Source organism: Methylomonas stagni (assembly GCF_050154735.1).
Taxonomy (GTDB): domain Bacteria; phylum Pseudomonadota; class Gammaproteobacteria; order Methylococcales; family Methylomonadaceae; genus Methylomonas; species Methylomonas koyamae_A.
In genome coordinates this window covers 4,812,048-5,042,733 of the sequence record NZ_CP189557.1, presented here as the reverse complement: position 1 = coordinate 5,042,733, position 230,686 = coordinate 4,812,048, and the positions used below count along the sequence as shown (strand labels likewise).

Below are 230,686 nucleotides of genomic sequence, written 5' to 3'. Positions count from 1 at the left end.
ACCAGCCACACCCACCCGCTGCAAATTGCCGAAGTGCGCGCCAGCCCGTCGCACGGACGGATCGGCATCACCTTTTGCCCCGGCAAGCACGACCGCTTTGCCCACACCGGCGTCTGGGAGCGCGATCTCGGCGTCGATTTGGACGCCATCGCCGCCTGGGGCGCCAAACTGATATTAACCCTGGTGGAACCGGCGGAACTGACCGCGCTCAAGGTTCCGCAACTCGGCCACGAAATTCGTAGACGCGGCATTGAGTGGCTGCATTTGCCGATCGCCGACTATTCGGTTCCCACCCAAGCTTTCGAGCAACAATGGCTAACCCAAGGCGCCGACATCCGCCAGCGTTTGCGCAAGGGCGACGACTTATTGGTGCATTGCAAGGGCGGCCTGGGCCGGGCCGGCATGATCGCCGCGCGGCTGCTGGTGGAATTGGGCATGGACCCGGAAGCGGCGATCCACGCGGTGCGCCACGCGCGCAAGGGCGCCATCGAAACGCCGGCGCAACTGGCGCTGGTCCGCCGCACCCAGCTGATCCCCTAACCCGCCAACATGACTACCCTCGATACCGCCAAACTTTCACGGGTAGGCGGACAACTGGGCAGCAATCCGGCCGGCGTTTATCAAGACGGCAACAGCCGACGCTATTACGTGAAGACGCTGGAATCCGTCGCCCACGCCCGCAACGAATGGCTCGCCGCCCAACTCTATCAACTGGCCGGCGCGCCGACCCTGCGCTACGTGACTACTGCGGCACCGGACCAGATAGCGACCGAATGGATCGTACTGGAAAAGAAATGCCTGACCCATTTCACCGACAGCGAGCGCGAACAAGCGCGGCGATGGTTCGGCGTGCATGCCTGGACCGCCAACTGGGACGCCGCCGGCTTCAACGGCGATAACCAAGGCGTTGCCGGCGGCCAAGTCCTGACGCTGGACGTTGGCGGCGCCCTAGCCTTCCGCGCCCAGGGCGATCCCAAGGGCAAGGCGTTCGGTATCCGCGTTGACGAGCTGGATATCTTACGCCGCGACGACGCCAATCCTCACGCCGTCAAGCTGTTCGCCGCGATGACGCCTGAACAAATCGAACAAGCCATCCTGGTCGTCGCTCGCATTCCGGACGATGAGATTCGCCAGGTCGTCTTAGCCAGCGGCGGCTCAGCAACGCTAGCCGACAAGATGCTCGCCCGCAAAGCCGATATGGCTCGGCGTATAGCCCGGACTGAATAACCCAGGGAACCGGAATGTCTAGCGGAGACGGCGTAATCGGAGCAATTTCTAAGCCCGGTGTAAAAAGGTCCGATTAGCGGAATTACTGAAATAGAGGAAGGCATCCTGGGTCAGAAATCGGCCAAAAGCTGCCAGTTGGGGCGCTCGCCCTTTGCGGACATTCAGGTATCTTCCGGGTCTTCCGACTGCGAGCTATAATTTATTTCGTATTATTGTGGTCCGTCGAGGCCTGCAGATATTAGATTGAAAGACCTGCACACAATTAGATTGCTGATAAGCTAGCCCTGCTGAAGAGGCGGGATGAGAAAATTCGGAAAGAATAATAAATGATGATAGCTCCAGTTTTGCTTCAGTTGCTTGAAGATGTTGAGTTAAATAATGGATTAAAGGCAAGGCTCAAGGAGCAAATCGATTCTGCTGCTGTAAATGCGACATCTAATCCACGCGATGAAATAGAGGGTAATAAAGAGCTTCTCAATGCAATAATGGTTGTTGTCTTGGCGAAATTAGAAAATCTATATGGAGATGGTGACGATACCAAGCTCTATTCTATGCCGCTTTTTGTAGCTCAACCTCAATCTCGGATAGTTCCGCTAATGGAAGATCATGGCACAGTTGCCATAGTGCTTGGGGAGTATGTAAGAACTTGGGAAGATGTCTTCTACGACATCTGCCATGAATCACTTCACTTGTTGAATCCAGTAATTAACGTGAAGGGGGGCAATGTCAAGGTAAGTTCTCTAGAAGAAGGATGTGCGGTGAATTTTGCAGAACACATGTATCAAAAATACATCAATCCATACTGCGACAAAATTCCTACTACCTCTCCTGCTAATGCTCCTTATAGCCCGTATTTCATAGCCTACTCTGTTACTAAGAAAATTCCAGATGGAGTTTTAAAAGAGGTCAGAAAAGAATTTGGAAGATTTTCAAAAATAGATGATGTTGAGAAATTCACCGCACTGGTTGGCGGTTATGTGAGCGGTGAAGAGGTTGAGGTCTTGATAAAACCATTTCCATATAGATGAGAGAAATATAATGATCACAAGGGGGTACTATATAGGTCAAATTATTGACGAATTGACTGCAGTTTCGCACCAAGTTGAAAGCCGCGCTGGGTTGCAGCTATATGACCTGAACCGTTACCTTGAGGATTTCTTCAAGGACGTTCTCAACATCGTCTATGACTACAAGCTGATCAATCTCAACGAAGAGCGTTCAAACAACCCTGGCCTAGATCTTGGGGACGAAACCGCCAAAGTGGCTTTCCAGATCACCTCCACCAAAACATCTGACAAGATAAACAAGACTTTGGAAAACGCTGCGCCACAGGTCGGCAAGTTTCCGACGATTTATGTACTAATCCTAGTGGATAAGCAGGGAAGCTATAGCGGTATAAAGCCCACCTTGACAGGACCGTTTAAGTTCAATACCAAGAAGCACATTCTTGACATAGGGGATGTGCTCAAGAAAATTCTCTCGCTGCCCATAGACCGCCTTCAGCAGCTTCATGATCTGGTCAGTAAAGAAGTTGCCCGTGTCAAGATTGAGCTTGAGGTGCCCGACAAATCGGGCAAGTATCAAACTAATATTGATGCGTTCATCGAGAAGATTCCCAGAGAACGTTATGACGGTGTGTCGGCCTATCACAAGCATCTGAAAGAACAGAATCCCGATACTGAAGTTACAGAACAAGCGGTGAGGAAGGATTTCAATAAGTTCATCAGGAGGTTGAAGAGCCTGCCCCGAATCTCGCGTCAGTTCTATGCGTTCATGCTTGACCGTGCCGATGTTGATGGGACTAGCTTTACGATTAGCGTTGATAAGCTGAAGCGGATCTGCAGTTATCCCGACATGGATGGCGAACTTCGGCTTCTGATGGAGCAAAGCTTCTGCTGGCTGAACGAGGCAGATGAATGGGACAAGAGCGCCACATGGGGTATTGGAACAGTTCCTAATGCCAACAGCGATGAGCTCACCTGGGAGTTCATGGACTTCTTGAAGCAGAAGAACATTAGTCTTGAGAAAGTTGTGGTTAGCTTAGATTTCTCAGACTTTAAATAAGGAAAGCTAGCCAATCAATTTCCAACCCGTTGACTATTAGTTGAAACAGGCCACTCCCGCTCATCGAATTTGCAGGAACGGGACCGAGACCGAAAGAACCGCGAAGCGACGAACTGAGGCACTCCCATCGTCTGCTTCTTGATTCGTTGAGAGGCCGCAAAGGGTCGGTAACCGCCCACCAACTCCTCCTCGACTCATCGTAACAACTCTAACGCGTAAAAAAATCTCCGCTCGAATAAGTTGGCCAGCATGGCGTTCGGAGAGATTACAAACCGCGCGAGTCGCAAACGGTGCGGCGGTTGTTATTTTCCAAGACCCCGAGTTTGGCAATGCCGTGCGCCGGTTGTGTTTGCGGGAACGGCTAAATCAACAGCGATTTGCCAGGTTTTTATCGCCGATGCGGATGTGCTCAGGTAAAGGGCGGGAACTAGTGTTTCGGGCTTTAGACGCTTTAGTTCCCTTCGGCTCCGATCAGGGAACGACCGGCTCCGCTCAGGGAGTGATCGACTTCATTCGGGGAACAATCGCCTCCTCTCGGGGAACAACCTGCGCGCTCTCCGAACGGAGTCGAGGCAAACGTCCTGCGTTCTCGGAAGCGAATCGAGGGGGATCGCACCAGTCGGTTTAATCATTGCAAGCCCGAGTCAATACGATCGCTCGATACGCGTTAAACAGTCACCCAGGGGATAATTCCCGCCGGCTAACGAAACAAAATCCAATCGCTAAATATGCCTGCTACCCAACCCGCCCGCGCCGTTTTAGACCCAACAATCCCATCAGGCCACTACCCATCAACCAAACAGCCCCCGGTATCGGCACGGCCGACAATCGTCCGGGACTCACCGCCCATACGTAGTGTTGATAAGTCTTCCGGTGGTTGGCCTGACTACTGTAATAGGCTTCAAAATACCACGCGCTACCGGGGGAAGCCGCATTCTCGGTACCTGACCAGTACGAAGAGGCTTGCTCGTGGTCGAAGCTACTGGTATTGGGAATGGAATTAGACGCCGAACCGTCCAATTCGCCGTAAACCAATTGGCCCAGTTCGTTGCCGGCGCTGCCGTCGTATCCGTCGATGGCATTACTGGTTGGCAAGCGCCATTGGGAGCTGCCGCCATAGTTGACGCGATTCAGTAAGCCAACGAAAGCTTGCGCGCCAAACCAGTTGGCTCTACCGTCCGACGAAAAATCGGTGGTTTTCACGGTGTAAGAACCGGTGTAACCGTCGAAGCTGTTGGGCGTGTCGCTAACGGTAGGGCTAGCGGCGATAATGGCTTGGATGACGTTTCGGAAACCGTAAGTGCTTTCCAGCGTAGCCAACAGATTGGCGTCTTGCGTCCAGGTCACGTTGCCGACGCTGCTGTAGACCAAGCCAACGTCATCGGCACCGGTAAAGCTGATTAGCGTGGCATTGGCGTTGAACGCGGCGGCGCCGAGCAGAACGCCGAAGGTAAGTAGCCTGTGTGTCATGAGTAAACTCCTTGGATATGGGTTGCGCGCGACAGCATGGGTTAATATCTAACGTACCGTAAATTGCGGCCGAACAACAAAGTGCATTGGCCGTCAGCGCCGCGTTTTTTAGATTTAAGCGTCTACAAAAAGAATTGGGTTAACCGCCGCCTTACCCGAAACGACGGAATGTTATTTTCTCCGCAAACCCAGCAATCCCATCAGCCCGGTTCCAAACAACGCTAATGCGCCCGGTATCGGCACCGCAGCCACTTGCCCTGGGCTAACGAGCCAAACCAGATGCCCGCGACCCTTTTCATCGTAGCCCTGAGCACCGTTTCGAGCGTCAAAGCCCCACGCCGCGGCCTGGTTGGAAGTGAACTCAATACCAGACCAGTAGGCTACCGGCGATTCGTTGTCGAAGGTTGGGGTGTTGGGAATAAACTTGCCGGCGGTACCGTTCAATTCGCTATAAAACAATTGGCCTAGTTCGTTACCGGCGGTGCCGTTAAAACCGACAATGGCATTGCTGGTCGGCAAGCGCCATTGGTGGCTGCCGCCGTAGTCGATGCTGTTTAAGTAATTGGCGAAGGCGATAGCCCCCCACCAACTTAGGAAGCCTGAAGAGGGAATGTTGACATTGAAACTGCCGAAATCGCTCGCCGTCAAGGTTACTTGCGGCCCGGATGAGGCGTAATAATTCGTTGTAGGCGTCAACGCGATAACCCGGCTGATTAGCGAATGGTCGGCATTGGACAGGGTTTTGAACAAATTGGCGTCTTGCGTCCAAGTCACGTTGCCGACGCTACTGTAGACCAAGCCAGCGCCGTCGGCGCCGGTATAACTGGTCAAGCTGGCGTGGGCGTTTAATATGGCACCGCCGAGTAGCAAACCCAACGCAACTAAAGTTTTACGGGTATTCATGAATTTCTCCTTTCGATTAATGAATAAAAATGACCATCGAACATTGTTTAGAGGCCACCCTGAGTCAGGACAACCAGGTTTCGAGCTCATCCTCCACCTCCGTTTAACAGTCCAAACCACGCGGCACCTCTGAGGGGATTGCGAGTTATCCCAACAACAGCGCCACTCCTCGCCATGACGCGAGTGGCCGCAACCGTAGGCGATAAAAACCGGCCTAACGCTCCTCCGGCGCGGCTTAATCATAGCGCGCGAAAAATATCTCCGCTCAATTAATTAGCGCCTACCATATGCTGTTTTAGCAATACAGACCAACTCTACAGGCAGTCAATGAAACTGCGACACTGTTATGGTGCTAGGTTAATTGCTTAATATTACAGTTGATCGCGCGGATCGGCGCGCAGCTTTAGGGTAATGATGGCACGACGACTTCGACTCCCGTCCCGGAACCGTTTTTACGCGTGTTTCCAACGTTGGGGGAAAACCTCTGCAAGCCACGGCTGGCGAGGCGTACAGCGATTCGGCAGTCACGGAATCGTGGAAACACGTCACGGAACGTCGGAAGCACGTCACTGAGGGATGGAAACACGACGCGGAACCTTGGAAACACATCACTGAAGGCGAATAGGACGTCACGGAATGGTGGAAGCGCATCACGGAAGGCTGAAAACACGTCACTGGAAAGTGGAAGGACGCGTTTCCAACATAAAAACACGGCACGGAACGGTCTATACCCTTGCTGTCGGCATTGCCGGTGGCGAAACTGGACTGGGAGGGCCGATTGATCGCTGATCGACCCCGTCTAAGCCTTTGGTGTTACGCCCTTCTACTTACTCGGGGCCAAAGGGACCGGGTTAAAATTCAGTAACTATTCAACATAGGCTTCAAGCGGCCCCAATCCAAGTAACCTCTTTGAAAAAGGGAGCTGAGGGGGATTTATTCAAATAGTCTTCCCTGCTCCTCTTTTTCAAAGAGGGGCTACAGATCGCTGAAGACTTACTAAATCAGAAGATTGGACGCTAAGAAGTACGGCGGCTGGACGGATAACCATTCGCGAGGACCGAGCGCTTACCGCCGAACCGGCGGCAAACGCCTAGCCCGCGCGCTATCAACGCATTAAGACGCCAGCAGCATATTATCCAGCGCCAACTTAGCCAGAGCGGCCTCTTCGGCCGGGACCGACACTCGGTTGACGACATGGCCGGCGGCCAGGTTTTCCAACACCCAGCATAAATGCTGCGGATCGGTACGGAACATCGTCGAGCACATGCTCAAGGTCGGCGCCATGAAATGGACCTGCTTGCCCTGCGCCTTGGTTTCCTGGGCCAGCCGGTTGACCAGATTCAATTCGGTGGCGACCAGCCAGCGGGTATTGGGCTCGGCCTCGCGGACAATTTTTAAAATCATCTCGGTGGAACCAATGTAATCCGATTTCTCGCACACTTCGAAACAGGCTTCCGGATGCGAAATCACGATGGTTTCCGGATATTTTGCCTTGAAATTGTCGATTTGCTCGGGTTGAAAAGCCTGATGCACCGAACAGTAACCCTTCCACAAAATCATTTTGGCGTCGCGGATTTGTTGCTCGGTCAGGCCGCCTTGCGGTTTGTTGAAATCCCAGGTGACCATGTGTTCCAGCGGAATACCCATCCGGTAACCGGTGTTGCGGCCCAAGTGCTGGTCGGGGAAGAACAGGACTTTTTCGCGGCGCTCGAAGCTCCAATTCAGGATTTTTTGCGCATTGGACGAGGTACAAACGATGCCGCCGTGCTGACCGCAAAAAGCTTTCAAGTCGGCGGCGGAATTGATATAGGTCACCGGCGTCACCGAATTTTCGACGTCGATGATCTTAGCCAACTCGTCCCAACATTGCTGGACCTTGATTTTATTGGCCATGTCCGCCATCGAACAACCGGCGGCCATGTCCGGCAAAATTGCGATCTGCTCGGGCCGGGACAGGATGTCTGCCACCTCGGCCATGAAATGCACGCCGCAAAACACGATGAATTCGGCCGCCGATTGCGCCGCCTCGCGCGACAACTTCAGCGAATCCCCATAAATATCGGCATGCTGGAATACTTCGTCACGTTGATAATGATGGCCCAGCACGATGCAGCGGCCGTTTAATTGGGCTTTGGCGGCGGCGATACGTTCTGCGCATTCGGCGTCGTCCAACAAGGCGTAATCATGGATAGGTAATGCGGCAGTCATGTTTCAACCCGGCAATCAAAAGAACACATTGTAACGGCTTGGGCCGCGAAATCGGTAGCCGGTTCCCGGCGTTGGCTAACCCGATCGTCAAACCGTTCGAAGACGGTGGCGGAGCGAGCCAGGATGCGGGCGTCGTCTCCGCTCAACCGGCGCCAAACGCCGACGAAAAACGCAAACCGTAGCAACGCCGAGCGGCGACCAACCCGCCGAAACTACCGGTACAAAGCTTGCTCCAGCAAGGCCATCGCCGAAGCCCCGCCTTGATTTTGCACGTATTGCAACACCACCGGCACGAATTGGCCGATCATGCTGCTGTTCATCCCCAAGCTCTGAAACGACCCGGCCAAACCCAGCAAACCGCCGGCCGTGCCGAGTAGCGACGACCCGCCGTCATCGCCAAACTTAGGCTGATTCGAAACCGCACCGAGATAGCGGTCCATATTGGGCACATTGGAGCTGAGTAGCGAAAAGTCGCCCGGATTCAGGCGCTGTTGCGCCAACGAGAATATCGAACCCACTCCGCCCAGCGCTTGCTGTGGGGAAATACCCAGTTGACCGACCAACAGGCCAACCAAGTCCATCTCGGCGCCCAGGTTTCCCGCGGCAGGCACCGACGGCAGCGCCGGGGTTTGCGCGAACGTTTGCCCGGTGTAGGGCTGCGGCGCATTACAACCGGCTACCGTGACCGTCGCGGCTAGAAAAAATCCTTTGCTGAAATTGAGTTTGCTCATCGTGACTCCCGTGAAAAAGACGATTCCGGTTGGCTTTCGCGGCCTTTTGCGTTGACAGCGCCAACCCGACGCCGCGCGCATGATACCGAAATCGCACCGGTTTTCCCGGCATATTTGCCAGGGGCTAGACAAATCCGCGAATTACCCGCCGACAACCGGAGTGACGAACCTCGGCGGCGGCGGTTAATTCAGTATAATCGCGACTTTACGCACCCTCACCTTCGGATAATAAAAAATGCAAAACATACAAGCCAAGCTCGAGGAATACTACCTCCGTCTCCAAGCCCATCCACGGTATCTGAAAATCATGACGCTGCCCACGCTACAACGCTGGGGCGTTCTGGCTGGTTTGTTTTTGCTGTCGCAAGTCGTGGTGTTCGGCAGTCTGTACCTGATATTCGACGGCGTGGTCGTGATCGGCTTTATGGCCAGCATTCTGGCGGGCTTGGCGACCGGCGTCGGCGCATTGCCGGCGCTGTTTTTCAAGGACATCTCCGAGCGCCTGTTCAACAGCATGCTCGGCGCCGCCGCCGGGGTGATGCTGGCCGCCACCGCCTTCTCGCTACTGGTACCCGGCATCGACTTCGGCGACCAGATTTGGCCGGGCAAGGGGTTGTGGATCGTCGCGGCCGGCATGCTGCTGGGCGCGGTGTTTTTGCATTTCGCCGACGAACGCCTGCCGCACCTGCATTTCGACGCGGTTAGCGACGAAAGCTTGAATTCGCTGCAAAAAATTTCGCTGTTCATCATCGCCATCACGATCCACAACTTTCCGGAAGGCATGTCGGTGGGCGTCAGTTTCGGCTCGGGAAATATGAATAACGGCCTGGTGTTGGCCATCGCCATCGCGCTGCAAAATTTGCCGGAAGGTCTGGCCGTCGCGCTGCCGTTGGTCGGCTTGGGCTACAACAAATGGAAAGCGGTTGGGATCGCCACCGCGACCGGCTTGGTCGAACCGGTCGGAGGCCTGCTGGGCATTACGATGGTGACGGTGTTTTCGTCGATACTGCCGATTGCGATGGGCTTCGCGGCGGGGGCGATGTTATTCGTGATCAGCGAGGAAATCATTCCGGAAACCCATGCCAAGGGCCGCTCGCGCATCGCTACGTTTTCGTTGATGATCGGCTTCATCATCATGATGATGCTGGACAAAATCCTCAGCTAAGCGCTCCGAACCAATGGATTATCTAATCGAGCTTATCAACCGGTTGACGCCCGCCGACCCTGCCGGCTTTTCGGCAGCCGCCGGGACCAGTCTGGCCTTGATCGCCGCCGCCGAAATCGGCGACAAAAGCCAATTGGTGTGCATGACGCTGGCTTCGCGCCACCGGGCCGCACCAGTCTGGTGGGGGCGCTGGCCGCGTTCGCGCTGCTGAATACGCTGGCGGTGGTGTTTGGCGTCGCCATCGCCAACTGGCTGCCGGAATACGCGGTGTCGGCCGGCGTCGCCTTGTTGTTCGCCGGCTTCGGTTTGCACGCGGTATTCAATCGTGAAGACGAGGACGACGACGAAGCCGTTGTCGAAAAAAGCGGTCACGGCATTTTTCTGACCACGTTTTTATTGATTACGGTGGCGGAATTCGGCGACAAGACCCAGCTGGCGGTGGTCGGTTTCAGCAGCAGCGCGCCGGCGGCGGCGGTCTGGCTAGGCTCGACGGCGGCACTGGGCTTGACCTCGTTGCTAGGGGTAGTCGCCGGCCGCACCGTGCTGCAAAAAATGCCGCTGGGCTTGCTCCATAAGCTCAGCGGCGCGTTTTTCTTGATACTGGCGGCGGTCGCCGGCTATAAAACCTATCTCGGCCTGAACGCGGCCGGACTGATCGCTCTATGAATCGCCGCCGCACCGCGCTTTGACGCGACGGGAAACGGCGGCTTTACGATCTAACCGGTTTGGGCAACCCCACGCCAACGTTAAAACCGGCAACGAACTTGTGAGTTTCATTTTCGACAGTTTCCGCTTCTTTGTATTCTGATTCGATGGCGACACCTCTTAACCGCCGGCGCGATTTGCCGGGCATCCTTAGCTTGGCCCTGCTATACGGAGCAATCGCCAAAATCACTTTGAGCTACTTTTCGACCAGCGGCAACGTCACGCTAGTCTGGTTTTCCGGCGGATTGGGACTCGCGGTGTTGCTGTTGAAAGGTCTAAGGTACTGGCCGGGCATTTTCTTGGGCGCGCTGGCCGCCGGTTTAATGGTCAACGATTCTCTCTGGCTTTCGGGATTGATCGCGGCCGGCAATACCTTGGAAACTTTAACCGCGGCGCGATTGCTCGGCAACAATCGCAATTTTTCAGTCACCTTATCCGAACCCAAACATTTTTTAACACTGGTGCTGGTTGGCGTGGTTTGCTCCGCTATTAGCGCGGCGATCGGCCCGGCGGCACTGTTGGCAAGCGGTTACGTACCCGCCGGGGAACTCGGCGAATCCATGCTGCACTGGTGGATGGCCGATGTGTTTGGCATCGTCTTCGCCACGCCGGCCACGTTGATTTGGCGACGCTGGCCAAGCAATTGGTTTCACGGCAAACGCTGGCCGGAAACCGTGATTTTCGTCGGACTCTCCTTTCTGGTCGGCCAGATTCTGTTTTTCGACTGGTTTACCGACCATCTGAAATTCGCCCCACACACTTATTGGCCATTTTTCTGCGTCCTGTGGGGCGCCCTGCGGTTTGGGCGGCACGGCGTGGTACTGGTGATGGTCCTCACCGCCGCGCAGGCCTTGCTGGGAGCCGCCCAGCACGTGGGCAAGTTCGCCCACGATTTCGAGCAAAGCGATCTGTTCAATTTCTGGCTGTTCATGGCCGCGTTGTCGACCTGCGGCATGGCTTTGGCGTTGACATTACACAGCAGCCGACGCATCGCCGAAGAACTACTCGACAGCGAGCTACGCCTACGGCATATCGTGGACGCTTCACCAGTACCACATATCCTTTACGACCGCCACGACAATGTGGTCTTCTTCAACTCGGCCTTTTCGGCGACTTTCGGCTACACCCAAGACGATCTTCGCTGTCGCGACGATTGGTGGCGCTTGGCCTACCCCGATCCGGCTTACCGGGATTCGATCATGGCCGTTTCGCGACGCCATCTGAGCGCCAGTCTAAACCGGCAAGACATCGCACCGGAGAAAGTCGATATTCGTTGCCGCGACGGCGCTACCCTTACGGCCCTTGCCAATACCACCGCGCTTAGCGACTCTCTTCAGGGCGGCTATCTGGTCACCTACTTCGATATCACCGAAAGGATGCGCTACGAAAAAGCCTTGACCGAATCCAATTTATTGCTGCAAACCATCCTGGAAACCTTACCGGTCAGGGTGTTTTGGAAAGACCTCAACTCGCGGTATCTGGGCTGTAACACGCTGTTCGCCAACGACGCCGGCCGGCGGCGCGCCTCGGAAATGCTCGGCAAGGACGACACCCAAATGACGTGGCGAGACCAAGCCGATTTATACCGGAGCGACGACGTGGCGGTCATGTCTTCCGGCACGCCTAAGTTGAATTTCGAAGAACCGCAAACCACGCCGAGCGGCGATACCATCTGGCTGCGTACCTCGAAAATGCCGCTGATCAACGGCGACGGCGCCACCATCGGTATCCTCGGCTTATACGAAGACATTACCCAAAACAAGCAGGGTCAACAACAACTGGCCGAATCGCTATCGATGCTGCAAGCCACGTTGGAAGCCACCACCGCCGGCATTTTGGTGGTTAGCCTGGACGGCTACATCCGCGGCTTCAACCAGCGCTTTCAAGCGCTGTGGCAAATTCCGAGAGACATGTTACGCGAGGGCGACCACTGCCATGCCTTGCTGGAATTCATCCTGAAGCAGATGAAGGACCCGGAACTGACGCGCGCCCAAGTCAACGAATTGCGCGAGCATCCCGAACGGGAAATCAAAAACCTGCTGGAACTCATCGACGGCCGGCTGTTGGAACGTTATTCTCGCCCCCAACGCATCGGCGATCGAATTATCGGCCGGGTCTGGAGTTACACCGACGTCACCGAACTGCGCGGACTGGAAAAGCAGTTGCAATGGCGCACCGCTTTTCTGGAGGCGGTATTGGAATCGACGCCGGACGGTATCGTCGCCGTCGACGCCGAAGGTCGCAAGGTGCAGCAAAACCTGAGGATCGGCGAATTGTGGCGGATGCCGCCGGACCTGGCGAACCAGGACTGTATTGCCGCGCAGTTGGAGATGGCACGGCAACAAATGAAACACCCGGAACAGATGACCCGGAGCATCGCTTTGGTTCAGGCTCAACCGGATGCTATCGCCCGCGACGAAGTGGAACTGCTCGACGACACGATACTGGAATTCCACACCGCGCCGATTTGCAGCAAAACAGGCGCTTATCTTGGTCGTATTTGGCAATTCCGCGACGTTACCGCAACCCGCCACGCGGAAAGAACATTGCGGCAAAAGGAATACTATCAACGCGCCTTGCTCGACAACATTCCTCACGCAATCTGGCTGAAAGACCGCGACAGCCGGTTTCTGGCGGTCAATCAAGAATTCTCCGCCATCTTCGACGCCGGCACGCCGGACGAATTGGTCGGCAAATCCGATCTGGATATCGCACCGCCGGAACTGGCCGAACGCTATCGAGCCGACGACCGCACCGTCATGGCAACCCGCGCCAATCTGGTCGTCGAGGAAGAAATCATCGATCGCGGACTTCGCAAGTGGTACGAAACCTATAAGGCCCCGGTCATCGATCAGAGCGGCGAATTGCTGGGTAGCGTGGGCTTCGCCCGCGATGTCAGCGAACGCCGCAAGGCCGAGGAAAATTTGCGGCTGGCCGCGCTGGTCTATCAGAACAGTAGCGAGGCGATGGTCGTCACCGACGCGGACAACAATATCCTAAGCGTCAATCCGGCCTTTACCTCGATGACCGGCTATGCGGCCGACGAAGTCGTCGGCCGAAATCCACGGGTGTTAAAATCGGATCAACACGATTCCGGGTTTTATCGGGAGTTGTGGCGGGCATTGGAAGAGACCGGCACGTGGCACGGCGAAATCAAGAATCGCCGCAAGGATGGCCGCATTTACGTGGAAGAATTAACGATCAACACGATTTACGACGCCTCCGGCCATCCGCAACGGCGGGTGGCGTTGTTCTCGGACATTACGCAACGCAAGCAATCGGAGGAACAAATCTGGCGGCAAGCCAATTTCGATCCGCTCACCGGTCTGCCGAATCGCCGGATGTTTCGCGACCGGCTGGAACAGGAAATCAAAAAAGCCCACCGTATGGGCCAGATGTTCGCGCTGATGTTTATCGATCTGGACCGCTTCAAGGAAGTCAACGACACTTTGGGCCACGACATCGGCGACCAATTGCTCAAGGAAACCGCGCAACGGCTGCAGCTTTGCGTCCGCGAATCGGACACCGTCGCCAGACTGGGCGGGGACGAGTTTACGATCATCCTGGGCGAACTCGACGAACCGCGCAGCGCCGAACCGATAGCCCGGCATTTGCTGGAGCAATTGAGCGCGCCGTTCCAACTGGCCGAGGACACCACCTACGTCTCGGCCAGCATCGGTATCACCTTCTACCCGACCGATAGCACCGACCTCAGCGAGCTGTTGAAGAACGCGGACCAGGCGATGTACGCCGCCAAAAACCGGGGCCGGAATGCCTATAGCTTTTTTACCAAGGCGTTGCAGGATGCGTTGCAGGCACGCGCGGCGCTACTGGCCGATTTGCGCAACGCCTTGAGCGAGCGGCAACTATCGCTCCACTACCAACCCATCGTGGACTTGGTCAGCGGCGAAGTCCATAAATCGGAAGCTTTGCTGCGTTGGCGACATCCGACGCGCGGCGTCGTTAGCCCGACGGAATTCATTCCGCTGGCCGAGGAAACCGGCTTGATCAACAAGATTGGCGATTGGGTGTTCGAAACCGCCGCCCAGCAGGTATTGGAATGGCAAAGCCGCTTGCACCGCGAGTTTCAAATCAGCATCAACAAATCGCCGGTGCAATTCCAAAGCGCCGGTCAAGCACCCCGTCATTGGTTCGATTATTTGCACTCCCTCGGCCTGTCGGGACAAAGCATCGTCGTTGAAATTACCGAAGGCTTGCTGCTGGACGCCAATACCAACGTTCAGGACCACTTGATGGCGTTCCGGGACGCCGGTATGCAAGTCGCGATCGACGACTTCGGCACCGGCTACTCGTCGCTGTCGTATTTGAAAAAATTCGACATCGACTATTTAAAAATCGACCAGTCCTTTGTACGCAACCTGACCGAGGATTCCAGCGACTTCGCGCTCTGCGAAGCGATTATCGTGATGGCCCACAAGCTGGGCCTGAAAGTAATAGCCGAAGGCGTCGAAACCGAACGCCAGCGCGATTTGCTGAAATCGATCGGTTGCGATTACGGTCAGGGCTATTGGTTTTCGCCGCCGGTACCGGCGGAACTATTCACCCAGCGTTTCAGTTTGGGTCGAGACCGCGAGATCTAAGCGGAGACCGGACTAATCTCGACGGCATCGTCGCGCAAACGCAAACTGTAATCACCGCGCAGCAAACCTTGCAACTCCCGTCCGGCCATGTTGTAGCGCCAACCCTGTAGCAGCAGACAATCGTCGTCGCCGGCCAGCAATTGTTCCAGATCGTTGCGGGTCGCCAAAATAATCGGATTCAGCGAGTTTTCCTCGGCCCGAATTCTGACGACCGCGCCCAGCACATCCAGAATGGCTTCGGTTTGCTGGGTTTTCTTTTGAGGTTTGCCTTTTTCGACCAGCGGTTTAGGCGGCCGTTGGCGAGCGACATCAATTAGTTCGCACAGGGTTTTACCGTAGCGGTTGACGGTGCGTTCGCCGATATTGCGGACCTTGGCCAGATCGGCGACCGTCACCGGCTGCAATTTAGCCAACTCCAGCAACATGTCGTCGGCCAACAACCAGTTGCGCGGTTTGTTTTCCTGCTGCGCGGTACGTTCGCGCCATTCGGTCAAAGCCTGCATGATGGACAATTGCTTGCCGGTCAATTTGTTCTTGCCGCGTATCCGCAACCAGGCATTTTCCGGCGATAGTTGATACAACTCCGGATTGTTCAACAGCGCGAAATCGGCATTTAGCCAATCCAAGCGACCTAGTTTATCCAACTGCTCGCACATCAAGGTGTAGATCTTGCAGAGGTAGATCACGTCGTCGGCGGCGTACTCGATCTGTTCCGGACTCAAGGGACGCACCGACCAGTCGGTGCGGGTATGGGCCTTACTCAGGTTAACGTTGAGGAAGCTGGATACCAACATCGCATAACCGGGATTTTCCTGAAACCCCAGCAACGGCGCGGCGATTTGGGTGTCGAACACCGGCATCGGAATTTTGCCGCTCAGTTGATAGAAAATCTCCAAGTCCTGGCGACAGGAGTGCAATACCTTGACGATGGCGGGATTGTAAATAGCCTCGAACAGCGGACTCAGATCGGCGATCGCCAGCGGATCGATGCAGGCCACCCAGTCCGGCGTGGCAATTTGCAACAAGCAGAACTTGGGGTAATAGGTTTTCTCCCGCAAAAACTCGGTATCCAGCGCAATCCAGTCGTGACGGCCGATCTGTACGCAGAGAGCCTGAAGTTGTTCCGGAGTATCGATATATTGAATGGTCATAGTGTGTTATTGCGTAGGGGAAAAGAAAACCTGGGCGGTATTAAGGGAGCTGGCGCACGGTCCGGCATTGCCTGAACCGCCAACAAAAGCGACCCGCGATCTTCCGCGTGAATCCGTCGGGCCGCCAGGGTAGACACTCGAAGCCAGCATCCGAGCTTCCAATCCCAGCTGAATTCGCACAATCGTCCTTAAAGCCGGTCATTTTACCGTGCCGCGCGCCGAATGGCTCACCGAATCGGCGGCGCCTGGCCATTAGCCGCTTATCGGGAAATTTTCCTTTTTCCGTTTTCACCTCCCCCACCTGTAAGCTGTTAGGTATCATCCGTCGGCTGAAGCTAACTTGAGTCGATCATGAAAAAACTTGCGCTTGGCATCCTGCCTTGCTTCGGTCTGTTGCCAATGGCAAAGGCCATAGCCGAGGAAGTGGCCCCCGCCAATCTGGACAGCGTCGAAGTCGTCGCGGTGACCCCGCTACAATTCGGCGGCGTCGATATCAACAAAATTCCCGCCCACGTTCAAACCGCGACTGCCGAGAAACTTCAAGAATCGCAGGCCCTATCGTTGGCGGACTACATGAATCGCTACTTGGGTAGCGTCAACGTCAACGACGCCCAAAACAATCCGTTGCAACCGGACATTCAATACCGCGGCTTCAGCGCTTCGCCGCTGATGGGCCTGCCGCAAGGCCTGGCGACTTACGTGAACGGCATTCGCTTTAACGAACCGTTCGGCGACATGGTCAACTGGGATTTAATCCCCAACGGCGCCATCGACAATATGAGTCTGCAGCCAGCATCCAACCCGGCCTTCGGCTTGAACGCACTGGGTGGCTCGATCAACATCAACACCAAGACCGGCTTTTCGGCGCCCGGACACAGCTTTGAAGCGCAAGGCGGCTCCTGGGACCGGCATTCCGAGGAAGTCACCAGCGGCTGGAACGATGGCACCTGGGGCTATTTCCTGGACTTTAAATATTTTAACGAGAAAGGCTGGCGCGCCCATTCGCCCAGCGAAGCCAAACAAGGCTTCGGCACGCTGAGTTGGCGCGGCGTCAAATCCAGCTTGGACTTGAGCATCGCCGGCACTGACAACACCCTACGCGGCAACGGCGCCCTACCCCAGCAAATGCTGGCTTACGGACGTGATCAAATCTTCACGCACCCGGATATCACCCGCAACCGGATGCTGCTGGTTTCTCTGGACGGCGATACTTGGCTGAACGACCACAACCAGCTGTCCGGCACGCTGTACTACCGGCGCAATAAAATCAGCACCTACAACGGCGACGGCAGCGAGTTCGCGCCTTGCAGCGGCGACCCGACCGCCTTGTGCAACGGGGACGACGAAGCTCTACAGGCGTTGGGCGGCGGAGGCATACAAGCGGACGACGCCTTCGAGGGCGGAACCATCAACACCTCCAGCACCTTGCAACAATCGTTCGGCTTCGCGTTGCAGGATGCGATCGATCACAAAGTTTTCGGCCGGAACAACCACTTGATCGGCGGCGCCAGTTTCGACCACGGCAACGCCCGCTATCACGCCGACACCGAATTGGGCGCGCTGACCGGCGATCGCGGCGTCGCGGCCGGCGGCGTGCTGCTGCAGGATTCGCATGTCAGACTCACCGCCGAAACCGATCATTACGGCCTGTTCCTGACCGACACGTTGAATCTGGCCGACAAACTGGATGTCACGGTGTCCGGCCGTTACAACCAATCGCACGTCAAGTTACGCGACCACTTCGGCGAAGATTTGAACGGCAGCCATTCCTACGACCGATTCAATCCGGCCGCCGGCCTGACTTATGCGTTCATGCCCGAACTGACCTTCTACGGCAACTACAGCGAATCGTCGCGAATTCCGACACCGATGGAATTAAGCTGCGCCGATCCAAGCGCACCGTGCAAATTGCCCAACGCCTTCGTCTCCGATCCGCCGTTGAAACAAGTCGTCGCCAATACCTGGGAAACCGGCTTTCGCGGCCGCTTGAGCCGTCTATTGGAAGGATACGTCGATTGGAACGCCGGTTTTTTCCATACCATCAACAACAACGACATCATTTTTCAAAGTTCGGGCAGCGTGATCGGCAACACCGGCTATTTCGCCAATGTTGGTCAGACTCAACGCCAAGGCGCGGAATTGGGATTATCCGGTAAGTTTTACGAACGCTGGCGCTGGTCGGCGAACTACAGCTACATCGACGCGACCTTTCAGACGCCGTTTCTATCCAGCAGCCCCAACAATCCAGCCGCCGACGCAGACGGCAATATCCGGGTGGATGTCGGCGACCGGATTCCCGGCATTCCGGCGCATCAATTCAAATTCAGCAGCGATGTGGACATTCTGCCGCAATGGACCCTGGGTTTTGACATGAACTACAACAGCGCCCAGGCGCTGCGTGGCGACGAAGCCAATTTGACCGGCAAATTGCCGGGCTTCGTCGTGTTCAATTTGCGTAGCGAATACCGCTTCAACCAACATGTGACGCTGTTCGGCCGGGTTAACAATCTATTCGACCGCGAATACGCCAATTTCGGCACTTGGGGCAATACCGGCGAAGTGTTGGATGGCGTCAATTCCGGATTTAACGACGTGAACGCTCGCTTCGTCGGCGTTGGCGCGCCGCGGGCGGCCTGGATAGGCGTTCGTCTGACGATGTAGAAATTTGCTTGGTGGCGCCAGGGAGGCGCCGCTGCGACACAAGGTCGTGTCGCCAAAATCGGCGGTTAAACCGCCGATTTGCAAGCCAGGGATTAGCCAGCCGATTCCGCCGAGGACTTACCCCGCGCTTGGCGAAATTTATTGGGCCTGACCCGGCGAATATTCAATTTGTGAGGCCCGATCGCAGCCTCGGTCAACAACTGAAAAATATCGGTCGGCATGCCGTCCGGCAACTCCACCAAGGTATAGTGCTGGCGAATATCGATGCGGCCGATGCGGCGCTTATCGACGCCGGACTCCTGCACCAGTATGTCTTGAATCTGCTCGCGCGCGACCTGATGCTGCAAACCCACGTCCAAACGGTAACGCACCATCTTGTAATCCAGCCAGGGCAGCTTAGCCGTGGACGTCTCGACCGCCGTCGATTTAGCAGGCACCGGCGCCCCGGCGGCAACAAACCCGCCGAATAGTTGGGGATGACTCAGATAAATCAACGCAGCCGCGCAAGTCAAAGCGTCCATGCCCTGTTCGGCCATCGCTCCTGCCACGAACTCGCGTTGCTTGGTCAAATCCTGCTCTTTTACGATGCGCTGCAAACGCCGCTTCAGTTTTTCTTCCCTGCGTTTTTCGGCCGACATCGTTGCCCTCGTTACAGGCGGTCGGAATCGATTTCAACGTAGGCTTCGTCGCGTAAGCGCCGTAGCCACAACTCAGTCTCTTCCTCGATTTTACGTTTGCGAATTTCCTCGCGGATCTTGTCCTTCTTGAATTGTTCGCTGTTGTCCTGATTTTCGCGTCCCAAAACCTGGATCATGTGCCAACCGAACTGTGTTTGCACCGGCGCGCTGATTTCGTTGATGCCCAACTTATTCATCGCCTCCTCGAACGGCGGCACCAGCGCGCCGGGACTGACCCAATCCAATGAACCGCCGTTGATCGCGGAGCCTTTGTCATCGGAATGCGCGCGCGCCAGCGCGGCAAAGTCGTCGCCGTCGTTGATCCGCTCCTTCAACGCCAGCAAACGTTTTTGCGCCTCGGCGTCGTCCACCAGTTCGTTGGTCTTGATCAGAATATGTCTGACCTTAGTCTTGGTCACGATGTGCTGCGCGCCACCCTCGGTTTCCAGCATTTTGATGATGTGAAATCCACTGGGGCTACGAATCGGATCGGAAACGTCGCCTTGCCCCATTGTCGGCACCACATCGGCGAATAAGGACGGAATCTGCCCGAGGCTACGCCATCCTAAATCACCGCCTTTCAGCGCGTTATTGTCGTCGGATACGCTAACCGCGGTTTGCTTGAAATCCTTGCCGCCGCGCAAATCCGCCACGATTTGGTCGGCCTTGTCCTTGGCTTTTTGTATGGCGCCGGCCGAAGCACCTTCGGACACCGCCACCAGAATATGGCCTAAATGGTATTGCGACGAGACTTGGCCGGCCTTGCCCTGGGTTTCCAGATAGTGCGCCACTTCGGCGTCGGTGACCTTGACCCGGCTGCCGATTTCCCGGCCGCGTAACTGGTTAATGACAATTTCATTCCGCAGATTGTCTTCAAAACTTTTGTAATCCATACCCTGCCGCGTCAGCTCGTCGCGAAAGGCCTCGACCGACAAACCGTTCCGCGAGGCAATGTCGGCGACCGACGACCTGAGCATTTCCTCGCTGATTTGCACCCCGGAGCGGGATGCCAGTTGACGTTGCAACTTGTCGACGATCATTCGTTCCAACACCTGCTTGCGCAGCACGAATTCCGGCGGCATCGTCACGTTATTGCTGGACAGCTTGGCGGTAATTGCCTCGACTTCCCGGTTCAGTTCCCGTTCCAAAATCACGTCGTCCTCGACCACCGCGACGATCCGGTCCAACACCTGCGTCCAACCGACCGTCACGTAAGCCAGCAAGGCCAGTATCCAAAATCCCTGTTTGATCATATGCAACTTACTCAAAGAAACTGGCCTTGCGATAACCGTACAGGTTGGTATTCAGGAAGGTATCCACACTGTCGCCGAAACTGCTCAGACCTTTCAACTCCAATTGCACGAAGAATGCGGTCTCCGGCTTAGTACTCGGATCGTTCAACACCGTGATGTTATTGGCGGCGTTGATATAACGCCGGCCGATAACCCTGAAACGCCAGCAGCAATTTTCCTTCTCGATGCCGATGAAGCTTTCGGTCGTCTTATCGAAAGTCAACGAGTATTGCCAACGACCTAGGCCGTACCACTCGCCGAATAACGGCAAACGAAACGAAACGTCGGTCTGATTGATGGTCAAGGTCGGGTCGGAAACCTGCGCATTGCTCACAAAATCGTTCGGGTTACGTCGATAGCGATAACCCAGGCTCAGAAGCTCGTTTGTTGGCTTGCGATATTTCAACATAGCCTGACCCCGCGCGAAACGGTTGTATTCCGGGTCCCATTGCAAGCCGGTTGAATAAGACCAATTTCGGGAAAGTTGCCCACTCAATTCGCCGATGAAATTTGACGTGTTGCTGGCCGAAGCCTTTGTATTATTGGTCAGATAATCCAAATCGACGGATCTGTTTTGGAAATAGAGGATTTGACCCAAATTTACTTTCAAAGGCTCCAAACCGGTCGTTGAATCGACATACCTGGAAGTAATTGCCAAGGTAACCTGATTGGCGTCTTGTATCCGATCGAAACCGCTAAACCGGTTTTCTCTAAACAAACTATAAAAGTTGGTGTCGAGAAAACTGGTATCGAAAATAGGAATGTTACTTTGATCCTTGCGTGGAATGTACAGATAAAACAAGCGCGGCTCCAAAGTATGGATATAAGGCGACCCGGCGAAATTCAACTCTTTTTCGAACGTCAACCCGGTATCGAGCGAGAAAATGGGCAAAAATCGACTCACGCTGCTTGCCTGACCCAAATTGGTTTGATTACTCAACTGATATTGCGTGTATTGCCCGGTCAACCTTGGTATCAAAAAGCCTGCGTCGCTTTCAATGGGCAGTGCAACTGCCGGCGCCAAATTATAACGCTGAGCATTAACCAAAACATCATGACTAAAATAACTATACTGATTATCCATGGCCACGCTGATGGGGAGGTCCTCAAAAACATGACTGTAATTCAAGTTAATTCTGGGCAATACGTTGTAAGGCATCGCCGCATCGGTAATAGTTTTATCAACAGCCTGATAATGCTGAATCCCCGCAGCAAAAACAAAATCGGAAATACCGTAATTCAAGTACGCTGTACTGGGTAAAAATCGGGTATCCTGAAAACCCAACGCATTATTTAAGTCATTAAAATATGTTTTATCCGACACATAGTTCAAATTTAAGGTCGAACTTAAATTAGGCGTAAAAATAGTCTTATTTTGCCAACTTCCAGAATAGCGAGTTTTATCCGCTATTTCATCGTAAGGTAAAAATTCGGCGGAAAATGTACCTTGCGAGGTTTCAGTCAAATAACGGAACTTGTTGCGGATCTGCTCTCCACGCTTACTCATGTAACGCAAGGTAATAATGTCGTCAAAATTCGGTGCGATATTCCAATAAAACGGCGCCGAAGCGTCGAAGCCGTTCCGCTGGGTTGTGCCCCAGGTCGGTGCCAGCAGGCCCGACAATCGCCGGCTGTCGGTCGGAAACGAGATGTACGGGGTGTACAACACCGGTACTCCCTTGAATTCCAGCCAGGCATTCTTGGCCGAGCCTTGCCCGGACTCGCGGTTAATCTTTACCCGCGACGCATGCATGATCCAATCCTGGTTACCCGGCGAACAACTGGTAAACGCCGCTTCGTTGTAACGCGATAAACTTTTACTATCCCGGTATACCACATCGGCGCTACCCCGGAACGGCGCCTCGGGAACGACGAATAGGGCCTTGCGCAAGCGGGCCTCGTCCTTGCCCAGACTCAGGGAAGCCGTTTCGCTGAACAGCGCCAATTGATCCTCGCTATACAAGACGTTGCCTTGCGCGTCCAGGGTTTCCGCGACGGTATCGTAGCTGGCCTTATCCGCGATTAAGTGCTGATCTGCCCTGGTCAAATCGACGTTACCGGCAAAATTGAGTACCTCGCCGTCGTACACTTCGGAAAAATCGGCGGTCACATCGGTGGTTGCCGCGTCGCGCGCCTCTTGCGACGTAGCTTTGATTTTGCGTTTCTTGCTGCCCCAAGTCGAACAGTTCTGCCAGGGATCGCGGTCGAACTCGCCCCGCAAGGTCTGGAAGGATCGCTCTTGCTGATATGAAAAAGTCGGCGTCAGCCAATAGGTCGCAGCAAGCTCCGTCTCGACTTCGCTGACGGGCCTGGCCTCGCCTTTCGGGTCGGCACCAACCAGATTGCAATTCCAACCGCTTTTATCGTCGCCGGTCTTACAGGTCCAACCGGGAACCGTTCCGGAAGATGCCGTCTGGCTTTTCGGTTGCACTGGCTCGGCGGCAGGCTTTTGCGGCTCGTTGACCTTAACTCGGAGTTTTTGGGCCTCGCTGACCGCTTTTTCGACCACTTTGACTTTTTCCCGTTCAGGCGGCACGGCCGGAACAGGCTGAGCGACTTGCGGGATCGGCGCCGGTTCCGTCTCCACTGGCTTGGGCTCGGCTTGCCGAACCGGCGCGACCTCTGGCTTGACCTCCGTCGGAGCCGGCTTGGCTTGCTGGGCCGTTGCCGGCGGCGCGGGCTGGGTTTTGATGACCTGAGGTTGAGGCGGCGCGCCGCTAGCCGGAGTTTGATTCAAACAAGTCCATTCGCCGCTTTGCGACTGCTCGCAATTCCAGGCGCCGTTGCTCGCCGCGGAAACCGCACTGGTGGTGTACAAGGACAATGCCAACGAAATGGAGTGAACCCGAAAATTCATGAAGTGGCTTGAGCGGCTAATTGGCTTAGCGGAACGGAAATCGAATAAAATGCATGCCCATCATTTTACCTTAGGTTGCTCGGCAATAAGTAACTAATGTATTTTTCCAGTTCAGACTCAAGACTCGCGGAGCTCAATGCCTGGCTAGTCAACGACTTGGCATTGGACGTGCGCGGCATCGCCCCCGCTTCCAGCGACGCCAGTTTCCGGCGCTATTTCAGGATCAGCCACGGCCTTGGCAGCCAAATCGTCATGGACGCTCCGCCGGACAAGGAGAACACCGAACCCTTCGTCAAGGTTGCCGAGTTGTTCGCCGGCGCGGACCTCCACGTGCCGAAAATCTATCGCCAAAACCGCCAGCGCGGTTTTTTACTGTTGGAAGACTTCGGCAGTACCAGCTATCTCGACGCGCTGACTCCGAACAACGCCGACACGCTATACGGCGATGCGATCGACGGCCTGCTGACGCTGCAAACTCGCCTTCACGGCATCAACCTTGATCTACCGGCCTACGACGCAACACTGCTACGCCGGGAACTGGGCATTTTCCACGAATGGTTCCTAGCCGGCTTGTTGAACCTGACGATGGCAAGCGATCTGGCCGACGTGACGCACAGCCTGTTGATCGATTCAGCACTCGAACAGCCGCGGGTATGCGTGCACCGCGACTACCACTCTCGCAACTTGATGTTACTGGCGCAAGCGTCACCCGGTGTCATTGACTTCCAGGACGCGGTGATTGGCCCGTTGACCTACGATCTGGTTTCCCTGCTGCGCGATTGCTATATCGCCTGGCCGGAACAGCGGGTTGATACCTGGGTCGATCGCTATTACCAACAGGCGCTGACGCTGAACTTGACCGACGCCGACTTCGGGCAATTCCGGCGCTGGTTCGACCTGATGGGGATGCAACGCCACCTGAAAGCGGTCGGCATCTTCGCCCGCCTGCACTTGCGCGACGGCAAATCCGGCTACTTGCAAGACATTCCCCGCACCTTGAACTACGTGGAAGAGGTTTGTCGCCGATATCCCGAGCTGGAAAAAATGGGGCACTTCCTGCAACAACACGTCCTGCCGCGTTACGCCAAAACCCTATGAAAGCGATGATTCTGGCCGCCGGCCGCGGCGAACGCATGCGGCCGTTAACCGACCACACGCCGAAACCCCTGCTCAGAGCCAACGGCAAACCGTTGATTGAATATACCATTGAGCACCTAGCCTCGGCGGGCTTTAACCAAATCGTGATCAATTTGGCCCATCTTGGCGAGCAAATCGCCGCCTACTGCGGCGACGGCGAGCGCTGGGGGTGCGAATACGCTATTCCGACGAAGGCGACACCGCTCTCGAAACCGCCGGCGGCATTGCCAAGGCGCTGCCCTTGCTGGGCGAGGCTCCGTTCTTGACCTTGAATGCCGACGTCGCCTGCGACTTTCCGCTGGAAAAATTGCGGACGGTCGATGTCGATCTCGCCCATTTGGTGATGATACCCAACCCGCCGCACCACCCCGCCGGCGACTTCGCAGTCACGCCGACCGGCCAGCTAAGCGAGGTCGGCAGCGGCAAACTGACCTACAGCGGTATTGGTGTATATCGCCCCGCTCTGTTCGCGAATCTTGCGATCGAACCGTTGAAATTACGCCCGGTTTTGAACGGTGCCATTCAGGCAGGCCGAATCAGCGGAGAACGTTATAACGGCTACTGGTTGGACATCGGTACGCCCGAGCGTCTGCACGACTTATCGGAGCGGCTGACCAAAGCCGCGGAATCGGCCGCGTGAGCCTAAAAAGGCTTAAGTACCGCCAGCCAAACGATCGCGAACAAAAACAACACCGGAATTTCGTTGACCCACCGAAAGTACACATGGGAATGGCGGTTGCGGTCGTGTTTGAAGTCCAACAACCACTTACCGCACCAAACGTGATAGATAGCCAATAGGCCCAACAGCGCCAGCTTGGCATGCAACCAGCCGCTACCGGAATATAGTGTCCAGGCGTAATCGCCCAACATCCAGATCCCGAAACCGAAGGTTGCGACCATGCCGGGGGTCATGATACCGAAGTACAGCTTACGTTCCATGACCTTGAAGCGCTCATAGCTGACCGCATCGTCGCTCATCGCGTGATACACAAATAAGCGCGGCAAATAGAACAAACCGGCGAACCAGGTCACCATAAAGATCAAATGTAGCGCTTTCAACCAAAGCATAGTCGTGTTCCTGTGTCGCGAGATGATGAATGGTCCAGCAGCAAAGCCTAACCCACAAACGAAACGACCGGCACTTAACGGCCGCCAACTTTCCCCCGCCGCTCGGACGAGGGCTTAGCGTCGACATCGTCGACCGGCTGATTGGGAGCCTCGCCGGGCCGCCGTTCATGTTCATGGTGATGCTGCTGGTCGCCCGAATATCCCGGAGAGCCGCCTAACCCAGGCAATCCGGGAATACCGGGCATCGGCGCCACCGGCGCATAAATTACCGGCGCGCCGATATAAGAATTGCGCCGCTCCAAGGCCTCGGCCTGGCGCCGCTGCGCATCGGCTTGTTGTTGCTGGGCCAGCGCGCTACGCTTCATGGCCTCGACTTCCTCGATCTGGCGTTGTTGTTCGGCTTGCTGCTTTTCGGCCTCGAGCCGAGCGGCTTTTCTGACCTGATTTTCCTCACGCAAGGCTTCTAATTTCGCTTTGGCTTCCGCCTCCCGCGCCGGATCGGCATGTATGTCGAGTTGCCGGCCACCTTCTTGCGAGCAAGGCTTTTGCTGGTAAACCGTTTTGCCGGACTTACCTGAGCATTTAAACACCTCGGCTTGCGCCGAAACGAAACCGCACAGACCTAACAACAGCCACGCTAACCGCATATCCACCTCGCAAATCGAATTTTTGGCGGCGACGATAATTCCTCCGACTTAAACCGCGATTAATGACCGTTTGCCAAGCGATCCAATTTAGGCCTGACCGACGTCGTCGCCGGCGCGCGGATGACGCAAAACAAAATACAGATTACGAAAATAAATCAACAAGCCCATACCCTGCCCGAGAATGAAGACCGGATCCTGCTTATGGATCGAATACACCAGCAAGGTCACGCCACCAAAAATACTGAAATACCAAAACATGGTTGGTATCACGCTACGCTTTTGCCGTTCGCTGGCCAACCACTGCACCAGAAACCGCGCGGAAAACAGACCCTGTCCCAGAAATCCTACAATCAGCCATAAAGTATCGTTATCCACGCGCCACCTCGCTGACCACTGGCCGACTATAACGACGCTTTAACCACACCACGCCCAACAAATCGACGATACCCGCCGCCAGGCGATCCAAGGTACCGTATTTCGATGTGCCGTGGCTACGCGAGCGATGATTGACCTTGACTGAAATCACCCGACCGCCGGCCATACGCACCAAAGCCGGCAAAAACCGGTGCATATGATCGAAATAAGGCAAGGCCAAAAAGCGGTCGCGCCGGAACAACTTCAGACCGCAACCGGTGTCAGGCGTTTCGTCGTGTAAGATCGCCTGACGGACCGCGTTGGCAAACTTCGATGAAAATCGCCGCCAACCGGTATCGTTGCGCCGATGCCGAAAACCGGCCAGCATCCACAACTGTTCGTCGTCAGCCGCCTGCTGAGCCGCGGCCAACTGAGGGATGTCGGCGGGATCGTTCTGACCGTCGCCATCCAACGTAGCGATCCAAGCGTAGCGAGCCGCAACCACGCCGCTGTGCACGGCGCGGCTTTGACCGCAACCGCGTTGATGATTCAACACCCTCAGGCTGGGATAACGCGCCATCAGCGCCCGCAAACTAGACGCGGTGTCGTCGGTGCTGCCGTCATCGACAAAAATCATTTCGAAGGCGAATCGCCCTTCCAACGCCTGCTGTATCTCTTCGATCAACGGCCCGACATTGTCGGCTTCGTTGTGAACCGGGACCACCACGGAAATCTCCATAACACCACTTTCTCTACTAAAACAATCGATTATATCAAACCGTGCCCGCGATTGGCCGGTCCTTTAAAGCGCCTTGATTTCACCGACCCTATCGGCGCGGCGTACCACCAGCCAATATTCCCGATGGCGTTGCACCAAAAACTCACCGCCGGGCGGCTGATTTTCCAACGAAACCAAATAACCGTCCGGATGTTCGGCGGCCCAAGCCTTGGCCCGCTCGGCGGGAATGACCGGCAGAGGCCGAGTCAGCTTACCCAAAAAATTCAACTGACCTTGATAGTTACCGGCATAGGCGCACGGCACCCCGGTATCGGCGAAGTTCTTGACTTGTCGAGCCGTCGGCGACAAGTCGTACGCGGCGCCGTTATCTCGAAAAAAGCAAACAAAGCCGATGGCGACGGACAACACCACGGCCGCTGCCGCCGCGAACGGCGACAACCGTTGGCGATGCCAAGTCCACAATCCCAAACCGCCCGCGATCAGTAACACGCTTGCACCCCAGTCGGCTTGCAAGGCCCGAACCCAGCTCCACTTCGCCAGACCCGGTATCGTCGGCATCGCCAATAGAAAGGCGCCGACCGCTAACAGCAGCCCAGGAATCACCATCTCCGAATACCGCGACCGCACCTGAGCGGATTCGTCCCAAACTCTGGCGGCAAACAGTGCGAACGCCGGCATGGCCGGTAACAAATAGTGGATCTGCTTGCTGGGCACGGCGGAAAACACGACAAACGTCGCGCCAAACCAAATCAGGCAAAACCGCGCCCCGGCATCTTCACCGAGCCGCTTCGCGCGCAAATTACGCCAAAACTGCGGCGCATAGCCCCACGGAAACAAAAACAGCGGCAGAAACAGCAAATACCAGAACGGCGAGCGAGTATGAATTTTGGTGCCGACGGTCCGGTCGGCAGTCTGATGCCAAAGTATCGCCCGGCCGTACTCTTCGCCGCCGGCCTGAGCGGCTGGAATCGCCCAACTCAATGCCAGCGCCGCGCCGACCAATACCGCGCCGATCACCCCTAGCGACCAGTTCGAATAGGTCGGCCGGCGCCGGTCGGCCCAAAAACCCACGGCCACAGCGGTGGGCAAAACATGGAGCAACACCACCGGTCCCTTGGCGAGAATGCCCAAACCCAAACCCAAGCCAGCCAAGCCCCAGGCTTGCCAACCGCCACCGCGCGCCGCCGCCAACACCCCCAGTAGAACCAGTAGCACGCAGTCGGTCAACAATACGTCGAACATCGTCGAACTGGCGAACAAGGTCCACAACAAGGTCGAGATCAAAATCCAAGGGGCTAAACCAGCGACCCCGCGCCGCTCCGGCCACAACGCTTGCGCCAGCCTCCGCAGCAGCACCAAGTTCGCCAACGCCGCCAACGGTCCGACCAAACGCGGCCACCAATCGTTAACGCCAAACACCGCCCAGCCGGCCTGCATCAGCCAAAACAACAGCGGCGGCTTATGGCTGTAGCTTGCACCGTTCAGATGCGGCACCAGAAAATCGCCGCGCAACCACATTTCCCAAGCCACGCTCAAATAGCGGGTTTCGTCTATCGGAATCGGCGCGCGAAAAAAACCGTAACGGTCAGCACTAGCCAGAGCGGATACACGCCCCAGCGAGCGAAAAACAAATGTCGATCAGTCATGTGATTGGAATGAGTTTGAAAATGCCGGCACTTGGAGAACACGAACCGGCGAGTGGAAATCGGCAGGGAAGCGAATATTGTGCCGCCGAGTCCGACACCGGAAACCGCCGGTCAAACCGAGCCGATACCTTGAAACGCTCCGGTTCAAATCCCCCACCATCCCGGTGGATTTGAACCACGCATCAGTCAATCCGCGACGCGCCAATTCAAGGTTTCACCGGCCCGCAACGGCGTCAATGTGTGCTCGGCTTCGCCGTAGCGTTCAGGCAGCGCCCAAGTCCGCTTCTCCAGCGTGATAGTACCGACGTTACGCGGCAAACCGTAGAAATCGGCGCCGAATTGGCTGGCAAAACCTTCCAGTTTATCCAGTGCCCCGATTTGCTCGAACGCCTCGGCATAAAGCTCCAAAGCCGCATGGGCGCTGTAACAACCCGCGCAACCGCATGGACTTTCCTTGGCGGCGGTCGGATGCGGCGCGCTATCGGTGCCCAGAAAAACTTGGGATTTCCCGAGCCGGCCGCTTCCAGCAAGGCCTGCCGATGATGCTCCCGCTTTAAAACCGGCAAACAGTAAAAATGCGGACGAATGCCGCCGGCCAAAATTGCGTTACGGTTGTACAGCAAATGCTGCGGGGTAATCGTCGCGCCTACATGGGCCGGCGCTTCACCGACGAACTGAACGGCTTCGCGAGTCGTCAAATGTTCGACAACAATCCGCAAGGACGGAAAGCGGCGCACAATCCCGCTCAACTGGGTATCGAGGAAAATCTTCTCGCGATCGAAAATATCGTATTCGGCGGCGGTGACTTCGCCGTGAACCAACAAAGGCACCGCGAGCCGTTCCATCGCCTCGAATAATGGATAGGCGGCCTCGATATTCGCGACACCGGCGTCGGAATTGGTGGTCGCCCCGGCCGGATACAATTTGAAAGCCTGGACGTGCTCGCTCTTCGCCACTTTCTCGACTTCGGCGATCGGCGTATTACCGGTCAGATACAAGGTCATCAGCGGCTGAAAGTCGGCGCCGGCCGGCAGAGCCTGCAAAATTTCGTCACGATAGCGCAGCGCCTGCTCGACAGTAACCACCGGCGGCTTCAGATTCGGCATCACGATCGCGCGGGCGAATTGCCGCGCGGTGTGTCCGACGACGGTCCGCAACATCGCACCGCTACGTAGATGCAGATGCCAGTCGTCGGGCCGGGTAATCGTCAATTTGTCCATTTCCAGCGGGATTTCGATTAAAATGGCGGCAATTCTATCACTGCCGACCTTGAAAACTTCAAGAGTCGGCCCTATAGACAACTTGATTTCGATTTTTTGGGAGTAGCTCATGCCTATCTACGAATACCAATGCAATGCTTGCGGTCACGAACATGAAGCCCTGCAGAAACTGGGTGCGGAGCCTTTGGTGATCTGCCCGGCCTGTAACGAAGCCGAGTTGAAAAAGAAAATCTCCGCGGCCGGCTTTCGCCTGAAAGGTGGCGGCTGGTACGAAACCGACTTCAAAAGCGGCAACAAGAAAAACGTCGCCGGCGAAAGTGGCAACTCCTCCAGCAGTAGCAGCTCCGGCGGCTGCGGCGGCAGTTGCGCCTGTCATTAACCCTGTCCAACGTCGCTAGAAAGAACGCGCCGGACGCCGGTCCGCGCCTGGCGCTTTCCGTCCTTATTTTTTGAAATATTCCTTTTCCGATCAACTCGAGAACCATTATGCGTAGCCACAAATGTGGAGAATTGAACACCCAACATCTAGGCCAGACCGTCGCGCTGTGCGGCTGGGTCCATCGCCGCCGCGACCACGGCGGGGTCATTTTCATTGATCTGCGCGACCGCGCCGGTCTGGTGCAAGTGGTGTTCGATCCCGACGCGGCGGAAAGTTTCGCGACCGCCGAACAGGTGCGTAGCGAATATGTGCTGCGCATCGAAGGCGTTGTTCGCGACCGGCCGGCCGGCACGCACAACCCCAACATGGCCACCGGCGAGATCGAAGTCTTGGGCAAGCATATCGAAGTGTTGAACGAGTCGGAAACCCCGCCGTTCCCGCTGGAAAGCGACATCGAGGTCAACGAGGAAACCCGCTTGCGCTTCCGTTACATCGACCTGCGCCGCACCGCGATGTTGGAGAAGATGAAAGTGCGCCGCGACGTCACCCGTAACCTGCGCCAGTATCTGGACGAACACGAGTTCTTCGAAATCGAAACGCCTTATTTGACCAAGGCCACCCCGGAAGGCGCGCGCGACTACATCGTACCTAGCCGGACCCATCAAAACTCGTTCTTTGCGCTGCCGCAATCGCCGCAGCTGTACAAGCAATTGTTGATGATTGCGGGCATGGATCGCTACTACCAAGTAGTCCGCTGCTTCCGCGACGAAGACCTGCGCGCCGATCGCCAACCCGAATTCACCCAATTGGATATCGAAACCTCGTTCATGAACGAGGAAGACATCATGGCGGTAATGGAAGAAATGATCCGCCGCCTGTTCAAGGACATCATCAATGTCGATCTCGGCGACCCGTTCCCGGTAATGACTTACGAGGAAGCGATGCGCCGTTACGGTTCCGACCGTCCGGATCTGCGTATCCCGCTTGAACTGGTCGACATCGCCGACGAAATGAAGAACGTTGAATTCAAGGTGTTTTCCGGCCCGGCCAACGATCCGAACGGCCGTGTCGTGGCGATGAAACTGCCCGAAGGCGGCGAGCTGAGCCGTAGCGTCATCGACGAACTGACCAAGTTCGTCGGCATCTACGGCGCCAAGGGCCTGGCTTACATTAAGGTTAACGACCTAGCGACGGGCATCGACGGCTTGCAATCGCCTATCGTCAAATTCGCCCCAGCCGAAGTCTGGGCCAATGTCATGAACAAAGTCGGCGCCCAAAACGGCGACTTGATCTTCTTCGGCGCCGATAAGGCCGGCATCGTCAACGAAGCGATGGGCGCGTTGCGCGTCAAGCTGGGTCTGGACCGTAACCTGATCACCGGCCCGTGGAAACCGCTGTGGGTTATCGATTTCCCAATGTTCGCCTGGGACGACAAAGCCCAGCGCTACGCCGCCATCCACCATCCGTTTACCGCGCCGAAATGCGGCATCGACGAACTGAAAACCGATCCAGGTAAGGCATTGTCCCGCGCTTACGATTTGGTCCTGAACGGCACCGAAGTCGGCGGGGGGTCGATCCGGATCAACCGCACGGCGATGCAACAAACCGTGTTCGATATTCTGAGCATAGGCTACGAAGAAGCCCGCGAGAAGTTCGGTTTCCTGCTGGATGCGTTGAAATACGGCGCGCCTCCGCACGGCGGCATTGCTTTCGGCTTGGACCGTCTGGTGATGCTGATGACCGGCGCCAGTTCAATCCGCGACGTCATCGCCTTCCCGAAAACTCAAACGGCGGCCTGCCCGCTGTTCAACGCGCCGGCTCAAGTCAGCGAGGAGCAACTCAAGGAATTGGGCATCCGTTTGCGCAAACCAGCCGGCAAAGACGAAAAAACACAGGAATGACCCGCACCAAGGCGGACAGGTTATCGTACGTACCGGCCCGCCAAAACGACCACAAAATTTGCCGAATTAAATTCGGCAAATTTTGCCCAGCTTTTTCGCCGCAATCTTCTAAAAAGCCCATTGACATCGTTTCGGCGATGTTGCACCCTGAAGACGTTATCTTCGATAACAGGACTCGGGAGCGAGTCCTCCGCCGTTCAAGGATTGCTGTCAAACACTCATCTCCGAGAGGCTTGCCATGAATAAAATCACACCTCGTCTGATCCGCGATTTAAACGAAACCTTGCCGGAAGGCACGGAATGCTATTTGTGCGAAGCGGTTAGAAACGCGCTGTTCAATTACCGCAAGGGCCGAGAACCGTCAAATTACATTGATAAAGAACAAGCCTTGCCGATGCTTGCACAAAGGCTGGGGCGTGGCTTGAAAAATTTCTTTGTCGACGATGTCAGGCAAGCGCTGGACGCCTATGAAGACGCCCGCGTGGGTAGAAAATTCAGCTGGCCGACATAAGTTCCCTGAACGGTGATTTCGAACCGACCGAGAACACCGAGTTACGACGTGCTCCCCTTCCGGAGAGGGGGACATTTTAATGATCGAGACAACACGGTTTTCAAGCATGCGCCACTGGAAACGCAAGAACTTGGTCGATGGCTTTGCAGTCCGTCAATAACATCAACAACCGATCCAAACCCAAAGCGACCCCGCTACAATCCGGCACCCCCTCTCGAAGCGCTGCCAAAAACCGCTGGTCCTTGTTAACGACCGGCAACTCCTGGCTTGAACGATATGCGATCTCCCGATCGAAACGCCGCTCCTGCTCGTCGGCATCGGTCAGCTCGTAAAATCCGTTACCGAGTTCGACGCCATCGACAAACACTTCGAAGCGCTGGCTAAGCCTCGCGTCGTCCGCATCGATCCTAGCCAACGAAGACTGAATCGCCGGATAGCCGTGGATTAGATGCACTCGGTCGCCAATCAACGCCGGCTGAACATAGAGACTGAATATAAAATCCAACCACAACGAATGATCGTCGCCGCACAACTCGCCGGCCTCGCAAGCTCCGTGAGCCGCCGCGAAAGCACGGTAGCCGGACAGGTCGAAAACCAGGGGATCCAAACCGGTCCGAGCAACAAACACCTCTCGGTAGCTCGAGCACTCGATGGCCAAATCGGGGCGCGCGGCTGAAAACAGCGACAACAAGAGTTCGCCAACCTCGGCCATCAGTTGTTTCATATCGAAACCGACCCGATACCACTCCAATATCGTGAATTCGGGATTGTGATAACGCCCGGCCTCACCATTCCGAAACGCTTTGCAAATTTGATAGATGCAGCCGCTTCCGGCCGCCAGCAAGCGCTTCATCGCAAATTCCGGCGACGTTTGCAAAAACAGATCGCGCGATTGTGGAGGGAAATCGAATTGGCTACGAAAGAAATGCAGTTGCGGATCGGTGCCGGTTGCCCCGCATAGCAGCGGCGTTTCCACTTCCAGCACTTGCCGATCCGCGAAAAACCGGCGTATATCGGCCAACATCGCCGCCCTCGCGCGCAACTGTTCGAGAGAGCATGTCGGCCGCCAGATGTTCGACACTATTCCTTGACGCGGGAAACGTATTCGCCGGTGCGGGTGTCGACGCGTATCACCTCGCCGATTTGTACGAACAGAGGTACCCTTACCACCGCACCGGTTTCAAGCGTCGCGGGTTTGCCGCCGCCACCCGAGGTGTCGCCTTTCAAACCCGGGTCGGTTTCGGTAATCGCAAGCTCGACGAAGTTGGGCGGCGTCACCGACAGCGGCGCGTCATTCCACAAGGTCAGGATGCACATATCCTGCTCTTTCAGCCATTTCAACGCTTCACTAACGGCGTTCTTGTCGGCTTGGTATTGCTCGAAGGTATCCGGCACCATGAAATGCCAGAATTCGCCATCGCTATAAAGATATTGCATGTCTTTATCGACGACGTCGGCACTCTCCACGGTATCGCCGGACTTGAAGGTACGCTCGATGACGCGGCCGGTTTTCAGGTTTCTGATCTTAACCCTGTTAAACGCCTGCCCCTTACCCGGTTTAACAAATTCGTTTTCGATAATCGAACAAGGGTCGTTGTCGAGCATGATCTTCAATCCGCCCCTGAATTCGTTGGTGCTGTAAATCGCCATTTTTTCCTCGTGAAACAAACAATAGTCCGCCGATTATAATGGATTGGAATTTCAATCGGAAACCGGAGCTAAATTGACACCCAAAACCGCCCGTTGGCAACGGTCGCTGGCCGATGCTTTCGACAGCGTCGATGCCTTGTTGACATACCTGGAATTGACTCCGGACGAACTTCCGATACTTCGCGACTACCCAGCCTTCCCACTCAAAGTACCGCGCGGATTCGCCGCCCGCATGGAACCGGGCAATCCCAACGATCCGCTGTTGCGTCAAGTTCTTCCGCTTGGCGCCGAATTGCACGCATATCCTGGTTATAGCCGCGATCCGGTCGGCGACTTGCACGCGATCGCCGCTCCCGGCGTCATCCACAAATACGCCGGCAGGGTGTTATTGGTCGCCACGGGCGGTTGCGCGGTACATTGCCGCTATTGCTTCAGGAGAAACTTTCCTTACGCCGAACAGCAGTTGTCGCGGAGCAAATTGGCTCTGGCGCTGGACTATATCGCTGAACGCCCCGATATACACGAAGTTATTTTGAGCGGCGGCGATCCGCTGTTATTGAGCGACGACAAACTTTTCAATTTGCTGACTGCGTTAGCCGGTATCGGTCATATCCGCCGACTTAGAATTCATAGCCGTATCCCGATCGTACTGCCGGAACGCATGACCGATACATTATTGGACTATTTAAGCGGACTGCCCGTTTCTATCGTTTTGGTGGTGCATGCCAACCACGCCAATGAGCTGAGTTCCGACGTTGGAGCGATTTTAAACCGCTGGCGACGGCGCGGCATAACACTGCTAAATCAAAGCGTACTGCTCGCCGGTATAAACGATAATGTCGATGCGCTCTGCAATTTAAGTGAAAAACTATTTGGCTTCGGCATTTTGCCCTATTATTTACATCTGCTGGATAAAGCCGCCGGCGTTGGTCATTTTGAAGTGGCCGAAGACACGGCCAAACAGTTGCTACAACGAATGCAGCGAACCCTGCCGGGTTATCTGGTTCCGAAACTGGTTAAGGAATGCGCCGGCGAACCCAATAAGACCTCGATTCTTTGACAAGCGCGATCCGCTGACAACCATTTCGGCGAATTACGCGAATTCGAGTCTCGTCAGCGATCAATATCCGCCTCATCCGCACCGATATGCAAGAGCCGTCCGCCAACAATGCCAATCCGATTTCCAGGTTAGCGCTGATAGTAGTCTGCCTGCTGTTGCTAGGCAATATCGCATTGACGTTTCTTCACCACCTGCGGACACCGCACGAACTACCCGTATTCGGCACCGATGTCGCGCTACCCGGCTTGGCGATTCTGCTGCTATTGATCTTGATGCTGAAAGACGACCGACGTCGCGGAATCTCCACCGGTTACGACATTCAGGATGCGTCAAGCCAAACTTTGATTGTTGTCGATACCCACTGCATTATCCGTTCGGTCAACAAAACCGCTGCCACTACGGTCAACTTGCCAGTCGAAGAACTGATTGACCTACCGGTGCACGAACTGTTTCATCCCGCCCAGTTCAGCGAAAACGCCTGTCCCATCTGCCAGCACATCCGGGCTGGCCAGGAAATGCCCGCTACCGATTTCAGATACGCCAACGGCCATTGGCAAGAAATTTCGCTAACTCGACTGCCACGACCGGCGTATCCTCGATTGTTGCAAATCCAGACCGACATTAGCTCTCGCAAACAGGTCGAGGAGCAATTAGCCCTTGTGATTGACGGTGCCGAACTCGGTTATTGGGATTGGGACTACCTGACCGGCAAGCATTCGGTGAACCAACGCTGGCTGGACATGCTGGGCCTGCGCGCCGCCGACCTCGACCATTACATCTCCGACTGGGCAAATCGGCTCCATCCCGACGATCGCGAACGCGTTCATCGCATCATTTCCCAACATATCGAATCTGGCGAACCCTACGTAATCGAATTCCGGATGCAACACCGGCAAGGACACTGGGTTTGGATTCAAGGCGCCGGGGCGGTGGTCGCTCGCGATCCGGCAACCGGCAAACCGACCCGATTGTGCGGCACTCACCAAAACATCAGCGCCCGCAAGCAATCGGAAAGCAGCCTGCAAGCGGCCTACCAAATCATCAGTCACAGTGCGGCGGTGGTGATGAAATGGAATAATGCCGAAGGCATGCCTATCGAATTCGCCACCGAAAACGCTCGCCAATTGTTCGGCTATAGTGCCGAACAATTGGCAACCGGTGACATTTTCTACATGAACTTGATTCACCCAGACGATTTGGACGGTTACATTCGGGAAATTAGCAGCTGCGGCAACGATGCCAATTGCCGGGAAGTGGTCCATCAACCCTACCGGATCATCGCCAAGAACGGCGGCGTCAAATGGGTGCAAGATCGCAAAGTTCTGACCCGCGACGAATTCGGACGCGTCGTCGACTACCAGGGCTTAGTGACCGACGTCACCCAGCAACGCCAGCAAAGCAGCGCGATTCGGAACATCATCACCAGCTCCGCGCAGCATGCCGGCGGCTCGATGCTGGATAACCTAGCCCTACTGGCGCTGGAAACCCTGGGCGCCGATTACGCACTGATCGCGGAGCAGTGGGAACTCGGCCGTGCCCGCAGCCTATCGCTGTGCGCTAAGGGTCAAATCGTCGAAAACCTCGAATTGGACCCGCGGGATTTTCCAAGCCCAGACCTTCAAAACGGCACCCCGTGCTGTTACACGCAGGCGGTCGCGGACCGTTTTCCCAAGTCCGAGTGGTTACGCGATCGAGGGATCGTCGGTTATCTAGCGATCCCGTTGCTCGACAACCAGCAACACGGCTTCGGATTCGTAGCGGTCGCCTATTGTCGTCCCATTCCGGACGTAAATCCGGCAAGCGACATATTGACGCTATTCGCGGTACAAATCAGCGCGGAATTGGAGCGTAGCCGGGCAATTGCCGCGCTCAAGGATCAAAAACAGCGCCTCATGGACGCGCAAGCGCTTTCCCACATCGGCGACTGGTGCTGGCATTTGCAGGATCAACACTTTAGCTGGTCGGACGAAATGTATCGGATCACCGGCACCGGCAAGACCGGGTTTATTCCCAACTATGCCAACCTCTGCGAGCAACTGGTACATCCAGACGACCTGAATCTGTTCAAGACGGCAATGGAGCACCCCGAAGCCGAGAACGGCATCGATTTTCGCCACCGCATCGTGCTTGGTGACGGTCAAATTCGCCATGTTCACCAACGAGGGAAGCCGATACTCGCGCCAGATGGCCGCTGTATTGCGATACAGGGTACGATGCAGGACATCACCGATCGACTTCAAACCGAGCAGCGCCTGCTCGAGGCCAAACATCAGGCGGAACAAGCTACCAAGGTCAAATCAGAGTTTCTGGCCAACATGAGCCACGAAATCCGCACCCCGATGAACGCTATCATCGGCTTGGTCGAACTTTGCCTGAACAGCGCCGTGACCGCCAAGCAACGCGATTACCTGGAACGCGTGGAAACCGCGGCGCGCTCTCTTATGACGATCATCGATGACATTTTGGATTTTTCCAAAATGGAAGCCGGGAAGATGCATTTGGAATCGCTGCCGTTTTTATTGGAAGAGATGTTGGACCAAGTGTTTTCGACGATGTCCGAGCTGAGCGCGCGCAAAGGGGTCGACTTGATCCGCCCCAACCTTCAGGGCGCCAGTTACGCGGTCATCGGCGATCCGCAACGGCTCAGGCAAATTTTCATCAATTTGATCGGTAATGCCATCAAATTTACCGATTTCGGCGAAGTGCGAGTCACGCTGACCGAAATCAGCCGTAGCACCCAACACGTCTGCCTGCAATTCAGCATCGTCGACACCGGTATAGGAATGAGCCAGGAGCTACAGTCCAAATTGTTTCAAGCCTTCAGCCAAGGAGATAGCAGCGTCACGCGCCACTACGGCGGCACCGGACTGGGCCTGATCATTTCCAAACAACTGGTCGAACAGATGGGCGGATCGATCAGCGTCAGCAGCCAGGAAAACCTAGGCTCGACTTTTACGTTCACCGTGAACCTGGGTGTCACTAATCTTGCATCGATACGTTTGGCCCAGCACCAACAGCAAAACCCGGTCGATACCAGCAAGCTTCAATACATTCGCGGCGCGCGCATCTTGTTAGTCGAGGACAACGAGGTCAACCGCATCGTCGCGATCGAATTACTAGAACAAGCCCATTTGTGCGTCGATATCGCCGAACACGGCGAAATTGCTCTCGCCAAACTAGGTGGGCAAAGCTACGACTGCGTATTGATGGATATTCAAATGCCGGTATTGGACGGCTACGAAACCACCCGTCAGCTGCGCAAGCTGTCCGGCTGCCAAACACTGCCGGTCATCGCGATGACCGCTAATGCAATGAGCGACGACCGCAACAAATGCCTGCAAGCGGATATGGACGATTTCATTAGCAAACCGATCTTGCCCGAAACCCTGTATGCGATGTTAGTAAAGTGGATTCCGCCGCGCCACGACGAGTCGGCCGAGAGTCCCACCGCTTCCGCGGAGGCCTTAATTCCCTATCTTTACGGCATAGACAGTGCAACCGGCCTATTACATACGGCCGGCAACCACGCCGTATACAGAAAAGTTCTGCAAAAATTCGCCGAGAACCATGCCGATACGATGCTGGAAATCGCCCATGCCTTCTCCTCCAACGATTACGACAAGGCCTACCAACTGGTTCACACCCTGAAAGGCTTGGTCGGATCCCTGGGCGCCCTACAATTACAAAGCCAATTGGTTCGTTTGGAGGAATCGTTGAAAGATCACAAGCTCGATATTGCACACGTGCCGAATATCGACAGCAATATCGCGACGATTACGCTGGAAATGGCCAAGCTCGTCAACAGCATCAAAATCACGCTCCCCCAGGAAACGTCAATGGAAATAGCGCCTTTGCCGTTGTCGTCGCTGGAAACTCGTCAACAACTGGCAATCCTGATCAATAAGCTTCAAGTGTTCGATTCGGACGCCGATCAACAACTGGACCATATTTTGGCGCACATTGACGATAGAAACCTAATCTCCGCGCTATTGCCCATTAAAAAACAAATCGCCAATTACCAATTCATCGACGCGGCGCAGGCGATAAACCATCTTCTCGATCACGGGATTTAAGTTCATGGAAAACATCAATCAACACAAGATTCTGGCAGTGGACGATAGCCCGGAAAATCTCGACTTGATAAAGAACATCCTCGAACCGCACTATCAAGTCAAAGTGGCCGTGCGCGGGGATTTGGCGTTACAAATCGCCAATACGCAGGATCTCGACTTGATCTTGCTGGACATCATGCTCGACGACATGGACGGCTATGAAATCTGCAAACGTCTCAAATCGCACGACAAAACCCGCAACATTCCGATTATTTTTTTAACCGCCAAACGATCCGAAGAAGACGAAGTCCACGGTTTTCGGATAGGCGGCAACGACTACATCACCAAACCGTTTTCGCCGTCGATCGTCCTGGCTCGGGTCAAAACTCAAATTCAGTTGAAAACCAAATCCGATTTGCTGGAAAAACTGGCATCCTTGGACGGACTGACGGAAATCCCCAATCGGCGCGCCTTCGATGCCGCGTTGGAACGCCAATGGAATCAAAGCAAACGTAACGGCATGCCATTGTCGTTATTGATCGCCGACATCGACCACTTCAAGCAATTCAACGACTACTACGGCCACCCGCTCGGAGACGACTGCCTTAAAAAAGTATCCGCGTCGTTGCGGACTACAACCCATCGTCCCGAGGATTTGGTGGCCAGGCTAGGAGGCGAGGAATTTGCGATTCTCTTACCGAACACCGATTCCATCGGAGCGATGATCCGGGCCGATCAGTATCGTCAAGCGGTCGAAAACTTGAAGACCCCGCATATTCTCAACGAACCCTATCGACTGGTAACGATTTCGATCGGCGTCGCCACCCTGCAACCGCACGCGCGCGACGACGTTTCGACATTACTCGGCGCGGCCGACAATGCACTATACCAAGCCAAACACCAAGGCCGTAATCGAGTTTGCGGTCACAATAAACAGACGTTCGACACGCCGAGTGGCGACGCCGACACTTAGTCCCAAATAAAAACGACTATAATCGCGCGGTCGTCTGTCTCCGGTTTCATCATGCACCTCTATCTCGATTTCAACGCTTCGTATTTCGCCGCCTTTGTCATGGGATTGCTCAGCAGCCTGCATTGTATCGGCATGTGTGGCTCGATTATCGGATCATTGACTTACAGCCTGAAGCCCGAATTACGCAACGACAAACTCAAATTATTTAGCATCGTCCTGAACTACAATCTCGGCCGAGTGTTCAGTTACACCGTGGCGGGCGCTCTGGCCGGCATGCTCGAGACCTTTCTAAGCCTGCCTTTAAGTCAAGGCGATGCTCACCGGGTATTGCAATTGCTGTCGGCGATCATCATGGCCGGCGCCGGTCTGTATATAGCGGGCTGGTTCCCGCGCTTCGCCTATATTGAGAAAATGGGCTCACGTTTCTGGAAACTGATAGAACCCTTCGGCCGCCGTCTGATACCGGTAAAAAACCGTACTCAGGCCTTCCTATTCGGGATGGTCTGGGGGTGGCTACCTTGCGGTTTGATATATACGGCGCTCGCTCTGGCCGCGACGACCGGAAATGTTATCCATAGTTCCTTGACTATGCTCACTTTCGGTCTAGGGACTTTACCTGCGGTGATGGGTGTCGGTATAATGACTACGCTCTTAACAAGGCTTTACAAATCCCGACAATTAAAACATCTCGCGGGCACCTTGTTTATCATCTTCGCTTTGTTGGCGGCCTTCCCCTGGCTTAATCCAATGCGGGTTGAACATATAACGACGTTTTGAGAGGTTAGCAGTGGATAATTTCGATCCTATTATCGGTCAATCTCCGGCTATCGAGGCGCTAATCCGTAGCGCGCGCATCGTTGCGGCAACCGACGTAACCGTTTTGATCAAAGGCGAGACCGGCACAGGCAAGGAAGTACTTGCCACCGCCATCCAAAAAGAAAGCCCTAGAGCCAACAAACCGTTCATCACACTAAACTGCGCGGCATTGCCGGAAGGTTTGGTGGAATCCGAGATCTTCGGACATAAAAAAGGTGCGTTTACCGGCGCGGTGGGCGACAAACAAGGCCTGTTTCAAGCGGCCGACGGCGGCACATTATTTCTTGACGAAATCAACTCGTTGCCCTTTTCGATTCAGTCCAAATTGTTGCGTTTCTTGGAATCCGGCGAATGCCTTCCGGTCGGAGGCACTAAACCCTATAAAGTCAACGTCCGTGTCATCGCCGCTTCCAACGCCGATCTGAGCAAACTGATAGATTTCGGCGAATTTCGGCAGGACTTGTATTTCCGCCTGAATGTGGTTCCTCTTGAAATTCCGGCTCTTCATCAACGTACCGACGACATTGAGCTGCTGGCGAATCACTTCTTTACCCATTTCTCGGCGGCCCACAGTCTGGAACCGCCAACTTTCAGCCGGCACGCGTTAAGGACCTTGAAATCCTACAAGTGGCCGGGCAATGTTCGCGAGCTGCGCAATCTGTGCGAGCGCCTCAGCATTTTGTTGTCAGGCAAGGTCATCGAACCTGAAAACCTGCCCCATGAATTTAATCGCGGCCCCGCCAATCCAAGTTCAGCATTTACCTTACCCGAACTTGGCCTGCAATTGGACGCATTGGAAGCGGACATGATCTTACAGGCACTGCGCCGAACCAAGGGCAACCGCAGTAAATCGGCGAGGTTGCTGGGCATCTCTCGCGATACATTACTTTATAGAATTCAAAAACACGGATTGGCAACACATTAAGCGTCTGCCTATATTATCCGACCAAACGACAAGGCCGAACCGCTCAGCGAGCGGCTCGGCCTTTTTCACGCCCTAAGGCAAAATGCCGCACGACGTTTGCCTTAAAGCTTACGCACCCATTGAACAGTGACGTTATCGCTGTGGCCTTGCGCGCGCAACACCGCCATTTTCGCCATTTTCCTAAGCTCTGCTTTTCCGCTGTCCGGTTGCGATAAGGTCAGCATCTCTTGCTCCTTGACGAACTCCCAAAACCCGTCGCTGCACAATACGAACGTCTCCCCTTCCAACATCGGCGGGCAACGCACTACGTCAACCTGAGCCGGCATCAACACATTGATACTGCGGGTCAATTTATGCTGATCGGGATGCGCGCCCATTTCCCACTCGCTAATTCTGCCCTCGTCATACAATTGCTGCGGCACCGAATGATCCTTGGTGCGCCAAAGCACCCGCTCGGGATTGATCCGGTAAATTCGCGAATCCCCACAATGCGCGGTGATGGCCTGACGCGGGTCCAGATACAAAATGGCGCAGGTGGTATGGGCGTTGCTACCGTCTGGATCGCCGGCGAACAACTCGCGCATTTTACCTATCGTGTCGGCAATCCAAGCCTGCACGGCCGATTCGCCGCGCAGATGAATCTGCGGCTGGTATTTGTCGGCCAACGCCACCAGTAAACGGCAAAAAAACTGCGACGCCTTTTCACCGGCATGGTGCCCCCTAAGCCGTCGGCCACCACGAAAACCGCATAGTCGGCGCACACCCGGTGCGCCATGCAATCCTGATTGACGTCGCGATTGCCTATCGCGGTCAATTGATAAAACTCCAGCTCTGTCAGCATCGGGCTAAACTTGGGCGCGCGCCTCACGCATAACCCGCTTCATGTCGCCGACCGCTTGCGCCAATCCGCCAAACAATGCTTGGGCGATCAACGCATGACCGATATTCAACTCGACTATGGTTGGAATTCGACAAATCGCCTCAACGTTGTTCAAGGTCAACCCGTGGCCGGCATTGACTTGCAAGCCCTCGCGATAGGCGTACTCCGCCGCGACCTTTATGCGCTCCAATTCCGCCAGCCGACTATCTCGACTGTCGGCATCGGCGTAACGACCGGTATGCAATTCGACAACCGGCGCGCCCGCCTGCACAGCCGCATCGATCTGCGCCAGCTCGGGATCGATGAATAGCGAGACTTCCACGCCGACGTCGGCCAAGCGCCGACACGCCCCTCGCATCCGCGCCAAGGCTCCCGCGACATCCAGACCGCCTTCGGTCGTCAATTCCTCACGGCGTTCCGGTACCAAACAACACGCTTGCGGCCGCACCCGGCAAGCGAGATCCAACATCGCATCGGTGACCGCCATCTCCAGATTCAACTTGGTCTGCAACACCTGCTTCAGCAAATCGATATCTCTATCCTGAATATGGCGTCTATCCTCGCGCAAATGAGCGGTAATTCCGTCGGCTCCGGCCTGCTCGGCCATCAAGGCCGCATGCACGGGATCGGGATATCGGGTACCGCGGGCTTGACGCACCGTGGCGACGTGATCGATATTGACACCCAGTAGTATCGGTTGCTTAGTCATTCGCTGCAATTACCCATCCTATCGTGAATTTATTCATAGATGTTTCAACATCGTCGCCAGCACTTCGCGACTCTTCAACGGCCGCCCTCGCAGATGACCGTCCAGAAGCTGGCGCAATATCACCTTGGCTTCGGCGGCAATGCCGTCCTGAAGCCGATCTCGCTTGGCCAAGGCCAGCAAGGTTGTCCCGCTCGCTCGGCCACCGGCATCAAGTACCCAGCCCTGATCGGCGCGATAGTCGTAGCGCTCGCGCGGCGAAATCGGCGCACGATCCGCCGCGACCGCCAACTCAACCTCGTACCCCGCCTCCCTGAGCAAATCCAATTCGAAATAACGCAAGGTTTGCTCGATACCGACACCCAAGGTCAAATCTCGCAATGCTGCCCGGTAAACCGCAAACAATGCCGGGTGCGGGTCGTGGCGATGTAAAAACAATTGGACCAGTTCGTTCACATAAAAGCCGCAATACAACGCCAAGCGCTCGAGGGGATACTGGCGGACAAACTCGCTACCCACCAGAGTCTTCAATTCACCGCGATCGGAAAACGACAATTTCAACGCTGTGAACGGCAGCAGCAGGCCAGCTGATTTGGATTTTTGCTTGCGTACGCCTTTCGCCAACATCGTCACGATGCCGTAGTCGCGAGTGAAAACCTCGAGCAGTAGACTGGTTTCCCGATACGGCCGGTGTTGCAGGATATAAGCCGGCTGCAAATAAACCGTCGAGTCGGACATCACTCCGCGCTGTCGAGAAATCCCAAACCTTGCAAGGCGCGTTCGTTGTCCGACCAGCCTTTTTTGACTTTGACCCAAAGCTGCAAAAACACTTTTTGGTCTATCAGTTTTTCGATGTCCACTCTCGCTTCGGTACCGATTTTTTTCAGGTTTTCGCCCTGTTTACCGATAACGATGCTTTTTTGACTGCTACGCTCAACCCAAATATTGGCGTAAATCTTCGTCAGACTGGGATGTTCTTCGTATAACTCGATTTCAACGGTCAATGCATACGGCAATTCGTCACCCAATCGGCGCGTCAATTTCTCGCGGATGATCTCGGCGGCAAAAAAGCGTTCCGAGCGGTCTGTAATTTGATCTTCCGGAAATATCGGCTCGGCCTCCGGCAACAAAGCCATAATTTGGCGCTCCAGTTCTTCGAGATTGGTGCTTTTCAACGCCGACACCGGCACAATGTGCTTGAACGGAAACTTTTTGGCCGCCTCGTCAAAGAAGGCCAGCGCGGCCTGCTTGTCCTTCACCTTGTCGATCTTATTCACGACCAAAATCACCGGTAAACCGGCCTGCTCCAGCTTTCTGAAGATTTGTTCGTCGTACTCGTGCCAATACAAACCGTCCAACAGCCATAACACCAAATCGACACCCAGCAAGGAACTGTCGGCGGTTTTATTCAAATAGCGGTTCAGCACTTTTTTCATCACGGTGCATACCGGGCGTATCGACGAAAATAGCCTGCCCGACACCGGTGGTCTTGATGCCGAGGATACGATGACGCGTGGTTTGAGGTTTACGGGAAGTGATGCTGAGCTTTTGTCCCAGCAAGTGATTCATTAACGTGGATTTGCCGACATTCGGCCTACCGATTAACGCGACATGTCCGCAGTTCATTGATCCGTATTCAAAAGTAAATTCAACATTTTCTCGGCCGCGGCCTGTTCGGCTTTCTTACGGGAAATACCACTAGCCTGGGAAACCTGATCGGTGACGGCTACTTTACACCTGACCTCGAAGGTTTGCGCGTGGTCGACACCCGACATCGCGACCAATTCGTAAATCGGCAAGGGTTTGCGTTTAGCTTGCATCAACTCCTGCAAACGGGTTTTAGGATCCTTGACCCAATCGTCGGCTTTCAGCTCGGCCAATTTGTCGGCGAACAAGCCCAATATCCAGGTCCGGCAAGCCTCGACGCCCTGATCCTCGACCAAAGCGCCCATAATCGCTTCCAGCGCATCGGACAGTATCGAATCGCGGCGAAAACCGCCGCTTTTCAGTTCGCCGGACCCCAGTATCAAGTACTCGCCCAGATTATGCTCACGCGCCAATTCGGCCAGTGAATTCTGATTGACCAGGCTCGCACGCAAGCGGCTCAATACGCCTTCGCCGGCCTCGGGAAACGATTCGTACAACTTTTGCGCGATGACAAAACCGAGCACCGAGTCGCCCAAGTATTCCAGACGCTCGTTATTCTTGGCACCGACACTGCGATGCGTCAGGGCCACGGCCAGCAATCCGGGATTTTGGAAGGTCAATCCCAATTTTTTCGCGAGTATTTCCGGCTTTTTTATCACTTGTTCCCGGCTTCGAATCCTTCGTGAAACTCCACCAGCACGCTTAAGTTCCCAAAGATGGGTTCCACTCGCTCGTAATCGATCTCGACGCTGACGTAACCGGGTTGGGCAACAATCTTGACATCTTCCGGCTTAACGTATTCCACGTAGTTCAAGTCGAAACGTTTTTCCAAACTGGACTTGATCTCGGCTTTGGACTTGCTGGCGATATCGGTGGTCGCTTCCACAGCCTTCAAGGCGTTCATCACCCGACTATGATTGATATAAATTGGCGCGATTTTCAACACCAATAGCGTAAAGAATGCGATCAGCCCGAGAATAAAAACGATGGAAATAAACGTCAGCCCGCGCTGATGCTTGATCGATGTCGGCATAGGATGTCCCCAAACGAGTTAAATAGGAATCGACCGCCGGTCGGCTTAGCGTAGCCTAGTGCCGAGTCGATCGAAAGCAATGCCCTTATTTTCCCAATCCCAATTCATCCAGATAAAAAACGCCTTGCCGACCAAGTTAGCTTCAGGCACAAACCCCCAATAGCGGCTGTCGTTACTGTTGTCGCGATTGTCGCCCATTACAAAATAGTGACCTTCGGGCACGACGAATACGTCTTGTACCGTCGACACGCCGCGGCTGATCAAAATCGAGTGTTCGACGCCCATTAAATCTTCTTCCAGACGCTCGGCTCCACTCATGCCGACACCTTGACCGACGCCCTGATAACGACCCAGCGAGACTTGTTTGATCGGCTGGCCGTTCACGTAAATCACTTTTTCGAAATAACCGATGCGGTCGCCCGGCAAGCCGATCACGCGCTTGATGTAATCGACCGACGGTTGTTTCGGAAAGCGAAACACCACGATATCCCCGCGTTTGGGTTCATTCATTTCGATGATTTTTTTATTAATCACCGGTAAGCGCACGCCGTAGGTAAATTTATTCACCAAAATGAAATCGCCGACCAACAGGGTCGGCATCATCGAGCCGGACGGAATCCGAAACGGCTCGAACAAAAACGAACGCAGCAGCAACACGATCAACACGACCGGGAAAAACGAGCGGGCGTATTCCACCAACACCGGTTCTTTCTCGACCGGATAGGGCTGTTGAGTCTGGCGCAGATACAACCAATATCCGCCCCAAATCACACCGGTAACGAAGGTTGCCGCCACTAGAAAAAAGGAAAAATCGTAATCCATGCTAATAAACCGTCACTATTCTTTGTTGACCTGCAACACCGCCAGAAAGGCTTCCTGCGGAATTTCGATACTACCCACTTGCTTCATCCGCTTTTTGCCGGCCTTTTGTTTTTCCAACAGCTTTTTCTTACGGGTGATGTCGCCGCCGTAGCACTTGGCGGTCACGTTCTTCCGCATCGCCTTGACCGTGGAGCGGGCGATGATTTTGGAACCGATCGCGGCTTGGATCGCCACTTCGTACATCTGGCGCGGAATCAGGTCTTTCATTTTCTCGACCAGATCGCGGCCACGATTCTGAGCCTGATCGCGATGCACGATAATCGACAAGGCATCGACCTTGTCGGCGTTAATCAACACATCCAGTTTCACCAGAGGCGCCGGCTCGAAACGGACAAACTCGTAATCGAACGAGGCGTAGCCGCGACTGACCGACTTCAGACGATCGAAGAAATCCAGTACCACTTCGCTCATCGGCAGTTCGTAGTTCAAACTCACCTGACCGCCGACGTATTGCATATTTTTTTGTACGCCGCGCTTTTCGATACACAGATTGATCACGCTGCCCAGATAGGCTTGCGGCACCAGAATGTTCGCCAAGATGATCGGTTCTCGCACTTCGGTAATGGTGCCTGGATCCGGCAACTTGGCAGGATTATCCACCATCAACACTTCGCCGTTATGCGTCTCGACTTCGTAAACCACCGTCGGCGCGGTCGTGATCAAATCGATATCGTACTCGCGCTCCAAGCGCTCCTGGACGATTTCCATATGCAACATGCCCAGGAAGCCGCAGCGAAAACCGAAACCCAAGGCTTGCGAGGTCTCCGGCTCGAAATTCAACGCCGAATCGTTAAGACGCAACTTGTCCAGCGCCTCCCGCATCGCGCCGAAATCGTCGGAACTGACAGGATACAAACCGGCGAATACCCTAGGCTGAACTTTTTCGAAACCCGGTAAGGCTTCCGCGGCCGGATTGTCGGCGCCGGTAATCGTGTCGCCGACCGGCGCTCCGAAGATATCCTTAATCCCGGCAACGACGAAACCGACCTCGCCAGTCCCCAAATCCTGCTTTTCCAGTTGTTTGGGGGTAAACACACCCAGTTTTTCCGCCAGATAGGACTTGCCGGTCGACATCACCGTGATCTTTTGCTTGCGGCGCAGGCTGCCGTTGACAATGCGCACCAGCGACACCACCCCCAAATAGTTGTCGAACCAGGAGTCGATGATCAAGGCCTGTAACGGCCCTGCTTCGTTGCCGCTGGGCGGAGGAATCTTTTGAATCAACTGCTCCAGCACCGACTCGACATTCAAACCGGTTTTAGCGCTGATCCGGCAAGCCTCGTCGGCTGGAATACCGATTACATCCTCGATCTCGGTCATCACCCGCTCGGGCTCCGCCGACGGCAAATCGATTTTGTTCAACACCGGCACGACTTCCAGACCTTGCTCGATCGCGGTATAGCAATTGGCGACGCTTTGCGCTTCGACACCCTGCGCGGCATCCACCACCAACAGCGCGCCTTCGCAGGCCGCCAGCGAGCGGGAAACCTCGTAGGAAAAATCCACGTGGCCGGGCGTATCGATGAAATTCAGTTGATAGGTTTCGCCGTCGCCGGCTTGATAATCCAATGTGACGCTTTGCGCCTTGATCGTGATGCCGCGTTCGCGTTCCAGATCCATCGAATCGAGCACCTGCGACTCCATCTCCCGGTCGCTCAACCCGCCGCAAATCTGGATGAAGCGATCCGCCAACGTCGATTTACCGTGATCGATATGGGCGATGATGGAGAAATTTCGAATATGTTTCTGGTCCACTGAGTCAGGTGATTTCGTTTGAGTTATTTCGGTTAAAGAGCAGACCGCCGTCGCGGCGAGGGCGGAGCGTTCAGGAAGCCTTAATCATCAGTTGTCGGAAATGATCGACGGTTTCGGCGGTCAGCGGTTGGCGCTGATTATCCCAAACCACGCCGTCCAATTCTTCGGCCAAGGTGTCCATGGTTTCCATGAAGTCGTCGAAAACCGCCAACGGTGCCTCGACCTCGCGCGGCTGCATGAAGAACACAATACCGGGACAATAAAAGTTTTCCAGATCGTCGTCGGGGAAGGTACCGGGATCGACCATGCTAGCCACCGCGAAATCCACCATCCGGTTCTTATCGACGCGCTCGAAAACCTTAACGCTGCCGTATTTCAAACCGACGCGTTCGAAAGCCTCGAACAAGTCCTCTCCCTTGAAACCCTCGTCGGCGCGGGCAACGATGCTGAATTCGATCAGTGCCGGCAACTCGGAACGCTTTACGCTAGGTTGCGGTTTTACGCTCGCGCTCGGCTCCGGCCGCGACGGCGTGCTCTGCTTGGGCGTCGGCTGAATCGCCCTATCGTCGAGCAAGGCATCGCCATCCACCAGATCTTCGCCGACCCGGAACAAATCCATTTCGTCTTCATCGGCTTCGACCTCGAATTCGTCGTCTCTTTCGTCGTAGCGATCGTCGTCGTAATAATCGTCGGCCGCGCGTTTATCGCGCAAACCCTTGACGAAATGCCACAACACCATGCCGATCATCACCAGCACGCCGATCAAAATAATCACGACTCTGAGTAGTTCTTTATCCATTAGCTTTCCGCCATGCTTACCGCTTCATCGATATCTACAGCCACTAAACGGGACACGCCCGGTTCCTTCATGGTAACACCTGCCAGATGTTTTGCAATTTCCATCGTGACTTTGTTGTGTGAAATATACAAGAATTGGACGGTAGACGACATGTCCTCGACCATCTTGGAAAAGCGCACCACGTTGGCGTCGTCTAGCGGTGCATCGACTTCGTCCAGCAAGCAAAACGGCGCCGGATTCAGGTCGAAAATCGAAAACACCAGCGCGACGGCGGTCAGCGCCTTCTCGCCGCCGGACAACAAATGTATCGAGCTGTTGCGCTTGCCGGGCGGCCGGGCAATGATGTTGACGCCGGCCTCCAGTACGTCGTCCTCGGTCAATTCCAGATAAGCCTGGCCGCCGCCGAACAGGCGCGGAAACTTTTCCTTCAGTCCGTCGTTGATTTTGTCGAAGGTTTCCTTGAAACGCTGCCGACTTTCGCGATCTATCTTGCTGATGGCCTGGTCCAGCGTGTTCAACGCGTCGACCAAGTCGTCGTGCTGCTCGTTCAAAAACTTCATCCGTTCGGATTGGGTTTTATATTCCTCGATCGCAGTCAGATTAATCGAACCCAAGCGCTCGATTTGCTCGGCCAGATCGTCCACCTGGCGCTTCCACTGACTCTCGCTGGCACCGTCCGACAAAGCGCTCAAAATAACTTCCGGGTCGGCATCGACTTCGGCCAATTGTTCGGCGACGGTCTGTTGCCTGACCTTGCTGTCCTGCTGCTCGAAGCGCACCTTGTCCAAGGCTTCTTTCTGCTTTTCGAGCTCGCGTTGGTTGCGGGAATATTGCTCGGCCAACTCGCTGACAGTTTGTTCGCTGGCTTGTTGAGCCCTGCGTTCCGATTGCAACAGATCTTCGATCTCGTGTTTACGCTCCAGCAATTCCTCGAGCTGCATTTTCTCGTCGTCCATCGGCGCCAGTGCGAACTGCAACTTGTTTTCCAGTTCGGCGATGCGGTCGGCGGCTTGCCGATGCTGAGACTGTAAACGCTCGATTTGCTTGACGGTCAGCACTTCGGACGACTTCATCGACTCGATCTGCGCATGCAGGCGCTGTAAATGATGCCGGGCCTCGCCGACCGAGGCGTCGGTATTTTGTTGTTGAGCCTGAATTTGCCGGTTCAACTCTTCCAGTTGCGCTTTCTTCTCGCCCAAATCGCCCAGTGCCTGCTCGGCATCCTGTTTAATCAGCTCCGCTTCGGAAATACTTTCGACAATTTCGCCTAGATGCCCGCTCAGCTCTTCGATTTCGTGATCGAGCTGGGCGGCGCGGCGTTGCTGCTGTTCCAGACGAGCCGATTGGGCGCTGAATTCGGCGCTCTTGGCCGAATGTTCCGCACCCAGCAGTTTATCTTTTTGTTGATATTGTTCGCGATGGCTCTCGGCGGCCTTCAATGCTTGCTCGCAGTGTTCCAATTGCTGCTCATCCTCGGCAATCGCCATCTGCAATTCGCCCTGGCGCAGCTTCAGTTCGCGCAACTCTTTTTCGCGATGCAGCACACCGGCCTTGCTGTCGCTACCGCGACTGATTTTGATCCAGTCCCGGCCCAGCCAAGTGCCGTCCACCAACACCACCGACTCGTGCGGCTGCAAGGCCATTTGGCGGGCTTGCGTCATCGAATCGGCACAGTAGATGCCGCTCAACAAACTATCGAGGCACCAACGGCTGTTTACCTTGCCGGCCAACGCGTTTAAAGCGGCGACCGACGGCTCGGTGTGAGTTTCGAACACGATCAGCGACTGCTTGCTCACTTCCTGCAGCTCGCTAAGAATCGTTTCGGTACTATCGACGCAAATCGCTTCCAGATAACTGCCCAGCACCGTTTCGACCGCCGTTTCCCAGCCCTCGTCGGCCTCAAGAAACTCGGCCAGCCGCGGTTGTTGCTCCAATCCGACCTGTTCCAGCCAAGCCGACAAGTCTTTTTTGTCCTTGCCCATGGCGTGTTGCTGCAGCAATTCCAACGAGCTGATCTTACCGTTGACTTTCTGCAGATCGGCGCGATTGGCGTGCAAGCTATCGTGTAATTGCTTAATCTCCGGGCGCAGTTCGGCGATGCACTGCAACACCGCTTCCAGTTGTTGCTGCAACTGTTCGCGTTCGGTCTCTATCAGTTCGATACTGCTATCCAGCGTATCCAAAGCCAGTTGCAACTGGGTATCGGCCAACTCACCGCGCTCGCCGCGCAACTTATCCAAACGGGCCTGCAACTGACGATTCTGATTTTCCAACTGAACTAATTTGGTCCGCTGGACTTCGGCCTGCTCGCGGTAACCGGCGTTCTCGGCCAAGAATTCTTCCCAACGCAACTGCCATTGCTGTTTTTGCAGATGCGCATCCTGTTGGATGCCGAGCAAGTCTTCCTCGCGTTCCTTGGCGACGATCATCGTCTCCTCGGCTTCCAGCAAGGTCTGGCGGATTTCCTCCAGTTGCTGTCTATCCTGCTCGCATTCGATATTGGCGTGTTCGGCTTGCTGCTTCAAACGCTCGATTTCGATCAAGGTTTCTTCGTGGCTTTTTTGATTGTGCTTGATCGCCTGTTCCAGCCGGCTGACTTCGGCCACGACGGCGGTATATTCGGCCTGAGTGCTATCCAGATGTTGTTGCAGGGCTTTTTGCTCGCCGCGCTTCAGCTCCATCGCCTTTTCGGTATCGCGCAGCGACACGAACAAGCGGTTATGCTCCTCGGCGATCGTCTGTAGCTTGGCTTCGAGTTGCTGGGCGTTGCGCTGAAAGCTTTGCCAACGCATCGCCAGCAATTCCTGCTTGAAGCGGCGCTCCTGCTTTTTGAGTTCGGTGTATTTTTCGGCCTTTTCCGCCTGCTTGGCCAAGTTCTTAATTTGCTTGTCGACCTCGTCGCGTAGGTCGTTCAACCGCTCCAGATTCTCGCGGGTATGGCGCATCCGGGTTTCGGTTTCCGAACGCCTTTCCTTATATTTGGAAACGCCGGCGGCTTCCTCGATATGCAGTTTCAGATCTTCCGGCTTGGCTTCCACCATCCGCGAGATCGTGCCTTGCTCGATGATGGCATAGCTGCGCGAACCCAGGCCGGTGCCCAAAAACAAGTCGGTGATGTCCTTGCGCCGGCATTTACTGCCGTTCAGCATGAATTGCGACTGGCCGTCGCGGCTGACCTGGCGCTTGATCGAAATCGTCGCGTATTGCGCATACTCGCCGCCGGCCTTACCTTCGGCGTTGTCGAACACCAATTCCACCGACGCCACGCTCACCGGCTTGCGCCCGGACGAACCGTTGAAAATCACGTCGGCCATATTGCCGCCGCGTAGATGCTTGGCCGAACTCTCGCCCATCACCCAACGCACCGCGTCTATGATGTTGGACTTGCCGCAGCCGTTAGGCCCGACGATCGCGGTCAGGTTACCCTGAATCGGAATCGTGGTCGGATCGACAAAGGACTTAAAGCCCGCGAGTTTGATTTTTTCCAGCTTCATGACTGGGATTTAGAGGTCCGGCGACAATGACAAAGCCGGATATTATCGTCGAAATGGCGGCGAGATGGGAATCCGATTTCAGTCGCCGAACTTCTGCAAAGTGTGTGCGGGCAATGTCGCTAGATAAACCTGCCCAAGGCATGCCGGCAATGTCGCCGGCATGCCCGAGCGCGCTTGGCAATCAAATCGGCGATCAAAACCGCTGAAAGTGCTTTCGAAGCCGCGCGCCGCTCAATCTGGAACATTTACAACGCAAACAGCTCGCGCAACAATTTCAGCAATTTCGGGCCGACGCCCTTGACATTGGAGAGGTCGTCGAACGAGGCGAACGGTTGCGCAGCGACAATATTTTCGACGGTCTTTTTCGGCACACCCTTTAGCGCGCCCAATTCGTCCAGGGTTGCTTGGTTGATCGACGCTCTCGACGCCTGCTCCGCGCCGGCAAGCGCTACCGGCTCGACTGGCGTGACTGGCGATTTTTTGGTGTCTCCGAACTGAACATTGATGACATTGTCCGACTCTTTGCGAACCGCGACCGGTTTCGGCGCCACAGTGTAAGGGACCGCGAAATTGATGCAATCCCGAGTTTCGTACGCCACTCCGTTCCATTCCCGCAACATGAGACTCAAATGCCAGCGACCGACCGGCGGCTCGCAAAATTCGGTTTCCAGACTCAGTTCGCGCAAACCTTGCCGACCGACCAATTCGCCGACCCGGATGCCGGCCACAGCGTAACCGTCGAAATGCCCGCCTTGATAGGCTTGATCGAGCGCCCATAACTCCAACGCCAAGGTACCACTGATATTGTCCGCGCCGCGCCGGTTGGCAATTTCACCGACATTCAACCGAATCCGCCCATTTTGAACGTCGTAACCGCAATTGCCCAGTAACAACAGTTCGGCGGCCGCCGGTTTGAACGCCTGAGCTTGCACGAAGTAGTCGTTCTCGATAAAGCGTCCCGATTGGTTATCGCTGGCTTCGGCATGCTTGTACTCGATGAAACTCACTTCGATGACATTGTTCGTAGCTTGCCGGACGGCCGTTTTAACCGGACTGTACGGTGCCGCGAAATTGACGAAATCGCGCGTCTCGTAAGCCATGCCATTCCACTCGCGCAACATCAGCGTCAGTTGCCAGTATCCTTCGCCGGGCTCTTGGAACGCCAGATCCCACGAAGCAGGCCCAATCGCATGTTGACCATGCAATTCGCCGATAACGACGCCAGCCAACGGAATGCCGCTGAAACCGCCGCCCTGATACACTTGATTCAGCGCCCAGAGTTCCACCGAAAGCGTGCCGCTTAGATTCCCGAACGACCGGTGGTTGGCAATTTCACCAATATTCAGCGTAATACGGTCGCCTAGAATGGAATAACCATTAATACCGCTTAACCGCAACTCTGGAATATCGGTATCAAAAACAGGGTTTTGTAATGCATACATAGATTATGACTCAGTGATTAAGGAAGGAAAATTATATATCAAGCCTAGAATATACCGCTATTATTTCCAACCTTTTACTGCTTATAAAACAGCCGCTTAAGCACCAACTAGGTGCAATTAAGCTGAATTTAACGCTCTATTTTGGTGAATACCGCAAAACTCAAACCCCGCCAATTCGAATATACTGGATCCGGAACGAGCGCACAGGCTTTTAAGAGAACACAAAACTCGCAAAGCGTCGATACGAACGTAGGTCAGCCGACCTCGGCGCATCGGTCGCCCGTCCAAATCGCGTGCTTCATGCGCGACCCTCAAATGCGCCCCGGCTACGGACGTAAACGATAATCCCGGCATGGATGGCAACGGCAACCGCGATGCCGGTCGCGTGCGCCACAAATCCCGCGACCCCGGCCATATGAAACTGCCAAATACTGTAAGCACCTACCGGCAAGAACAGCGCCGCGCCGGTCGCAAGTCCGGGATTGTACATTTTGAAGGCCAAGGCGTGACCGATGTGGACCAGACCGTTGACGACGGCCAGATAGACTGCGATCAAACCCAGACCCGGCTCGCGGAGCGCCGCCAAATAGGTGGCAATGACGATGACGCCCCAAACGCCGGGGACATTGATGATAAACACGGCCAACGACGACAGCACGGGCTTGCCGCCGCCGACGGTCCGGTTGAAAAAGTTCGGAAGCGGTCTTGATCGTGTTCCTCGTACTGATGCAGCATATACATCGGCAGATGCAGAAACGTCAGCGCGAGCGGCATCGACCACCCCGCGGTCAACAACGGGAATAACATCAATAATAATAACCCGGCCAACGCGCCGCCATAAACCCAATGCGTTATCAAGCGCTCGAACATGAAATGTTTCCGACAGTCGATTAGAAGTCGTTAACTCTAGTCCAATTCGAAAGTTTCAGCGCCGACAAACGGCCGATTTCCGCGTTGGAATCGCCAAGTAAACAACGCAGCTCCCCCCCCGACTGGTCGTATCCTTGGAAGACCGCAACAAAATAAATAGCGAATAGCGTGACAAATGTGGAAAGTGATCAGCGAACAGGAACCCATCCCACCCGAACCGGACAAACTGGATCGAAAGTTCGCGCAACGCCCTTCGCTGAAACGGTTTCGAGACCTCTTGCTCCCAGTTTAATTCGCCATGCATCGCTTCATGACGATCGACCCTAAATTGCAGTGTCGGCAAAATCCAAGCGAAACCCTGGGTTTTCCTTGACGAAAACGACCAAAGACAGTAGCTTATCCAACCTTTTTTGTAAATCCGTATCCGTGCGATCCGTATTGTTTTCGAGGGCTTAAAATTGGAACTCAGTGGCGGGCAAATTCTTGTCCAATGTCTTAAAGATGAAGGTGTCGAATTCGTATTTGGCTATCCGGGTGGCTCTGTATTGCACATCTACGATGCCATATTCCATCAAGACGACGTGAAGCACATCCTGGTCCGGCACGAACAAGCCGCGGCCCACTCGGCGGACGCCTACGCCCGCGCCACCGGCAAGCCCGGCGTGGTGCTGGTGACTTCCGGCCCCGGCGCCACGAACGCCGTCACCGGCATCGCCACGGCGTATATGGATTCGATTCCGATGGTGATTATTTCCGGACAAGTGCCGTCGCCGGTGATCGGCAGCGACGCGTTCCAGGAAGTCGATACGGTCGGCATCACCCGCCCCTGCGTCAAACACAACTTTTTGGTCAAGGACGTCAACGATCTCGCCGAGACCATGAAGAAAGCCTTTTACGTGGCGACGACCGGCCGCCCCGGCCCGGTACTGGTCGACGTGCCGAAGGACATCACCGACCCGAACATCAAGGTACCTTATAAGTACCCGAAAAAAATCGTGATGCGCTCCTACAACCCGGTGGTGACCGGCCACAAGGGCCAGATCAAGCGCGCCGTCGATATGCTGCTGGCCGCGCAACGCCCAATCATTTATTCCGGCGGCGGCGTAATCCTGGGCGAGGGCCATCAAGAATTAACCGAGTTGACCCAATTGCTGGGCTTCCCGATCACCAACACCTTGATGGGTCTGGGCGCTTATCCGGCTACCGACAAGCAATTCGTCGGCATGCTGGGCATGCACGGGACTTACGAAGCCAACATGGCGATGCACGAAAGCGACGTGATCCTGGCGGTCGGCGCGCGCTTCGACGACCGGGTGACCGGCAAGTTGACCGAGTTCTGCCCGTACGCCAAGATCATTCATATCGATGTCGATCCAGCCTCGATTTCCAAGACCGTGAAAGTGGACGTGCCGATCGTCGGCGAAGTCAAACCGGTGCTGAAGCAAATGCTCGAGTTGATCCGCGACAGCAAGGACAAACCGTCAAAGGCCTCCCTGGAAAACTGGTGGAAGCTGATCGACAGTTGGCGCGGGGTACGCTGCCTGGAATACGACCGGGAAAGCCGGATCATCAAGCCGCAATACGTGGTCGAGCAATTGTACGAAGTCACCAACGGCGAGGCCTTCGTGACCTCGGACGTCGGCCAACATCAAATGTACGCGGCGCAGTATTACCATTTCGATAAGCCGCGGCGCTGGATCAACTCCGGCGGCCTGGGTACGATGGGCTTCGGCTTGCCGGCCGCGATCGGCGTAAAGCTGGCGTTTCCGGAAGCAGACGTGGCCTGCATCACCGGCGAAGCCAGCATTCAGATGTGCATACAGGAGCTTTCGACCGCGTTGCAATACAACACGCCGGTCAAGATCGTTAATCTGAATAACCGTTACATGGGCATGGTCCGGCAATGGCAGGAATTTTCCTATCAAAGCCGCTACTCGCACTCCTACATGGACACGATTCCGGACTTCGTCAAACTCGCCGAAGCCTACGGCCATGTCGGCATGCGCATCGAGAAACCGGAAGAAGTGCGCGACGCACTGAAACAAGCCTTTGAAATGAAGGACAGAACCGTGTTCCTGGATTTCATTACCGATAGAACCGAGAACGTATATCCGATGATAGAAGCAGGCAAGGCCCACCACGACATGAAATTGCGCGTCGCACCCGGCACACCGGTCGACAGGGAGTTATCGTGATGCGGCACATTATTTCCATCCTGATCGAAAACGAAGCCGGCGCGCTATCGCGCGTCGCCGGACTGTTCTCGGCGCGCGGCTACAATATCGAATCGTTGACCGTGGCGCCGACCGAAGATCCCAGCCTGTCGCGGATGACCTTGGTCACCAGCGGCAGCGACGAAATCATCGAGCAGATCACCAAGCAATTGAATAAATTGATCGATGTCGTCAAATTGATCGACCTAGCCGAATCGGCGCATATCGAGCGCGAACTGATGCTGGTCAAAATCAAAACCAGCCACGACACCCGCGAGGAAGTCAAACGCATGGTGGATATTTTTCGCGGCAAGATCATCGACGTCACCCACAACAGTTACATCGTGGAAATGACCGGCCAATCCAATAAATTGGACGCCTTCATCCACGGCTTCGAGGAAGGCTGCATCATCGAAGTGGTGCGCTCCGGCCCGACCGGCATTTCCCGCGGCGAAAAAGGCTTACACCTATGAGCGTCGCCGGAGTACCGCGCTAGATTGGTACTCCGCGTGACGGCGACTCCCAGAAAGTCGATAAAATTTTTAATTCACACCAGAGTAACGAGAGAACCTATGCAAGTTTATTACGACAAAGACGCCGATCTTTCGATCATCCGCAGTAAGAAAGTCGCCATCATCGGCTATGGCTCGCAAGGCCATGCCCATGCCAACAATCTGAAAGACTCCGGTGTCGACGTCGTCGTCGGCTTGCGCGCTAGCTCCGCGTCCGTCGGCAAGGCCCAGGCCAGCGGCCTGACCGTCAAGGACGTACCGGAAGCCATCGCCGGCGCCGACGTAGTGATGATTCTGACCCCTGACGAATTTCAATCCAAGCTGTACAAGGAAGAAATCGAACCGAACATCAAACAAGGCGCGGCCCTGGCCTTCGCCCACGGCTTCGCGATTCTGTACAACCAAGTCGTGCCGCGCGCAGACCTGGACGTGATCATGATCGCCCCGAAAGCACCCGGCCACACCGTACGTTCCGAGTTCGTCAAAGGCGGCGGCATCCCGGATTTGATCGCGATTCACCAAAATGCCTCCGGCATGGCCAAGGAATTGTGTCTGTCCTATGCCTCGGCGATCGGCGGCGGCCGTTCCGGCATCATCGAGACCACCTTCCGCGACGAAACCGAAACCGACTTGTTCGGCGAACAAGCGGTATTGTGCGGCGGCGCGGTGGAATTGGTGAAAGCCGGCTTCGAAACCCTGACCGAAGCCGGCTACCCGCCGGAAATGGCCTACTTCGAATGCTTGCACGAACTGAAACTGATCGTGGACTTGATGTACGAAGGCGGCATCGCCAACATGAATTACTCGATCTCCAACAACGCCGAGTACGGCGAATACGTGACCGGTCCGAAAGTCATCAACGAAGAAAGCCGTTGGGCGATGAAACAAGCCCTGGAAGACATCCAGCAAGGCAAATACGCCAAGCAGTTCATCCTGGAGGGCCAAACCGGCTACCCGGAAATGACCGCGCGCCGTCGCTTGAACGCCGAACATCCGATCGAACAAGTCGGCGCCAAATTGCGGGCGATGATGCCGTGGATCAAGGCCAACCAAATCGTCGATAAAAGCAAGAACTAAGCTGATCGACTAGACTTAAAAGCCCATCTTCTCGATGGGCTTTTTTTGTCCGCTAGATCGAAAAAGCATGCCAGAGTCGCTGCGTTCGCATACGCTGAAAACCGTCATCGCCGCCGCGGCACTGGCCGTACCGGCCGCCAGCGCGGCCGAATGGCTGGACTGGAGCACCAGCGAAATTCAATATTTGCACGGCCCAACCTACTCCGAACCGTTTAACGCCAACGATATTGCTCGCTCCATCGTCACCGTGACCCACACTCACGGCTGGCGTTACGGCCGAAACTTTTTCTTCATGGACACGCTGTTCACCGAAAGCGGTCAACCGGCGCAAGTCAACCTATACGGCGAAGCGTACAGCACCCTTAGCTTCGGCAAAATTAGCGGCCTGGACCTGTCGTTCGGCATCGTCAAGGATGTCGGCGCCACGGCGGGCATCAATCTGGGCGAAAACGTCAATAGCCCGCGTAGCGGCTATCGGGCCTGGCTGTACGGCATCAGCGTCGATTTCGATTTGCCGGGTTTCGAGTACTTCAATGTCGATTTTTTACGGCAACGCGTCACCGAACCCGCCGACATCGGCACTTCTTGGCAAATCACGCCGGTGTGGAAACTGCCTTTCGAAATCGCCGGCACAAAATGGAGCATCGAAGGCTTCGCCGATTTCATCGGCCGCAACCAAACCGCCGCCCGCCAAGCCCTAGCCCAACCACAACTGCGCCTGGACCTCGGCGATCTATGGGGCGCGGGTAACCATTTGTTTATCGGCATCGAATATCAATACTGGCACAACAAATACGGCATCAAAGGCCTGCATGAAAGCCTGCCGCAGGCGCTGGTGGTTTGGAAGTTTTGAGGAGCCCGCGGCATCAACGATTTGCACGGCAGACGACGGCAGTTTGGAATCCTCCGTTTAACCGGCCGAACCGCTGATGCGTCGATGCAGGCCGAGATCGTTTAACTGAACGGCCCGCAATCGGCATTTCCTCAAGCAACCGTCATATTCACCATGTACAATGCCGCCAAATCGAATTTCCCGTCCGACCGAGATGATAAAAAAACCAGCGATTGCGCGTCATAGAGGCATTTATCTGCTGCCCAACTTGTTCACCACCGGTGCGATGTTCGCCGGGTTTTACGCGATCACGTCGGCGATCAACGGTCGCTTCGAAACCGCCGCGATTTCGCTGTTCATCGCGATGGTGCTGGACGGCCTAGACGGCCGAGTGGCCCGGCTGACCAACACCCAAAGCGAATTCGGCGTGCAATACGACAGCTTGTCCGATATGGTTTCGTTCGGCGCCGCGCCGGCCATCGTCATGTATTTGTGGACCTTGTCCAGCATGGGCCAGGCCGGCCTGTTCGCCGCCTTCGTACACATGGCCGGCGGCGCGTTGCGCTTGGCGCGTTTCAACACCCAGGTCGAAGTCGCCGATAAACGTTATTTTCAGGGCTTGCCCAGCCCGGCGGCGGCGGCGATTCTGGCCGGCGGCCTGTTGTTTTGCATCGAAAACGGCTACGACGTCGAGAATTTCAAATATCTGGTGCTGTTTACCACGATCAGCACCGGGCTACTGATGGTCAGCAACTTCCGCTATTCCAGCTTCAAGGAACTCGATTTCAAGAACAAAGTGCCGTTCATCGTCGCGATTATCGCGATGCTGGTGATCGGTTTCGTGATGGCGCAACCGCAACGCATGCTGTTTTTGTTGTCGGTCGGCTACGCGCTGTCCGGCCCTATCGTCACGCTGGTGGTACGCAAACGCCGGCTGCAAAGCCGCAAGGGCTAAATCGCCATGGCCGGGGCCGGCAAGTTCTTGCAACACGCCCTGGACCGCCACTGGCAACTGTATCGCAAGCGCCTGCAAACCTGCAGGCAAAGGGCCGACGAAGAAAACATCCACAAACTACGCACCGGCATCCGCCGGCTGTTGTCGGTGATAGACCTGATCCGCGCCTTGGCGCCCTGCCCCGCGTTACGCAAAGCCCGCAAAGTGCTGAAGGCGCAACTCGACCGCTTCGACGATTTGCGCGATACCCAAGTCATGTTGCTGACCATCGACGCGGCTATCGTCGAACTGCCGGAATTGCGCGACTTCCACGAGCACTTGCGTCGCCGGGAGAACCGATTGCTTGGCCGCCTGGAACCCGAGATCGCCGCTTTTAGGACCGGCAATCTGCGGCGCAAACTGAAAAGTCCGGCCGGCGAGCAAACCGGCGCGCCGCCGACATCGATCTTGCCCAAGCCATCCAGGCCGTCGTCGATCGGGTTTATGCCGATGCGCTGGAGCGCCATGCCGCAATAGATGACAGCCATCCGGCCACGATCCATCAACTGCGGATCGCGCTGAAAAAGCTGCGTTACATGCTGGAAGCCGCGCCCGATCAAATTCCTGGACTGAAGCCGGACTTACTGGAACGCTTGCAACGCTATCTAACCGCGATGGGCGATATTCAGAACGCGGAAGTGCTGGCATCGGCCTTGGCTGAGTTCTATCGAGGCGCGCCGCCCGCACCGGTCTCCGACTATTTTCAGCGGCAACATCGGCAGCTGATGGCCGAATTCATTGCGGACCGTTACGAGATCTTTCGATTCTGGCGAGCCGCGCCCGACCAAGCTCAACCCTGGCAACACGACCTCGCCGTTTAGGCGCAACGCCGCACTTGAGCCGCGTGGCGACTATGCAGTATAGTGCGGCCCCATGAACATCAAGACGACTTTTCCGCAGCCTACCGAATTCGCCCGACCAGTATCCGGCCATCTTGCGCTCGCCCCGTCTCCAAGACTGCTGCCCTGAGGGGCTAGCAATCATTCCACGACGACTTCAATAAACACCACTTTTTCCGCTTTCTCGGCGAGATGCCGAACGTTTCATGAACGGAGCCCTCATGAAAGATTCATTGATTATTTTCGATACCACCTTGCGCGACGGCGAGCAAAGCCCCGGCGCGTCGATGACCCGCGATGAAAAAGTACGCATCGCCCGCGCCCTGGAGCGCATGAAAGTCGATGTCATCGAAGCCGGATTCCCGGCCGCCAGTCAAGGCGATTTCGAGGCGGTGCAGGCCGTCGCCGATGCGATTAAAGACAGCACGGTCTGCGGTTTGGCCAGAGCCTTGGACAAAGACATCGACCGCGCCGGCGAGGCTTTGAAAGGCGCGAACAGTTCCCGCATCCATACCTTCATTGCCACTTCGCCGATCCACATGGCGAAAAAGCTGAACATGCAGCCGGACCAAGTGATCGAGTACGCGGTCAAGGCCGTCAAACGCGCGCGGCAGTACACCGACAATGTCGAGTTCTCGCCGGAAGACGCCGGCCGCTCGGAAGAAGACTTCCTGTGCCGGATTTTGGAAGCGGTGATAGATGCCGGCGCGACGACCTTGAACATCCCGGATACGGTCGGTTACAGCATGCCGCAGCAATTCGGCGCGATGATCGCCAATTTGCGACAGCGGATTCCGAACGCCGACAAGGCCGTCTTCTCGGTACATTGCCATAACGACTTGGGACTTGCGGTCGCCAATTCCTTGTCGGCGGTGATGAACGGGGCCCGTCAGGTCGAATGCACGATCAACGGCCTGGGCGAGCGCGCCGGCAACGCCTCGCTGGAGGAAGTGGTGATGGCAATCCGCACCCGCCAGGATTTTTTCCAATGCGACACCCGCTTGGACACCCGCGAGATTGTCACCTGCTCGAAGCTGGTGTCGTCCATCACCGGCTTTCCGGTACAGCCCAACAAGGCTATCGTCGGCGCCAACGCCTTTGCCCACGAATCCGGCATTCACCAGGACGGCGTTTTGAAAAACCGCGAGACTTACGAAATCATGCGGGCCGAGGATGTAGGCTGGACCACCAACCGGATGGTGCTCGGCAAGCATTCCGGCCGCAACGCGTTCAAAACCCGAATGGCGGAACTCGGCGTGCAGTTCGATAGCGAAGCCGATTTGAACGATGCCTTCTTCCGCTTTAAGCAGTTGGCCGATAAAAAGCACGAAATCTTCGACGAGGATTTACAGGCGCTGATTTCCGAGCAAAGTTTCGAGGCCGAAGACGAACACATCAAACTGGTGGCGCTGAAAGTCTGTTCCGAGACCGGCGAAGTGCCGAACGCCACCGTAACCATCCTGGTGGACGGCAAGGAAGTCACCGGCAACGCGACCGGCGGCGGGGCGGTCGATGCCAGCCTGAAGGCCATCGAAAGCCTGGTGCAAACCGGCGCGACCTTGGCTTTGTACTCGGTCAACAATATCACCACCGGCACCGATTCTCAGGGCGAAGTGACAGTCAGACTGGAAAACGCCGGCCGCATTGTCAACGGCTCCGGCGCCGATACCGACATCGTCATCGCCTCTGCCAAGGCTTACATCAACGCGGTCAACAAACTGCAAAGCCCGGATCAGCGCCAGCATCCGCAAAAGGGCGACGTGTAACAGCTCGCGATGGAAAAATCGGTCCGCTTGCAATACCTGGAGGCGATGGGTATCGATGCCTGGGAACTTCGGCATCCATCTATCGTCACCGAGCAAGCGGTTGCCGCCCCTGCAGGGTGGGCATCGCAAAGCGAAGCCCACCACTTCGACGCCCCCGATAACGAAGCCGCGCCAACCACGGAACATCCGGCCGTAGACGAAACTGCCACTGATCACCGGCACGCTGAACCGGCACTGCAAACCGCCGCATCCGACTCGTCTTGTATATCCGAAAGCGATGCCTTCGCACCGTTGCCGCATCACCCCAAGTCTCACACCGACGACCAGGCCTGGAAAGACCTGCAGCACGAAGTCGCTATCTGCCGCGCCTGCGCTCTCTGCGAGACCCGCACCCAGACTGTGTTCGGCGTCGGCAACAAGCATGCGACTTGGCTGCTGATCGGCGAAGCGCCGGGCCGCGACGAGGATCTGCAAGGCGAGCCCTTCGTCGGGCGGGCCGGCCAATTGCTGAACGAAATGATCCGGGCTATAGGCATGCGCCGCGAGCAGGTCTACATCGCCAACATGCTGAAATGCCGACCGCCGAATAATCGCGATCCGCGGGCCGAAGAGGTCGATGCCTGCCACGATTTTTTAAAACGCCAGATTGAACTGATTCAACCCAAGCTCATCGTGGCCGTCGGCCGCATCGCCGCGCAAAATCTGCTAAAAACCCAGCAACCGCTGGCGCGGCTGCGCGGCATCCGCCACGAATTGGCCGGAATACCGTTGACGGTGGTACACCACCCCGCTTATTTGCTACGCTCGTTGCCCGAAAAAGCCAAAGCCTGGGAAGACCTGCAATTCGCGCTTTCCGTTTATCAATCGCTGGAAACCTAACCCCATGTGGAAATTGCTACACAAGCTGAAAGATGCCGTGATTTACGACGCCGACCGCGAGTTTTACGCCAAGGTATTTCCCGATTCGGTCGCGCCGCGCGACTTGCTGAGGCTGCGTAAAATGGACCACGCCGATTTACCGCGCGTGCTGACCATCGAAAATGAAAATTACGAGTTTCCGTGGTCGGAAGGCATTTTCAAGGATTGTTTTCGCGCCATCAATTACACCAACTGGGTCTGCGAAGCGCCGGACGACAGCATCGTCGGCTATTGCATCATCTCGGTGATGGCAGGCGAGGCCCATATCATGAATATCAGCGTCAGTCCCCGCTTTCAGCGCCAGGGCGCCGGCCGCAAGATGCTGGAGCATTTGATCGAATACGCCCGACCGCGCGCCGAAAAAATCTTTCTGGAAGTCCGCCCCAGCAACCCCGGCGCGATCGACCTGTACCGCAAAACCGGTTTTCGGGAAATCGGCGTCCGCAAGAATTACTATCCCGCCAAGCAGGGCCGCGAAGACGCCATCATGTTCGAACTCGATCTGGTGCCGCGACTCTAACACGGCCGCTTGACCGGGCCGGAAACGATGAGGTAAAACCCCGCACCAGGGTATCCACGAGACTTTCCGATGACTGTTTCAGAAATTGACGGCCTGCTGTTCGATCTGGACGGCGTTCTCTACGTTGGCGACGCGGCGATTCCCGGCGCGGCGGCGGCGCTGGCGCACATCCAGTCGTTGGGCTTGCCCCGCCGCTTCGTCACCAACACCACGACCCAATCGCGCGCGCAATTGGCGGCCAAACTGCAAGCCATCGACTTGCCGATCACCGCCGACGAGATATTGACGACTCCGCACGCCGCGCGCCTCTACCTCAAACATCGCGGCTACCGCAGCTGCCATTTTCTGGTCGCCGACGCGGTCAAGGATGAATTCGCCGAATTCAACGCCGCCGCCCAACAGCCGGACGCCGTCGTGATCGGCGATATCGGTTCGGCCTGGAATTACGACATTCTCAACCGGGTGTTCGAAATGGCCATGGCCGGCGCCGAGCTAATCGCCTTGCACAAAGGCAAATTCTGGCAAACAGCCGACGGCCTCAGGATGGACATCGGCGCTTTCGTCACCGGCCTGGAATATGCGACCGGCAAGACCGCCGCAGTCATGGGCAAGCCATCGCCGGCCTTTTTTGCGCTGGCCTTACGACAACTTGGGCTGCCAGCCAGCCGGATCGCTATGATAGGCGACGATATCGATTCCGATGTCGGCGGCGCTCAGCGCGCCGGACTGCAAGGTATCCTGGTCAAGACCGGCAAATACCGCGAGGCCTATACCCTAGCATCGTCAGTGCAACCCGATCTGATACTGGATTCGGTCGCCGAGCTGCCTCGGCATTTAGGACGTTAGCAAGCTTGCTGTGCTGAAACAGAACACTCGATTGCGAGCCGGCGTTTGGAAACGCAGGCATTGACGCGTGCAGCAAGCCGGGCTCGGCGGACAAGCCTCCGCCTTCACGGCCGGCGTAAGTCGCAGAGGTACCTAAACCGACTGTTTTCATCACGGCCACCCCTCGATTCTAACAAACTGAATTCGTTTTAACTCCCCGCCAAAGCCCATCGGCGCCGATGCCGATTTCCACACTCTAAAACCGGAAGGATTCCGTTTATTTGGGATTTCTGTTTCATCTAAGGCCATTCGAAAAGCCGAGGCCCGAACAGAATGCTGTTACCGAAAACGCATCCGATAATATAACAAGTTATTGACTTACCAATCTTTTAAACCTGCTCATTATTATTAACCTGGATTCGCGCCGAGATACGCAAATTTAGCGCGCTTATTCCCCTGAATACACATGCTTTAAGGCACTAGAAAAATCAACAAGGAATTTTCCCAAGTGATGCCGGGAATTATTCTGTCTGGACCTGATAAGTTTCGTCCATTTTGACGAAAAATATTATCATCGACGGAAGAGCTGTCAGCGTGACAAATTGTCGCATTTTCAATAAATAATCGGAGTGCTATATTTTGGATTGGTTAATTTTTACGAAAAAAATAACCTCGCCCCTGCGGCTGATCACTTTTATTTCAACACCCTTGATAATCAACAGGAAATTTCAAATGGAAAAAATTACAGCACTATCTCTGAGCATCGGCATTCTTTCTGGAGTCGCCACGTATTTTGCGGTGGCCCCGCGGCGGGCGTGTTTTTTATTTGGGCTGCAACGATTGCATGGGCGGCTTATTTCTTATTAGGCGCGGACCGAGAGGCGGCAATTAACACGATAATCAATGGAATTTTCGGAGTGTTCATGGCCTGGGTCACCGCATTATTGCTGCTGAAAATAGATCCGGAAATCTCATTGGGCGTCGAAATTACCACGGCATTAATCGTGGCGGGCGCGGTGATTGTACTGTGTCTGTCTGCGAATTTACCGCAATTCGCGATTATACCGGTTGGCGTTTTGGGTTACTCCTCCACCTTCGCTTATTTACTACAAACTCCCGATAAATTGAATCAGGAAGTTCTTTTAGGCGCATCGCTGAATAACCCGCTGTTGGTCATATCGATTTCGTTTATTCTCGGATCGGTATTTGGACATCTTTCGAATCAATTGGCCGGAAAACTTAGCAGTATTCCAAGCCCTCTGGTTAGAAAAAGATAAAACAGGATTAGCACCACCAGGCAAGGATGCCGAAACGCTTATACATTCAGCGAAGTCGAACAGCGAATTTGCATCCGCCCGCCGACTTCGCTCGAAGCTTTCCCCGCAACGATAGCCATCACGGCTTAGCATTGCTCAGCTCGAGGCCCTAGCACTCTGATGTGCTTGCAGGCGCTTCGACATCGTTGCCGCGAATATCCGCAAACATTGATACGCTTCGGGTAACGTCGGCAACACGGCAGCAAGAATCCGTTCGTCGCTGGCGCCTCCTTCAATATTACTGCCGATCCGCGACTTCAGTTGTTCCAAATTATCCAAATAACTAAGGTCTTCGGTCACCAATGCGGTAATAATATTAATACTTCCCTTGACAAGATCGTAACACTGCCCGGTTTCCTTGGCGATAATACCGCTTTGCCAGAAAGACCAGCGTAAGTTAATGCCCCTCAAGAATCCATAACACCAATGCCAAATATCAGCCATCGTCTCTTCGTCAATCTCGGAAAAATCGTACGGAAACTCTAGTTTATCAGCCAGCATCGACTTATTTGCCGACTTAACCACGGCGACTACCGCTTTTTTCAAGCGCTTAACTTGTCTTCCGTTTAAATCGGGTCTATCCCCCAAAAACAACTCCGCCATCCACTCGGATGGATCGATTATGCACGGCGTGATAGTCAGCGCATAAAAAAACCGGTTAATCCGGCTTTGTTCAAATGCAATTCCGGAAGAACGCATTCATTTAAAGAGAATACTAGCGTGTTTAATGCTTTATTATCGATCATAGCCTTAAATAATGGGTTAAGTTACTTGAGACCCCAAGAGGATATTGCTCAAACCTAGCGGTCTTGAAAGGACTTTCGTCCCCGAAAATGAAGGTAGCTGGAGCGGCTTTAGCCGAGATCAAGGCGTTCCTGACCTAGATATATCGGTGATTTTCCTAACGACTTTCATAGTAAAAGACAGCATTGTCAAAATGACTCGCCACGATTGCCAAAAAACCTGGATATGGTTTGTTTGACTTGCAACAGTAAAATCAATAAAACGTCCAAATCCGGATAAATCGGACCAACGACAGGCTCACAAATTTCACCGCCCCTTGAATAACCTCGATTTGCTCTATTAACTAAACAGGCGATGCTTTCGCCAGCCAATCCGTGGACAAAACGACTGTTTACCGCCGGCATCTATCGTTCGCCCTAGTCGTTAATTTGGCGGGATAAACTCGGTCGATGAAAATATCACAATCGGACGAAAGTTCGCGGCAGGGTAGCGGGGATCAAACTCGCCCTGATTGGCGGAAACTTCAGTTGTTTGCGCTTTTTGATCGCTCTCGTTGCCATCGGCGCTGTATATCAGCTTGGGCTGAAAGTAAGCCGCCGGATAGCTTTCAGAATGCACTGAAAAACTAAAGCCCAGCAGTACCAAACCTATCGCAAACCTCATCAGAAACCTCGCCATCGTTAATCCAAGAAACCCAAAACCGACATATTAATCCGGAGAATCAGCGCTTAAACGGCGTCAATCAACCTAGCGTCACGGCCCGCCCGATCCGAACGCCGAGTAGAAACGCGCCGCCGTGCGGCCAAAGCGCCAGCACCCAATAACGCCGCCATACCAAAGCAGGAAAAATGCCAGATCCCGCCAGAACCTATAGCATTGATTTTTATATTTTTTAAAAATAGAACAATCCAAGCCCGCAATCCATCCGTTTATTTTTTATGCACCTGTTAATTTTATAAACACTGATTTGTACAGTTTGCACGATGCCTTTGGCAGACCCATCTCGAATCCGCCGCGCGCCATACGCATCTGTCACCTTGGCGCTGTCGCGGCGACTCGAGGTTGGACACACGGAAGGCTCCCGAGTCAAATGAATCAACGCAAGACGAATTTGAACTGCGACAGGAGTGAATTTCGGTTCGGGAAGAATTCGAGCGCAAATTACTTCGCCTCACACCGAACGACGATGATCCGATGGAATTTAGGGCACGAGCGGCCGCGCCGCCTGCTAAAACGATGTGAACGGCGATTTGATTCGCGAGAACGAAACCCGCGAACCGGAAACCAATCCACCCGGCACACCGTTCGCCCCGTCGATCGCCAACGCGCAAGCATGCGGGTCCGAGCGGACAGTTCTGGAGGGAAAATATCGAGGCCGATCCCGGCGCGCTGAACAGCCGGGACGCTGACAATCTTAAATTGCCGCAAAATCTCACGCAGGGCGGATCCGAGTCCGGCGCGTCCGACGGCGCTCGTGTTATTGGCGGAGGGGGAATAGCGACGTTTGCCGGCAATCACCGGAAGACTCGTCGCCAAGCGGTTTAGTTGACGTCCAATGATTTGGCTGCGCCGCCTTGGATTTGACGATCGCGGCGGCCCGAAGTCCGCCCGACGGCAGGTTGCATACAACGGAAGCCAGCGACGCATACCCTCCAACAAGGCGTGTCCGCCAGCCCAATTCGCTGGCGGAGCGGCGCCTAAGGCCAATCTCGAGCTAATCGGCCGAGCCGGAGGACGGGGCTGGGCTTATTCAGCCCTTTTTGCCGAATTTTCCGAACAATCCGCGCAATTGGCCCTTGGCCTTTTCGGCGGCCTGCATCGCGTCGGCGGTGGCGGCTTCGAGTTGTTCGATCAACGGTTCCGCTTCGTCATCGTCGGCATTCGCTTCGCTTTTGCCCTTGCCGAGCAAGCCCTTGAACTTGGACATCGCGCCGCCAGCGGCCGGTTTTTCGGCGGGCTTATCCGCCGCGAGAGTCGGCGCGATTGGTTCCGGTGCCGGTTCCGCGCTCGGGGCCGGTGTCGGTTCGGCTTCAGCTACCGCGGGCTTCGGTGTCGAACCGCCGAATTTTTCGTCCAGCTTGGCGAATTTCTGCATCGTGCTGCCGAACAGCTTTTTCAAGCCACCGCCGGCCGGCTCGGCTGGTTTGCCAGAAGCCGGTTCGACGGCGATCGGACGCGGCGCCTCCACCGGCTTGGCGACGACGACCGGTTCGGGCTCGCTAAGCTTGACGGGCTCCGGTGCCGGGATCGGTGCGACCGGACTGGCGACCACCGCCGGCTTTTCAGGCTCCACGGCCGCTCTAACACTATCGCCGATACGCTCGCTAACCGGCGCGGGGGTTTCCGATTTTACGGCCGTCACCGGAGCCGGCGCGGGTACCGCCTTGACCGCAGTGGCGGTGGCTAGCTTCGCTTCCAGCTCGGCGACGCGCGCGGCGTCGATCCGCTGTTGTTGCGCTTGACGTTGCTGTTCGGCCAAGGCCGCTTCCAGTTCGCCGATTTGTTGAGTTTGCGACTCGACGCGCGCCCGCAATGCGCCGAGCAAGGCTTCCTTCTCGCCCACCTTGGCCGCCTCGTCCTCGCGGGCCTGTTCCGCGTCGGCCTTGGCTTGACGCTCGGCGGCCAGTACGCCGTTCAATTGCTCGGTAATTTGCCGATGCTGATCCCAAACCTCCTCGGGGTTGCCGCCGTCGCCGCCGGGTACCGGCAATCCAAAGTTCGCCGCCAGCCCCTTGATGGCGTCGGCGAGCCTTTGGTTGGCTTTAAGCATTTGCTGCTCCAACGCGTCGATTAATTGTGCCCGATTGGCGATTTCGGCATTGGCGGCGGAGACTTGCTCGCCGCTCTCGGTCAATTGCTGCTGTAAGCCTTCGATTTGCAGTTTGGCTTCGGCCAGTTCGGATTGCAGTTGTTGCAACGCTGCGGCCAGCCGGCGAAAACGGCCGTTCAGAAAACCGATTCGGATACTGTAAAAAATCGCGGTCAACAGCCAGACCGCGACGATCAGCGTGATCGCGTATTCCTGATTGGCCAGCGTCAACCGGTACCAGTCGGCGGCGATGGATTCGAGCATCGGCAAATAATCTTGCATAAAATATCCCGGTAGTTGTCGTTATTATTAAAAGGCGGGAAGACCGCGATGACTTCCGAATCCGATCGGGCCGGTTCGGAACCGGCGCAGTATATCAGTTTGTCGCGGTACCGACGCGGAGCGCCCGTCCGGTGGCGGCCTTCAATATAGCCAAGGCAACAGGCGCCAGCGCACCGCGCAATAGTCGGCGTGAGCCGCGCCGAATTCGGCCGCCAACATCGCTTCCTCGATCGCGATTCGGCCGCGCACGGCCAGGCCGATCGGCAGGGTTGCCGCCAATATGGCCAGACCATCGCCCATCGCCAAGCCGGCTCCGGCCAGCGCCAGCAGTAAACCGGTATAGGCGGGATGGCGCAGCCAGCGGTAGGGCCCGTCGACGATCAACTCGTGACGGGGCTGTATCGTGACGTCGGTGGTAAAAAATCGGCCTAGACGCTGGACCGCCAGATAGCGCAAGCTCAGACCGGCCGCGAAAATCGTCAGCGCCAGCGCCTGCCTGGGCAAATAAGCCACCGGCAGCGGCCACCACCATAGTTGTTTGGCGTACAGCGCCGCAATCAGACCGGCCGCGCCGGCCAGCCACAGGCGGCGTTGCGAATCGCGTTCGGCGGCGACACCATCGGTTCGGCCGCGCGCGGCCTGGGCCAAGCAAATTTCCGCCGCCAGCCAAGCCAACGCCAAAACCAACCATAGCAAGCGTACCGCCAACATATTTTCTCTCCAGAGACTCTCGAAAACCGGCGCGCGCCCGAAAGCCGCGCGTCGTGTACCATACCCTAATTTGCCGGCCGCCATGCAACCCATCATCCGACTTCGCCAGGTTTACAAAGATTATCCGCAGGCCGGCGGCTTGCAGACGGTGTTGCACGGCATCGACCTGGACATCGCCGCCGGAGAATTCGTCGCCATCGTCGGCCCGTCCGGCAACGGCAAATCGACGTTGCTGAATCTGTTGACCGGCATCGATCATCCCAATCGCGGCGAGATTTTCGTCAACGGCGCGGCGCTACACCACCTGAGTAACGCAAAGCTCACCGCCTGGCGCGGCGCCAATGTCGGCATCGTGTTTCAATTTTTCCAATTGTTGCCGGCTTTAAATTTGTGGCAAAACGTAGTGCTGCCGATGGATTTTCTCGGCAAGCTGGACAAACGCCGGCGCCGGGAGCGGGCCATGTCTCTATTGGAGCGAGTGGGTCTGGCCGATGCCGCCGACCGCCTGCCCAGCCAGGTTTCCGGCGGGCAGCAACAACGCGCCGCGATCGCCCGCGCGCTGGCCAACGACCCACCGTTGATCGTCGCCGACGAACCGACCGGCAATCTGGACGCGGCCACCGCCGATGCGGTGTTCGGACTGTTCGCCCATCTCAACGACCAGGGCAAGACCTTGGTCATGGTCACTCACAACGAAGCGCTGGCCGACGCCGCCAGCCGCAAGTTGGAAATTCGCGGCGGGCGCATCCATGCCGACATTGCCTGGCACGCGGCCTCGCCGAACAGGCCGGGATTGGAAGCGCCGGACGATCCAGCGGCGGACTGCGGAGCGGAAAGCGCTTGAACGTGTTGCGCTACAAAATCCTGGCCGACTGGCGCGCCGCCAAGGCGCGTAGTTTGTTGGCCGTCGTCAACATCGCGATCGGCATTTTTTGCGTCGGGACACTGTTCGGGATGATCACCTTGCTGCTCGACCGCATGGACGCCACTCATCGACGCTCGCAGCCCTCGCATATCAACCTGATTCTGCGCGGCGCGGCCGAGCCCGAACTGCTAAGCCGCTTACGCGCCATTCCCGGCGTGGCGGGTATCGACACCATGACACCGCTGTCGGTGCGCTACCGCCAAACCGGCAGCGACGAGTGGCAAAACGCGACCTTGATTCTTCGCCCGGATTACGCCGCCCAGCAATTCGACCTAACCACGCTGGAAAGCGGATCTTGGCCGGGCGTCGGCCAAGTCGCCGTCGAGAATCTGTCCCAGCAAGCAACCGGCTTGACGACCGGCGCGATGCTGGAGTTCGACACCGCCAACGGCCCGACCGGTTTTCGGCTCAGCGGCGTCGTCCGCCATCCTTTCGTCAAACCGCCCAAATTCGGCGGTCAGATACATTTTTTTGCCGACCGCGCCAGCGCCGCGTCGTTCGGCGTAGCGGACGGCTATTTCCGGCAGTTGCTGGTGCGCATCGTGCCGCCCTACGACGCCGAAACCGCCCGAGGCGTCGCCGCCCAACTCCGAAACTTGCTGGCCGAGCGGCATCTGCCGGTCAGCGTCACGTTGCTGCAAGACCCGGAAAAGCATTGGGGCCGTCCCTTTGTCGCCGGTATCAACTCGGTATTGCAAGCGATGGCCCTGGCGTCCCTGGCCTTGGCCAGCCTGTTGATTTTGAATACGGTATCGGCCCAGATTACCCAACAAACCGACCAGATCGGCGTCATCAAGGCGCTGGGCGGCGGCGGCGCGACCGTGGCCGGGTTATATCTCAGCGAAGTTGCTTTGCTGGCGCTGGCCGCGACTTGCGTGGCGATTCCGCCGGCGCTGTTCGGCGCCGATTGGGCGGCTCGCAAGTTGCTGGCCTTGTTCAACATCGCCGGCGGCGCGTTCTCGGTCGCACCCGACGCACTGGCTTGGATGATCGGCGGCGGTCTGATTGCCCCGCTACTGGCGGCGTTGCCGCCGGTGTGGCGCGGCGCGGCGATGACGGTACGGACGGCATTGGCCAGCTATGGCTTGGGTGGCGACTTCGGCGGGAACCGCTTCGACGCCTGGATCGAAAAACTCGGCGCGCGATGGTTGCCGACGCTGTATGCGGCGGCGCTGGGCAATTTATTCCGCCGCAAGGCCCGATTGCTATTAACCCAAGGCGTGTTGATCGTGGCCGGAATCATGTTTTTAGTATCGACCAGCCTGATCGCCTCCGTGAACCTGACGCTGGACAACGAAATGGCGCGTAGCCGTTACGCGGTTAAATTGGGTTTCAGCGTCGACCAGCCCGCGGCTAAGGTCGCCGAATTGGCCAAGTCTCTGCCGGCCACCCGCGATCTGGCGGTTTGGCAACGATTACCGGTGGAAATCAGCCATCACGGGCAAACCTTGCGGCAAACCGGCAGTCTGGGCCTGCAGATGCTGGCGGTACCGGCGGCGTCCACTCTTTACCGGCCGCTGATCGAAGCCGGCCGCTGGTTAGCGGACGCCGGCGAGCGGGAATTAGTCATCAGTGCCGACACCGCCGCGCTGAACGGTCTAAAACCCGGCGACAACGTTGATGTAAGGTTGGGGGCGAGCCGCCAGTCCTGGCGCATTGTCGGGGTCTACCGCTGGCTGGCCGGCAACAATCCGGCGGTCGAACCGGTTTACGCGCCGCTGGCAACGGCCCGCGAATTGGCCGGGACCGGCGAACTCGCTTCGTTTGCGCTACTGGATGCCGACATCGCCGACCCGGCCGGCGAAGACAACTATTTGCGCCGACTCAAGGACCGCTATGACAGTGCCGGCCTGACCTTGGACGTCTACAGCACCGAAGCCAAGCTGGCGCAGCGCCGCTATGCCCGCAACCAGTTCAATTCGGTATTGGGGACCTTGGCGGGATTGGCGGCGATGGTCGCGGCCATCGGCGGCATCGGCCTGTCCGGCACGCTGACGATCGCCGTGTTGCAACGCACTCGCGAAATCGGCGTGATGCGCGCCATCGGCGCGCCGACGCCGGCGGTGTTTCGGCTGTTTGCGATGGAAGGTTTGTTGCACGGCGGCTTGGCGTGGCTAATCAGCGTGCCGCTGGCCTGTTGGCTTGCCCAACCGATCGCCGAACGCTTGGGCACCGTCATGCTCGGCATTCGGCTGGATTACCGCTTCGACTATACCGCAGCGTTCTATTGGTTGGTATTGGTACTGGCAATCGCCGCGATCGCCGCCTACTGGCCGGCGAAATCCGCCGCCAAATTGACGATACGCGATTGCCTTGCGCATTGACGCGCTTGGACGCCGGCTAATAGCGCACGAATTGCCCTTCGTTCGGTAAAAAATCGGCTTCGAAGCGATCGCGCGCCGGCTTGGTTTTCGGCGGCCGTTCCGTAGCGAACTGGCGGGGGCTCGGCGGCTCTTCGTCCGCCAGCCGGAAGAAACTCATCAGATTTTGTAATTGCTCGGCCTGTCCGCTCATTTGTTCGGCGGTCGCCGCTAATTCCTCGCTGGACGCGGCGTTTTGCTGGGTCACCCGGTTCACTTGATTCATCGCCTGGTTGATTTGCCCGACGCCGACCGCTTGCTCGTGCGAAGCCGCCGCGATTTCCTGCACCAAGGCCGAAGTCTTGCCGATGGTGGGGATAATCGAATCGATCATCCGCCCGGCCAATTCGGCGTCTTGCACGGTTTGTTCGGCCAACTTGCCGATTTCCTGGGCAGCGGTCTGGCTGCGTTCCGCCAATTTACGCACCTCGGCCGCCACCACCGCAAACCCCTTTCCTTGATTTCCGGCCCTGGCGGCCTCGATCGCCGCGTTCAAGGCCAGCATATTGGTTTGATAGGCGATGTCGTCGATGATGCCGATCCGGGTCGCGATTTCCTTCATCGCCTCCACGGTTTGCTTGACCGCCGCGCCGCCCTCGACCGCCTCCTGGGCGGACTTGCCGGCCATCGCGTCGGTGACGGCGGCGTTCTCGGCATTCTGGTTAATACTGGCCGCCATTTGCTCGACGCTGGCACTGGTCTGCTCGACCCCGGCGGCCTGCTCGCTGGCCGACTGGGCCAAGACTTGCGACGTAGCGCTGACTTGCTCGGCGGCGTCGCTCAATTGGTCGGCCGCGACCGAAACCTCGTTAATCGTTTCCGACAAACGGATTACCGTTGCGTTGGCGGCCAATCGCAATTCCTGCAATTGGCCTTGATAATCTTCGTCGATCCGCCGGCTCAGATCGCCTTGCTCGACACAGGTCAACAGCTCGCGCACCCGGTCCAACGGACCAACTACCGCGTCCAACGTGGCATTGACACCTTCGATGATGCGCCGGTATTCGCCGCTATGCGCATTGGCGTCGGCCCGCACCGCTAGTCGCCCCTCGACGCCGGCGGCGGCCAAGGTCATCGCATCGGCCGCCATGCGCCGTAAATTGACGACAACCATTCGCAAATTGGCGGCAATGCTCAAGGTGTCGCCGGGCACGACCGGCACGTCTTGGCTTAAATCGCCGGCCGAAACCGCTTGCGCCAGTTCCGCCGCCGCGCTGGGTTCCATGCCGATCTGGGCCTTGATCGAACGGCCGACTTTCAGTGAAAACCAAACGCAAACCACCAAACCGGCCAGCAACATCACTGCGGTCAGATTGCGAACCGTCGCGTAATTGGCCTCGGCCAGATCGTTTTGCTGCTTGGCGACCCGCAATTGCAAATCGACCAGCGCGGATATTTTTTCGGAAATCGGGTCTATGGCCGGATACAGGCGTTGCACGGTAAACGCCGCCAGCGCGTTGCGGTCTTCGCGCTGCAAGATGGTCAGCAAATCGGCGAGTTCCCGGTTGGCGTTGGCAAATAGCGGTTCGATCTGCTTGATCAAATCACGCTCTTCATCCACCAGAGACGTCGACGTATAAGCCCGCCAAGCCTTTTCGACGACGGCGCCGGACTCCTCGATGTTCTTGCGAGCCTCTGCCCAACCGATGTTGCCGTTGCGGGCCTTGTGCGCGGTATCGACGATATTAACGGCATAGCGGTCGGCGATGGTCTTCAAGCTTTGTAGCGGGACGACCCTGTCGTTGTAGACGCTACTCAAGACCGCGTTGACTTCGGCCAGATTGCGAATGCCGAAAATGCACAACAGGACGGCCAATAGGGCCATGATGCCCGGCGGCAACAACAGCCGGGTATTCAGTTTCAACTCCGACAACGGCATACGCATCTCCAATAGTTCCGGTCAAATCAACCATCATGCCGTCTAACCGTGCAGCTATTCGGCGTGAACGAAGAGTTTAAAACCGACGACGGAACTGAAAGTCCTATGTAAGCCTGGACTTACAAAAGGTTTGCGCAAGTTCGAATAACCTGGGCCTTACCGAATCCGCCACCCGCAACGCAGTCATAATACTAGCCGATTTGAAGCTTTTGTCAGCAACATCGCCGAGCCTCGCCAGGCATTCAGTGCCGGATTTCGCGAGCGGCGACGGCACGAATCCAGCCAACGGCGCCGGACAAGTCGGCATGACCAGGCGTTGATGACCTATACGGCGGCGCTCCCCGGTAGTGGTAAAATCCATTATCCCGTCTTTTTTGGAATCGCCGCGATGCTGGAAATTTTGCTGCTGCCCGCCCTGACCGACAATTACATTTACTTGCTGCACGATCCCGCCGACGGCGCGACCGCCGCGGTCGACCCCGCCGAACCGGAACCTGTCGAAGCCGCTTTGCAGGCACGAGGTTGGCATCTAAATTACATTTTCAATACCCACCATCACGGCGATCATGTTGGCGCCAATCTGAGCTTAAAACGCTCAAGCGGATGCCGTATCGTCGGCGCCGCGGGCGACCGGGCCCGCATCCCCGGTCTGGACCTTGCCGTCGAAGACGGCACGACCTTTAACCTCGGGCGCGAGCAGGTACAGGTCATCGCCACGCCTGGCCATACCAGCGGCCACATTGCCTTTTATTGTCCGGACAGTTCGGCGCTGTTTTGCGGCGACACCTTGTTTTCGCTGGGTTGCGGGCGTTTGTTCGAAGGTAGCGCCGAGCAGCTTTGGCAATCGCTGCAACGATTCAAAACGCTGCCGCCGGAGACGCGGATTTACTGCGCCCACGAATATACCGAAGCCAATGCCCGTTTCGCGGTGGAAGTCGATTTCGACAACCCGGCCCTGCGCCGGCGCCAGACCGAAGTCATCGCGCTCAGACAAGCCGGACAACCGACCCTGCCCAGCACGATGGCGCAAGAACTGGCCACCAATCCCTTTCTGCGCGAGCAGGATCCGGCGATTCAACGACACTTGGGCCTGACCGGCCGGCCGGCGCCCGCTGTGTTCGCCGAACTGCGCGGCCTGAAAGACCGGTTTCGCTAAGCGCCGGCGATGTTAGCCCGCGCGAATTTCTGCTAGACTCGCCGTCGATTCGCAGCGTACCCACCGCGCCGCCACCGCCCAAACCCGCCGTTTTTTACCCACCCGCGCCCAACATGACCGCCCAACCATTGCTCAGCATCGTATTGCCCGCCAAAAACGAAGCCGAAAACCTGCCGACCTTCTTGCCGAAATTGAAGGCGCTGTATCCCGACGCCGAAATTTTGCTGATCGACGATGGCTCCGACGACGATACGGCCCAAGTCGCCCGAGCGGCCGGCGCCAAGGTCGTCTCCCACCCCTACGGCATGGGCAACGGCGCCGCGATCAAAACCGGCGCCCGCCATGCCAGCGGCGATATTCTGGTATTCATGGACGCGGATGGCCAGCACGATCCCGCCGACATCCCGATGGTGTTGGCCAAACTGGCGGAAGGCTACGACATGGTGGTCGGCGCCCGCTTGTCGAGCAGCCACGCCTCCTGGTTTCGCCGCACCGCCAACCGCTTTTACAACAAACTGGCGTCGCTGATGACCGGCCATAAAATCGACGACTTGACCTCGGGATTTCGCGCGGTCAGGGCCGACAAATTCCGCAAGTTCCTATACCTGCTACCCAACGGCTTTTCCTATCCGACCACCAGCACGATGGCCTTCTTTCGCTCCGGCTTCCCGGTCGCCTACGTCTCGATACACGCCGGCAGCCGGATTGGCAAGAGTCACATTCGCCTGCTCCACGATGGCTTGCGATTTTTCATCATCATCCTGCGCATCGGCGTGTTGTTTTCGCCGATGCGTTTGTTTCTGCCGATCAGCGGCTCGATCTTCGGCGTCGGCGTAGCCTATTACGCCTATACCTACCTCACCGAAAATCGCTTCACCAACATGAGCGCGGTGTTGTTTCTGTCGGCACTGTTGATCTTTATGATCGGCATCGTCTCCGAGCAAATTTCGTCCCTGCATTACAAAAACATCGAATGAACCGCGCCGGAACTTGGTCCAGGCGCCGGCCAAGCCGAACGCGCCAATCGGCTCAAGCTCGGCGGCGGCGCGAGATTGAGCCAGCCTAATACTTTGGTACTACGTTGGGTGGCTCGATTTATGTTAGAAATTAATCGACACTCGACAGTCTAATCGACCGAGCTACCGACTGACTTCTACCCCGATCCGACCATGTATATACAAAACCGCTCCGAAACCTACTTCGACCCCTACTGGCGTACCGCCGCCAGCAAAATCATTCCCGGCGAATATTGCGTCGCCCAAGCCGGCGCGGTCATCGTGACGGTGTTAGGCTCTTGCGTTACCGCTTGCATCCGCGACCGCGTCAAAGGTATCGGCGGCATGAACCACTTCATGGTAGCCAATCTGAACGAAGACCAACCGGTCGGCGAACGCCTGACAAATCTGGCCAGCGAGGCGATGGACAAATTTATTCAGCACCTGCTCGACATCGGTGCGGAAGCGCACCAGTTGGAAGCGAAAGTGTTCGGCGGCGGCAACGTGCTAAACCGCCTGAGCCGTAACAATGTCGGCGCCCGCAGCGCAGACTTTCTCCGCGACTACTTGGACGAACGCAATATCCCGATCGTCGCCTCCGACACCTTGGACATTTATCCGCGCAAAGTGTATTTCTTCCCCGCCTCGGGCAAAGTCCTGGTCAAAAAACTGACCGACGTCAAAAACGAAACCATCCTGATCAGAGAACAGGAATACAGTAATCGCCTGCTCGCGGGCGCTCTGATTTGATTCGCGGGGGGCCGACCGGGCTCGCGATAACACGGCAATGCCGTGACGGTTACCGCCTAACCCGGCCTAGCGGCGAACCCCAGCTCTTTTATCCCGCCGATTCAAGTACTCGAAGGTTAACGCGATTTTTTTCGCAACCGGCAATCCCCCTTTCCGCAGGGCATACCGGCATCGGCGCCTGCGGCGAGATCGGAAAACCAACACCATGCGCGCGATGCCGCTAAGCTAATCGTATTTGCCAGGAAACCGCCATGCGAAACTTGAATCTCGCCGTGCTCGTGCTATTCGCCACCGCGACCTTCACCGCCCAAGCCACCCCACCCGCCAGCCGCACCCTTGCTCTGGAGGACATCAGTCTCGAACGCATCGAAATTCAAGGCCTAATCCAGACTTGGAAACTTAACAAAGTGTGTATCGACCAGCAGGCTTATCTATTGCTGCTCAGGGGCCTCACCGAGCCGGTCGGCATCTCGCCGTCGTTCAAAAACGGCAAGCCGGAACAGTGTCGGCAAACCCTCAACGACAGCCCAATCGACGAATAACCGCGATCGAGCTACCGGACTCGGCATCGAGAATGCGTTAGCGGCTTCGCGATCCGCAAAGAAACCACGTCACCCCAGAACGGTTTTCCGAACGAAGAAGCCGTTCCGGCTATCGGTCCGAGACCCGACATTAAGCCCATCACGCGATTTAAATGCCACGCCCAGGATTAAGCAACACCGCGCGTGCTCGCAAACCGGGCTCTCCGGTTAAATACAATAGAGTAATCGATCAAAGCCGAAAGCACTTCAAGCTTGCTCGTTGGCAACCGCCGGATGTGATAAATCGAACTATTCTCGACCCAAGCTTTCAGCTAGATTGTACGTGCAGTTGTTGAGTAATCAACCTGTTCCGCCGCCGACTGCGGTTAGCGGCAATCTTCCGAGCCTTACTTCTTCCGAGCCTTAATAAGGGGGCCATATGATCGCTAAATCCCGATATCTTCTCTACCTGTCCGTGGGATTATTCCTGAACAACACCAGCTATGCCGCACGGTTAACCGAACCGGGCATTAGCGTGTCCGGCAGCGGCACGCACTGGTTTAAGGTTTGTTCGACGTGTCCGGACGACGGTTCCAGCGCGTCCGATTCAAAGGGCGGAAATGGTTATCCAACGGCGACGACCGAATTCAACGACATTTATTCTTGGTTTGCCGAAGGCTCCTTAACCGGGGCGCAATCCTTACCCATCCTGAAGGCTTACGCTAAAACGAACGTCCCCAATACCATCGGCTATGTCTCCGCGACCGCCACCGCTCAGGGCCTGCAAGCCTACCACTACGCCGGAACCGAGTCCCAAACCTACACCATCACGTTCTCGGTCAGTGGCTTGCTTAGCGGCGATACCACCGAATCCATCACCGCCGGCATGAACGTCTGGGGGGAATTTTCGACCCTTACGCAGAACTTCCCGGCTCAATGCTTGGCGGAGACTTCGTCAACGCGCACGCCGATCCCCTGGTTAACAGTACCGCGTTGAACGAAAGCCGAGCTATCAGTTTCGATCTGGTGCCCGGTCAAGACTTCTTCATCACCAGCTATATCACCGCCAGTGCGTTTTGGGCGGACGGCAGCGATATCGCCGGCACCGCGGACGCGGCGCATAGTATGACAGCGCAATTCACGGCAGGCGATTCAACGATGCTGAATACCCTGACAACCAGCGTTCCGTTACCGCCTTCGGCTTGGCTTTTGCTCAGCGGCATCGCATTCCTCACCTATTCACCGAACAAAAATCGCAAAGACTCGAAAATCTAGGCCGTCTAGGGCTAACGCCGGTAAACCCCGGCCATACCGGGTTTTACCGGCGTTAATAAAAATAAATCATGAAAAACCCAGTGCCGCGCCCCATGATTCAGCCAATTCGCTGGTCACAAAGCCATTTCCACCCTCGGCTAACCTCCAGCCACACGTGGCGTCGAGCATTTTTGCCTAGCCGACCACGGCGATTCGACCCCACCAGCCGGAGCGGCTTAAACAACTCGGCCGGAGTGCAAACCTAGGTTTGCACTCACTCCAATCCGACGATTTCCGGACGTCACACTCCGTAACGAGAAATTGAGAGGATTGGCTTAACAACGTCTCAGTCAGGGCCTACGCCGCCTATTCGAATGCGTTTTTTGGACGGTTCAGGGACAAGCTTTACTCGCAAGTGTACCGTTTCCAAGGTTTCACAGTAAAAGCTTGCAAAGAAAAAAAACCGATATAATGATCGAATTGATTGGGGTCGTTAGCTCAGCCGGTAGAGCACCGCACTTTTAATGCGATGGTCGTGCGTTCGAATCGCACACGACCCACCATCGAATAAGCAATAAAAACAAGCTGTTAGGCGAAAGCCTCACGGCTTTTTTTATGCCTGTTAACCACCACTGTCAACAAACTGTCAACGCCGGGTTGATTTGCAAAATCTCCCTTAGGTAGTCAGGGGCAAGGTGAGCGTACTTCATGGTCATGTTCAAAGTGGAATGGCCGAGAATCTTCTGTAGCGCAAGAATATTTCCACCGTTCATCATGTAATGACTAGCAAAGGTATGGCGCAAGACATGCGTTCTCTGGCCTTCCGGCAGGTTTATACCCGACTCGTAAAGCCGGCGAGTGAAAGTCGAATAGGCGTCCGTGAACGGCCCTTGCTGCAATCTCGTAGTTAGTCGACCATATAGGCCCTCGGACAACGGCACAGACCGGGTCTTTTTAGACTTAGTCGCGTGATAGTGAACCATGTTGTTTGAAAGATCAGACAGCACCAGGCTTTGAGCCTCACCCCATCTGGCTCCGGTGGCCAAGCAAACCAAGGCAATCAAGTAAGCATCGGATTCGCTTTTTTCTAGGAGCCTGTCGGACTTAACTTACCAGCACTTCTGTTGTCATCCAGCTCAGCGAAGACGGCGGTCGAAGGAAGGATTTGCCACTGGTTAGGCGAGCGTTTTGGCGTTGGATTCCGATAACGCCAATCGAGCCTTTTGCTGGCCAATCGTTTCGACCATTAGACGACCCTCGCCAAGATATGCATCCGTTTCAAGTTGAAGGCCATGGCCACCAGTTTCCACTCACCGGTGACCGCATCCAGACCGCGTAAGGAGAATTGGCGAAAGCCGAGTACCTGTTTGATGATCCCGAACACGGGTTCCACCGTGCATTTGCGCTTGGCATAACGGGCTTTGCCTTCGCGGGTTTTCAAGTACCAAGCCATCTTTTCCAGCGGATCGTCGCCAGTCGGTTCCGGCGCATCCGGGGCTAAACGTTCCGCCAACGGCCGATGATGACTGTCACGGCCCATGGCGATTAAAGGTTCGATCCGGTTTCGTTCGCAAGCCTGGACGTTGGCGGCACTGAAGTAGCCGGTGTCCGCCAGTAGGGCTTCGGCTTGGCCCAAGGCGTCGGGCAGTTTTTTCAGTTCGGCCAGCATCGGCTCAACTTGTTGTTTGTCGTTGGTCTGCTGCGTGACCGTGGTGGCCACGATCAGCATCGTATCGACATCGACGGCGGCCTGACTGTTGTAGCCTTGCACAAAGCCTTCGTGACTCGGCAGGATGCGCGATTCCTCGTCGGTCAGGTTGATTTGATCGTCGGGCTTGGGGCCGGCTACCGGCGCCTTGGGTTCCGGGCCTCGCGGCTTTTGGCCAGCTTGCCGCTGGGCTTCCCGGCGGGACACCTTGTCCTCGTATGCCTGTTCGGCTTGCGCGTCGCGCGGTTTGGCCCGCTCGGCGATCTTGGCTTTCGCTTCACGCAAGGCTTTCAGCCGGTCTTCCCGCCGCGCCAATTCGTCCGGCAGATCAAGGCCGTCCCGGTCGTCCACCGCGTCGGTTTCGTCGGCCTTTTGCAGTAAGGCCTGAACTTCGTCTCGTAGCTGTGCTTCGAGCTTTTCGATATGGCTGTGGGACAAGGCCTTGTGCTTGGAGGCATTCGCTTTGAGCTTGGTGCCGTCCAACGCGATTTGCCCCAGCTTCACCAACTTCATCGCTTGCGCCAGACTCAGCACTTGGACGAACAGGTCTTCCAACTCGACCAGGAACGTCTTGCGGAAGTGAGCCAGGGTATCGTGATCGGGATGGGTATCACCAGACAAGAAACGAAACGCCACCGAATCGTAGGTGGCCCGTTCGATCTTCCGGCTGGAAAACACGCCGGTGGCGTACCCATAGACCAGCAGTGCCAATAATATCGCCGGATGGTGCGCCGCCGAACCCCGACCTTGATAGCGGCTCGTCAACCGGCTTAAATCCAACTGCTCGATGACTTCGACGACAAAACGCGCCAAGTGATCCTCCGGCAACCATTCGTCCACCGAGGGGGTAATAGATAGACTTGATGGCGGTTGACAGGAATGAATCGACTCATCAAGGGCTCTCCCGGTTGCTGGTTCTTTCTATACCACCTATTTTATCTAACCAAGTTACCGAATGGACTATTGGCTTTTAAGTCCGACAGGCTCCTAGGTATGAAAAGAGCTTTTTAATTTCGTCGGTCGAGAGAAACACCGTTTTCGGCTCAGATGCCTTTATCTGTTTAACGCCGGAAAAATGATTTTTACCATCGTACTGGCCGGATCGCATCAAGTCATTGAACACCTTGGCGCGACGCCATTCATACCAACCCCAGACTAAGGCCGGATTAGCCCGAAAACCGTTCTCACTGGCTAATTGCTGGGGATCGTATCGCGCCCATAGTCCGGTCATGGCATCGCGAAACGTCGGAATGCCCGATTCAGCGGACACCCCGGCGCCGGTCAAAATAACCAGATGCTGGGCATCGCGTAGGGATTGGATTAAGCGGTCGTTGAACATAAGAGATTTCCTTACGTGTTAGGGTTATAAAATTTGGCTGTTGAGCCGTTTGCAAGGACCTAGTAGTTTTGCTCAGCTGACCGGATCGAAAGCACTGTATGGCGGTGCTAATCAATTCGGTCACTATCAGATCAGGATTGCAGTTCTAATCTTCATATGATCCGCCTAGCGGGGTTTACCAGAGCTCCTTTTCAGGATTGTCAGACTAATGCCTTCTTCCGAGGCGCAAACCCGTTCGACGGCGTTAATCAACTCCTGAATTTCTGCACCCGAATAGTGGGTGGTAATGTCGCCTGACTTATGGTGCAACAATACTTTCCGGGTTTCCAGGCTCACCCCAGCGGAGCGTAAGCGTCGGCCAAAGGTATGCTTCACAAGGCGTCAAGGTCTTGGTACTGGAGCCCAGCGGCCAATTCGCCGTCGGCCGGCAAGCCGCTGATTTGAACCATCCCGATTTAATCGACAATCAAAGCACCGATTTCGTTGATACCTCCGACCATTCGGTTCACGCTACCGCCGTGGGTAACCAGGAAGGATTTAATCCTATTCGCCCTGGGACTAGCGCTGACGTAAAAGACTTATAAATCCGTGACTAGCGAATAGACCAATGCTTGAATCAGCTGACTTCAGCCGATGTCATTGATTTGTCATTTTTATAAAATACGATCTTGTGCACATCTTCATTCGGTTCGCTTATTTGCGCCAACATGCCCCTCAAAAAAATACTGCTCGTTCTTAGCGTTATGGCCCTGTCGGTACTGGGTTGGTACATCTACACGCCGCCTTACCATTCACCGCGCGAGTATCCGCCGCTAGCGGGCCGATCGGCAACGCATGGATTTGCAGTTGTTCAACGAGCTGGCGGTCAACGGTTCAAGGCCGCCGCTTTATACGGTCGAAAGGCGCCGGCAATTGATCCTGGACATGGCCAAACAAGGCTTCGAAGTAGCCGATCTGGCGTATCAACTGTTGAATATCGGCCCCACCGTTAATTCCGGTCGGCATTGGCTGATGCCGTGGGAGCGCTCGGCTTACCACCATTTGCGCAGGCTGGCCGACGCCGGCGACCCATCGGCGCAATGTTTGGCGGCGTTGGTGATCGCCCGCTGGGATTTGGACATGCGGAATTACGAACGTTATGTCGTGCAGGCGGCGAATGCCGGGCAGCCGTATTGCACCAATATATTGAGTGGGTTGTTGACCATACATATTGGCCCACAAGAGCCTATACCAACATCTTATTGGCAAACGATTCCCCAGAATGATCTCAAAGGCAGAGAATTAAAGCTATTGGCTGCAAAGATGGGGGTAGAAACAGCACAATTATATCTGGTGAGTTTTTTTCACAGGGGATTCAAGGTTATCCATTAAATATTGGTAAAGCAACGTGTTGGCTTAGCTTGGCAGAACAAGCAGATACGGGTGGAACTCTGAAAGAAAAATCCAATTTGATTTGGTTAACTCAACAGGCGCAAGGAAAAGGCATCGATATTTCGGAACATTACGACCCAAAGCAATGGTGTGAAACCAAACTGACTAACTGATTAAATATTTATACAAGGAACTGGATATGGCAGGTCAAACCGTTCAACAATGGACAAATCAATACAACCAATTACGTCAGAACTATATTAGCGTTAACAACACAATAAAAATTTATTCTAAAGGCGACTCTCCCGCTCTATTCGAAGCCCAACGCCTGCAACTCCGCTTGGAATATCAAATCAACCAGCATATCGATTCAGCCTATACGCCGGAGTTAATAGATACATATCAAGCCTACCAAAATCAAAAAATTGGAATCCAAACTAACATCCCCATAGACGGTATCCTCTACAACAACATTGGCCAACCGCTGATCTGGGACCCCAATACCCACTGGGGTCAGTTCAATCAATTTCGCGAGATCCGAAGTTTTATCCGCAGTGTGGCCGACTTTCATCTGGCGAGTTGGATGCAAGATTCAAAAGCGGATATTGTCGCGTTGTTCAACGGATTAATAGGCGAAGCGCTAGACCCGTCCGACAAACTATTCGGCCCCGTTCTGGATATTCCCAGTCCGGCTTTCCGCTTGATGGCGTTGCAAATGTTTCTAATAGCTCCGGCATGCCTGTTCGCCCTTCTGTCAAAGCCGGTTTTGAATTGCGAGATATTTATATGATTTTAATTAGACAAAAAGTAATACAGCGCAATACCCGTGGATTGTTTTCCCTTATTTCTCTACTGATTTTTGCATGGCTTTCAGGCTGTTCCTTTGAAAGAGAAAATGGTTTTCATAAGCCGCCATTAGAGATGCCGTTTGAATTACAGAAATTAGGCTCTAATATTGAAATTGAAATGCATATAACAGAATATAAAGAATATGTATTTGCCCTTGACTTCATGTACAAAGAAAATGATCAAGCGGATAGAGATCGAGTTAAAAAACTAGTTGGCGATAGTTCACACGATGGTGATTTTGGTATTTTAACACCACTGCATTTAAAAATTAGCGCTATCGATGCACTAGAAGGTAAAACAATTTTAGATCATGAGTTTAAAAAACTGAAGCTTGTGTCGTGGGGGGCGGACAACTTTGAAAAACATATTACAGGAATAAAATTGAAGCCAGGCAATTATTTAATAATGATTGAAAGCCTTAGTAATATTCCAGAGTTAGTCGGAACCCAAGTAACATTTAGAGTTGCTTATAGCACAAGGCTATAAGTTAACTTTAATTAAAGTATCTAAGGAAAGCGAACATGCCAACTCTAACTATCAATATTGAATCAGCAGGAACTCCCTTAAACACAAACACACCATCATCTTCCAATGTTGGTCATATGTGGTTCTCGTTAACTAATAGCCAGGGTACGACTACAGATTTTGGATTTGCTCCAAAATTTGGTGCTGTCGGTGTTAAACGTTTATTTGGACCTGGTCAAGTAAATCCTGATGGGAGAGATAGCACATTTTACCTCGGCCCCAGCGCCTACAGCAAAACCATCGAAATCACCCAAGCTCAGTATGATCGCATGCTAGCCTTCGGTAATGACCCCTCCGCACCCGAGTACGGGTTTGATTTGTACTATGATGCTCTGGACAATAGTTGCATCGACTTCACCTGGAAAGCGCTAGAGGTCGGCGGTTTAAATCCGATTGGCTTTGAAGGCGTTTACTGGCCATGGGGAAATACTCTGTATGTTCCTATTTTCATTGATGGTTTGGCTGTTGCCAACTTATTTAAGGATTTGGTAACTTCAACGATTGGTAGTGCTGGCAATCACCTGACGGAAGTTATCGACACACTTGGTAATTTGAGTGCGCGGCAAGCGGAAATGAGCGCCGGTGCGAATTCTAATACGCCTGGTTCGATTTCGGATTTTCTGTTGGCGGTCTTGAATAAACAAGGAACCCATTTACTCGACTTCTTATTCCCGCCAGCATATGGAACTCCCACCAACCCCACCACCTTCGACCTCACCACCGACCCCAGCGGCCTGAGTCCCACTAGCCCTGCCAGCCTGGGTAGTAGCGCGCACGGTTGGGGCTTGGCGGCAGCTGGAGCCGCGTACACGGCGAATGTATCCAGTACATACCTCAATGACAATGGATTAGATAAGACCGCATTGGGTAACATTACTACTGGGGACGTACGTATCGGTAACAGAAGCCTTAGCAGCACGGCAGACTTTATGAACGGGTTGCGCGCCGCAGCCTTCGGCAACGCCGAACGTGTCAACGGCACGCTGCATTTCGAAAGCGGTATTAGAGCCGACACGTTGACCCAGGAGCACAATGTCACCATCAGTCAAACCATTAACGGTGTAAAGACGACGTTTACTGGCACCGTACATTACGACGATGGCGGACGTGCAATTGCTATCACTCCCGACAATCGTGTAGAAATCGCCCTGGGTGACGGTCGCATCGTTACGTTGGATAGCAACGTCAATCTGGTGATGTCCACCCAACAGACGCAAGACGGGCAAGGCAACTGGACAGCTGCCGGCTGGTTCTTACAGCCATCTAACGGCAGCGGACAACTTATTGCTTACTTCGACGAGGCCGGCAACCTGATATTTATTGACCCGCTCAGCCTGGACGCCGCTGGTGACGGTATCCGCTTGGGCGCCACCCCGGTCAATTTCGACCTTAACGCCGACGGTGTTTCTGAAGCCGTGTACTGGGCCGCGCCCACTGATCCTTTACTGGTGCTGGATGCCAACGGTGACGGCCGCATCAACAACGGTAGTGAACTGGTGGATTTGACCGACCCTTCGACAGACTCGGGGCAGGCGGCAGGTAATCCGCTCAACTTGTTCAGCCTGGACGGTGACGCTAACGGCGTCAAGGACGGCGTATTGAATGCCAACGACACCGCCTTCGCCCAACTGCAACTCTGGGCCGACCGCAACCGGGACGGCTACGCCAGCGCCGAAGAACGGCAAAGTCTGAGCGACCTTGGCATCGTCAGTATCGACCTTAATCCCACTCACCTACAGACCAGCACCGCCGCCAATCCGGTGGCCGGCAAAGCCGGTATCCAGGGCGTGGTCGCCACCTATGCCGACGGCGGCCACAAAACCCTGTGGGACGTGCCGTTCGACAACGGCGGCAACGCGCCTGCTGTGACTACCACCGCCTACGGCACCAGCGGCGCGATCGACAAAATCAGCGGCAGCGGCCAGACCGCGTTGGTCGCCAAAAGCGGCTTCGGCGTCACCTTGGACTTGAACAACAGCGGTGCCGACCAAGCCATCGGCAGCTTCGGCAACGATACGCTGATCGGCACCACTGGCGACGACTGGCTGATTGGCGGCGCGGGTGCGGACAGCTTTAATGCCGGGGCGGGCGCGGACCTCCTGATCGTCGACGCCGACGACCAACCGGCCAACATCGACGCCGGCACCGGCATCGATACCATATTGGTGGCCGACGACCGCGGCGTGTTTTTGAATCTGGCGAAAACCCACAGCGAAGTGGTTTATGGCGGTTACGGCGACGACGTGTTGGTCGGTGGCGGCGCGGACAACTATTTTATCGACGGCGCGGCCGGCGACGATTTGCTCATCGGCGGCTGCGCGGACGACGTACTGTCCGGTGGCGACGGTGCCGATGTGCTGGAGGGTTTGGCCGGCGACGACCTGATCCGCGGTCACCGTGGCAACGACCAACTGCTGGGCGGCGACGGTAACGATGTACTGGACGGTGGTCTGGATGACGACAACGTGCAAGGCGGTAACGGCAACGACGTGATCATCGCCAGCGGCGGCACGGACACGGTGGACGGCGGCGCCGGCATCGACCTGCTTGAACTCAAAGGCCAGCTGGAAGAATACCGCTTCGCCAAAAACGCCGACGCCAGTTGGATCATTACCGACACCCAAAACAGCGACGGCAGCCCGGTGCTGGCCGGCCAAGTGTCCGACCGCGATGGCGTGCAACAGGTGAAGAACGTCGAGCGCTTTAGCTTCATGCGCGGGCAAACGCCGACAGCGGTGGACTTCACTCTACCCAATCCCCTGCCGGTCAACGATCGCCTTGAGGTCAACAACACGGCGAGCAGCTACAGCATTGCCGTCAGCAGCCTGCTGGCGAACGACCTGGATTTGCAAAATCCCGCCAGCCCCCAGCTGTCGATCTACTGGGTGGGCGATGCGCTGGGCGGGTCCGTGGCCTTGAGCGCCGACGGTAAAACCATCACCTTTACGCCGAAAGCCGGCAGCACAGTCGCGCCCGAATTCAGTTACAAAGTCAAGGATACCCAAGGCAACACGGCGCCGGTGGTAGCCAATGTCGCCGATCCGTCCGTCAGCGGCGAGATGAAGGCCCGCGTATTGCTGGTACCCGCCAACGCCCCCAGCGATCCCGATTACGCCAAACAATGGTATCTCGGCGCGATTAACGCGCAAACGGTCTGGAATATGGGCTACACCGGACAAGGCGTCAAGGTCTTGGTACTGGAGCCCAGCGGCCAATTCGCCGTCGGCCGGCAAGCCGCTGATTTGAACCATCCCGATTTAATCGGCAATCAAAGCGCCGATTTCGTCGATACCCCCGACCATTCGGTTCACGCCACCGCCGTGGCTGGTGTCATCGGCGCCGGTCGTAACGGCATCGGCGGCGTGGGTGTGGCTTACGATGCTGATCTCAACGCGATCGGCATGGATCCGGGAACTTCGATTTCAGGCTATCAAGCCGATTTAGCCAACCTTAAAAATTACGACATCGTCAATAACAGTTGGCTGCACACTAACCCTTGGAACGACGATAAGGCGTATTTAGGTGCTAGCGTGATACAAGCGTCGGATAGTCTGGCGATTGAGAGCGCCGTCAGACAGGGGCGAAACGGTCTCGGTACCGTATTGATCTTCGGCGCCGGAAACGACCGCGCCAAGGCTTACGACGCCGGGCTGTCCAGTCTGACCAATAACGCCTGGACTATCAATGTAGGGGCAATCAACAGAACCGGCGACATTGGCGGGAGTGCCTCCGTGGTTAAGCCGTTTAGTAACCGTGGGGCCAATATCCTATTGGCCGCGCCTGGCTCCGACATCGTAACGAGTGGTGTAAGGATCGAGACCGCCAATGGCAGCGTGGTTGGCGCCGACAGCCAGGAAACTCAAGGGACTTCCTTTGCGGCACCCATCGTTTCCGGCGTGGTGGCGCTGATGCTACAAGCCAACCCGAGTTTGAGTTACCGCGACGTGCAAACGATTTTAGCGCTTACCGCTACCAAGAACCTTGGCGACGGAACCCAGGGGGACACCGTTTGGTATAGCAACGGTAGCAGTGATTGGAACGGCGGCGGCATGCATTTCAGCCACGATTTCGGCTTCGGTTTGGTGGACGCGGCGGCGGCGGTTAGGATGGCGGAAAGTTGGGAATCGGAAGGCAATAAACCGGTCAACGTGGCTGTATATCAGAGCCAGTCGGCGGATACGGTTACTGACCCTGGCACAGGCAACACTTCTTGGACATTAAGTTTCGACGTCACCCGTTCAATCAATGTGGAACAAGTGTTGTTGCATCTGGAACTTGATCATCCCAGGTGGGCGGGCCTAGTGGTTACCCTAATCTCGCCCAATGGCACGCGTAGCATATTGTTGAATCGGAATGGCGTTCAATCCGACGGGGCGATTTTGGCGAACACGCCGGGAGAATCCTTGTTTAACCAGCAACTGATGAGTGTTCACTTCCGGGGGGAAAATAGCATCGGTACTTGGCAAGTCAAGGTCGAAGATAGTCTAGGCAGAACGGAAAATCCTGCACCATTGTTCGCGTCGCTGGATATTGTCGGCGTTGATCGAGACAACCCCAAGCGCTATGTGATTACCGACGAATATACGGGAAACTGGAAAATCGCCAACGTACCCGATCCAAGTCCGTCCGAGTTGAATATGGCCGCGGTAAGCGGCAATACTTCGATTAATCTAACAACAGGCTCAGGGAATGTTGCCGGAAAAGCGCTTACGATTGGACAAGGTGTCGATCGCTTGGTAGGCGGTGGCGGCGATGACCTGTTCACTGGATCGTCTACTACCGATAACTTGAATGGCGGCGTCGGCAATGATCGCATTGATGGCGGGGCCGGAGCGGATAGCTTGGTTGGCGGTAGCGGCAATGACACCCTGATCGGTGGAAAGGGTCACGACTGGTTGAATGGCGGGGTCGGTAATGACGCACTTTCCGGGGATTCCGGGCAAGACCTGCTAATTGCCGGACAAGGGAACGACACATTGACCGGCGGCGCGGACGCCGATGTCTTTCTAATTGATGGCAATACCGCGAGCACCACGGTCATCACCGACTTTAAAACCGCCAATGGCACGGATGCGTTAGTGATCCGCACCCAGTCTAAAATCCCCAAAAGCAACATCACGCAAACGGTGATTGGGTCCAATCTGCAGATTAGCTACGACGTCGGGGGCGGCAACCAGAGCAAGATCATTCTTAACGGCGTTACGGCCGTTCTGAACGATTCGCAATTTTACACTTATCGCGCAGATTCCCCCGTGACCCCTGACCCGGTTACCGGTGGATATTCCGTGGGTTCGATTTACGTCGCCCCTGAATGGACATTGGTTTTCCATCCCGAGGAGGAGGGCACACTTCGCAACAAGCGGAACGATATGGGCTTGATCGACTACTACGTAGACAAGATGGAACAAGGGCAAACGCAGTCCGGACAAATTGCGGATATTCGGGATATGAGGGCGGAAGTTGAGGCGGGCACTCAATTTGAAATTGAGTTGGCCGACGGCAGTTACGTCAATCTCGGCGCTAGCGATTTCCTGCGCCGGTTTACTTGGAGCGCTAGCGCCGATGGCAATCGGATAATCTCAATGACCCGAGATTACTACAATCCCACGATACCAGCGTATTACAGTGTCGAGAACATGCACTGGCGAACCGGGACCGCCGAGAACGATATTCTACGTGCGGGTGGCTCTGTCGCCAAGCCCGAGACCATAAGTCAGGAAGCCTGGGATTCGGCGATGAGCTTGCTAGCGACTCGCCGATATTTGGCCTATGACGGGAACGACGTCGTCAATGCGGGCAGTGAAGCGGAAATTCTGGAGGGCGGCGGCGGTAACGACACGTTGATCGGTAGCGGCGGTACCGATAGCCTGACCGGCGGTAGCGACGCCGACGAGTTTGTCTTCAATCCCGGAGATGGCGCCGACATCATAACCGACTTGGAAGATATCGATACGTTGCGTTTTATCGGCCTGTCGTCGGCAAACGTCACCCGGCACTTTAACTTCTCTAACGTCACCCAAAACGGCTTTGCCGTTGAAACCGCTTTGAATTACGGAGTTGGGAATAGCGTGAATCTTGGCGTACGTTCCGTCGACATCGCACAGTGGCAACTGAATAGCTTGCCACTCTATTACGTCCAGTACGACGCATCGGTGCGTCAGGTATCGGCCTTGATCGGGAACTTAGCCACGGAGGACAACGACGCGATCCTACAAGACCGATTCGGAGCAACGATTATCAACACCTTGGGCGGGGACGATCTCGTCTACGCCTTGAGTCGCAACAATCTAAATATTGACGGTGGCGAAGGGAACGATGTTGTCTTTGCATTGGCGGGTGGAAACACACTCCACGGCGGCAACGGAAACGACCGCATCGCCTCGATCTCCGACAGGCCGGGCGCGACAAGTACCGCCGATACGTTAATCGGCGGCGCCGGAAATGACACCTTGACAGGTGGTATCGGTGACGAATGGCTTTGGGGTGGGGAGAACGACGATAGTTTAAACGGCGGCGCCGGTCACGACCGTCTATATGGGGACGCGGGTTACAACGTGTTGGATGGCGGGAGCGGTGACGATGAGTTGGTTGGCGGCAACGATGGCAACAAGCTATCCGGGGGGATGGTAATGACCAGTTGCATGGCGGACTCGGTCAAGACACGTTGTTGGGTGACGAGGGAGACGACTGGCTTTGGGGTGGCGCCAATGACGATATCTTGCTTGGCGGCAATGGCGAAGACCATCTTTACGGCGAAGCGGGGTTCAATGCGCTAAACGGTGGAGCGGCTAATGATGAGTTAGTTGGCGGTAATGACGGCAATTCGTTATCGGGCGAGGACGGCAACGACACTCTCACTGGGGGCGAGACCGACGATGTTCTTTCGGGTGGAAATGGCAACGATTTGCTTAGCGGCGGCGGCGGCGTTGATATGCTGCTGGGCGGCGACGGCGACGATATATTGATGGGAGGGGCGGGTGACGATTACTTCGATACTGGTTCGGGAACCGACGTCATCAAACTCGAGCTAATGTCCGGCAACGATACCGCTGCCAAACTCACCGGGGTTGACACTGTAGAGATTGCCGGGGTCACCGATTACAAAGACCGCAATCAGCTGCGGTTCGAATTACTCGGTAACGGCGCCAGGGTCAAACTGAGCTGGGGAAGCGGTTTTTCAAATTCCTTAACGCTTTCTTCTTATAGCATAGGTACGAACTTCAAGTTCACCAGCGCAACCGATTCAAACTCGACCGCCACACTTAGAAATATTTTCGAAGATTGGGGATATTATCCTGACGATAGTTTTGACTATTTGAGCCAGTACGACACGCAATCAGTAGGGAATACGTCTGCCGTCGGGATTGTAATCGGCTCGGAAAACGGCGATCAACTCTATGGCGGGCCGCTGGGTTCGGCTACCGAAAATCCGACCTTGAACGGCGTTCGCTATGCGGCGGACCCGAATGCAGCTTATTGGTACGTCACCAGTGGGGCAGGTAACGACAGTTTGGCCGGCGGATTGTCCGGGGCCATTCTAGATGGAGGCGTCGGAGACGATAAGTTTCAAACGACCGCCGGCGTCACGGTCGTTCGGGATACGTTTCACGGTGGGCAAGATACCTTGATGATGCCCTTTGGCACCGTTCCCGAAGGCTTGCGTTTTTTTCGTATCCCCAATCCGTTGGAAGCGAATTATCTAAGCAAATACACCGACTTTCCCTATGCCTCCGCCGCGCCAACCGCCGCGGAAGCGGGCTTGGCGGATACCGTCTTATTGCCGGCATTGTGGCGCTATGAGGATACGAATTATTATAAAAACTACGATGAGTACGTAAGACAATTTGATCCTAGCTATCTGGCAAACATTCAGCGACCGGCGCATTTCGACACCTTACGGATTCAATCGCTGGACGGCAAATATACGGTCGACATTATCGGCTATTTTGAGACCGGTGTTTGGAAAAACGACATTAAAAATATCGTGTTCCCTACAGTCTTCGATGCAAGCGGTCATTCGACGAGTTATTCGATTGATAACTTTTTAACCGTTGATAGCAAGGCCGGCGTATATCCGTACAAGATCGGTCAAAATTCCGATATTCGCCATTACCAGACTTGGGCCGCTGTTAACAATCCCGATACCCTATATTATCAACATAGGTTGACAGTAACCATCGATTTAAGCGATAGACAAGCCGTTATAGACGGCGAGGCAGGGGCTTTTATTAAAGCACCGGATCGACTCAATGTATTTGTGTTTACCAACCTAGTGAATTACTCCGTGTGGGGGAGTCAGAATAGATACACCGAAACACAAACCATCTCGGTCAGCAGAAACGAATACCAAGCCTATAAAAATAACGCCACAATGCGCGACAGTAAAGGAAATCGCGACTACTCATTCGAATTCAATTATTTAAACTATGTCACCCCCAAGAGTTTTGGAGAAAGCTCGCCTAGCGCATTATTTAAAACGCTTGCTCCGCCGCAAGACCAATCCATAGAGTCTTCCGGATACGGTACTGAGGCGAGGTCCTTTGTCACGGCCGCCGTGGCCGCAGGCGACTTATTACTCGGCTTTGGCGGCAACGACACCATCGACGGCGGCGGCGCCTATATTGAAACGCATTATTCAGGGCGGCCGATATATAACTACGGAAGCATCATTCAAAACCAATTGAGTGGCTCCGTTGATTTTGTTAGGCAATTCTCGGACAACCTTATCGATCAAGTTAATGGTGGCTCCGGTGATGATACCTACATGTATCGCCGTGGTTACGGCAATCTGGATATTATTGCGTTGGATGAACGATTAAGAGGTGCCGAGGGGGTTGATACGCTGGATATGTCCGATTTTAAGTGGGACGAAATCACTATTGACAGCTCAACAATAAATCAAGAATTTGGATTGAATTCTGGCCAAGAGTACGGATCGTTTGTTATCAAGGTGCTCGATCACACGATTCGAGAGTCCAAGCGGGTTTGGGATGATATAAAAGAGCAGTATGTCGATCGCGTTGTCGACTCTCCGGTATATGGGGTTATCAATATTTACGGCGGCACTAGTGGAGAATACCAAGTAGATAGAATTAAACTTGCGGATAAAACCGTCGATGTTAGGACCTTGCTAAGGGAATTGACCGCAAAACCGACCACCTTAACCGCGCCAAGTGGAGAAACGTATTTGCCCACTAAATTGGGAGCGTCGACCTTCGACAATGATGCCGAGCGATTCGGAAAACTTGTTCAAAAAGCCGATATTAACGGTACCCCAGTCAACGACATTCTAATGACGCCAGAAAATGGAATCATCCAGGGTGGAGAAAGCGGCGACTTTTACCTCGTCGATATTAATACAACCGTGTTTTCAGTTATAATGTTAGATAAGGGCGATACGGTGACCTTCGCCCAATACGATCGGACGAATTTCTCAAACATCGCACCTGGCATTGCCAATCTATGGACGGATAGTATCAATCAGTTTGCCGGCCAGAATAACCTTAATCAACAGTATTTAGATAAAACTCAGGCACAATGGCTGACGGAAGGCCTGTTGCCGTTTATGGATTATGGCGGAACAACTAGTTTAGGCGAGGATTTACTTCGTAGCGACTTTGCTGGGTTCGCGTTTAATTTAACTGATTTGGTTGGCTATCGTGGTAGCGGTTTTAACTTTAACCATAAAGTGCTCAGTAGCTCGATTAACGGAAACACGTATTCAACGAATGATTTCTATAATCTGCAAGTTGAATGGGGCAGGCTTGACCCTGTTAACGGAGGATCGGCCGAAACGCTGAGCCTTTCCGACTGGATTCCCGCTAATAGCTTACAGGGGCAAGGTATTGCTCCTGATGCGCTGGTGAGCTGGGACACCAAATCCTCCACGGGAGAGATGTTACACCACTACACCGTATTGGCCGGAGCCAGTAGTTCCGCCTATGTGCTGCAAAATCTTTTGGATTATGCCCGTCCCCGCTTCGCGGGACAGGTGGGGACGACTATATCAGCGATTACGCATCGCTAGCGTCGTTCAACTGGGGATTAGATCGTTTGAATGGTCAAAGCTATTATACTGGGTACGACGAACCTGTGATCGTGTACGCCTTGGAAGGCGACGATACGGTGTTAGCTTACGCTAACGATTGGGAAGACGGGTGGTCTTGGTATACGAATGACGAAATACATGGCGGTGCGGGTAACGATTATTTGGACGGTGGCGATGGAAACGACTTACTGTTGGGCGAGGACGGAAACGATTCGTTGAAGGGTGGTGCTTACTACGGCGACGACACGCTTGATGGCGGATCCGGAGATGACGTTTTGCAAGGTGGCGATGGCGACGATACCTACTATGTCGATATTGGCGATGTCATTATCGAACTGGCGGACGGCGGTTTTGACCAGGTGTTCGGTGATTCGGACATTGATCTTAATCATTATAGTAATGTGGAAAATGTCATTGCATTAGGTTCTTTAGGCCACAGGATAACCGGCAACCAACTCGATAACACGCTAACCGGAAATGGATCAAGCACCTTATCGGGCGGACTGGGTGACGATACCTATTTTATTTTCGGCGACACTATCATTGAAACTGAAAATCAAGGTATCGATACGGTTATCACCGAGGACGATGTTCTCAACCTGTCATCGAACATTGAAAACCTTAGCTCAAATGGGTTTGGGTTAACACTCCATGGCAACAATCTCGACAATGACATTTCAGGGGATGACGGCGACAATTTACTTAACGGTGGCGAGGGTGTCGATTTCCTAGCAGGTGGATTGGGGGACGATGAATATGTAATAGACAATGCGAACGATGTCATATTCGAAGGCACCGGAGAGGGAGTGGATACCGTATGGATTTTGGGCAACTATACGTTAAGCAACGACGGTTTCAACGATATCGAAGTGATGCGAGCAACTTCAGCGTCGGGTACGCATATGACTGGAAACGCTTTAGCGAACAGGCTAATTGGTCACTCGGGCGACGACACGCTGAACGGCGGCGGAGGTGTTACTGATGGTATTGATACGCTATATGGCGGTATTGGAGATGATCTTTATATTCTTAACAAGCAATCGGATGTGATCGTTGAAAATTTAAACGAGGGTTTTGATACTGTACAATCGAACGTCGACTATACCTTAGGCATGTATTCCAATATCGAGAATCTCACATTGATTGGATCGACAGCTATCAGAGCCACGGGGAATGAAACCAGCAACCGGTTAATCGGAAACGCTTTAGATAACCGATTAATTGATGAAGCTGGTTTTGGAAGCGACGACACACTGGATGGCGGGTTAGGTGCCGACTTTATGGATGGCGGTGTCGGGAACGATGTTTATATTGTCGACAATCTCGGCGACATTGTGTTTGAAGATAATAGTTTGATCTGGGACGTCGATGGCTACGTCAACTCAGGTTTCGACACAGTTCTAGCCTATGTCAATTTCTCATTAGGAGAAAATATAGAAAATATTTCATTGATAGGCGATTCGGCAACGACCGCAAACGGGAATGCGCTGCGCAATATTTTGAACGGCAATGCTTTGAATAATTTGCTTAACGGGTTTTCTGGTAATGACGAACTGGATGGTGGTAAAGGTTTGGATACTTTGGTCGGTGGAACCGGTAATGACATTTACTATCTTTCGGCTGACGATGGCAACGTCGATAACGTGCTGGAAAAGGCTGGAGAAGGTTGGGATACGGTTCGCCTGTCTGGTTTTGCAGCGGGGTTGACATATACACTGGCAGAAAATGTCGAAAACGCGCAGTCCTTGCAGTCAGGATTGAATATTACCGGCAATGAGCTTAACAATTCATTGACCGGTGACGACGAGGCCAACATTTTGGACGGAGGAGCGGGTATTGATCGACTCGTCGGAGGTTTGGGCAACGATACCTACGTTGTTGACAACGCTAACGATATGATTACGGAATTGGCAAACGGTGGAGTCGACATTGTGAGGTCTAGCGTTAGCTATACCTTGACCGACCACGTGGAAAATCTCGCGTTGACTGGCACGCTGGCGATCAACGCCAATGGTAATAGTCTGAACAATGTTCTCTACGGCAATAGTGGAGCCAATACCCTAAAAGGCGGGGCCGGCGCTGACACCTTGCGCGGCGGCCAAGGCAACGACACTTACGAGGTGGACAATGCCGGGGATGTCGTCGTTGAAGCGGCCGGCGAAGGTAGCGATACGGTGTACGCCGGTGTCAGCTACGCCCTGGCCGACAATGTAGAGAATTTGGGCTTAACCGGTACGGCTGCGCTTAACGCTACCGGCAATAGCCTAAATAACGTCCTCTACGGCAATAGCGGCGCCAATACCCTAAAAGGCGGTGCCGGTGCCGACACCTTGCGCGGCGGCCAAGGCAACGACATCTACGAAGTGGACAATGCCGGCGATGTCGTCGTTGAAGCGACCGGCGAAGGTAGCGACACGGTGTACGCCGGCGTCAGCTACACCTTGACCGACAACGTGGAGAATTTAGGTCTAACCGGTACGACAGCGATTAACGCCACCGGCAACGGTCTGGACAACACGATCTACGGCAACACCGGCGCCAACACCCTCAAGGGCGGCAAAGGCGCCGATACTTTGGTTGGCGGCGCGGGCAACGACGTCTATAGCTTTGCCAGGGGCGACGGCGTCGATTTGGTCATGGAAAACGACGCCACGGCCGGGAATACCGATGTCGTGCAATTTCTGACCGGCGTCGGCGCGGACCAGTTGTGGTTCGTCCACGCGGGCAATAACCTGGAAGTCAGCGTGATCGGTACGTCGGATAAACTGGTGCTCAAGGATTGGTACGCCGGCAGTGCCGCCCATGTCGAACAGTTCAAGACCGCCGACGGCAACCATACCTTGGTCGACAGCCGGGTTGAGAACCTGGTTTCGGCAATGGCGGCCTTCGCGCCGCCAGCGGCCGGCCAAACCGCGCTGCCGGCCAATTACCAAACCACCTTGGCGCCAGTGATTGTGGCGAATTGGCAATAAGCTCAGCGGATAGGTGCCTCGAGACCCTGTCTCTTGGCGCCGTCCCCGAATGAGCACACACTGGCGAAGGCAAGTTCCGATATCAGGGTTGGACAGCGCACTGGAATCTCGGTAAATTAGCGCCGAATTTCAGTGGATCGAATGCGAGATCAAAGCCTGTACCGGTTCAGGGATTGCCATCGCCGACATTCGATCATCGCTTCAATTAACGTGGTAAGGATACTGTGTCAGTTTCGCAACGCTTCTTAATTTCTGGTTTCGTCCTGCAGTCTAAAATGTCATCGCTCGATCAGTGCGGGATAGCCTGGACGTATAACCGATGAGCCTATCCGCCCCCGCCGACCTGGACACCGGACTAGCCGCGTTATTAATGATGGCCGCCTTCCACGGCGTGGCCGCCGACGAAGCGGCGTTGCGCCACGAGTTTGGGCCGATGTTGGTGCCGGATCGCGAGGGGCGCTACCGTTTCGACCACCGAGCCTTGCAATTGGCCGCACAACGGGTGGGCTTGACCGCCCAGTTGCGCCGGCAAGACCCGCAACGTTTAGCGTTAGCGCCGTTGCCGGCAATGGCGAAGGACATCGACGGCCGCTACTTCATCCTAGCCAAATTCGATGCCGGGGTGCCGGCGCCCGTGGTTTCGGCTCCGGGCGGCCAGCCGGCCGGCAATCAGCGCTCGCCAAACGCCGACGCCAAAGTCCTGATCCAGCGCCCCGGCGAACCGCCAACGGTGTTGACGTTGGCCGAGTTGCTGGCCTGCTGGACTGGCGAGCTGCTGTTTTTCACTTCCAAGGCCAGCTATGCCGGCGAGGCCGCGCAATTCGATTTCACCTGGTTCATTCCCGCCCTGATCAAGTACCGCAAGCTGTTCGGCGAAGTGCTGTTGATTTCGCTGGTGTTGCAACTGATAGGCCTGGTCACGCCGCTGTTTTTCCAAGTGGTGATGGACAAGGTGCTGGTCAACCACGCGATGAAGACCTTGAACGTGATTGCGATCGGCTTAATCGGCGCGATGCTGTTCGAAGCCGCCTTGTCCGGCATCCGCACTTGGGTGTTCGCTCATACCAGCAGTAAGATCGACGTGGAACTGGGCGCCCGCTTGTTCAAGCATTTGCTGGCCCTGCCGACCGCTTATTTTCAGGCGCGCCGGGTCGGCGATTCGGTCGCCAGAGTCCGCGAGCTGGAGAATATCCGTTCGTTTCTGACCGGTAATGCCATCACCTTGTTGCTGGATTTGCTGTTCTCGGTGATATTCATCGGCGTGATGCTGTACTACAGCCCGTGGCTGACCCTGATCGTCGTGGTATCGATACCGCTGTATATTTTGTTGTCGGTGGCGTTCACCCCGGTGATTCGGGCTCGACTCGACGAGAAATTCAACCGTGGCGCCGAGAGTCAGGCCTTTTTGGTCGAAACCATCAGCGGTATCGACACGGTCAAGGCGATGGCGGTCGAACCGCGTTGGACCCAGCACTGGGAGAAACAACTGGCCGCTTACGTGTCCGCCGGCCTGGCGGTGACGCAGGCGGCGACCTTGGCCGGCGGCGGCGTCAACCTGATCAGCAAACTGGTGACCGCCGCCATCATGTGGCTGGGCGCCACGCTGGTGGTCGACGGCCAACTGACCGTCGGCGAACTGGTGGCCTTCAACATGCTGTCCGGGCAGGTCTCGGCGCCGATCTTACGGTTGGCGCAGCTGTGGAACGACTTTCAACAAGTCGGCATCTCGATGCGCCGCCTGGGCGATATTCTCAACACCCGTAGCGAAATCATGGGCCAAAAAACCCGGCTGCCGCGCATTGCCGGCGCCATCGAATTCGACCAAGTCTCGTTTCGCTACCGGCCGGATGCGCCGGACGTGATTCGCGCAGTGAATTTAAACATCGCGCCGGGCGAAGTGATCGGCATCGTCGGCCGCTCCGGTTCCGGCAAAAGCACCCTGACCAAGCTGGTGCAGCGTCTGTTCGTGCCGGACCGCGGCCGGGTACTGATCGACGGCCACGACATCGGCATTATCGACACCGCCTCGCTACGCCAGCAAATCGGCGTGGTGTTGCAGGAAAACACCTTATTCAACCGCTCGATTCGCGACAACATCGCCCTGGTCAACCCGGCCTTGCCGTTCGAAGCCGTCATCGAAGCCGCCAAACTGGCCGGTGCCCACGAGTTCATCTGCGAATTGTCGGAAGGCTACGACACCCTGGTCGGCGAACACGGCACCGGTCTGTCCGGCGGTCAGCGCCAGCGCATCGCCATTGCCCGAGCGCTGATCGGCAATCCGCGGATTTTGATCTTCGACGAAGCCACCAGCGCCTTGGACTACGAATCGGAAAAAGTCATTCAGGACAATATGCGCCGCATCTGCCAGGGCCGTACCGTATTGATCATCGCTCACCGCTTGTCGGCGGTGCGCGACGCCAGCCGTATCGTGGTCATGGAACGCGGCCAGATCGCCGAGACCGGCCGGCATCAAGAGCTACTGCAAGTACCGAACGGCATCTACGCCCACTTGTACCAACTGCAGCAGGCCGGGGCATGAGCCTGCGCCACCGATTGCAAGCCTACGCCGAACTGTGGGGCCGTTACCGCGACACCTTCCGTTACTTCTGGCAACGGCGCCGAGAGCTGGATCGCCCGCCACTCTCGAACGACGAAGCCGAGTTTCTGCCGGCGGCCCTAGCCTTGCAGGCCAAACCGGTCTCGCCCTTGGGCCGCGGCGTGGCTTGGCTGTTGATGGCGTTGGTCGCCGCGACGCTGGCCTGGGCCTGTCTGGGCGAAGTGGACATCATCGTCAACGCCGCCGGCAAAATCATCCCCAGCGCCCGTACCAAGACCATCGCCTCGGTCGATACCGCCAGCGTCGCGGCGATTTACGTGCGCGAAGGCCAGTTCGTCAAGCAAGGCGACCCGTTACTGGACCTGGACAGCAGCGCCTTCGACGCCGAACGCGACAAGGCCAGGGCCAACTATATCGAAGCCCGCTTGCAGGAGGCGCGGGCCGAGGCCTTGATCGACGCCATCGATCATGGCAAGGCGCCGGCCTTCGCCTGTCCCGCCGAGGTACCCGCGGCCAAGTACCAAGCCGCGTTGGCGCATTTGGCGGGCCAATACCGCGACTTCATCGCCAAGCGGCAGCGCCTGGACGGCGATATCGCCCGTTACGCAGCGGCGCTGCCGCTGGCCGCGCAACAAGCCCGCGACTTTCAAGCCTTGGCCGAGGCCCACGACGTCGCCCCGCATGCCTACCTGGAAAAGGAACAAGCCCGTATCGAGCTGCAAGGCCAGTTGGACAGCGCCAAAAACCAGCGCGCCGCGCTGATTGCCGAGACTCGCAAATTGGCCTTCGACGAACGCACCCAAGCCGGCAAACTGGCCAGCGACGCCGACCAGGACGCTGCCCGCGCCGACGCCCACGGCCGCTTGCTGAAGCTGAGCGCCCCGGTGGCCGGTACCGTCCTGCAACTGGCCGCGCATACCGTCGGCGGTGTGGTCGCCGCAGCCCAGCCGCTGCTGCAATTGGTGCCGCAAGACAGTACGGTCGAAGTCGAAGCTACCCTGGAAAACAAAGACATCGGTTTCGTTCGGGAAGGCCAACGCGCCGAAGTCAAGATCGACGCCTTCCCCTATACCAAATACGGCACCGTCACTGGCCAGGTGGCCCACGTGTCGCGCGATGCGATTCAAGACGAGAAAAAAGGCTTGATCTACAGCGTGCGCATCGCCCTCGACCAAGCCACGCTGGCGGTCGACGGCCATGATGCCGCGCTGTCGCCCGGCTTGTCGATCCAGGCCGACATCAAAACCGGCCGGCGCCGGGTCATCGAATACGTGTTGACGCCGCTGTTGCAGCACGGCCGGGAAAGCTTGCGTGAGCGTTAACGCCAAAACGGTGCGAACAGCTTGCCGCCCAGGCCGTTCGGCCACGGCACTGGCGCTGAGTGTGGCGCTGGGCCTAATGCCCAAGTTGGCCCTAAGTGTTGATCTATCCCCCGTACCCAACATTCCCGACATGCTCGACGATCCGCTCAATACCCGGCCGCCAGTGCTGACGCAGGGCGCGGTGTTGCCGGGCGACCGGCAAAGCATCGTCTGTCCGGTTGAAAAAGACTTCGCAACGCCGTTGCTGCTGGATGACGCGGTCGATCTGGCGCTATGCAATCATCCGCAAGCCCAAGCCGCCTGGGCCGAACTCAAAATCCAGGCCGCCAATCTCGGCGTGGCCAAGGCCGGATATTGGCCGACCGTGAACGCGGCCGTCAACCATCTGAACAGTTATTACCAATATCCGGATTCATCCATCCCCTCGAGCGAGACCGACGGCTTTACCTTATACGGCAATCTGAGTTGGCGCTTGTTCGACTTCGGTGGCCGCGCGGCCAATCTGGCCGCCGCCAACTGGCTATTGACCCAAGCGCTGGCCAATCAAGACGCGGTGTTTCAACGCATCCTGGACGGCGTGATTCAAGCCTATTTCGACGCCCAAACCGCCAACGCCCAACGGCAGGCCAAGACCGATAGCGAGGCCCTGTCCGGCCAGACCCTGACGAGCGCCCGCCGCCGCGAGGCCGGCGGCGTCAGCGGCCGTAGCGATACCCTGCAAGCCGAAACCGCCCTGGCCAAGGCGGCATTGGGACGCAGCCGGGCCGACGGCGACTACCGCAAGGCCTTGGCGGTACTGCGCCAGGCGATGGGTATCGCGCCGGAAACGCTACTGAATTTGCCGGACAACGTCGACACGGCGGTGGCCGGCAAGACGCTGGCCCAAGACGGCCGCGATTTGCAAACCTGGCTGGCCGAAGCCCAGCGCCGCCATCCGGCCATCGTCGCGGCCCAAGCCCAGTGGGAAGCCGCCAAGGAACGTATCGTTCAGGCCCGCGCCGAAGGTTTGCCGACGCTGGACTTTAGCCTGAACGCCTATCAAAACGGCTACCCCAATCAAGCCCTGTCGCAAAACCAAACGAGAGTGGAAACTATCGGTATCAATCTGACCATCCCACTGTTCGAAGGCTTTGTCCGCACCTACAAAATCCGCGGCGCTCAGGCCCAAGCCGAGCAGCGCGCGGCCGAACTGGCCGACACCGAGCGGCAGACCCTGCTGGATGTGGTCAAGGCCCACGCCGAGGCCGAAGCCGCGCTGCGCAACCTCAGCTATTCGGCGACTTGGCTGGACAGCGCGCAAGCCGCGGTCGACAGCTCCCGGCGGCGTTACGACAAAGGCGCCGCCGACATTCTGGAACTGCTGAATACCCAGACCGCGTTGGCCGACGCCCGCCAGGAACGCCTGCGCACCCTCGCCGACTGGCGAGCGGCCCGCTTGCGCTTGTTCACCAGCAGCGGTTTGTTGGGACGGGACCTGATCGAGCAGGCTGAAGGGCGATACGGAAACGGTCGGCCGGCTATCAGCGCCAAACAGTGATGAACGCCATAGAACGGTATTCGCCGATCCGCCAAACGACGACACACACCGCAAACAACCCAACATCAAGCGCTAAGCTCCGATGAAATGCCTATTCGTCCATCAAAATTTCCCCGGCCAGTATCGCCACTTGGCCGCCCATCTGGCCGCCGATCCCCGCCATCAAGTCGTGTTTATCACCCAACGTTCGGAAGGCGAACTGCCGGGCGTGCGGAAAATGGTCTACCGACCGCACCGGGCACGATCGCACAGCGTTCACCAATATTTGCGGGAAACCGAAACGGCGGTGATCAACGCTCAAAGTGTCGCCCGCATCGCCCTGGACTTAAAACGGGCCGGTTTCGTACCGGATTTGATGCTGGGTCATAACGGCTGGGGCGAAATCTGGTATTTGAAGGAGGTATTCCCGCAATCGCCGCTGCTGGGTTACTTCGAGTTCTTTTACCGGCTGAGCGGCGCCGATGTCGGTTTCGATCCGAACGAGCCGACCGCCTTCGACGACGGGCCGCGCTTGCGGACCAAGAATCTGGGTAATTATTTGGCCTTGGATACGGTTGATGCCGGACTCTGTCCCACTCACTGGCAGAAATCGCGCTATCCGACCGGCTACCACGACAAATTGCACGTCATCCACGACGGCATCGACACGAGCATCGTCCGCCCGAATCCGGATGCGGCCTTATCCCTGGCGCAAGCCGGGCTGACGTTGAGCCGGGCCGACGAAGTCGTCACGTACGTGGCCCGCAATCTGGAGCCCTATCGCGGTTTTCCCAGCTTCATGCGCAGTCTGCCGGCCGTCCTGGCAGCCCGGCCCCAGGCACGGATCGTGATCGTCGGCGGCGATGAGGTCAGTTACGGCAAGCGCCTGCCGCCGGGGCAGACCTATCGTCAACAGTTACAGGCGGAACTTGGCGACGCCCTGGATGGGCGGCGGGTGCATTTTTTGGGCAAGGTGGCGTATCCGACCTTTCTGAAGATACTGCAACTATCGAGGGTCCACGTCTACCTGACCTATCCCTTCGTGTTGTCCTGGTCGGTGCTGGAAGCGATGGCCGCCGGCTGCCTGGTGGTGGCTTCGAATACCGCGCCGGTACAGGAAGTGATTCGCGACGGCGATAACGGTTGGTTGGTGGATTTCTTCTCGCCCAGCGAGATTGCCGAACGAGTCATCGAAGGTTTAAAAGCGGGGCCGGCGGGGTTTGCCGCCATGCGGCACAACGCCCGGCAAACGGTGATCGAGCGCTACGATCTCAACACGGTGTGTTTGCCGGCGCAGCTTGGATGGCTGGATCGGTTACGGCGGCGGGATTAACAAGCCCGTCAAAACAGCGGCCGCTTCCATTCCTTTTCCTTCCCACAAACGAGGCGGCGCTCAACCACACCGAGCGTCATTCTCGAGCGCGGAACCAAGGGATTCTTGGGAACTCATTCAACCAAAGTTAGCGCCCCAACGCCCCATCCCCGAGATGCTTGACCTCGGGGATGGGACACGCTGACGCCGCTTATTGCCAGTTGGCCGCAATCACCGGCGCCAGCGCGGTTTGGTAATTCGTCGGCAACGTGGTTTGGCCCGACGACGGCGGTGCAAAGGCCGCCATTGCCGACACCAGACTCTCGACCTGACTATCCAGCAAGGTCAAATTGCCGTCCGTGGTCTTGAACTGCTCGACGTGGTTGGCGCTGCCGCTATACCAGTTTTGCACGACCAGCTTATCCGAAGTTCCGATGATGCTGACTTCCAGGTTGTTCCCCGCATGGACGAACCACAACTGGTCGGCGCTCACGCCGGTCAGGAACTGGGCCACATCGGTATTACCCACCGTCGCATCGTTCTCGACCACGGTGTCGGCACCGTAGCCCCGGCCCAGAACGTAGGTGTCGTTGCCAGTGCCGCCGGTCAACGTATCCGCGCCACCCTGTCCGTCCAGAGTATCGTTGCCGGCCAAGCCGGAGAGGCTGTTGGCGGCACTGTTACCGGTAAGCCGATTGTCCAAGGTATTGCCGGTGCCGTTGATGACGGAAGTACCGGTCAGGATTAGGTTTTCAAGATTTGAGCCAAGCGTCAATGCGACGCCTGAGTTTACCGTATCGATACCTTCGTTGGCATTTTCGGTAATGGTGTCGGTGCTGACGTTGACGAAATAGCTATCGTCTCCCATGCCACCCACCATCGTGTCGTTTCCGGTCCCGCCGTCCAAAACATCGTTCCCGGCCCCACCAGTGAGTTTGTTGGCGGCGCTGTTGCCAATCAGGGCATTATCCAACGCATTGCCGGTGGCATTGATTGCGCTAGTCCCGGTTAGGGCCAGGTTTTCGACATTAGCTGCCAGCGTATAGGTGACACTGGACTGGACCGAATCAATACCTTCGCCTGCTGCTTCGGTAACGACATCCGAAACGCTATCAACCATATAGGTATCGTTGCCGCTACCGCCAATTAGCGCGTCGTTACCGGCACCACCGTTGAGTGTGTCGTTACCAGCACCCCCGACAATGAGTTTGCGGCGCTGTTGCCGGTGAGGGTATTGTCCATCGTGTTGCCGGTGCCATTGATTGCGGTAGAACCGGTGAGGGTCAGGTTTTCGATATTAGCCGCCAGTGTATACGTCACGGACGACTGAACCAGATCAATCCCTTCGTTGCTATTCTCGGTCACAATATCGGCGATGTTATCGACCACATAAGTGTCGTTGCCTGCCCCGCCGATTAAGGTGTCGACACCGCTGCCGCCGGACAGCGAATTAGCAGCAGAGTTGCCTGTTATCACGTTGTTCAGCGTGTTACCGGTGCCGTTGATTGCCGAAGAGCCGGTGAGTACCAAATTCTCAAGGTTCGTCGTTAGGCTTAGCGTCACCGCGCTGTTCACGACATCGGTGCCTTCCCCAGCATTCTCGGTGATGACATCCGATGCGCTATCGACAAAGTAAGTGTCGTCGCCCGCGCCGCCTACCAACGAGTCATTACCTACACCACCGTCTAGCGTATCGTTGCCGGCGGCGCCGGTTAACGTGTTGGCAGCGCTATTGCCAATTAGTAAATTATTCAATAAATTGCCGGTGCCGTTGATGGCGCTAGAACCGGTCAAGGTCAGGTTTTCGACATTCGCGCTCAATGAGTAGGTCGCACTGGCTTGAACCCCATCATTGCCTTCGCCAACGGCCTCGGTAACCACATCGCTGGCGCTATCGACCACGTAAGTGTCGTCGCCGGCGCCGCCCAACAGAGAATCGGTACCGGTACCGCCGTTGAGCGTGTCGTTTCCGGCACCGCCGTTAATCGTATCGTTTCCGCCCAAGCCGTTGAGTAGGTCGTTACCTGCGCCGCCATTCAAGCTTTCCGCTGCGGCCGTACCATTCACGGTAAGGTTCTGAACATTGACCACGATATCGAACACGTCGGTCGCGGTCAGATTGTCCGTGTCTTTCGCCGTCACCTTTACGCTCAGCGTACCTAACGCGGTTGGCGTGCCGGTGAAAGTACGTGTCGCGGCATTGAACGTTAACCAAACCGGCAATGCGGAGCCGTCCGCAAGTGTCGCGCTGTAACTCAAAGTGTCGTTATCAGGATCGGTAAAAGACGATGCCGGCACTGCGTAGCTAAAGCTAGCGCCTTGCGGGGCGACTTGATCTACCAATGCGGTTGATAATACAGGGGCTCTGTTGGGTGCTCGTACTGTTAGGGTGACATATTCGCCGGCCGCGTAACCGTAGTTGTCGGTACCCCACAATACGAATGAGAACGTCCCGACATCCGTCGCCGTGGGTGTACCCGACATCACCCGAGTACCAGGATCGAAATGCAACCATGTTGGGACCTCGGAACCATCTTGCATCTTGATGCTGTAAATGATCGAGTCCCAAGGGTCGGCGTCGACGATAGTATTTGCCGCCACCACATAATTGAATACATCACCGGCGCGGGCCTGTAGCGAGGGCAGGTAACTATTGACCGTCGGCGCATGATTGTTGGTAGCTCGATCGACCACCGTTTGAATCATGGTTTGGTCCCAGATGACACCGTTATCGAATTCGATCGCGTCGATTTTATGATCGGCAATTTCACCGTCCAAGCTAAATTCCGCGCTAAAATAGTCGTTAAAACCAATTTGGTCGTTAGTGCCTTTGATCCTTAGGAACAAGTGGCTGTTGTATTGGAACGCAAGCACGTCGGTGTCGGCAATACCCGGGCCAAGCCGCAATAAGTCGTTTGCGTCCTGCGAATCCGTCGTATCGATGAAATCTTGACCATCGCCGAGATTGAATACGTACACGTCGTCACCAATATCACCAGATAAGTAGTCGTTACCTTGTCCGCCAAACAATACGTCATTACCCCGATCACCGAAGAGTGAATCCGCACCTTGTCCGCCAAGCAGGGTATCTTGACCCTGTCCTCCCCACAGGACGTTATCGCCGCTATTTCCGGAAATCACATTGTCTAGATCGTTGCCGTAACCCTGTGAGGCCGCGCCCGCCAAGGTCAGGTTTTCGACGTCGTTCGCCAACGATCGGTTCGTGTCAAAGCTACGAATTTCCACGTCAACGCCGTCGTCGAACGATTCTTCCACACCATCCGCAACGTCATCCGTGTAATAGGTGTCGTTACCGTCGCCCCCCGCCATATAGTCGCCCTCGGTACCGCCGTCCAGCACATCGTTGCCGTCTCCCCCGAACAGCAAATCAAATCCGGCCTCACCCCAAAGATGGTTGTCGCCGTCGTTGCCAATCAACTGATTCGTCCACTGGTTGCCGGTGCCGTCGATATTCGCCGAACCAGTCAAAACAAGCTCTTCGAGATAATTACTCAAGGTGTAGCTTTGGGAGATTTCGACAGCGTCGAAACCACCATCCAGCGTTTCGATAATTTGATCGTCAAGCGTGTCTAGAATGTACCGATCGTCGCCACCCTTACCTTCAAGAATGTCCACGCCAGCGCCGCCATCGAGCCGGTTATCCTGATCATTGCCGGTAAGGTGGTTGTCGAGTGCGTTACCGGTACCTTCCGAATAGAGCCCCGGGCTTTCCAACACCAGATTTTCCAGATTGGCCGACAACACATAGTTGGATGTGGCGTGAACCGTATCAATGCCTTCGCCGGATAACTCCGTGATCAGATCAGACAGTTGATCGACATAGTAAACGTCGTCGCCGGAGCCTCCCACCAATACATCCTCGCCGGCACCTCCGTCAAGACTATCGTTACCGTTGCCGCCTTGCAGACTGTCCCGCCCCGTTCCGCCTGACAGATAGTCCTCACCTGCACCGCCGTCCATCAGATCGTCGCCGGCATCGCCATAGAGTTGATCGCTGCCGTCCTCGCCGTCAATCTGGTCGTTACCGTCGCCGCCGTAGAGGATGTCGGCGCCCACGCCGCCCAGTAGCGTATCGTTACCGCCCTTACCGTACAGGATGTCGTCGCCGGCTTGACCGGAAATAATATCCGCGCCGATCGTACCGTTTAGGAGATCGTCTGCGTTGGAACCCGCCAACAACCGGGTCTCGATGTCCGCTAATCCCCAAACGGTGCCATTGGCGAATCGGATTTGTTGTAGCGGGTTATAGGAATTGGCGGAACTGTCCTGATAAAAGAAGTCGCGAACCGTAATCTGATCACTGGTTCCAGCGATAGTGACGATCAGCGAGGTGCCTGATGAGGCAAGCATCACTTCGGCGGCGGTAACGTCGGATTTAAACTGTAGGGTATCGAGCTTGCCAAGTGACGTATCGTTGGTCGAGAAGAGTTGATCCTGACCATCGCCTTTGCCGAACCAATAGGTATCGCTACCCGCGCCGCCGTAGATCGCATCGTTTCCGCTCCCGCCGTCCAAGCGATCGTCGCCGACATCCCCAATCAGCGTGTCATCGCCGCTACCGCCCAATAGGATGTCGTTACCGTCGCCGCCGGTCAGGCTATCGTTGCCGCCGCCGCCATCCAGCGTGTCGTCGCCCGCGAGGCCGCTCAACGTGTCGTTTCCCGTTTGGCCTTGAATCGCTTCGCCGTCCGGCGTGCCGCTCAGTGCGTCATCGGCGTCGGTTCCGGCATAAACCTTCGCTTTTATCGCGGCCAAGTCCCAAACAGTCCCCTCCGCGAACACAATTTGTTGCAATGGATTTCGGTTATTGCCGGGAGTATTTTGGTAGAAGAAATCTTGGACAGTCAGCTGGTCAGTGGTACCCGCGATACGGATCACCAAGTCGGTGGCGGTCATCGTTAAAACCAAGTCATCCGGCGCTATTCCGGCTGCGAAGCGCAAAGTGTCGACCTTGCCGACGGTACCGTCGACGACCGAAACGATCAGGTCTTGCCCATCGCCCTGACCGAACCAGTAGATGTCGCTACCCAACCCACCGTCAAGCGTGTCATTCCCTGAGCCGCCGTAGAGAACATCGTTTCCGGCATCGCCTTTAAGATTGTCGTCACCGTTAGCGCCGAGGATCGCATCGTCGCCGTCGCCGCCGGACAAAAGATCCGCGTCGGCTCCGCCATCCAAGGTATCGTTTCCCGACAGCCCGTTTAACGTGTCGTGACCCGCCTGACCTTGGATGGAATCATCGGCTAACGTGCCAATTAACCAGTCGTCATCCGCAGTGCCGGCATAGACTTTCGCTAGAATGTCCGTCAATTGCCAAATGTCGCCATCGGCAAATCGAATTTGCTGTAATGGATTGTACGGGTTGCCCGGATTGTTCTGGAAAAAGAAGTCGCGTACCGTCATTTGATCGTCGGTTCCGGCTATTTTGATGATTAACGAAGTCCCTGAAGCCGTGAATACCAAATCCGAGGGGGAAACATCCGCCTCGAAGAGCAGGCTATCGAGCTTGCCGATATCACTGTCGTACAGTGATTCGATTACGTCCTGACCGCCGCCTCGTCCGAAACGGTAAACGTCGCTGCCCAGTCCGCCGTTGAGCGTATCGTTGCCGGCGTCACCAGCCAACGTGTCGTTGCCCGCGTCGCCGACCAAGCGGTCGTCGCCATCGCCGCCGCCGAGCAGATCGTTGCCCTCGTTACCCGATAAACTATCGGCGCCGGAACCGCCGTCCAGAGTATCGTTCCCGGCTTTGCCGGCCAAAGTGTCGTTCCCACCTTGGCCGTGGATCGTATCGTCATTCAGCGTACCGCCAATCGTTTCCGAGCGATCGGTGCCACTGTACAAGCGTGCCAGAATATCGGCTAATTCCCACACGGTGCCGTCGGCGAATTGAATGCGCTGTAAAGGGTTGGCCGTATTCAATGCATCGTCTTGCGCTAAAAAATCCACCACCGAGAGGCTGTCGGCGGTTCCCTCGATAGCGATGATCAAAGAAGTACCTAAGGTACTCATTCGTATGTCGCCGACCGATACGCCATCCCCAAATTGCAAGTTATCGATCTTTCCAACGGCAGTGTCGATCGTCGATAACAAAATATCCTGGCCGTCGCCCCGGTTAAACCGGTAAGTGTCGCTACCCAACCCGCCGGTAATCCGGTCGTTGCCGGCGCCTCCAGTGAGGCTGTCGTCGCCAGCATCGCCATTCAGCTTATCGTCGCCGTTTGCGCCCCTTAGCGCATCGTTACCGATGCCGCCGTAAAGGTTATCGTTACCGGCGCCACCGTACACGACACCGCCGTCGTCGCCCAGCTTCAGGCCCAAGGCGGTGGTCAGCGCGGTACCCACCAGGGTTTCCAAATCCAATCGGGTGCCATCCGCGAAATCCAGATTCGCTTCCGCGCCGAAAAACGCGCTTTCGATATGAACGGTATCGCCGTTATTTAAGCCGATGCCCAAACGAATGAATTGATTTTGGTCGCCAAAATGCGAGATGGACAATCCCCCCGCAGCCATGCCGCTGGCCGTGGCGAATTGCAAGGTATTGCGTCCCTCGTTGTCGTGAATGACATCGTCGCCGCCGAGGTTCAGGTACGTGTCGTCGCCCAAGCCGCCTTCCAAACGGTCAATGCCGGCACCGCCATCCAAGGTGTCATTGCCATCATCGCCCTGCAGCACATCGTCGCCTTCGCCGCCCATTAACCGATCATGACCGTCGCCGCCCGCCAGGGTGTCGTTGTCCAAGCCGCCATCCAGCGTGTCGTTACCGCCATCGCCGATCAGCTGATCGGCGCCAGCTTCGCCATACAGCTCGTCATCGCCTTGATACGGTGCGGCTATGCCGGTGGCGTCGCCTTCGAGGTAATCGTTACCCTCGCCGCCGTAAATCGTATCGGCGCCGCCTTCGCCCCAAACGTTGTCATTCCCGCCTTTTGCATCGATCGTGTCGTCACCGTGGTAATCGGCGGCAAGGCCGACAATCATCACGTCGCCCTCGATATGGTCCGCGGTATCGCCGCCGATGATGGTGTCGCTACCGCCGCCGCCCCGCGCGAATTGCTGGGTTTGGCCCGCGCCTAAGTCCAGGTAGTCATTGCCGTGTTGCGCGATGTCGGCGTTTAAATCGCCTTCCAGCGCGTCATCGTCGGCACCGCCGTAAACCGTGTCGTTGCCGGCGCCGCCGTCGAGGGCATCCATGCCGTTTTCGCCGTAAATGACGTCATCGCCACGCCCGCCCATGACCCAATCGCCGCCGTCGCCGCCATAGACGATATCGTCGCCGCCTTCGCCGGTATCGAGTGCGCCGGTCACCGGGCTGAGGCCGACGCCGTTCAGGTTGGGCCGAGTCGAGTCGGCGAAGGGGTAGGTCTGGTCGGTTTTGGCGAAGGTCCAGTCGTTGGCTTGGGTGGTGTAGTCGGCATCCGCAAAAATGATGTCGTTGCCGGCGCCGCCTTCCAGCCAGTCGCTACCTTCGCCGCCCATCAGCGCGTCGGAACGGCCGCCGCCGATCAGCATGTCGTCACCGCTACCGCCGCTGAGAAAGTCGCCCAGACGATCGGCCGGGACCGAGCCCAACCCCGCTTCGGCGTTTTGTTCATCGGCGTAGAGTACGTCGTTACCTAGGCCGCCTTGCAGGATGTCGCGGCCGGCCCCGCCGTCCAACACGTCGTTGCCCTGGCCGCCGTCCAACAGGTCGTTGCCGTTGCCGCCGTACAGAATGTCGTTACCACCCAACGCCGCCGCCTGAACGACGGCCCTGTTGAGTTGCTTGCGGTGATGAGTCACGCCGTCTTCGTCCAGCTCGGCGACTTGGGTCACGGACCAACTCCCACTTGGGTTGGCGATACCGCCGTCGCCGTAGAGCATGTCGTCATCGCCCCCACCCACCAACACGTCGGCGCCGTCGCTGCCGGCCAATATATCCTGGCCGGTGCTGCCATAGAGTTGATCGTTGCCCGTGCCGCTGGCGAGCAGGTCGCCGCGCAAACCTGTACCCGCAGCGGTTTGGCCTTGGTCGTACAGCGTTTGGAAGCCTTGCTGTTGGTCGGCGTACAGCAGATTGTCGCCGCCGCGATTGGCCAGCAGGATGTCGCTGCCGGCATAGCCTTCCAGCAAATCGTTGCCGGTATCGTCGTAAAGCGTGTCTTCCCGGCCGGGATCGGCTTCTGTGCCGACGATGATGTTGCCCAGCGCATCATAGCCGATCTGGATGCCAGCGATATTGGGGTCTTGGTCTAGGGGTTTGAGGTCGCCGAACAGCTTCAAACCATTTGGCGCAGCGGGCGCTTGACCGGCGGCCAAATTGATACCCAATTCGCCTTCGGCCCAGTTTTTGACGAATAAGGTATTGCTCGCCGTAGCGATCAATAAATCCTGAGTACCATCGGCACGGACCACCAAGTTGTAACCGATGCTATGTTGGAGATCCTGCCAAGTGTTGCCGGCATGTATCCATTGGTTGGCGGCAATGCCGGTCTGGCCTTTGGCCTGTATCCCTTCGAAGGTGATTTTACCTTGACCATCGGTATCCAGAATGGTGTCCATGCCATCGCCGGCGATGAAGGCATAAATGTCGCTACCACGGCCGCCTTCCAGGTAATCGTTGTCCTTGCCGCCGGTTAATAGGTCGTCTCCGCCGCCACCGTAGAGCCTGTCGCTGGTATTGCTGCCGTTAAGCATTTCGCCAGACTGCGAGCCGAAGACGATTTGATGATCGTCCGAAAATAGGCTTAAGTCGTCAATAACAATTTTGAGCGGCTCGCCATCGACCAGTAAAGTCTTGTCGATATAGGTCCAATTGCCTGAAAATTGCAAAGTATCCCATTCGTCACTATAGGATTTATCCTTATAAAGCTTGAAAGCTTCACTTGCCAAATAGGCACTAGGAATGATTGGATTGCTCGCTGTTACTAGAGTGACTGCAGATAGGTAATTGGCTACAATCAAGTCGTTATAATCGTGTTTGCCACCGTCGTATTTTAGTTTCCAATCTAGCATCGCGGCTCGGTCTCTAAGATACTGCTCGGTTAGATCGCCGGTACCATTGGCCGAGTTATACAAATTCAGCTCGCCGTTTGCATTTGCCGATACATAATCGAGACCGGCCACGACGAAAGGATTGAGTTCGACCAATGCAAAACGGTAGGCCAAGCCTTCGGCATCGTTTTGGGTTGCTTTAGCTACCATGCCGGATGAGTTCGCATCGCTTAGCAAGGTTAACGCAAAGCTTTTGCCATCATCGATCTCGGTCTTTATCGCAGTCTTAATCTCGGCTAATTTATTGTGCAACGCATTGCGAGACTCGATGTTCGACCACGAATTGCCGTCGGTGAGATTGACTGTGGCACCGGTTTTGGAATCGATATAGGTGGCATTATGCAACTCAGGTGCTTGGCCGATACCGACAACGGCTTTGTATAGTTTGTCGACTAAAATTTCCAGTGTATTGCCTTCGGATTGGCCCTGCTGGCCGGGTTCGGTACTGGCATTGCGATTGTTGGCCGATTGGATCAGGCGGTTTAATTGCTCCAGAGTGACGCTGGTATCAAGCGCCGCGAAGGTATCCATCACCGTCAGCGAATCTATCATCAGCACCAAGCTGTGCGTATCGCCGAAATCGTTGACATCCCAATGATCACTGATGGCTAACGCTTTGAAGCTGGCATTGAAATTGTCGATCAAGTCGGCGATATGCTCCGGGGTGCCTCGCCACAAGGGTTGGTCTTCGATCTGCACGATGGCTTGGTCAGTGGTGTGCCGATAACCGCTGACCGCGACGGCCGAAAAACCCGAGCCGGCGACTTCGGTAATTTTGTCCGACAAGCCCGTATTGGTATAGAGCGTGTCCGTAAAAGGAATGGCGGCCCCAAATGGCGCACCGGTAGTTGCGCCTTCTGCGGCCAGTTTCATCGCCAGATGAAAGCGCCAATCGCCCATGGCGCCTAAAAAGGATTGATTCGGCTCGCCGGTGCTGTCGGTCAAGGTCCGGACTCGCCGCCATTCGGCTTCGGCATTATTGGCGGCGGTGATGGCTTGATCGTACAGCCCTGAACCGACGGATTGAGCAAGTGACATCAGTAAGTTTTCGTCGGGTTGGCCATTGTTCCAAAGTTGATCAAACCTATTGATGACTTGATCGAGGCTGTTGCCATTGTTCAGACCACCAGTACCGGCCGAGTTGAACAAATACACATGATCGATTTGATTTATCCAGCCTTGATCTTGAGCCAGCATCGCGAACGCGGTGGCCAAGTGGCCACCCAACGAATAGCCTGTGACGGTGAAATGGGCGTCGGCCGGCAATTGGCCGCTACTTCTCAGGCCGTCGAACCATTTCATCATGTCGCTGATCTGGCCGAAGGCCCAGCCGTAATCGTGAATGGAGTTGTTGGTACCGCCGTCACGGATGTTATCTTCGACGAATTCGGTGCTGCGGAAGGAGATGACGTATTCGCCGTCCGTACTTTTGAACAGAGTGCCACTGAAACCGGTGTCGGTGTTGGCTTGTTGGGTGACGACTTGCCAATGCGCTTGGAAATCGTCAATTTCGGGTTGGGTGAGTCTGCTGGTGTGTTTGTTGCCCTTTAACAAAGCATCGTCGAAGTGAGTTCCTTGCAAAAGTTCTCCCGTAAATTTATCGGTTAAAAACGCCTCTGCCACCACTTGCAGTTGCGTGTATTTCAGATAAGTCGTTATTGGCGATACGCTCATTGGGTTTCTCCTAAATTAGAATTAAGAACTTTAAAAACAAAATGATCCTGACCATATTGGCGATGGGGACAAGCCCAGCCAACTTCGGTTTGAGCAAATGACCACGGCTGCCGGTAAGCAGCCGCGCTGCCGCCACCCCGATCATGCAGATAGCCGATGCGCTTCCCCAGCAACTCGCCGGTTTGCAGGTCGATGACTTTCAATGCGCTGCCGGCGATCCACATCTGCCGCTCTTCCGGGGTTTCCAGATCGTCGTAGGTCACCCCATAGCGGGGCGGCGGATTGCCCGCGGGTTCTCGGGTCAATATAAATTCGAAAGGGCCGTCATCATTAAAGTCGACAGGTTCTAACAGCTCACGCGGAATGTATCCCCATTTTTGGCGAAGTTTTCGCCACTTTTCCCGGTCGTTTTTATCGGATTTCTGCCAACTGCCGGTGTAACGGTAGCGTTGGCGGTCCAAGGGATCAATCGCCTCGACATAACGAAAGGCCGGCTGTCTAGGGTACTTTTTTGGATTATCAACCCAAGGGAAACTACCTTGTCCTCTGACGATACGATCCAGTAGAAACGAGCTGATATGCCCATCGAAAGACATATAACCAACGGCATGGTCGTTCTTATAGAGCCCACTGGTATCGAAATCCCCTAGTCCTTCATAAGGACTCTTGGCATCAATGCTGTACTGGCTGATGCCGGAACTTTCATCAAACTCGAGTTTCATCAAAAATACCCCATCGACATCATCGACGGTACGGTAAATCTTCTCGCCAGCGCCTTTACACAGTTCGTGATAGCGGTCCAAGGCCTTGGTCATGGTGGCTAGTTTGGCGTCAATAAGCTGCTGTTTCTGGTGGTTTTGATGGAGCTTGTAAGCCACAGGCACCAGGAATATCGCCAGCACCAAGCCCATTGCCAGATATCGGAACTTAGGATTATTGATATTGCGCCGAGCGGCGGAAACGGTTATCCATAGCACGACCAAAAAAGTAGCGACACCGCCTATCGCCACTGCCCAGACGATCAATCGCAACGTCCCCGGAGAGATAAACAAATTTAAAAGTTCCCAACCCATGTCTTAATCTTGGTAATTGGCAAAGCCGTAAGGCGAAATAAGCAGCGGCACCGTATGGATGCTTTTGCCGTCGTATTCAATTTCATATTAATCTCGGTTATACCCGTCGACATCCAAAGCGCCTCCACTTCCCAAAGGAGCAGAATGTATCGACACACTATATCGTGCAAGCTGGTCAGTATCCGGCAAGCACGTTCCCTGTTGATGATCGGTTCCATAAAATTTAGTTAGAGGCTTTAAGTGAGTGGCTGTTGCGTTTTATTGCATCCGACTGACGTGGCCGGTAACAATCCGCGTTAGCGCATTATCGCGGAAAGATTTTTAGGCTACGCCTGTCCAAAAGTCCAATCGGCGGCCATTTATTTAAAATATCTTTGAGATGAATCACGATTTTTGGCCCAACAAACCACTCTTGTGTGATTGGCTTTGCTTTTTTATTGGGCTTTATCAAGGCCGTAAGGCGCAATAACCAAAGGGCATTGCGCCGTATTATTTTTCGATTACTCAAAATGATATAAATCTCCGTCAATTCCTGCCCAATTTAAAGGATAAACACCACGCTCGACCCATCGAGGAAAGGTAGAATATGGCCAGTCTTTTACTTGCTTTACCAAGCCATGTTTCACCGGGTTGTAATGGATATAATTCATGTGCGCTTGAAAATCGGCTTCATCCCGTATCAGGTGTTCCCAATAACGCCGTTGCCAAATACCACGTTCGCCTCTCGTGATTCTGATATTCGATCTGCGCTCAGTTTTTGGTATTGCTTTGGACAATCCAATTTTTATCAAACGTATTCGGGTGGCGTAGTCAATATCGTTTTCCGGTAGCTCAATCAAGCAATGCATGTGCTCAGGTAATACCACCCAACCGTGAATTTTGAACGGGTGATGAGCTTTCACGGTTCTGATTGATTCCCGTAAAGATTGAATATGCCTTACCAACAAATCGTTATTTTTTCGTTGTAACAAATTGATAGTAAAAAAATAGGTTCCGCCAGGATGCCAAATTCGCCGGTAATCCATTTGTTTAGTATCAATGGTAAGTTGGTTAAATACGGCGTAATGCCCGTTGGTTATTACGCCTTACGGCCTTGATTCACATTGGCGTTAATTAGCGAGTTCTTTTCATCATAAAAATTTGTTGATTTGCTCCAGTTGATGTTTCCCATTCTATTCGCCTTTCTGAGTTAGTTTTGTTAAGTTGCATTGATTGTTTAGGAAATAGTTTTTTCCATCAGTTGTCAGGTAAAATGACCAAAATATAATTCGGCATGTCTTTTTTATTTGCGGAAAATAAAATTCGCCATAATTGTCATCATATTCATGAGCCCACATTAGCTGCATTCTATAATATCTATTTCCGCTTGAATATACTGTAATAGCCGCTCCAAAATAGTCTTCAACCCCATCAAAGTTTATATCTATAACAGAGCTATATGAGTTTAAAAGATAAGCGCCTACCGGAAAAACATCTGAAATCCATGGCTTCAACTTCTCCATCTTTTTGTTTATTTCTTGTTTTTCGTAAACTTTATCTACTCTCTTTTCCTCTGCTATCCACATTCTTTTTCCATCAGGAAATGGGACACATACATTTAACTTATTATTGCTAAGCGTTAACTCTAAAGAAGTACTGGGAACAGTGGTGCTAGCACCATCTTCTCCGTTTATAATTAGATTGTATTCTCCAATTATTGTTTTAATTCTTCCATTTATTATTAAGGCTGATAACTTTTTAAGCTTATTTTCATCTCGCCAAGTTTCTATGTTATATCTAAAACTTGGCCAATTAGAATCAAGGTGTATTAAAGCCAAATTATGCATTCCATCTTTACTTCCGTCGGATTTATAAAGATCATATTCGGTATAACCAATTTTCTTTTCTTTGTCTAGCCAAGTAACTCTCAAAAAAACATCGCACATTGGAAAATTTACTTTTAATTCTCTTGATGGTTCTTTTACAAAGCCGATATTTATAATGCTTGGTTGAGTAACAATCTTTACTATGTCGGCCTTCACAAGGCCGTAAGGCACAACAACCAAGGCCGTAAGGCGCAATAACCATAGGGCATTGCGCCGTATTTTCAAACTATTCAAACTCATATAAATCTCCATCAGTTTTTTTAATCGCTTCCACTAATGATGCTTGTCCAATTGCGGAACATCCATTATCAGGTCGTCGCCGTTGGTTCTGACACGGCCCCTTGGCAGGGTTGGTCGATTTTGTCTAACAGATTAACTCGTTACCATAACCCTTTAGTACCATTCGTTTCGTTTTTTGCAACAGCTTGCGCATTTACGCGCATTTTCTGGATCGCGCCGCTAGCGGCCAAGCGGCCTCGTTTGCAGCATTCCGGCGCTTGGTTACCGTCTCGGTATCGAGTGAGCCGTTCACCGGACCGAGGCCGACGCCGTTCAGGTTGGGCCGAGTCGAGTCGGCGAAGGGGTAGGTCTGGTCGGTTTTGGCGAAGGTCCAGTCGTTGGCTTGGGTGGTGTAGTCGGCATCCGCAAAAATGATGTCGTTGCCGGCGCCGCCTTCCAGCCAGTCGCTACCTTCGCCGCCCATCAGCGCGTCGGAACGGCCGCCGCCGATCAGCATGTCGTCACCGCTACCGCCGCTGAGAAAGTCGCCCAGACGATCGGCCGGGACCGAGCCCAACCCCTCTTCGGCGTTTTGTTCATCGGCGTAGAGTACGTCGTTACCTAGGCCGCCTTGCAGGATGTCGCGGCCGGCCCCGCCGTCCAACACGTCGTTGCCCTGGCCGCCGTCCAACAGGTCGTTGCCGTTGCCGCCGTACAGAATGTCGTTACCACCCAACGCCGCCGCCTGAACGACGGCCCTGTTGAGTTGCTTGCGGTGATGAGTCACGCCGTCTTCGTCCAGCTCGGCGACTTGGGTCACGGACCAACTCCCACTTGGGTTGGCGATACCGCCGTCGCCGTAGAGCATGTCGTCATCGCCCCCACCCACCAACACGTCGGCGCCGTCGCTGCCGGCCAATATATCCTGGCCGGTGCTGCCATAGAGTTGATCGTTGCCCGTGCCGCTGGCGAGCAGGTCGCCGCGCAAACCTGTACCCGCAGCGGTTTGGCCTTGGTCGTACAGCGTTTGGAAGCCTTGCTGTTGGTCGGCGTACAGCAGATTGTCGCCGCCGCGATTGGCCAGCAGGATGTCGCTGCCGCCCAAACCTTGCAGCAGGTCGTTGCCGGTGTCGTCGTAGAGGGTATCCGAAGCCACGCTGACCATCACGCAGCGGCGATGGCTTGAACATTTCAAACCGCAGCAGCACTCAGGCTTGAGCGTGTATTGGAAGTTAGACATAATCGTGGACACTTCATATCCCTTGTATTGACGATCATCCGCGCTTGGCTGTGCGCTGGTCAGCCAAAGACGGAGTGTAAAAACATTACGACTTATTCAGATTGGTTAAACCTATGTCGCCAGCCTTTACTCTGGCTTGGTTTACCCGACCCGGCAGCCTGCATGTTTGAATGCATGCTTGATGATCCTGATCGCGAACAACTCGGCCACATGCTGCATTGCTGGCATAACCGTTTTGAAAACGAGCCGATCATGATTAGGGATGCATTGAAACGCATAGGCTTTGATGAAGAGGCTTTCCTGGATGTTATTAGAGAAATCGCCGGCGAAAAGGATGGCAGCATCAATAAAACCCGACTTGGTTGGTGGTTAAAACGGCATGAAGGGCGTGTAGTTGATGGTTTGCGGTATCCTGCTACCGCAGACGGTTTAGAACAATTTATTCGAGAAGCATTGGAACCGATCTGTATGCGAATGGAAAAAGAAGCAAGGTATCAACCGGCCATAAAAGCCCAAACTTTAGGTGAAGGCCTGCATCCGCAGCGAATGGAAAAGCTAAATCGCTACGAAATACACCTGGATCGTAAATTTGAACATACTTTGGCGATGCTTTTAAAGCTAAAAGAGCTGAGAAATCGAGCAAATCCGAATCCTGCTGAATAGCCTGTAGGGCTTGGTATGACTGGTATTCCGCACATTTTATTGAATACCAGTCATTCAATTTACTTAATGATTTCGGCAAAATCTGGGGAATTTTATGAGCGGTATAGGTAACGGACGACGGAATCAAGGCGGCAAAGACACAACCAATGATTTTATAGCTCTTGATGTAAGACGATTGCAACAGGATGGTTGCTTAAAACCAGGAATGTCATTCACTACAAGTTGGTTGTCCAATGGCGAGAACATCGGCTCAATCCAAATACTTGGTCATGCAAGCTATGTCATTCTCGATTATCGCCATCAGCGGGCAGGTGAGGCCTGGGAAAATAAACGTTATCCAGTAAATCTTGACTGGTCAGGCTGTCATTATGGTGGACAGCGTGCTTGGTTTAGGTGCCCGGCCGATGGGTGTAACCGTCGAGTGGCATTACTTTATCTTGGCAGTGCTGGTATTTTTGCTTGCCGCCATTGTTACGAACTTGCATACGCTTGCCAAAGGGAAACAAAAGATGATCGATTTGCACGGCGAGCCGATAAAATTCGTGACAAATTAGGTTGGCATCGTGGAATTTTAAATCCCAACGGCACCAAGCCAAAAGGTATGCATTGGAAAACTTACTGGCGACTCAGGGCTGAACATGACGGTTGTGTTAATGTTGCGCTACTTGGCATTGCCAAACGATTTGGATTTTTGGAAAAAATGCTGGGATAAATCTGTTTCGCAAAAAAAGATTTTTGCTGTCAGTCATTCGATTTAAGGGTATGGATTACTTTTGAAAGTTGCCCAGAGGTTGCCCGGAAAACTTCAGATGAAAAAAAGGGCCTACATTTTCATGTAAGCCCTTGATTTATTTGGCTCCCCCGGACGGGCTCGAACCGCCGACCTAGTGATTAACAGTCACCCGCTCTACCGACTGAGCTACAGGGGATTAATTCGGTAATACCAATGCTCAAATGGCGCGCCCGGAGAGATTCGAACTCCCGACCGCACGGTTCGTAGCCGTGTACTCTATCCAGCTGAGCTACGGGCGCTTATTTGAGCCGCTTATTATCAATGATTTTAAAAGAATTTACAACTTATTTTTTATTTTAGTGGCGGAGAGAGAGGGATTCGAACCCTCGATGGGCTTTTGGCCCATACTCCCTTAGCAGGGGAGCGCCTTCGGCCTCTCGGCCATCTCTCCTAAAACTCTATCAACTCTCCGCGTTACTCGCTTCGGATTGCTCTTTCTTGATCCTCTCGTAGATTTCTTCCCTGTGAACCGAAACGTCCTTAGGGGCATTAACGCCGATACGAACCTGATTGCCTTTCACCCCGAGAACTGTAACAGTCACATCGTCACCAATCATCAAGGTCTCTCCCACTCTACGGGTCAAGATAAGCATACTATCTCCCTACATGTCCAATTGTGCTTTGTTACTGCAACATACTCGAATCGACAATTATAGTCTCTTTTTAAAAAAGAAAAGCCTTATTACACCCCAGCTTGACGTCAATGCAGCTTAGAGCTTGTTTATACGCTATCAGAACTGCGCATGGCGCGCGAAATATAAAAAGAGGCCGCCGTCTTCTTCGCGAAAGAAGCCGAGTAATGCACGGATTTATTCAAGCACAACAGAAGACATCTCCGGGACCGCGCTCAGTGAAGTGAGCAGGGAACACCAGTGATTACTATGCCTGGCTCAACGTCCGGCAAGATGGCGGCCACAAACGACACGATCCACAACCTGCCGAAAAAATGCGGCAGATTTTTACCAAAAATAAGCAGAGCTTTGGTTCGCGTCGTTTAGCGGCTCGCTCAAAGAAGCAAGGTTCTCGGACAGTCTTCTCTTCTAAACAGACGTGGCTCGCATCCGAGCACGAGTAAGCTACCCCAACCAAGCAGGCGGAAATGCGTCGTACATATTCTGCCACCCCGAATTCGTAGACTAGCCTGCGGCCGTTGAAGTCGGAATCGTATCTCGCTCAATACCCATACCCGAGATCTTGGATATTTTTTAATTCGCCGTTTTCGAACTCCAGAAGTTGCTGAAACTTTCTACGCCCGAAATTGTAGGTCCATTCCTCAATAACGACTTCTTCGAATTGATCGATTTCCAATGCACCGTAAGGATGGCGAAACCGTGTACCGCGCACGGCAGTGCGCTCTTCCACACCATCCGGCTCACCGCACTTCGCCAAAACATCGGCTTTGTGATCACCAATTCGGACCAATTTATGCCCACAACGCATCGCCAGCGCATCGACGGACACAACAAGGCCTATCGACGACACTCCAACCAACACAAACGCGCGAATCAGCGGACTCAAGGACTTACCTGATAGCTTTGGACATAGTTGGTCCCTTTGCTACACACGTTTCGACTGGTCGGCGACTCACAAGAAATATCGGAAAACTCCGCTTTCAATTCGCCCGGTTTATCGGGGACGAAATAAAAACGAAAATTCGGGTCCGCGCTAATTGCAATGTCGATCTTAGCGTTCAGCACCGGCTTGTCATTGAAACTGACCTTCAATTGGTCGACAAACTGCGATTTGCGGATGAAGCGAGTCACCTGATCCATCTGCATGCCGGTCAGATTCGGATGACTGATCATTAGTTGAGCCAAGGTCGGTTGCCCGGTTTGCACGCCTCCGTCCAAACGGAATTTAACCTTGCCGATCCGCTTAAGCGCTTCGTCCAAATCGGCTCCAATGGGTGCCGAACAGCCACCGCTGGCCTTGACGAACTTTTTAGTCATCGTGAACTTGCCGTCGCTGGTTTGTGCAACCGCGCGAATGTTGCTATAGGTATTGACCCTGACCCGCATCGCCAACTCGGCTTTACCGCTCTCCGGGAAGAACTCGAATTCGCCAACGAATGGAAACGGGTTCTTATCGACGAACAACCAAATTTTTTTGACGAACTTGTCTTTGGCCTGAGGAATCTTACTCGTGACCTTCAACGGCACGATCGCCGGGTCCTCGGCACGATACGGCGCTTCCAGCTCAATAACGTCCGAGCTTTCTTCAATGCTCTTGCCCGCGAAAAACTGGTCTTTCAACACCATATTCCAAGTCAGGTCGTCGCCTTCCGCGTGAACGCTAACCGCCGAAATCAACAAAACCGACGCGGCCGCCAATCGAGATACATAATGCATGGTTTAAATCTCCCCAGGTAATCAATCAGTCTTCCCATTCCAGCTCGGCGAAAGCGATGGTAACGTTTTTGCGATGGAACTGTTCGAACAATTGCCAACGGCTTTTTGCGGCTAATCCAGCCGAAGACACCGCCTGCTCCAATGTTTTGCCCTGCTTGATCATCGCTCTTAGCTCGTCGGACAGTTCGGCCAAATACCGCTTTTCCGGCTGCATGGCCGCAGGCCAATCGTTAACCACGCGACCATGTCCTGGAATCACCAAGCGATAGCGACGATGCTCCAATCTTTCCAATTCGGCTAGCCAGCCCCTGATACTGCCATCAATGACTGGAATATGCTCCAAAAACAACAAATCGGCTAGCCACATAGTGTCTGTGTTTTTATCGTACACGCTAAGATCGTTATCGGTGTGCGCCGTGGGATGAGCTGTCAGCACAAGGTCGCGATTCCCGAGGTTCAAGGTCATCGTATCCTTGACCTGCAAGTCTGGGGGTATGATATTGTCTTGATTGACGTGGATGTCCAGCACCTCTTCAGCCCGACTCAGGTAATGCTCGCCGCGGGTCGCCATGGCCCGCGCCAGTTTGTGATGACCGACGAAACGCACGCCCGGTTCGTCCTTGAAGGCACGGTTACCGTAGATGTGATCGGGATGCACATGGGTGTTGATCACATAGCAAATCGGCTTATCGGTAAGTTGTTTGACCGCGTCGCGCAGGGCAATTCCCTGCCGAGGGCTACCACCGCTATCGATCACCGCCACGCATTTGTCGCCGACGATAAACCCGATATTGGCGATCTCGCCATGGTTGGCTCGATCCGGCCAATGGTGCGCGGACAAGTGTACGTAAACCCCTGGAGCAACTTCGCTAACCGGCAGCGGCGTTGCCGCCCAGACACACACGCTCGTCAGCCAGCCGAAAATCATCCAAATTATTCTCATCACTCACCTTGCACCGCTACTCGATTGAAAAACTCTGCCTCGGAAATGATATCCCGATTGTTTTCGACCCGATCCAAATAGACCAAACCCAACAAGTGATCGAATTCGTGCTGAAACACTCTGGCAGGAAAGTCACGCAACGCCAGGCGTTGAGAGGCGCCATGAACGTCGCGATACCGAACATCAATGGATTGATAACGCGGCACGAGCGCACGAATACCGGGTACGCTCAAACAGCCTTCCCAATCCTTGCGCATTTCGGCATTAAGTACTTCGAACCCAGGATTGACCATCACCAATGGCGCCATTTCCGGTGCCAGCGGATAACGAGGTGTCGGCCGCGATGCAATAATCAAAACTTGCAGCGACACCCCCAATTGTGGCGCGGCGATTCCCACACCGCCTTCGGCGAGCATTGCCGACTGCATTTCCTCTAATAATTCGTGGAACTCGCTACTGGAAAAATCATCAACAGGCTGCGCTTGCCGACGCAGCACTTCGGAACCCAGCAGTTGAATTTGCGTGATTGGTTTCATGTCAGAATCGAAATGTCCGAACGTTAGCTTAACCTGTTGGGCGCGCAGTATATCGCTAATAGCGCTCGTCAACCCGTCTTTACTTTACCGGACATTTTTGTGATATTACTAAAAAGCTTGCGCCGACAATGCGGGTTTTGACTTAACAACCGCTTAATATGTATCGACTTTTCCAGGAGACTATATGAAAAAAATCCATAAAACCCCGTTCGCTATCGCCATCGGCGCATCCCTGTTGCCAACCTTGGGTATGAATGCGGCACAAGCCGAGAGCAATCCGTTCGCTTTAACCGATCTAGGCTCAGGGTACATGCTCACTGCTGAAGCCAAACCCGACGCGGCGGCGGATAAAATGAAGGATGGCTCTTGCGGTGAAGGCAAATGCGGCGCCGCAATGATGAAGAAAACCCCCGACAAAACCGCTACCGAAGGCAAATGCGCCGGAAACAAACCTGCGGCATCCGGGGACAAAGCCGCCGAAGGCAAAAAAATGGAAGGTAATTGCGGCGCTAACATGAAATAACGCCGCTTCTAGCGCCCGCCCAAATACGCGGGCGCCTTACCCCCGAAAGGGGTCAGCTTTAGAAAATATTCCTTGAACTTTGGACTAAAAGTTTTTCCGGCTGAATCAAACTCATCGAAAAGCAACGCACTTGGTACTCCAAATTGCGCTCAATCAGCAATACCGGAAAAACAAACACCTTCCAGAACGTTTTTAGCGCATCGCTCAAACGGCAAAGCTTTCACCGCAACCACACGTGGCCTTGACGTTGGGATTCAAAAATTTAAAGGTTTCGTTAAAGCCTTCCCGAACGTAGTCCAGGACGATACCGTCCAATTTATCTAAATCAATACGCTTGACCAACAGTTTGACACCGAACTGATCGAAAACCAACTCGTCAGCCTCGGCTTGATCGGCATAATCCAACACATAGGCGTAGCCCGAACACCCCGAAGCCTTCACACCCAGCCGCAACCCTAGCCCTGAACCACGCTTCTCGAGCTGTTTGCGAATTTGTTTGGCGGCGTTTTCCGTGACTTGAACAGTCATAATTAGTACTCCCGATTCAATGCAAGCGCCGACTTTAAGCCGGCAATAAATTCGTCGATTTGCGCTTCGTTATTGTCTTTACCCAAGCTAACCCGAATCGCGGACCGGGCATACAACGGCTCGACAGCCATCGCAGTCAGCACCGGACTGATGGCCTCGGAGCCAGCCGAACAGGCCGATCCGCTCGACACCGCGATATTGAGTTTGTCTAATTGCATCAGTAACATTTCGCCGTTGACGCCGGCGATGCCGAACTGAACAGTATTCGCGAGGCGGTCCGAGTGTTCGGCAAATATTTTGACGCCAGGGACCTTGCTTAATTCGGCCTCCAGACGCCGCCTAAGTTCCCGAACCCGCCCAATGCGCTGATCCAGTTCGTTTTTCGCCAGCTCGGCGGCCTTACCGAAACCGACTATCGCGGCAACGTTCTCGGTACCGGCTCGTCGCCCGGACTCCTGTTCGCCACCCCGCTGCCAAGCACGAAAGTGATAATCGGCGGCAACCACCAAGGCTCCACACCCCTTAGGCCCGTAGATTTTATGGCTGGAAAGACTCATTAACTTCACGCCCAATTTCCGAAACGAAATCGGCATCTTGCCGAGGGCCTGCACGGCGTCGGTATGAACCGCCACACCGCGCTCCGCCAATAGATCGGCAATCGTTGCCACCGGCTGGATTGCACCGGTTTCGTTATTGGCCAGCATCAGCGACGCCAAATCGCCGGATTGCCAAGTCATCGCCGTTATCGCATCGACTTTCACGGTGCCGCTAGCGCTAACCGGCAAAACCTGCACATCACGAAACAGACGCCGGTGATGGTCGGCGTTTTCGAAGATCGACGGGTGTTCGATTGCAGAGATCGCCAAGCCGCGCTCCCAAGCATTCACCAGCGCTAATGCGTTTGCCTCGGTGCCGCCACTGGTAAAGACAATCTGGTCCGGCTCGGCATCCACCAAAGCAGCGACTTGATTTCTCGCGCTGTCGATCGCGCTTCGTGCCATGCGTCCAAGCTTGTAAAGACTGGACGGATTGCCGTACATCGCATTCAGGTACGGCTGCATGGCTTCAGACACTCGTTCGTCGCAACGCGTGGTCGCGTTGTGATCGAAATAAATCATTAAGCGCTGAGTTTTTCCTTGATCGGCTGCATATCAATGACGTGCTCAACCTGCCGAGCTTGGCGTTTTGCGACTTCCCCGACCAGGTCACGCTCCAACAACTGGCCAAGGCTGATTTCCTTCAAATATTCGCGAATCTGCTCGCTGAGCCCCATCCACAAATCATGCGTCAGACAAGGCTGATCATTGTGACAATTTGCTTTGCCGCCGCACTTAGTGGAATCAACCGGCTCGTCGACCGCCTCAATGATGTCCGCGATATTGATTTCGCGAGCGTTGCGACTCAAGGTATAACCGCCGCCTGGGCCGCGCACGCCTTTGACCATTCCGGCCTTGCGCAAGCGCGCGAACAACTGTTCAAGGTAGGAAAGCGAAATGGTTTGACGGGTCGCGATATCAGTCAGCGTCACCGGGTTGGACTGACTGTGGTATGCCAAATCCAACATCGCCGTCACTGCATAACGTCCTTTAGTAGTTAGCCGCATGGTAAACCCCTTACAAATTAATGATTATTGTAAACGCGACTATAAATAAACCCAGTAAAACGGTCAAGTATTCTACATAAGAATGCATTTTTGGCAGTCTACTCTCCGAAACTCAAGGCACATTTAATGAGGCTTGCTAGTCGAAACTTGATAACTGAAAGGCATAAAAGCGTTGTCGTAAGCCAGCCATGAGAGAACTTTGGCTGCCAGGTTGATGATTACAACGAAAAACGGAATCACCAGAATCAATGGCATTAAAGGACTTTTCCTCGAAACCCAATCCCAGGCGACTTTGCTGATCGCGATGTTTGTGAGCAAACCGGCGGTCTCCATTGGCGTACCGACCGCTAAGCATTGTTCAACCACCAACCCGTAACGTTGAAGAAGATTAGAAATACCGTGTCGGCTAAGCCGCGTAAAATCGCGTGGTTCGTCATGGAGTGGGTATAGAAAAGGCACTTGAAGCAATAACCGACCGCCGGGCTTTAAAATCCTGGCGATTTCCTCAATCGCATGATCGACAGAATCCAAATGCTCTAGGACATCCAGCAACAACGCGACATCGACACTCTGTGTCGCAATCGGTAGCCGGCCGGCGTCGGCAAATATATCCGGTGCTGTTCGGTACCACTCCGTTGCAGTTTCAGGACGAGCCCAACGTAATGGCAATTCCCCGGCAAAAATCGCTCGGGCCAACAACCGGCGCAACCGATAGCCGACACAATGCCATCGCCCCGAAGCCTTACAACCACTCGATCAATTTGAGATTGCGACCACAAACCAACCACTGCGGATGCAGTGGCGTGTGCAAGAGGGGCTGCAATGCTTTCTTAATGTCTCTTAAAATCATTTTAAGACAAATCCTCAACACGGCCAAACCAAGGATCTTTCATTGCTGATCCTTGATTTCGCAAGCCTGCAAATTCGACGCAGCTTGTTCTCTACATTCGACACCGGAGGCGCGCAATCGCTCGCGCATTTCTTCCACCTGCTTATCCAATTGGTGAATGTGATCCAGCATCAGGTTAATGGCGTTCGCGATCGGGTCCGGCATGTCGCCGGTCGCACCATAGGCATCGAAACCCATTTTCTGAGCCATCGCGTCGCGATTGGCCCGTTGCTTGGACTTCGAGTCAATCAAATGCGCCGGAATCCCAACCACGGTAACCCCCGGCGGCACCGACTTGACGACGACTGAATTAGAACCCACCCTGGCACCTTCGCCAATCTCAATCGGGCCTAGAACCTTGGCGCCAGCCCCAATCACTACGCCATTCGCCAAGGTCGGATGTCGCTTGCCCTTGCTCCAACTGGTGCCGCCCAAGGTCACGCCGTGGTACAAAGTGCAGTCGTCACCGATCACCGCAGTCTCGCCGATTACCACGCCCATGCCGTGATCTATGAAAAACCGCCGCCCGATTTTCGCTCCAGGGTGAATTTCGATGCCGGTTAACCAGCGCGCCAAAAACGACAAATACCTAGCCAACCAGCGAAAACCGTGTAGCCACAGCCAATGGCCGCAGCGGTGGATCAACACCGCATGGAAGCCAGGATAGGTCGTGACGACTTCGAAAACCGACTGCGCGGCCGGATCGCGGGCGAACACACAGTGGATGTCTTCTTTAAGTCTGGCTAGCATCGTGGGCTCACTTGGCGTTATGGTTTTGCGAGAAGCGCAAAATGCCTCTCAAGATATCCAACTCCTTGGTGTCGAGTTGGGCGCGGTTGAACAGGCGTCGCAAACGGCGCATGATGGATCTTGAGCGTTCAGGATGCAGGAATCCAATATCCGTCATCGTCTGCAACAGATGCTCGTAAAATCCTTCCATTTGTTCCGCGCTGGCCAGGGGCTCCTCTCCTTGATCGCCGACTCCACTCCGGTGCTGGCGTCCGGAGGCGACGTATAATTCATAGCAAGCGACTTGCACGGCCGCCGCGAGATTTAATGAACTGTAGTCCGGGTTACACGGAATCCTCAGCAAGTAATGGCAAAGATCCAGCTCCTGGTTCGTCAAACCGGAGTTTTCCCGGCCGAACACCAGCGCGACATTTTGATCGGCCGCCGCCGCTCCACCCCAGCGTTCGGCCATTTCCCTGACGGCGACCGTCGGCCAACTGATGGTTCTATCGCGAGCGCTGGCCCCCAACACCAATTGACAGTCGGCTATCGCCTCGCTCAAGCAGGTGTAGACTTCGGCGTGCCTGAGCACATCGTCGGCACCGGACGCGCGGGCCGTGGCGTCGGCATGAGGGAAATATTTGGGGGCCACCAAGCGTAATTCAAACATTTCCATGTTTTTCATCGCTCGCGCCACGGCGCCAATATTGCCGGGATGCGAGGTTTCCACCAACACGACCTTAAAATTCGACAACAACATCCATTCCCCGGCCGACTAAAAAACCGGCGATTCTAACAAAACATTTGTTATTCTATCGCGGTTTTCCAACTGCTCATTACCAATCCGCTCCCATGCATCCGATGCTTAACATAGCCGTCCGCGCCGCGCGGAGTGCCGGCGATTTGATCCAACGCTCGTCGCAAAACATCGAGAAACTTGCCGTCAATCAAAAAAGCCGCAACGACTACGCCTCGGAAGTCGACCGAGCCGCCGAACAAGAAATCATTAAAATCATACGGGCTGCCTTCCCGGAGCACGCCATTCTGGCCGAGGAAAGCGGCGAGCACAAAGGTAACGATTACGTCTGGGTCATCGATCCGCTCGACGGCACCACCAATTATTTACACGGCTTTCCTCAGTACGCGGTGTCCATCGCGTTAAAAAACAAGAACAAGCTGGAATTGGGCGTGATTTACGACCCGGTTCGGGACGAGTTGTTTACCGCCGAACGCGGCGGCGGCGCGATGTTAAACAACCGGCGCATCCGCGTCACCAAACAAAATTCGATGCGCGGCGCGCTGATAGGCACCGGTTTTCCGTTTAAAACCATGGAAAATATAGAACCCTATCTGGGCATGTTTCGCGCCGTTTGCGCCGATTCTGCCGGTATCCGCCGCGCCGGCGCGGCCGCGCTGGACATGGCCTACGTGGCCTGCGGCCGCCTGGATGCGTATTGGGAAATCGGCGTCAAGGAATGGGACATCGCGGCCGGCGTGTTGCTGGTTCAGGAGGCCGGCGGCGTCGCGACCGACTTCTCCTTTAACGACAAATACTTACAATCCGGAAACATCATCACCGGCAATCCGAAGATGCACCAGTTGATGTACGCCGCGATCGAACCGCACGTGCCGCCGCACTTGAAATAGTGCGAACTTCGGCAATTCACCTAGAATTGTTATCCCAAACTCTTTTTCATATACTAACCGGCTAACATTCATATACCAGAGGCCATCATGGAAAAACCTTTTATTCTGCACATGCTGACCACAGCCAAAAATTTGAGCCCGTTCGACGTCAATATGGCGATGGACGCCGGCTGGATTTCAGCAGTGCCTTATATCAATGTCGAACCGAGCGAAGTCAGAGGATTGGTTCAAGACGCGATATTTTCCCGCAGCCCGAAAGGCTTGTTGCGCACCGCGATTTTCATTGGCGGACGCGAAACCAAACAAGCAATGGATATGCTGAAAAGTGCGAAAAACTCCATGGTGCCGCCGTTTGAAGTCTCGGTATTCGCCGATCCTAGCGGCGCATTTACCACTGCCGCCGGCATGGTCGCCGCCGTCGAAAAAGAATTGGCGGACAAGTTCGATACCACGCTGGAAGGCAAAAATGTGCTGGCTCTGGGCGGCACGGGACCGGTCGGCCAAGCCGCCGCCGTAATTGCCGCGCAAGCCGGTGCCAACGTTCGGATCATTGGCCGGCAATTGGACCGGGCCGAACGCACCGCCGAACTATGCAGCGAAGAATTCGGCGACGGCAAGATCACAATCTCGGCGGGCGCCGACGCCGATAAAGCCGAATACATGCAGACCGCCGATGTAGTGTTTGCCACAGGCGCGGCCGGCATAGAATTGCTCAGCGCGGAATTGATTGCTAAAGCCCCGCAATTGAAAGTTGCCGCCGATGTGAACGCGGTACCCCCGGCCGGTATCGCCGGCGTCGACGCTTTCGACAACGGGAAACCGCTGGCCGGTTCTATCAGCGGCGCAGTCGGTATCGGCGCGCTGGCGATCGGCAACATCAAATACCAAGCGCAAAGCCGTTTATTGAAACGTATGTTGGAAAGCGATCAACCGTTGTTCCTGCACTTTGAACACGCGTTCGATGTCGCGCGCGAGTTCATTAAATCGACAAACTAACAGCGCTGGTCATCATGTCCGCCTATCACCAAGGGTAAGGTAACAATGCCGAAACGCAGCATACTCCACATGTTCGACCCGATGCCAAACAACAGCCCGTTTGACATCAACATGGCACTCGACGCGGGTTTTGATGTGCTAATGCCCTACTCCAACGTCAAACTGGAAAACATCCACAACCTGACGCAGGATGTGATCTTTTCCAGAGGACCGTCCGGCGTCAAGAAAACCGCGATTTTCATCGGTGGCCGAGACATGGGCATGGCGATCGACATGCTTCAAGCGTGCAAACCGGCGATGGTGCCGCCGTTTCAGGTATCGGTGTTTGCCGACCCTAGCGGCGCATGCACCACGGCGGCGGCCCTGGTGGCTTGTGTCGAAAAAGCCTTGAAAACCCAACACGGCAAGGAATTGAAAGATTGCAAAGCCCTGGTTTTCGGCGGCACCGGTCCGGTCGGCATTGCCACCGGCGTGTTGGCCTCAACCCACGGCGCCGAAACCGTACTGGTGGATCACTTGTCTGTGGACAGCGCTAAAGATGCCACCAAGCAGTACAATCGACGCTTCGGCGCAAAAATGACGGCTGCGGTGGCACGTAACGACGAAGAAAAGTCGGCGTTAATCGAAAGTGCCGATATCATCTTTTGTACAGCCAAGGCCGGAATCCGGGTAGTCAGCGCCAATGTGCTGGCCAACGCCAAGCAGTTGAAAGTCGCCGGAGACGTGAACGCGGTTCCACCATCCGGTATCGAAGGCGTTGCTCCCAACGATACTTCCGTACCACTTTCATCTGCGGCGCAATCCGCTGGAGCGATTGGCGTCGGTGCGCTCGCGATCGGCAACATCAAATATCAGTTGCAAAGAGAGCTATTGAAGTTGCTCTTGGAATCCGAACAACCGGTCTTTCTCGACTTCCGGGATGCGTTCGACAAAGCCCGCGGCCTGGTCTGACCCCGGATTCCACTAATATTGGCAATCAAACGCCGTCCAAATAGTCATATTTGACGGCGAGCCTGGTCAGCTCCACATCGTTCTTGATTCCCAATTTACCGTACAAACGATAGCGGTAGGTATTGATCGTCTTGTCGTTGATTTTCAATAACGCCGACATTTCCTGAATACTTTTACCGCTCAGTATCAGGCGAGCCACCTCGGCTTCCCGAGAAGACAGTTGCAAAAAAGGTGATGGGTTGGCGCCTGGTAACAACTGAAACGCCAAATTACTGGCGACATCTTGACACAAGTAGCGCTTACCGGACGCCACCGCCTTAATCGCCGCCACCATCTCCGCTGTCGACGAGCCTTTGGAGACAAAACCGACCACTCCCAATTTCAGCAATTGTTGAGGAATCGGGCCATCGTTATGCACCGATACTCCAATGATTCTGATTTGCGGATTCGCTGCCAGAATACGTCGACACGCTTCAACGCCGCCCATTCCCGGCATATTGATATCCATCAGAATCACGTCGGGCGGATCCGTCTCAACTACTTTCAGCGCCTGCTCGCCGCAATTGCAGACCGCTACAACCGCAATGTCCGTTTCCGCCGACAACAAGGCCTGAATACCGCTCCTAACCAACTCATGATCATCAACCAGCAAGACTTTAATCATTTTTCCCTTTCGTTCCCGGTGAGATTTTTTATTTTTTCAAGTTTCCCAAATTTCGGCGGTCGCGGCAATGCCAAGCCCCCTTACAGTGATCGCGAAATCGGCGAACCTTGTCGTCGTTCGCCAATTTAAACGTTAAAATAGACGATTTGTTAATTACTTCGAAGGCCGCCATGCGTACTAGCCAATTTCCCCTCAGCACCGTTAAAGAAACACCGGCCGACGCCGAAATTGCCAGCCACAAACTGATGATCCGGGCAGGATTAATTCGTAAACTGGCGGCGGGCATTTACACATGGCTACCGTTGGGCCTGCGCATTTTACGCAAGGTTGAACAAATTACCCGCGAGGAAATGAATAAATCCGGCGCGCTGGAGGTACTGATGCCGGCGTTGCAACCTGCGGAACTTTGGCAGGAAACCGGTCGCTGGGAAAAATACGGCCCGGAATTGGCGCGGATGAAAGACCGCCACGACCGGGATTTCTGCCTGGGCCCGACGCACGAGGAGATTATCACCGATCTGGCCCGCCACGAGTTGAAAAGCTACAAACAACTGCCGGTGACCTACTATCAAATCCAAACCAAATTTCGCGACGAAATCCGTCCGCGTTTCGGCGTGATGCGCTCCCGGGAATTCGTCATGAAGGACGCCTATTCCTTCCACCTGGATCAAACGTCCTTGCAGCAGACCTACGACGTGATGTACCAAACCTATACCAACATCTTCAACCGATTCGGCCTGAAATTCCGGGCCGTGATGGCCGATTCCGGCACGATCGGCGGGGCAGTTTCTCATGAGTTCCACGTGCTGGCCGATTCCGGCGAGGATGCGATTGCCTTTTCGACCGAAAGCGAATACGCGGCGAATGTCGAAAAGGCCGAAACGATAAGACCCGCGCTGAACAGACCCGCACCCGAAAAAACATTCGAAAAAACGGCCACCCCCGGCAAGAAAACCATTGCCGAGGTCAGCGAGTTTCTGGGCGTGTCGCCGGAAAAGGTACTTAAAACCTTGCTCGTTACCCATAAGGGTAACGATCCGTTAGGCCAGCCGAAAGACTTCCAATATTTAATCTTGTTGCGCGGCGACCACGAACTGAACGAGATCAAATTGAACAAAATCATCGGCGCCTTCGACTTCGCCACCGATACCGTAATCGAAACCCATCTAGGCTGCCGGCCTGGGTATATCGGCCCGATTACCGAAGGTCACAAACTGTTTCCTGGGCCTATAACCGCCATCATTGCAGATTTCGCCGTCGAAAACCTTAGCGACTTCGTCTGCGGCGCAAACGAAGCCGGATTCCATTACACCGGCGTCAACTGGGAGCGCGACCGACCATTGAGCGGCATCGAATTCCGCGACATTCGCCAAGTGGTGGACGGCGATCCCAGCCCTGACGGGCACGGCACCTTGACTATCGCTCGCGGCATCGAAGTCGGCCATATCTTTCAATTGGGCGGTAAATACAGCGAAGCGATGCAAGCGGCCGTGGTCAACGAAGCCGGCAAGAACCAAACGATGATCATGGGCTGCTACGGCATCGGAGTCTCTCGGGTAGTCGCCGCCGCCATCGAGCAAGGCCACGACGAGCGCGGTATTATCTGGCCGAAGGAATTGGCGCCGTTTCAGGTCGCGATCTGTCCGATGAATATGTATAAATCCGACCGATTGCGCGATACCGTCGAACAAATCTACCAAGACTTGCTTGCAGCCGGCATCGAAGTCTTGTTGGACGACAGAAAAGTACGAGCCGGTTTCATGTTCTCGGACATGGAATTGATCGGTATTCCGCACCGTGTCGTCATCGGCGACCGCGGCCTGGATAGCGGCAGCGTCGAGTACCAAGGCCGAGGGGAAGCCGCGAGCCAGGATGTGGCGATGCGGGACCTCGTCGACTTTATCAAAGCCAAGCTGGCCTGACTCCTACAAAAAAGGGCGCCGTCGCGCCCTTTTTCGGTGCCGACCGCCGCAAATACCACGGCGGTCCAATTGCTGAACCGCTATTTCATCAGCGTAAACATTACTTTGATCGCGCCGCATTTCGGACAACCCCAATCGTCCGGCACATCTTCCCAAAGGGTTCCCGGTGCAATGCCGCTTTTCGGATCACCCAGTTTTTCGTCGTAAATGTGGCCGCAAGTTTTACACTTGTACCTTCTAAACTCTGCCATAAGTAAGTCCTCGTCTGTTTACGGTTATTCAAGCTCGGACATTCTAGCCCAAGCGACCGGCCGAAAAAACCTCGAAAACAACCCGGTTAAAACGCCACAAAACTCACCCAGCTTCCTAGCTAACTTCACACAAATTTTCGTGATGGTTTTTCTATCTCGAACTGTAAAACATATTTCCTTGGTCTTAGAACTGTAATTTGCATTGATTCACAAAAAGCGTTATAAAAATCCGGGGGACATTAATTTTAAACAGAGGTACTAGATGAAAACGTTCAAACACACCATCCTCGTCACCGGACTCCTGATGACATCCCCGCTCGCCTTTGCTAACTCATGGGTAGGGACAGCCGATTACTCCCAGGCTGTCGGTAGCGACGGATTCGAAGATACTGTAGCTCAGTTCGACACCTATGATTTTGGCTTGGGAGTAGCCTTGGTTAAGTTTTCTCCTACATCCGCAACAACCGGTACCATGCAAGGCTGGTATCAATCAGCGGTTGTTTCGCACTCATTCGATTTTGGAACAGTCGCGGCGCCTAATCTTAATTCCACTGGTTCGGGATCGGGTTACGAATTGACCGCCATTGCGACGTTTTCAGGGAGCTACGTCAATAATGGCAGTACCCAAACGTTTACTATAGACACTGGTAACGTCGGCCTTTATTTCGACACAAATCCAGATTTTAATTTCACCACGGACTCTGGGTTCAGCAACGGGTCGGCTATCCTTTACGGTAGTATTGCGAGTGGCGAAGGAAGCGTCAAAATTACCGGCAACAATTCTGGCTCAGGATACCAGGACATGAGTCTTTCCTTCACAGGCGGACTTAACGGTTACGACCACAATGTGTATTCTCCAGACACCATAGCCGGGGGCGATGCAATCTTTACTATCAAAACCAAAGGCGTGTCTATCTTGACATCGATCAACAGTGTACAAGGCGAAAGCAAAGTTGGTGGGGCGCTATTTGCCTCAGACGGCAACCTACAGCTTACCGCCGTTCCAGTTCCAGCCGCAGTCTGGATGTTCGGTACCGGCTTGCTGGCTCTAATGGCCGGCGGCAAACGCAAACTCGCTTAATCCGCAAAACAAAACCGCCGCCAGTTTCCAAATTAGGCGGCGGTTCCGGTTCTTAAAGGCTTTACCCAGAGCCGGCAAATTTCGAATAACCCTTCCCACTCGTCGCCGGTGACTTGGCCTTTGACGCGGGCGTCGGTTGCCGCGCAAGCCAACAGAATGGCTCGCAATTCGGCCGGTTTGATTCGAACCATGGCCTCTTGAACGCCTTGCTTACGTTTGTCCCAAACCTGGTATTTTTTGAAGGTCGCCTCGGACAATCCACCGACCTTGGCTTCGCTGTGAAGATGCCAAAGCAATCTCGCTTCGCGACTGATCGCCCACAACACCACGGGAGCCGCGACGCCCTCCGCGCGCAATGCCTGCAATATTCTGACCGCGCGATTCAGCTTGCCCGCCGATAGCGCCTCGACCAACTTAAAGACATCGAAGCGCGAGCTGTCGGCGACATCGCCCTCGATTGCCGCTTTGTCTATCGTGACAGCCCCATGCAGTATGAAGAGTTTTTCGATTTCCTGAGCCGCCGCCAACAGGTTGCCCTCTACCCTGGACGCCAATAGTCTAACGGCCTCGCTGCTCAGATGCATCCCTCTGCGTTCGGCCCGACGTTGCAACCATTGCAAAAACTCTTGACCTTGCAGCGGCCAAACCTGCACCACGACGCCGATGTTTTCTAGGGCCTGAAACCACTGCGACTTCGATGAAGCCGCTTCCAGTTTCCCTGCGCTAATCAGTAAAATCGTATCGTCGGGGCGCTTCTTGCAATACTCGACCAAAACCTTGCCGCCCTCGATACCCGGCTTGGCGGACGGCAATCGCAAATCAATCAGTTTCTTGTCGGAGAATATCGACAGGGATTCCGCTTCGGCCATCAAAAGCGGCCACTCGTTACCGGTTTCCACCGACACCACTTCGCGAGTCGTATAGCCCGCCCGCCGAGCGGCGGCGCGGACCTCGTCGGCCGCCTCGCCCACCTGCAACGGCTCGTCGCCGCCGACCCAATAAACCGGCGCCAGATTTTTTTGCAATGCGCCGGCAAGCTGATCGACCTTCAAGCGCATCGCTATTTTTTCTGATTGTCGACGGCTATCCTGGCCCTAGCCAACAACATACGGGCGACTTGCTTGTACATCTCGGAGCGGATCAATTGTTCCTCGTTGGTCTTGGCCAAAATCGCGGTTTGGTCGTTGAAAAACTCGCGACTCATCTCGATGGTCTGCTCTTCCATCAACGGTTTCTCCTGGTTATCGTACATCTGGAAGCGCAAATAATATTCCAGCTCCGATTCGTTGGATTTACCGGTCGAGCCGATAGACAGAGTCCGGCGGCGCATGTCTTCCTTCAATACCTTAACCACGACGCCCGCATCGTTCGGCGAACCCACGATCTTACCTTTAGACGCGCGCACGATGGACTGCATCTGGTTTTGCAGCTGCGACGACGCGCCGAAGATGTAAACGTTCTTCATCGCTTCCGGCATATCGACCGAGCCACGTAAATGATAACCGCAGCCGCTCATACCCGCCGAGATCAGAAGAATGCCGGCCAACAGCCGAAAGCTGAACTTAAACAACGATATTCACCAATTTACCGGGCACGACGATCAGCTTTTTGATCGGTTTACCCTCCAAAAAGCGTTGCACGTTGGCATCCGCCAAAGCCAGCGCCTCGACTTGCTCTTTAGTCGCCGCAGCCGCTACCGACAATTTGCCGCGCAGCTTGCCGTTGACCTGCACCACCATCTCGACGCTGTCCTGCACCAATGCCGATTCGTCGATGTCCGGCCAAGAAGCGACGACGATGTCGCTATCGCGGCCCAATTCGTTCCAAAGCTGTTGTGCCGCGTGAGGAATGATCGGCGCCAGCATCAACACGATCGCTTCCAATACTTCCTGACGCACCGCCCGACCGTTAACGCTGTCATCCTCGAATTTGTTCAGCGCATTGAGTAGCTCCATGTTCGCGGCAATCGCGGTGTTGAAGGTGTGGCGGCGCGCCATGTCGTCGCCGACTTTTTGTAAAGCCTGATGCAACTGACGGCGCAGGGCTTTTTGATCGTCGTTTAGCGCGGCTTTGTCTAGGGCGATCGAAGGCAAGCCGGCTTCGACGTGCAGATACACTTGTCGCCACAAACGCTTCAGGAAGCGAAACGCGCCTTCGACGCCGGCGTCGTTCCATTCCAAGGATTGGTCCGGCGGCGATGTAAACATCGTATACAAGCGTACCGTGTCGGCGCCGTATTTGTCGATCAACACCTGCGGATCGACCCCGTTGTTCTTGGACTTGGACATCTTCTCGATCGCGCCGACCGTGACCGGCGAACCGTCTTCCAGCAATTTGGCGCCGACGATTTTGCCTTTGGCGTCGCGCTCGACTTCGATTTGGGTCAAGTTGAAATACTTTTTATGGCCGTGTTCGTCGTGCTGATAAAAGGTCTCGGCGACAACCATGCCTTGGGTCAGCAGGTTTTTGAACGGCTCGTCGCAGACGATCAAACCTTCATCGCGCAGCAATTTGGTGTAGAAGCGCGCATAAAGCAAATGCAAGATTGCGTGCTCGATGCCGCCGATATAATGATCGACCGGCAACCAGTAGTTGGCGCGTTGATCCAGCATCGCGGTATCGCAGTCTTGACTGGCGTAGCGGGCGAAGTACCAGGACGATTCCATGAAGGTGTCGAAGGTATCGGTTTCCCGCCGTGCCGCTTTGCCGCATTTCGGGCATGCGGTGTGGGGGAAGGTCGGGTGGGCGGCCAGCGGCGATTGCGAGCCGTCCAGCACCACGTCGCGCGGCAAGGTCACCGGCAATTGCTCGTCGGGCACAGGCACGGTACCGCAGTCGTCGCAATAAATCACCGGAATCGGCGCGCCCCAGTAACGTTGGCGGGATACGCCCCAGTCGCGCAATCTGAAGTTGGTTTTACGCTCGCCTTTGTCGAGGCCTGCCAGTTTGGCGGCGATGGCGTCGAAAGCTTGTTTGAAATCCAGGCCGTCGAATTCGCCGGAGTTTTTCAAGACGCCTTTGTCGGTAAAAGCCTTGTCGGCCACGCTGTCGTCGCTACCGTCGGCGGACGCGATGACTTCCTTGATCGCAATACCGTATTTCTTGGCAAACTCGTAGTCGCGCTGGTCATGAGCCGGCACCGACATTACCGCGCCGGTGCCGTAAGTCATCAACACGAAGTTGGCGATCCACACCGGCACCGATTCGCCGGTCAGCGGATGAATGGCTTGGAAGCCTGAATCGACGCCGCGTTTTTCCATGGTTTCCATCGCGGCTTCCGAGGTTTCCATCTGCTTACAGGATTCCAGAAACTCTTTTACCTTGTCATTGCTTTCGGCGGCTTTCAGCGCGACCGGATGTTCGGCCGCGACGGCGACGTAAGTCACGCCCATCACGGTATCGGGACGGGTGGTGTAAATTCGAATCGGCGACTCGAAACCTTCCACGGCAAAATCCATCTCCACGCCTTCGGAACGGCCTATCCAGTTGGCCTGCATCGTCCGCACCTGCTCGGGCCAGCCCGGCAGTTTTTGCAAGTCGTCGAGCAGCTCCTGGGCGTAAGCGGTGATTTTCAAAAACCACTGCGAGATTTCTTTTTTCTCGACCGGCGTGTCGCAGCGCCAGCAGCAACCGTCGATGACCTGTTCGTTAGCGAGTACGGTTTGATCGTGCGGGCACCAGTTAACCGGCGCGGTTTTCTTATAAACCAGATCTTTTTCCAGCAAACGGATGAAGAACCACTGCTCCCAACGGTAATAGTCCGGATCGCAAGTCGCCAGCTCGCGGCTCCAGTCGTAACCGAAGCCCAAACGTTTGAGCTGATCGCGCATGTAGTCGATATTGGAATAGGTCCAATCGGCCGGATGCACCTTGTTCTGCATCGCGGCGTTTTCCGCCGGCAAGCCGAAGGCGTCCCAGCCCATCGGTTGCAACACATGTTTGCCTTGCATGCGCTGAAAGCGGCTGATGACGTCGCCTATCGTATAGTTGCGAACGTGGCCCATGTGCAGTTTGCCGCTGGGATAGGGAAACATCGACAGACAGTAATACTTTTCCTTGCCGGTGTTCTCGACAGCCGTAAAAACCCCGGATTTTTCCCACTCGGCTTGGACTTTTTGTTCGATGGCCGTGGGGTTGTAATGCTCTTCCATCCTGTTCGTCTTATGCTATAAAAAGGCGCTAGAATACCTTAGAGGCGGGTAAATCCAAAGCCTCAAATCACTATAACAACCGGGAGCAACCATGGGCGAAAGCAAACTGACCAAAGCGTACGACGATCTGATGGGCCATCTCTACGAAGCAATGGACGATACCCTGCATACGGTCGCCGACGCATTGGAAATCGCCAAGGAAAAAACCAGCGAACTGGGCGGCCATACCCAAGAGGAAATCAATAAAATCGCCGATTACGTGATGCGCGACGTCGAACATGTCGCCGCCTCGCCGCAACGGGAAGACCGAAACGACTCATGGTCGGAGTGGCTAAAGTTCGACCTCAAGCTGATCGAAAACTTCGCGCTCGACGCCTTTATGAGCATCGCCGACAAAACCCGCGTCAAACTGGCGGCGCTGGAAATGGAAGCCAAGCAGTACCACCCCTATCAAAGCGGCGACGTCACCGGCCCCGGCACCTTCGTCTGCGATGCCTGCGGCAAGCAAATCGCCTTCAAATCGACCAGCGTGCTGCCCGATTGTCCCGAATGCAAGGGCACCCGGTTCTCACGCTGTTGATATTACAAGCGTTAACCTTATAATGCGGGCTTTTATTTGCTAACTGTCGAGGGTAATCATGCGCAGGGTGATTTTCAATCAGAAGGGCGGCGTGGGCAAATCCACGATCACCTGCAATCTCGCGGCCATCAGTGCCGTGGAAGGCAAAAAAACCCTGGTCATCGACCTAGACATTCAGGGCAACTCCACACAGTACCTGCTGGGCGCCAAAGTCGGCGACCCGGATAAGACCATCGCTCATTTCTTTAAGGACAATCTGGGACTGGGCCTATTCGGCGGCGGCAAGGAAGGCCTGGAAAGCGCGATACACGAAACCCCGTTCCCGAACCTGTATATCATCCCCTCTCATCCGGATCTGGAAGCGCTGCAAGGCCGCTTGGAATCGCGTTACAAAATCTTCAAGTTGAAGGAAGCGCTGGAAAAGCTGGAAGGCTTCGAACATATTTATATCGATACGCCGCCGGTGTTGAATTTTTACAGCCAATCCGCGCTGATCGCGGCCGAAAAATGCCTGATTCCGTTCGATTGCGACACCTTCGCCCGTGAAGCGCTGTACACCTTGATGCGGGCGATCGCCGAGGTCAAGGCCGACCACAACGACAAATTGGAAATCGAAGGCATCGTGGTCAACCAATACCAAAAACAAGCCAACCTGCCCCGCCAGCTCGTCGAGGAATTGATCGCCGAAGGCCTGCCGGTGTTGGAAACCAAGATATCGACCTCGGTCAAAGTCCGCGAATCGCACTCGGATGCCCAACCATTAATCCATTACGCGCCCAGCCATAAATTGACCGAAGAGTATCGGGCGCTGCATAGTGAAATTCATAAATAAGCCGGCGCTCAACAAAAAAAGCCTCGTTTAACCGAGGCTTTTTAGCTTGCTAACAGCGGGTTTACGACAGGCGATCAAGCCTTGCGACGCGCGCCGCCGAGCAGACCAATCAGAGCCGAACCGAACAGCCAAACCGCGCCCGGCACCGGTACCGCCGCAATTTCACTGCCCGATACGGTAACCATATCAAAGCGCCAGGTACCGGCGGCCCCGTAGGTTTTGGTCGCATCGGATGCCAGATAGCCAGTGCCACCCGGCGCGAATGCCGCGACGATACGCACACCAAAAAGAGGATTATCGGCAACGCCAGCGATTGCGCTGAAATCCACGCTACGGCCGTTAAACCAAGTGTCGCCGGCATTGCCGTCGAATTGGGCAACATCGTTCCAGATAGAACCGTCCAGTGTGTATTGCACTTGTTCGTAACGAGAGCTGGTGTTGCTATGCCGCAGATCGTAGCTGACCGTAATATTCTCGAAGCCCAGCGTGCTCACCAAGTATTGCGTGCCGCGGGTTTTGTTGCCAACCGATTGCGTTGCGTAGCCGGTGGTTTGCCAGCCGCTATCGTCACCGCTCGACGGGTCCGACGAGCCGCCGCTGGCATCGCCACTGCTAAAACTGCCGGTGACGCCCAACAATGTCGCGCCGCCAATACCGACCGCGGGCGTGGTAACACCGGTGCCGGTGGCCGCGTCGGCCGGATCGGAATTGAAATTCCACTGGGTTATCACCGCGGCTTCGGCGCTGGGGCCAACCGATAATGCGCCGAGCACGGCCATCATTTTGAATCCAAATTTCATATCGTTTCTCTGCTTGAAATGCCGGCCAATTCCCGGCTATCTACCTAAAGGCACGGATCACCGGGTAGCGACCGGAGTGTTAACGGGCGGTGGAGATTAAGACTGAGCGGGCGTCCCTGCCCGCTCACGAGAATCAGCCCCGGCGGCGCAAGCCGATCAGGCCTACGATGGCCGAACCGAACAACCAAACCGCGCCAGGAACCGGCACCGCGTTGATTTGCATCGTACGGTCCACGCCGCTGGCTGGATGTTGAATGTTGACGTACGCAACATTCGGGTTGAACTTATCGAAATACAAACCGGTAAACTCGGAACCCGTAGTACCGTTCGACGCCCAACGCGCCAAGCCTTCGCCGGCATCCAGCAAATCGCCGTCCTTGTTGATGTCCTTAGCGAACCAGATATCGTCATCCACCGCGCCATCGCGATCTTCGATGATATAGATATTTCCCTCGGCGTCGATCGCCAGATTGTCGGCATTCCGCAAGCCACCGCCGACTGCTAAACCGGTCGCCAAATCGATAGTGTTGGAATCGGCAAACAAGCTCAACGACTGTGTCGCCACGTTGAAATTGTAAATGCGGCTACGGCCGTCGGTGGTATTCGCGTTGGTATCGGAATCGGTGGTCGTGAAGTAGATCAACTGATTTCCGCCCAAGTTTTGAAATTCCAAGTCCTCTGGACGATTGAAGCCGGTCGCCAATACATCGTTATCGTCGGCGGAAGCACGGCCGTCGATGGTGCCGTCGCTGGCCAATACCGACACGCCGGCCAGAACGCCGCCGTTGACATCGGTGATCGCTTCCCAAGAGAATGCTCCGGTAATCGCCGGACCGTTATTGCCTTCGAATTGTCCGCCGACGCCGACCTTCATGACGAAAGTTTGACCAGCCGCGAAGAAATCGTCGCCATTATCGGCAAGCGGATTGGCTGAAACATATTTGTAGATCGATCCGCCATTCAACTCGTCGACGAAATACAGGTTGTTACCACTATCGAACGCCAAACCTTCGTGAGACACTCGCGGCAGAATGCTACGTTGCACGAAGTTGCCGCCGTTTGCTGTCGCGGTGGTCGGATTAGTTACTTCGAATAAGCGGCCTTTGCTGCTGCCGTTTCCCCAAGACTCCTCGGCGGTCAAATAGCCACCCCACGGCGCCCAACGAGAAGCGTCGCCGGAGACAAAGTCCTGCGTCCCGGACGCCACGATGGTTGTGGTGCGCGTGTTGTAGTTCGCATCGTGCAAATCGATACGTTGCACCCCGCCCGCGCCGGTTTCGAACGGCATGAATAAATATCGGCCGGCGTTCGGGCCGGTTTCATTGGCGGTAATCATGTCCCAGTTGCCGCTATTGCTCTGGCCTTGCGCCAGTTGAGTCGAACGGTCGGCAATCGAAACCTGGGTAAAGTTAGGGCTGGACAGTGTTATCGGTGACGCCTCGTTAGCGGCTGGGCCAGCGGAAGCGGTCAACGGTGTGAAATTGTCGAACGCCGTTTCGGCGGCGTTAGCCGCAAGCGGCGATATCAGAGACGCCACGGCAGCGGCGATCAGGGTCAATCTAAACTCTTTCATAATCAAATTCCTTTAGTGCGGGTCGTTGGTTTTTTTCAAAAAGCAAGAGGCGGCCTGTCGCCCTTGCGAAAAAGATGTTAACCAGCACACAAGAAATTCAAGTTTCAGTTCGGTTAAGATTTGATGAAACGTATTACACCACCCTTGCCAAAACGCTAATCCGGTCTAACGAACCAAATACTCCCATTGCACCTCGAAAGTAGCGGTTTAACCAAGCTCGCGGTGTGCCGAATCTACGACAGACCGCCAACCGCCCTCCCCTGATTACCGAACTCATCCAGTTAATGCTCGTGATGATGGCCGCCTTTCAGCGTCGGTAAGATCGATTTGACAAAAGGATCGCCCTCCTTATCGCCGAGATCGGCATAGTCTGTGTGTCCGTAGTCCTCGTCGCGCGGTTCCGGCCAGGGCGCTTGTCCAGTCGGGTATAGTGCCACCAAACGGGTGACTAACAGATGACCGCGCTCCTGGCGTCGAATCAGAGCCGGCAGTTGTTCCCGGTTCAACCACAAAAGTTCTTCGATTTCGCCCTGACCCGACCGGTATCGCAAGGCGACCCGTCCCAGCACGGATTCCTCGCCGTCCGCCTGTAAGCCATCGAGCTCGGCGGGACTAAGCAAGGTGGCGACCGCCCGCCAATCGGGCACCGCCGCCAGGGCTTTCAAATCGCCCGGCTGATAGTCGATGGTTTGGCGTTGACCGTGGAATACTTTTTGATAAGCGATGTCGCCGCCGGCCAGCCGTCGCCAAACTTCGCCGCTGTCGTCGCTCAGATTGTGGGTTTCCACCCGATCAGCGTGGCGGACAAAACGCCAACGATACACTCGCGTCGTCTCGTCACCGTGCGTGTCGGTTTCGAGTACTTCGGTTTCGAATTCGGCCGCCAGCGGCGGCATCGCCTCCACCGCCTGAATTTGCAAAGGGCTCGGCAACTGGGATTGACATGCGGTCAAGCTCATCAGCAAAACCAAGCAAACGGAAAATACGGTTTTCAACATCGATACTCCAAACATAAAAAAGGGCGCCGGTTGGCGCCCCTACAACGCAGTCAACCAACGCTTACTGGCCGACAGGCAATTTCAGCGCCCGCGCCATCACGTGGTAGATGTAGCTCTGTTCTTGCACACCATGGAACAGATGAGCTTTCGGGCCGTAAGCGTAAATCGCAACGTCCTCGCCGGCATGGGTTTCGCTAGCCATCGGTATCGCGGCTTCCTGCAAGAAGTCCGGATGTGATGTATCGACGTCTGTCAAATCCGGGCGGGGGTTGGGACCACGGTAGCCGGGGCCGTTGGCGTAACCCAGCGTCGTATAAGGTAAACCGTTGCTGTCCTTGGCGAAGACCGTCGCGCCCGGTTCCTTGACCAATCCGGTAATGGGGTTGCCGCGTCCCGGATAGCCGGCGATGGTAAAGGTGTGGCTATGGTCAGCGGTGACGACGATGAGCGTATCCTTGGCGTCGGTTTTTTCGACGGCCTTGCGCACCGCATTGGACAACTCGACGGTATCCGCCAGCGCCCGGTAAGCGTTACCGGCGTGGTGAGCGTGGTCAATGCGGCCGGCTTCCACCATCAGCACGTAACCTTTACGGTTTTTCGACAGAATATCGATGGCTTTTTCGGTCATTTCGGTTAGCGAAGGTTCGCCACCGGTGTCGTTGGCTCGATCGGTTTCGTACTCCATGTGCGAACGTTCAAACAGCCCCAACAGATGATCGGTGCTTTTCGCGTCCACCGCATCGAAACCGGTTTTATCGTAAACATAGGCGGATTTGGCGTAGTGGCTTAGCCATTGCTGAGTCAGATCCAAGCCGTCCTTGCGACCGCCCTTGCTGGCGGTGTCTTCCGGGTCGGTCTGGGTATTGGGTAGGAACATGCTACGACCGCCGCCCATCGCGACTTCCAGGCCGTCACCGTAGCTGAAATTGACCAATTGCTTGGCAATATCGCTAACGGTGGCGTCGGCCGGCATTTGCGCGTCGGACTCCCAATCCCGCTCGGACGTGTGCGCATAGCAAGCAGCCGGAGTAGCGTGGGTAATCCGAGCCGTCGAGACGATACCGGTGGACAGGCCGCGCTCCTCGGCCTGCTCCAACAGGGTTTTGACTTTGTATTGGTTAACGACTTCCGCGCTTTTCTCCTTACGCGCGACTTCCATGCTGACCGACAACTCACCGTCGTTGGTCTTGACGCCGGTGATCATCGCGGTCATTGTCGGCGCCGAGTCGGAAGTTTGCTGATTGACACTGTAGGTTTTCGACAAAGCCATGTAGGGCGCTTTTTCGAAACTCAGCAGATTTTCCTCGCCACCGCGATTGTCGGCCTTACCTTGGCCTTCGAAAATGCGGGCCGCGGTCACGGTCGAGATGCCCATGCCGTCGCCGACAAACAGAATTACGTTCTTGGCGTGACGATCGATCGGTTGCAGTTCTTCGGCGACGCGAATGCTGTGCTGGCCGTTTTGCCGCCAATAGTCGGCATTTTCGACCGTGGTTTCGGCGACCGCCGCGACGGATAGAGTCAACAACGCGGCTGCCAGACCGGCCGACAGCAACGATAAAGGGTGGGGGTTGCGCATGGAATGTCCTCGGGGGCGAATAGCGGCGCCTCGCCTAGCGCCTTGGTTTTTGGAAGCGGCGAATCGGTTAACGTCCGCCAGCCTAAAGCCGGAATGAGAAAGTACCGTGACAGACTGGTTACGGTTTTATGACAAGCCACCCTATCTTTAGCGCCCCCACCCCAGCCACTAACACCGCCAACACCCATACGTCCCCGAAGCGCGCGTAGGGCGTGACGCCGCGCATCGGCACGATGTCGGCGGTCACTGTGGTAGCGGTAAAGCTCGGCGCGACGGAGAGTATGCGGCCGTCGGGGCCGACGAAGCCGGTCACGCCGGTGTTGGTGGCTCGGACCAAATAGCGGCCGGTTTCCAGGGCTCGCATCCGCGCCATTTGCAGGTGCTGATACGGTTGAGCGGAGTCGCCGAACCAAGCGTCGTTGGTCAGATTGACGATGTAGGCGGCATCGGCGATTTGGCGAGCTACCAATTCCCCAAAGGCGTCTTCGTAGCAAATGGTGGTCACAAATCGATAGCCGCCGGCCGACAGCAAGGGCTGGCGGTCGGCGCCGGCGGCAAAGTCGCCGAGCGGTATCGCCATTAGGTCCAAGATCCAGCCGGACAGGGGTTGTAGCGGCAAATACTCGCCGAACGGCAGTAAATGATGTTTATGATAGAGCTGCTGGTTCTCGCCCAAGGCCAGCACGCTATTGTAATAGTGTTTTCCCTGTCCACCGCTGGGCAGTCCCAACACCAGTTCGGTGCCGTGGCGCAGCGCATCGGCGCGCAAGGGCTCGATAAATTCCGCTTGCACTTCGTTTAAAAAGGCCGGTACCGCTGTTTCCGGCCAAATCACCACGTCCGAATCCCAATGCGCTTCGGTTAAATCCCGGTAGAGGCTCAAAGTGCCGGCGCGTTGATCGACGTCCCATTTTCGATCCTGGCCGACATTGCCTTGCACCAAAGTCACCTTAAACGGCGCGCCGGCCGGCTCGGTCCAGGCCACGCCGCGCAAAACCGCTCCACCCGACCACATCAGCAATACCACCGGCAAACCTCGCCGCCAAGGGATCGTCCCGGCAACGATCTCCACCCAGGCGAACGCCGACAGCGCGAGCAAAAACCCCACACCGTAGACGCCGACGATCGGCGCGTAGCCGGCCAACGGCGTATCCGACTGCGCATAGCCTATCAACAACCAAGGAAAGCCGTTTAGCAAGCAGTCGCCGCGTAAATATTCGACCACGACCCACACCGCCGCGAATAGCGTCGCTCGGCTCCATGCCTTGGCACCGGCGTTGAACTTGACCGCCAGGTAGCCTGCCAAGGCCGGAAAAACCGCCCACGCCCCGATTAACAAGCCGGTCAACGCCGTAGCGGCGGCGGGTTCGGCGTCACCGAAATCGTGGATACTGATGTAAACCCACCACAGACCGCTACCAAACAGACCTAGACCGAATCCGTAACCCAGTACGGCGGCACGCTTCGCCGATCGGTCCAGCCAAGTCCAGTACAGTAAAGCCAGCGCCGGCAAGGCCAGCCAGGGCAGATCGTAGGGGGAAAACGCCAAGGTCAGCGCCGCGCCGGCCGTCGGCGCGATCAAGTAGGCGGTCCATCGGGGAAGTTGGGACATGGAATGGGTTTCGACGCAAATGGAGGCCATTGTATGCGGCGAACCTCGCCTCGCAAAATTGCCGCGCCGCGAACCGTCAAGCTAAGCTAAACTTGGAAATATTTCGTCATAGCTCCGTCGGCCGATTCATGCCCACCCAAACTTCGCTGCCGTTTCCGCTCGAATCCGAATCGGCAACCGCCTGGTTGCAATCGCTCAGTTCGCTGCCGCCCGCTAACGCTGCGAATCGCCTCAACCAAGCCTGGAAGACCTTAAGTACTTCGCCGCTAAGCGGCGACAATCCGCTAGCAACCATGATCGGCATGGTCCCGCCCACACTGCATCTGGCGCAAGGCTTGGCGGTTTTTGCCCGTGCCGAATGGCCGGCGAACGCCAAATCCTGCAAGGCCGCCAAACTGGCGATACAACTGTTTCGCCACGCCAGCTTGGCTTTTGCCCGCCTCGCCTCCGGTTTGAGCGACGATGGGGAACGCGGCCGGGTAGCGATGTTTTATGCGCTGCAATTGGCCGGTTTTTGCCTGCGAACCGGCGCCCGTTTTTACGAAGCGCCGTCGGCAAGTTTGTGGAAAAAGTCCGCGCAATTGTATGTGCTCGCCGAAAAACAACGCTGGCTGAATCAAGCAATTTCCGTCAAAGTCGCGGATTTTAAAAACGCCGGCACACTGGACGCCGTATTCAAACGCAATCTGCTATTCACACTTTGCGCTCCCAACCGTTACTCCGAAACCGAAATTGATCAGCTGTTCCAATTTGCCGGACAGACTCAGCATTTACTGCAATTCAACCGCCACGATGTCGGCGATTTCGACTTTTATTGGGAATTGACCGACAGCGAACCCAAACCGCGCAGGCATCCGAAATGGCCGTTGCCCAAGGACTCGCTGGCGATCTCCACCCAGCGCTTGGGGCGAGCCTTGCAACAAGGCGAAATCAGCGTCGACATGGCGGTCGCCACCCGCAATCGCTTGGCTCAGCATTTATTGGGCTACGACCAGATCTTTTCGTCGCTCACCATCGGCCCCGCTCAGCCCGCCCGGCTATTGACCGGTTTCGCCGCGGTGAGCGGCTATCTGCAGGGCGAAGACCGGCTCTCCAAAATCATGCGCTTAAGCGAGCAAAATCATGGCAGCCGTGCCACATTGCACAATATGACGCTGATGCCGCTGGAACACGAGAAGAGCTTTTTCAACCAATCGCCGAAGTCGAACGGCGCCGGCCATCTGGACAGCTTCGAAGTTCGCCTGCTGCGTTCGACCAGCAAGCAATTCCTGGTGGCGGAAAGCACGACCGGCAGCTTCGGCAACGGCGATATCGCCTTACTGTATCGCGAGCAACTCGCCGCCAAATTGGTGATCATCCGCCAACAAACGCTTTTCGAGGATGCCAGCTTGTTGCTGCTGGAACCGATACCCGGAAAAATCGAACCTTACGCGATCGACAACCCACTGGGCAGACAGCAATGCGCTTTATTGATCGACGCCGAAAGCGCGTCTGCGGAAATCATCCTGCCGCCCGGCAAATACGGCACCCAAACAGACATCGCGCTGGCTCATTTCAAATCCGTGACACTGCTAGCCTGCGTGGAGCACAATCCGTGGTTTAACCGTTTCAAGATTCGGGTCGGTTCGTAATCCCGTTGGGGACGTGAGCGGCGGCCACCTGATGCAGCACCGCCGAGTCGCAATGGCCTTTTTGGTCGTCGAAGAAAATATCGGCGCCGAAGGCTTTCAAAAACGCCCCCTTGGGCATTCCGCCGAGGAACAAGGCCTCGTCTATCCGAATTTCCCAGGCGCGCAAGGTCCGCACCACCCGTTCGTGGGCGGGCGCGGCCCGCGCGGTCACCAGCGCGGTGCGGATCGGCGCGGTTTCCGGACCGAAATGGGTCTGTATCCGGTGCAGGGCGCTTAAAAACGCTTTGAGCGGCCCGCCCGGTAGCGGCGTATGGGCTTCGTTACGTTCGTTGGCCGCGAATGCCGCCAAGCCGTGTTGCTGGTAGATACGCTCCGAATCGTCGGAAAACAAGACCGCGTCGCCGTCGAACGCGATCCGCAATTGGGAGGTCGGATTGCTGGCCGCCCCGGATACGATGGTCGCCGCCGGGCAACCGGCATCCAGCGCCTTGCGCACATCGTCGCCATTCGCGGACAAAAACAGATGGGCGCCGAACGCCGAAATATACGCATAAGGCGAGACGCCGCTGGTGAAGGCGGCCCGGGTGATGTTGAGTTGATGATGGGCGATGCTGTTAAATATCCGCAACCCGGTATCGGCGCTGTTTTGCGACAGCAAGATAATTTCCACCAGCGGTTCGTCCGGGAAAGCCAGGTTCAGATCCAGGAACTTTTTAACCAACGCGAATCCGAAACCTGGCTCGAGAATTTCGTTCTCGTGTTCGATCTGATAGCGACAAAAAGCTTCCTTGCCTTGGGTTTCGAAAATCCGATGCGACTCGTCGAGATCGAACAAGGCTCGAGACGATACCGCCACCACCAGTTTTTGATTGGGCTTGTCGGCCGGCATGCCGGTCAATCCTTGACCTTGAACACGCTAACCGCGTCCAGATTCAAGGTTTTCTTGACCTTGGCGGCATAGGCGGCCGCCTCGTATTGGCTGGGGAAGCCGTCAACGCTCAGCCGGTACCAGGTTTCGCCCTTGGCCTCGCTTTTCGCGACCTTGGCCGGAACGCCCTTGCCGGCGAATTCCTCGGCCTTACGCTTGGCATACCAATCCTGCTTGAATGCGGTCAAATTGACCGCCCAATTTTCCGGAACAGGTTCCGGCTTTTTCTTCTCGGGCTTGACCGTCGGCGTCGCGGCGGCGAGCGGGCGAGCTTTTTCCAACGCGCCGACTTTAGACTGCAAGGCTTCGATCGCGGCGCCGATTTGCATGTCGCGATTGCCCAGTTCGGCCAGCTGCTTGCCGACATCGCCACCGACCGCCTGCCCTCCACCACCGCCCTGGGCTTTTTTCAGTTCCGCGATCTGGGCTGCCAACACGCCATTTCCGACCGATAATTCGTCCAACTGCTTGCGCAGCATTTCCTGGTCGGCGGCGTTGGCGGCCGGGGCATTAACGACTTGCTCCTGCAATTTGCCGATGATCGTCACCAACTCGCCGACTTGCGACTTGGCGATCATGCCCTGTATGCCCAAACCGGTACCCAGTAGTAGCGCCAATGCCGCCACGCCGTTGGCGACGTAGGCCGCGACCGGTTTTTTGTTCGCGACCGCGTCCAAGCCGCGCTTGGTTTTCTTCTGCTCGGTCTGCAAACCGTCGACAGTTTCCAGACAGGTCGCCAATTGAGCTTTTTCGGCCTTTTCCAGAATATCCGCCTTGATCTGGCGCTGGTGGCGTTTTAATTCATCGATTTGGTGGGTCAACGCCGCGATTTCGGCACTGTGATCCGCCATTTGGATTACCGGCGCCGGGGCAGCCACGGCGGCCGACTCAGGCACGGGAGCCGCAGGTATCGATTCTGCCGGCGGTGCTTGGGCGGCGGTCTCCAACTCGAATTCGTCGTCACCGCCCGACGGTTCGGCGATCGGGGTCTCGGACACGACACTCTCCGAGCCCAGCGCGAACCCTGCCGCCAGATCGGCGACATCGTCGTCGCCAAACTCGTCGATCACGATAGGCGCGGCTTCCGGTTCGGCTTCGATGGGTTTGACATACTCGTCGTCCGCCGAAATGTCGAAATCGGCCGTCAAAAATTCGGCGTTGCCAGCCGGTGCTCCAGTGTCCGAAAACTCGTCGATCTCTCGCATGGCGTCCAATTCGTCCCGTTCGTCACTTACCACTAATTCAGGCGTTTCGCCGACTTCGAATTCGTCGTCGATGGCCGCGATAGCCCGGTCGGCGACATCCGGTTCCGGAAACGGCTCGACATCCAGTTCCAATTCTTCCAACTTGGCCTCAACCCCGACATCGACCAAATCGGCGAATTCGTCGTCCAGCATTTGTTCGTGCTTGGGATTGATGTCGATGGCCGCGTCGAACTCGTCGCCCAACTTTGCGGCGGCGAGATCCAGATCCGGCTGAGCTTGCTCGGCCGCCAGCAAGGCGTCGATGTCGGCAAATTCGTCGCGTTCCGCCGCAGCCGAGTCGGCCACCACTTCGTGATCGACCAACAAGCGATCGATCGCTTCGTCGTCGTCGATCAAACCGACCTGCTCGGAAGCGGATTCGCCGATATTGAGCATCGCGTCCAAATCGTCGGCAAACGCATCCAGGGTTTTCTTGGGCTTTTTAGTCGTCGGCTCGGCCATTTCGGTTTTTCTCCGTATTCAGAGGTTCAACGCCCGCGCCGCCGCGGCCGGTCACGCCGATTCATTTGACAGCGGTGACCAGCGCATTGACGTCCAGGCGATGCGTCAACGTCAGTTCGCGAAACCCGATGTCGGCCATCTGCCTGAGCGCCAAGCCTTCGCGCATGATGTGATCCTCGGATTCGTCGCTGAACAGGTGAATGATCCAGTGTTCCAGCAAATCCAGGCGGCTGATGCCGGTCAAGGTCTCGAAATATCCGGCCACCTCGCGCTGGGTATTGCGGGTATGCGCCGGAATGTCGTCCAAGGCGTAACGGTCGCCGCAAACGAATCGGCCATCGTGTTTCAGAACCCGGTAAATTTCCGCCAACACATCGCGACGGTAATCGCATTGAAAATTATGCAAGGTATATGCCGATGCCACGACATCGACACTGGCCGTCGCCAATCCGCGCAATGCGGTCAATGCATCGTCGCCACAAAACGCCAGACGGCCCAGGTCGGCCCAGTGACTCAAGCTTTCGCGGGCTTGCGCTTGCATCGTCGGCTCGTTGTCTACGCTAAATACCGTCAAATTGTCGGCGGCCGTCAAGATCGATAACGTGGTAATGCCGGTACCGCCGCCCAATTCGACAACTTGCGCCAGCGTATCCCGCGTACGACAGTATGTGCCGACTTCGGCACCGACCAAACGGCTCATTTCGGCCGCGAACGGGCAAATCAGCTTCAGCATTTGATATTCTCGGCCAATTACGCCGGAAAACATCGCGTCGAAAGGCGTATCGGCCGTCATGGCGCCACCTTTAATTTCAACTTGGCATCGTAGGCCGCCAACTGCTCCGGCGTGGCCTCGATCTGAAATTTCTCCTTCCATTCCCGATAGGGCATGCCGTACACGATTTCCCTTGCCTGTTCGTAATCCACTTTCGCGCCGCGTTCGGCGGCGGCGGCGGCATACCATTTCGCGAGACAATTACGGCAAAAATCGGCCAGCAACATCAGTTCGATATTCTGAACTTCGGTATGGGTTTGCAGATGCTCGAGCAATTGCCGGAACGCGGCGGCTTCCAGCTCTATGTGAATGTCGTTTGCCATGAATTCCTCCCGTAAAAGCCGCATTTTACCAGCAATACCAGCCGCCTCATGTACAATTGGGGCTAAAGAATCTACAATGCGCTTCCGTCGATTTGGCCCCTGCATCGCTCCGTGAACACGATACACAGTTCATCTCTGGCATTTTATCCGACCGGCTACCAGAAGCCGTCGCCGGACAATGCGGAGCAAAATCGGTCGCGGGCAACGTTGGAAAGCAATACGGGCAAGCCGCCCGCATTCGTGACAAAACCATCCGAGCCGGCAACGATCGACTCGGTTTTGACTAAGAATCCGCTCGGTAAGATCGATGAACAAGACGTGATCGCGGATCCTAAAGCCCGAAAAGCCTTGAATGCCTATAGTCAGACCATTAACCAATCGAATCGCCAACGCGTCGCCGAACTGGTAACCGGAATCGATTTATACGCCTAACCGTTTCTTTTTCACTACCGACCTACGTATGAAGCCCGTTTTAGAGTTCTTTCCTATCGTCTTATTTTTTGTGGCTTACAAACTTTACGATATTTATGTGGCCACGGCGGTAGTGATAGTTGCGACAATCGTACAAGTCGCGGCCTATTGGCTACTCTATCGCAAGGTGGAAACGATGCACTGGATCACATTAGGATTGATTCTGGTGATGGGTGGCGCCACCCTGTACTTGCAAGACGAACAATTCATCAAATGGAAATTGACGATTATCGAGTGGCTATTCGGCGGTGCGTTTTTGGTCAGCCAATTTATCGGCAACAAAACCTTTATCGAACGCATGATGGGCGCCAACCTTGAGTTACCGACGCGTATCTGGAAACGGTTGAATCTAAGCTGGTCCTTGTTTTTTATCGGCGTCGGCTTTTTGAATCTTTACGTGATGGCGCATTACAGCACCGACGACTGGGTCAGCTTCAAAACCTTCGGCGTACCCGGCCTAATGGTGGTTTTCATCGTCGTGCAAATGGCCTTTTTGTATAAGCACGTACCTGCGCCGGAGACCAAAAAATAATGCTTTACGCGATTATCGCCGAAGACCGTCCGGGCAGTTTGCCTAAGCGCTTGGCCGCCAGACCGGCTCATTTGGAGAGACTGCAAAGCTTGCAGGACGAAGGGCGCTTGATCTTGGCCGGCCCTCACCCGGCGATCGACAGCGACAATCCGGGAGACGCCGGCTTCAGCGGTAGCCTGATTGTCGCGGAATTCGCCGATCTCGACAGCGCCCGGACCTGGGCCGATGCCGATCCGTATTTTTCCGCTGGCGTATACGCCAGCGTTACCGTCAAACCTTTTAAACAAGCATTTCCCCAATGACCACCGACAACATTCGCCAAAAACTCGAAGCCGCCTTTCAGCCCGATATCATCGAAATCATCGATCAAAGCGCCGCCCACGCCGGACACGCCGGTAATCAGGGCGGCGGCCATTTCTACGTTACGCTGGTCAGCGCCGCGTTCGACGGCAAATCGCTGGTCCAGCGGCATCAGTTGGTTTATCAAGCGCTGGGCGACATGATGAAAGATGAAATTCACGCCCTCGGCATCAATGCCTTAACCCCTACCGAAAACAGCAAAGGAAATTCTTGATATGAAATTAAAACTTATCCCGCTGATCCTGGCCGGTACCGCCCTGCTCCACGGCTGCACCCAAGAGAAGGCTCAGGAAGCAGCGCCGGCCGCGCCGACAGTCAGTAAAGCAGACGCGGTCGCGTCGGTCAACGGCACCTATATCGGCAAAAAAACCTTGGAGACTCTGGAAAAAGAAATCTCCGAGCGTAGCCAAGGCCAGTCCTTCCCAAAAGAGCAGCTACTGGAAGAATTGATTCAACGCGAATTGCTGATTCAATTGGCCGTGCAAAAGCAACTCGATAAAAGTCCCGAAGTGATGGAGCGCCTAGCCACGATCCGTAACTCCTTGCTTTCGCAAGCGGCGTTACAGGACTATTTGAAATCCAATCCGGTCTCGGACGAAGAAATCAAGGCAGAATACGACTCCAAAATGGCCAATGCCGGCAACGAGTACAAAGCCAGCCACATTTTGGTAAAAACCGAAGACGAGGCGAAAAAATTGATCGCCGAATTGGATAAAGGCGGCAACTTTGCGGAGCTGGCCAAGAAAAACTCTATCGACCCAATGGGTTCCGAAGGCGGTGATTTAGGCTGGTTTACCGCCGACCGCATGGTGCCGCCATTCTCCGAAGCCGTAGTCGCGCTGGAAAACGGCAAATACACTAAACAACCGGTTCAGACTCAATTCGGTTGGCACGTGATATTCCGCGAAGACTCCAGAGCAGTTACTCCGCCGCCGTTCGACGCCGTCAAGGAACAGTTGCGGCCGATGCTGCAGCGCCAAAAAGCCCAGGCCATGATTGAAAACCTGCGGAAAAGTGCGAAGGTCGAAATCATGTTGCCGCCGGAACCGGCAAAACAACCGGAAGCACCTCAAGCAGCTGAGCCCACCGACCCAGCACCGGCGCCAACGGCCGACAAACCGGCGGAAGGCCAACCTTCTGAAACGGCCCCCGCAGCAAAATAGTCCGCTATTGCACAGGGCTAACCAGCCCTGTGCCTTCACCCCTCCGGCGTTAGCCGACCCGTTCCTCTATAGCCTAAGCGGCTTGCGCCGGTTGATTGCGCAAATTTTCGTCGATCAAGGCTTTTATACTGGCGGTGCATTTACCGCAAACCCCACCCGCTCCGGTGCATTGCATAATCTGCTTACGACTGCATACACCTTCGTTCAAAGCTTGCTCTACCTGCCTATCCGTGACCGCTTTACAAACACAAATGTACATGGAATCCTCTCGGCAAATACAATCTGCATGTAATGATAACAATTATCATTTGGAAGTAAAGCGCTAAAATTCGATTTTGAATCGATCAGAACTAAAAATTCCGGACCGGGTCGAACAGACGATTGCCACCCCAAGTTGAGGAAATTCGCGGCTTTGAGGCATGACAACCAATTGCAAACTTCGCTTCGTTCATGTTTAAATAGCGTGCTAATTATTTTGTCATTAACTACAGGGCCAGTGATGCAAGACTATCAAACCCAACAACCCACAGTGTTGAAGATACTGGACGCTCATCGAGAGATGCCGGGGAATCTGTTGCCGATACTGCATGGTATTCAAGACACCTTGGGTTACATTCCGCCCGACGCAGTGCCGGATATCGCCAAGGCACTCAACCTTTCCAAGGCGGAAGTTCACGGGGTCGTTAGTTTTTACCATTACTTCCGGGTTACCCCGCCGGGCAAGCATACGATACGCATCTGCCGCGCCGAGTCCTGCCAGTCCATGAACAGTAAAACTCTGGAAACCCACGCAAAACAAACGCTGAACATCGATTTTCACGAGACATCCGCAGACGGAATGTTTTCGCTAGAACCGGTTTACTGCCTGGGAAATTGCGCGTGCTCCCCCGCTATCACCATAGATAACGAAGTGTTCGGCCGAGTGTCGCCGGAAAAATTCGATCAGTTGCTAGCCACTTTTAAAGGTACCGAATAATGACCCGCCTGTTTATCTCCCGCGACTCCACAGCGCTGTCATTGGGCGCTGAACTTGTCGCTCAGACCCTGCAACGGCATACCGCCGGCCAAAACATTGAAATCATCCGCAACGGTTCACGTGGCTTGTTCTGGTTGGAACCGCTAGTCGAGGTCGAAACCGACGCCGGCCGTGTCGCCTATGGCCCAGTACAACCGGAAGATGTCGCCTCCCTGCTAGCATCCGGCCTCTTGGAAGGCAAACAACACCCCTTATATCTGGGCGATATAGAAGCCCTTCCCTATTTTAAAAACCAGAACCGCCTGACCTTCGCCCGCGTCGGTATCACCGATCCCGTCAGCTTGGACGATTATCTGGCCCACGACGGTTACCGCGGCTTGAAAAACGCGCTGGCGCTGCAACCTGCCGACATCGTTAAACAAGTTACCGAATCCGGCCTGCGCGGCCGGGGCGGCGCCGCATTCCCGACCGGCATTAAGTGGAATACCGTGTTAAACGCCCCTGCCGAACAAAAATACATCGTCTGCAACGCCGACGAAGGCGACTCCGGCACCTTTTCCGACCGAATGATCATGGAAGGCGACCCCTTCGTGTTGATCGAGGGCATGACGATTGCCGGCTTGGCCGTCGGCGCCACACAAGGCTACATCTATCTGCGCATCGAATACCCCCACGCCAAAATTGCCCTGAACCAAGCTATCGCTGCCGCCTATGAAAACGGCTACCTCGGCGAAAACATTCAAGGCAGCGGCAAGACCTTCCATCTGGAAGTCCGTAGCGGCGCCGGCGCTTATGTATGCGGCGAAGAGACATCGCTGCTGGAAAGTCTGGAAGGCAAACGCGGCCTGGTCCGCTTCAAGCCGCCGCTACCGGCCATCGTCGGCCTATTCGGCAAACCCACTATCGTCAACAACGTGATTTCGCTGGCCTCGATTCCGGTCATTTTGGATAAAGGCGGCGAATATTACAAAAATTACGGCATGGGCCGTTCGCGCGGTACCTTGCCGATTCAATTGGCCGGTAACATCAAGCACGGAGGCCTGTTCGAAGCCGCATTCGGCGTCACATTGCGAGAATTGCTGTACGACTACGGCGGCGGCTCCGCCAGCGGCCGGCCGATCCGGGCCGTGCAAGTCGGTGGTCCGTTGGGTGCCTATATGCCGGAAAGCCAGTTCGATACTCCACTCGATTACGAAGCCTTCGCCGCGATCGGCGCGGTTTTGGGCCACGGCGGCATCGTGGTACACGACGACACCACCAGTCTGGCCGACATGGCCCGCTATGCGATGGAATTCTGCGTCGAAGAATCCTGCGGCAAATGCACACCCTGCCGGATCGGCTCGACTCGCGGCGTCGAAGTCATCGACCGCATCCTCGATAACGTCGACAAAGCCAAGAACACCGAACTGCTGCGTGATTTATGCGACACAATGACGTGCGGTTCCTTGTGCGCCATGGGCGGCATGACACCCTACCCGGTGTTGAGCGCGCTGAATCATTTCCCTGAAGACTTTGGCCTCCAAGCCACCAAAGCCTAACCGATCCCCCGGAGGTAGCTTATGTCACTCAACAACGAAGTCGATTACGGAACGCCGGTCAGCGCGTCCCAACAAACCGTCAACCTTGAAATCGACGGCCATAAGGTGACCGTCAACGCCGGCACCTCGGTCATGCGCGCCGCCGCCGAAGCCGGCATCAGCATACCGAAGCTGTGCGCCACCGACCACCTCGACCCGTTCGGCTCCTGCCGGATGTGCTTGGTGCAAATCGAAGGCGCGCGCGGTTACCCGGCATCCTGTACGACACCGGTCGGTGAAGGCATGAAAGTCGTTACCCAAAACGAAAAGCTCGCCAAACTGCGCAAGGGCATCGCCGAACTCTATATTTCCGACCACCCATTGGATTGCTTGACTTGCTCCGCCAACGGCAATTGCGAATTGCAAGACACGGTCGGCGAAGTCGGTTTGCGCGAAGTCCGTTACGGTTTCGAAGGTGAAAACCACCTGAAAGCGGAAAAAGACAACAGCAACCCCTATTTCTCTTTCGACCCCTCCAAATGCATCGTCTGCTCGCGTTGCGTCCGCGCCTGCGAAGAAGTGCAAGGCACCTTCGCATTGACGATAGACGGCCGAGGTTTCGAGTCCCACGTATCGCCGGGCCAAGACCAACCGTTCATGGAATCGGAGTGCGTGTCTTGCGGCGCCTGCGTACAAGCTTGCCCGACCGCGACCTTGATGGAAAAGGCGGTAATCGACCACGGCCAGCCCGAGCACAGCGCCATTACTACTTGCGCCTATTGCGGCGTCGGCTGTTCATTCAAAGCCGAAATGAAGGGCGAGCAATTGGTGCGGATGGTGCCGGACAAAAACGGCCAGGCCAACCACGGTCACTCCTGCGTCAAGGGCCGCTTCGCCTTCGGTTACGCCACCCACAAAGACCGCATCACCACGCCGATGGTACGCGACAAAATCAGCGATCCCTGGCGCGTCGTCAGTTGGGAAGAAGCCATTCAATTCGCGGCCGACCGCTTCAAACAATTGCAAGCCAAATACGGCAAGGATTCGATCGGCGGCATCACCTCGTCGCGTTGCACCAACGAAGAAACCTATCTGGTGCAAAAACTGATCCGTGCCGGCTTCGGTAACAACAACGTCGATACCTGCGCCAGGGTCTGCCATTCGCCGACCGGTTACGGCCTGAAAACCACCTTCGGCGAATCGTCCGGCACTCAAACCTTCGATTCGGTATTGAAATCCGATGTCATTCTGGTCATAGGCGCTAACCCGACCGATGGCCATCCGGTGTTCGGTTCGCTGATGAAACGCCGGCTGCGTCAAGGCGCCAAACTGATCGTCGTCGATCCGCGCGGCATCGATTTGGTACGTAACAGCCCACACGTCAAGGCCGACTACCACCTGAAACTTCGTCCCGGCACCAATGTCGCCGTCGTCACCGCGCTGGCCCACGTCATCGTCACCGAAGGCTTGGCCGACGAACAATTCGCGCTGGAACGTTGCGACGTCGAATCGTTCAACAAATGGAAAACCTTTGTGGCCCTACCGCAAAACTCGCCGGAAGCCGTCGCCGAACTGACCGGCGTACCCGCCGAAGCGATGCGCGGCGCCGCTCGCCTGTATGCGACCGGCGGCAACGGCGCGATCTACTACGGCTTGGGCGTCACCGAGCATAGCCAAGGTTCGACGACCGTGATCGGCATCGCCAATCTGGCGATGGCCACCGGCAACATTGGCCGCGAAGGCGTCGGCGTCAACCCGTTGCGCGGTCAAAACAACGTGCAAGGCTCATGCGACATGGGCTCGTTCCCGCATGAGTTCGTCGGCTACCGCCACGTCTCGGATAACGCCACCCGCGCGCAATTCGAAGCGGCTTGGGGTGTGACATTGGCCTCCGAGCCCGGCCTGCGCATTCCCAACATGTTCGCCGCCGCGATAGAAGGCAGCTTCAAGGGCCTGTACGTGCAAGGCGAGGATATCGCGCAATCCGACCCGGACATCAACCACGTCCATCATGCCTTGCGGGAAATGGAATGCATCGTGGTGCAAGACATCTTCTTAAACGAAACCGCCAAGTTCGCCCACGTATTCCTGCCCGGCTCTTCGTTCCTGGAGAAAAACGGCACCTTCACCAACGCCGAGCGGCGAATTTCGCCGGTACGCCGGGTGATGACACCGCTGGGCGGCAAGGAAGATTGGCAAGTCACCCAAGACTTGGCCAATGCGCTGGGCTTTCCGATGAATTACAATCACCCGTCGGAAATCATGGCAGAAATCGCCAGCCTGACCCCACAATTCGCCGGCGTCAGCTACGAGAAAATCGACGAGATGGGCAGCATCCAGTGGCCGTGCAACGACGAATCCCCGGACGGCACGCCAATCATGCATGCCGACCATTTCGTGCGCGGCAAGGGCCGTTTCCTGTTGACGGAATACATTCCGACAGCGGAACGCACCAGCAGCAAATACCCGCTAATCCTGACCACCGGCCGTATTCTGTCGCAATACAACGTCGGCGCGCAGACTCGCCGCACCGACAACGTCGCTTGGCACGCCGAAGACAAATTGGAAATCCATCCTCACGACGCCGAAGTCCTGGGCGTGGCCGACGGCGACTGGGTCGGCGTCAAGAGCCGCACCGGCGAAACCGTGTTGAGGGCGCTGATTACCGACCGAATGCAACCGGGCGTGGTCTATACCACCTTCCACTTCCCGCATTCCGGTGCCAACGTCATCACCACCGACAACTCGGACTGGGCGACCAACTGCCCCGAATACAAAGTGACGGCGGTACACGTCGCGAAGGTCGCTCAACCGTCCGATTGGCAACGTGAATACCGCGCCTTCTCCGACGACCAGCAATCGCTGCTGGACAACCGCATCGGCGCCGGCTAAAAAACCGAGGCAATATGGACCCGGTCCCAGAGGAACTGGGCTGGACCAGCTATCGAACCGGTACGTTCGATAGCTGGCGAGGCTCCATCCACAGCCGAAAGCAAGACTATGTGGCCGAGGAAGTCCCGGTGGTACTGGTCTACAACACCATCCCGCACGTCGTGATGCTGACCACGCCGCTGAATCTGGAAGACTTCGGCCTCGGTTTCAGCCTGACCGAAGGCATCGTTTATCATCCTTCCGAAGTCCTGTCGATCAAGACGGTGCAACGCGCCAAAGGCGTCGAAGTCCGGATGCAAATTCCCGAGAAACGTTTCGACAATCTGCACGGCAAGGGCAAGAACATGACCGGCCGAACAGGTTGCGGCTTATGTGGAGCAACGACCTTGGAGCAGGCAATTCGGCCCACTCGTCGGGTTGGCGACGGTTCGATATTGGACGCCGCGCTACTGAGCCGGGCTTTCGAATCGATGCAGCAGCAACAATCCTTGAATTTGCTGACCGGAGCGGTGCATGCCGCGGCGTGGCTGGACTCGGAAAGCGCTAGCATCAGCATGGTGCGTGAAGATGTAGGCCGCCACAACGCGCTGGACAAACTAATCGGTGCCTTGGCCAGAACCGGTTGCGATTTTACGGCAGGCTGGCTATTGGTCACCAGCAGGGCCAGCTTCGAGATGGTGCAAAAAGCCGCCAGCGTCGGCATCACTTTGCTGGCCGCGATTTCGGCGCCGACTGCCTTGGCCATTCGTTTGGCGGAAGAATCCGGCCTAACCTTGGTCGGCTTCACCCGCAACGAAAACCACACGATTTATACCCACCCCTTTCGTTTACAACATTATCAAGAATCTGCCGCATAACTCATGGATAACAGCAATCTCGTCAAAATGGCCAATAACATCGGCGCGTTTTTCCAATCCGAGCCGGAACACGATGTCGCGGTCAGCGGCGTCGAAACCCACATCCGCAATTTCTGGGAACCCAGAATGCGCAAGCAAATCGTCGAATATTTGCAGCACGGCGGCAACGAACTGCTGGACATCGTCGCCGAAGCGGTCAAGCGTATCTCACAAAAACCCTGATAGGCTATAGCCCACCCCGCTCGATCCGCTGCAAACGGATTGGGTGGGATTTGGGCGGTGTACACGCGCGATTGCGGCGATCGTATACTAATAGCCGCAGCCGAACCCGCCTCTAATCTCGGTTTAAAAAGATCTCCAGCGCATTTTCCGCCACGCAGTTTGCTAAAGTACATCGTGCCCATCACGGCGCTCTGGCGCCAATTTCAAAACCACTACAAGCCAAGCGGAACCGAGCCTGTCGTTCGGCAAGCACACCGCCCTGCATCCGCTCAATCAGCCCCTTGTAACTATCGGATCGCTGCCGTTGTCGTGTCGCAAACACGACAATTTTATGAATAAGCACCGCTCACTCTTTGATTTAAAACGTTTTTTTCTTGGCATAATGCTTGCGTTTGGATAGACAGCGTCCGCCGCCGTACCCAGGTTTTCTGTCCGTCTCGCTATTTTGAGCTTTTCGGAGCTTGGAAAACCGGTATTCGACCGGCGACGACCCCATCCAACCGACTAACTCCGGAGCAGATCATGCCAGCGACCTTTGAACTGAAAACCAACGAAGACAATCAATATGTATTCAACTTCCTGAGCAGCAAGGGCGAACTGATCCTGATGAGCGGCGATTACCCCAATAAGGAAGAAGCGATACAGGGCATTAAAGAAGTCCGCACCGGTTCGTTAATGAGCCACCAAATCGCCGCCAGCCGGGTGCCCGAGGGCGATACCTTCTTTGTGATCAAGGATACGGTGGGTAACATCATTGTTAAAAGCGTTTTATATAACTCGAATATGCTGTTCGACAACGCCCTGCACACGGTCAAGGACAATGCCTGCATCGCCGAGATTGTCGATTTGACCGCATAAGCCTCGTATCGGGGCGATTGTTCATTTTCTACCAGACAGCAATGAGGTATCGACACCATGGCAGGCGAACTTAAAATTGTTCGGGAATTGGCGACGGTTTGCGTCACCGCGGGCGAGTTGGCCGCGATCGCAAGCTTAATTAAAGACGAGCTCAAAAAGCCTGACTTTGTCGAACAATTCGACAAGATGGCGGACGCGATCGACGAATGCTACGCCATCACGGTGACGATTCTTCAACCGTGGTTAGAAATGACCAGTGAAGCCGAATTTTGCGAGAAATTCGACACCCTCCATGCCGACTACAAAGCCACGTATTTAACGATTACCAACCGACCGCGACTAGCCTCAGACCGGGCTTACATCGAGTACGTGGCGCTTCGGGAATTCAAGGAAACCCAAACCGCCTATCCCTTGCTGAAAATGACTTTCGCCCGCCTTGACGAATTTATCGACAAATGGATTACCAACGACGCCTGGCTGGCGATGACGATCGAGAATCTGGTAAAAATGCTGCATCGCTACTTGAACGAAGTCGCCGAGCTCAAGCAAAAAGATCCGACCGACGCCTTTGCCATTTACCGAGCCTTGATGATGGCGTTTCGTCCGTTTTATGGTTTGCTGGAAACCGGCGAAGCGAAAGCCGAGCCCCGGCGCCTGGAAAGTACCGGCTAGACTGAACGGTCCAGCCGTTTCGCCGTAGATCGCGACGACAAGGGGGCGCTGTCGGTACCGCGCCTGACCGCCAGTTAACTCAGCGGCTGTTCGATGGCTTTAAATCTAGAATATTTCCTCTGCCGCAACGTTACATCCATCAATTTCCTGTTAATACCAATAGGACCACGTCTCTTACCCGCAAACACAAAAGGCGCGGCCTGAGCCGCGCTCTTGGGGGTTTGATGCTACTCGCGTCCAGGAAAGATGCCCACAGTCGCGACACAATAACGCATGCCGACGTAGGGATTGCGTACTGAAAATGGATGGCTATCTCCGCTAGCGCCCACCGTCGTGCTGGCGTTGACGGTAACGGCATCCGTCGCCAACTCAGCGTTCGAGGGCGAGTTGGAATAAATGTTATCCCGATTCGCGGAGACGGCCGGAAACTTGCCGCTCGGATTGGTGCTGTTACCGTTGCTGTTGACGGCATGCAATTTCGCGGTGACGATGGTATTAGCCGCGTGGCTATGAAACGGCATATTCGGCTGGAATAATGTTACGTTCTCCTGCCCGCTGATCTCGCCCAAATCGACCGGCGCCAAGCCGGGGCCGACGCCGACGCCGATCGGATTGCGGCCGCGTAAATCCGGCAATGAGAATGTCGTTTGTCCGTTACCGCCGTAAGTAGTGCCTAACAAGGCGAACAGCGCCTGGTTTTGAGCTATCGATAACAAGCGTCCGTCGGCTTCTGCATAACCGATTGGGCAATAGGTGGTGGCAAAGGTGCATACTTCGCCGATATAAGGTTGCGAGCCGCAGGCGGCGGCGGAGCCGCTCAAGCTTGCGATGGTCAGGGCCAATAGGGTTTTCAAGGATTTTTTAGACATGGGAAGTACCTTTATTCAGTGATGTTGAGTAATTCGTCGATTTAAAGCGTGTTGTTTTAGCAAGTGCTTGCGCGGCGTTTGGACAGGCCGAACGACAGCAAGCCGATCGCCATCAGCAGCAAGGTTTCCGGCTCCGGCACGGTGTTGGTGGTTTGTCGAGTGACCTCGGCGACGCTGAGAAAGGCTGACGTGTCCGCCAGGAAGAAAGCGCCCGGATCGGCACCGCCGAACAACGTTAACTCCGGACTGTCGTCGCCCAGTTCCAGCAATTCGCCGGGGTGTAGAATGAAGGTCAGCAAGCGCGAACCGCTGTCGACCAACTTTCCACCGTAGCCGCTGGCCGTATTTTGGTCCGGTGCGCTCGCGGGTCGGGCTTCGTTGCCGAATACCGTATCCGAAATGAGTTTGCTGAACAGCAATTCGCTGTTGTCCTTTTTATGGAGCTGTACTATCGATTGGGCAAAATCGCCGTTACCTTTGATGGTTTTGGTCTCGGGAGCCGCAACCAAATGGCTGAAATCGAATTTCAAGCTCACCAAAAACGTGTCGACCGCCGAGCTGTTTCTGATGGACAAGGCCAAGTCGCCGAACAGCGAACTCATAAACGACGGCTCGTCTTTCGAACCGCCTTCGGCGTGCAGCTTGATGCCGAAACCGTCGCCGATGTCGGATAAACTCCCGCTCAGCGGGTCGTCGCCGACGATCTGATCGTTGATTAAGCTGGTAGTGGTGGTCGCGCCGCCGACGACGCGGATCAATTCGCCGTTTTGGGTGGCGTTGGTCGGTAAGGTCGGCGTGCCTAAGCTATCGAATTCCACCTTACCGGTAATATTGATGAATGGATTGAACACGGCCGCCACGACCGGTTGGGCCATTCCCAGCCCGCTGATGGCCAAAACCAGAGCGGAAACGCCGAAGCGAAGTCGTTTGAATGATGGTTTGCCAGCCGATGCTTGGGGATTCGATAGTGTGCTTTCTATGGTTTTCATGACGCGCCTCTTGAATGATTTCGTTATAGGGTCGAATGGGTTGCAATATGTTGAATATCCGGGTCAACAAGGCCGGTACCGCCGCGTCCTCCGGGCTTTACCGAACTTGTTCGCCTTACGGTTGAGTTCGATGGAATAGAATCAATTGCCGTGCCAAAGCCGGTCGCCGGATTTTTAAATTTTTAAACGGCTGTATTTGAAAGTTATTTTTTGGTTTTGGCGCCGACCGCCACCGACAAGGCCGGCTGGAATTTCTGGATATCGCCACGAGATGCCGTCTTGTTTACGAAATACCGTATGTACGGAGCAAGCGCTTCCGGCGGGGTATGAAAACCTTGGTTATGCCGTCAATAAGAGGCTACTCAGCAAGGCAATCCGTGGCGCTGTCGGAGAGTTGCAAGCCGAAAGTTTCGATTTTTCGTAAAAGCTTCTATGCTGGTAGCGCTTGGCGAACCCTGTCAATAACCCCAAGCGCCCGCCGCTTGCCGTCCATCGTCGCCGGCAAACCGGGCTTAGCAACAATTTTCCGATTCCTTGAGCAGAGCCTATGCGCAAAACCACGCCCGCCAACATCAAACTGACGCTTTACGGCAAACCGATAGAATTGGAACTCAGCGCACCGGCGGAAAAAGTCACGCCGGTCGCGATCCTGCCGGCGCTGCATCGCATCAACAACGCCGTCGTCGAAACCGCGGTCGAGGTATTCGTCGCGGACAACGAAACCATTTCCTGCCAAGCCGGCTGCGGCGCTTGCTGCCGGCAAGTGGTGCCGTTGGCGGAGTTCGAGGCCTATCAGATCGCCGGACTGGTTGAACAAATGCCCGAGCCGAAGCGCTCGACGGTCAAGCAACGGTTTGCCGACGGCTGTGCCAAACTGGACGAGATCGACTGGCTGGGCCAATTGGAACGGATGCTGGCAGAAGGAACGACGCACGAAGCGGTCCAGACGCACGCGCTACGTTATTTTCATTCTGGCGTGGCCTGCCCGTTTTTGGAAGCGGAAAGCTGTTCGATTCACCCGGTTCGGCCGCTGGCTTGTCGGGAGTATTTGGTCACCTCGCCAGCCGAACATTGCCGAAATCCGACGCCGGAACACGTCAAGCACATCGAGTTGAAGTTTCAAGTATCCAAGATCGTCCGCAAGCTTTGGCGGACCAACCACATCAAGGATTTGGATTCGGTGCCGATGATTTACGCGCTGAAATGGGTCAAGCGGCATCCCAACCAATTTCCGAAAAAACGCGGTCAGGATTGGCTGCGGGAATTTTTTAACTATCTGGCGAATCCGTAGCAGCGGCTATGCCGCACCTCGCCTGCCGTCGTCACCAACGACTCGCCCGACGCCAAGCCATTTTGATCGTCGAGCACGAACCGTGCGATCACGATACCGCGACCCGCAGGGCGTAAGGGGCAATTTTCGTCGTGGCAGTCTCGCGGGCTATAGGACCGCGAACCGCCAATGCGTTTTGGGCGGACGGCAGCGATATCGCCGGCACGGCGGACGCGGCGCATAGCATGACCGCACAATTTACAGCCGGCGATTCGACAATGCTGAGTACGCTTTCAACCAGCGTTCCGTTAACGCCTTCGGCCTGATTTTTGTTCAGCGGCATCGCATTCCTAGCCTTTTCACCGATCAAAAATCGCAAAAATTCGCCGGTATCGGGAGTCTAGGGCCGACCGCCAGCGACATGCGGCAGAGAGTCTTTTTGCTCGACGCCGAACCGGCGATACTCGACGCCGAGTGTTTTTTGCCCGACGCCGACCCGGCGATACTCGACGCCGAGTGTTTTTTGCCCGACGCCGACCCGGCGATACTCGACGCCGAGTGTTTTTTGCCCGACGCCGACCTAACGATACTCGACGCCGAGTGTTTTTTGCCCGACGCCAAACCAACGATACCCGGCGCCGAGTATTTTTTGCCCGACGCCGAACCAACGATACCCGGCGCCGAGTATTTTTTGCCCGACGCCGAACCAACGATACCCGGCGCCGAGTATTTTTTGCCCGACGCCGAACCAACGATACCCGATGCCGAGTGTTTTTTGCCCGACGTCGACCTAACGATACTCGACGCCGAGTATTTTTTGCCCGACGCCGAACCAACGATACTCGATGCCGAGTATTTTTTGCCCGACGCCGAACCAACGATACTCGACGCCGAGTTTTTTTGCCCGACGCCGACCCAACGATACTCGATGCCGAGTGTTTTTTTCTCGGCCGACCAGCCGCGATTCAACCCCGCTCTCCCCAACCGGAGCCGCCCAAGCCACGCATTGGAGTACAAATCTAAATTTGTACTCCAATGCGACGATCCCATGGCGCCAAGCTCCGCAGCGAGAGATTGCAAGGCTGAGCGTATTGATTAAGCAACGTTACAATCGTGACGGGGGTTGTCCCCTGATGCCGCGCCGAGCACCGGAGGGTTTGAGCGGATTCGCCCGACAGGGGCGCGGCAGGGATGCCGCTCGTTTTCGGAGGGCTAGGACAGCCCTTCCGAAAACCCTCCCCAAAATCGCCGGCGCGCAGGATGAAGCGGCATGGGGTGGCCTTTTCTTTGGTTTCTTTCTTTTGACCAAAAAAAGAAAGAAACTCGGCTGTCGGGCCGAGACCCGACGTTAAAATAAACATCAACAAGGTACGCGATGCGTACCCTACGTGGCTACACGGGCTATTTTCGCGTGGGCACAAAAAGCCGTGCCCACCCTACGCAACGTTAAATTTCGGGACGGTTTTCTCCCCCTGATGCCGCGCCGAGCACCGGGGATTTTGGCGAGAGATGCCCGCCAGGGGAGCGGCAGGGATGCCGCTTGTTTTCGGAGGGCTAGGACAGCCCTTCCGAAAACCCTCGCCAAAATCGCCGGCGCGCAGGATGAAGCGGCATGGGGTGTCGTTTCTTTTGGATACTTTTCTTTGGACAAGCAAAGAAAAGTATCTCGGCTGTCGGGCCGAAACCCGACATTAAAAAAGTCGAGGCAAACTCACACCATGCGTACGATTACGCTGCCGCTAATTGTATATACACGGGCTATTTTCGCGTGGGCACAAAAAACGTGCCCACCCTACACAACTGCTAATCGTACCTACGCGGGCTCAACAGTCAAATCTCATTCATTAGTATCGAGGCGTTGCACTTCTTTTTTGAGTCCGCCCTTAGACGTTGATTTTCTGGAATATGTTTTTTGATTTGTAACTTCTTGAATAAATCGAAGTATTGTACTCGCTAAAGCATGAAGTCCTTGACTACCTCCCGCGAGAACAACCGCAGTTAGTATTATGTCAATAAATCTGAATATTGTTTTCTGCACACAAGACATATCATTTACATTGACAAATTGATGCAAAATACGCACACCACAAACAGTGATAACAGTACATATAAGCAACCCAACAAGAGTCATTAATATTTTATTGTCTTTTCTGTACATGCGAATTTGATGCTTAGTCAACCTTATAGCCTTATTCCATTCCTTTAATTGTTCAAGTCTTTCATCTTGCTTCTCTGGAGTGGTTATATTTCCCCAATAATCATAACGCCCCACCTCATCAACCAGTTTCTGTTCAAGGAGCATTAGCCCTGGAACACGAGCAAATTGAAAAATGACAGCAATACTCCTTTCAACTATTACAGTAATCGCAAATAAAGAAATAAACATATCAACATATTCTTTAATAGGCTTATTTTGATACCTAGCAACATCAATAAACTTCAAACCAATTAGAACAATAACCAGCCAAATAAGAAGACAAATCCTTACAAATTTATTCCTGTCGAAATCACACGTTATTTTATTTAAATTCAATTGAATATTAAAATATCCGAGAATCTTCTTCACATGAACCATACCGACCCCTCATCCCCAACATCCAGAATAAAAACACAGTCAATATTAAACCACCAACCTCGGCACCGCCCCCAACAACTTTTGAGTATAAGCATGCTCCGGCGCCCCACAAACCTGAGCAGTAGCCCCCTGCTCGACAATTTTCCCCTGATACATCACCACTGTCCTGTCGCTGAGATACTCCACTACACCGATATTATGGGTGATGAACAACAAAGTCAGGTTGCGGCGGCGGCGAATATCCAGCAATAGTTGCAGGATTTCCGCCTGCACCGACACATCCAGCGCGCTGGTGATTTCGTCGCAGACGATGAATTCCGGATTCAGGGCCAGGGCGCGGGCAAGACCGATACGTTGGCGCTGGCCGCCGGAGAATTCGTGAGGGTAGCGCCACAGCGACTCGCGGCCCAGCTGCATGTCGTCCAACAATTGCTCGGCCAAAGCGATGCGTTCGTCGCGGCTGGCGCCGATGCCGTGCACCTGCATCGGTTCGGTCAACGTGGTTTCGACCAGCAGGCGCGGATTCAGCGACGATTGCGGGTCTTGAAAGGCGATTTGCATTTGCCGGCGCAAAGGTCTTAGCTCCTGGGCCGACAGGCCGACCAGTTCCCGGCCGGCTATCTTGATGCTGCCGGCGGTCGGCGGCTCCAGTTGCAACACGGCCCGGCCCAGCGTGGTTTTGCCGCAGCCGGATTCGCCGACCAGCGCAACGATTTCGCCGCGAGGAATGTCCAGGCTCACATCATCGACAGCCTTGATGTGATCGACCACGCGGCGCAACAAGCCCTTGCGCACCGGAAACCAGACTTTCAGGTTGCGGATTTGGATTAAGGCTTGAGACTGCTCTTCCGCTTGGGACGGCGTATTGCCGGAACTTGTCTTTGCGAAAACCGCCGGCTGAGCGGAGCTGACGCCGTTTGCTTCAACTCCGCTCAGCAAGCGGCTTAGTTTGACGACGCTGCTCTCAGCGCAGGCGCGGTTAGAGCCTTCAATAGCTGGCGCTTCGACGGGCTCAGCGCGAACGGTGGTTGGCGGTGCGGAGGCTTCTGGTTTGGCGAGATTTTCCGGCACCGAGGCCAGCAACTTTTGGGTATACGGATGTCGCGGACTACCCAGCACGTCGCGGCAACGGCCGGCCTCGACCAGACGACCGAACTGCATCACGCCGACCCAGTGCGCCATTTGCGCGACGACGCCGAAGTCGTGGGTAATGAACAGCATGCTCATGCCGGTGTCGTCCTGCAATTGCCGCATCAGGCGCAGGATTTCGGCTTGCACAGTGACGTCCAGCGCAGTGGTCGGTTCGTCGGCGATCAACAGCTTGGGCTGGCAGGCCAGGGCCATCGCTATCATCACCCGCTGGCGCTGGCCGCCGGACAATTGGTGCGGGTAATCGCGAAAGCGCGCGCCGGGGTTGGGGATTTGCACTTGGGTCAACGCCACGACCGCGCGTTGCTCCGCTTCTTCCGCGCTCATGTTTGGAAAATGCAGGTGCAACGCTTCGATAATTTGCTCGCCGACGCTAAGCACCGGATTCAGCGAAGTCATCGGCTCTTGAAAAATCATCGCGATCTGAGCACCGCGCACCTGGCGGATGTCGGCGTCGGGCAAGGCCAGCAGGTCGCGGCCGTCGAAAATGATTTCGCCGCTCGGATGGCTGGCAATGCCGTCCGGCAATAGGCGAATCACCGACAAGGCGCTGATCGACTTGCCGCTGCCGGATTCGCCGACCAGACAAAAGGTTTCGCCTTGCGGAATATCGAAGCTGACGTCCTCGACGGCCTTGACCGGCTCGCCGCCGGTTTGTAAATAGGTGCGCAGGTGTTTGACTTGCAGCAAGGGCCGATTCACGACTCGCCTCCGTTGCGGCGCGCCAGTTTCGGATCGATCGCATCCCTGAAGGCTTCGCCGATCAGGTTGTAGGCGAACACGGTCATGAAAATTGCGCCGCCGGGAAACACCGCCATCCACCAATTGAAGGTCGAAGACTTGACCGCCTGATCCAGCATCGCCCCCCAAGACGGCGCATCGACCACGCCAAGCCCGAGAAAGCTCAGCGTGGCTTCCGACAAGATCGCCCCGGCCACGCCGAAGCTGACCGCGACCAGTAACGGCGCGACGCCATTGGGCAGCATATGGCGGAACAGTATCGAGTGTAGCGGTAAACCGCTGGCAATCGCCGCTTGCACGTAATCCTGCTTGCGCAGTTTTAAAAACTCGGTACGCACGTAACGAGCGTAACCGGACCAGCCGGTGACGCCGATGATGACCATCATCATGTACAGGCTGCGGCCGAAGAAGGCGACGAAGGTCAGCAACAAAAACAAGGTCGGAATGTCCTCGAAGATTTCCACCAGCCGCATGCCGAGCATGTCGACGATGCCGGAGAAATAGCCCATCAACCCGCCGACGACGATACCGATGGCTAGCGCGATGCCGGTGGCGATGAAGCCTATGCTCAATGCAATCCGGCTGGCGTGGATCATGCGGCTCAGCACGTCGGCGCCGTTTTCCTCGGTGCCCATCCAATGCGTGTGGCCCGCGCTGGCGAACGGCGCCTCCAGGCCCTTGCTGCCCAGGTCGCGCAGATAGTCGCCGGGCGCATAGGGAATCGGCGGCATGACTTTCCAATCCACCTCGGAGTACTGCGGGCCGCGAAAATCGTCGTAAATCACCAGTGCTGGCGGCTGGACTGTCAGGTTGGCAATTAATGCGGCGACGGCGGTGCCGGACAAAAATACTAGAAACTTGGCACCGCCCGCGAGCGGCAGCCGGGACACGGCCAGCGCGATGAAAAATGCCACCAGTATCCAGGCATCCTCAATCGACAGATAGCGTAACACCGGGAAAGTGATTTCGCCGTTCTTGCTCATCACCAATGGCATCGAGTTGGCGAGGAATGGCGCGAACACCGCGAACAACACCAACACGCCGACCCAAGCCAGTCCGAATTTGACGCCGACGCCGTCCAGCGTGCGGCGCCAGATACGGGCGGAGAAGGATTGCCGGCTGATTAAGGATTTAGGAGATGACGCCATTGGCTACCCTGTTTGATACGCCGTATAGCGGCAAGTCGATTCGCACGATGCGACTTTTAACCTGCCCCTGATTTTTACAGGTATTCCGTTGCCACCCTCTGGGGTATAGAGTCTGAGCCCTGCGACTGCCCTTAGGACAGGCTTTTCGAAGCCTGATGTGGTGCGCCCTTCGACAAGCTCAGGGCGAACGATGTTTAAGGACCGGGGTTGTAGCAACTTAGTCATAACTCACCCTAGGATCGGCCAAGGTGTAGCAGAAGTCGGCGATCAAATAGCCGACCAGGGTTAGAAAGCCGCTGATCCAGGTAATCGACAACACCAGCTCGCGGTCCCTGCCCTTCACCGCTTCCACCGCCAATTGGCCCATGCCGTTGATGCTGAAAATGTTCTCGACGATCAACGAGCCGGCCAACAAACTAGGCAACAAGCCGGCCGAGACCGTAATCAACGGCAACAAGCTGTTGCGGAACACGTGCGTCCACAGCACGTCGCGTTCGGCCAAACCCTTGGCGCGGGCGGTGCGGGCGTAGTCGGCGTGCAGGTTCTCCAGGATCGAGGTGCGGGTCAATTTCGCCAGCGCGGCGAAACCGCCGTAGGACAAGCAGATCACCGGAAGTACCAGATGCCAGATCCGGTCCAGCAGAAAGCCGCGCACGAAGCCGCTGTCGTTCCAATGCGGCAGAAACGGCATGTCCAGCGCCTCGCGGGCGCTGAGGCCCGCGGTCGGGAACCATTGGAAATATTGGATATTAGCGAAAAAGCCCAGCAGCAACACGCCGGCCAGCATGGTCGGAATCGACCACAGAGCCAACATCGACAAGCTGGCGCCGATGTCGAAGGCGCCGCCGCGTTCGGTTGCAGACTTCATGCCGATCCAGATGGCCAGCGCATAAGTGAACGGTATGGTCACCAGATTCAGCAACAAGGTAATCGGGATACGTTCGGCCAGAATGTCGGCGACCGGTCGGCCGTATTGAAAGCTGGTACCGAGGTCCATGCCTTTGGTCAGCGAGAACGACTTATGACCTTGTTCGTCGTCGACGAAGCCGATCGGCGACACATTGTTCAGCCAACGCAGGTATTGCAGCGGCGCAGGTTGATCCAGGCCGTAGCGCTTGTTGTAATAATCCAGCAAAGCCTGCTTTTCCTGCGGTTTCATGTCCATGCCGCCGACCAAAGTCTGGGCGCTGATACCGCCCGGCGAGGCTGCCATCACGGCAAACACGACCACGGTGATGCCGAGCAGGGTCGGCACCATCAACAACAGGCGGCGCAGCAAATAAGTCAGCATAACGAATTCCTTTTGAGTGCCGAGAGAAAAATCCATGTCAAATCGGCCGGGATTGCCGAGCTCCAGACTTCAGGGACGTTCAAGGCCAACACCCTCCATGGTATCTGGTCCCCGGCAATCCCTGCCGGGGTGACGCAACGCTGCAAGCTCGTCATGACTTTATTGCGTGTATTTTTGCTGGGCCAGCGGCACGTAGTTTTCCAGCGGCAGCGAGCCCAGATTCAGACCCAACTTGGTCATTTGCAGGTTGTGGATGCGCTTGTCGACGAACAACAAACTTTTACGGCGCATCAGGAACGTGTACGGCTGATCTTCGTAGAGTATGCGTTCCGCCTGTTGCCACAGCGGCATGCGCTTGGCTTCGTCGACGGTACGGCGAGCTTCATCGATCAGCTTGTCCAATTCAGGATTCTGGTAACCGATGAAATTGTCGCCCTTGCTGATCGCCTGCGAGCTATGGAAGGCTTGGTACAAATCGGTTTCGATGCTGCTGGTCCAGCCCAAGGTGATCGCGTCGAAGTCTTTTTTATCCAGATTTTCCAGCATCACCGGCCATTCCTGCGGAAACGGCACCAACTTGACTCCGGCCTTGGCGTACAGATCTTTCAGCAAGAGCACCATACGGCTGGTATCTTCGTTGGCCTGAAAATAGGTCAGTTTGAACTCGAATGCTTGGCCGGCCTGGTCTTCCAAAACGCCGTCTTTATTGCGATCTTCGTAGCCGGCTTCTTTCAACAAAGCCTTGGCCTTATCGAGATTGGCTTGATAGGGCTGCAAGGCGGCGTGCTGTTTGCTGGAGTTGCCAAACGGACTGACTGCCGGCTCGGCGTAACCGAGAAACACGTCCTTGATAATCCGGCCGGTATCGGTCAGGTAGGTCATGGCCTGACGTACCCGCTTGTCGGCGAAACGAGTCGGCTTACCGCCGCGTATCTGGTTCCAGCCGATATAGCTGTATCCGACGACCGGCGGCATGTATTCGAAGCTCTGGCTTTTGCCCTGAATTTGCGCATCGTTTTGGAGCTGTCGGTATTCTACCGGGCGCGCGGAATAGGAATCGATGTCGCCGTTGCGGTAGGTGGTCAAACGGGCACTGTCGTTTTGGATAATTTTCCAGAGGATGCGGTTGTAGGCCGGCTGAACGTCGCCCCAATAGCGCTCGTTGCGCAACAATTCGACGCTGCCCTGATCCGGGGTCCAGTTTTTCGGGTCGGCCAATCTATAAGGGCCGCTGCCGAGCAACAAGCCTTTGGATTCGTTGAATTTTTTCGGTTCCTTTAGATAAGGTTCGTAAAAATGCTTGGGCATGATGTTCATGCCGCCGGCCAGTGACAGCGCCTCGAAATAAGGCTCTTTAAACACGAACGTCACTCGATTTTTGCCATCGGCCTTGACTGACTGAATTTTTTCCAGATAAGCACGGTCGCGCGGCGCCTGAATCGCGTCGGTCATGATGAACGTAAATGTGAACGCCACGTCTTCAGCGGTCAGCGGCTGGCCGTCGGAAAAAGAAACGTCGTCGCGCAAGTCAAAGCTGATCGTTAAACCATCCTCGCTAACCGTCCAGTTTTTCGCGACCAAACCTTCCCAGGCCAAGGTATCCGGATTGCGGGTGATCAGGCTTTCCTGCACGTAGCTTTGCACGTTGGCGGCGTAAGCATCGGTCGATATCAGCGGCGTGATGGTTTTCAGATTAGTGCCGAAGGCTTCGACGCTCCAATCGCCCCGGGCGTAATCGGCCAACTTGGTTGCCGCGTAGGCGCGCTGAAAGGCTTGAGCAACCTGACTGCTTGGCGGGTTCGCCGTTTGCGCACTCAACGCCCCGCTACCGGCCAGACCGCGCAACTCCCTCACCGCTTGCGCCTGATCTGCCAGTGCGGTTTGCATGTCGCTGAGCTTCAGCCATTGCCTATCGATTTGATACATTGCTAGCAAAATCAGTACGATAACCAAGCCAAGCAATGAGTAGAGTATCCAGTCTCTGGTAACGGAGGACGTTTGCATATTTCCAATGATTGGCGGAGTGTAAACGAAAGTGTCGGAGACACTGATTTTGAACCGGGGCGGTTCAAACCCAATCCACCCCGGCCTGTCGGCCTATTCTTCAACGAAGTATCCGGGACTTCTCCGGCGTACCGCGCCTAGCAATTGCCGATGGGCAACGATGGCTACCCACCGAAACGCCCCGCCTAAGCCAAATTGACGATCGGCACTTCCGGATTGACGTCGGCATCGTAATCCACGCCATCGACCTCGAAGCCGAATAACCGCAGAAAATCTTGCTTGTAGCCGGCAAAGTCCGTCAACTCGTTGATATTTTCGTTATCGATCCGAGACCAGAGCTCGCTGACCTCATCTTGTACTTGAGGGGCCAATTCCTTTAAGTCGGCGCGAATGCGACCTACTTCATCGAGAATCGGCTCTGCCCCATAGAGACTGTCCCGGAACAAGCCGTTGACTTGTTCGATGCAACCTTCATGGGTACCAGCTTCCTTCATGACCTTGAACAACAGCGCCAGATACAAGGGCATCATCGGAATTGCAGCGCTAGCCTGGGTGACCACGGCTTTTAATACCGACACCCTGGCATCGCCGCCTAGCGCGGCCAGCTTGTGCCGTATGTCGACAACGCGCTTGTCCAAATCCTGCTTCGCCGCGCCTATCGTACCGTCCCAATAGATGTCCTTGGTTACTTTCTCGCCAAGATAGGTGAACGCCGTGGTTTTTGCGCCGGGCGCCAGAACGTCGGCGTCAGCCAATGCGTCTATCCACATTTGCCAGTCTTCGCCGCCCATCACCGCGACGGTATTGGCGATTTCTTCGTCGGATGCCGCGGGCAGCGTGAATTCCTTGATGACCTCTTTGTCGGTATCGATACCGGTTTGCACCAAGTCCTTGCCGATGGGTTTCAGCGTCGAATTGTAGGTCACCCCGGTTTTCGGATGGGCGCGGCGCGGCGCGGCCAAACTGTAGACCACCAAATCGATTTTGCCGAAATCCTGTTTGATGGCATCGATGGCTTTTTGTTTGATGTCGTCGGAAAAGGCATCGCCGTTGATACTTTTCGCATACAAACCTTCGGCTTCGGCGAATTGATGAAAAGCCGCGGAGTTGTACCAGCCGGGGGTACCGGGTTTATCGGCGGTTCCTTCGCGTTCGAAAAACACCCCTAGGGTTTTGGCGCCGGCACCGAATGCCGCGACGATACGCGATGCCAAACCGTAGCCTGTGGATGCGCCTAAAATCAGTACGTTTTTGGGGCCGCCCGCTATCGCTCCGCCGCTTTTAACGTAGTCGATTTGCTGTTTGACGTTGGCGGCGCAGCCGACCGGATGGGTGGTGACACACATAAAACCGCGAACGCGAGGTTTGATAATCATGTAGCTCCTTAAAATCAAGCCGTTAAAGAAAGGACAGAGTTGCGTGGCAACGGTCCGGTTGTTAATTTTTAAGGTAACTAATCAGTGAATCGCATCACCTTGCAAATCGCCGATCGCCCCCTTTTGATCGAGGTGGTTGAGGCGAATTCACGAAAAAGCCTCAATCTCGCCCCACTCAACCCTCTCCGAGCGGAGAGGAGTCCCTGCGTGCACGCTGAGTAGTTACTTCTAAAGTTTATCGCAAGCCTAGCTCGAACAGAACAACTATCTCGAATCCCGACGATACCGGAATCTCATCCCCGATAATCGCTGACAAACACAGAGGTAACCGGATACCGCACGCAGACTTGTCAGTTCCATGATCGCCGCCCGGTAACCCAATGTGCGGAAGAGATGGACCTGACGGCAACGTGTGCCCACGCCCATAAAAAAGGGAGCCTAAGCTCCCTTTTCATAGTCATCACGATAGCTTATTGCTTTGGCGCGTGGATCTCGATATCCGCCTTGGCTTGCAATGCATTCAACACCGATTCGAACTGAGCCTTGCCGAACGCGCCCGCCATATTCTTGGCAATCACGGCTTGTTTGTTTTTATCCGCATCGGTCATTCTGCCTTCGTTGACTTGATTGATGCTAACAATTAATTTGGCACCGCTCTCGTCGTCGATAATCGTCACGCTAGGCTGACCGGACTTGGGCTTGGCCGCCTTGAAGACAGCCTGATTGACCGGCATCGCCAGATCGCCGCCGATCCGGGTCAAGCCATTGACTTTTTTGGCCTGCAAATGCCGGGCATCCGCAATTTGCGTCAAACTCTTTCCACCCGCCAGCTCCTGACGGATCTGCTCGGCCAACGCAGCCTGTTGCTGTTTGGCGCGATCGCGCTGGATCGCGGCGGCAACCTCAGCCTTCACCTGCTGCAGTTCCTTGACCGACGCAGGCTGATGACTGGCCATCCGCAACACGACGAGTTTGTCACCACCAACTTCAATAGGCTCGCTATTGCTACCTTTTAACACGTCTTCGGAAAATGCAACGGCGCGAACTTTCTCTTCCGCGGCGATACCGACACCGTTGGCACGGGTAAACACTCCGGATTTCTGCGGTTGCACGCCCAGTAGGTCGGCGGCGGCGGCAAGGCTGTCCGGATTCTCGTAACTGACTTCGGCCAGTTTCTCGGCCAGTTCGTTGAATTTAGTCTCCGCCTGCGCTTTTTGGTAAGCCTTGGCGACATCGGCCTTGACTTGCTCGTAAGTTTTAATTTCACCTGGCACCAATTCGGTCGCCTTGATCAGATGATAGCCGAACGAGGTCCTGACCGGCTCGGATACTTGACCGACCTGCAACGCCAATGCCGCTTCCTCGAAGGGCTTTTCCATGACGCCTGGCGCAATCAGTCCCAAGTCGCCGCCCTTTTTAGCGCTCAACTTGTCGTCGGACATTTCGGCGGCAACCGCGGCGAAATCCTTGGATTGCAACGCGGCTTGGGCTTGCCGGGCTTTTTGCAGCGCGGCTTGGTCGGTCTGCTCCTTACCAACCGCAAACAGTATGTGGCTGATTTTTCGGCGTTCCTTTGTGGTGTACTGAGCTTTTTGCTCTTCGTAATAAGCCTTCAGCTGGTCTTCGGTCGGCTTAATCTCGCCGGCCAATTTATCCAAGGACAGTTCCACATAGTCTATCGAGGCCTGCTCTTCAGTCTGATAGGCATCTTGATGCTGTTGATAATAGGCGCTGATGTCTTCTTCGCTGGGTTGCTCGGTAGACTTGACCAAGGGTAGGGTCAAATATTCAATATCGCGGGTTTGATTTTGCAATTTAAAGAAGTTGTCGATTTCGGCCGGCGTTACGAAACTGGTATCGATAATCGCCCGTTGAAATTGCTCCATCACCAAAGCCTTCTTGATTCGATTCACAAACTCGGCGGACGACATACCTTGCGAGCCCAATAAGGTTTGATATTGAGCCTTGTCGAACTTGCCGTCTTTTTGGAAATACTCCAAGCCTTGGATAAATTCGCGGGCGGTTTCGTCGCTAACCAGCAGCTTTTCGTCCTGCACATATTGCAGTAAAACTTCGTCGCGAATCAGTTTTTGTAGGGCCTGTTTTTTTAGGGTCTCTTCGTCGAACTTCATTCCCGCCAGATTCTGCGCGAATTGCTGATAGGCTTGCTGAACATCGCGCTGATAGAAGTCTTTATCGCCTACCGATACGACCGGAATTTCCTTACCGCCGCCGAGATAGTTTTGGATACCCCACAAACCGAAGAGCACGCATATCAAGATCAATATGATTGATGCAAAGATACCTTGCACCTTTTCTCTTATTTCTAAAAGCATAAACGCTGTCCTTAAAACAGAATGACACCTGAGCGTTTCAGGCAAAATTTAACACGCAAAAAAAACCTCGGACCGTACAACGGCCCGAGGTTTCTGTTTTGGCGGAGCGGACGGGGCTCGAACCCGCGACCCCCGGCGTGACAGGCCGGTATTCTGACCAACTGAACTACCGCTCCAAAGTCTGGTGGGTGCTGAGGGGTTCGAACCCCCGACCCTCGCCTTGTAAGGGCGACGCTCTCCCAGCTGAGCTAAGCACCCGACTAAAGAGCGACTAGTTTACAGCATCTTTTAAAGATTTGCCAGCCTTAAATGAAGGAATTTTTGCGGCCTTGATGGTGATCTCTTCGCCGGTTTGTGGATTGCGGCCTTTACGTTCCGCTCTTTCTTTAACTTCGAATGTACCAAAGCCAACCAGTGCGACGGCTTCGCCTTTTTTCAGCGAATCTTCGACGGCTTTGATAAATCCATCCAATGCGCGACCGGCATCGGCTTTTGTCAATTGGGACGCACTGGCGATTGCATCGATAAGTTCCGATTTATTCATTTATTTCCCCTTAGGATGTCGTTTTATTAATTATTGCTCTGCAAACAAGCGGTTTGTGCCAACCGGCTATCCACCAACCCGATGACGGTCTCTCTGGTGTAGAGAGGCCGCCATTTATATCAACCGCCCACAAGCCGTGTCAAGCGTTGCAGTCCTTGATTTACAAGGTTTCCCGCTTGGTCGAGCCGTCAGTGGGCAACGACGCCCGGCTTGATCGGGTCAACTTTACCGCTCGGAGATTCGGCAATCTCCGCCACCGGAGAAATCGGGGTCGGCAGATGCTGCAAGGCCAAGCCGAGAACCTCGTCTATCCAGCGTACGCACTTGATGGTCAGATTGCGTTTGATGTTGTCCGGAATCTCTGTGAGGTCTTTTTCGTTCTCAGCCGGAATAACCACCGTCGTAATGCCGCCACGATGCGCCGCCAACAATTTTTCCTTCAATCCCCCGATCGGCAACACCTCGCCACGTAACGTAATTTCTCCCGTCATCGCCACGTCGGCGCGTACCGGAATTTTCGTCAAAGCCGAAATAATCGCGGTGCACATGCCAATACCCGCACTGGGGCCGTCTTTCGGGGTCGCGCCTTCCGGGACGTGGATATGAATGTCGGTTTTTTGAAAAATGTCGCTATCGATACCGAGGATATCCGCGCGGCTACGCACCACCGTCACCGCCGCCTCAATCGACTCTTTCATCACGTCGCCCAACTTACCGGTCGCCAGTTGCTTACCCTTACCCGGCATAACCGCGGTTTCGATGGTCAACAACTCTCCGCCGACTTCAGTCCAAGCCAAACCGGTGACCTGACCCACCTGATCGTTATCCTCGGCCATCCCATAGCTAAAGCGCCGAACGCCCAAGTACTTATCCAAGTTCTTGTCATTGACGACGATTTTCGACTTCCTGGGCTTGAGCAAAAGATCCTTGACGACTTTGCGACAAATTTTGGAAATCTCGCGCTCCAGACTGCGCACGCCAGCCTCGCGGGTATAGTAGCGAATGATGTCCTTGACGGCAGATTCGGAAATTTGAATCTCGGATTCAGCCAACCCGTTATTCTTGATTTGCTTGGGCGCTAGGAATCTGAGGGCGATGTTAATTTTTTCATCCTCGGTATAGCCGGACAAGCGGATGATTTCCATCCTATCCATCAACGGCGCCGGGATATTCATCGTGTTCGCGGTGGCAACGAACATAACGTCGGACAGGTCGAAATCGACCTCCAGATAATGATCTGAAAAGGTATGATTCTGTTCCGGGTCCAAAACCTCCAACAATGCCGAAGCCGGATCGCCACGAAAATCCATAGCCATTTTATCGATTTCGTCCAGCAGAAACATCGGATTGCGAGTTTTGATCTTAGACAGATTTTGCAAAATCTTGCCAGGCATCGAACCGATATAGGTGCGGCGATGACCGCGAATCTCGGCCTCGTCGCGTACGCCGCCCAACGCCATTCTCACGTATTTTCGGTTAGTGGCCCGCGCAATCGACTGTCCCAGAGAAGTCTTGCCGACACCCGGAGGGCCGACTAGGCACAGGATAGGCCCTTTTAATTGCTTAACGCGCTGCTGAACGGCCAAGTATTCGAGGATGCGCTCCTTGACCTTTTCCAAACCGTAGTGCTCTGCTTCCAGAACCTCTTCCGCCACCTTCAAATCGTGCCTCACCTTGGTTTTCTTTTTCCAAGGTACATTGACCATCCAGTCGATGTAGTTTCGCACCACGGTCGCTTCCGCCGACATTGGCGACATCATTTTCAGCTTATTGAGTTCCGCGGTCGCTTTGGTTTTCGCCTCGGCGGTCATCCCCGCCGCCGCAATTTTCTTCTCCAGTTCCTCGATTTCGTTGCTGGCTTCATCCATTTCGCCGAGTTCCTTCTGAATCGCCTTCATCTGCTCATTCAGGTAATACTCTCGCTGATTTTTCTCCATCTGCTTCTTAACCCGGCCACGAATCTTTTTCTCCATTTCCAGAATATCGACCTCGCCTTCCATCAAGGTCATCAGATTTTCCAGACGCGCGGCGACATCGACCAACTCCAGCATGGCTTGTTTTTCATCGACCTTCAGCGCCATATGCGCCGCCATCGTGTCGGCTAAGCGACTGGGGTCATCGATGCCGGCCAAGGAATTCAAAACTTCGGGCGGAATCTTATTGTTCAGCTTGACATACTGATCGAAGGAGTTAATCGCGGTTCGCTGCAACACATCCAATTCCTGCTCGGAAACATTGATTTCGTCTTCCAATTCGACGACGCGAGCCGCGCAATAGTTTTCGACTTCTTGATATTGAATGACCGAGCAACGTTGATTGCCTTCCACCAACACCTTGACAGTCCCATCCGGCAGTTTGAGCAACTGCAGAATGTTGGCCAGGGTACCGACCTTATACAAGTCGTCAAAGCCAGGAGCGTCTACATCCGCTTGCTTCTGCGCCACCAATAAGACTTGCTTGTCTTGTTTGATCGCCGCATCGAGAGCATCTATCGACATTCCTCTGCCGACAAACAGCGGTATGACCATGTGCGGGTAAACTACCACGTCTCTAAGCGGCAGTACGGGAATTAATTCATCTGTGGATTTTGAATGGGTCATTGGCTTAGCCCTCTTGAGCAACTGAAAACTGACTGTAATCCTATATGAGGTTGATGTTTCAGAAAACAAGTATTTCCGGCGAAACAAAAAAAGAGGCGTTTATCCGAAGATAAACGCCTCTTTTCGCCGCAGATCGGGCTTAAAAGAGCAAAAATTGAACCATCATATATCGGAGGCGGCCATTTTCTGCTCGGTCTCGTACACCAAAATCGGCTCGGACTTGCCAAGTATCACCGTTTCGTCAATAACGACCTTGGCGATTTTTTCGTTGGAAGGCAATTCGTACATCGTGTCCAACAGCACGTTTTCGACGATGGTTCGAAGACCGCGGGCGCCGGTCTTGCGCTCCATGGATTTGCGGGCAATCGCCGACAACGAATCGTCGCGGAACTCCAATTCGGCACCTTCCATTTCGAACAAGTGCTTATATTGCTTGATCAACGCGTTTTTCGGCTGAGTCAGAATTTGAATTAATGCATCCTCATCCAACTCATCCAGCGTAGCGATCACGGGCAAGCGTCCAACGAACTCCGGAATCAAACCATACCGGATCAGGTCCTCGGCGCGCACGTCCGCGAAGATCTCGCCAACATTGCGTTTGTCGTCCTTGGTTTTAACGTCGGCGGAAAAGCCAATGCCGCCTTTTTCGGTACGGTGTTTAATCACTTTGTCCAAACCTGCAAACGCGCCACCGACTATGAACAATATGTTCGCGGTGTTGACCTGCAGAAAATCCTGCTGGGGGTGCTTGCGGCCGCCTTGCGGAGGCACGGAAGCCACGGTGCCTTCGATCAACTTCAACAGCGCTTGCTGCACGCCCTCGCCGGACACGTCGCGCGTAATCGAAGGATTATCCGATTTGCGGGAAATCTTGTCGATTTCGTCGATATAAACGATACCGGTCTCCGCCTTTTCGACGTCGTAATCGCATTTTTGCAATATTTTGAGGATGATGTTCTCGACATCCTCGCCGACATAACCGGCTTCGGTCAGCGTCGTGGCGTCCGCGATCGTGAACGGAACGTCCAGCAATCTGGCCAGCGTTTCGGCCAACAGCGTTTTACCGGAACCGGTTGGACCGATCAGCAAAATATTGCTCTTCGCCAATTCGACATCCGATTTTTTGCTATTGCTACGCAAGCGTTTGTAGTGGTTGTAGACGGCGACGGCCAAGATTTTTTTAGCCTTGTCCTGACCGATCACATAGTTATCGAGTTCCGCCTTGATTTCTTTCGGCTTGGGCAGGGCCGCGGACGATCCGGACGACAGTTGGTCTTCCATCAATTCGTCGCGAATAATTTCGTTACATAATTCAACGCATTCGTCGCAGACGTAGACGGATGGGCCGGCGATTAGCTTCCTGACTTCGTTTTGACTCTTACCGCAAAAAGAACAGTAAAGCAGCTTCTCGTCGTCTTTACCTTTTTTGTCTCTACTCATGGACCAACTCCATCCAAACAGATCGCTTCATCGTTTCGATGAACAATTAAACAAAACCAAGCATGGCGCGGCACCTATCAGCGCCGCGCCTTGCTATCACGCAATACGGCTAGCCAACACTTTATCGATCAAACCGTATTCGACGGCTTGGTCGGCGCTGAGAAAATTGTCCCTATCGGTATCTTGCTCGATTTTTTGCAAGGTCTGTCCAGTATGGTTGGCTAAAACCTTGTTCAAACGATCGCGAATCGCCAGAATTTCCCGCGCATGAATATCGATATCGGACGCCTGCCCTTGGAAACCGCCCAAGGGCTGGTGAATCATCACTCTGGAATGCGGCAGGCAGTAACGCTTGCCGGCCGCGCCGCCCGCCAACAGCAAGGCTCCCATACTGGCGGCCTGGCCGATGCACATTGTGCTGACGTCCGGTTTGATGAACTGCATCGTATCGTAAATCGCCATCCCGGCCGTTACCGAACCGCCCGGCGAATTGATATACAAATGAATGTCCTTGTCCGGATTTTCCGATTCCAGAAACAACAGTTGGGCCACAACCAGATTAGCCATGTAATCCTCAACCTTGCCGACCAGAAATATCACCCGCTCTTTCAACAGACGGGAGTAAATGTCGAACGATCTTTCCCCACGGGCTGTTTGTTCAACCACTATAGGCACCAACCCGCCAGCGGCCTGGGGTGCCATCATATCGTTCATCGCATTTTGGTTAAACATCATAAGCCCTCATTTAGTTAACGTTTTTCCATAACTTCATCAAATCCTACCGTCACGTCGGTGATTTTAGCCTGACTTACTATCCAAGCAACAGCCTGATCTTCCAAAACCATCTGCTGAACCTCGTTCAAGCGGGCTTTATCCGCGTAGTACCAATTGATGACGTCTTCCGGACGCTCGTAACTTTTTGCCATGTCTTCAACGACTTCGCGCACTTTATCGGCGTCGACTTTAATCTCGTTCTTCTGAATAATCTCGCCCAAAATCAAGCCTAGCGCGACGCGACGTTTTGCCTGCGCCTCGAAAGTATCGCGGGGAAGATTCAGGTCTTCCAGCTTCAACCGCATGTTTTTGGCACGTTCGGCGTAGGGCTGCATCAGAGCTTCGACTTCTTGATCGATCAATGCGTTCGGAATCGTAAACGTGATGTTTTCGAACAAAGCATCCATCGCGGCGGTCTTCAATTTGTTTTTCAGTGCGTTAGCCAATTCCCGATCCATATTGGCGCGAACGTCCGAACGGAAGGCCGCAAGCTCGCCCTCTTCCACTCCATAAGCCTTGATGAACTCTTCGTTGACTTCCGGCAAGACCGGTTCTTCGATTTTGACGAGTTCCACCTCGAACTCAGCCGATTTACCCGCCAGTTTCGGGTTGTTGTACTGTTCTGGGAAAGTCGCTGTAAAAGTCTTGGTGGCGCCGACCGACAAACCCTTCAATTCGTCTTCAAAACCGGGAATCATTTGCTTGGCGCCAATTTCGACTTTGTAATTCTCGACTTTACCGTCGGTGAAATTCTCGCCTTCGGAAACACCCGAAAAATGAATCGTCACTTGATCGCCTTCTTGCGAGGCCCTCTCGGTTTCCGCCCAGGTTTTCTTTTGTTGACGCAACTTCTCGATCATCGCATCGACATCCGCTTCCTCGACCGTGGCGTTCGGACGCTCGATTTGCAGCCCGGATATGCCATCCAGGGTCACTTCCGGATAGACTTCGAACTCCGCGACGTACTCGAAACCCTCGGTCTTTTCGCTGGGATGGATGTGCGGATGACCGGCCGGCACCAACTCCTGCTGCTGAAGCGCTTCGAAATACGTCGTTTGAATCAAATCGCCGGTGACTTCTCCGCGCACTCGCTCGCCGTACAGTTTCCTGATCATGCTGGCGGGCACCTTACCCGGCCGAAACCCATCCACTTTGACTTCCCGCCCCAAGCGCTTCAAACGAGTTTCCATTTTTTCCTGAACCACGGCGTCAGGAATGCTGACGGTCATTTTTCGGCTTAATTCGGATGTCTTCTCGACAGAAACTTGCATTGCATTACCTCGAACAAATTAAAAAAATAATGGGGGAATCGATCAGCGGAGCCAGCTAAAGACTTGGACGCAGTATCCATGCGTAAGAGACTATGGTGCGAGCGGGGAGACTCGAACTCCCACGGGGTTACCACTGGAACCTAAATCCAGCGCGTCTACCAATTTCGCCACGCTCGCAAAATAAATGAACGCGGCATTATAATCAGCCGCCCCCCAAACACAACCCGGCCCGTCTGATTCCGGCATGACTCTATCCGAAACTCGCATTTTATTGCTACTGATGTGGCTAACGACTTTTTCCTGCCGCCTTGAAGCCGCGTCCCAAGATTCGGGTTTCAACACTTTGATCAACTTGCCCGACCAACACTTGGCATTGTGGGTTTCTGTCGCGGCCGATCGCGACAGCCGCGAAAGAGGATTGATGCACAGACGGGAATTGGGGCGACGAGAAGGCATGTTGTTTGTTTATCCCAGCGCCAGACGCATCTCGATCTGGATGAAAAATACCTTACTACCGCTGGATGTGCTGTTCTTGGACGACAGCGGCCGCGTCGTCGCCATCCTTGATAATTTACCGCCCTGCCGCGGGGATCCGTGCCGGGTTTACCAAATCGCACGCGCGACCAAGTACATGCTGGAAGTCAATGCCGGCTTCGCGGCGGACAACGGAATATCGATCGGCCAAGCTCTCGCCTTGCCCGAAGTCCCTTATGCGGAGGAGTAACCGGAAGCGTCTAGTTTTTCAGGCCCACCCGCCAACGTCCTCGATTACCCCAATCGAGTTTTAAGCGGGTCCGTTAACATCGTCAGGATCGCCTTCGTACGGCGTTGCATATTTACACTCTTTTTGCGGGCAAACTTTTTCCGTTCCGCGCCGCTTAGTGGTTTTCAACGTCAAAATCGGCCAATGACACTCCGGACAGGCTTCCTTAATCGGCGCGTCCCATAGCGCGTAGTCGCACTTGGGATACTCGGAGCAGGAATAGAAAATTTTGCCGCTGCGAGCCTTGCGCTTAAGGATATTGCCTTGCTTGCACTGCGGACACTCAACACCGGTGTCCTGCGGCTTTTCCAGCGGTTCGATGTGTTTGCACTTGGGATAGGCACTACACCCCAGAAACTTGCCGTATCGCCCAGTCTTGATGACCAACGGCGACGCGCACTTCGGACAATCGCGACCTTCGGCCACCTCCGGCTCGGCAGTTGTCGCGCTGCTCTCCTCGCCAATATTTCGGGTATAAGAACAGGTTGGGTAATTGGTACAGCCGATGAAACGACCGTTACGCCCCAAACGGATCGACAGCGGGCTACCGCATTCCGGACAGGCCTCGTCTATGCTTTCCTGGGTCACATCCTTGCGCTGCACACTCTCTTCTTTCTCGTTAATCAATTGCGTGAACGGCCGCCAAAAGTCGTTCATCAACGGAATCCAATCCTTCTCGCCGCGCGACACCGCATCCAAGTCGTCTTCCAGATTGGCGGTAAAGCTGTAATCGACGTATTTGGTGAAATGTTCGGTCAGGAACTTGTTGACGATGCGCCCGACATCGGTCGGATAAAACCGCTTATTTTCTATCGTCACGTATTCGCGATTTTGCAAGGTCGAGATAATCGTCGCGTAAGTGGACGGACGACCGATGCCGTGTTCTTCCAGAGCCTTGACCAGACTCGCCTCGCTGTAACGCGGCGGCGGCTCGGTAAAATGCTGCGTCGCGGCGATGTCGTTCAACACCACCGGGCGGCCTTCTTCCATCGGCGGCAACAGACTGTCCTGATCGTCGGCGGCTTCCTTGCTGTCGTCCACGCCTTCCAAATACACCTTCATGAAGCCGGGATTGGTCACCGTGGAACCGGTGGCACGAAACACGTTCTGTTCGCTGCCGCAATTCAGATCGACCGCCACTTGATTCAAGGTGGCGTGGATCATCTGGCAGGCGACGGTGCGCTTCCAGATAAGATCATAGAGCTTGAATTGCTCCGCGCTAAGCCGGTTTTTTACCAGTTCCGGCAAACGCTGTACCGAGGTCGGCCGAATCGCCTCGTGGGCTTCCTGAGCGTTTTTTGATTTGGTTTTAAACTGCCGAGGTTCCTTGGGCACGTCCGCCGCGCCGTATTTTTCGGCGATCAGGGCGCGAATGTCGGCGATGGCTTCGTCGGCCAGATTGACCGAGTCGGTACGCATATAGGAAATCAAACCGACGGTCTCGCCCCCCAGATCGATGCCCTCGTAGAGTTGCTGCGCAACCATCATCGTTCGCTTAGTCGTGAAACCCAACTTACGCGCCGCTTCCTGTTGCAATGTCGAGGTGATGAACGGCGGCGCCGGATTCTTGCTTCGTTGCTTTTTTCCAGTTTGGCGACGATCAACTTGCCGTCGGCCTGTTCCAGCAGTGACTGCTTGGCTGCGGTGGCGGCTACTTCGTCGGTAAAACTGAATTGATTGAGTTTCTCGCCGCGGTAGTGCGTCAACTTGGCTTTGAAAGGCTGACCTTGCGCGCTGGCGTCGGCGGTATGCGACCAATATTCGCGAGTTTTAAACGCCTCGATTTCCAGTTCGCGCTCGACGACCATCCGCAACGCAGGGCTTTGCACGCGGCCGGCCGATAAACCGCGCCGGATCTTTTTCCACAATAGCGGCGACAGGTTGAAACCGACCAAATAATCCAAGGCCCGCCGCGCTTGCTGAGCGTTGACCAGATTATTGGAAAGTTCCGTCGGATGAGCGATCGCTTCGGTAACGGCTTTTTTGGTAATTTCGTGGAAGACTACCCGCAGAACTTCCTTATCCTTGAGCAGCTTCTTTTCCTTCAAATGCTCGTAGACGTGCCAGGAAATCGCTTCGCCCTCGCGATCAGGGTCGGTTGCCAGATACAAAGTATCGACATTTTTCAGAGCTTTGCCGATTTCCTGCAAGTGGCGCTGATTGCGGTCGATGACCTGATACTTCATCGAGAAACCGTTTTCCGGATCGACGGCGCCCTCCTTGGGAATCAAATCTCGAACATGGCCGTAAGAAGCCAGTACCTGGAAGTCTTTCCCAAGGTATTTTTCGATGGTTTTACATTTAGCCGGAGACTCTACGATGACTAAACTCTTGCTCATGCTATCCGTGTACTATCAATGCAAAGAAGTCGGAATCAGATCGTAAACGATGTCTTCCATTCTAGAGAAAGCGGCGCTGTCACCGGGCTGACTCAGCAGCACCATCAACACGATCCATTTCAACTTGTCCAACGTAATCTCTTCTTCCTTCAGCGCCATCGCCCGATCAATGGCAATCTCCCGATTCGCCGGACTTAAGATACCGGTGTGCTCAAGATACATCAGAAAGTCGCGGCATTCCAGATCGAAAACCGCCATTTCCTGACTGCCGAATATCCGAAAGGACGGGGAAGCGATCGTCGAGATGGTTTCAATATCGGCCAGCGACTCCAGCCAATCGAAGGCTCTATTGACATCGGGCTGCTGAAAACCGGCATCCAGCAGTTCGCTGGCAATGACCGAAGTGTCGGGATAGTTATCGCTATCGCCGTCGAGATAGTTTTCGAACAGATAGATGAGCACATCAAAAATGTCTTCTTTCATTAAAAGCCTTTACTTGATTCTGAGGTAGCTACCGCCGGCGACCCCGGCTATATAGCCCTGCAGCTCCAGCACCAACAGCATCGACGACACTTCCTCCGCCGCCCAGCTACTGTTCCGGACCAACGTATCAACCGTTGTGGGGCTGTACGGAATCAAATTCAATAGATTTTGTTGTTCCAGGTCAAGCGCCGTCTGCGGTAATTCGGGGCCAGACCGCATACTGCGTTGATTGTATTGGCCTAATTCCTCAAAAATATCATCGGCGGTTTCCACCAATTTAGCGCCTTGCCGGATCAAACCGTTGCAACCGCGCGCCAGCGGGTTGTGAATCGAGCCCGGAATCGCGAACACTTCGCGGTTTTGTTCCAAGGCTAAGCGGGCGGTAATCAACGAACCGCTCTGTTGGGCAGCCTCGACGACCAGCAAACCAACGCACAATCCGCTAATGATGCGATTCCGTTTGGGGAAATGTCCGGCGTTCGCGGTGGTGCCCGGCGGAAATTCAGAAACCAACGCACCTTTCGCGGCGATTTCAGTGGCCAGCGCTTTGTGGCAAGCCGGATAAACTCGATCCAAACCGGTGCCGGCCACCGCGACGGTGTTACCGCCAACGCTCAGCGCGCCCCAGTGGCTGGCGGCGTCTATGCCGAGCGCCATGCCGCTGGTTACGGTATAGCCGGCCTCGGCCAGGGCCTTGGCGAACTCGGTCGCGGTATCCACCCCCGGTGGCGACGGATTGCGACTGCCGACGATGGCCAGTTGCGGTTCCAGCAACAGTTCCGGTTTTCCTTTGACGAACAATACCGGCGGCGGATCGGCGATTTCCCGAAGTTGGGCCGGATATTCCGGATCATCCAGCGTCAGAATGTAATTACCGGCTTGGGACAGCCAGGACAAGTCGTAGTCGACACGCTGCCAGTCCGGCTGAAGAATGGCATCGATTTGCCGTTCGCTAAAGTCGAGCGACCTTAAATCGGCGCGGGACGCGGCCAACACATCGGCGGGCGAGAACCGCTCCAACAATCGCCTCACCGATTTGCCGCCGATGCCCGGCATGCGCAGAAGAGCCAGCCACTGCCGAGTTTCGGGATGCCCAGCGTCTTTCAAGCGAGGTCCGAAGGTCTCGAGGGAACTTGAAGGTCCCGCGTCAAGGCGTTTGCACCCGATCCAAGGTGTGCATCGCCGCGGTGGCCTTCATCACTAATGCATAACTGACCCGTTCGAACGGCCGAAATACCATCAGAACCCCAGCCTGCTCATCCGGCATTTTCACCGCGACCGGCTGCTGAGACTGATAGCGATCCAGTATCATCTGCCCGCGCCGGTAGACGTCCAGAGTATGCCCGGCTTCCAAACCATCGGCGCTACCCCGGTCGATGACCACGACATCGTGCTGGCCGATTTGCGACACGCCCCCCATGACCCGAATGATGCTGCCGACCACCCGTTTTTCCGGCGGACGCGGAAAATAGTTCAAGGCCATTTCGCCCGCCGCGGTCGGCATCAAACGGTCGCCGCGTTGAATCTCGGTATCCGACTTATTGACCGCGAACGTGGCCGGATCGCCAATATCCTGCAGGGTTGCGTCGGCGACGAATTGCGCCTCGTAACCGAGAATTTCCTGACTCAGCGGATCGACATAAGGCTTTCCCTGCCGGAAGATTGTGTACCCCAGGCTTTGCGGCTCGTCGATACCCCGTACGTAAACACCGTCGCCGGCACCGGCGATCAGATGCTCGCCGACGAAACCGATCACGTAGGGCGCGTTTTGCAATTCCTCGGCGCTGACCACTTTCGGCGAATTCAAAAACTGGACGATCGCATCGCTCGGAATCATTTGCACCGCGCGGTCCACGGCCGATTCTCGCACCTTGGGCAGCACTTTTTCGTCTCCGCCCGGCGGTGTCAAACTCAGACGCGGCGCGCCGTTGACGTAGGAAAAATAAAGCGTATCGCCCGGATAAATCCAGTGCGGGTCCTTAATCAGAGGGTTGTTACGCCAAAGTTCCGGCCATTGCCAGGGGTGTTGCAAGAACCTCCCGGAGATGTCCCACAGAGTATCCCCCTGACCACGGTGTACTGGTCAGGATGGTTGGGATTGATTTGCAACTCGTCGGCCCGAACCGCGGCGCATGCCAGAGCCAGGAAAAGCAAAACTGCCGGTAAGGTGCGCGAAAACATAGGAAGTCCTGAAAAAACCGAGCTAAACGAGACAAATGACAATTCCGAGACCGAAAGTCAGGCTATTGATGGCCCCTTGATTTGTTGGCCGCGCCGCAACGGTAACATGATGGATGACGGCGCACAGTTTAGATGATTTGCGATGGAATGCCAGCCCCGCGCCGGCTTCGCCGCCGAGGCCATCCCCGCTCCGAATTCAAAGCCGAACCGATTTCGGATAAAATTAGCGGCTTACCGATACAATTAACTGGAGTAATGGGTGAGTATTCTTAAGATCCTGGAATTTCCCGACAAACGGCTGCGCACGGTCGCCGCGGAAGTCAGCCAGGTCGACGACGACATCAAAACCCTGGTCGATGATATGCTGGAGACGATGTACGCCGCCAAGGGCGTCGGCCTGGCCGCGACGCAGGTCAACGTGCATAAGCGCGTACTGGTTATGGACGTCAGCGAGAACAAGGACGAACCGATCTGCCTGATCAACCCGGAAATCATCGAGCGCGACGGCGTCGAGGAATCCGAGGAAGGCTGCCTATCGGTTCCCGGCTTTTTCGAGAAAGTCAGTCGCGCCGAGCATATCAAGGTCCGGGCACTAAACCGCGACGGCCAAAGCTTCGAAATCGAAGCCAGAGACCTGTTGGCCGTCTGCATACAACACGAAATGGACCATTTGCTCGGCAAGCTGTTCGTCGACTACCTGTCCCCTTTCAAACGCAACCGGATCAAGGCCAAATTGGACAAAATCCACAAGTCTCAGGGCTTATAAAGGACTTCCCGATGAACATCGTCTTCGCCGGCACGCCGGACTTCGCGGTACCGACGCTGCAAGCCCTGATCGCTTCGCGGCATCGAGTCGTCGCGGCTTACACCCAGCCCGACCGCCCCGCCGGTCGTGGCCGAAAGCTGACCGCCAGTCCGGTCAAGACCCTGGCTATGACGCACGACATTCCAGTCTACCAACCGGAAAACTTCAAACAACCTGGCGCGATTGAAGCGCTGGCGGCCTTACAGCCGGATTTACTGGTGGTGGTCGCCTATGGGCTGATCCTGCCGCAGGCCGTACTCGACATTCCCAAATTCGGCAGCCTCAACGTCCACGGCTCGCTACTGCCGCGCTGGCGCGGCGCGGCCCCCATCCATCGCGCCGTGATGGCCGGCGATGTCGAGACCGGCATCACGATCATGAAAGTCGTCAAAAAGCTGGATGCCGGCGACATGCTGTACAAAGTCGCCTGCCCGATCGGCCCGACGTCGACCAGCAGCGAACTGCACGACCGCCTTGCCCTGATGGGCGCGGAAGGCTTAGTCACAGTCGTCGATCAAATCGCCGCCGGCAACGTGGTCGCCGAGCCGCAGGACGAAGCGCTCGTCACCTACGCCCACAAACTCGAAAAAGCCGAAGCGATTCTGGATTGGTCGGAATCCGCCGATGCGTTGGACCGCAAAATTCGTGGTCTGAATGCCTGGCCGGTCGCGCAAACCAGCTTCGACGGTCAAGTGTTGCGCGTGTGGCGGGCCGCCGCGGTGGCCCGGCCGCTCGGCGGCGCGCCGGGAACGGTGGATTGCGGCGAGCACGCTTTGGACGTCGCCACCGGCGCCGGCACCTTGCGGCTGCTGGAAGTGCAGTTACCGGGCGGCAAACGGCTGAACGCCCGCGACTTCCTGAACGCCCATCCGGCCGACGGCGCGGTGTTGGGATTATGAACCTTCGCGGCTGCGCGGCGCAGATACTCGCCAAGGTCCTCGCCGACGGCGTTTCCTTGACCGCCGCGCTCGACGCCGGCCTGCCCAAAATCAAGGACCACCAGGACAAGGCCTTCGTCCAAGCCTGCTGCTACGGCGTAATCCGCCACTATTTCGCACTGGAATTCATGCTCGGCAAACTACTGTCCAGGCCGTTGAAAGCCAAGGATACCGATATCAAGGCTTTACTGTTGGTCGGGCTTTATCAACTGCAGCACATGCGGGTCAAGCCGCACGCGGCGGTCTCGGAAACCGTCGCCGCCACCAGCCACAAACCTTGGGCCAAAAACCTGGTTAACGCGGTGCTGCGCCAGTATCTGCGCGATGCCGAAGCGCTGACCGCCGCCTGCGCCGAAGACGACCAAGCCCGTTCCAACCATCCGGCCTGGATGATCGCCGCGTTTGCCGCCGACTGGCCCGACCACTACCCCCGGCTGCTCAGCGCCGACGACCACGCCCCACCGATGATGCTACGCGTGAACGCACTGCGCGGCGAACGCGGCGCGTATCTGGACGAACTGGCCGCGGCCGGCATCGCGGCCCAAGCGGTGGACGGCTGCGCGACCGCGCTGCGATTGGACCAGGCGTTGTCCGTCGAACAACTACCCGGTTTCGCGGACGGTCGCGTATCGGTGCAAGATGCCGCCGCTCAGCTGGCCGCCGAACTACTCGACGTGCAAGCCGGCCAACGCGTACTCGACGTGTGCGCCGCGCCCGGCGGCAAAACCGCCGCGATCCTGGAAATGCAACCCTCGGCCGAGGTGTTGGCGATCGACATCGATCCAGCTCGACTAAAGCGGGTCGACGACAATCTGACTCGCCTCGGCGTGTCGGCAACCACGCTGGCCGCCGACGCCACCCGCCCGGATTCGTGGGCCGGCGGCCACCTTTTCGAGCGAATTTTGGTCGATGCACCCTGCTCCGGCCTCGGCGTGATCCGCCGTCATCCCGACATCAAACTGCTGCGCCGCGAGTCCGATCTGGCGACGCTGACCGCGTTGCAAGCGCAAATCCTCAATGCCGTCTGGGATTTGTTGGCTCCGGGCGGCATCCTGCTTTACGCCACCTGTTCGGTTCTGAAGCGGGAAAACGAAGCGCAAATCGAGCAGTTCCTGGCCGATCACCCCGAGGCCGCCGAACTCCCGATCGCCGCTCATTGGGGACTGGCGCGGCCGCACGGCCGGCAGATTCTAACCGGCGACCGGCAAATGGACGGATTCTATTATGCCAAGCTGCGGAAATCCGCCTGACACCGCGCTAAGTGGCGCTAGCGAACAGAGCGACAAGCGGCACCCCGCGCGCGGATACCCCGGAAATCGGCGCTGGATCAGCGCGTTGCTGTCGCTGATCATCGCCTTCTGGCTACCAACTGCCTCTGGCGGCGATTACTCGGCAAAAATCGGCGACCCACAATGGAAAACCAGCGAATACGGTTACTCAGCCGGTGTGCAAATCGAATATCGCTTGAGTCCGACCGCCAAGGAAGCGCTACATAAAGGGGTACCGCTAACCTGGCGTGTTGTTATCGAGTTACGTCGCCCCGGCCGGTTATGGGAAGAAACCGTCTACAGCCGCGAACTGCGCTACACCCTGCAATTTCACGCCTTGCTAAACCAATACGCCGTCGAAACCGGAAACGGCGACAGCGAAATGTTTTTAACCCTGAGCGCGGCCTTGGCGTTCATGGCGTCTATCAGCACGGACATGGCGCCGGCCGGCGAAAATCTCGACGCGACGCCGTTACAGCTCGCGGTAAAAACCCGCTTCGACCGCGAAGCCCTGCCGATTCCGCTCCGGCCGATGGCCTATCTGGACCATCGGTGGTTTTTGTCCAGCGACTGGTATTTATGGTCAATCCCAAAATAAAACTGCCGGCCAGCGCTCTGATCGTCATCCTGTTCGGGGCGGTCTTGCTGCTGTTGCAATTGATGAGCAGCGCCAGCCAGGAATCGTCCGAACTCGGCGAAATGTATTCCTGGCTGCTGGTCATCAACACGCTCGGATCGATCATCCTGCTGGGTCTGGTCGTTGTCAACGCTTACTCTCTGGTCCGCGAACTGAAGAAGAAGGAGGCCGGCTCCCGGCTGACCACCCGGATGGTGTCACTGTTCGTGTTATTGGCCTTGGCTCCGGCGGCCATCGTGTTTTATTTTTCGGTGCAATTCCTGCATCAAGGCATCGACAGTTGGTTCAACGTCGAAATCGACCGGGCGATGGACGACGCGCTGGAACTCAGCCAGTCGTCACTGACCCAACGGATGAATTGGCACATTAAGCAAACCCAGCAAATGGCCGACAAATTGCGTGGTAAGTCGGAGCATCTGATCGCGTTGGAAATCGGCTCGCTGTGGGCCGAATCCGGCGCGTTGGAGCTGGCGGTCTTCACCCATCAAGGCCGGATTTTGGCGTCGAGCAGCGTCAATCCCAGCGACATTCTGCCGCACATGCCGGACGAACAGATCTGGCTACAGCTACGCCAAAACAAGCAATATTTCGCGTTCGATCCCGGCGACAACGACGACATGCTGGTCCGCATCATCGTCTCGCTGGAGCCGGACCAAAGTCGCTACCTGCAAGTGCTGTATCCGATTCCGCTACGGGTCACCGATTTGGCCGACTCGATCGAGTTCGCCTTCATTCGCTACCAGCAGATGAATTTTCTGCGCGACTCGCTGAAAACCAGTTTCTCGTTGATATTGCTGCTGGTGCTACTGTTGAGTCTGCTCGCGGCGATTTGGGTGGCTTTCATCAGCATCCGCAACATCGTCGCGCCGGTCAAGGAGTTGGTCAAAGGCACCCAGGCCGTCGCCGAGGGAGACTATCAACAGCAACTGCCGGTCATGAGCCAGGACGATTTGGGCTTTTTGGTCGAATCGTTCAACCAGATGACCCGGCGTATCGGCCGCTCCCGCGACGAAACCCGCGCCGCCGGCCTGGAAGTCGAAAATCAACGCGCCTACCTGGAAACCATTCTCGCCAATCTGACCGCCGGCGTGATCAGCTTCGACGCCCGCTACTACATCCGCACCGCCAACCAGGCCGCCTACCGAATTCTGCACATCCCGGTCAGCCATTTCGTCGGCCAAACCTTACCGGAACTGGCCGCCAATCACGTCGAACTGGCCGACATGCTGACAGCGATCCAGCGCCTGCTGGAAAAAGCCGACGACATCTGGGAGCAGCGCATTGTCTTCCTCGGCCCCAACGGCCGCCAGGAATTGCTGTGCCGCGGCACGCCGCTGTTCCAGCAGGACGGCAGCCGCACCGGCGCGGTGGTGGTATTCGACGACGTTACCGACCTTATACAAGCCCAAAAGAACGCGGCTTGGGGCGAGGTAGCCCGCCGACTGGCTCACGAAATCAAGAATCCGTTGACGCCGATTCAGCTGTCGGCCGAACGTCTGCAACACAAACTGGCCAAGGAACTCGACGAGGCCGGCGCTGAGTTTTTGCAACGCGGCACCCGCACCATCGTCCAACAGGTCGAGGCGATGAAACGGATGGTCGACGACTTTTCCGAGTACGCCCGGCCGTCCAAGAAGCAAGTCGAAAAAATCCATTTGCTGGACTTGATCCAAGAAGTGCTGGCGCTGTACACGCCGTTCGGCATTAAATTCGACACGGATTTCAAGAATCAGCGGGTCATCGTCGAGGCCGACCCGGTCAGCATTCGCCAAGTGCTGCACAATCTGATCAAGAACGCCCAAGAAGCGACCCCCGAACAGTGCCGGGTGACGATCAAGATCGCCAAGGTGGTACGCAACAACGCCGAATACGTGGAACTGAGCCTGTACGACAACGGCAGCGGCCTGAATGCTGAGCAGATAGAAACGATTTTCGAGCCCTACGTGACCAGCAAGGCCAAGGGCACCGGCCTGGGCCTGGCCATCGTCAAGAAAATTATCGAGGAACACGGCGGCGTGATCTGGGTGGATACGTCTTATAATGCCGGGGCCGGCTTCATCATCCAACTGCCGGTCTTTGAATTCGGGAACCCTTCATGAACAAGCAAGCGCCCTACATATTGGTCGTCGACGACGAGCAGGACATTCGTCAACTGGTATCGGAAATTTTGGAAGACGAAGGTTACGATGTCGCGATGGCCGAAAACGCCAGCGAAGCCCGTAAGTTGAAAAACCAGCGTCCGCCCAATCTGATATTGCTGGATATCTGGATGCCCGACAGCGACGGCATCACCTTGCTGCGCGAATGGGTCGGAGAGGATAGCTCGCTATGTCCGGTAATCATGATGTCCGGCCACGGTTCGGTTGAATCGGCGGTCGAAGCCACTCGGCTGGGCGCCTACGACTTTCTGGAAAAACCGCTGTCGCTGGCAAAATTGCTGCTGATCGTCGAGCGAGCGCTGGAAACCAGCTCGCTGCAACGCGAAAACGCCGGCCTAAAACAACAACTGATGATCACGGTCGAGCCGGTCGGCAAAAGCGCCGTGGTCGAGCGCACCAAGGACAAACTGAAGCGTCTGGCCCAACACGATGCCAGAGTGCTGTTCGTCGGCGAAGCCGGCGTCGGCAAGGAAATGTACGCCCGATACCTGCACAACGCCAGCTCGCGGCGTGACGGCCCCTTCGTCGACGTCTCGGTCGGCAGCATTTCGCCGGAAAACGCAGCCGTCGAGTTTTTCGGCCGCGAGGACAACGGCCGGATTTATCGAGGCTTGCTGGAACAAGCCCATCGGGGCACCTTGTTCCTCGGCGAAATCGGCGGCATGGACCCGGAAACCCAAACCCGCTTGCTCAGCGCGCTGGAATCCAGCTCCTTTCTGCGAGTCGGCGGCAGTCAGGCGGTCAGAGTGGATGTACGTGTCGTCGCTTCGACGCGGTTAGCGCTGGACGAGGAGGTCAACAGCGGCCGTTTTCGCCAGGATTTGTACTATTTACTGAACGTGGTGACGCTAGACATCTCGCCGCTACGCGATCACAGCGAAGACGTACCGGCACTGTTGAATTTCTACGTCGATCATTTCGTGATGCACGAAAAATTGCCGTTCCGACGCTTCTCGATGGCCGCGCAAAATTATCTGCGCAACTATAGCTGGCCGGGCAATGTCCGGGAATTGCGCAATCTGGTGCAACGCCTGATGATTTTGGGCGCCGGCGACGACATCGAGCTGGACGAAGTCAAGACCGCGCTGGGCTCGATCGCGGAGCAACCCAAACTGGGCTCGAACGTGCCGGAATTTTTCAATCTGCCGCTAAAAGAAGCCCGCGACCACTTCGAAAAGTCCTATCTGGAATACCATTTCGAAAAGACCGGCGGCAGCGTGGCTAAATTGGCGGCGGCCATCGGCATGGAGCGCACCCATTTGTACCGCAAGCTGCATTCGCTGAAGATCAAACTCTAAGTCAGCACCGCCGAAACCGACAAAAAACGGCCTCGGCAAGGCGGCGCGGAGATTGGTCGCCTCGCCGCCTGCTCGCGTTAATGAATATGCACTTCGCGGGATTTGGCTTTGTCGCTACGGCGCAAGGTATAATCGTCCTGATCGCCGGCCATCGGCTTGCCGTCACTGTTCAGCAACACTAGCGTACTGTCGTCCTGAATCGTGAATTTCCGCACCGATTCGTCTTTCTTCGAGGTTAGCAGCAAGGTGCGGGACTTTTCGTCCCACGCGTATTTACCTTTGTCGTAATACTCCCGACTGGACTCCCTGGCGTATTGGGTTACCAACAAATAATTGCTTTTTGGTTTGAGCGACAGCGTCATTTTAAAACCATCGCAATCCTTTTCCTTACACGGCAAGTAACCGTAGAACACGCCGCGAAACCCGCCGGTTTCGTCTGCCGGAGCGGCGTGGGCGGAATGATCGACGCCTTGCTCCTGATGCCGACTCATTTCCCGCGCCTTCAGCGCTTTTTCCTGCAGTTGCATATCGGATTCGGCCCAGGCGACGTTAAACGAGGCCAAGCAGGCGCCGAAAAAAATCCATGTCACATTTTTTGTAATTGTTCTGTTTAATGTTTGCATAAGCGATTTTTCTGGTCTGTGCGTTAAATGATCGTTCTCGCGGCTCGCGATACACCGGCTGATTGACGAATTTCCCAAGCCGATCGAGAGTGGGCCGCTCACTGGAGCGCTATAGTATCCCGAGGCGGGCGATTATGACAGTTTCGGACTTGGTTCTCCGCGCCTTAGGCAAGACTACCAGTGAAATCGCCGTTATCAATACTGGACTTGGGTGCCGTTCGCGCGCTGTCTGGCGAACTGATCACGGGTCGCATCGATAGCCCGAGTTTTCCATCGATCGAAATTCGCCGCTGGACACCGTGTTTCGCTCTCGTCACTCAAAATCCGCGCGGCCAAAGGCCAATGCATCCTAGGATCTCCAGCCGGTCTTGATAACAATCCGAAGTGACGACTATCGTTACGAACACCGCGCGCCAGGTGCTTACGCGATCGATAAAACGCAAGCACACGGTTAAGCGTCGGTATTCAAACCCAAATAAACTTGAATTTGGCTTGACGTTTCAGTAGAATTCCGGGTTTTTATAGACCGCCTCAACCTTTGAGAAGCAAATAATGAAAACATTTAGTGCAAAGCCCGCGGAAGTAAAGCGCGACTGGTACGTGATCGATGCGGAAGGAAAGACATTAGGTCGCCTTGCTACTGAGATTGCACGCCGTCTTCGCGGCAAACACAAACCCGAATACACGCCGCACGTCGACACCGGCGACTACATCATCGTCATCAATGCCGAGAAAGTCGGCGTGACCGGCAACAAGGAAAAAGACAAAATGTACTATCGCCACACCGGCTACATAGGCAACATGAAGTCTGCTTCGCTGGGCAAATTGAGACAAACCTTCCCGGACCGCATCATCACAACCGCGGTACAAGGCATGCTGCCTAAGAATCCGTTGGGGCGGGCAATGTTCAAAAAATTGAAAGTTTACGCGGGTTCTGAGCACAATCATCAGTCTCAGCAACCCAAAGTTTTAGAATTCTAAGCAGGTAGATAGTTTATGGCAGCTCAGTACTACGGAACAGGTCGTCGCAAAAGCTCGGTCGCGCGCGTTTACGCCACCATCGGCTCAGGCAAATTCACCATCAACAGCCTCCCTGTTGAGCAATATTTCGGTCGCAAAACCGACGAGATGATTGCCAGACAACCGCTGGAGTTGTTGGGCAAAACCGCCGACTTCGACGTCAACATCCTCGTTAGCGGCGGAGGCCCATCTGGTCAAGCCGGTGCCATCAGACACGGCTTGGCTCGCGCCCTAATCGAATTCGACGAAGTATTGAGATCGCCCCTGCGTAAAGCCGGTTACGTAACTCGCGACGCCCGTGTCGTCGAACGTAAAAAAGTCGGTCTACACAAAGCCAGAAAACGTCCGCAATACTCGAAACGTTAATCGGTTCTACCAAAAAAGCCGCTGGAAAGCGGCTTTTTTGTGTCATTAAATTTGGGGCAACCGATTATTCGGCCACAAAATCCACCCCGAAAACTAAAACCTACCCAGCCCGAAACCGTTTTTCCGGCCAAGCCGAATCGCGTTAAGCAATCCGGTCAGACTGACTCGACAACCTCAAATGCGCTAGACTATCGTCAATCGCGACGCCAGTGGCCGCGACGCGAGCCAGTCGCAAGACTTAGCCGAGCGAGCCTTAATTGATCGCGTGTTGCCGATCGGGAAACAACGCAAGCACCATTGTCAGATGCTCCGGCGCATCGAACAAAATGCTTCTCTCGGCAAAAAAGTCGCCGGCGGCTTCAATCGCATCTAGCATCACCGCAACCACGTAACGCTCGGCGTGAGACGAAGCCACCATTTTCTCGGGCACCGCCGATTCGACCCGCAAAACCTGCATCGACTCGTCGAAAGAATGCAAGCGCAAGCCGTCGAAATCGGCTTTTTCGACCCGGCTCGGCAGCATAAACACAATATCCACGACCGGCATGCGCTTCTGCAGATGATGTTCGCGCAGTCCGGCCAGATCGATGGCAACTTTGGTAATGGCCTTGGCGATCGCGCTGTCTTCCAGCGCGCGGTCCGGCATCATGGAGGCAATATGTAAGGTCATGGCACACTCTCGACAATGGATGGTAAACCCATCCAGCAAAAGCCGTTCCAAATTTTCGGCGATCTCTGAAAATAGGCAAACCGACCGTCGCGGCCCAGCATTGCCCGGCACATCCTGCCCAAATCCGAGTCTTTCGCGAACGCCAGATTGTGCCAAAGCCAACAAAGTCGGGCGAAGCTGCTATTCGAGCACCGACACCCGACCACGCATGGAGCTACCCATAGAGAACAGCTCTATGCCTTTTTGTAATCTCGCCGATACCTTGCCAAGTGCGCCCGCCCCATTTGCTACCGCCGGTTAGCCGCGACAATCGACGCGATCGCCTCTTCTACCCCGGCTAACTCGTCGTCGTAAACCGTGGTTCTATACTCGACGGCGGTCGTATCGACCAACGATTGTCGGGGAGTTTGACGATCATCGGCAACCAGTTCGATGCGAGTCAGTGTCGACAATCCCGGCTGTAACGGCCGCTCGGCCAGTTCCTCGTTGTTCAGGACCACCCGGACCGGCACCCGCTCGGCGACATGTATGAAATTGCCGGTCGCGTTATCGGTCGGCAATAACGCAAACACGCTGCCGGTACCCGGTAGCAAACCCTCCACGCGACCGTGATAAAGCCGGTCCGGATAGGCATCGACCCGGATTTCGGCCTGCAGACCCGGACGAATGCCGGCTATGCGGTTTTCCGGCACATTGGCCTCGACCCACAAACGATCCACGGCCACGATGGTCAATAGCGCGGTGCCCGGTTGAACGCTATCGCCAACCCTGGCCTTACGTTTAGCGACGACACCGGCGACGGGCGCGCGGACTTCCCGACGCCGGTACTCCAAGTAGGCACGACGCAGGCGTTGCTTGGCTAATTCGACGGCAGGATGTTCGGCGATATCGGTGGTTCCGAGTTGCGCCGCCAATTCGGTTTGTTCCGCGCCGACTTCGAACTCCGCCGCTTCCAGCTCGCGGATTTTATCTTCGGCATTTTGCACCTGCTGTTCGGATACCGCGCCCTCGTCAATCGCCAAACGCATACGGTTAAGGTCGTGACGGACCGCCGCCAATGCCGCGCCGCGCGCCGCCAAGCGTTGGTGCAAGGTGTCCCGCTTCGCCGCCAATGCCGCGATCCGCCGAACCGCATCCGCCAACTCAGCCTCTGCTTGGCGCAAGCCGATTTCGGCATGCCGGCCATCCAGCCTGACCAACAACTGACCGGCCGCCACCGCTTGCGTGTCCTCGGCCAATATCTCCACCACGGTACCCGCCGTTTGCGCCTCGACCCCAAGCACATGGCCGGCGACAAAAGCATCGTCGGTACTCACCCAGTGTCTATCCAGCCACCAGCCGCGCGCGGCATAAGCCAACGCGACCGTTACGCAAGCGATCAAGGTCCAGCGCAAACGCCGATTGCGCCGACGCAGGGCTGCTCGGGGACCGTGTCCGCGGACTTCGCTCATCGGCCAACCGACAGGACTTGGTCTTCCTGAAAGCCGCCGCCCAAGGCTTCGCACAACGCGACAACCGCCTTAGCCCGCGCCGCTTGCGCCGTCGCAATTCGCCAGTGCAGCCTATCGACGACAACGGCGGCCTGAAGCGGACCGGCGGCATCGCTTAAGCCCGTTTGCCGCAAAATATCGGCCACTCGCTTGGTCCGTTCCGCATCCGCTAGGTTTTGGACTAGCGCTTCAGCGGTGGCGAACGCCTCACGGCCACGGCTCACGGCATCGACGACCTCGCGCGCCGCCGTCGACAATGTCGCATTGTAAAACTCGACCGCCGCGTCGTAACCGGCCTCGCTATCGGCCAAATTAGCGCGCAGCCGACCCCCTTCGAACAGCGGGAATGTCAACGACGGCCCAACCGCGTACGCCAGACTCGAACCGTGGAATACCACGTCGGTCAGGCTAACGCTATGCAAGCCCGCCAAGCCGATCAAAATCAGGTCCGGATAAAACTCGGTTTGGGCGACATGCACGGCTTCCGCGGCTGCCTCGGCACGTAACCGCGCCGCGCTGACATCTGGCCGCCGCGCCAGCAAATGCAACGGCAAATCGGCCGGCAAACCCGGCCAAGCCGGCGCCGTCTGCTCTACGCGGATATCCGCCCCCCAATCCGGGCCGCGTCCGGCCAACGCCGCCAGCAAATGCCGCCCGAGTTCGACCGAAGCGCCGGTCGCCGCCAAGCTTGCCTCGGATTCGCCGAGGTCTATTTGCGTGTTCAGCCAGGGCGCGTCGCTGCTCAAGCCGCTATCGCGCCGACGGGCCGCCAGGGCCAGCAACCGCCGGCGACTGGCCAACAAGCGTTCGCCGACCAGGCGTTGTTGCTCGGCCGCGACCAAATCGAAATAGGCTCGGGCCACGCTACCCGCCAACATTAACCGGGCGTCCGCCAATTCAGCGGCGCTAGCCAGCGCGCCGTCCACGGCCTGTTGCAATTCGGCGCGATCCCTACCCCAAAGATCCAGGTGATACCGTAAAACCACGGGATCGATTAATAATTGCCGAAACTGCTCGCCGGCCAGTTTCGCCTGAACGCTGTTCGCCGAAAACCGCTGAGCACTGAAAGCGACATTGGCGCTCACGGTCGGATAGAGCGCCGCGGCCTGACCGTCGACCAGCGCCCGCGCCTGCCGCAAACGAGCGGCGGCAACACCCAGATCGGGATTGTCCGCCACCGCCGTTTCGATTAGCCGATTCAGCTCCGGACTGCCGAATTGGCGCCACCAGTCCGCCGCCGGCCAAGCGCCGGTTTGCGCATCTCGCAAGGTTTGCGTCATCGGCGGGAGCGAAATTTGCTCGGCGGCCGGCCGGGAATCGCCGAACCGGGCGCACCCGCCCAGCCCTCCTAGCGCAACAACCCAAACCCAGCCGGCGAGTTTCACGCGCCCTCCTCAATGACCGCTTCCTCGCGACCGTCGCGCCAATCGGCCAGCGCCGAGCGCGCCCGCGTCGGCCGCGCCAGCCAGACCAGTGCCGCCAAGATCGCAAAGCCGCAACCGGCTAACCAAAACGCATCGTTGATACCCTGGATCGCCGCTTGGCGCCCGGCGGCTTTCGCCAGCCTGGCCAGCCCCTGGTCGTCGGTATAGCCGGCGGACCGCCACCACGACGCGGCCCGCTCGGCGGCCACGCTATCGGTTACCATCCACTCAGCGTAATGAACGGCATGTAGCGGCGCGCGCCGATAAAGTACGCAGCCTTGCACGGTAATGCCGATCGCGCCGGCCGCGATGCGCAGCGCGCCGGCCAATTCCAGCGCGGCGGCGTGACGCCGTGCCGGTAAATCGTGCAGCATCAGCGCGGTTAACGGCACGAAGAATCCGCCCAGGCAGGCGCCTTCCAGCAATTTCGGCCACAACAGCGTCGCAAAAGCCGCGCTATCGTCGAAGCGGCTCAACCAGAAATAGCACACCGAAAATCCGGCCAAACTCAAGCTTGCTAGCCAACGGGCGTCCACGCGCTTGACGATTTCATGCATCACCGCCGCGACCGGTTTGGCGAAAACCGCCATCGGCAAGAAAACCAGACCGGCCAACCATGACGAGTAGCCCAAATTCAGCTGCAATTGCACAATCAGCAGCGACAACAATCCCTGGAACCCCAAAAACCCGGCGCACAATACCGTCAATCCAACCGCGAAATTGCGATGGGTCAATAGCCGTAACTCCAGATAAGGTCGGCAAGTTGAGCGCGCCCGTCCTATCCAGACCGCGAATGCCAACAACGTCGCCAGCGCTAAGACGATTTGCGAATCGGCCCGCCACCAATCGACGTCGTTGCCGCGATTCAATAAAGTCTGTAAACCGAACCAGGCCGTAACGCAACTCGCCAACCCCAGCCCATCTAAGCGCAACCGGGCAACGGCTACCTTGCGCTGGTATAGCAAGGCCGCGACCAGGCCGGCAATGCTCAACGCGATCGGCACATTCGCCCAAAACAGGCAGCGCCACCCCCATTCGTCGGCGATCCAGCCGCCGATCGGCGGCCCCAGGCTGAACGGCGTCAGCGTAAATACACTCCAGACGCCGACACCGACCGACTTTCCGCGCGCTGGATATTCGTTCAACAGCAAAGTCTGCCCGGCCGGCAGCGAAATGCCGCCACAAACGCCGAGTAAAATTCGCGCTGCCAGATAGCGCGCGTAGCCGTCCGCCGCGGCGCACAACCAGGATGCAACGGCAAAACCGACCAAGGCCGTCACCAGCACCCGGTAGTCGCCGACGCGTCTGACCAGCCAAGCGCCCAACGGATAAGCCAGCGCCAGTGCCATCATGTAATCGGTCTGGGTCCAGGTCGCCTCGCTGGGCGCGATACCCAGACCGCCGGCGACGCGCGGCAACATGGCGATATAGGCCCCGGCATTGAAAATCACCAGCGCATGCGCCAACCCCAAACAGGCGTTGAATAAACCGAAGCGCCATCCCCGCAGGCGTCTTAACATGCGCCCGCTCATCGCGGTCCGGCGGAACCGGCCGGCAACCCGTCGTCGAGTAACGCGCCACCCAGTTTTAGCGTCGCGCTCTTGAAGGCCGCACCGTCCAAGGTTAACGAGGCGCGCGCTTGCGAATCGACCATGGTACGTTCCGAGCTACCGCGCCCGGTCACCCGCCCGCTGGCCGGATCGATCCATTTCCATAACAAACGTAGCGACAATTGATCGTCGAAGGTTCGCCAGCCCAACATGCCCAATTCCAGCACTTTGTCGGCGACGCCGACAGGGTAGACGGCGGCCGGCGCGGCGTACCATGCCTGGACCGTCGCGCGCCAGCGCGCCGGATCGGCGGTTTCCGGAGCCAACGGCAAGGCGGCGATTGCACCCGCAACGTTGGCGTAGACCCCTTGCGCGCGCAAGGTCAGCGCGGCCCGCTCGGCCAGGGCCGGCAGCGGCGACCAATCCGGGCCGGACGACGCGATCGCGTCGTCGCCGGTGAGCGCACCGCTGGTTAAAATCCCGCCGGGCAAGCGAAACGCCGCCCGGTGAACCGGGAAGTCCAAGGCTTGATGACGAATCTGGCGGTAAGCCGGTTGACGTTGTTCGATCAGGTCTGGCCAGACCTCCAGAGGCGGCGCTTGCAACGGCACGACCAACACCGAAACCGGCGCCACGCCCGAATCCGCCGCCTGCTTCGGGCTGGTCGCCGCGCAGCCGGCGGCCAGCCACAATCCGGCAAGCGCCGATGCGGCCCGGATAATCGCGGTTTGACTCCCTGTTTTACAACGTCGCCCAGGCGCGTTCCCGCGTGGGGCCATAGCTTCTAAATCGGACATATCGACTTCCCCCAGAGTATTAGCAATCGCGGGACGTAAAAAGCACTCAGCCAAATAACAGCGAATCGCTTTCTATTCGACGGTGACCCACTATAAAAAGCCGCATAACATTAGACAAGCGAATTTAATTGGACTTTAATATCGAAAAAATCAATACAAAGACATGGATCTCGACCAAATCAAGACTTTCTTAAGCGTGGCCGCCCACGGTAGTTTTCAGGCAGCGGCCGGGCATTTGTACGTCACCCAATCGACGGTCAGCATTCGCATTCAGCGTTTGGAAGCCGAGTTGGGTGCCGCGTTGTTCGTGCGCAACCGCGCCGGCGCCGCGCTGACTAGCCAAGGCCAGCGATTTCTGCCACATGCGCAAAGCCTGTTACTGACCTTCGAACAAGCCCGCCACGACATCGGCCTACCCAGCCGGTTTCGAGCCAGCATCGCGATCGGCGCCCGCGTCGGGCTGTGGCAAGCGGTGCTGCCGGATTGGATAGGCGAGATACGCCGGACGATTCCGGACATCGCGATCCGCGGCGAAATCGGTTTCGAGGACGACTTGATGCGCGGCCTGATCCAGGGCCGCATCGATATCGGCATGATGTACACGCCGCAACACAGCGCCGGCCTGCTGATCGAGCATTTGTTCGACGAAACCTTGATCTTGCTGGCCAGCGAGCCGGATCGGCGCTGGCCCGACCCGGACTATGTCTACGTCGATTGGGGTCCGGCGTTTTATACCAAACACGCCAACTGTTTCCCCGATCTGGAAGGACCGGCCCAGCGCGTTAACATCGGCTGGCTGGCAGCGCAACTGGTGTCGCGTAACGGCGGCTCCTGCTTTCTGCCGGAGCGGATCGCCGCGCCGTTGATCGCGGCCGGCCGCTTGTTTCCACTGGCGAACAGCCCCAGTTTCACTCTACCGGCTTATATGGTGTCCGCCCGCGCCGCCGACGACGACATACTGCGGCAAGTGGTGGACCTACTCCGGGCCGCGGCGCTCCGCGAGCGGCACGGGGACGGCCGCGACCGCGCCGAGCCGGCTTAATCCAAGGTCGGCGATGCGACGTGAAACGCGTCGCTGTGGATATCGGCCAGCGCCGCGCCGCTCAAATAGGCCTGACGCTTGGCGCGATCCACCATGTCAGGATGGCCACACAAATACACCCGCCAATCGCGCAAACCCGGCAATTCCGCCATTGCCACGTCGTTAGCCCGGCCGGCAGCGATGCCTGACGGCACATCGCCGCGCGACACGCACGGCGTGTAATGGAAATTGGCGTGGGCTCGCGCCAAGTCGCGCATTTCATCCAGCCAGTACAGGCCCTCGACGTCTCGGCTACCGTGATACAGCCGAATTTGCCCGCGATGGCCGTTATGCAAGGCTTCCTCGACAATCCCGGCCAGCGGCGCCAAACCGCTGCCGGTACCGATCAGCAACAGATTGGCCGCCGGCAAGTCCGCCAGGTAGTAACAAAAGCCTTGCGGATCGGAAACGTCGATCCGGTCGCCGACCGCCAGCTCGCGATGCGCCCATTCGCTAAAGCGGCCTCCGGCCAAGCGGCGGATATGAAAAGTCAGGCGGGTCGAATTTCGGCTATTGGCGATCGAATAACTGCGGATCAAACCGTCGGCGCGGCGCAAATTGACGAATTGGCCGGCGTAATATGCCAGCGGATGCTCGCATTCCAAGGCCAGCCACAGCGTCTGCGCATTCAGATTGCGCTTTTCGACGACCTCCGCCGCAGTGTAGCCCGCCGCCGCGCCACCCAATCCCAAACGCATATCGCGCTCGGGCCGGCACAAACAGGCCAGCAAATAATCTTCACGTTGCAGCGCCGGCTTCAACCCGACTTGCGCGGCGGCGGGCGGCGGGCCGTCTAGACTGCGCACCAGGCAGGCATGGCATACGCCTTGCCGACAACCGTTATCGATCTCGATGCCGTCGCGCAGAAACGCATCCAGCACCGTTTCGCCGGCACCGCACAGTGCCTGGCGGCCGTTGAAGCTAATCTTGATTTCCGCCATCGCCGCGCTCAACGGTTCAACACGTCGCTACGGGTACTTTCGGCAATCGCCGCGGCTCGCGCGATCAAGTCGGCCGGCACGTTCAATTCCCGCAAGGTTGAGCCCAAGTGTTCCATCACCGCGTCGAAGTGGGTATCGTCCAGGCCCAGTTTTTCGACCAAATGGGCGTGCGCCCGCCTCATGTCGGCACCGTTGTAATGGTTGGGACCGCCGAAAGCCATCGTCAAAAAGGCTTTCTGCTTGGCGGCCTGCTTGTCGATGTCGGTGTTGTCGAAGAAGCGGTTGATTCGGTGATCGCTCAACACCTTGCGGTAAAAAATATCGACGGCGGCATTGACGGCCGCTTCGCCGCCCAATTGTTCATACAAAGAAATTTCTGCGCTCATGGCATCTCCCGTGCATTGCGTTGATAAAGTCGGGTCGCTCGACCCGGACACAGCATAAACCGGTAAAAATACTTTTACAATATTTTTATGCTTTAAGTATTTTAGGCTGCTCGAGCTAACTTTGGCGGTCGCCATCAAAACATTCGGTTAATTCAATCGTAAGCTCCGCCACGCGCCCACGAGAATCCGGCCATTCACGAGCTAACGCGCTACAATAGTGGCCCGTTTCTCAGCCCGCAAAATTCGATGAACGTTTTAATCGGCTCCCGCCAGGAACAAATTCTGACTCTGTTATTAGATGCGCCTTCGGGCCTGTGCATCGACGAACTGGCGGCCGCGTTGGGGATTTCACGCAACGCGGTCAAACAGCATCTGGCCGGACTCGAAAAAGACCAACTGATCCGCGAGGCCGCCTGGAACAGCACCGGCGGCCGGCCCTCGCGCAGTTACGGTTTGACCGAGGCCGGCCGAAATCGGCTACCCAAGCAATACGCCTGGTTCAGTACCTTACTGCTGGACCAACTGCGCAACGAATTGGGCGAAGCCGGTTTACGCCGCTTGATGTGGCGAACCGGCGAAAATCTGGCCGAGACCTTGGCCCCTCGCTTTGCCGGTAAGAGTCTCGCCGAACGCACCGCCGCGCTAGTCGAATTGATGCAGTCGCTGGGTTATCACGCCAATCTCGAAGACGACACCGGCCAAATTAGAGCCATCAACTGCGTCTACCACGACATGGCTCAGCGCCACCCGGAATTGTGCGAGTTCGACCGGGCATTAATCGCAACCTTGCTGGAACGGCCGATCGAGCAAACCGCTTGCATGGCAAAGCAAGATTGCACATGCCGATTCAAGTGCTTGGCGCCGCCGGATTAGCCCAGGGTTCCGGCGCCGAACGGGCTTGCGGTTTTTCGTAGCCGAGCGTCTCGGTGATACAATGGCGCTTTCCCGAACGACTTTTTACCGAGAAATCATGAGACCATCCTTCCGTACGGCCTGCAGCCTGTTGTTTGGGCTGTCGTTAATGCTGACCGTCGCATCGCTGCAAGCCGCCAGTCCGATTTTTACGCCCGCCGCGCCCAGCGTCGCCGCCAGCAGCTATTTCCTGATGGACTTCAACAGCAGCCGGGTGTTGGCCGAAAAAGACCCCGACAAACGCGTCGCGCCGGCCAGTTTGACCAAGATCATGACGGTGTACGTGGTATTCCGCGAGCTTAAGGCCGGTCATTTGACGTTGGACGAAAAAGTCACGATCAGCCAGAACGCCTGGGAAACCGGCGGCTCGAAAATGTTCGTCGAAGTCAACAAGCAGGTGGCGGTCGAGGACTTGCTGCAAGGTGTCGTGATTCAATCGGGCAACGACGCCAGCGTGGCGCTGGCCGAACACGTGGCCGGTAGCGAGCAAACTTTCGCGACGATGATGAACGAGCAAGCCAGCCGCCTGGGCATGGCCAATAGCCATTTCGAAAACGCCACCGGCCTGCCCAGTCCCAACCATTACAGTTCGGCGCGCGATCTGGCGCTGCTGGCGCAAGCGGTGATCAAGGAATTTCCGGAATATTACCGCTGGGATTCGCAAAAGGAATTCACGTTCAACGGTATTACCCAACAAAACCGCAACCTGCTACTTTGGCGCGATCCTTCGGTCGACGGCCTGAAAACCGGTTTTACCGACGACGCCGGTTACTGCATGGTCGCTTCGGCCAAACGCGAGGACATGCGGCTGATCTCGGTGGTAATGGGTACCGCCAGCCCGAACGCCCGCTCCAACGAGAGCCAGTCCTTGTTGAACTACGGTTTCCGCTTCTTCGAAACCCATCGGCTGTACGAAGGTAACAAGGCCTTGAGCGAAGCGCGGGTGCGCAAGGGTGTCACCTCGAAATTGCCGGTCGGCTTGGCCGAAGACCTCTACGTCACCGCGCCGCGCAAGCATTTCAGCGAATTGAAAGCCGAAAGCCAGACCGACAAAGCCATCGTCGCGCCGCTGAATAAGGGTGACACGGTCGGTAGCCTGGTAGTGTCGTTGGCCGGCGAAACCGTCGTCAGCAAACCGCTGGTGGCGCTGGAAGCGATAGCCGAGGGCGGCCTGTTCCGGCGCTTGTACGATGCCGCCATCGGTTTATTGGAGAAAGAATGACCCAACTCGTGTATTTGAACGGCGACTATCTGCCGTTGGCCGAAGCCAAGGTGTCGGTATTGGATCGCGGCTTTTTGTTCGGCGACGGCGTTTACGAAGTGATACCGGCCTACGGCGGCAAATTGTTCCGCCTGGAAGACCACATCGTTCGGCTGAATAACAGTCTGGCCGGCATCCGCTTGACGGTGCCGCACGGCGTCGCCGACTGGCAAGCCATCTTCCAGCCGCTACTGACGGCCGGCAAGGACCAATACATCTACCTGCAAATCACTCGCGGCTATGCGCCGACCCGCGATCACGGTTTCCCGGAAACCGTGGTGCCGACGGTTTTCGCGATGTGCTCGGAGATCAAGCCGTTTCCAGGCAAGTCGGCCGGCATCAAGGCGATCACGCTGGACGATACCCGCTGGCAGCTTTGCAACATCAAGGCAATCACGCTGCTGGCCAACATTCTGTTGCGCCAACAAGCCCTGGATCGGGATTGCGCCGAAGCGATTCTGGTCAAGAACGGCTACGTTATCGAAGGCGCCGCCAGCAATCTGTTCGCGGTCATCGACGGCGAATTGATCACGCCGCCCAAATCCAACGAAATCCTGCCGGGCATCACCCGCGACGTGATTCTGGAATTGGCGAGCGCCGACGGCATCCCCTGCCGCGAAGACATCATCGCGCTGGAAGGCCTGCAAACCGCCGAGGAGGTCTGGGTCGCCAGCTCCACCCGGGAAATCCTCGCCGTCGTTGAATTGGACGGCAAACCGGTCGGCACCGGCAAGCCAGGGCCGGTTTGGCAACGGCTGGACGATTTACTGCAAACCTATAAAAAGTCGCTGTCATGAGCGAAGCCGATTCCCTGCTGGAATTTCCCTGCCAATTTGCGATTAAGGCGATGGGTAAGAGCCGGGACGACTTCGACGCAATCGTCGTCGAGATCGTCCGCCGCCACGTCGAAGACATTCGCGAAGGCGCGGTCACTAGCCGGCCGAGCAAGGGCGGCAATTACACGGCGGTCACCGTCGTCATCGAGGCCACCAGCCGCAGCCAACTGGACGCGATTTACCTGGATTTGACCGCCTGTCCCGACGTGTTGATGGCGCTGTAAGCCGGTGAATGCAAGCCTGCAACACTTGGGCCGGCGCGACTACACATCGGTCTGGCGGGACATGCAAAACTACACCGCCGAGCGCGACAGCGCCAGTCCGGACCAGATCTGGATCGTCGAGCATCCGCCGGTCTACACATTGGGCCTGAACGGCAAGCGCGAACACCTACTGCGCGAGACGGCGATTCCAGTCATTGCCTGCGATCGCGGCGGCCAGATCACCTACCACGGCCCCGGCCAACTGATCGTGTACCTGTTAGCCGATCTGCGCAGGCTGAGTCTAGGCCCAAGGCAGGTGGTCAGTTTATTGGAACAAGCCGTCATCGTCACGCTAAGCCAATACGGTATTTCGGCCTCGGCCCGCGCCGACGCCCCCGGCGTCTACGTTGACGGCCGCAAAATTGCGTCGTTGGGCCTGCGCATCAAACGCGGCTGCTGCTATCACGGCTTGAGCCTGAACAACGACATGGACTTGGCACCGTTCCGCGACATCAATCCCTGCGGCTACCCGAATTTGCCGGTTACCCAACTGGCCGATTTGGGGGTTAAGATAAGCACCGACGAACTGGCCGTTCCGATAGTTCACCAATTACTTCAGGCGATAGAATCATGACGCTGAACGCCCCTTCCCGCTCCACGCCCGCAACCCACCAACGCAATGCCGATAAATTGTCGCGGATTCCGATCAAGGTCGAAACGACCGGCGAAGTATTGCGCAAACCGGATTGGATCCGGGTCAAGCTACCGGCCGGCGATCAGGTCAACCGGATAAAGCAGACTCTGCGCGCCAACCGTCTCCACACGGTGTGCGAGGAAGCGGCCTGCCCGAATCTGGGCGAATGCTTCAGCCACGGCACCGCCACCTTCATGATCATGGGCGATCTGTGTACCCGGCGTTGCCCGTTCTGCGACGTAGCCCACGGCAAACCGCAAGCGTTGGACGCCGAGGAACCGGCGCATCTGGCCGATACCATCGCCGCGATGGCGTTGAAGTACGTGGTCATCACCTCGGTGAACCGCGACGACTTGCGCGACGGCGGCGCCGGCCACTTTGCCGCCTGTATTGCTGAGGTGCGCCGGCGATCCCCCGCCACCGTTGTGGAAGTGTTGGTCCCCGATTTTCGCGGACGGGTCGGTAAAGCCCTGCAGATCTTGGCCGCGCAACCCTGCGATGTGTTCAACCACAATTTGGAAACCGTGCCGCGCCTGTATCAGCAAGCCCGGCCCGGCGCCGATTACCAGGGATCGTTGGAACTGCTAAAGCTGCATCGAGAACATCTGCCGCAGGTGCCGACCAAATCCGGCCTGATGTTGGGCATCGGCGAAACCGAGGCGGAGATTTTGGCGGTGCTGGAGGATTTGTTGGCGCACGGTTGCAGCATGCTGACGCTGGGTCAGTATTTGCAGCCCAGCAAGGACCATTTGCCGGTCCAGGCCTATATCCATCCGGACCAATTTCAACGCTACGCAGAAATCGCCACCGAAATGGGCTTCAAACAAGTGGCCAGCGCGCCGTTGGTGCGTTCGTCCTACCACGCCGACCTGCAAGCCGCCGGCATCGTCGGAGTATAGCGAGCAAGCCCCCTAGGTTAGTGCCATGCGTTAAGCTTGAATTTATCGGACGTTGCTAATCTGGATCGAGGCGCCCGTACCGCGTTCCGCTGCCCCTACCCCTCTGGCTTCGGAATGCTCCTTACGCGGCGCCTCACTAATCTCCCTACATATTCTACCGAGTCACGCCGGCAACATATCGTCCTGGTAATGGAAGACATTGGATAAATCGATGTGGATTTCGATCCGATCGCCCCGCCGCCGATCAATGCCGCGCTGCTGATAGCCGGCCGACGTTTCCAGCAAGCGCCTATCGTTGTTAAGATCCCTATGCACATACGGCCTGATCGACACGCAAGTATTGCTGAAGGGTTTGCCGGATAGGTTTTGAATCGCCAACATGCCGCTGGCCCGCGAATCGACGAAAACCAGACCGTGGTGCTCCAGACCATTGGTTTGCTTATCCCGAATCACCATCACCTCGGCTTTCAAAACCCGACCGGACGCCTGATCTCCACCGTTCGTAAACGCCGAAAACACGTAATCGTGTAACTCGTTGGGTCGAGTATTCGCAGGAATATCCTTTAAAAACAAAATCATAATCACTGTCTGCATCGTAACTGGAATCGACGTGGAACTAAAATGCGCATCTTCCCTAAAGGATTGCGCCGCCACATACATCTTAGCCGACGCTCGTTACGCGACAAATCAGGCTCCTGTTCTTACCGCCGGCACGAAACGGCAGGCAAAAAAACGGGCCGGACAGAGAGTCCAACCCGCGCGGCGGCGGTCCGTGCGCCAAACGTTCCACCCAGGAACGATTTTTAAAACAGACTCTGAAGCAGCAGCTTGTATCTCGATCGGCGGATACCGCACCATCCTGACCAAATCGCCTGGCAGCGCTACCATTCAACATGATTCGCCGACAACCGCGCCTCGCAAACTTCCAGCCTGATGCGATCATAGCGGCATCGGCGACCGACCGCAAGCCCAAAATTACTCTGAAAGGCGTTGGGCGAGTTGCGGACATCCCTGCGTCGGAACGCCATCAACCGCGGCTAAAGCCCCTCCGCCGCTCATATTTTTCGAAAAGCCTTTCACGACCGTTAGGTTAGAATCTACAAGACACCTTGAGTTTAGATGCGATCGGCGAGGAGTTGCAGCGGATGAACCACTCTGGAGCCTGCGGGCTGCCCGGCGTTCAGATAAAAACCACAGCCAAAGTTGGCGCTGACTACGACATCGGCTCCGGATCCGGCCATCGCCAGACGCTTGGCGGCCCGCAACGATTCGGCGTTTTCGGGATGACTGAGCATATAAGTACCGCCGGCACCACAGCATAACTGATTGTCGGCCAACGCTTCCAGATTGACGCCTGGAATCTTGCGCAACAAGGCATACACGCTCTGACTATTCTTCAACACATTGCGTTGACTGCAGGGTTCATGGACCGCCACGTTCAGATTGGAAGCCGCCAGTTGCAGATCTTCCGGCCAATGCGCCAACAAAAACTCGTTGATGTCGATCAAATGCTTGGTAAACCAACCGGATGTCTCGGAATCTCCGCCTTGATATTCGGTCAACATAGCCCCGCAGCCGCTGGCGGAGTATATAACCGCTTCGACTTCCAGCGCGTAAAACGCGGCGATGTTGGCTTCCATCATCGATTCCGCCGGCAAGCCGTTGTGCTGATGAATCGCGCCGCAACAACCCTGCTCTTCCGGCACCACGACCTCATAACCGAGCCTATTCAGTAACTTGATGCCCGCAACCTGGACCGGACGATCGAAATGTTCGGCCAAACAACCGGTAAACAGCGCTACCCTGCCCCGATATTTGATGCGACGCTCCACCGGATAAATCCCGGCCATTCCGACCAAGGACGGCTCGCAAACCAAGGCTTCGGCCGCTCCCAAACCGAGTTTCGCCAACAGTCCGCTGGCGCGTAGCGGTTTCTGCAAACCGGAGCGTAAATACAGCGTGACGAATGGCAGCAACAGCGCCCGGGCGTGCTTGCGTTCGATCAAGCGCAACCCCAGCCGTGCCAACCAAGACGGCCTCGCCGTTGCGCGCAATTTGGCTTGGGCCTGGTCGAACAATGCCCCATAACTCATTCGGCTGGGACAAACGGTCTCGCACGTCCGGCACTGAACGCAATCGTTGAGTTGCGCGAGTTCTTCGACGCCAACGCCGGCGTCGTCGGCCAATATTTTGGCGATGGTACGTACCCGGCGGCGCGGCGTCTGTTCGTCCACCTGGAATAAGCGAAACGTCGGACAGGTACTGACGCACATACCGCAGCGCATGCATTCGCTGGCTTCGGGAATATAAGGACCGGTCGACGGCGGCGATGCGTCCGCAGAACCGTCGCTAGCCGAGTCGAAGCCGAAATCCTGAAAGTCGAACATATTAGCCCTCCATCATTTTTACGTACGCGCGACGCAGCAACTCCATTTCCGCCGGCGGCCGACCGCGCAATTCCGGTAAGGTGCGAAATTTGCAGTTACGACTTTCCATCAATAGATGCGGCGGGTCGAGCAGCGTGAAACGCGCCATATACACCGTAATCACGCCACCGGGCGCATCGACTTGCTCGGCGAAACCGGCTTCGATCCGCAGCAAATCGTTGTCCAATTGCAGAGTCTGATTGGCCGTGCTCAGCAACATCGCCGGATGCACGCTCACCTTGCCGGCCGGCGCGTCTTCATCTTCCTCCAACGCTTCGGACAGTGGCGGCAACGGTTCCGGAAAGAACACACTTCCGGAGGCTTGCTGCAGGAATAATGTCAAGGCGCTGATGTCGCCTTTATAAAACAGCAACAGGCGGTGGTTTTCGAACGGGTCGGCGAGCGATTCGATCATGGCTTAGATGGTGGCCTGGCTGTCCCACAAGGTTTTATAGCTGGAATCCAGCCGCGACAGGCGGTTATTGAGTCGATCCAGCAACGGGTAATCCGGAAAGCGGGAACGGTTGCCGCTAGCGTACCAGCTATCCATTGCCGCCGTCAGTCGGTTTTTCTCGTCAAAACAATCGGCAATCTGCTGTTTCAACCAAGCCAGGCTATGATTCGGCAATAATTCCATCACCCGATAGCGCAAACCGTTGTTGAAAATCCGCACCCCCGCCCTGAGCAGCGGTATGGTATAGCACCTCCGGGTCGACGATCTCGGCTCCGGCCAGGTAATCGATACCAAATTCGTGCAGTTGCGGCAGCCACGGCACGGTCGGCCCCATTAACACCGTCGTGGCATGGCAAGCCAGCTCCGCCAGTCGCGGAAACGTTTTGTTCGGGATGGAACTGGCGGTCAAAAACACCCAATCGGCCTGCGGCAACAGAAATTCGCACGCGGAATCCGGCAAATCGCTGGCGGCCGGCTGGCGCTCCAGTACCGTCAACTGCATCTGCTCCTGATACCGTTCGATACCAGGGTAACGGCCGATCACGACCACTTTCTTGCCTTTCAGGCGCGGGAGAAAATAATCGAACACCGCCAAGTTAGCGTATTCGGCGTGACCTTCCAATGCCAGCGAATCCGGTAGCGGTCTGGCGTTGACGCTGGCGTTGATCGCCGCCATCGCCACGGTCGCCTTATACGGCTCCCACTCGGTAATCCAAGCGGCCAGATCGATGATCGGCTTGCCGCATAAGGTGCCGGACCAATTCAGCGTCCGCGTGGCGTGCCCCGGCGTCATCGCCAAACCGGTAGTCGCCTCGCCCCTGCCGCGACATAGCGTCCAAACCAGACCTATCATCAACTCGTCGACCACCGCGTCGCCACCGCAATGATCCAGCAGCAACTCGTACAGGTACTTAGGGTTGCCCATCGCCCCCTTATTGCGGCACGTCTAGCAATTTCGCTTCGGTTTTAATATTGTCCTGCTTGCCCCAGGCATTGATCGCCTCTACAAACCATTGCTTCTTGGTCGGGTGAGGCTGCACCACATCGTACTCGGCATAAAAGCTGCCGTCGCCGTGAAATTTGATTTGACCGATCCGGCGCTTATTGGCGTCGTACCAATATCCCACCAAATCCACGCTTTGCGTGAACGGGTCGCTGACCAGACTGAATTGCGCGGCTTCGTATTCCGGCAACGCGATCTGAGTCTGTACCGGGAAACCCAGCTTGGCAATATTCGCGGCGATGCGTTGGCACACGGTTTTGCCGAATTCGCGGCGCATTTCGACGTGTTCAGACAAACTTTCCGCGCTCATGCGGCATCCTCCAACATTGCGCTCGCCAAGTCCATGATTACCGACGCACCGGAGCGGTCTTCCGGATCCAAGCCCCGAATAATGGACAGGATCAGTTGCGCCTCCTCATCCTGTTGGCGCCGCAGATTGATAAAAGCCAGCGCTTTCAAACTATACAGATAGAACAAGTGAACGTCGCTAGCATACATATCCCGCTTGCCGGTTTCCTGGCTCAACAGTCGGTAATCCGCCGTGAAGCCGCCTTGCCGAGCCGCCTCCGCCAAGGCCGCCCGGGCTTCGCGCTCCGCTTCCTGCAATCGACCCTGGTAAAAATAAAACTTGTACAACGCGAAATAGGTTTGCAAACAGGTGCCGTCCAAGGCCTGGGCCTGCTGAAAAAACTTCTCGGCCAGCGGCTTGTCGGCGTGGCTGGCCGCCACCGCCGACTGCAACAATTTGTTGACGGCTTCTGGGACATCCGGGCTGAACAGCACCCGCTCTTCAAGAAAGCTGACCGCGGCCATTGCTTACCAAACCTCGGCGGGCACGATAAGCTTTTCGACAGGCTTATCACCCAGCAAATGCTCCTCGATGATGGTTTTGACGTCGTCCTTGGTCACCCGTCCATACATAACACCTTCGGGATAGACCAGCACGCTGGGTCCCAGCATGCAAGGCCCCATGCAGCCGGTGTTGGTCAGGCCGATTTTTTCGAACAAATTGCGGCTTTGAATTTGCGCCATGAATTCGTTCATCACGTCGGCACAACCGCTGGCGGTACAGGAACCGCGCGGATGGCCTTGCGGGCGCGCTTGAGTACAGACGAAAACGTGTTTATTGGGACGTGGCATGATAGCTTTCCTTTTTTGAACTGAAATAAGAAATCGGGTCGCTTACGCGACACTGAAAGGGTTTCGCCCTTTCTTAAAAGCGGGCAGATCGCGCTTCAAGTCGCCAACCAAGCTATGTGGGGGCGGTCGCTTGCATCGCGTTTGCGCTCAACTATTTCGAGTCGAGCGGCGCGGAAGCCTGCCGATAAAAAGTGGCCATCAAAAGGCAGGACGAAAGCGGAGCGCTGGACACTCCGCATCCGCCAGACGGCATTTAAGCCGCTGCCTTATGCTCGTGGGTAAAGCAGGCTTTCGGGCAAACTTTGGAGCAAGCCTCGCAGCCGATACAGTCGGCGGCATTTTTGAGGCTCATCACCATCGTGTTGTCGTCATCCTCGTCGAAGTCCTCCAAATCGGCGGCGTCCAGTACATCTCCCCGGTCCACCAAATCGAACACGTCGCGCGGGCACACCTTGAAGCAACGGCCGCAACCGATGCAGTCGCGTTGGTTCAAATCGGTCACGTAAGATGGCGTCCAAACGCTGCCGCCAAAGGTTACGCCGGTTACAAATTCGCTCATATCGCTCTCCTCAAGCCTCATCCGCCACTGGCGGCTTGGAATTTCTTGTTGGCTTCGTCCCAGGCCTTACACGCGTCGTACGTCGTTTGGGCAATGCCCATCAACTCCCCGTAAGCATCCGGCAAACGGTCTTCGATCAGATCATGCAACACCGACGCCGCCTCGTTGGCCAGGCGTTTGGTTTTTTTCACTTCTTTTTCCAGCGCTTTAATCTCTTCGTCACTCATGATTTCACCTCAAGCTTCCGCCACTTCTTTGAATTGCTCGATCAAGGCCACGGCTTTTTCCAACACTTTCTCGGTTTTTTCGTTCAACTCTTCCAAACTGCCGAAGCCGAAGCGATGCACGTCGCGCAACACTTTGTCGACCGCGATCAATTTACCGACCAACACCAGCGCCCGGCCGAAGCCTTCGTGGGTGATATTGATCACCGGTACCGCCATCAGACCGCAACGTTTTTCCACCAACGAGGAAATGGCGTTGTAATACGCCTTGACGCGGGCCAGCGTGATTTCGTCGGGATCGCCGATGACCGGCACTTCGCGTTTGCGCTCCTTGGTCATGATCAATGGGTCGATGATTTTTTCCTCGGACCAACCTTCGTAGGTGTCGTAGGTATCCATTGCTCTGAGTTGTTTGATCATCTCGACAACGATTTCAGAGCTCATCAAAGGGTCGCCGGCTTCGACGACGAGTGCGGGTTGAGACATGGTGGGTTCTCCAGTGGTTTTGGTTAGGGCGGCGAACCGCCGCAATTTGTCGATTCGTTAAAGCGCTTACTCGTCCCAGCCTTCGTCTTCCATCGCATCGAAGCGGCCGGCATCCGGCCCCTTGTGCGCGTTGATGGCCTTGGTCAGCCACGCGGAAGGCCCGGCTTTCATTTCGTTCTGCAAATCGCCGATCAACTCTTTGATGGTGCTGCCTTCATGGACTTTGATCGGCTGTATGCCCTGGGCGATGATTTGCTTGATCGCCGAGGCGCCGATGGCTTGGCAATAGACGGCCGCGCAGCCGTCCAGCAGTTGAATCTTGACCGACAACTTATCCTCGTTACCGTCCTGGGCCAGTTCGCCGAACTGCGCGGCTTCCAGCATTTCCGATTGCTCGGGGTCCACCGCGTAGACCGCGAACGAACGGGCTGAACCGAAATGCTGGTTGACATGCACCATATCGGTAGTGGCAAAGGCGACTTTAATCGCGGTATCCATGGGCATCCTCTGTTCAGTGGTATGCACAACCTGCATGCGTCGGGCTAGTGACATGACGGCGAGCAGGCGTGGCGTTCGTTTTCCGGTTTTTGCGAATACGGCGAGTGATAGACTTCGATCTCTTCGTGGGCGAAGTTGATCACCAGGTTAGCCAAGTCGAACAACGCTTGGCGCGTGCCGCGATAGCCGATCCAGGTCTTTTGATAGCCGCCGATGATGTCGTACAGCGGGAAGCCGGTGCGCAGGATAGGCACGCCCAAACGTTCGGCGCTATCGACCGCGTGCGAATTGCCGATCAGCAATTGCGCGCCGTTTTCCCTAGCGGTCAATTCCAGATCTTCCAGGTCGCCGATCTTGACGCTGTTAACCGGCATTTTGCTGAGAATCGCGGCGTTAGCCGGGCTGATCGCCGCGACCACGTCGCCGCCCATGCCCTTGATCAAATGCACGCAGGCATTCAGCAAATCGGGATCGGCCGCGATCGCCACCTTGAGCTGGCCCAGCATGAAATGGGTGTCCAGCATCGCATCCTGCAATTGAGCACGTTGGCGTTCTATCCGTTGCGGGACCGGCTGTTCGCTGATTTCGGCCAGAGCCAGGATCAGCGCATCGTTGGCTTCCAGGCCGTACAAATGTTCGAAAAAATAACTCGGAACGCCGGTTTTTTCTTGCAACAACTCGCCGGCTTTATGCAAGGACGGCCCGATGATTAGCGACGCCTTGGCCTCGCCCAGCGTGGCCAGTTCCGACACCGGTGTACCGCCTATCGTCACCGGCGAAAATTCGTCTTCGGTCAAGCTGCCGTCCAGCGAATCGGATAAATCCGGCACCAGCACCGGCCGCAGGCCGAACATTTCTATCGTGTCGCGCAGGGCTTCCAGGTCGCCGGGCGTCAGCATGTGGCTGACCAACACGTTTACCTGCCGACGGCGATTACCGGGCTTGGTACCGGCGGTTTCGGCATCGGGCACCAGTGCATTGACAATCTCGTGTATCGTCGCGGCATAGCCGGTCTCGACGCAACCGGTAAAATCCGGCGTGTTGACCGCGACGACGGCGACGTGATCGTACTCCGGATACTTGGCGCGAAATTCGCGCACGTTGCGCTGTACGTCGCAACCCTGGGTTTCGGCCAAACCGGTGGTCAACACCGCGATCAAGGCCGGATTGGATTTCTCGGCAATCGATTTCAAACCTTCGACGACGTTTTCGTCGGCGCCCAGCACCGAGCTGGCTTGGTCCATCGCGGTGGTTTGCAATGGAATCGGCTCGCGAAAATGCCGGACGAAGAATACTTTCGCGAATGCGGTACAGCCTTGCGAGCCGTGCAGCATCGGAATCGCTCGGTCGAAACCCAGGCAAGCCAACGAACCGCCGGTTGGCGCGCTGGCCTTTAACGGACTGACCGAGAGTGCTTTCTTACGTTTGAGAATTTCCGCCATCGCCGCCTACCTAGTTGCCTGAGTCAATCGCACACCGTCTAATCGGACTAAGCCGCCTGAATTTTTAACGCCGGTTCGGCCGGTTCGCTCGCAACGGTTTTAGCGAGGCCGCCTACGCGCCAAGGCATCGGCGCCCTGACCGACTCCCAAACCGGACTTTCCAGCGTCAACGCCAACTGGCGCACTAGTTCCAGCATGCCTTCGTAACCGGCATAACCGAATTCGCGCTCTTGGTTGATATCCAGAAACGGAATTTTGGCTTTCAACGCGGTGTACATATTGCGGCCACCGGCGATCAAAATATCGGCCTTATAATCGTGGACGACCTTCAACAGCGCTTTCGGGCTACCGTCCTCGATCATCAGCGTATCCTCGCCCATCAGTTCGCGGATGCGCGCCTTGTCTTCCTCGGTGGACTTTTTGGTACCGGTCGCGACCACGACCATCCCCAAATCCTGCAAGGCCGAAATTACCGACCAGCTCTTGACCCCGCCGGTAAACAACAGCACCCGCTTGCCTTTCAAACGCTCGCGCCACGGCGCCAGCGCCGCGCGGATTCGAGCCTCTTCGCGGGCAATCAGCGCCTCGGTGCGTTCGGTCAAATCCGGATCGTCGATGACCTTGGCAAAATCGCGCAAGGACTGGCTGGTATCGGTAATGCCGTAGAAGCTGCCTTCGAACCACGGGGTTTTGTAATCTTTTTCCATACGCCGGGCCACGTTCAGCATCGCTTTCGAGCAGACCATCATGTTGACTTCGGCTTTGTGCATGGTTTGCACCTCGCGGAAGCGGGCGTCGCCGGACAAGGTGCACAGCACCCGCAAGCCCAATTCGTCCAGCAAGGGCAGTACATGCCAGAATTCGCCGGCGATGTTGTATTCGCCGACCAGATTGACGTCGTGAACCTTGATACCGGGCCGCTCGGTACCCGGCGGCAATGGATCGGGATCGCGCGTGCCGACCACATGGTTCAGCATCGCATCGGCGGCGATCCGGTTGCCCAGGTTTTTAGTGCCGTAGAAACCGGCGCTATCGATAGGTACCACCGGCACGCCCCACCGCTCGGCGGCTTCCTTGCAGGTCGCGTTGATGTCGTCGCCGACCAAGGCCGGTACGCAAGTGTTGTAGACGAACACCGCCGGCGGATTGTAGGTCTCGATGGCTTGCTTGATCGCGTGGAACAGCCGTTTCTCGCTACGGCCCATCACGATATCCTGTTCGGTCAAATCGGTGGTCATGCCGATCCGGTATAAGTCCGGCCCCGACGACCGAGTCCCGCGGTTATCCCAAGAGCTGCCGGCGCAGGCAATCGGCCCGTGGACAATATGGGCGACATCGGCGATAGGCAACAACGCAATCTGGGCACCGTCAAACGCACAACCGCCTGCGGCGGAGCCGGGTTTAGGCTTAGCACAACCGGATTTCTCCTTCTTGTTGTGTTCGCAAGCCGGTTCGTCCAATAATTCCGCAATGTCTTTATTCGTTTTCATGACACGACCCCAAGTTTTTGCTTATCAACTTGCAACCGGCGTGCCAAGCAATAACCCGATGATTTTCCAGCGATTCCCGGACAAGCTTTTTGTAGGAAAACCGACAAACACCTAAGCGCGGGCGACAAACATTTGTCGGATACTCGGTCGTTCCGCCCGGCGATTCGGCTAGACTTTGTCGAACGCCCCGTAGCCGCCAGCCTCTCGCTAACTCTAACGCTTAACGCTACCCGCGCAATCCAGTGCGACCGGCCTACTGAAGTCCATGGCTTTTGCGCCCCTACTCGATTCGACGCTTACCAACTCGGACAGCCCGTTAAATGTTGAAAATAGGCAACGGCGGCGCGAAGCATTGAACTTGTTCATTGTCCGGTTCGAAAACCTCTCCGACCGGCCGCTCGACATCGGACTGGTCGTTGTCGTCTTGCTAAGTATTGGCACGGAGATACGGGACAGCGTCGTCAAGATCCAACAGCGCTGTATCGGCTATTGGTCCCGAGCAAAAGGCTTACTACCGCGCTGTTCACGCTGGAACACTCAGGAACCGATGACGTAAAAAGCCGCAACCATTTATCGCAATGATTCAAAACAACTTTTTTCAGGAGATCACTATTGATTCGACGCGGGCGAAAGCGCACTATCATCGCCGTCGCCCACGCATTATTGAAAACCGCGTGTTTGTTGATCCGATAGGGCGACAGCTATCGGAATGCCCAAACTGATACGGATCTTTCAGAACTACTGTTAAAGGGCCGGCATCGCTACACGGCTAGGATTGCGCCCCTCTACAAGCTATTAACCAGCTACGGACTTCAACCTATCATCGATCGACATGTATCCGCATCATCTATATGTCGCCAACTCTAGAAACCCGCGCATCGCGTTCTCTAATCCGCCGAACTGATGGGCTGAATCTCTTCCGGCAATTTGGTACCCAAATGCTTATTCAATTGGCCCTTGCTCGCCAAAATTCGGTACTGCGAGAATAACTCGTCGTATTTGGCGTTAATCAACGAGCTCTTGGCAACGTACATCTCGTTGTAGGTATCCAGCAAGTCCAACAAGGTGCGCTGACCGATATTGAACTGCTGTTGGTAGGCGGTGATGGTTTTTTCGGCCGAGTCTGCGTGTTGTTTGTAGAACTCCATCTGGCTTTTCACGGTCTGGTAAGCCACCCAGGACAAACGCATACTTTCGACCACTTGGCGATGGGTGTTGTCGCGGATGTCCTTGGCCTGATTGATCAATTGCGCGGTCTGCTCGCGGCGGGCGATGTCCTTGCCGCCGTTGAACAGGTTGTAGCGCATCCGCAGCATCGCCGTCATGTCCGAGTTGGTGCCGCGGATACCGTCCAAGTTGTAATTGTGGCTGACGCCGGTTTCGATATCGAAACGCGGAAAGTACGGTGCCTTGGCGGTTTCGTGCTGGGCGAAGGCCGATTCCACGTCCGAATTCGCCGACTTCAGAATCGGATGGTCGGCCAGCGCTTCGTCGATGGCTTGTTCCATCGTCGCCGGCAACGCGGCGGTCGGCGCGGCGACCGGTTCGACCGCGTCCGGCAAGATGCCGATCACCCGTTGAAAGCCGGTTTCGGCGTCTTTCAGGTTACCGGTCTCGGACCAGACGTTCTTCTCGGCCAAAGCCACCCGGCCCATCGATTGATCGACGTCGGCCCGCTTGCCGACGCCGCGCTCGCTACGCAATTTGATTTGCTCGTTGGTGCGCAAATGCAGTTGCAGGTTGTCCTTGGCTAGATTCAGCAACTCCTGACGGCGCAACACTTTTAAATAGGCTTCGACGCCGTCCAGCGCGGTGATTTCGGACTGGCCGAACACGGTGTAGGCGCGCGAATCGGTACGTTTTTCCTGGCGCTCGACTTCGTTGGGAGTAGCCAGACCGTCGAACAACATTTGCCGGACCTGGATGGCGCCTTCCTCGCGATGATAAAACACCGAGCCGTCGCCTCGGGTACGGGTGGTCGGATTGTTCGACTCTTCCCAACCGATGCCGGCCGTGGCGTCCACGGTCGGAAAGTAACCGGCCTTGGCTTGGCCGATTTCTTCCTCGACCGCCCGGCGTTCGGATTTGGCCGCCTGGATCTTCGGGTTGTCGTCCAGCACTTTCTGGATCGAATCCTGTAACGTTACCGCGTAGCCGTCGGTCGCAAACGCTAGTTGTATCGCGATGCTTACACCCCATCCGGTCGTCGATTTCATGCCTATCCTCTTTGATATTGGTCGGTTTCTTTTAACAATATGGCCAGATGCAAGCGATCGTCGACACCCAATTTGCGGAATATCGACGATAAATGCGCCTTGACTGTGCGCTCTGAAATATTCAGCGCCAGCGCG

At 55.8% G+C, this 230,686-nt stretch carries 194 protein-coding genes, 7 tRNA genes and 7 pseudogenes (2 of these 208 only partly in view); 91 read left to right on the top strand and 117 right to left on the bottom strand.

From position 1 onward, the window contains the following. The 4 genes from ACP4CD_RS23035 to ACP4CD_RS23020 all read left to right on the top strand — a co-directional run. Positions 1-540: the 3' portion of a cyclin-dependent kinase inhibitor 3 family protein gene (locus ACP4CD_RS23035; RefSeq protein WP_426992815.1), read on the top strand. Its footprint begins 15 nt before the window's first position; only the last 540 of its 555 coding nucleotides appear in the window; the start codon falls outside the window, past its left edge; its stop codon occupies positions 538-540. Positions 541-549: 9 nt separating this feature from the next. After that, the gene (locus ACP4CD_RS23030) at positions 550-1,227 is read left to right on the top strand and encodes a hypothetical protein (RefSeq protein WP_426992813.1); all 678 of its coding nucleotides are present in this window, start codon (positions 550-552) and stop codon (positions 1,225-1,227) included. Positions 1,228-1,553: 326 nt separating this feature from the next. Beyond that, a complete protein-coding gene (locus ACP4CD_RS23025) occupies positions 1,554-2,255 on the top strand; it encodes a hypothetical protein (protein ID WP_426992812.1) in 702 nt (233 codons plus the stop codon). Positions 2,256-2,265: 10 nt separating this feature from the next. Further along, entirely contained in the window at positions 2,266-3,291 is a 1,026-nt protein-coding gene (locus ACP4CD_RS23020) for an SMEK domain-containing protein (RefSeq protein WP_426992811.1), read from the top strand. Between the two features lie 735 nt (positions 3,292-4,026). Here the strand turns inward: ACP4CD_RS23020 and ACP4CD_RS23015 are convergent. The 4 genes from ACP4CD_RS23015 to ACP4CD_RS23000 all read right to left on the bottom strand — a co-directional run bounded on the left by ACP4CD_RS23015 (position 4,027) and on the right by ACP4CD_RS23000 (position 8,603). Further along, complete coding sequence (locus ACP4CD_RS23015) at positions 4,027-4,761, bottom strand: DUF1566 domain-containing protein (RefSeq protein WP_426992810.1); 735 nt, start codon at positions 4,759-4,761, stop codon at positions 4,027-4,029. 171 nt (positions 4,762-4,932) lie between these two features. After that, entirely contained in the window at positions 4,933-5,664 is a 732-nt protein-coding gene (locus ACP4CD_RS23010; protein ID WP_426992808.1) for a DUF1566 domain-containing protein, read from the bottom strand. Positions 5,665-6,777: 1,113 nt separating this feature from the next. Continuing rightward, complete coding sequence (gene nadA / locus ACP4CD_RS23005; RefSeq protein ID WP_168032480.1) at positions 6,778-7,872, bottom strand: quinolinate synthase NadA; 1,095 nt, start codon at positions 7,870-7,872, stop codon at positions 6,778-6,780. Between the two features lie 212 nt (positions 7,873-8,084). Further along, complete coding sequence (locus tag ACP4CD_RS23000; protein WP_426992806.1) at positions 8,085-8,603, bottom strand: DUF2780 domain-containing protein; 519 nt, start codon at positions 8,601-8,603, stop codon at positions 8,085-8,087. Positions 8,604-8,838: 235 nt separating this feature from the next. On the opposite strand from ACP4CD_RS23000, the gene ACP4CD_RS22995 reads away from it, so the two are divergent. From ACP4CD_RS22995 to ACP4CD_RS22985, 3 genes and pseudogenes are all read left to right on the top strand, one after another. Further along, complete coding sequence (locus ACP4CD_RS22995) at positions 8,839-9,768, top strand: ZIP family metal transporter (RefSeq protein WP_426992804.1); 930 nt, start codon at positions 8,839-8,841, stop codon at positions 9,766-9,768. A 13-nt stretch (positions 9,769-9,781) separates the two neighbouring features. Beyond that, positions 9,782-10,434: pseudogene (locus tag ACP4CD_RS22990) on the top strand (TMEM165/GDT1 family protein). Positions 10,435-10,580: 146 nt separating this feature from the next. Next, positions 10,581-15,074 (top strand): EAL domain-containing protein, encoded by a 4,494-nt coding sequence (locus tag ACP4CD_RS22985; RefSeq protein WP_426992803.1) that lies wholly within the window; start codon positions 10,581-10,583, stop codon positions 15,072-15,074. On the opposite strand, the gene rnd is transcribed toward ACP4CD_RS22985, so the two are convergent. Continuing rightward, positions 15,071-16,225, bottom strand: a complete 1,155-nt coding sequence (rnd, locus tag ACP4CD_RS22980) for a ribonuclease D (RefSeq protein WP_071155462.1) — start codon at positions 16,223-16,225, stop codon at positions 15,071-15,073. The two genes, ACP4CD_RS22985 and rnd, sit on opposite strands and share 4 nt — an antisense overlap. A gap of 351 nt (positions 16,226-16,576) precedes the next feature. On the opposite strand from rnd, the gene ACP4CD_RS22975 reads away from it, so the two are divergent. Then, positions 16,577-18,886: a TonB-dependent receptor gene (locus ACP4CD_RS22975; protein WP_426992802.1), complete on the top strand. Its 2,310-nt coding sequence runs from the start codon at positions 16,577-16,579 to the stop codon at positions 18,884-18,886. A gap of 92 nt (positions 18,887-18,978) precedes the next feature. On the opposite strand, the gene ACP4CD_RS22970 is transcribed toward ACP4CD_RS22975, so the two are convergent. From ACP4CD_RS22970 to lptD, 3 genes are read right to left on the bottom strand one after another with little or no spacing between them, the layout of a single operon-like run. Then, positions 18,979-19,524 (bottom strand): DbpA RNA binding domain-containing protein, encoded by a 546-nt coding sequence (locus ACP4CD_RS22970; protein WP_426992801.1) that lies wholly within the window; start codon positions 19,522-19,524, stop codon positions 18,979-18,981. Positions 19,525-19,535: 11 nt separating this feature from the next. Continuing rightward, entirely contained in the window at positions 19,536-20,816 is a 1,281-nt protein-coding gene (locus ACP4CD_RS22965) for a peptidylprolyl isomerase (RefSeq protein WP_426994726.1), read from the bottom strand. A gap of 7 nt (positions 20,817-20,823) precedes the next feature. Further along, positions 20,824-23,712: an LPS assembly protein LptD gene (lptD, locus tag ACP4CD_RS22960; protein WP_426992800.1), complete on the bottom strand. Its 2,889-nt coding sequence runs from the start codon at positions 23,710-23,712 to the stop codon at positions 20,824-20,826. A gap of 96 nt (positions 23,713-23,808) precedes the next feature. Here lptD and ACP4CD_RS22955 point away from each other — a divergent pair, with 96 nt between their 5' ends. The 3 genes from ACP4CD_RS22955 to ACP4CD_RS22945 are packed head-to-tail and all read left to right on the top strand — an operon-like array spanning position 23,809 to position 25,489. Continuing rightward, positions 23,809-24,810 carry an aminoglycoside phosphotransferase family protein gene (locus tag ACP4CD_RS22955; protein ID WP_426992799.1) on the top strand — a complete coding sequence of 334 codons (1,002 nt, stop codon included), beginning with the start codon at positions 23,809-23,811 and terminating at the stop codon, positions 24,808-24,810. Then, entirely contained in the window at positions 24,807-25,115 is a 309-nt protein-coding gene (locus tag ACP4CD_RS22950) for a nucleotidyltransferase family protein (RefSeq protein ID WP_426992798.1), read from the top strand. Before ACP4CD_RS22955 ends, ACP4CD_RS22950 begins: the two co-directional genes overlap by 4 nt. Then, positions 25,019-25,489 carry a hypothetical protein gene (locus ACP4CD_RS22945; protein ID WP_426992796.1) on the top strand — a complete coding sequence of 157 codons (471 nt, stop codon included), beginning with the start codon at positions 25,019-25,021 and terminating at the stop codon, positions 25,487-25,489. Before ACP4CD_RS22950 ends, ACP4CD_RS22945 begins: the two co-directional genes overlap by 97 nt. Positions 25,490-25,491: 2 nt before the next feature. Here the strand turns inward: ACP4CD_RS22945 and hemJ are convergent, their stop codons facing one another. The 6 genes and pseudogenes from hemJ to pyrC form a co-directional block, all read right to left on the bottom strand. Continuing rightward, positions 25,492-25,917, bottom strand: coding sequence for a protoporphyrinogen oxidase HemJ (gene hemJ, locus ACP4CD_RS22940; RefSeq protein WP_426992794.1), 426 nt, complete (start codon positions 25,915-25,917; stop codon positions 25,492-25,494). Positions 25,918-25,991: 74 nt separating this feature from the next. Then, positions 25,992-26,564: a DUF4124 domain-containing protein gene (locus ACP4CD_RS22935; protein WP_426992793.1), complete on the bottom strand. Its 573-nt coding sequence runs from the start codon at positions 26,562-26,564 to the stop codon at positions 25,992-25,994. 87 nt (positions 26,565-26,651) lie between these two features. After that, complete coding sequence (locus tag ACP4CD_RS22930) at positions 26,652-26,939, bottom strand: lipid-A-disaccharide synthase N-terminal domain-containing protein (protein ID WP_426992792.1); 288 nt, start codon at positions 26,937-26,939, stop codon at positions 26,652-26,654. Next, entirely contained in the window at positions 26,932-27,657 is a 726-nt protein-coding gene (locus ACP4CD_RS22925) for a glycosyltransferase family 2 protein (protein ID WP_426992790.1), read from the bottom strand. The genes ACP4CD_RS22930 and ACP4CD_RS22925 overlap by 8 nt, the downstream gene beginning before the upstream one ends. Positions 27,658-27,720: 63 nt before the next feature. After that, positions 27,721-29,187: an ArnT family glycosyltransferase gene (locus ACP4CD_RS22920; RefSeq protein ID WP_426994725.1), complete on the bottom strand. Its 1,467-nt coding sequence runs from the start codon at positions 29,185-29,187 to the stop codon at positions 27,721-27,723. 302 nt (positions 29,188-29,489) lie between these two features. Further along, positions 29,490-30,523 (bottom strand): annotated as a pseudogene (pyrC, locus tag ACP4CD_RS22915) (dihydroorotase). Between the two features lie 109 nt (positions 30,524-30,632). On the opposite strand from pyrC, the gene ACP4CD_RS22910 reads away from it, so the two are divergent. The 3 genes from ACP4CD_RS22910 (at position 30,633) to ACP4CD_RS22900 (ending at position 33,314) form a co-directional block, all read left to right on the top strand. Then, a complete protein-coding gene (locus ACP4CD_RS22910; protein ID WP_064031554.1) occupies positions 30,633-30,902 on the top strand; it encodes an FmdB family zinc ribbon protein in 270 nt (89 codons plus the stop codon). 107 nt (positions 30,903-31,009) lie between these two features. Further along, positions 31,010-32,803 carry an aspartate--tRNA ligase gene (gene aspS / locus ACP4CD_RS22905; RefSeq protein ID WP_426992788.1) on the top strand — a complete coding sequence of 598 codons (1,794 nt, stop codon included), beginning with the start codon at positions 31,010-31,012 and terminating at the stop codon, positions 32,801-32,803. A 238-nt stretch (positions 32,804-33,041) separates the two neighbouring features. Then, positions 33,042-33,314, top strand: coding sequence for a hypothetical protein (locus ACP4CD_RS22900; RefSeq protein WP_064031556.1), 273 nt, complete (start codon positions 33,042-33,044; stop codon positions 33,312-33,314). Between the two features lie 100 nt (positions 33,315-33,414). On the opposite strand, the gene epmA is transcribed toward ACP4CD_RS22900, so the two are convergent. Beyond that, on the bottom strand, positions 33,415-34,395 hold the full coding sequence (epmA, locus tag ACP4CD_RS22895) for an EF-P lysine aminoacylase EpmA (RefSeq protein WP_426992786.1): 981 nt from the start codon (positions 34,393-34,395) through the stop codon (positions 33,415-33,417). Beyond that, positions 34,395-34,964: an elongation factor P gene (gene efp / locus ACP4CD_RS22890; RefSeq protein ID WP_064031574.1), complete on the bottom strand. Its 570-nt coding sequence runs from the start codon at positions 34,962-34,964 to the stop codon at positions 34,395-34,397. The genes epmA and efp overlap by 1 nt, the downstream gene beginning before the upstream one ends. A gap of 73 nt (positions 34,965-35,037) precedes the next feature. Between efp and epmB the strand changes: the two genes are divergently transcribed. The 5 genes from epmB to ACP4CD_RS22865 all read left to right on the top strand — a co-directional run bounded on the left by epmB (position 35,038) and on the right by ACP4CD_RS22865 (position 42,790). After that, positions 35,038-36,024 carry an EF-P beta-lysylation protein EpmB gene (epmB, locus tag ACP4CD_RS22885; RefSeq protein ID WP_426992783.1) on the top strand — a complete coding sequence of 329 codons (987 nt, stop codon included), beginning with the start codon at positions 35,038-35,040 and terminating at the stop codon, positions 36,022-36,024. Positions 36,025-36,110: 86 nt separating this feature from the next. Continuing rightward, positions 36,111-40,097 carry a PAS domain-containing protein gene (locus ACP4CD_RS22880; RefSeq protein ID WP_426992782.1) on the top strand — a complete coding sequence of 1,329 codons (3,987 nt, stop codon included), beginning with the start codon at positions 36,111-36,113 and terminating at the stop codon, positions 40,095-40,097. A 4-nt stretch (positions 40,098-40,101) separates the two neighbouring features. After that, a complete protein-coding gene (locus ACP4CD_RS22875; protein WP_426992780.1) occupies positions 40,102-41,049 on the top strand; it encodes a diguanylate cyclase domain-containing protein in 948 nt (315 codons plus the stop codon). Between the two features lie 51 nt (positions 41,050-41,100). Beyond that, positions 41,101-41,826, top strand: coding sequence for a sulfite exporter TauE/SafE family protein (locus ACP4CD_RS22870; protein ID WP_064031560.1), 726 nt, complete (start codon positions 41,101-41,103; stop codon positions 41,824-41,826). 10 nt (positions 41,827-41,836) lie between these two features. Then, complete coding sequence (locus ACP4CD_RS22865; protein ID WP_064031561.1) at positions 41,837-42,790, top strand: sigma-54 interaction domain-containing protein; 954 nt, start codon at positions 41,837-41,839, stop codon at positions 42,788-42,790. A 101-nt stretch (positions 42,791-42,891) separates the two neighbouring features. On the opposite strand, the gene ACP4CD_RS22860 is transcribed toward ACP4CD_RS22865, so the two are convergent. From ACP4CD_RS22860 to ACP4CD_RS22805, 12 genes and pseudogenes are all read right to left on the bottom strand, one after another. Then, on the bottom strand, positions 42,892-43,461 hold the full coding sequence (locus ACP4CD_RS22860; RefSeq protein ID WP_426992778.1) for a PP2C family protein-serine/threonine phosphatase: 570 nt from the start codon (positions 43,459-43,461) through the stop codon (positions 42,892-42,894). A 174-nt stretch (positions 43,462-43,635) separates the two neighbouring features. Beyond that, positions 43,636-44,379, bottom strand: coding sequence for a pyridoxine 5'-phosphate synthase (gene pdxJ, locus ACP4CD_RS22855; RefSeq protein ID WP_071155428.1), 744 nt, complete (start codon positions 44,377-44,379; stop codon positions 43,636-43,638). A gap of 33 nt (positions 44,380-44,412) precedes the next feature. Further along, positions 44,413-45,114 (bottom strand): DNA repair protein RecO, encoded by a 702-nt coding sequence (gene recO, locus ACP4CD_RS22850; protein WP_426992776.1) that lies wholly within the window; start codon positions 45,112-45,114, stop codon positions 44,413-44,415. Continuing rightward, positions 45,114-46,002: pseudogene (gene era / locus ACP4CD_RS22845) on the bottom strand (GTPase Era). Before era ends, recO begins: the two are co-directional and overlap by 1 nt. After that, the gene (rnc, locus tag ACP4CD_RS22840; protein ID WP_071155424.1) at positions 45,999-46,682 is read right to left on the bottom strand and encodes a ribonuclease III; all 684 of its coding nucleotides are present in this window, start codon (positions 46,680-46,682) and stop codon (positions 45,999-46,001) included. The pseudogene era and the gene rnc overlap by 4 nt, the downstream one beginning before the upstream one ends. Further along, entirely contained in the window at positions 46,679-47,056 is a 378-nt protein-coding gene (locus ACP4CD_RS22835; RefSeq protein WP_071155422.1) for a DUF4845 domain-containing protein, read from the bottom strand. Before ACP4CD_RS22835 ends, rnc begins: the two co-directional genes overlap by 4 nt. A gap of 45 nt (positions 47,057-47,101) precedes the next feature. Continuing rightward, on the bottom strand, positions 47,102-47,878 hold the full coding sequence (lepB, locus tag ACP4CD_RS22830; protein WP_064031568.1) for a signal peptidase I: 777 nt from the start codon (positions 47,876-47,878) through the stop codon (positions 47,102-47,104). Positions 47,879-47,893: 15 nt separating this feature from the next. Next, entirely contained in the window at positions 47,894-49,693 is a 1,800-nt protein-coding gene (lepA, locus tag ACP4CD_RS22825; RefSeq protein WP_064031569.1) for a translation elongation factor 4, read from the bottom strand. Positions 49,694-49,763: 70 nt separating this feature from the next. After that, on the bottom strand, positions 49,764-50,492 hold the full coding sequence (locus tag ACP4CD_RS22820) for a cell division protein ZipA C-terminal FtsZ-binding domain-containing protein (protein WP_071155420.1): 729 nt from the start codon (positions 50,490-50,492) through the stop codon (positions 49,764-49,766). Next, positions 50,492-53,986, bottom strand: a complete 3,495-nt coding sequence (gene smc / locus ACP4CD_RS22815; protein WP_426992774.1) for a chromosome segregation protein SMC — start codon at positions 53,984-53,986, stop codon at positions 50,492-50,494. Before smc ends, ACP4CD_RS22820 begins: the two co-directional genes overlap by 1 nt. A 245-nt stretch (positions 53,987-54,231) precedes the next feature. After that, on the bottom strand, positions 54,232-55,428 hold the full coding sequence (locus ACP4CD_RS22810; protein WP_064026230.1) for a ComEA family DNA-binding protein: 1,197 nt from the start codon (positions 55,426-55,428) through the stop codon (positions 54,232-54,234). A 298-nt stretch (positions 55,429-55,726) separates the two neighbouring features. Then, entirely contained in the window at positions 55,727-56,086 is a 360-nt protein-coding gene (locus ACP4CD_RS22805) for an HXXEE domain-containing protein (RefSeq protein WP_426992772.1), read from the bottom strand. 670 nt (positions 56,087-56,756) lie between these two features. Here ACP4CD_RS22805 and ACP4CD_RS22800 point away from each other — a divergent pair. The 11 genes and pseudogenes from ACP4CD_RS22800 to ACP4CD_RS22750 all read left to right on the top strand — a co-directional run bounded on the left by ACP4CD_RS22800 (position 56,757) and on the right by ACP4CD_RS22750 (position 68,071). Further along, a complete protein-coding gene (locus ACP4CD_RS22800; RefSeq protein WP_064026224.1) occupies positions 56,757-58,493 on the top strand; it encodes an acetolactate synthase 3 large subunit in 1,737 nt (578 codons plus the stop codon). After that, complete coding sequence (ilvN, locus tag ACP4CD_RS22795; RefSeq protein WP_064026222.1) at positions 58,493-58,984, top strand: acetolactate synthase small subunit; 492 nt, start codon at positions 58,493-58,495, stop codon at positions 58,982-58,984. Before ACP4CD_RS22800 ends, ilvN begins: the two co-directional genes overlap by 1 nt. Before the next feature lie 99 nt (positions 58,985-59,083). Next, the gene (gene ilvC / locus ACP4CD_RS22790) at positions 59,084-60,100 is read left to right on the top strand and encodes a ketol-acid reductoisomerase (RefSeq protein WP_071155408.1); all 1,017 of its coding nucleotides are present in this window, start codon (positions 59,084-59,086) and stop codon (positions 60,098-60,100) included. A 67-nt stretch (positions 60,101-60,167) separates the two neighbouring features. Continuing rightward, the gene (locus tag ACP4CD_RS22785; RefSeq protein WP_426992771.1) at positions 60,168-60,953 is read left to right on the top strand and encodes an outer membrane protein OmpK; all 786 of its coding nucleotides are present in this window, start codon (positions 60,168-60,170) and stop codon (positions 60,951-60,953) included. Between the two features lie 193 nt (positions 60,954-61,146). Next, positions 61,147-61,887 (top strand): CDP-diacylglycerol--serine O-phosphatidyltransferase, encoded by a 741-nt coding sequence (pssA, locus tag ACP4CD_RS22780; RefSeq protein WP_064026216.1) that lies wholly within the window; start codon positions 61,147-61,149, stop codon positions 61,885-61,887. A 6-nt stretch (positions 61,888-61,893) separates the two neighbouring features. Continuing rightward, positions 61,894-62,747: pseudogene (locus tag ACP4CD_RS22775) on the top strand (CHAD domain-containing protein). A 239-nt stretch (positions 62,748-62,986) separates the two neighbouring features. After that, complete coding sequence (locus ACP4CD_RS22770; protein WP_426992770.1) at positions 62,987-64,531, top strand: 2-isopropylmalate synthase; 1,545 nt, start codon at positions 62,987-62,989, stop codon at positions 64,529-64,531. Positions 64,532-64,540: 9 nt separating this feature from the next. Further along, positions 64,541-65,410, top strand: a complete 870-nt coding sequence (locus tag ACP4CD_RS22765; RefSeq protein WP_426992768.1) for a uracil-DNA glycosylase — start codon at positions 64,541-64,543, stop codon at positions 65,408-65,410. Between the two features lie 4 nt (positions 65,411-65,414). Continuing rightward, positions 65,415-65,969 carry a ribosomal protein S18-alanine N-acetyltransferase gene (gene rimI / locus ACP4CD_RS22760; RefSeq protein ID WP_281021033.1) on the top strand — a complete coding sequence of 185 codons (555 nt, stop codon included), beginning with the start codon at positions 65,415-65,417 and terminating at the stop codon, positions 65,967-65,969. Between the two features lie 69 nt (positions 65,970-66,038). Continuing rightward, on the top strand, positions 66,039-66,815 hold the full coding sequence (locus tag ACP4CD_RS22755) for a TIGR01458 family HAD-type hydrolase (protein ID WP_281021034.1): 777 nt from the start codon (positions 66,039-66,041) through the stop codon (positions 66,813-66,815). A 623-nt stretch (positions 66,816-67,438) separates the two neighbouring features. After that, positions 67,439-68,071 carry a DUF1097 domain-containing protein gene (locus ACP4CD_RS22750; RefSeq protein ID WP_426992766.1) on the top strand — a complete coding sequence of 211 codons (633 nt, stop codon included), beginning with the start codon at positions 67,439-67,441 and terminating at the stop codon, positions 68,069-68,071. A gap of 135 nt (positions 68,072-68,206) precedes the next feature. Here ACP4CD_RS22750 and ACP4CD_RS22745 read toward each other — a convergent pair whose 3' ends face one another. From ACP4CD_RS22745 to ACP4CD_RS22730, 4 genes are all read right to left on the bottom strand, one after another. Continuing rightward, the gene (locus tag ACP4CD_RS22745) at positions 68,207-68,809 is read right to left on the bottom strand and encodes a UPF0149 family protein (protein ID WP_426992765.1); all 603 of its coding nucleotides are present in this window, start codon (positions 68,807-68,809) and stop codon (positions 68,207-68,209) included. 468 nt (positions 68,810-69,277) lie between these two features. Continuing rightward, the gene (locus ACP4CD_RS22740; RefSeq protein ID WP_426992763.1) at positions 69,278-69,517 is read right to left on the bottom strand and encodes a hypothetical protein; all 240 of its coding nucleotides are present in this window, start codon (positions 69,515-69,517) and stop codon (positions 69,278-69,280) included. A 1,087-nt stretch (positions 69,518-70,604) separates the two neighbouring features. Then, positions 70,605-71,945, bottom strand: coding sequence for a hypothetical protein (locus ACP4CD_RS22735; RefSeq protein ID WP_426992761.1), 1,341 nt, complete (start codon positions 71,943-71,945; stop codon positions 70,605-70,607). A 141-nt stretch (positions 71,946-72,086) separates the two neighbouring features. Continuing rightward, complete coding sequence (locus ACP4CD_RS22730) at positions 72,087-72,656, bottom strand: methyltransferase family protein (protein ID WP_064026194.1); 570 nt, start codon at positions 72,654-72,656, stop codon at positions 72,087-72,089. Positions 72,657-72,738: 82 nt separating this feature from the next. Between ACP4CD_RS22730 and ACP4CD_RS22725 the strand changes: the two genes are divergently transcribed. After that, entirely contained in the window at positions 72,739-73,500 is a 762-nt protein-coding gene (locus ACP4CD_RS22725; protein ID WP_426992759.1) for an ABC transporter ATP-binding protein, read from the top strand. A gap of 2 nt (positions 73,501-73,502) precedes the next feature. Further along, positions 73,503-75,905, top strand: a complete 2,403-nt coding sequence (locus ACP4CD_RS22720) for an FtsX-like permease family protein (RefSeq protein ID WP_426994724.1) — start codon at positions 73,503-73,505, stop codon at positions 75,903-75,905. A gap of 16 nt (positions 75,906-75,921) precedes the next feature. Here ACP4CD_RS22720 and ACP4CD_RS22715 read toward each other — a convergent pair whose 3' ends face one another. After that, positions 75,922-77,820, bottom strand: a complete 1,899-nt coding sequence (locus ACP4CD_RS22715; RefSeq protein WP_313729621.1) for a HAMP domain-containing methyl-accepting chemotaxis protein — start codon at positions 77,818-77,820, stop codon at positions 75,922-75,924. A 388-nt stretch (positions 77,821-78,208) separates the two neighbouring features. On the opposite strand from ACP4CD_RS22715, the gene gloB reads away from it, so the two are divergent. The 7 genes from gloB (at position 78,209) to ACP4CD_RS22680 (ending at position 83,059) form a co-directional block, all read left to right on the top strand. Further along, a complete protein-coding gene (gene gloB, locus ACP4CD_RS22710) occupies positions 78,209-78,976 on the top strand; it encodes a hydroxyacylglutathione hydrolase (RefSeq protein WP_426992758.1) in 768 nt (255 codons plus the stop codon). Positions 78,977-79,089: 113 nt separating this feature from the next. Continuing rightward, positions 79,090-79,953, top strand: coding sequence for a glycosyltransferase family 2 protein (locus ACP4CD_RS22705; protein ID WP_426992757.1), 864 nt, complete (start codon positions 79,090-79,092; stop codon positions 79,951-79,953). Positions 79,954-80,145: 192 nt separating this feature from the next. Further along, complete coding sequence (locus ACP4CD_RS22700; protein WP_064031016.1) at positions 80,146-80,721, top strand: chemotaxis protein CheD; 576 nt, start codon at positions 80,146-80,148, stop codon at positions 80,719-80,721. A 251-nt stretch (positions 80,722-80,972) separates the two neighbouring features. Next, the gene (locus ACP4CD_RS22695) at positions 80,973-81,263 is read left to right on the top strand and encodes a hypothetical protein (protein WP_426992756.1); all 291 of its coding nucleotides are present in this window, start codon (positions 80,973-80,975) and stop codon (positions 81,261-81,263) included. 418 nt (positions 81,264-81,681) lie between these two features. Next, positions 81,682-82,239: a hypothetical protein gene (locus ACP4CD_RS22690; protein ID WP_426992755.1), complete on the top strand. Its 558-nt coding sequence runs from the start codon at positions 81,682-81,684 to the stop codon at positions 82,237-82,239. Next, a complete protein-coding gene (locus ACP4CD_RS22685; RefSeq protein WP_426992753.1) occupies positions 82,236-82,517 on the top strand; it encodes a VPLPA-CTERM sorting domain-containing protein in 282 nt (93 codons plus the stop codon). Before ACP4CD_RS22690 ends, ACP4CD_RS22685 begins: the two co-directional genes overlap by 4 nt. Before the next feature lie 466 nt (positions 82,518-82,983). Continuing rightward, a tRNA-Lys gene (locus ACP4CD_RS22680) sits at positions 82,984-83,059 on the top strand. A 72-nt stretch (positions 83,060-83,131) separates the two neighbouring features. On the opposite strand, the gene ACP4CD_RS22675 is transcribed toward ACP4CD_RS22680, so the two are convergent. From ACP4CD_RS22675 to ACP4CD_RS22665, 3 genes and pseudogenes are all read right to left on the bottom strand, one after another. Then, positions 83,132-83,560 carry a tyrosine-type recombinase/integrase gene (locus ACP4CD_RS22675; RefSeq protein ID WP_426992752.1) on the bottom strand — a complete coding sequence of 143 codons (429 nt, stop codon included), beginning with the start codon at positions 83,558-83,560 and terminating at the stop codon, positions 83,132-83,134. A gap of 182 nt (positions 83,561-83,742) precedes the next feature. Further along, positions 83,743-85,097 (bottom strand): annotated as a pseudogene (locus ACP4CD_RS22670) (IS1182 family transposase). Between the two features lie 77 nt (positions 85,098-85,174). Then, positions 85,175-85,543: a Sir2 family NAD-dependent protein deacetylase gene (locus ACP4CD_RS22665; protein WP_426992751.1), complete on the bottom strand. Its 369-nt coding sequence runs from the start codon at positions 85,541-85,543 to the stop codon at positions 85,175-85,177. An 834-nt stretch (positions 85,544-86,377) separates the two neighbouring features. Between ACP4CD_RS22665 and ACP4CD_RS22660 the strand changes: the two genes are divergently transcribed. The 11 genes from ACP4CD_RS22660 to ACP4CD_RS22610 all read left to right on the top strand — a co-directional run bounded on the left by ACP4CD_RS22660 (position 86,378) and on the right by ACP4CD_RS22610 (position 108,036). Continuing rightward, complete coding sequence (locus tag ACP4CD_RS22660) at positions 86,378-86,914, top strand: hypothetical protein (RefSeq protein ID WP_426992750.1); 537 nt, start codon at positions 86,378-86,380, stop codon at positions 86,912-86,914. A 29-nt stretch (positions 86,915-86,943) separates the two neighbouring features. Then, positions 86,944-87,087: a hypothetical protein gene (locus ACP4CD_RS22655; protein ID WP_426992749.1), complete on the top strand. Its 144-nt coding sequence runs from the start codon at positions 86,944-86,946 to the stop codon at positions 87,085-87,087. Between the two features lie 26 nt (positions 87,088-87,113). After that, complete coding sequence (locus ACP4CD_RS22650; protein WP_426992747.1) at positions 87,114-87,704, top strand: hypothetical protein; 591 nt, start codon at positions 87,114-87,116, stop codon at positions 87,702-87,704. Beyond that, entirely contained in the window at positions 87,650-88,249 is a 600-nt protein-coding gene (locus tag ACP4CD_RS22645) for a DUF5625 family protein (protein ID WP_426992745.1), read from the top strand. Before ACP4CD_RS22650 ends, ACP4CD_RS22645 begins: the two co-directional genes overlap by 55 nt. Positions 88,250-89,217: 968 nt before the next feature. Next, positions 89,218-95,064 (top strand): S8 family serine peptidase, encoded by a 5,847-nt coding sequence (locus ACP4CD_RS22640; protein WP_426992744.1) that lies wholly within the window; start codon positions 89,218-89,220, stop codon positions 95,062-95,064. Next, positions 94,953-98,315 (top strand): calcium-binding protein, encoded by a 3,363-nt coding sequence (locus tag ACP4CD_RS22635; RefSeq protein WP_426992743.1) that lies wholly within the window; start codon positions 94,953-94,955, stop codon positions 98,313-98,315. The genes ACP4CD_RS22640 and ACP4CD_RS22635 overlap by 112 nt, the downstream gene beginning before the upstream one ends. Positions 98,316-98,395: 80 nt before the next feature. Beyond that, positions 98,396-101,308 carry a calcium-binding protein gene (locus tag ACP4CD_RS22630; RefSeq protein WP_426992742.1) on the top strand — a complete coding sequence of 971 codons (2,913 nt, stop codon included), beginning with the start codon at positions 98,396-98,398 and terminating at the stop codon, positions 101,306-101,308. Positions 101,309-101,627: 319 nt separating this feature from the next. Next, positions 101,628-103,847 (top strand): type I secretion system permease/ATPase, encoded by a 2,220-nt coding sequence (locus tag ACP4CD_RS22625; RefSeq protein WP_426992741.1) that lies wholly within the window; start codon positions 101,628-101,630, stop codon positions 103,845-103,847. Further along, on the top strand, positions 103,844-105,187 hold the full coding sequence (locus tag ACP4CD_RS22620; RefSeq protein ID WP_426992739.1) for an HlyD family type I secretion periplasmic adaptor subunit: 1,344 nt from the start codon (positions 103,844-103,846) through the stop codon (positions 105,185-105,187). Before ACP4CD_RS22625 ends, ACP4CD_RS22620 begins: the two co-directional genes overlap by 4 nt. Beyond that, positions 105,177-106,724, top strand: coding sequence for a TolC family protein (locus ACP4CD_RS22615; RefSeq protein ID WP_426992738.1), 1,548 nt, complete (start codon positions 105,177-105,179; stop codon positions 106,722-106,724). The genes ACP4CD_RS22620 and ACP4CD_RS22615 overlap by 11 nt, the downstream gene beginning before the upstream one ends. Before the next feature lie 82 nt (positions 106,725-106,806). Beyond that, positions 106,807-108,036, top strand: coding sequence for a glycosyltransferase family 4 protein (locus tag ACP4CD_RS22610; RefSeq protein ID WP_281021067.1), 1,230 nt, complete (start codon positions 106,807-106,809; stop codon positions 108,034-108,036). A 190-nt stretch (positions 108,037-108,226) separates the two neighbouring features. Here the strand turns inward: ACP4CD_RS22610 and ACP4CD_RS22605 are convergent, their stop codons facing one another. The 6 genes from ACP4CD_RS22605 to ACP4CD_RS22580 all read right to left on the bottom strand — a co-directional run bounded on the left by ACP4CD_RS22605 (position 108,227) and on the right by ACP4CD_RS22580 (position 123,152). After that, on the bottom strand, positions 108,227-109,219 hold the full coding sequence (locus ACP4CD_RS22605; RefSeq protein ID WP_426994723.1) for a calcium-binding protein: 993 nt from the start codon (positions 109,217-109,219) through the stop codon (positions 108,227-108,229). Further along, positions 109,162-118,743: a calcium-binding protein gene (locus tag ACP4CD_RS22600; protein WP_426992736.1), complete on the bottom strand. Its 9,582-nt coding sequence runs from the start codon at positions 118,741-118,743 to the stop codon at positions 109,162-109,164. The genes ACP4CD_RS22605 and ACP4CD_RS22600 overlap by 58 nt, the downstream gene beginning before the upstream one ends. After that, positions 118,740-119,816, bottom strand: coding sequence for a hypothetical protein (locus ACP4CD_RS22595; protein WP_426992734.1), 1,077 nt, complete (start codon positions 119,814-119,816; stop codon positions 118,740-118,742). The genes ACP4CD_RS22600 and ACP4CD_RS22595 overlap by 4 nt, the downstream gene beginning before the upstream one ends. A gap of 500 nt (positions 119,817-120,316) precedes the next feature. Then, positions 120,317-120,841: an REP-associated tyrosine transposase gene (locus tag ACP4CD_RS22590; RefSeq protein WP_426992733.1), complete on the bottom strand. Its 525-nt coding sequence runs from the start codon at positions 120,839-120,841 to the stop codon at positions 120,317-120,319. A 147-nt stretch (positions 120,842-120,988) separates the two neighbouring features. Continuing rightward, positions 120,989-121,921 carry a hypothetical protein gene (locus ACP4CD_RS22585; protein WP_426992731.1) on the bottom strand — a complete coding sequence of 311 codons (933 nt, stop codon included), beginning with the start codon at positions 121,919-121,921 and terminating at the stop codon, positions 120,989-120,991. A 193-nt stretch (positions 121,922-122,114) separates the two neighbouring features. Next, positions 122,115-123,152 (bottom strand): calcium-binding protein, encoded by a 1,038-nt coding sequence (locus tag ACP4CD_RS22580; protein ID WP_426992730.1) that lies wholly within the window; start codon positions 123,150-123,152, stop codon positions 122,115-122,117. Between the two features lie 15 nt (positions 123,153-123,167). On the opposite strand from ACP4CD_RS22580, the gene ACP4CD_RS22575 reads away from it, so the two are divergent. Next, positions 123,168-123,803 carry a hypothetical protein gene (locus ACP4CD_RS22575; RefSeq protein ID WP_426992728.1) on the top strand — a complete coding sequence of 212 codons (636 nt, stop codon included), beginning with the start codon at positions 123,168-123,170 and terminating at the stop codon, positions 123,801-123,803. Positions 123,804-123,897: 94 nt separating this feature from the next. Next, positions 123,898-124,515, top strand: coding sequence for a hypothetical protein (locus ACP4CD_RS22570; RefSeq protein WP_083386173.1), 618 nt, complete (start codon positions 123,898-123,900; stop codon positions 124,513-124,515). Positions 124,516-124,656: 141 nt separating this feature from the next. Here ACP4CD_RS22570 and ACP4CD_RS22565 read toward each other — a convergent pair. From ACP4CD_RS22565 to def (ACP4CD_RS22530), 8 genes are all read right to left on the bottom strand, one after another. Further along, positions 124,657-124,732, bottom strand: a tRNA-Asn gene (locus ACP4CD_RS22565). 26 nt (positions 124,733-124,758) lie between these two features. After that, positions 124,759-124,835 (bottom strand) — tRNA-Arg (locus tag ACP4CD_RS22560). A 61-nt stretch (positions 124,836-124,896) separates the two neighbouring features. Next, a tRNA-Ser gene (locus tag ACP4CD_RS22555) sits at positions 124,897-124,987 on the bottom strand. A 10-nt stretch (positions 124,988-124,997) separates the two neighbouring features. Further along, entirely contained in the window at positions 124,998-125,189 is a 192-nt protein-coding gene (gene csrA / locus ACP4CD_RS22550) for a carbon storage regulator CsrA (RefSeq protein WP_064029361.1), read from the bottom strand. 580 nt (positions 125,190-125,769) lie between these two features. Then, on the bottom strand, positions 125,770-126,114 hold the full coding sequence (locus tag ACP4CD_RS22545; RefSeq protein WP_231883677.1) for a DUF2845 domain-containing protein: 345 nt from the start codon (positions 126,112-126,114) through the stop codon (positions 125,770-125,772). Further along, positions 126,111-126,944: a quinoprotein dehydrogenase-associated SoxYZ-like carrier gene (locus ACP4CD_RS22540; protein ID WP_426992725.1), complete on the bottom strand. Its 834-nt coding sequence runs from the start codon at positions 126,942-126,944 to the stop codon at positions 126,111-126,113. Before ACP4CD_RS22540 ends, ACP4CD_RS22545 begins: the two co-directional genes overlap by 4 nt. Before the next feature lie 25 nt (positions 126,945-126,969). Next, positions 126,970-127,887, bottom strand: coding sequence for a quinoprotein relay system zinc metallohydrolase 2 (locus tag ACP4CD_RS22535; RefSeq protein ID WP_426992723.1), 918 nt, complete (start codon positions 127,885-127,887; stop codon positions 126,970-126,972). After that, on the bottom strand, positions 127,887-128,423 hold the full coding sequence (gene def / locus ACP4CD_RS22530; protein WP_426992721.1) for a peptide deformylase: 537 nt from the start codon (positions 128,421-128,423) through the stop codon (positions 127,887-127,889). The genes ACP4CD_RS22535 and def (ACP4CD_RS22530) overlap by 1 nt, the downstream gene beginning before the upstream one ends. Before the next feature lie 184 nt (positions 128,424-128,607). Between def (ACP4CD_RS22530) and ACP4CD_RS22525 the strand changes: the two genes are divergently transcribed. Continuing rightward, positions 128,608-128,946 carry an HvfA family oxazolone/thioamide-modified RiPP metallophore gene (locus ACP4CD_RS22525; protein ID WP_064029353.1) on the top strand — a complete coding sequence of 113 codons (339 nt, stop codon included), beginning with the start codon at positions 128,608-128,610 and terminating at the stop codon, positions 128,944-128,946. 204 nt (positions 128,947-129,150) lie between these two features. Here ACP4CD_RS22525 and ACP4CD_RS22520 read toward each other — a convergent pair whose 3' ends face one another. From ACP4CD_RS22520 to ACP4CD_RS22495, 6 genes are all read right to left on the bottom strand, one after another. Beyond that, a complete protein-coding gene (locus ACP4CD_RS22520; protein WP_064029351.1) occupies positions 129,151-129,474 on the bottom strand; it encodes a HesB/IscA family protein in 324 nt (107 codons plus the stop codon). A 2-nt stretch (positions 129,475-129,476) separates the two neighbouring features. Beyond that, the gene (locus ACP4CD_RS22515; RefSeq protein WP_426992720.1) at positions 129,477-130,592 is read right to left on the bottom strand and encodes a cysteine desulfurase family protein; all 1,116 of its coding nucleotides are present in this window, start codon (positions 130,590-130,592) and stop codon (positions 129,477-129,479) included. Beyond that, a complete protein-coding gene (gene iscR, locus ACP4CD_RS22510; RefSeq protein ID WP_064029346.1) occupies positions 130,592-131,077 on the bottom strand; it encodes a Fe-S cluster assembly transcriptional regulator IscR in 486 nt (161 codons plus the stop codon). The genes ACP4CD_RS22515 and iscR overlap by 1 nt, the downstream gene beginning before the upstream one ends. A 123-nt stretch (positions 131,078-131,200) precedes the next feature. Continuing rightward, entirely contained in the window at positions 131,201-131,773 is a 573-nt protein-coding gene (locus tag ACP4CD_RS22505) for a class I SAM-dependent methyltransferase (RefSeq protein ID WP_426992719.1), read from the bottom strand. Between the two features lie 193 nt (positions 131,774-131,966). Next, on the bottom strand, positions 131,967-132,716 hold the full coding sequence (gene cysE, locus ACP4CD_RS22500; RefSeq protein WP_071160397.1) for a serine O-acetyltransferase: 750 nt from the start codon (positions 132,714-132,716) through the stop codon (positions 131,967-131,969). A 7-nt stretch (positions 132,717-132,723) separates the two neighbouring features. Beyond that, complete coding sequence (locus ACP4CD_RS22495; RefSeq protein ID WP_426994722.1) at positions 132,724-133,452, bottom strand: RNA methyltransferase; 729 nt, start codon at positions 133,450-133,452, stop codon at positions 132,724-132,726. Between the two features lie 95 nt (positions 133,453-133,547). Here ACP4CD_RS22495 and ACP4CD_RS22490 point away from each other — a divergent pair, with 95 nt between their 5' ends. The 3 genes from ACP4CD_RS22490 (at position 133,548) to ACP4CD_RS22480 (ending at position 136,289) form a co-directional block, all read left to right on the top strand. Continuing rightward, positions 133,548-134,342, top strand: coding sequence for an inositol monophosphatase family protein (locus ACP4CD_RS22490; RefSeq protein ID WP_064029340.1), 795 nt, complete (start codon positions 133,548-133,550; stop codon positions 134,340-134,342). Positions 134,343-134,429: 87 nt separating this feature from the next. Next, positions 134,430-135,338, top strand: coding sequence for an NAD(P)-dependent methylenetetrahydromethanopterin dehydrogenase (locus ACP4CD_RS22485; protein WP_064029338.1), 909 nt, complete (start codon positions 134,430-134,432; stop codon positions 135,336-135,338). 45 nt (positions 135,339-135,383) lie between these two features. Continuing rightward, a complete protein-coding gene (locus ACP4CD_RS22480; protein ID WP_426992718.1) occupies positions 135,384-136,289 on the top strand; it encodes an NAD(P)-dependent methylenetetrahydromethanopterin dehydrogenase in 906 nt (301 codons plus the stop codon). A gap of 25 nt (positions 136,290-136,314) precedes the next feature. Here the strand turns inward: ACP4CD_RS22480 and ACP4CD_RS22475 are convergent, their stop codons facing one another. After that, complete coding sequence (locus tag ACP4CD_RS22475; protein ID WP_064029334.1) at positions 136,315-136,953, bottom strand: response regulator; 639 nt, start codon at positions 136,951-136,953, stop codon at positions 136,315-136,317. A gap of 170 nt (positions 136,954-137,123) precedes the next feature. On the opposite strand from ACP4CD_RS22475, the gene ACP4CD_RS22470 reads away from it, so the two are divergent. Next, complete coding sequence (locus ACP4CD_RS22470; RefSeq protein ID WP_426992717.1) at positions 137,124-138,875, top strand: proline--tRNA ligase; 1,752 nt, start codon at positions 137,124-137,126, stop codon at positions 138,873-138,875. Between the two features lie 80 nt (positions 138,876-138,955). Here the strand turns inward: ACP4CD_RS22470 and ACP4CD_RS22465 are convergent, their stop codons facing one another. Next, positions 138,956-139,126 (bottom strand): rubredoxin, encoded by a 171-nt coding sequence (locus tag ACP4CD_RS22465; protein ID WP_082885552.1) that lies wholly within the window; start codon positions 139,124-139,126, stop codon positions 138,956-138,958. 262 nt (positions 139,127-139,388) lie between these two features. On the opposite strand from ACP4CD_RS22465, the gene pepA reads away from it, so the two are divergent. Beyond that, positions 139,389-140,207, top strand: coding sequence for a flocculation-associated PEP-CTERM protein PepA (gene pepA / locus ACP4CD_RS22460; protein ID WP_064029327.1), 819 nt, complete (start codon positions 139,389-139,391; stop codon positions 140,205-140,207). 32 nt (positions 140,208-140,239) lie between these two features. Here pepA and holA read toward each other — a convergent pair whose 3' ends face one another. Genes holA through leuS form a run of 3 tightly spaced genes read right to left on the bottom strand, consistent with a single transcriptional unit; the run spans position 140,240 to position 144,358 of the window. Continuing rightward, complete coding sequence (gene holA, locus ACP4CD_RS22455; RefSeq protein WP_064029324.1) at positions 140,240-141,265, bottom strand: DNA polymerase III subunit delta; 1,026 nt, start codon at positions 141,263-141,265, stop codon at positions 140,240-140,242. A 2-nt stretch (positions 141,266-141,267) separates the two neighbouring features. After that, positions 141,268-141,777: an LPS assembly lipoprotein LptE gene (lptE, locus tag ACP4CD_RS22450; protein WP_426992715.1), complete on the bottom strand. Its 510-nt coding sequence runs from the start codon at positions 141,775-141,777 to the stop codon at positions 141,268-141,270. Next, complete coding sequence (gene leuS, locus ACP4CD_RS22445) at positions 141,770-144,358, bottom strand: leucine--tRNA ligase (RefSeq protein WP_426992714.1); 2,589 nt, start codon at positions 144,356-144,358, stop codon at positions 141,770-141,772. Before leuS ends, lptE begins: the two co-directional genes overlap by 8 nt. A gap of 91 nt (positions 144,359-144,449) precedes the next feature. On the opposite strand from leuS, the gene ACP4CD_RS22440 reads away from it, so the two are divergent. After that, positions 144,450-144,938 carry a zinc ribbon-containing protein gene (locus tag ACP4CD_RS22440; protein ID WP_426992713.1) on the top strand — a complete coding sequence of 163 codons (489 nt, stop codon included), beginning with the start codon at positions 144,450-144,452 and terminating at the stop codon, positions 144,936-144,938. 58 nt (positions 144,939-144,996) lie between these two features. After that, positions 144,997-145,770, top strand: a complete 774-nt coding sequence (locus ACP4CD_RS22435) for a ParA family protein (protein WP_426992712.1) — start codon at positions 144,997-144,999, stop codon at positions 145,768-145,770. Between the two features lie 74 nt (positions 145,771-145,844). On the opposite strand, the gene ACP4CD_RS22430 is transcribed toward ACP4CD_RS22435, so the two are convergent. The 5 genes from ACP4CD_RS22430 to lnt all read right to left on the bottom strand — a co-directional run bounded on the left by ACP4CD_RS22430 (position 145,845) and on the right by lnt (position 152,332). Beyond that, entirely contained in the window at positions 145,845-146,570 is a 726-nt protein-coding gene (locus ACP4CD_RS22430; protein WP_313730851.1) for a hypothetical protein, read from the bottom strand. 133 nt (positions 146,571-146,703) lie between these two features. Beyond that, positions 146,704-148,143, bottom strand: a complete 1,440-nt coding sequence (locus ACP4CD_RS22425) for an alkaline phosphatase PhoX (protein ID WP_426992710.1) — start codon at positions 148,141-148,143, stop codon at positions 146,704-146,706. Positions 148,144-148,424: 281 nt separating this feature from the next. Then, positions 148,425-149,141, bottom strand: coding sequence for a hypothetical protein (locus tag ACP4CD_RS22420; protein WP_426992708.1), 717 nt, complete (start codon positions 149,139-149,141; stop codon positions 148,425-148,427). Positions 149,142-149,202: 61 nt separating this feature from the next. Next, complete coding sequence (locus ACP4CD_RS22415; protein ID WP_281021194.1) at positions 149,203-150,720, bottom strand: alkaline phosphatase; 1,518 nt, start codon at positions 150,718-150,720, stop codon at positions 149,203-149,205. A 118-nt stretch (positions 150,721-150,838) separates the two neighbouring features. After that, positions 150,839-152,332, bottom strand: a complete 1,494-nt coding sequence (gene lnt, locus ACP4CD_RS22410) for an apolipoprotein N-acyltransferase (protein ID WP_426992706.1) — start codon at positions 152,330-152,332, stop codon at positions 150,839-150,841. Positions 152,333-152,460: 128 nt separating this feature from the next. Between lnt and ACP4CD_RS22405 the strand changes: the two genes are divergently transcribed. Continuing rightward, positions 152,461-153,963 (top strand): hypothetical protein, encoded by a 1,503-nt coding sequence (locus tag ACP4CD_RS22405; protein ID WP_426992705.1) that lies wholly within the window; start codon positions 152,461-152,463, stop codon positions 153,961-153,963. On the opposite strand, the gene ACP4CD_RS22400 is transcribed toward ACP4CD_RS22405, so the two are convergent. From ACP4CD_RS22400 to ACP4CD_RS22385, 4 genes are all read right to left on the bottom strand, one after another. Next, on the bottom strand, positions 153,941-154,852 hold the full coding sequence (locus ACP4CD_RS22400; protein ID WP_426992703.1) for a 5'-nucleotidase: 912 nt from the start codon (positions 154,850-154,852) through the stop codon (positions 153,941-153,943). The two genes, ACP4CD_RS22405 and ACP4CD_RS22400, sit on opposite strands and share 23 nt — an antisense overlap. 5 nt (positions 154,853-154,857) lie before the next feature. Further along, complete coding sequence (locus ACP4CD_RS22395; protein ID WP_426992702.1) at positions 154,858-156,597, bottom strand: SPOR domain-containing protein; 1,740 nt, start codon at positions 156,595-156,597, stop codon at positions 154,858-154,860. A gap of 61 nt (positions 156,598-156,658) precedes the next feature. Further along, a complete protein-coding gene (locus ACP4CD_RS22390; RefSeq protein ID WP_426992701.1) occupies positions 156,659-157,390 on the bottom strand; it encodes a methyltransferase domain-containing protein in 732 nt (243 codons plus the stop codon). After that, positions 157,387-157,692 carry a DUF1244 domain-containing protein gene (locus ACP4CD_RS22385; protein WP_071160417.1) on the bottom strand — a complete coding sequence of 102 codons (306 nt, stop codon included), beginning with the start codon at positions 157,690-157,692 and terminating at the stop codon, positions 157,387-157,389. Before ACP4CD_RS22385 ends, ACP4CD_RS22390 begins: the two co-directional genes overlap by 4 nt. A 240-nt stretch (positions 157,693-157,932) precedes the next feature. Between ACP4CD_RS22385 and ACP4CD_RS22380 the strand changes: the two genes are divergently transcribed. The 5 genes from ACP4CD_RS22380 to ACP4CD_RS22360 are packed head-to-tail and all read left to right on the top strand — an operon-like array spanning position 157,933 to position 160,218. After that, the gene (locus tag ACP4CD_RS22380; RefSeq protein ID WP_281021201.1) at positions 157,933-158,124 is read left to right on the top strand and encodes a hypothetical protein; all 192 of its coding nucleotides are present in this window, start codon (positions 157,933-157,935) and stop codon (positions 158,122-158,124) included. 28 nt (positions 158,125-158,152) lie between these two features. After that, a complete protein-coding gene (locus tag ACP4CD_RS22375; RefSeq protein WP_064029296.1) occupies positions 158,153-158,695 on the top strand; it encodes a septation protein A in 543 nt (180 codons plus the stop codon). Further along, positions 158,695-158,997 (top strand): YciI family protein, encoded by a 303-nt coding sequence (locus ACP4CD_RS22370; RefSeq protein WP_426992698.1) that lies wholly within the window; start codon positions 158,695-158,697, stop codon positions 158,995-158,997. The genes ACP4CD_RS22375 and ACP4CD_RS22370 overlap by 1 nt, the downstream gene beginning before the upstream one ends. After that, entirely contained in the window at positions 158,994-159,269 is a 276-nt protein-coding gene (locus tag ACP4CD_RS22365) for a BolA family protein (RefSeq protein WP_426992696.1), read from the top strand. The genes ACP4CD_RS22370 and ACP4CD_RS22365 overlap by 4 nt, the downstream gene beginning before the upstream one ends. Position 159,270: 1 nt before the next feature. Then, positions 159,271-160,218: a peptidylprolyl isomerase gene (locus tag ACP4CD_RS22360; RefSeq protein ID WP_426992694.1), complete on the top strand. Its 948-nt coding sequence runs from the start codon at positions 159,271-159,273 to the stop codon at positions 160,216-160,218. Positions 160,219-160,291: 73 nt separating this feature from the next. Here ACP4CD_RS22360 and ACP4CD_RS22355 read toward each other — a convergent pair whose 3' ends face one another. Beyond that, positions 160,292-160,477 (bottom strand): (2Fe-2S)-binding protein, encoded by a 186-nt coding sequence (locus tag ACP4CD_RS22355; RefSeq protein WP_064029286.1) that lies wholly within the window; start codon positions 160,475-160,477, stop codon positions 160,292-160,294. A 240-nt stretch (positions 160,478-160,717) separates the two neighbouring features. On the opposite strand from ACP4CD_RS22355, the gene ACP4CD_RS22350 reads away from it, so the two are divergent. From ACP4CD_RS22350 to ACP4CD_RS22320, 7 genes are all read left to right on the top strand, one after another. Next, entirely contained in the window at positions 160,718-161,194 is a 477-nt protein-coding gene (locus tag ACP4CD_RS22350; protein WP_071160425.1) for a formate dehydrogenase subunit gamma, read from the top strand. Next, a complete protein-coding gene (locus tag ACP4CD_RS22345) occupies positions 161,194-162,732 on the top strand; it encodes a formate dehydrogenase beta subunit (RefSeq protein ID WP_426992693.1) in 1,539 nt (512 codons plus the stop codon). The genes ACP4CD_RS22350 and ACP4CD_RS22345 overlap by 1 nt, the downstream gene beginning before the upstream one ends. 21 nt (positions 162,733-162,753) lie before the next feature. Continuing rightward, positions 162,754-165,603 (top strand): formate dehydrogenase subunit alpha, encoded by a 2,850-nt coding sequence (fdhF, locus tag ACP4CD_RS22340; RefSeq protein WP_426992692.1) that lies wholly within the window; start codon positions 162,754-162,756, stop codon positions 165,601-165,603. A gap of 14 nt (positions 165,604-165,617) precedes the next feature. Continuing rightward, positions 165,618-166,460, top strand: a complete 843-nt coding sequence (gene fdhD / locus ACP4CD_RS22335; protein ID WP_426992690.1) for a formate dehydrogenase accessory sulfurtransferase FdhD — start codon at positions 165,618-165,620, stop codon at positions 166,458-166,460. Between the two features lie 3 nt (positions 166,461-166,463). Then, positions 166,464-166,682 carry a formate dehydrogenase subunit delta gene (locus tag ACP4CD_RS22330; protein WP_064029275.1) on the top strand — a complete coding sequence of 73 codons (219 nt, stop codon included), beginning with the start codon at positions 166,464-166,466 and terminating at the stop codon, positions 166,680-166,682. A gap of 522 nt (positions 166,683-167,204) precedes the next feature. Next, positions 167,205-167,540, top strand: a complete 336-nt coding sequence (locus tag ACP4CD_RS22325; RefSeq protein WP_064029561.1) for a DUF1508 domain-containing protein — start codon at positions 167,205-167,207, stop codon at positions 167,538-167,540. Between the two features lie 57 nt (positions 167,541-167,597). Beyond that, positions 167,598-168,212 carry a hypothetical protein gene (locus ACP4CD_RS22320; protein ID WP_281021209.1) on the top strand — a complete coding sequence of 205 codons (615 nt, stop codon included), beginning with the start codon at positions 167,598-167,600 and terminating at the stop codon, positions 168,210-168,212. 227 nt (positions 168,213-168,439) lie between these two features. Here ACP4CD_RS22320 and ACP4CD_RS22315 read toward each other — a convergent pair whose 3' ends face one another. Then, a complete protein-coding gene (locus tag ACP4CD_RS22315; protein WP_071160436.1) occupies positions 168,440-169,081 on the bottom strand; it encodes a phage tail protein in 642 nt (213 codons plus the stop codon). A 56-nt stretch (positions 169,082-169,137) separates the two neighbouring features. After that, complete coding sequence (locus tag ACP4CD_RS22310; RefSeq protein ID WP_426992688.1) at positions 169,138-170,070, bottom strand: PEP-CTERM sorting domain-containing protein; 933 nt, start codon at positions 170,068-170,070, stop codon at positions 169,138-169,140. 547 nt (positions 170,071-170,617) lie between these two features. Here ACP4CD_RS22310 and ACP4CD_RS22305 point away from each other — a divergent pair. Further along, positions 170,618-171,361: a YkgJ family cysteine cluster protein gene (locus ACP4CD_RS22305; protein ID WP_426992687.1), complete on the top strand. Its 744-nt coding sequence runs from the start codon at positions 170,618-170,620 to the stop codon at positions 171,359-171,361. A gap of 88 nt (positions 171,362-171,449) precedes the next feature. On the opposite strand, the gene ACP4CD_RS22300 is transcribed toward ACP4CD_RS22305, so the two are convergent. Further along, positions 171,450-171,683, bottom strand: a complete 234-nt coding sequence (locus tag ACP4CD_RS22300; protein WP_064029260.1) for a hypothetical protein — start codon at positions 171,681-171,683, stop codon at positions 171,450-171,452. Between the two features lie 78 nt (positions 171,684-171,761). Here ACP4CD_RS22300 and ACP4CD_RS22295 point away from each other — a divergent pair, with 78 nt between their 5' ends. Next, complete coding sequence (locus ACP4CD_RS22295) at positions 171,762-172,439, top strand: hypothetical protein (protein WP_426992686.1); 678 nt, start codon at positions 171,762-171,764, stop codon at positions 172,437-172,439. Between the two features lie 738 nt (positions 172,440-173,177). Here ACP4CD_RS22295 and ACP4CD_RS22290 read toward each other — a convergent pair. From ACP4CD_RS22290 to ACP4CD_RS22220, 15 genes are all read right to left on the bottom strand, one after another. Beyond that, positions 173,178-173,906, bottom strand: coding sequence for a hypothetical protein (locus ACP4CD_RS22290; protein WP_426992685.1), 729 nt, complete (start codon positions 173,904-173,906; stop codon positions 173,178-173,180). Between the two features lie 54 nt (positions 173,907-173,960). Next, positions 173,961-175,766, bottom strand: coding sequence for an ABC transporter ATP-binding protein (locus ACP4CD_RS22285; protein ID WP_426992684.1), 1,806 nt, complete (start codon positions 175,764-175,766; stop codon positions 173,961-173,963). Further along, the gene (locus ACP4CD_RS22280; protein ID WP_426992683.1) at positions 175,763-176,953 is read right to left on the bottom strand and encodes an ABC transporter permease; all 1,191 of its coding nucleotides are present in this window, start codon (positions 176,951-176,953) and stop codon (positions 175,763-175,765) included. The genes ACP4CD_RS22285 and ACP4CD_RS22280 overlap by 4 nt, the downstream gene beginning before the upstream one ends. A 217-nt stretch (positions 176,954-177,170) precedes the next feature. Next, the gene (locus tag ACP4CD_RS22275; RefSeq protein WP_426992681.1) at positions 177,171-178,280 is read right to left on the bottom strand and encodes an ABC transporter permease; all 1,110 of its coding nucleotides are present in this window, start codon (positions 178,278-178,280) and stop codon (positions 177,171-177,173) included. 123 nt (positions 178,281-178,403) lie between these two features. Further along, positions 178,404-180,248 (bottom strand): ABC transporter substrate-binding protein, encoded by a 1,845-nt coding sequence (locus ACP4CD_RS22270; RefSeq protein ID WP_426992679.1) that lies wholly within the window; start codon positions 180,246-180,248, stop codon positions 178,404-178,406. Positions 180,249-180,433: 185 nt separating this feature from the next. Further along, a complete protein-coding gene (fabV, locus tag ACP4CD_RS22265; protein ID WP_426992677.1) occupies positions 180,434-181,624 on the bottom strand; it encodes an enoyl-ACP reductase FabV in 1,191 nt (396 codons plus the stop codon). A gap of 470 nt (positions 181,625-182,094) precedes the next feature. Continuing rightward, positions 182,095-183,960 (bottom strand): SurA N-terminal domain-containing protein, encoded by a 1,866-nt coding sequence (locus ACP4CD_RS22260; RefSeq protein ID WP_426992675.1) that lies wholly within the window; start codon positions 183,958-183,960, stop codon positions 182,095-182,097. A 99-nt stretch (positions 183,961-184,059) separates the two neighbouring features. After that, positions 184,060-184,136, bottom strand: a tRNA-Asp gene (locus ACP4CD_RS22255). Between the two features lie 6 nt (positions 184,137-184,142). Next, positions 184,143-184,218, bottom strand: a tRNA-Val gene (locus tag ACP4CD_RS22250). Positions 184,219-184,231: 13 nt separating this feature from the next. After that, the gene (locus tag ACP4CD_RS22245; RefSeq protein ID WP_064031317.1) at positions 184,232-184,504 is read right to left on the bottom strand and encodes an HU family DNA-binding protein; all 273 of its coding nucleotides are present in this window, start codon (positions 184,502-184,504) and stop codon (positions 184,232-184,234) included. A 188-nt stretch (positions 184,505-184,692) separates the two neighbouring features. Beyond that, positions 184,693-187,104: an endopeptidase La gene (lon, locus tag ACP4CD_RS22240; protein ID WP_426992674.1), complete on the bottom strand. Its 2,412-nt coding sequence runs from the start codon at positions 187,102-187,104 to the stop codon at positions 184,693-184,695. A gap of 162 nt (positions 187,105-187,266) precedes the next feature. Then, the gene (gene clpX / locus ACP4CD_RS22235) at positions 187,267-188,544 is read right to left on the bottom strand and encodes an ATP-dependent Clp protease ATP-binding subunit ClpX (protein ID WP_064031315.1); all 1,278 of its coding nucleotides are present in this window, start codon (positions 188,542-188,544) and stop codon (positions 187,267-187,269) included. Between the two features lie 96 nt (positions 188,545-188,640). Then, entirely contained in the window at positions 188,641-189,276 is a 636-nt protein-coding gene (clpP, locus tag ACP4CD_RS22230) for an ATP-dependent Clp endopeptidase proteolytic subunit ClpP (RefSeq protein WP_064031324.1), read from the bottom strand. A 17-nt stretch (positions 189,277-189,293) separates the two neighbouring features. After that, positions 189,294-190,589, bottom strand: a complete 1,296-nt coding sequence (tig, locus tag ACP4CD_RS22225) for a trigger factor (protein WP_426992673.1) — start codon at positions 190,587-190,589, stop codon at positions 189,294-189,296. 93 nt (positions 190,590-190,682) lie between these two features. Next, positions 190,683-190,766, bottom strand: a tRNA-Leu gene (locus ACP4CD_RS22220). 67 nt (positions 190,767-190,833) lie between these two features. Between ACP4CD_RS22220 and ACP4CD_RS22215 the strand changes: the two genes are divergently transcribed. After that, the gene (locus tag ACP4CD_RS22215) at positions 190,834-191,313 is read left to right on the top strand and encodes a DUF192 domain-containing protein (protein WP_426992672.1); all 480 of its coding nucleotides are present in this window, start codon (positions 190,834-190,836) and stop codon (positions 191,311-191,313) included. 60 nt (positions 191,314-191,373) lie between these two features. Here the strand turns inward: ACP4CD_RS22215 and topA are convergent. The 4 genes and pseudogenes from topA to ACP4CD_RS22195 all read right to left on the bottom strand — a co-directional run bounded on the left by topA (position 191,374) and on the right by ACP4CD_RS22195 (position 196,355). Next, a pseudogene (gene topA, locus ACP4CD_RS22210) lies at positions 191,374-193,691 on the bottom strand (type I DNA topoisomerase). A gap of 15 nt (positions 193,692-193,706) precedes the next feature. Further along, the gene (locus ACP4CD_RS22205) at positions 193,707-194,174 is read right to left on the bottom strand and encodes a DUF494 family protein (RefSeq protein ID WP_064031311.1); all 468 of its coding nucleotides are present in this window, start codon (positions 194,172-194,174) and stop codon (positions 193,707-193,709) included. Between the two features lie 9 nt (positions 194,175-194,183). Next, positions 194,184-195,230, bottom strand: coding sequence for a DNA-processing protein DprA (gene dprA, locus ACP4CD_RS22200; protein ID WP_064031310.1), 1,047 nt, complete (start codon positions 195,228-195,230; stop codon positions 194,184-194,186). A 91-nt stretch (positions 195,231-195,321) separates the two neighbouring features. After that, positions 195,322-196,355 (bottom strand): annotated as a pseudogene (locus ACP4CD_RS22195) (LysM peptidoglycan-binding domain-containing protein). 259 nt (positions 196,356-196,614) lie between these two features. On the opposite strand from ACP4CD_RS22195, the gene def (ACP4CD_RS22190) reads away from it, so the two are divergent. The 6 genes from def (ACP4CD_RS22190) to ACP4CD_RS22165 are packed head-to-tail and all read left to right on the top strand — an operon-like array spanning position 196,615 to position 203,460. Then, positions 196,615-197,121 (top strand): peptide deformylase, encoded by a 507-nt coding sequence (gene def, locus ACP4CD_RS22190; protein ID WP_064031308.1) that lies wholly within the window; start codon positions 196,615-196,617, stop codon positions 197,119-197,121. A gap of 11 nt (positions 197,122-197,132) precedes the next feature. Beyond that, positions 197,133-198,059, top strand: coding sequence for a methionyl-tRNA formyltransferase (gene fmt, locus ACP4CD_RS22185; protein WP_426992670.1), 927 nt, complete (start codon positions 197,133-197,135; stop codon positions 198,057-198,059). Then, positions 198,056-199,348, top strand: a complete 1,293-nt coding sequence (gene rsmB, locus ACP4CD_RS22180) for a 16S rRNA (cytosine(967)-C(5))-methyltransferase RsmB (RefSeq protein ID WP_426992669.1) — start codon at positions 198,056-198,058, stop codon at positions 199,346-199,348. Before fmt ends, rsmB begins: the two co-directional genes overlap by 4 nt. Next, on the top strand, positions 199,323-199,964 hold the full coding sequence (locus tag ACP4CD_RS22175; RefSeq protein WP_426992668.1) for a DUF4390 domain-containing protein: 642 nt from the start codon (positions 199,323-199,325) through the stop codon (positions 199,962-199,964). Before rsmB ends, ACP4CD_RS22175 begins: the two co-directional genes overlap by 26 nt. Then, the gene (locus ACP4CD_RS22170) at positions 199,946-202,102 is read left to right on the top strand and encodes an ATP-binding protein (RefSeq protein WP_426992667.1); all 2,157 of its coding nucleotides are present in this window, start codon (positions 199,946-199,948) and stop codon (positions 202,100-202,102) included. Before ACP4CD_RS22175 ends, ACP4CD_RS22170 begins: the two co-directional genes overlap by 19 nt. Further along, complete coding sequence (locus ACP4CD_RS22165; RefSeq protein WP_281021228.1) at positions 202,099-203,460, top strand: sigma-54-dependent transcriptional regulator; 1,362 nt, start codon at positions 202,099-202,101, stop codon at positions 203,458-203,460. The genes ACP4CD_RS22170 and ACP4CD_RS22165 overlap by 4 nt, the downstream gene beginning before the upstream one ends. A 77-nt stretch (positions 203,461-203,537) precedes the next feature. Here ACP4CD_RS22165 and ACP4CD_RS22160 read toward each other — a convergent pair whose 3' ends face one another. Further along, positions 203,538-204,050: a copper resistance protein NlpE gene (locus tag ACP4CD_RS22160; protein WP_331710123.1), complete on the bottom strand. Its 513-nt coding sequence runs from the start codon at positions 204,048-204,050 to the stop codon at positions 203,538-203,540. A gap of 585 nt (positions 204,051-204,635) precedes the next feature. Here ACP4CD_RS22160 and rplM point away from each other — a divergent pair. Then, the gene (gene rplM, locus ACP4CD_RS22155; RefSeq protein ID WP_064029603.1) at positions 204,636-205,064 is read left to right on the top strand and encodes a 50S ribosomal protein L13; all 429 of its coding nucleotides are present in this window, start codon (positions 204,636-204,638) and stop codon (positions 205,062-205,064) included. A 15-nt stretch (positions 205,065-205,079) separates the two neighbouring features. Continuing rightward, the gene (gene rpsI / locus ACP4CD_RS22150; protein WP_064029605.1) at positions 205,080-205,469 is read left to right on the top strand and encodes a 30S ribosomal protein S9; all 390 of its coding nucleotides are present in this window, start codon (positions 205,080-205,082) and stop codon (positions 205,467-205,469) included. 253 nt (positions 205,470-205,722) lie between these two features. On the opposite strand, the gene ACP4CD_RS22145 is transcribed toward rpsI, so the two are convergent. The 5 genes from ACP4CD_RS22145 to ACP4CD_RS22125 all read right to left on the bottom strand — a co-directional run bounded on the left by ACP4CD_RS22145 (position 205,723) and on the right by ACP4CD_RS22125 (position 211,400). After that, entirely contained in the window at positions 205,723-206,139 is a 417-nt protein-coding gene (locus ACP4CD_RS22145) for a hypothetical protein (protein WP_231883683.1), read from the bottom strand. Positions 206,140-206,426: 287 nt separating this feature from the next. Then, positions 206,427-207,590, bottom strand: coding sequence for an efflux RND transporter periplasmic adaptor subunit (locus tag ACP4CD_RS22140; RefSeq protein WP_426992665.1), 1,164 nt, complete (start codon positions 207,588-207,590; stop codon positions 206,427-206,429). After that, positions 207,587-209,014 (bottom strand): efflux transporter outer membrane subunit, encoded by a 1,428-nt coding sequence (locus tag ACP4CD_RS22135; protein WP_426992663.1) that lies wholly within the window; start codon positions 209,012-209,014, stop codon positions 207,587-207,589. Before ACP4CD_RS22135 ends, ACP4CD_RS22140 begins: the two co-directional genes overlap by 4 nt. Further along, on the bottom strand, positions 209,011-210,573 hold the full coding sequence (locus ACP4CD_RS22130; protein WP_426992662.1) for a DHA2 family efflux MFS transporter permease subunit: 1,563 nt from the start codon (positions 210,571-210,573) through the stop codon (positions 209,011-209,013). Before ACP4CD_RS22130 ends, ACP4CD_RS22135 begins: the two co-directional genes overlap by 4 nt. 8 nt (positions 210,574-210,581) lie before the next feature. Next, on the bottom strand, positions 210,582-211,400 hold the full coding sequence (locus tag ACP4CD_RS22125) for a hypothetical protein (protein ID WP_426992661.1): 819 nt from the start codon (positions 211,398-211,400) through the stop codon (positions 210,582-210,584). Positions 211,401-211,563: 163 nt separating this feature from the next. Between ACP4CD_RS22125 and ACP4CD_RS22120 the strand changes: the two genes are divergently transcribed. Continuing rightward, entirely contained in the window at positions 211,564-212,442 is an 879-nt protein-coding gene (locus tag ACP4CD_RS22120; RefSeq protein WP_426992659.1) for a LysR family transcriptional regulator, read from the top strand. On the opposite strand, the gene ACP4CD_RS22115 is transcribed toward ACP4CD_RS22120, so the two are convergent. Further along, entirely contained in the window at positions 212,439-213,422 is a 984-nt protein-coding gene (locus ACP4CD_RS22115; RefSeq protein ID WP_281021234.1) for a 2Fe-2S iron-sulfur cluster-binding protein, read from the bottom strand. The genes ACP4CD_RS22120 and ACP4CD_RS22115 overlap by 4 nt on opposite strands. A gap of 8 nt (positions 213,423-213,430) precedes the next feature. Further along, positions 213,431-213,808 (bottom strand): group I truncated hemoglobin, encoded by a 378-nt coding sequence (locus ACP4CD_RS22110; protein ID WP_426992657.1) that lies wholly within the window; start codon positions 213,806-213,808, stop codon positions 213,431-213,433. Positions 213,809-214,054: 246 nt separating this feature from the next. On the opposite strand from ACP4CD_RS22110, the gene ACP4CD_RS22105 reads away from it, so the two are divergent. The 6 genes from ACP4CD_RS22105 (at position 214,055) to lipA (ending at position 218,613) form a co-directional block, all read left to right on the top strand. Further along, on the top strand, positions 214,055-214,681 hold the full coding sequence (locus ACP4CD_RS22105; protein ID WP_071160485.1) for a helix-turn-helix transcriptional regulator: 627 nt from the start codon (positions 214,055-214,057) through the stop codon (positions 214,679-214,681). Between the two features lie 97 nt (positions 214,682-214,778). Beyond that, the gene (locus ACP4CD_RS22100) at positions 214,779-215,942 is read left to right on the top strand and encodes a D-alanyl-D-alanine carboxypeptidase family protein (RefSeq protein ID WP_064029622.1); all 1,164 of its coding nucleotides are present in this window, start codon (positions 214,779-214,781) and stop codon (positions 215,940-215,942) included. Next, positions 215,939-216,778, top strand: coding sequence for a D-amino acid aminotransferase (locus ACP4CD_RS22095; protein ID WP_426992655.1), 840 nt, complete (start codon positions 215,939-215,941; stop codon positions 216,776-216,778). Before ACP4CD_RS22100 ends, ACP4CD_RS22095 begins: the two co-directional genes overlap by 4 nt. Next, positions 216,775-217,041, top strand: a complete 267-nt coding sequence (locus tag ACP4CD_RS22090; RefSeq protein ID WP_426992653.1) for a YbeD family protein — start codon at positions 216,775-216,777, stop codon at positions 217,039-217,041. The genes ACP4CD_RS22095 and ACP4CD_RS22090 overlap by 4 nt, the downstream gene beginning before the upstream one ends. Before the next feature lie 4 nt (positions 217,042-217,045). Further along, positions 217,046-217,654: a lipoyl(octanoyl) transferase LipB gene (gene lipB, locus ACP4CD_RS22085; RefSeq protein ID WP_426992652.1), complete on the top strand. Its 609-nt coding sequence runs from the start codon at positions 217,046-217,048 to the stop codon at positions 217,652-217,654. After that, positions 217,651-218,613 (top strand): lipoyl synthase, encoded by a 963-nt coding sequence (lipA, locus tag ACP4CD_RS22080; RefSeq protein ID WP_426992651.1) that lies wholly within the window; start codon positions 217,651-217,653, stop codon positions 218,611-218,613. The genes lipB and lipA overlap by 4 nt, the downstream gene beginning before the upstream one ends. A 162-nt stretch (positions 218,614-218,775) precedes the next feature. On the opposite strand, the gene ACP4CD_RS22075 is transcribed toward lipA, so the two are convergent. From ACP4CD_RS22075 to ACP4CD_RS22000, 16 genes are all read right to left on the bottom strand, one after another. Then, positions 218,776-219,207: an RNA-binding protein gene (locus ACP4CD_RS22075; RefSeq protein WP_139306352.1), complete on the bottom strand. Its 432-nt coding sequence runs from the start codon at positions 219,205-219,207 to the stop codon at positions 218,776-218,778. A gap of 521 nt (positions 219,208-219,728) precedes the next feature. Further along, entirely contained in the window at positions 219,729-221,000 is a 1,272-nt protein-coding gene (locus ACP4CD_RS22070; RefSeq protein WP_426992650.1) for a (Fe-S)-binding protein, read from the bottom strand. Position 221,001: 1 nt separating this feature from the next. Next, on the bottom strand, positions 221,002-221,454 hold the full coding sequence (locus tag ACP4CD_RS22065) for a hypothetical protein (RefSeq protein ID WP_071160493.1): 453 nt from the start codon (positions 221,452-221,454) through the stop codon (positions 221,002-221,004). A 3-nt stretch (positions 221,455-221,457) separates the two neighbouring features. Beyond that, the gene (locus ACP4CD_RS22060) at positions 221,458-221,667 is read right to left on the bottom strand and encodes a hypothetical protein (protein ID WP_426992649.1); all 210 of its coding nucleotides are present in this window, start codon (positions 221,665-221,667) and stop codon (positions 221,458-221,460) included. Beyond that, on the bottom strand, positions 221,654-222,418 hold the full coding sequence (locus ACP4CD_RS22055) for a Rossmann-like domain-containing protein (protein ID WP_426992648.1): 765 nt from the start codon (positions 222,416-222,418) through the stop codon (positions 221,654-221,656). The genes ACP4CD_RS22060 and ACP4CD_RS22055 overlap by 14 nt, the downstream gene beginning before the upstream one ends. Before the next feature lie 7 nt (positions 222,419-222,425). Next, the gene (locus ACP4CD_RS22050; protein WP_064029638.1) at positions 222,426-222,806 is read right to left on the bottom strand and encodes a hypothetical protein; all 381 of its coding nucleotides are present in this window, start codon (positions 222,804-222,806) and stop codon (positions 222,426-222,428) included. Continuing rightward, positions 222,803-223,309 carry a hypothetical protein gene (locus ACP4CD_RS22045; protein WP_064029640.1) on the bottom strand — a complete coding sequence of 169 codons (507 nt, stop codon included), beginning with the start codon at positions 223,307-223,309 and terminating at the stop codon, positions 222,803-222,805. Before ACP4CD_RS22045 ends, ACP4CD_RS22050 begins: the two co-directional genes overlap by 4 nt. A 3-nt stretch (positions 223,310-223,312) precedes the next feature. Next, complete coding sequence (locus ACP4CD_RS22040) at positions 223,313-223,636, bottom strand: (2Fe-2S) ferredoxin domain-containing protein (RefSeq protein ID WP_064029642.1); 324 nt, start codon at positions 223,634-223,636, stop codon at positions 223,313-223,315. Between the two features lie 253 nt (positions 223,637-223,889). After that, positions 223,890-224,195 carry a ferredoxin III, nif-specific gene (gene fdxB, locus ACP4CD_RS22035; RefSeq protein WP_064029672.1) on the bottom strand — a complete coding sequence of 102 codons (306 nt, stop codon included), beginning with the start codon at positions 224,193-224,195 and terminating at the stop codon, positions 223,890-223,892. A 17-nt stretch (positions 224,196-224,212) separates the two neighbouring features. After that, positions 224,213-224,422, bottom strand: coding sequence for a CCE_0567 family metalloprotein (locus ACP4CD_RS22030; protein ID WP_064029644.1), 210 nt, complete (start codon positions 224,420-224,422; stop codon positions 224,213-224,215). A gap of 9 nt (positions 224,423-224,431) precedes the next feature. Beyond that, on the bottom strand, positions 224,432-224,905 hold the full coding sequence (locus tag ACP4CD_RS22025) for a NifX-associated nitrogen fixation protein (protein ID WP_064029646.1): 474 nt from the start codon (positions 224,903-224,905) through the stop codon (positions 224,432-224,434). 66 nt (positions 224,906-224,971) lie between these two features. Next, positions 224,972-225,403 carry a nitrogen fixation protein NifX gene (gene nifX / locus ACP4CD_RS22020; RefSeq protein WP_426992645.1) on the bottom strand — a complete coding sequence of 144 codons (432 nt, stop codon included), beginning with the start codon at positions 225,401-225,403 and terminating at the stop codon, positions 224,972-224,974. A gap of 44 nt (positions 225,404-225,447) precedes the next feature. After that, positions 225,448-226,845: a nitrogenase iron-molybdenum cofactor biosynthesis protein NifN gene (gene nifN / locus ACP4CD_RS22015; RefSeq protein WP_426992644.1), complete on the bottom strand. Its 1,398-nt coding sequence runs from the start codon at positions 226,843-226,845 to the stop codon at positions 225,448-225,450. Positions 226,846-226,892: 47 nt separating this feature from the next. Continuing rightward, a complete protein-coding gene (gene nifE, locus ACP4CD_RS22010; RefSeq protein WP_426992643.1) occupies positions 226,893-228,335 on the bottom strand; it encodes a nitrogenase iron-molybdenum cofactor biosynthesis protein NifE in 1,443 nt (480 codons plus the stop codon). Positions 228,336-229,222: 887 nt separating this feature from the next. After that, on the bottom strand, positions 229,223-230,551 hold the full coding sequence (locus ACP4CD_RS22005) for a TolC family outer membrane protein (RefSeq protein WP_071160495.1): 1,329 nt from the start codon (positions 230,549-230,551) through the stop codon (positions 229,223-229,225). A gap of 2 nt (positions 230,552-230,553) precedes the next feature. Then, positions 230,554-230,686: the 3' portion of a response regulator transcription factor gene (locus ACP4CD_RS22000; RefSeq protein WP_064029655.1), read on the bottom strand. It continues 509 nt past the right edge of the window; the window shows 133 of its 642 coding nt (coding positions 510-642); its start codon lies beyond the right edge, outside the window; its stop codon occupies positions 230,554-230,556.

What these genes read in the sequence shown, in the direction of transcription:
- csrA (WP_064029361.1), bottom strand. Translation starts at nt 125,189, where the DNA reads ATGCTTATCTTGACCCGTAGAGTGGGAGAGACCTTGATGATTGGTGAC.
- rnd (WP_071155462.1), bottom strand. Translation starts at nt 16,225, where the DNA reads ATGACCATTCAATATATCGATACTCCGGAACAACTTCAGGCTCTCTGC.
- pssA (WP_064026216.1), top strand. Translation starts at nt 61,147, where the DNA reads ATGATAAAAAAACCAGCGATTGCGCGTCATAGAGGCATTTATCTGCTG.
- ACP4CD_RS22985 (WP_426992803.1), top strand. Translation starts at nt 10,581, where the DNA reads ATGGCGACACCTCTTAACCGCCGGCGCGATTTGCCGGGCATCCTTAGC.
- ACP4CD_RS23010 (WP_426992808.1), bottom strand. Translation starts at nt 5,664, where the DNA reads ATGAATACCCGTAAAACTTTAGTTGCGTTGGGTTTGCTACTCGGCGGT.
- ACP4CD_RS22005 (WP_071160495.1), bottom strand. Translation starts at nt 230,551, where the DNA reads ATGAAATCGACGACCGGATGGGGTGTAAGCATCGCGATACAACTAGCG.
- ACP4CD_RS22295 (WP_426992686.1), top strand. Translation starts at nt 171,762, where the DNA reads ATGCGGCAGAGAGTCTTTTTGCTCGACGCCGAACCGGCGATACTCGAC.
- ACP4CD_RS22740 (WP_426992763.1), bottom strand. Translation starts at nt 69,517, where the DNA reads ATGAGGTTTGCGATAGGTTTGGTACTGCTGGGCTTTAGTTTTTCAGTG.
- ACP4CD_RS22415 (WP_281021194.1), bottom strand. Translation starts at nt 150,720, where the DNA reads ATGCGCAACCCCCACCCTTTATCGTTGCTGTCGGCCGGTCTGGCAGCC.
- ACP4CD_RS22475 (WP_064029334.1), bottom strand. Translation starts at nt 136,953, where the DNA reads ATGATTAAAGTCTTGCTGGTTGATGATCATGAGTTGGTTAGGAGCGGT.
- ACP4CD_RS23020 (WP_426992811.1), top strand. Translation starts at nt 2,266, where the DNA reads ATGATCACAAGGGGGTACTATATAGGTCAAATTATTGACGAATTGACT.
- rimI (WP_281021033.1), top strand. Translation starts at nt 65,415, where the DNA reads ATGTGGAAATTGCTACACAAGCTGAAAGATGCCGTGATTTACGACGCC.
- ACP4CD_RS22725 (WP_426992759.1), top strand. Translation starts at nt 72,739, where the DNA reads ATGCAACCCATCATCCGACTTCGCCAGGTTTACAAAGATTATCCGCAG.
- ACP4CD_RS22395 (WP_426992702.1), bottom strand. Translation starts at nt 156,597, where the DNA reads ATGGCCGAGCCGACGACTAAAAAGCCCAAGAAAACCCTGGATGCGTTT.
- ACP4CD_RS22430 (WP_313730851.1), bottom strand. Translation starts at nt 146,570, where the DNA reads ATGAAATTTGGATTCAAAATGATGGCCGTGCTCGGCGCATTATCGGTT.
- ACP4CD_RS22435 (WP_426992712.1), top strand. Translation starts at nt 144,997, where the DNA reads ATGCGCAGGGTGATTTTCAATCAGAAGGGCGGCGTGGGCAAATCCACG.
- ACP4CD_RS22835 (WP_071155422.1), bottom strand. Translation starts at nt 47,056, where the DNA reads ATGCCGACATCGATCAAGCATCAGCGCGGGCTGACGTTTATTTCCATC.
- ACP4CD_RS22040 (WP_064029642.1), bottom strand. Translation starts at nt 223,636, where the DNA reads ATGCCACGTCCCAATAAACACGTTTTCGTCTGTACTCAAGCGCGCCCG.
- ACP4CD_RS22540 (WP_426992725.1), bottom strand. Translation starts at nt 126,944, where the DNA reads ATGCATTATGTATCTCGATTGGCGGCCGCGTCGGTTTTGTTGATTTCG.
- fabV (WP_426992677.1), bottom strand. Translation starts at nt 181,624, where the DNA reads ATGATTATCAAACCTCGCGTTCGCGGTTTTATGTGTGTCACCACCCAT.
- ACP4CD_RS22690 (WP_426992755.1), top strand. Translation starts at nt 81,682, where the DNA reads ATGATCGCTAAATCCCGATATCTTCTCTACCTGTCCGTGGGATTATTC.
- ACP4CD_RS22590 (WP_426992733.1), bottom strand. Translation starts at nt 120,841, where the DNA reads ATGGATTACCGGCGAATTTGGCATCCTGGCGGAACCTATTTTTTTACT.
- lon (WP_426992674.1), bottom strand. Translation starts at nt 187,104, where the DNA reads ATGACCCATTCAAAATCCACAGATGAATTAATTCCCGTACTGCCGCTT.
- ACP4CD_RS22025 (WP_064029646.1), bottom strand. Translation starts at nt 224,905, where the DNA reads ATGTCTCAACCCGCACTCGTCGTCGAAGCCGGCGACCCTTTGATGAGC.
- ACP4CD_RS22245 (WP_064031317.1), bottom strand. Translation starts at nt 184,504, where the DNA reads ATGAATAAATCGGAACTTATCGATGCAATCGCCAGTGCGTCCCAATTG.
- ACP4CD_RS22030 (WP_064029644.1), bottom strand. Translation starts at nt 224,422, where the DNA reads ATGAGTGACGAAGAGATTAAAGCGCTGGAAAAAGAAGTGAAAAAAACC.
- ACP4CD_RS22755 (WP_281021034.1), top strand. Translation starts at nt 66,039, where the DNA reads ATGACTGTTTCAGAAATTGACGGCCTGCTGTTCGATCTGGACGGCGTT.
- rplM (WP_064029603.1), top strand. Translation starts at nt 204,636, where the DNA reads ATGAAAACATTTAGTGCAAAGCCCGCGGAAGTAAAGCGCGACTGGTAC.
- lipA (WP_426992651.1), top strand. Translation starts at nt 217,651, where the DNA reads ATGACGCTGAACGCCCCTTCCCGCTCCACGCCCGCAACCCACCAACGC.
- holA (WP_064029324.1), bottom strand. Translation starts at nt 141,265, where the DNA reads ATGCGCTTGAAGGTCGATCAGCTTGCCGGCGCATTGCAAAAAAATCTG.
- ACP4CD_RS22310 (WP_426992688.1), bottom strand. Translation starts at nt 170,070, where the DNA reads ATGAAAACCATAGAAAGCACACTATCGAATCCCCAAGCATCGGCTGGC.
- ACP4CD_RS22660 (WP_426992750.1), top strand. Translation starts at nt 86,378, where the DNA reads ATGGATTTGCAGTTGTTCAACGAGCTGGCGGTCAACGGTTCAAGGCCG.
- ACP4CD_RS22910 (WP_064031554.1), top strand. Translation starts at nt 30,633, where the DNA reads ATGCCTATCTACGAATACCAATGCAATGCTTGCGGTCACGAACATGAA.
- ACP4CD_RS22320 (WP_281021209.1), top strand. Translation starts at nt 167,598, where the DNA reads ATGGCAGGCGAACTTAAAATTGTTCGGGAATTGGCGACGGTTTGCGTC.
- ACP4CD_RS22535 (WP_426992723.1), bottom strand. Translation starts at nt 127,887, where the DNA reads ATGAGAATAATTTGGATGATTTTCGGCTGGCTGACGAGCGTGTGTGTC.
- ACP4CD_RS22595 (WP_426992734.1), bottom strand. Translation starts at nt 119,816, where the DNA reads ATGGGTTGGGAACTTTTAAATTTGTTTATCTCTCCGGGGACGTTGCGA.
- ACP4CD_RS22370 (WP_426992698.1), top strand. Translation starts at nt 158,695, where the DNA reads ATGCTTTACGCGATTATCGCCGAAGACCGTCCGGGCAGTTTGCCTAAG.
- ACP4CD_RS22525 (WP_064029353.1), top strand. Translation starts at nt 128,608, where the DNA reads ATGAAAAAAATCCATAAAACCCCGTTCGCTATCGCCATCGGCGCATCC.
- fdxB (WP_064029672.1), bottom strand. Translation starts at nt 224,195, where the DNA reads ATGAGCGAATTTGTAACCGGCGTAACCTTTGGCGGCAGCGTTTGGACG.
- ACP4CD_RS22770 (WP_426992770.1), top strand. Translation starts at nt 62,987, where the DNA reads ATGAAAGATTCATTGATTATTTTCGATACCACCTTGCGCGACGGCGAG.
- ACP4CD_RS22105 (WP_071160485.1), top strand. Translation starts at nt 214,055, where the DNA reads ATGAACGTTTTAATCGGCTCCCGCCAGGAACAAATTCTGACTCTGTTA.
- ACP4CD_RS22470 (WP_426992717.1), top strand. Translation starts at nt 137,124, where the DNA reads ATGCGTACTAGCCAATTTCCCCTCAGCACCGTTAAAGAAACACCGGCC.
- ACP4CD_RS23015 (WP_426992810.1), bottom strand. Translation starts at nt 4,761, where the DNA reads ATGACACACAGGCTACTTACCTTCGGCGTTCTGCTCGGCGCCGCCGCG.
- ACP4CD_RS22900 (WP_064031556.1), top strand. Translation starts at nt 33,042, where the DNA reads ATGAATAAAATCACACCTCGTCTGATCCGCGATTTAAACGAAACCTTG.
- ACP4CD_RS22515 (WP_426992720.1), bottom strand. Translation starts at nt 130,592, where the DNA reads ATGATTTATTTCGATCACAACGCGACCACGCGTTGCGACGAACGAGTG.
- dprA (WP_064031310.1), bottom strand. Translation starts at nt 195,230, where the DNA reads ATGCCGGGCATCGGCGGCAAATCGGTGAGGCGATTGTTGGAGCGGTTC.
- ACP4CD_RS23025 (WP_426992812.1), top strand. Translation starts at nt 1,554, where the DNA reads ATGATGATAGCTCCAGTTTTGCTTCAGTTGCTTGAAGATGTTGAGTTA.
- pdxJ (WP_071155428.1), bottom strand. Translation starts at nt 44,379, where the DNA reads ATGACTAAGCAACCGATACTACTGGGTGTCAATATCGATCACGTCGCC.
- ACP4CD_RS22625 (WP_426992741.1), top strand. Translation starts at nt 101,628, where the DNA reads ATGAGCCTATCCGCCCCCGCCGACCTGGACACCGGACTAGCCGCGTTA.
- ACP4CD_RS22390 (WP_426992701.1), bottom strand. Translation starts at nt 157,390, where the DNA reads ATGACGGCCGATACGCCTTTCGACGCGATGTTTTCCGGCGTAATTGGC.
- efp (WP_064031574.1), bottom strand. Translation starts at nt 34,964, where the DNA reads ATGGCGATTTACAGCACCAACGAATTCAGGGGCGGATTGAAGATCATG.
- ACP4CD_RS22585 (WP_426992731.1), bottom strand. Translation starts at nt 121,921, where the DNA reads ATGAGTTTGAATAGTTTGAAAATACGGCGCAATGCCCTATGGTTATTG.
- pepA (WP_064029327.1), top strand. Translation starts at nt 139,389, where the DNA reads ATGAAAACGTTCAAACACACCATCCTCGTCACCGGACTCCTGATGACA.
- ACP4CD_RS22175 (WP_426992668.1), top strand. Translation starts at nt 199,323, where the DNA reads ATGCCAAGCTGCGGAAATCCGCCTGACACCGCGCTAAGTGGCGCTAGC.
- clpP (WP_064031324.1), bottom strand. Translation starts at nt 189,276, where the DNA reads ATGTTTAACCAAAATGCGATGAACGATATGATGGCACCCCAGGCCGCT.
- ACP4CD_RS22950 (WP_426992798.1), top strand. Translation starts at nt 24,807, where the DNA reads ATGAAAGCGATGATTCTGGCCGCCGGCCGCGGCGAACGCATGCGGCCG.
- ACP4CD_RS22645 (WP_426992745.1), top strand. Translation starts at nt 87,650, where the DNA reads ATGCCTGTTCGCCCTTCTGTCAAAGCCGGTTTTGAATTGCGAGATATT.
- ACP4CD_RS22480 (WP_426992718.1), top strand. Translation starts at nt 135,384, where the DNA reads ATGCCGAAACGCAGCATACTCCACATGTTCGACCCGATGCCAAACAAC.
- ACP4CD_RS22090 (WP_426992653.1), top strand. Translation starts at nt 216,775, where the DNA reads ATGAGCGAAGCCGATTCCCTGCTGGAATTTCCCTGCCAATTTGCGATT.
- ACP4CD_RS22695 (WP_426992756.1), top strand. Translation starts at nt 80,973, where the DNA reads ATGCGAAACTTGAATCTCGCCGTGCTCGTGCTATTCGCCACCGCGACC.
- ACP4CD_RS22305 (WP_426992687.1), top strand. Translation starts at nt 170,618, where the DNA reads ATGCGCAAAACCACGCCCGCCAACATCAAACTGACGCTTTACGGCAAA.
- ACP4CD_RS22145 (WP_231883683.1), bottom strand. Translation starts at nt 206,139, where the DNA reads ATGACCTTACATATTGCCTCCATGATGCCGGACCGCGCGCTGGAAGAC.
- ACP4CD_RS22300 (WP_064029260.1), bottom strand. Translation starts at nt 171,683, where the DNA reads ATGCCGCTGAACAAAAATCAGGCCGAAGGCGTTAACGGAACGCTGGTT.
- clpX (WP_064031315.1), bottom strand. Translation starts at nt 188,544, where the DNA reads ATGAGTAGAGACAAAAAAGGTAAAGACGACGAGAAGCTGCTTTACTGT.
- ACP4CD_RS22700 (WP_064031016.1), top strand. Translation starts at nt 80,146, where the DNA reads ATGTATATACAAAACCGCTCCGAAACCTACTTCGACCCCTACTGGCGT.
- ACP4CD_RS22745 (WP_426992765.1), bottom strand. Translation starts at nt 68,809, where the DNA reads ATGCGTTCTTCCGGAATTGCATTTGAACAAAGCCGGATTAACCGGTTT.
- ACP4CD_RS22050 (WP_064029638.1), bottom strand. Translation starts at nt 222,806, where the DNA reads ATGAGCGCGGAAAGTTTGTCTGAACACGTCGAAATGCGCCGCGAATTC.
- rsmB (WP_426992669.1), top strand. Translation starts at nt 198,056, where the DNA reads ATGAACCTTCGCGGCTGCGCGGCGCAGATACTCGCCAAGGTCCTCGCC.
- ACP4CD_RS22365 (WP_426992696.1), top strand. Translation starts at nt 158,994, where the DNA reads ATGACCACCGACAACATTCGCCAAAAACTCGAAGCCGCCTTTCAGCCC.
- ACP4CD_RS22065 (WP_071160493.1), bottom strand. Translation starts at nt 221,454, where the DNA reads ATGATCGAATCGCTCGCCGACCCGTTCGAAAACCACCGCCTGTTGCTG.
- hemJ (WP_426992794.1), bottom strand. Translation starts at nt 25,917, where the DNA reads ATGCTTTGGTTGAAAGCGCTACATTTGATCTTTATGGTGACCTGGTTC.
- ACP4CD_RS22425 (WP_426992710.1), bottom strand. Translation starts at nt 148,143, where the DNA reads ATGAAAGAGTTTAGATTGACCCTGATCGCCGCTGCCGTGGCGTCTCTG.
- ACP4CD_RS22995 (WP_426992804.1), top strand. Translation starts at nt 8,839, where the DNA reads ATGCAAAACATACAAGCCAAGCTCGAGGAATACTACCTCCGTCTCCAA.
- fmt (WP_426992670.1), top strand. Translation starts at nt 197,133, where the DNA reads ATGAACATCGTCTTCGCCGGCACGCCGGACTTCGCGGTACCGACGCTG.
- ACP4CD_RS22935 (WP_426992793.1), bottom strand. Translation starts at nt 26,564, where the DNA reads ATGCGGTTAGCGTGGCTGTTGTTAGGTCTGTGCGGTTTCGTTTCGGCG.
- ACP4CD_RS22955 (WP_426992799.1), top strand. Translation starts at nt 23,809, where the DNA reads ATGTATTTTTCCAGTTCAGACTCAAGACTCGCGGAGCTCAATGCCTGG.
- ACP4CD_RS22330 (WP_064029275.1), top strand. Translation starts at nt 166,464, where the DNA reads ATGGATAACAGCAATCTCGTCAAAATGGCCAATAACATCGGCGCGTTT.
- ACP4CD_RS22045 (WP_064029640.1), bottom strand. Translation starts at nt 223,309, where the DNA reads ATGGCCGCGGTCAGCTTTCTTGAAGAGCGGGTGCTGTTCAGCCCGGAT.
- ACP4CD_RS22115 (WP_281021234.1), bottom strand. Translation starts at nt 213,422, where the DNA reads ATGGCGGAAATCAAGATTAGCTTCAACGGCCGCCAGGCACTGTGCGGT.
- nifN (WP_426992644.1), bottom strand. Translation starts at nt 226,845, where the DNA reads ATGGCGGAAATTCTCAAACGTAAGAAAGCACTCTCGGTCAGTCCGTTA.
- ACP4CD_RS22730 (WP_064026194.1), bottom strand. Translation starts at nt 72,656, where the DNA reads ATGTTGGCGGTACGCTTGCTATGGTTGGTTTTGGCGTTGGCTTGGCTG.
- ACP4CD_RS22650 (WP_426992747.1), top strand. Translation starts at nt 87,114, where the DNA reads ATGGCAGGTCAAACCGTTCAACAATGGACAAATCAATACAACCAATTA.
- ACP4CD_RS22715 (WP_313729621.1), bottom strand. Translation starts at nt 77,820, where the DNA reads ATGCCGTTGTCGGAGTTGAAACTGAATACCCGGCTGTTGTTGCCGCCG.
- rpsI (WP_064029605.1), top strand. Translation starts at nt 205,080, where the DNA reads ATGGCAGCTCAGTACTACGGAACAGGTCGTCGCAAAAGCTCGGTCGCG.
- aspS (WP_426992788.1), top strand. Translation starts at nt 31,010, where the DNA reads ATGCGTAGCCACAAATGTGGAGAATTGAACACCCAACATCTAGGCCAG.
- ilvN (WP_064026222.1), top strand. Translation starts at nt 58,493, where the DNA reads ATGCGGCACATTATTTCCATCCTGATCGAAAACGAAGCCGGCGCGCTA.
- ACP4CD_RS22570 (WP_083386173.1), top strand. Translation starts at nt 123,898, where the DNA reads ATGAGCGGTATAGGTAACGGACGACGGAATCAAGGCGGCAAAGACACA.
- ACP4CD_RS22075 (WP_139306352.1), bottom strand. Translation starts at nt 219,207, where the DNA reads ATGCAGACAGTGATTATGATTTTGTTTTTAAAGGATATTCCTGCGAAT.
- nifE (WP_426992643.1), bottom strand. Translation starts at nt 228,335, where the DNA reads ATGAAAACGAATAAAGACATTGCGGAATTATTGGACGAACCGGCTTGC.
- ACP4CD_RS22820 (WP_071155420.1), bottom strand. Translation starts at nt 50,492, where the DNA reads ATGGATAAAGAACTACTCAGAGTCGTGATTATTTTGATCGGCGTGCTG.
- ACP4CD_RS22970 (WP_426992801.1), bottom strand. Translation starts at nt 19,524, where the DNA reads ATGTCGGCCGAAAAACGCAGGGAAGAAAAACTGAAGCGGCGTTTGCAG.
- ACP4CD_RS22165 (WP_281021228.1), top strand. Translation starts at nt 202,099, where the DNA reads ATGAACAAGCAAGCGCCCTACATATTGGTCGTCGACGACGAGCAGGAC.
- ACP4CD_RS22055 (WP_426992648.1), bottom strand. Translation starts at nt 222,418, where the DNA reads ATGGGCAACCCTAAGTACCTGTACGAGTTGCTGCTGGATCATTGCGGT.
- ACP4CD_RS22880 (WP_426992782.1), top strand. Translation starts at nt 36,111, where the DNA reads ATGCAAGAGCCGTCCGCCAACAATGCCAATCCGATTTCCAGGTTAGCG.
- ACP4CD_RS22610 (WP_281021067.1), top strand. Translation starts at nt 106,807, where the DNA reads ATGAAATGCCTATTCGTCCATCAAAATTTCCCCGGCCAGTATCGCCAC.
- ACP4CD_RS22140 (WP_426992665.1), bottom strand. Translation starts at nt 207,590, where the DNA reads ATGAGCGAAGTCCGCGGACACGGTCCCCGAGCAGCCCTGCGTCGGCGC.
- ACP4CD_RS22315 (WP_071160436.1), bottom strand. Translation starts at nt 169,081, where the DNA reads ATGTCTAAAAAATCCTTGAAAACCCTATTGGCCCTGACCATCGCAAGC.
- ACP4CD_RS22620 (WP_426992739.1), top strand. Translation starts at nt 103,844, where the DNA reads ATGAGCCTGCGCCACCGATTGCAAGCCTACGCCGAACTGTGGGGCCGT.
- leuS (WP_426992714.1), bottom strand. Translation starts at nt 144,358, where the DNA reads ATGGAAGAGCATTACAACCCCACGGCCATCGAACAAAAAGTCCAAGCC.
- ACP4CD_RS22965 (WP_426994726.1), bottom strand. Translation starts at nt 20,816, where the DNA reads ATGATCAAACAGGGATTTTGGATACTGGCCTTGCTGGCTTACGTGACG.
- ACP4CD_RS22405 (WP_426992705.1), top strand. Translation starts at nt 152,461, where the DNA reads ATGCCCACCCAAACTTCGCTGCCGTTTCCGCTCGAATCCGAATCGGCA.
- smc (WP_426992774.1), bottom strand. Translation starts at nt 53,986, where the DNA reads ATGAAGCTGGAAAAAATCAAACTCGCGGGCTTTAAGTCCTTTGTCGAT.
- lptD (WP_426992800.1), bottom strand. Translation starts at nt 23,712, where the DNA reads ATGAATTTTCGGGTTCACTCCATTTCGTTGGCATTGTCCTTGTACACC.
- nifX (WP_426992645.1), bottom strand. Translation starts at nt 225,403, where the DNA reads ATGGATACCGCGATTAAAGTCGCCTTTGCCACTACCGATATGGTGCAT.
- ACP4CD_RS22215 (WP_426992672.1), top strand. Translation starts at nt 190,834, where the DNA reads ATGACTCTATCCGAAACTCGCATTTTATTGCTACTGATGTGGCTAACG.
- ACP4CD_RS22270 (WP_426992679.1), bottom strand. Translation starts at nt 180,248, where the DNA reads ATGCAAACGTCCTCCGTTACCAGAGACTGGATACTCTACTCATTGCTT.
- ACP4CD_RS22095 (WP_426992655.1), top strand. Translation starts at nt 215,939, where the DNA reads ATGACCCAACTCGTGTATTTGAACGGCGACTATCTGCCGTTGGCCGAA.
- nadA (WP_168032480.1), bottom strand. Translation starts at nt 7,872, where the DNA reads ATGACTGCCGCATTACCTATCCATGATTACGCCTTGTTGGACGACGCC.
- ACP4CD_RS22280 (WP_426992683.1), bottom strand. Translation starts at nt 176,953, where the DNA reads ATGGCGTCATCTCCTAAATCCTTAATCAGCCGGCAATCCTTCTCCGCC.
- def (WP_426992721.1), bottom strand. Translation starts at nt 128,423, where the DNA reads ATGAAACCAATCACGCAAATTCAACTGCTGGGTTCCGAAGTGCTGCGT.
- ACP4CD_RS22520 (WP_064029351.1), bottom strand. Translation starts at nt 129,474, where the DNA reads ATGACTGTTCAAGTCACGGAAAACGCCGCCAAACAAATTCGCAAACAG.
- ACP4CD_RS22975 (WP_426992802.1), top strand. Translation starts at nt 16,577, where the DNA reads ATGAAAAAACTTGCGCTTGGCATCCTGCCTTGCTTCGGTCTGTTGCCA.
- ACP4CD_RS22925 (WP_426992790.1), bottom strand. Translation starts at nt 27,657, where the DNA reads ATGGAGATTTCCGTGGTGGTCCCGGTTCACAACGAAGCCGACAATGTC.
- ACP4CD_RS22440 (WP_426992713.1), top strand. Translation starts at nt 144,450, where the DNA reads ATGGGCGAAAGCAAACTGACCAAAGCGTACGACGATCTGATGGGCCAT.
- ACP4CD_RS22490 (WP_064029340.1), top strand. Translation starts at nt 133,548, where the DNA reads ATGCATCCGATGCTTAACATAGCCGTCCGCGCCGCGCGGAGTGCCGGC.
- ACP4CD_RS22345 (WP_426992693.1), top strand. Translation starts at nt 161,194, where the DNA reads ATGACCCGCCTGTTTATCTCCCGCGACTCCACAGCGCTGTCATTGGGC.
- ACP4CD_RS22355 (WP_064029286.1), bottom strand. Translation starts at nt 160,477, where the DNA reads ATGTACATTTGTGTTTGTAAAGCGGTCACGGATAGGCAGGTAGAGCAA.
- ACP4CD_RS22765 (WP_426992768.1), top strand. Translation starts at nt 64,541, where the DNA reads ATGGAAAAATCGGTCCGCTTGCAATACCTGGAGGCGATGGGTATCGAT.
- ACP4CD_RS22325 (WP_064029561.1), top strand. Translation starts at nt 167,205, where the DNA reads ATGCCAGCGACCTTTGAACTGAAAACCAACGAAGACAATCAATATGTA.
- gloB (WP_426992758.1), top strand. Translation starts at nt 78,209, where the DNA reads ATGCTGGAAATTTTGCTGCTGCCCGCCCTGACCGACAATTACATTTAC.
- ACP4CD_RS22735 (WP_426992761.1), bottom strand. Translation starts at nt 71,945, where the DNA reads ATGCAAGATTATTTGCCGATGCTCGAATCCATCGCCGCCGACTGGTAC.
- ACP4CD_RS22375 (WP_064029296.1), top strand. Translation starts at nt 158,153, where the DNA reads ATGAAGCCCGTTTTAGAGTTCTTTCCTATCGTCTTATTTTTTGTGGCT.
- ACP4CD_RS22385 (WP_071160417.1), bottom strand. Translation starts at nt 157,692, where the DNA reads ATGGCAAACGACATTCACATAGAGCTGGAAGCCGCCGCGTTCCGGCAA.
- ACP4CD_RS22875 (WP_426992780.1), top strand. Translation starts at nt 40,102, where the DNA reads ATGGAAAACATCAATCAACACAAGATTCTGGCAGTGGACGATAGCCCG.
- ACP4CD_RS23030 (WP_426992813.1), top strand. Translation starts at nt 550, where the DNA reads ATGACTACCCTCGATACCGCCAAACTTTCACGGGTAGGCGGACAACTG.
- ACP4CD_RS22640 (WP_426992744.1), top strand. Translation starts at nt 89,218, where the DNA reads ATGAACGGGTTGCGCGCCGCAGCCTTCGGCAACGCCGAACGTGTCAAC.
- ACP4CD_RS22070 (WP_426992650.1), bottom strand. Translation starts at nt 221,000, where the DNA reads ATGTTCGACTTTCAGGATTTCGGCTTCGACTCGGCTAGCGACGGTTCT.
- ACP4CD_RS22810 (WP_064026230.1), bottom strand. Translation starts at nt 55,428, where the DNA reads ATGTATGCATTACAAAACCCTGTTTTTGATACCGATATTCCAGAGTTG.
- ACP4CD_RS22130 (WP_426992662.1), bottom strand. Translation starts at nt 210,573, where the DNA reads ATGTTAAGACGCCTGCGGGGATGGCGCTTCGGTTTATTCAACGCCTGT.
- ACP4CD_RS22665 (WP_426992751.1), bottom strand. Translation starts at nt 85,543, where the DNA reads ATGTTCAACGACCGCTTAATCCAATCCCTACGCGATGCCCAGCATCTG.
- tig (WP_426992673.1), bottom strand. Translation starts at nt 190,589, where the DNA reads ATGCAAGTTTCTGTCGAGAAGACATCCGAATTAAGCCGAAAAATGACC.
- recO (WP_426992776.1), bottom strand. Translation starts at nt 45,114, where the DNA reads ATGTCCGACTCGACGGTTTATTTGCAGCCGGCTTATATCCTGCAACAC.
- fdhD (WP_426992690.1), top strand. Translation starts at nt 165,618, where the DNA reads ATGGACCCGGTCCCAGAGGAACTGGGCTGGACCAGCTATCGAACCGGT.
- ilvC (WP_071155408.1), top strand. Translation starts at nt 59,084, where the DNA reads ATGCAAGTTTATTACGACAAAGACGCCGATCTTTCGATCATCCGCAGT.
- ACP4CD_RS22485 (WP_064029338.1), top strand. Translation starts at nt 134,430, where the DNA reads ATGGAAAAACCTTTTATTCTGCACATGCTGACCACAGCCAAAAATTTG.
- ACP4CD_RS22205 (WP_064031311.1), bottom strand. Translation starts at nt 194,174, where the DNA reads ATGAAAGAAGACATTTTTGATGTGCTCATCTATCTGTTCGAAAACTAT.
- ACP4CD_RS22400 (WP_426992703.1), bottom strand. Translation starts at nt 154,852, where the DNA reads ATGCCGGCCGACAAGCCCAATCAAAAACTGGTGGTGGCGGTATCGTCT.
- ACP4CD_RS22100 (WP_064029622.1), top strand. Translation starts at nt 214,779, where the DNA reads ATGAGACCATCCTTCCGTACGGCCTGCAGCCTGTTGTTTGGGCTGTCG.
- ACP4CD_RS22420 (WP_426992708.1), bottom strand. Translation starts at nt 149,141, where the DNA reads ATGTTGAAAACCGTATTTTCCGTTTGCTTGGTTTTGCTGATGAGCTTG.
- ACP4CD_RS22600 (WP_426992736.1), bottom strand. Translation starts at nt 118,743, where the DNA reads ATGAGCGTATCGCCAATAACGACTTATCTGAAATACACGCAACTGCAA.
- ACP4CD_RS22705 (WP_426992757.1), top strand. Translation starts at nt 79,090, where the DNA reads ATGACCGCCCAACCATTGCTCAGCATCGTATTGCCCGCCAAAAACGAA.
- ACP4CD_RS22170 (WP_426992667.1), top strand. Translation starts at nt 199,946, where the DNA reads ATGGTCAATCCCAAAATAAAACTGCCGGCCAGCGCTCTGATCGTCATC.
- ACP4CD_RS22360 (WP_426992694.1), top strand. Translation starts at nt 159,271, where the DNA reads ATGAAATTAAAACTTATCCCGCTGATCCTGGCCGGTACCGCCCTGCTC.
- ACP4CD_RS22350 (WP_071160425.1), top strand. Translation starts at nt 160,718, where the DNA reads ATGCAAGACTATCAAACCCAACAACCCACAGTGTTGAAGATACTGGAC.
- cysE (WP_071160397.1), bottom strand. Translation starts at nt 132,716, where the DNA reads ATGCTAGCCAGACTTAAAGAAGACATCCACTGTGTGTTCGCCCGCGAT.
- fdhF (WP_426992692.1), top strand. Translation starts at nt 162,754, where the DNA reads ATGTCACTCAACAACGAAGTCGATTACGGAACGCCGGTCAGCGCGTCC.
- ACP4CD_RS22110 (WP_426992657.1), bottom strand. Translation starts at nt 213,808, where the DNA reads ATGAGCGCAGAAATTTCTTTGTATGAACAATTGGGCGGCGAAGCGGCC.
- lepB (WP_064031568.1), bottom strand. Translation starts at nt 47,878, where the DNA reads ATGGATTACGATTTTTCCTTTTTTCTAGTGGCGGCAACCTTCGTTACC.
- ACP4CD_RS22120 (WP_426992659.1), top strand. Translation starts at nt 211,564, where the DNA reads ATGGATCTCGACCAAATCAAGACTTTCTTAAGCGTGGCCGCCCACGGT.
- ACP4CD_RS22275 (WP_426992681.1), bottom strand. Translation starts at nt 178,280, where the DNA reads ATGGATTTTTCTCTCGGCACTCAAAAGGAATTCGTTATGCTGACTTAT.
- ACP4CD_RS22465 (WP_082885552.1), bottom strand. Translation starts at nt 139,126, where the DNA reads ATGGCAGAGTTTAGAAGGTACAAGTGTAAAACTTGCGGCCACATTTAC.
- lnt (WP_426992706.1), bottom strand. Translation starts at nt 152,332, where the DNA reads ATGTCCCAACTTCCCCGATGGACCGCCTACTTGATCGCGCCGACGGCC.
- ACP4CD_RS22870 (WP_064031560.1), top strand. Translation starts at nt 41,101, where the DNA reads ATGCACCTCTATCTCGATTTCAACGCTTCGTATTTCGCCGCCTTTGTC.
- ACP4CD_RS22785 (WP_426992771.1), top strand. Translation starts at nt 60,168, where the DNA reads ATGCCAGAGTCGCTGCGTTCGCATACGCTGAAAACCGTCATCGCCGCC.
- ACP4CD_RS22260 (WP_426992675.1), bottom strand. Translation starts at nt 183,960, where the DNA reads ATGCTTTTAGAAATAAGAGAAAAGGTGCAAGGTATCTTTGCATCAATC.
- ACP4CD_RS23000 (WP_426992806.1), bottom strand. Translation starts at nt 8,603, where the DNA reads ATGAGCAAACTCAATTTCAGCAAAGGATTTTTTCTAGCCGCGACGGTC.
- ACP4CD_RS22125 (WP_426992661.1), bottom strand. Translation starts at nt 211,400, where the DNA reads ATGTCCGATTTAGAAGCTATGGCCCCACGCGGGAACGCGCCTGGGCGA.
- iscR (WP_064029346.1), bottom strand. Translation starts at nt 131,077, where the DNA reads ATGCGGCTAACTACTAAAGGACGTTATGCAGTGACGGCGATGTTGGAT.